The organism is Kutzneria chonburiensis, assembly GCF_028622115.1.
Taxonomy (GTDB): domain Bacteria; phylum Actinomycetota; class Actinomycetes; order Mycobacteriales; family Pseudonocardiaceae; genus Kutzneria; species Kutzneria chonburiensis.
Map to the genome: position 1 here is coordinate 9192324 of NZ_CP097263.1, position 230686 is coordinate 9423009.

Here is a 230686-nt window from a genome sequence, read left to right on the forward strand (position 1 = left end):
AGGCTCTTGGGTACTCCAACTACGGCGAACCCAAGGCCTACACCCTCACCGGCGCCACCGGCGACGTCATGGTCACGGACGACTACGACCCCCAGACCCACGCGCTGACCGACGTCACCGCAACGGTGCCCTTCGCGCCAACGGTCGACCACCTCACCTACACCTACAGCGGCGCAGGAGTGTCAAAGGGTGCCGGACTCCTCACGTCCACACAGGACGTGCAGAACTCCGCTACCACCGACACCCAGTGCTTCGCCTACGACTACGCCACCCGGCTCGCCGGCGCCTGGACCGCCACCGACAACTGCTCGGTAAACCCCGTTCCGGGCAACTCCGCCACCGTGGGCGGCCCCAACCCGTACTGGCAGTCCTGGACCTACGACGCCGCCGGCAACCGTGCCACCCAAGTCGACCACAACACCACCGGCGACCAGACCAAAGACACCACAACCACCTACAACTACCCGACACAGAGCTCGGCTACCGACCAGCCCCACACCCTGTCCAACACCACCGCCACCGGCCCCAACGCCGCCGCCAACACCGCGACCTATCACTACGACACTGCCGGCAACACCACCCAGATCAGCGGCGGCCCGATCGGCGACCAATCCCTGACCTGGAACAACCAAGGCAAACTTGCCAACGACACCACCGCCACCGGCGGCAGCGCCTACGTCTACGACGCCGACGGCAACCTCATCGTCCGCCACGATCCCGGCAAGGTGACGTTCTTCTACGGCAACCAAGAACTCACCCTTGACACCACGACGCACACCGCGACTGGCTCTCGGTACTACGCGATCGGTGGCACCACCATCGCGATGCGCACCAGCAATGTCAGCAGCGGCAACCCGCAGTTCCTCGTTCCTGACCGGCAGGGCACCGACCAGCTCCTCATCAACTCCGGTACCTACCAGGTCACCCGACGGCAGTTCATGCCGTTCGGCTCCGTCCGCGGCGTTGCATCGGTCTCATGGCCCGGCAGCCTCGGCTACGTCGGCGGCACTCAAGACCCCGCCACCCAGCTGGAAAACCTTGGCGCCCGTGAATACAACCCCGCCGTCGGCCGTTTCCTGTCAGTCGACCCCGTCCTCGGAGCCAACGACCCGAATCAGCTAAACGGCTACGACTACGCCGGAAACAACCCCGTCACCGGCAGCGACCCGAGCGGCTTGTGGTGCGACGGATGCAACGACGGCAAGGGCTGGGACACGCCGAACGGATACTTCGTCGGCAAGATCGGAGATGACGGCCACCCACAGATTGACCTGACCAAGAACCCACCGGTCAGCCCGCGCCAGTGGAGCCTATTCAACGCCCTGGGCGACGAGGGCAAGCTCAAGATGCTGGACCCGATCCCGGGCTGGCATCCGGCTGAGTGCCACAGCACCGCCTGTGCCATCGTCGGCGGAATCCTGACAACCGGCATCTGCGAGTTCGCCACCGCCGGTGTCGCCACGCCGCTATGCCTCGCCGCGGGCGGCGCGGTGAGCAGCAACGTCACGGGCGACAACCCGATCATGGGCGCAGCCACAGCGGTAGCAGGTGGCGTCGTCGCCGACGCCGTCGCCCCGGTGCTCGCACCGCTTGTCAACAAACTCGCCTCCGCAGTGGCATCAAAGCTAGGTAGCGCGGCAAGGCCCGCCTTAAAGGCCCTTGGCAACCTGTTCAAGGCCGCTTGCGCGAACAGCTTTGCCGCCGACACGCAGGTGTTGATGGCCGACGGGTCATCGAAGCCGATCCAGAACGTTAAGGTCGGCGACAAAATCGCCAACGCCACTCCGAACAGCGCGGCGGTCCAGAATCATACGGTCACAGGAGTTCATGTCACCGATACCGACACAGATTTCACGAGCCTTTCCGTCGCAACCGCGGATGGACCGAAGACCATCACGGTTACCGCTCACCACCTTTTCTGGGACGGCACCAACCATAGCTGGACCAATGCCTCTGATCTCAAGCCTGGCGATGGTCTTGACGCCGCCGGCGGCGCCACCGTGCTGTCTGTATGGAGGTTCATCTCCAGTATCCGGACGTACGACCTAACGGTTGACGACCTGCATACGTACTATGTACTTGCTGGGACCACAGCAGTGCTGGTTCATAATGATGGCGAGTCCGATCCGGAGATATTCTCAAATTTGTACCCGGAAGACACTACTGGTTGGACCAGGCTTGCGGATCCTGGCCTGCTCGCGCGGCGCACTGGAAACTGGCAGTACGTGGTTCTAACCGATGGCACACTGCTAATCGGAAAGGGTGATGGTCACATTGCCCTCACTAAGGGTGCTGATGTTCGAGCCGCCGGTGAGGTTCGGGTGAAGAGTGGTAGAATAACGGAGGTAAATAACCTCTCTGGCCACTACAAACCCTACGGGTCTAATGCGGAATCCGCAGCCGTCGAGGCCTTTAACGAGGCCGGGCTTGATGCAACAGGAAAGTATGTCGAGCATGTATTCCCCCGCCCCCCGGCCTGCTGACAGTAGTGGGTGTGAAGTTATCCTGGACAAGATCGACTTCTTGCTCAAGGTTCAGGAGCTTGCTGATGGTGTAGATCAGGTTGAGCCGCTACTGGAGGACTTGGTTGATCAGATTAAAGCCGCGAGCGACTGTAGATTGAAAGTTTCCGAGCGATTTTTTGTACTAATTTCAGAAATTAACCCCTGGAGTTTGGAGATTCTGCAGTATTGCATGTACGGCCTACGATGGTCAGAAGTGTGTGATCGCGCTCGGCGTTACTTTGAAAAAGAGGAGAATGTAGGAAAGCGGCGACTGTATGAACGCCTTGTTGAGTCATTTGACGACGATTGGCCCGAGCGGGAGTTCTTTCGTCGCTACTCTGACTAGTTTCGTGAGCGCGATTAGCTAGGGGTGCTGATCCGAAAATCGACTTAAGTGGGCAGGTCAAGCGTCCGGCGCCGCGTACGGTGCCGGGCGCGTTCTGGGCATTGGGTCAGGCCGCGGGTTCGAGGGTGACCCGATAGCCCAGGGCGGTCAGCTGACTGACGTGGTTACGGATCTTGCGTTGGGTGTTGGTGTGCCGGACGAAGTAGTCCGCGCCGAGGTCCCGGTAACGGGCGTCGGGGTCGGACAACAGATGCCACATGATCACCAGGATGGAGGGGCCGACCGCGACGATGGCCTTCTTCGCGCCGCTGCGGCGGGCGATCCGACGGTAGCGCTCGCCCAGGAAGGTGTTGGTCCTGCCGGCGGCCACGGCGGCCTCGCCCAGGACCCGGGCCAGATACGGGTTGCCGTGCCCGGTGGCGCCAGAGCCTTTGTTCCGGCCGGCCGACTCCGACACCCCCGGCGCGAACTTGGCCCACGAACACAGGTGGCCCGGGGTCGGGGACCGAGTCATGTCCAGGCCGATCTCGGCGATAGCCACCTGCGCGGCGGTCCGGTCACGCCAAGGCATCACCTTTTGTCGCGAGGCTCAATCGCGGTTGAGTGGCGGCCGTATATGGTCGAGCCAGGAGAAGGAGTCGCGCGAGGCGGGGACTGCGTCGAGGGGGTATTGCCGCCAATAGGTATGCCGGGTCTCTGAATTGTCGGTGCCTTCGCCGGCCGCGGGGGCGACATTGGCGAGCGATGCCAGGAAGCATGTCGTCTAGAGTTTGGGGTCCAGCTCGATTTCGCTGGGAGCGTTCTCAGTTCGTCAGGCAGATGGCCGAGCAGGTCGCGGACGGTGGTTGCACCACCTTAGGCGACCGAGCCTCGCAACGAGAGCGCTGATCTGCGCGGCTTGTTCGTGCTCGCGGAGGGCCGGCAGTTCGTGGTTGGCGAGGATCGCAACTACTGCTACACCAAGGAAGTGGCTCGGTTTCAGCGGTTGAAGGCGGTGCAGCGCCGTGCCGCGAGGGGCGGCGAGGATTATCACGTGGAATTGATGCCTGATGTTGGAAGGAGCGTCTGTGGCGGTCTGCACTCGGGCCGCCTTGGTGACGGCGTTGTATGACGGGCTGAGCCCTTACGGGATCAGCAAAGTGACACCAGCTCCGGCGAGAAGGAACGGGTCGAAGGCCATGTCGGTCTTCTCGTCGGCTGCATGAAGGACACGAAGGGGCAGCAGCACGATCGCGGCGAGAAACCAGCTCGCCACCATCCCGGTCGAGAACGGGCCCCAACCCGATTGTCCAAGGACGGCACCAACTACTCCCGCAAGCTTGATATCGCCGCCGCCAACGCCCTGCCGATTGCCGAAGATCCAGTACAACACGCCCACGAAGATCGCGAAGATGGCCATGCCGGCGATACTGCGGACGAGGGACCAGGGCTCGCAACTCACTGCCGCGTCGACGGCGACAAAGCCGATGACTACTGGATAGGCCGGCAGCACAAGCCAGTTCGGCAGCCGCCGCTGGCGGAGATCCAGCACCGTCAACGGAAGCCCGGCCGCTGCAAGCCAGCTCGGCGCTAGGACCGCGAGGTCGGTGGAGAACTTCCACGCCAGCAGCGCGAACATGCCGGCCGTCGCAGTCCGTCCAGGTGATCAGGTGCCACCGATGATGACAGAGTTCAGGCTCACGACGCCGCACGACGACGTGCGGGATCAGACCAGCGCATGCTCCCATCGCGGCTCATCCGAGCGCGAACACCAGTTGCGGCATTCCTTGACCGCCCTACCACAAGTTGACCATGCGGATGCGCACCAATCCAGGTGAAGTACATCCCCGGCGACCGTACTTGGCCCCTTCGGTCCGGGATCGGCTGACTTGCCGATATGAAACCGTCTTTCTGCTTGCTCGAGCACCGCACCACTACTTCAACGGGATGCCTTGGACCCCGTTCATCGCGGTGACGTGTGGTGCATTTCTGCTCGCCCTTATCGGGGTGGGCATGTGGCCGTCGGGCCGATGGAGATCCCGCTCCGGGCGATCCGGGCCGGTTGTCGGCCGGGCGGGATGGTGCTGGACCCGTTCAGCGGCACCGCCACCACCGGGTTGGCCGCGCGGCAGCTCGGCCGGTCCTACATCGGCATCGACCTCAACCCGCGCTTCCACGATCTGGCCGTCGCAGAACTGGCCAAGCCGAGGCGGTCGTGAACGCGGTGGTGGAGTTCGCGCCGCTGACCATCCGTGAGGCTCTCGCGTTGCCGACGGTCGTGGATCTCGTGACCGCCGCTCGTGCGTTGGGGCTGGGGCGGACGACCGCCTACGCGCTAGCCCGAGACGGTGCGTTCCCCTGTCGAGTGATGCGGGTTGGCGCCGTCTACCGAGTGCCAACCGCGGACCTACTGGCCGTGTTGGGACTGCACCCCGCCTGCACATAGGCGAGTAATTCTCGTGTCAGCCGGATCGGTGAAACCGTTGCGCTCGGGCCGAATCCGGCCTGTCTCGTGCTGGCCCGAGCAGTGCCATCGGCGCGAGCATGGCACCTATGACGACACGATCGAAGGCGGTGCGAGGGCAATGACCAAGCGCGTCCTCCGAATCGGTGGGTTTCCACCGGCGCGAGGCTGGTGCCCATGACCTCCCGCGCGAAGGCGACAATCGGGGCCGGCAGCACCGCCGTGGGAGCAGGTTCGACCTACAGGCGCTGCTCCTGCCGAGACCCCGAAACCAAGAAGAGCCTCGGCGCGTCCTGCCCGCAGTTGAAGCACCGCAGCCATGGCGGATGGTTCTTCCGCATCGAACTGCCACCCGACGCCGACGGCAACCGGCGGCCGCGGCGTCGTGGCGGTTTCGCTACCGAGACCGATGCCCGAGCGGCGCTTGACCACGCCCGCACGCTGATCGCGCTCGGCGGCGAGAACGAGAAGAAGCGCGTCGAGATCGGTGACCTGATCGAGAGGCGATCAGCCGAAAAGAAGCCCTGCCCGACGTCGACGTCGTTCGCCGGAGGCTGGCGTGCGGCCGACCGGCTACGGAACGGCTCACCTGCGCCCGCTATCTCATCGAGTGGCTGCCTACCAGGAAGAGCCTGGCGAAGAACACCTACCGCAGCTACGAGTCGCACATCAGGCTCTACCTGGAACCGCACCTCGGACCGATCCTCGTCGAGGAACTCACGATCGCGGACATCTCCGACATGTTCGACCTGATCGAGGAGTTCAACTCGCGCATCGCAGAGCTGCGGGCGAGTAAGGACCCGGAGATGCGCCTCAAGGCGCGGTATCGGCGGCCGGTTGGCGTGACGTCGATGTACCGCATCCTGACGACGCTGCGGAAGGCCCTCAATGACCTGATCAAGACGGGGTTGATCACGTTCAACCCGGCGAAGTACGTCGAGTTGCCGCCGGCCAATCCGCCCAAGCCGTTGGTCTGGACCGACGCCCGCGTGGAGCGATGGCGCGAGACGGGCAAGGTCCCGGGGCGGGTGATGGTTTGGACGCCGGTCCAGACCGGCATCTTCCTCGACTGTGTGCTGGGGCACCGGTTGTACGCGTTGTTCCACCTCATCGCGTTCGCGGGTTTGCGTCGTGGTGAGGCGTGCGCGATGCACTGGGAGGACTTCGACGAGAAGGCGCAGGAGTTGGCCATCCGGTGGCAGCTGCTCCAGCTCGGCTGGGAGACAGAGTTGTCGACGCCGAAGACGGAGGACAGCGTCGCGGTCATCGCGCTGGATACAGGCACCGTGGTGGTGTTGGTCGAGCATCATGTGCTGCAGCGGGCCGAGCGTCGGGCGGCCGGCGAAGGCTGGCAGAACATAGGGCTGGCGTTCACCGAACTCGACGGGCGGCCGCTGCACCCGGCTCAGGTCACCGACCTGTTCAAGGAGCTGTGCGTGGAGGCCGGGTTGCCGCCGATCCGATTGCACGACCTTCGGCATGGCGCGGCGACCTTGGCCCTCGCCGCCGGGGTGGACATCAAGGTGGTGCAGGCCATGCTGCGGCATTCGTCGATCACTGTGACGGCGGACATGTACACATCGGTGCTGCCGGATGTGGCGCGGGCGGCGGCGGAGGCGACAGCGCGGATGGTGCCGCGCAAGCCGATGGAGTACCGCGTCGTGCCAGACCATGACGGTTTGACGCTCGGGCTCCCCTCGGGCCAGCAGGAGTCCATAATGGACAATGGAGGAGACGTGGTCGAATACAAAAACACCCAGGTCGATGTGGATATCGACCTGGGTGAAGGAAGTGCGGCGCCAGGGACTCGAACCCCGAACCCGCTGATTAAGAGTCAGCTGCTCTGCCAGTTGAGCTAGCGCCGCTCGACGAAGGTTTCCCGTGAGGGTTTCCCTCGCTGACGGGAGAAAGATTAGCACAGCCGTCGCGGCGTTTTCCAATCGGCTGGTCGGGGGCGGTCTGTGCAGGTCAGGGCCGGGATGGAGGCTGGTCGGGCGGAGGTGATCCGCGTCACTGGACTAAGGTTGACGCCTCGGTCCGGGGGAGGAGTGGCGGTGGGTCACGGAAGGTCGCCGAGAGGCCGCCCGAATCGGCGGTCGGGGGCGGAACCCACGCGCACGGCGGTCCGTTTCGGCGAGGCGGAACTGGCGAAGGACCCGGATCGGGACAGCGGCTGGCTGCTGTCGGTGAACGGCGTCGCGCAGTCCTATGTGGATCTGGCCGACCCTACGCACCTGGAGTTCGACTACGTGCGCCGCATCGGTGACGTGGTGGATCTGGCGCACCCGGCGGGAATGCCGCTTGACGTGCTGCACATCGGCGGCGGGGCGTGCACGATCCCGCGATATGTGGCGGCGACCAGGAAGGGCTCCCGCCAGCTGGTGATCGAGGCGGACGGCCCGCTGGTCGACCTGGTCCGCGAGCGCCTGGACCTGAGATCGGTGCCGCAGCTGAAGGTCCGTGTCGGCGACGGCCGCCGGGAGACCGCGACGAGACGGGACGACACGGCCGACCTGGTGATCGTCGACGCGTTCGAAAGCGCGCTGATGCCGGGCCCGCTGGCCACGCGGGAATACACCCGCGAAGTGCGCCGAGTGCTGCGCCCGCAGGGCACGTACGTGGCGAACCTGGCCGACGGGGGCGCCCTGCCCTTCGCCCGGCGGTTCGTGGCCACGCTGGGCGAGGTGTTCGAGCACGTGCTGGTGATGGCCGAGCCGGGAGTGTTCCGCGGCCGCCGGTTCGGCAACATCGTGGCCGCCGCCTCGGGCGCGGAGCTGCCGACCGCCGAGCTGACCCGGCGCACCGCCGGATCGGCCTTCCCGGCCCGCTGCGTCGCAGGTCAGGAGTTCGCGCGCAACGCGAAAGCCCTGTCCGACGATGAACCGGTCATCCCACCGCAGCCGCCACCGGACGCGCTGGGCCGGAGCTGACCGACACTTTCACACGTTCGGGGGAGCGTTTCCACCACCCAGACCGAGTAGACACTGCCAGGGTACGTCCGCTCGGACGCTTGTGAGCCGATCCCCGACCAAAGGAGCGAGCCGACCGGCGTGAACGATCACCCGCAGCGAGGTCCCGTCGACGACAGCTGGCGGACCGACCTGGCGCGCACGTGGGCGGCGGAGATCGCGAAGACGGTCTTCATCCCGATGTCGCACGCCAAGATCGTGCGCCTGCTGGCTCGGATGACCGGCACGCTGGTGGACGCCGTGTGCGCGGACTCGCCGGACACCGCGCAGATCACGGAGATCGGCACCGCCCTGGTCAACCGGGCCATCTCGGGCAAGGCCACGCTGGCCACCAGCCTGGCCGTGCTCGGCCGCGGCCTGCTGGCGCTGCCGGACCCGCCGCCCGACCTGCCGGAACGCGTGTTGACGGTGCTGAGCGTGCTGGCCGCGGGCTACGCCGACGCGCTGCGGGAACGGACCTACATCAGCCAGGAGGCGCTGAAGCGCTCCCTGATCAAGGCCAAGCGGGACACCGAGCGCAGCCTGGCCGACAGCGACGCCCGGCTGCGCGCGATCTTCTCCTCGTCCGCGGTCGGCATCGCGATCAGCGAGCCCAGCGGCAAGTTCGCCCAGACCAACGCCGCGCTGACCGAGATTCTCGGTTACGGGCCACCGGATCTGGCCGGCATGAGCGTGCAGGAGCTGGCCCACCCCGACGCCGCCGGCTGGCTCGCGGAGAGCATCGCCGACCTGCTGGCCGGCCGCCGCCCCAATTTTCGCGAACGCTGCCAGCTGGTGCACGCCGACGGCGAGTCCGTGTGGGCCTATCTCGCGGTGTCGCTGCTGCGGGACGACCACGACCAGCCGGCCTATCTGGTCACGATGGTCGAGGACGTCACCGAGCTGCACCTGCTCGGCGACCGGCTCGGCCACCAGTCGCTGCACGACATGGTGACCGGCCTGCCGAACCGGCAGTACTTCGTGTCCACTCTGGAGAGCACGCTGGGCCGTTCCCCGGCCGGTAGCCGGATCACGTTGTTCCACTTCGGACTCGACCGGTTCACCGTGGTCAACGACGGCCTCGGGCAGCACGTCGGCGACCAGCTGCTGCGGGCCGTCGGGCAGCGGCTGGAGAGCGTGTTCGCCGGCGAGACGGCGATGGTCGCCCGGCTCGGCGGCGACGAGTTCGCGGTTCTGTTGGAGGGCAAGGAAAGCACGCCCGGAGTGGGTGAATACGCGGCGCTGGTGCTGGACGCGCTGGCCAACCCGATGTTCATCGGCGGCGACGGCATCGCCGTCTCGACCTGCATGGGCATCGTCGACCGGGTCGACCCCGGCACCGACCCGGCCGAGCTGCTGCGGGCCGCCGACATGACGTTGCACCGGGCCAAACGCCGCGGCGCCGGCCAGTGGGATCTGTTCGACGCCAGGCAGGACGCCGCCGACCGATCCCGATTCCGTTTGGCCGCAACCATTCCCGGCGCGTTGCAGGCCGAGCAGCTGGACGTGGTCTACCAGCCGCTGCTGCGGTTCTCCGACGAGACGATGATCGGCATCACCGCCCGGCTGGCCTGGCGGCCGCCGGCGCAGCAGCCGCAGGTGCACCGGGACGTGCTGGCGCTGGCCGAGGAGACCGGCGTCGTGCTGCCGGTCGGCCGGTGGTGCATCCGCAAGGCCTGTCAGCAGGCCGCGCTGTGGTGGCGGGAGCACGGCGCCGGCGCGCCGTCCGTGGTCGTCGACCTGTCGGCCGGCCAGGCCCGCGACCCCGACCTGGTCGGGGTGGTCCGCCGCGAGCTGGACGCCGTCGAGCTGCCGGCCGAGCAGCTGCGCCTCGGAGTGGCCCTCGGCACGCCCGCGCAGAACGACGAGATCATCGACAACATCCTGGTACTGGCCGAGATGGGCATCGCATCGTCCCTTTTGGACTATGGCACCGAGCAGGCCGAACTGTTGCTGCGCGGGGAGTTCACGCTGCGCGCCGTCGTGCTCGATGCCCGGCTCGGCGACTCGCTGGCCGACGAGCGCACCGCCGACATCACCGAGCCGGTGGTGCGCAGCCTCGTCGACTTCGCCCACAGTCTCGGCCTGCCGGTGGCCGTCGGCGGTATCCGGCACGAGAACCACCTGCGCCGGCTGCGCGCCGTCGGCGTGGACGCCGGGCAGGGCGAGCCGCTGTCGCCGTCGGTGAGCGCGGACCGGATCAGAATTCCCCGGTAGGAGCAAGGAAGCGAGGAGCCATGTCAGGAGCGGTGGACTGGGTGCCGGCCGAGGTCGACATCGACGTTCCCAGCTCGGCCCGGATCTACGACTACGTCCTGGGCGGGGCGCACAACTTCGAGCGCGACCGCGTGATCGGCGACCAGCTGGCCCAGGTCGTGCCGGTGCGGGAGATGGCGCGGCTGAACCGCTCGTTCCTGCGGCGGGCCGTGCTGTTCCTCATCGACAACGGCATCCGCCAGTTCCTTGACATCGGGTCCGGCATCCCGACCGTGGGCAACGTGCACGAGATCGCCCACGAGGCCGACCCGTCCTGCCGTGTGGTGTACGTGGACTACGAGCCGGTGGCCGTGGCGCACAGCCAGCTCATCCTGCGCGGCGACCCGCAGGCCGTGATGGTCCAGTCCGACCTGCGTGAGCCGGAACGGGTGCTCAACGACCCGGAGACCCGGCGGATGCTCGACTTCGACCAGCCCATCGGGCTGCTCATGGTCGGCGTGCTCCAGTTCATCGCCGACGCCGACGATCCGGCCGGCGTGATCGCCCGCTACCGCGACGCCCTCCCGTCCGGCAGCTATCTGGCGCTGTCCCACTTCACGCCGGACAACATGGAGGAGGGCATGGCCAAGGCGGTCGGCGTGTTCTCACACAGCGCCGAGCCCATCCACCCCCGCACGCACGCTCAGGTCACCGCCATGTTCGACGGCCTCGACCTGGTCGAGCCGGGCGTGGTGTTCACCGCCAACTGGCGTCCCGAGTCCGCCGCCGACCAGGGCGACGACCCGGAGCACTCCGGCATCTACGCCGGCGTGGCCCGCAAGCCTTAGAGAAGCCGCGAAGCCGCCAGCATCCGCTCATACCGGACCTCCGGGTCCTGGTGTGGGCAGCTGGCGCACGCGGCGAACCCGGCGCGGTCGATGAGGCAGCAGGAAACCCGTCGCACCAACGGTTTTCCCTCGATCTCCACGAAACGAGCGGGCGGCAGCGGCGATCCCATCTCCGCCACCAGCCATGACGCCTGCGCCACGCCACGATCCGGGGCGCCCTGCTCCCGCCACACCCGGAGCAGCGTGTTGGCCACGGCGTCGGTGGTGATGGCCCACAACGGCGGCAGCCGCACGCCCGAGACCTCGGACAGCGTGACCAGCACGGGACTCACCGCGGCCCGCAGCGCCGCCGGCAGCTCGGCGACGTCGGCCAGCAGGCCGCCGGGATAGGCGTTCACGACCCGGCCGTCCTCGCCGACGTGCACCCGCAGCCGGTCGAGCGACGGGTCCGCAGCGAGATCGATCTCGGCCAGCCGGGTCAGCAACTCGGTCAGCAGCACGCTGCTCGTGCTGTACCACCACAGAGTCCCGGCGACACGATCATCGGTTGTCGACCATCGCCGCCGGCAGTCGGCCACGAACCGGGACATCACCGCCGGATCGGTCAGCGCCGTCCCGGACAGGATCTGTTCGGTCATGTGAAACGCCTGTCCGTCGTCGGCCGCCCGTCCACCGGCAATCGTAGTGCACGGTCACCGATGTGCTTGTCCGCCAACCGACAGGACGAGCCCGTCCGGCATCACCCGGGCGGGTGGTCCCGGCGGCGAAATGCGCGGCCAGCGCGGCCTACGGCGCTGCTCAGGTTGACAGCGGTCCGGTCGCTCGGGAGCATTCGCGCAGGCGAGTCGGGGAGTGAGTGGTGACCCAGCTGCGTCAAGCCGAGGTGGTGCTGCCGGTGGCCGAGTGCGGCCCCGATGGCCCGGTGTCGGCTCTTGGTGCGATCGGAGCGGTGCCGTGGCCGCGGCGGACGGCCCGGCCACGGGACCCGCGTCCGGTGCCGGCCGTGGTGCTGGAGAACGACCGGTTGATCGCGACCGTCCTCATCGGACGCGGCGGTCGGCTGCACTCGTTGTGGCACAGGCTGGAACACCGGCCGGTGCCGTTCTCCGTGTCGGCCTTCCGGCCGGCCAGCGGTGGCCCGGTGTTCGCCGCGCCGGTCGGCGAGGACACGCTGCGGGTGTGGGAGTGGGACACCGCGCGCGATCTGCCGTACCAGATCGACTTCGTGCTGTCCGACGGCGAGGCGCTGCGGGTCGACACCAAGATCCGGGATCCGCGCGGGCACACCGAGTGGGACGAGCAGACGCCCGGCGACCTGATCTCCGTCGGCTCCGGGTGGGGCGCGCTCGAGCTGACCCGGCTCGGTGTCCGGCTGCCCGGCAGCCCCTTCACCGCACTCGGTCCGGAACAGCGGCCGTGGCTGGAGTTGTTGCGCGGCAACATGGCCGCCACCGATCCCGAGCTGCCGCCCGGCCGCAGTCTGGTGTCCGGCCCGTGGCGGGCGATGCTGGAGACCGCGCCGGAGAACTGGCTCACCGCCTACCATCTCGGTGTCGCCCGGTGGCAGGCCAGGGAGAACGAGGCGGCCATCGCCGCGTGGCAGCGGTCCATCGAGCTGGCCGTGTCGCCGTGGGCGCTGCGCAACCTGGCCGTCGCGGAGTTCGGCTGCGGCCACGTCCGCGAGGCCGCCGAGCTGCTGACCGCCGCCGCCTGGTCCACGCCTACGGTGCCGGATCTGTCGGTGGAGGCCGTCGACCTGCTGCTGGCCGCCGGCCAGGCCGACGAGGCCGCCACCCTACTGCGCCGGGTGCCCGGCTAGACCGCGAAGGGGGCCAGGGTCAGGCCGGCCTCGAGTAGGCCGGCACGGACGCGGCGGGCGATCTCCACCGCGCCGGGGGTGTCGCCGTGCACGCACAATGACTGCGGCGTAACGGAAACCGTCGTGCCGTCGACCGCGGTGACGGTGCCCTCCACGGCCATACGCACGCAGCGAGCGACGATTTCCTCGACGTCATGCAGAACTGCGCCGGGCAGCCGTCGTGAGACCAGCTCGCCAGTGGGGGTGTACGCCCGGTCGGCGAACGCCTCGCGTACCGGCGTCAGCCCGGCGGATTCGGCCTGGCGCAAGGATTCCGAGCCCGGCAGGCCGAGTACCGGCAGCGTCGGGTCGTACCGGCGCACGGCGTCCACCACGGCCGCCGCCTGCGCCGCATTCGTCACGATCGCGTTGTACAGCGCGCCATGCGGCTTCACGTACCGCACGCGCGTGCCGGCGATGCGGGCGAAGCCGTCCAGCGCGGCGATCTGGTAGATCACGTCGTTGACCAGCTCCGCCGGGTCGACGTCGATGAACCGGCGGCCGAAGCCGGGCAGGTCCCGGTACCCGACCTGGGCCCCGATCGAGACGCCGCGCTCGGCTGCCCGCTCGGTCACCCGGCGCAGCACCGTCGGGTCGCCGGCGTGGAAGCCGCAGGCGACGTTCGCGCTGGTCACGACGTCGAGCAGGGCGTCGTCGTCGCCGAGCTGCCAGGCCCCGAAGCCCTCGCCGAGATCGCTGTTCAAGTCGATGACCGTCATGGCCACCAACCTAGGGCAGCAGCCCGTGCCGCCGGGCGGCCACCACCGCGGCCAGTCGCGAATGCACGTCCAGCTTGCGCATCGCGCTGCGCAGATAGCCCTTGACGGTCTCCGGCCGCACCCCCAGCCGCAGCGCCACCTCGGCGTTGGTCTGTCCCAGCGCAATCCCGGCCAACACGTCCAGCTCCCGGGCCGACACCGACGGCGTCGGGCCGTCCGGCGGCGCCCACGACGCGGCCAGGCGGGCACAGACGTCGTGCACCCGCTGCCGTAACGCCTCATCCGTTACTTCGGCGGCCAGCTGTCGGAGCTCCGCGTGCGCGGCCCGGACTTCCTCCCAGCCGCGCGGGGCCTTCACGTCCTCGATCCGGCTGCGTTGCGCATCCCGTACCGCCAGGCCCTGTTCCAGGTCCCGCGCGACCTCACGGGCGGCAGTGAGGACCCGGTCGCCCAGGGGCAGCGCCTGCCGCAGCGCCCCGTACAACACGGCCCGCACCACGCGGTTGACCACGACCGGCACGGCCACGATGGACCGCAGCCCCTCGGCCGTGACCGGCTGGTCGTACTGGTGGCTGATGCCGGCGGCGTGCGAGTAGTCGGTCACAGCCAGCGGCTTGGCCAGGGCGAGCGCCTTGCCGCCGAGGCCGTTGCCGCGGATCACGACCAGGTTGGCCAGCGAGTTGGTACTTGTACCGAGGAGTTCAGAAAGCTTCACGCCGCTCGGCCCGGCCAGGCCGCCGAAGGCGACCGGGAGCCCGGTGGTGGTGCGCATCGTGGCCAGCGCGTGGCGGACTTCCGCCCCGTCGTCCCGCATCGGTCCCCCTTTCCGGGGTGGCGCACCTCGTCGTCGCCCACCACCATCGCCTGCGTGACCGATACCGCATTCCGGGCGGCCCGCGACCTGCTGCTCGCCCACCGCGAAGACTACGCCGTCGTCAGGGACCGTTTCCGCTGGCCAGAGCTGGGCGAGTTCAACTGGGCGCTGGACTGGTTCGACGTCATCGCCGCCGGCAACGAGCGTCCGGCGCTGTGGATCGTCGAGCAGGACGGCAGCGAGCAGCGGGTCTCGTTCGCCGAGATGTCGCGGCGGTCGAACCAGGTGGCGAGTTGGTTGCGCGGACACGGCGTGCGACGCGGCGACCGGATCATCCTCATGCTCGGCAACCAGGTCGAGCTGTGGGAGACGATCCTCGCGGCGATGAAGCTGGGCGCTGTGCTGATCCCGGCCAGCACCCTGCTCGGCGCGGCTGACCTGCGGGATCGGGTCGAACGCGGGCAGGCCAAGCACGTGATCACCGGGCTGCCCGGCAGCTACGCGGACGTGCCCGGCGACTACACCAGGATCTCGGTCGGGTCGCCGGCCGACGGCTGGCTGGACTACGCGGATTCACTGAACGGCTCGGTACAGTTCGAGCCCGACGGCGTGACCAGGGCGGACGACACCCTGCTGCTGTACTTCACGTCCGGCACCACGGCCAAGCCGAAGCTGGTCGAGCACACCCACGCCTCGTACCCGGTCGGGCATCTGTCCACCATGTACTGGATCGGACTCGAACCGGGCGACGTGCACCTGAACATCTCCTCGCCGGGCTGGGCGAAACACGCGTGGAGCAACGTGTTCGCGCCGTGGAACGCCGAGGCGACGGTGTTCATCTACAACTACAGCCGATTCGACCCGGCCCGGCTGATGGCCGAGATGCAGCGCTGCGGCGTGACGAGCTTCTGCGCCCCGCCGACGGTGTGGCGGATGCTGATCCAGGCCGACCTCACGGCGCTGACCGCGCCGCCGCGCAAGGTCGTCGGCGCGGGCGAGCCACTCAACCCCGAGGTCATCGAGCAGGTGCGCAAAGCCTGGGGCGTCACGGTTCGCGACGGCTTCGGGCAGACCGAGACGACCGTGATGGTGGCCAACACGCCAGGACAGCCGATCAAGCCGGGCGCGATGGGCCGCCCGGTGCCCGGGTACCCGGTCGTGCTGGTCGACCCGGCGACCGGCGAGCTCGGCGACGAGGGCGAGATCTGCATCGACCTGACGCGGCGGCCGTTGGGATTGATGGTGGGCTACCACGGCGACGACGAGCGCAACGCCGAGGCGATGCGGGACGGGTACTACCACACCGGGGACGTCGGTTCCCGCGATGTGGACGGCTACCTGACCTACGTCGGCCGCGCCGACGACGTGTTCAAGGCCTCGGACTACCGGATCTCACCGTTCGAGCTGGAGAGTGTGCTGCTGGAGCACGACGCCGTCGCGGAGGCCGCGGTGGTGCCGTCGCCGGACCCGCTGCGGCTGGCCGTTCCCAAGGCGTACATCGTGCTTGCCGCAGGTTGGGCCGCCGATGCGGCCACCGCCGAGGCGATCTTCGCGCACTCCCGTGAGCATCTCGCGCCGTACAAGCGGATCCGCCGGCTTGAGTTCGCCGAGCTGCCCAAGACGATCTCCGGCAAGATCCGCCGGGTCGAGCTGCGCGTGGCCGAGCAGGACAAGCACAGCGGCCCCGAGCGTCCACATAGTGAACACCGTGAGGAGGACTTCCCCGCACTTCGTCAGGGCTGAGTTCTCACTCTCTAGGACTCGTTGACGCATCAATGGGTGCGCTGTTCGGATGGGCCGCGTGACCCTGTCCGTTCCGCGCCCCACCGCGTCGGCGTCCGACGACACCGCCGACCTTCGCGTGGTGCCCGCCCGCTACCCGTTGCGGTGGGCGGGCATCGCCGTCGTGCTCGTGCTGCTCGCGCAGTTCGTGCACGGCCTGGCCACCAACCCCGGTTGGGACTGGCCGACCTTCGCCGCCTTCTTCGCCAGCGGCGCCGTTGTCACCGCACTGGGCGTGACCCTCCAGCTCACCCTGTACGCCACCGTGCTCGGCTTCGCCGTCGGCGCGGTGCTGGCCCTGATGCGCTTGTCGCACAGCCGGTTCCTGCGCACGGTGGCGTGGGGCTACGTGTGGGCGTTCCGCTCGATCCCGCTGATCGTGCAGATCATCTTCTGGTTCAACGTCTCCTACCTGTATCCCAAGCTGGGTTTCGGGATTCCGTTCGGGCCGGTGTTGTTCACCGTGCCGACCCAGGACCTGTTCTCCCCGCTGGGCGCGGCCGTGATCGGGTTGACGCTGCACCAGGCCGCCTACTCGGCCGAGATCATCCGCTCCGGCGTGCTGGCCGTCGATTCGGGTCAACTGCAAGCCGCTGCCGCGCTGGGCATTCCCCGTGCTCGGCAGTTCCGGCGAATCGTGTTGCCGCAAGCGATGCGCTCGATCCTGCCCAACGCCGCCAACGAGGTGATCGGGCTGCTCAAGGGCACGTCGATCGTGTCGGTGGTGGCGATCAACGAGCTGTTCTACCAGGTCCAGGTGATCTACGGGCGCAACGCGCGGGTGGTGGCGCTGCTGATGGTCGCCACCGTCTGGTACGTGGTGCTGACGTCCGTGCTCTCACTCGTCCAGCACTACGTGGAACGCCGCTACGCCAGGGGATCGCGATGATCGAGATTCGGGACGTGCACAAGAGTTTCGGCCAGCACGAGGTGCTCAAGGGCGTCAGCCTGCACGTCGGCGCGGGCGAGGTCGCCGTGGTGCTCGGGCCGTCCGGCTCCGGCAAGTCCACGCTGCTGCGCAGCGTGAACCACCTGGAGAAGGTCGACCGCGGGCAGATCCGGGTGGACGGCGAGCTGATCGGCTACCGCCGGCGCGGCGACAAGCTGCACGAGCTCAAGGAACGCGATGTGCTCAAGCAGCGCAGCGCCATCGGCTTCGTGTTCCAGAACTTCAACCTGTTCCCGCATCTCACGGTGGTCGACAACATCGCCGAGGCGCCCGTCGCGACCGGCCGGTTGAGCCGGGAGTCGGCCCGGGCCAAGGCGTTGGCGCTGCTCGACCGGGTGGGACTTGCGGAGAAGGCTTCCTCGTACCCGCGCCAGCTCTCCGGCGGGCAGCAGCAGCGGGTGGCCATCGCCCGCGCGCTTGCCCTGGACCCCAAGGTGGTCCTGTTCGACGAGCCGACGTCGGCATTGGACCCAGAGCTCGTCGGCGAGGTGCTGGACGTGATGAAGGACTTGGCCCGCAGCGGCACCACGATGATCGTCGTCACGCACGAGATCGGCTTCGCCCGCGAGGTCGCCGACACCGTCGTGTTCATGGACGACGGCGTTGTGCTGGAACAGGGTCCGCCGGCCGAGGTGCTGGACCACCCGTCCCATGAGCGCACCAGATCGTTCCTTTCCAAGGTATTGTAGGAGGAAAGCGTTGTACACCAAGGTAGTTGCGCTGCTCGTGGCGGCGGCGACGTTGACCGCCTGCGGCGCCGCGGCGGGGTCGAGCGACGTCAGCCAGCAGCAGCCCCGCATCACCAGTGCCAAGGTCGATCGCATCGCCGCCGAAGTGCCGCAGGCGATCCGCGACCGCGGCACCCTCCAGGTGATCACCAGCGTCGGTACCGTGCCGCCATTGTCGTTCTACGACAACGACAACAAGACGCCGATCGGCGTCGAGGTGGACATCGCCGCACTGGTCGCCGACGTGTTGGGGCTCAAGACCCAGACCAACGTCGCCTCGTGGGAGAACGTGTTCGTCGGCCTCGATTCCGGCAAGTACGACGCCGGTTTCACCAACATCACCGTCACCGAGGCGCGCAAGGAGAAGTACGACTTCGCCACCTACCGCCTGGACAACGTCTCCTTCGAGGCGCGCAAGGGCAGCAACTGGAAGGTCTCCGGCGCGCCCGACGTCGCCGGCAGGACCATCGCCGTCTCCTCCGGCACCAACCAGGAGAAGCTGCTGCTCGACTGGAACGCCCAGAACGTCGCCAAGGGTCTCAAACCCGTTGACGTCAAGTACTTCCAGAACTCCACCGACTACTACCTGGCGCTGCAGTCCGGTCGTATCGACGCCTACCTCGGGCCCAACCCCACCGCCGCCTACCACGTGAAGTCGTCCGGGCAGACCGAGATCGTCGGCACCATCTCCGGCGCCGGCCCCACCCTGCAGGGCGAGATCGCCGCCACCACCAAGAAGGGCAACGGCTTGGTCCAGGCCCTCAACGACGCCTTGAACCAGATCATCGCCGACGGCAGCTACCGCAAGGTCCTCGACCGCTGGGGCCTCGGCAACGAGGCCGTGCCCAAGTCGGTGATCAACCCGCCCGGCCTGCCCAGGACCTGACCGGCCACCCGGCTTTCAGCCCGCTGAAGGCCACCCCTTCGCCTCTCCCGCCACCGCCGCTTCGCCCGCTTTAATGCCTGCATGGTGGAGTTGGTGATCCTGGGGCTGCTCGCCGCCGGTCCGGCGCACGGATACGAGCTCCGCCTGCGGATTCCGGAGATCACCGGCCACGGCCGGCCGGTCGCCGACGGCACGCTCTACCCGGCGATCAAACGGCTCACCGCGGCCGGGCTGCTCAGCCGGCAGGCCCGTCCGGGCCGGGTGGCCGCGCCCAGACAGGTGCTGACCCTTACATCGGCCGGCCAGGTCGAGCTGACTCGCCGGCTGGCCCTCGTCGACGTGGCCGACGACCCGACCTGGCTGACGGCGCTGGCCTTCCTCACCGTGCTGCCCGACCCGGCCGAACTCCTGCGGCGTCGGCTGGAGGTGCTGGAGGCCAGGGCGCTGCCGGCGGCGACCGACCCGTACCAACAGTGCCGGCTTGAGGTGCTGGCGGCCGGCCGCGCGGCGGAACTGGCCTGGCTGCGGGCCCGCGTGGCCTAGCCCGAGCGGGTGATCCCGGCCGTTGGGTTCGCGGTGTGGTGATGATCGCGTACCGTTTACCTCCGTGTCGGACGAGTCGGTCAGCAACGAGCTCTCGGGCGACAACGCCGGAATCGTCATCCAGGCGCGCGACATCACCGGGCCGGTCACGATCTACCAGCACGCGCCGGTCGTCCCGCGCCAGCTGCCGGCCCGGCTGCCGCACTTCGTGAACCGCGTCGACCTGCTGGCCCGCGCGGAAAGCCTGCTGTCGGCCGATCCGCAGGTGCCGACGCGGGTCGCGGTGCTCACCGGGTTGGCGGGCAGCGGAAAGACCCGGGCCGCGGGCGAACTCGCCGGCAGCCGGCCGACTCCGTTCCCGGGTGGGGAGCTGTACGTCGACCTGCGCGGCCGGACGGTCCGGGACGCGCTGAGCGCCTGTGTCCGCAGCTACGGCGTCCAGGACGAGCTGATCCCGGAAAGCCTGCCGGAGCTGACCACTCTCTACCGCAGCTGCGCGGCCGGCCGGGCGTCGCTGGTGGTGCTGGACGACGTCACCGAGCCGGCGCAGGTGTATCCGTTCCTGCCCAACGGCTCCGGCAGCGTCGTGCTCGTCACCAGCAACGACCGATTGGCGGAACTGATCGGCCAGCTCGGCGCCGAAGTGCTGATGGTGGAACCGCTCAACGCCGAGCACGGTCGGGCCCTGCTGGCCGGCATCGCCGGCCCGGCGCGCCTGGACGCCGAGTCGGCGGCGACCGACGAGCTCGTCACGCTGTGCGAGGGCCTGCCGATCGCGCTGCGCACCGCCGGCACGCGACTGGTGGAGCGGCGATCGATGCGGGTGGGCAAGCTCGTCGCCGACATCAGGGCCCGGGGCATCGACTCGGTGTCGGCCCTGTTCTCCGTGGTGTACCAGGATCTTTCCGACGACAACGCGCGGCTGTACCGGCGGCTGAGCATGCTGCCGGTGGTCGATTTCGCCGAGCGGCTGGCCGACGAGGCCACCGGCACGCCGGGCTCACTGGACCGGCTGGTCGCGGTGAATCTCTTGACCGAGCAGGACAACGGCCGCTTTCGCTTCCACAGCCTGGTGTTGCGGCACGCCGAGGAGCAGGCGCTGGCCGGTGAGTCGGCGACCGAGCGCGAAGGCGTTGTGCTGCGGTCGATCCAGTACTACCTGCGCCGGACGGCGTTGGCCGATCAACACCTTCTCGGTCCTGGACGGCTGCGTTTCACGCCGGCGCCGGAGCCGTTGGACGATCCGTGGGACGGGCTCGAACCCTATGCCTGGCTGGACGCCGAGCGTCAGAACCTGCTCGCCACCGTGCGCGCGGCCCACACTTTCGGTTGGCACGACGAGGCTTGGCAGCTGGCCGAGAGCCTGACCGCGTTGTACCTGGGTAAGCGCTATCTGGCCGACTGGATCGAGTCCAGCGAGATCGGTGCGCGGGCGGCCGGCGAGGTCGGCAACCGGCGGGTGGAGGCGCGGCTGCGCAGCTTCATGTCGCGGGCGTTGCTGGACCTTCACGATGTCGACCGCGCGCGGCGGCAACTGGATCTGGCGTTGCCGCTGGCCGAGGAGTCGGGCGATGTGCGGCTGCTGGCCTCGGTGTGGGAGCTGATCGGACGGTTCCGTGACAACATCGGCGATCCGGCGGGCGCGATCGAGGCGTACGAGCGGGCCATTGCCGAGTTCGCCAAGGAGGACGACCGGCGCGGCATCGCGTTCGTGACGATGTTCCTGGGCATGGCGCAGCTGGCCCAGGAACGCTACGGCGAGGCCGAATCCACGCTGCGGCAGGCGATCGAGCTGTGCCGGGCGGTGGGGGACGAGCGGATGGCGGCGCGGGCGGGGATCGGGCTCGGGACCGTCCACATGCGACTCGGTCGGATCGACGCGGCCCGGACTGTACTGGTTGGTTCACTTGAGGCGCTGGAGGACGGCGGCCATCTGAACTACGTGGTACAGGCCCGGGAGGCGCTGGCCGATCTGGCCGCGCTGACCGGCGACGAGACGGAGCGGCGGGCCCAGCTGGCCAAGGCGCTGGAGATCCAGGAGCAGTTCGGCGGCCCCGAGGTGGAGCGGCTACGGGCCAAGCTCGGCGAGTGAAACCCGTTGCCCGGCAACGGTTAGCTGCTGGGTGAGCGGACACTGGGCAGTGACGCAGGCGTAGACGGCCGAGGCCAGCAGCATGGGGTCGGGCGAGCCGGCGACGGCGACACGGCGGCCGTCCCGTACGGCGGCGAAGCAGCCGGTGGGGGTGGCCGCCGCGACGACCACGGCCCCGTGCAAGGGCAGGTTGCGCGCGACCCAGCCGGCGGGATCGGGCCTGATATCGGCCCTGACCAGCACCGATGCCAGCTCGGCCAGGCGCAGGTCGGACTCGTCCTCCCGGACGGCGAGGTGCTGGTCGGGCTGCCGGGCGCTCGCGGCGCGAGGGAAACGGTCGATGGCCAGCGTGTCAGGCCCGGTGAAGACCGCCCGCACGTTGAACGCGGTGACAGGCTCGGCCGACACCGGGGCGTCGGGGACGCGGGGGAGCGGCGGGTCTTCACCAGGCGCAAGCTCGAGCTCGCGGTACAGCGCATCCCGCAGCCGACCAGTGGACGTGCCGACATGGGCGAAGACCCGGCCGGTCAGCGGGCCGAACACCGCGGGATCGTGCTCGGCGATCGCCTGATCGACCTGTTTACGCAGGTCAGCGTCGAGATCGAGGTGCGAGGCCAGACGGCCGAGGGCATCAACGGGGGTGTCGGGCACGACCTCGTCGCCGTAGCCGGTGAGCAGCAGCGGCTTGCCGAGCGCGGCGGCGTACAGGGAAATCGAGCCGTGGTCACCGATCACGAGATGGGCGGCGACGAGCGCGGCGTGCCATCCCCGCTCGGGCGGCAACAGCACCAAACCCGCATTGGTGGCGTGGTGCAGCCACCGGCGCACGTCCACGTCGTGCTCGACCCATACGTTCGGATGCACGGCCATGGCCACCTGGTACCGGTCGGCCGGCAGCGTGCCCAGCAGCCGCGTCGCGAGGTCCCGCACCCGCCCGAGCTGCGAGGTCGCGCCCCAGGTCGAGGACAGGAAGACCAGCCGCCGGTCGCCGGTGCCGAGGCGGTGCCGGTAGTGCTCGGCCAGCCGCAGGCTGCCGCGCAGCTGGTCGTACACCGGATCGCCGGTGACCACGGTGTGCCCGTCGATCTCCGGGCAGGCGGCCAGCAGCTGTTCACGCTGGTCAGGATGGGCAAGCACGACGGTCACCCGGCCGGTCCGCAACGCCTCGGCCGGCGGCAGGCCGGCCAGCCGCGGCCCGTCGGCCGAGGGCACGATCTTGTTGAAGCCGATGCCGTGCGGCAGCACCAGCACCCGCTGCTCGACGTGCAGGTCCTGGAAGTCGAGGTTCTCGCTGGCCGACACCAGCAGCCCGTACCGGGTCTGCCGGACGTCCGGCCACGGGATCAGCCGCCGCACCCCGGCCGCGCCCAGCACCTCACGCGCACCTGTACTGAACCGGCTGGTTTCGTTCACGGTGAAGCGCAGCTGCACCCGGTCGTCCGCGCCGAAGAACCACATCGTGTCCAGCAGCCGGATGGTCGACGTGGTGGTGCGGCCGGCGAACACCACCGTGCGCGCGGGCGAGCGCGTCTGCCACCGCGAGTCACCACCGGGCAATTCCATTGCCCCGCAACACTAGCGGGTCAGCGCCGGTCGAACACCTTGCCGTCGACGACCTCGATGTGCCGGGTGGTCTGCACCGCCGCCAGCATCCGCCGGTCGTGCGTGACCAGCAGCAACGTGCCCGGGTAGTTGGCCAGCGCCGACTCCAGCTGCTCGATCGCCGCCAGGTCCAGGTGGTTCGTCGGCTCGTCCAGCACCAGCAGGTTCACCCCGCGGGCCTGCAACAACGCCAGCGCGGCCCGGGTGCGCTCGCCCGGGGACAGCGTCACCGCCGGCCGAAGCACGTGGTTGGCCCCGAGCCCGAACTTGGCCAGCAGCGTCCGGACCTCGGCCGGCACCAGCTCGGGCACGGCCGCGCCGAACGAGTCCAGCAGCGTCGCGTCGCCGAAGAACAGCTGCCGGGCCTGGTCGACCTCGCCGACGACGACCCCGTGGCCGAGCGCCGCGTTGCCCTCGTCGAGATCGACCCGGCCGAGCAGGGCCGCGAGCAGCGTGGACTTGCCGGCGCCGTTGGCCCCGGTGATGGCGACCTTGTCGGCCCAGTCGATCTGGAGGTCCACCGGGCCGAGGGTGAAGTCGCCGCGCCGGACGACGGCCCCGCGCAGCGTCGCCACCACCGACCCGGAACGGGGCGCGGCGGCGATCTCCATCCGCAGCTCCCACTCCTTGCGCGGCTCCTCGACGACGTCCAGCCGCTCCAGCAGCTTGTCCGTCTGCCGGGCCTTGGCCGCCTGCTTCTCGCTGGACTCGATGCGCTTGCGCTTGCCGTTCTTGTCGTTGTCCTTCGGGAAGCGGATCGCGTTGCGCACGCCCTTGTCGGCCCAGGCCCGCTGCATCCGGGCCCGCTCCTCCAGCGAGGACTTGGTGTCGGCGTACTCCTCGTACTCCTCGCGGGCGTGCCGGCGGGCGGTGGCCCGCTCCTCCAGGTACGACTCGTAGCCGCCGCCGTAGGTGTTGACCTGCTGCTGGGCCAGGTCCAGCTCGACAACGCGGGTCACCGTGCGGGCCAGGAACTCGCGGTCGTGGCTGATCAGCACCGTGCCGGCCCGCAGCTCCGAGACGAACCGCTCCAGCCGGCCGAGGCCGTCCAGGTCCAGGTCGTTGGTCGGCTCGTCGAGCAGGAAGATGTCGTACCGGCTGAGCAGCAGCGAGGCCATGCCGGTGCGGGCCGCCTGGCCGCCGGACAGCGAGGTCATCGCCTGGTCGAGGCCGACGGCCAGGCCGAGGTCGGCGATCACCTCGTCGATCCGCTCGTCCAGGTCGGCGCCGCCGAGCGCCAGCCAGCGGTCCAGGCTCACCGCGTACGCGTCGTCGGCGCCGGGCCGGCCCTCGGTCAGCGCCTCAGTGGCCGTGTCCAGGTCGAGCTGGGCCTGCGTGACGCCGGTGCGGCGGCCGAGGAACGCCCGGACGGTCTCGCCCGGGCGGCGCTCCGGCTCCTGCGGCAGGTGCCCGACGGTGGCGGTCGGCGGGTTCAGCCGGATCGACCCCTGCTCGGGCCGGAGCAGCCCGGCCAGCGTCTGCAGCAGGGTCGACTTGCCAGCGCCGTTCACGCCGACCAGCCCGATCACGTCGCCGGGGGCGACGACCAGGTCCAGGCCGGTGAACAGCACGCGGTCCCCATGCCCGGCGGCAAGGTCCTTGGCTACGAGTGTGGCGCTCATCAGAGCCGGAATCCTACTGGAGGGCGGATTCGAGGCCGGCCCGGTTTCCCTCGGGGCCCGCGGTCAGCGGTTGGACGACGGGAACCGGCCGTCGCTGCGGCCGAGCGCGATCAGCTGGGTGTACTGGTCCTGCCAAGAGCGCTCGGTGGTCAGCAGGTCGGACAGCCGCTGCACCCAGGGCTCGTCGACCGGCGGCGCCGCGGTGGCCAGGTGCCGCTTGGTCTCGTCGCGTGCCTTGATCCACTCGTCCAGGGTCGGGCCGAGTACGGGGCCACCTGCTTGTTCGGGCATACGGCGACCGTACTGCGCCGTTTCTTCGCTGTCCGCCCCCGCTGGGGTACAGTCGGCTGGTCAGGGCCTCAGTGGTCGGCAGTCCGCCGGCACGATGTCCGGACCCAACCCGGCTCGGTGGTCACCGGCCGGAGACGGGAGCACCGGCTTGCAGCCGGAATGCCTGCTCGACCTTCGCGTTTTACCTTCTTCTTCGATGCCGTGGTGCCGGTCATGAGGCGCATCACGCGGACGGACCGGTCCCGCACCGTGGCCGGCGGAATCGGCCAGGAGCGCGCCGACGCGGCCGAGGCGGTACTCGCCGACCAGCAGGCCCGGGCCACCATCACCGTCGCGGGCAACGCCCTCGACGTCGGTGACTGCCGGGAGCTGCTGTGCATGCTCGGGCTGGACGAACAGCCGTCCCGGGCTGTGCGCGTCTCCGTCTGACCGGGCTCGCTCGCCCGACCGGGTCCGAATCGGGCCACGGCGTCGGGCGTAGGCGCACGCCCCCACAACGAAGAAGAGGACTCCCATGACTCAGGGAACAGTCAAATGGTTCAGCGGCGCCAAGGGATTCGGGTTCATCGCGCCCGCGGCCGGCGGGCCTGACCTGTTCGTGCACCACACCGAGATCGAGGGTTACGACTTCGGCGGCATCGCCGACGACCAGGCGGTGGAGTTCGAGGTCGGCGAGGGGCGAAAAGGACCGCAGGCGGTCAGCGTCCGCATGCTCTGAGCCGGGCCCGCTCGGCTCGTGGCCGTCACGGGCCGAGCGCAAGCCAGTCGTCGATGGACGCAAGCAACGGCGCTTTGCTCGCGTCCGGTGCGAACGAGGCTTCGACGCCGGCCCGGGCCAGCGCGGCCAGCGCCGCGTCGTCGTAGCCGAAGTGCGCGCGGATCCGCTCATACTCGGTGACCAGGTCGGTGCCGACCGAGGCCGGCACGTCGGTGTTCACGGTGACCAGCAGCCCGGCGTCGACCAGCCGTGGCAGCGGGTGGGTCGGCCAGGACGGCACCAGGCCGAGGCCGACGTTGGAGGACGGGCACACCTCCAGCGGCACCCGCAAGTCCCGCAGCCGGGCCACCAGGTCGGGTGATTCCAGGCAGCGGATGCCGTGACCGATACGGGCGGCGTGGCCGAGGTCCAGGGCCTCGACGATGCTGGCCGGCCCGGCGTCCTCACCGGCGTGATGGACCAGCCGGACACCGGCATCCCTTGCCGCGTCGAGAAGTTCGGCGAACGGCGCGAGCGGGTGCCGCTCCTCGCCGGCCATCCCGATCGCCACCACCCGATCGTGTTTGCGGGCCAGGTCGAGCGTGGCGGCGAAGCGCTCGGGGGACCGTCGCCGGGAGTGGTCCAGGATCACCGTGAACTCCGGGCCCAGGCCGTCCAGCACGGCGTCGAGCGGCATCTCCAGGTCGCCGAGCCGCTCGCCGTGCGCGGCGGCCGTGAAGGTCACCTCGCCGTAGCGAACTCCCTGCGCCCGCTGGTCTTCGCTGAACTCGGCGGCGATCCGGGTGAAGTGCTCCGGCTTCCGGAGACACTGCCGTACCAGCGAGTTGTGGTCGGCGAACGAGCGGAAACTGTCGAATTCCGTGGTGTCCGAGGCGAAACCGAGCTCGGCCAGCGTCGACGGCCGGATCGTGCTCTCCAGGTGGACGTGCAGGTGCGCCTTGGGCAGCGCGGCCAGGTCACGCATGCGAGTACTGGTCGGCGTAGCGGCGGGCCAGCCAGGCGCAGACCATCAGCTGCATCTGGTGGAACAGCATCAGCGGCAGCACGATCAGGCCGACCGAGGCCGCCGGGAACAGCACGCTGGCCATGGGCAGGCCGCTGGCCAGTGACTTCTTCGACCCGCAGAACACGATGGCGATCTCGTCGGCGCGGCCGAACCGGAGCCGGCGGGCCAGCACCGTGGTGGCCACGAGGACGAACGCAAGCAACGCGGCGTTGCATGCGAGCAGCAGGGCGAGCGAGACGACGGACAGTCGGCCCCAGATGCCGGCGACCACGCCCTCGCTGAATGCGGCGTACACGACCAACAGGATGGATCCCCGGTCCACGTAGCCCAACATCTTTTTGTGCCGGGTCAGGAACGGGGTGATCCACCGCCGCAGCACCTGGCCGGCCAGGAACGGGGCCAGCAGTTGGAGCAGGATGTCCCGGATCGAGTCGAAGGAGACGCCGCCGCTGCCGTTCACGATGAACACCGTGACCAGCAGCGGGGTCAGCACGATCCCGATCAGGTTGGAGAACGAGGCGCTACAGATGGCCGCGGCCACGTTGCCGCGGGCGATCGAGGTGAAGGCGATCGAGGACTGCACGGTCGACGGAAGGCAGCACAGGAACAGAACTCCGGAGTACAGGTCCGGGGTGAGCACCGTCGGCACCAGCAGCCCGCACAGCAGGCCGAGCACCGGGAACAGCACGTACGTGCAGGCCAGCACCAGCGTGTGCAGCCGCCAGTGCTTGAGGCCGTCCAGCGCCTCCCGAGTGGACAGCCGTGCCCCGTACAGGAAGAACAGCAGGCCGATGGCGACGGTCGTGACGTGCCCGAGTCCGGTTGCGGCCGTCCCGCGCGCGGGCAGGATGGCGGCCAGGCCGACCGTGGCCAGCAGCAGGAGGATGTACGGATCTATCCGCAGCCGGGACATCAGCGCAGCATAAGCACGGCATTGACCTGGAGTGCGCTCCAGCGCCTAGCGTTGTGGCGACACTCACGACCGAATGGGAGACGACGTGCGAGTCGGCGTCCACATCACCAAGTTCGACAACCCGGCGGGCTCCTCGGCCGTCGCCGCTGAGCTCGCCACCACCGCGCGCGCCGCCGAGGCCGCCGGCGTCGGCTGGATCTCCGTGATGGACCACTACTTCCAGATGGAGCACAACGGCGGCGCGACCGACGACATGCTCGAGGGCTACACCACGCTCGGCTTCCTGGCCGCGCACACCTCGACCGCCGAGCTCAGCCTGCTGGTCACCGGCGTGACCTACCGCAACCCCGGGCTGCTGGCCAAGATCGTCACGACCCTGGACGTGCTGTCCAACGGCCGGGGCACGCTCGGCATCGGCGCCGCCTGGTACGACCGGGAGCACGCCGGTCTCGGCGTCAACTTCCCGCCGCTCAAGGAGCGCTTCGAGCGGCTGGAGGAGACGCTGCAGATCTGCCGGCAGATGTTCGACCAGGGCAACGACGGGCCGTACGAGGGCAAGTACTACCAGCTGGCCGAGACCATCAACCACCCGCCGGCCGTGCGTTCGCCGCGCCCGCGCATCCTCATCGGCGGTGGCGGCGAGAAGAAGACCCTGCGCCTGGTCGCCCAGTACGCCGACGCGTGCAACCTGTTCCCGAGCTCGGTCGAGGAGGTTGCCCACAAGCTCGACGTGATCAAGGGCCACTGCGACACCGTCGGCCGCGACTTCGCCGAGATCGAGGCCACCCTGACCACGCGGTCCGACGACCTGGACACCTTCGTCGCGCAGATGGAGGACTACGCCAAGCTCGGCATCAAGACCGTGATGATCGCCCCGCCGACCGGCACGCCGTCCCGGTGGATCGAGGAGTTCGTCGCACCGGCCGTGCAGCGCGTGGCCGATCTGTGATTCCCGCGGTGGCCCCTCGGTTTCCGAGGGGCCACTGTGGTCTCGGGGCGTCTTTCTGACGCCCCTTTTCCTTTCTCGGCCCGGCGCCGCGACTTGACGAGGTCGCCGCGCGGGGCCGACCCACTTCGTACAGTCCACTATGGACTTTCCATCGGCGCGGCCGATGTCGTTTGCCCCTACTGCGTGCAATGCGCCTTGAGCCATGGCGCGGTGACACCGATGCTGAACCGGCCAAGCACGGATGGCCTGTGCGGCGAAGGCCGGTGTCCCAGGCCGCTAGTGGAGGAGTGGACGGAAACCATGCCTGCAGAACAGAACCCGCGGGACGTCGCGACGTTCGTCCAGCAGTGGTACGACCTGCTCAGCGACCACGAGCCCGTCGAGCGGCTGCTGCCGATGGTCGCGGACGACGGCCTGGAGATGGCCTTTCCCGAGCGCACCCTGCGCGGCCACGCGGACTTCCGCGACTGGTACGTCGCCGTCGGCGAGGCGTTCTCGGACCAGACGCACACCGTGGAACTGCTGAGCAGCACCGACAACGGCGACACGATCGACATCGCGGTCACGGTGGTGTGGGAGGCGACCAACAACGCCGACGACTCGCGCTCCAAGTTCCGCGTGAACCAGACGTGGCAGCTGGTGAAGACCGCCACCGGCCCCGTGATCAGCACGTACGCCGTCGGCGACCTCGTCGCCATCTGATCGCGGCGACCGGCAAGGTAGGAGGGAACACCGTGGCGGACAAGTACGATTTCATCGTGGTGGGCGCCGGTTCGTCCGGCTCCGTGCTGGCCGACCGGCTCAGTGAGATCCCTGGCGCCACAGTGTTGGTGCTGGAGGCGGGCGCGGCGTCGGTGCCCGACAGCGTCGACGTGCCGCACCGCTGGGCGGAGCACCACTTCACCGATCTCGACTGGGCCTACTTCAGCGTGCCGCAGCCGGCGTTGGACGGCCGCAAGGTGTACGCCGCTGGCGGCAAGGGCGTCGGCGGCTCGACCAACCTGTACCACATGATCCACCTGCGTGGTGAGCCGCTGGACTACGACAACTGGGCCTACCACGGCGCGACCGGCTGGGGCTGGAACGACGTGCTTCCGTTCTTCCAGAAGCTGGAGAACCAGGAGGACGACACCAATCCGACCGCCGGCCACGGCGGCCCGCTGAACATGATCAACGCCGGCACGCACGCGCCGAACCCGTTGTCCCAGACGTTCATCGACGCCTCGGTCGAGCTCGGCCACGCCTACACCGACGACTTCAACAAGTCGCTGACCGGCGCCGGCTGGCATCACCTGGACATGAAGGACGGCAAGCGGTTCGGCGCCCGCGCGGCGTATCTCGAGCCCGCGCTGGCCCGGCCCAACGTCACGTTGAGCGCGAAGTCCTTCGTCAGCCGGCTGCTCTTCGACGGCAACAGGGTCACCGGAGTCGAGTACATTGTGGACGGTCAGGTGCGGACGGCGAACGCCGGCACCGAGGTGATCCTCGCCGCCAGCGGCCTGCAGACGCCGAAGATCCTCATGCTGTCCGGCATCGGACAGCCCGAGCACCTCGGCCAGTTCGGCATCGAGACCAGGGTGGCCCTGCCCGGCGTCGGCGAGAACTACCACGACCACGTGCTGATGGTGGCCCCGGTCAACATCACCGACCGGCTGGCGCCGGAGCCGAACCTCCAGATGTCCGAGGTCTGCCTGTTCGCCAACACCGGTGGCTGGCCGGTGCCGGACCTCCAGATCGGCTTCGTGCACCGGGCCCAGTTCCAGGCCGAGCCGGACGTGCGCAAGACCACCATGATCCCGGGCCTCGTCCGGCCGCTCTCCCGCGGCACGGTCCGGCTGGCCAGCGCCGACCCGACCGAGAACGTGCTGTTCGACCCCGGCTACCTGTCGCACCCGTCGGACCTGGAGCGCATGGTGCAGGCCTTCGAGCTGGGCCGGGACCTGTTCAGCACCAAGGCCTTCGCGGCATGGGGCGTCAAGGAGGTCACCCCTGGCTCCGATGTGGCCACCAAGGCCGAGGTCACGCAGTACGTCAAGGACAACGTCGGCTCGTACTACCACTACGTCGGCGCCTGCAAGATGGGCACCGACAACCTGGCCGTCGTCGACCCGCGGCTGAAGGTCTACGGCGTCGAGGGCCTGCGCATCGCCGACGCGTCGGTGATCCCCGAGGTGCCGACCGGCAACTGCCAGACCGCGGTGATGATGATCGCCGAGCGCGCGGCCGAGTTCATCAAGGACGACCTGAGCCGGAGCGTGTGAGCATGCCCGCCGGTGAGGTGTACGACTTCGTGGTGGTGGGCGCGGGATCCGCGGGGTGCGCGGTGGCGCACCGGCTGGCCACCCGTACCGACGCCACGGTGCTGCTGATCGAGGCCGGCGGGCCGGACACCCGCCCGGAGATCCACGACGAGCGGCTGGCCGCCACGATGTCGCTGTGGGGGCCGAGCGAGATCGACTGGGGTTACGTCACCGAGCCGCAGGACGGCCTGCACGGGCGGACCGTGCCGGTCGCGCGCGGCAAGGTGTGGGGCGGCTCCAGCTCCATCAACGCGATGGTCTACGTGCGGGGCAACCGCAGGGACTTCGATCACTGGCACGAGTTGGGCAACACCGGGTGGGGCTACCAGGATGTGTTGCCCCACTTCAGGGAGATGGAGAACTTCGAGGGCGGCGCGTCGGGCTACCGTGGCGCGGACGGTCCGCTCAGCGTGATCTACCACTCCGACCCGACCCCGGTCGCCGACCGGCTGTTCGAGGCGGGCGCCGAGATCGGGCTGCGCGCCGAGGACCGCCGGTTCGACTACAACGCCGAACACCAGGAAGACACGGTCTTCTATTACCAGGCGACGAAGACCCGGGAGCACCGGCGGGCCAGCACCGCCGTCGCCTACCTGCGGCCGATCATGGACCGGCCCAACTTCACCTTGCGCAGCAACGCCCAGGTGAGCCGGGTCGTGATCGAGCACGGTCGGGCCGTCGGTGTCGAGTACATTGTGGACGGACGGGTCGAGCGGGTGCGGGCCGACCGCGAGGTCGTGCTCAGCTGCGGCGCGTACGAATCGCCGAAGCTGTTGATGCTCTCGGGCATCGGGCCGGCGGCAACCCTTGCCGGGCATGGCATCGACGTCGTCGCGGATCTGCCCGGGGTCGGGCAGAACCTACAGGACCACATGATTCTCGGCGTGGTCTACCTCAGCAAGCAGGAGCAGCCGTCCGAGCCGACGCTGATCGCCGAGACGGGACTGTTCACCCGCAGCAGCCAGGTCGGCCCGGACGCGTCGCCGAACGTGCAGTTCAAGGTGGGCGGCCTGAAGTTCGTCAGCCCCGAGCTGGACCGGCCGGGACCCGGCTTCACGTTCGCCCCGGTGATCGTGCAGCCGCGCAGCGTCGGCACGATCGGCCTGCGCTCCAACGATCCCGCCGCCACCGCGGTGCTCCAGCCGAACTACCTCGCCGACCCCCACGATGTGGACACCTTCGTCGAAAGCATCGAGCTGGCGCGAACGCTGGCCCACACCAGCGCGTACGCCGAGTTCACCGACGTCGAGATCGCGCCGGGTCCCGAGGTGCGCAGCCGGGCCGAGCTGGCCGAGTTCGCGCGCCGCAACGCGGGCACGCTCTGGCATCCGGTCGGCACCTGCTCGATGGGTGAGGTCGTGGACAGTGAACTCCGCGTGCGCGGCGTCGACGGACTGCGCGTTGCGGACGCCTCGGTGATGCCGAAGATCGTCGCCGGCAACACCAACGCGGCCTGCATCATGATCGGGGAGAAGGCCGCCGCGCTGATCAGCGCGGCCAACCTCACTGTCCATAGTGGAGCTTCGGAGGGTTAGATGCCCAGCGAGAACGAGAAGCTGTACCTGAAGTTCGCCGACATCTTCAACCGGCGCGACTACGACCAGCTCGACGAGGTGATGGTCGCCGACTTCGTCGACCACCACCCCGGTCTCGTCGACGTCACCAGCCTCGAGGTGTACCGCAAGAACCTGGCCGGCGTGATCGATGCGCTCGAGATGGTCGCGACGCCCGAGGACGTGGTCGGCGCGGGCGACCAGGTGTTCACCCGGATCCTGTTGACCGGCAAGCACGTCGGCGACTTCCTCGGCCAGGCGCCGACCGGCAACGAGCTGCGCTGGTACACCCACGAACTCTGGCGCGTCGAGGACGGCCGGTTCGTCGAGCGCTGGGCCGTCGACGACCTGCTGACGCTGGTCGGGCAGCTGGGCGTGCCGCTGCCGTCCTGGGGCGACTGACACATCCACGGATTTTCGGAGGGGACCATGGAAACGACGAAGGACATCGTGACCCGGTACTACGCGCTGGCCAACGCCGGCGACTGGGACACCTGGTGCGACCTGTTCGCGCCGGACCAGGTGATGGACGAGCAGCTGGCCGGCCACGTCGAGGGCCGCGCGACGCTGCGCGAGATGATGAAGGGTTTTCCGCAGACCTACACCAAGTTCGCCAACGTGCCCGCGCACGTGGTGGTGGACGGGGAGCAGGCCGCGGTGGTCTCCCACATCTCCGCCGTCACCACGAACGGCGAGGAGATCGAGGCCGACGTCTGCAACTACTTCGTGGTGCGGGACGGCCAGATCACCTACATGGCCAACTTCCACGACAGCGCGCCGTTCGCGCCCGTGCTGGGCAAGTGAGGACGCGATGACCACAGCGGTTGCCGTGCGCTGGGCGCACGTCGGGCTGAACTGCCGGGACCAGCGCGTGACCGAGGAGTTCTACGTCCGCTGGTTCGGTTTCCAGCGGGCCAGGGTGGTGGAGGCCGATGGCGTCCGGGTGGTGTTCCTCCGGCACGACAACGTCTATCTCGAACTGTTCGGCACCGACGCGAAGCCGGCACAGGACACCGAGAACGACGGGCCGCAGAACCCCGGCACCGTCCGGCACCTCGCGTTCCAGGTGGACGATGTCGACGCGTTCCTGGCGCGGGCCGACGGCCGGCTGCCGGTCTCGTTGGGCCCGTTGCGGTTCGACGAGTTCATCCCGAACTGGAAGACGGTGTGGGTGACCGATCCCGACGGCGTGGTGATCGAGGTCAGCCAGGGCTACGTCGACCAGGATCCGGCGGAGCTTGCCCGGATCGGATGACGCACTTGACGCAGTAGCGGTCGGTGACCGCCCGCAATCGGCCGACCACCCTACCGTCGAACGACATTACAATCTCGACCGAGGAGATCCAGCATGCGTGCTCGATCCATTGCGGCCGCGCTGCCCAGCGGCTCGGCCCGCAAACCCGTTCTCCTACTCGCCCTCGGCACCTTCGCGCTGGGCACGGACGCGTTCGTCATCAGCGGCGTGCTGCCCCGCGTCGGCGCCGACCTCGGTGTCTCGCTCAGCGTCGCGGGCCTGCTGATCACCGTGTTCTCCGGTGTCTACGCCGTCGGCGCGCCGGTGATCGCCGTGCTCACCGGCAACATGTGCCGCCGTAGGGCGCTGTTGATCGCCATGAGCGTGTTCGTGCTGGCCAACGTGGTGGCCGCGATCGCGCCGAACTACGCGATCATGGTCGTGGCGCGGGTGGTCGCGGCGCTCGGCGCGGCGATGTACACGCCGGCGGCCTCGGCCGTGGCGGCCCAGCTGGCCGCACCGCAGGAACGTGGCCGCGCGCTGGCCGTCGTGCTCGGCGGGCTGACGCTGGCGACCGCGCTCGGCGTGCCGCTGGGCACGCTCGTCGGCCAGGCCGCCGACTGGCGCACCACCTTCGTGTTCGTCGCGGTGCTCGGCCTGATCGCGCTGGTCGGCCTGGCCCGGTCGCTGGAGGCGATGCCGTCCACCGGTGTGGCCTCGCTGCGTCAGCGCATCGTCGTCGCGGGAACCCGCGGTGTGCCGAGCTCCTTGCTGGCGACCGCGTTGTCCATCTGCGGCGTGTTCGTCATCTACACCTACCTGGCCTGGTTCGCCGGCCTCACCGCGGGCATCACCGGCAGCCTGCTCACCGTGGTGTACCTCATCTTCGGCATCTGCGCGGTGATCTCCAACCTGGTCGCCGGCGTGCTCATCGACCGGATGGCGCCGGCCAAGGTCGCGGTGATCTCCATGGCCGGCCTGATGGTCGCCTTCCTCGCGCTGTCGGCGCTCGCCCGGCTCGGCACGCCCGGCGTGGTCGCCGCGGTGGTGCTGTGCGTGATCGTCGCCGTGTGGTCGCTGCTCGGCTGGATGTTCAACCCGGCGCAGCAGCAGCGTCTGCTCGGTGTCGCCGGGCCGCACGGGCCGGTCGTGCTGTCGCTGAACGCGTCGGCGCTCTACCTCGGACAGGCGATCGCCGGCGTGATCGGCGGCGTGCTGCTGACCAGCGGCCCGTCGGTGCTGCCCATCGCCGCCGTCGGCTGCGAGGTGCTCGCCGTGGGCGCGATGTTGATCTCGGCGCGCCGGACCGCACGGCCCGTGGTGCCCGCGGCGGAGCCTGCGGCCACACCCGCTTGATCTGAGAATCCCTTACCAAGGGGGAGACGAGACATGACTACGACCATCGATACCGGTGTCCGTATGACGGCGCCGCCGAAGCTCTTCGTCGACGGCGAGTGGCGCGACGCCGAGGGCGGCCGTACCCAGCCCACGCTCAACCCGGCCGACGGCTCGGAGATCGCCGACATCGCGCACGCAAGCGTCGCGGACCTGAACCGAGCAGTGCTCGCGGCCCGCCGCGCGTTCGACGAGGGTCCGTGGCCGCGGATGGCGGCCCGTGAGCGGGCTCGGGTGCTGCTGAAGGTCGCCGACCTGATCGAACGGGACGCCGAGGAGATCGCCGTCCTCGAGACGGTCGACATGGGCAAGCCGATCATGTTCTCGGCCCCCGAGGCATCCTGGGTCGCCGGCATCTACCGCTACTTCGCCGGGCTCGTGGCTGATCTGGGCGGTGTGACCAGGCCGAACCTGCCGCAGATGCTGGTGTACACCCGGCGTGAGCCGATCGGTGTCGTCGGCGCGATCACGCCGTTCAACCACCCGCTCGTGCTGTCCGCGGCCAAGCTCGCGCCCGCGCTGGCCACCGGCAACGTGGTGGTGCACAAGCCGTCCGAGGTGACACCGCTGTCGGCGCTCAAGATCGCCGCACTGTTCGCCGAGGCCGGTCTGCCGGCCGGCGTGTTGAACGTGGTGACCGGGCCCGGCGCGGAGCTGGGCGAGGCGCTGGTCGCCCACCCGGCGGTCGACAAGATCTCGTTCACCGGGTCGACCGCGATCGGCCAGGGCATCATCCGCGCGTCGGCGGACGGGCTGAAGAAGGTGACGATGGAGCTGGGCGGCAAGTCCGCCAACATCATCTTCGCCGACGCCTACCTGGACCAGGCGGTGCAGAACGCGTTCTTCGGCATCTTCTACAACAAGGGCGAGATCTGCACCAGCGGCTCGCGGCTGCTGGTCCAGCGGCCGGTGTACGACCAGGTGGTGTCCGCGCTGGTCGAGCAGGCCGGGGCGACCCGGCCCGGCGACCCGCTCGACCCGTCGGTGATGATCGGCCCGCTCGCGCACGCCGGCCAGTTCAACAAGGTCAGCGAGTACGCCGCGATCGGCCGCGACGAGGACCGGGCCGAGCTGCTCGTCGGCGGCGGGCCGGCTCAGGTGGCCGGCGGCGAACGCGGCTTCTACTTCGAGCCGACGATCTTCGGCAACGTGCGCAACGACATGCGCATCGCGCAGGAGGAGATCTTCGGCCCGGTGCTCGCGGTGATCCCGTTCGACACCGAGGAAGAGGCCATCGCGATCGCCAACGGCACGCAGTACGGCCTGGCCTCGGGCGTGCACACCAGCGACATCCGGCGCGGGCACCGGGTGGCCGCCGCGATGCGGGCCGGCACGTGCTGGATCAACACCTACAACCAGTTCGACCCGGCGGTGTCGTTCGGCGGTTACAAGGCCTCCGGCTACGGGCGGGAGTTCGGGCCGGAGAGCCTGAACAGCTACACGCAGACCAAGTCCGTGTGGGTGGATCAGTCGGTCTAGTTTTCCCCGGTGAAAGGGCCGCCCGCGAACCTCGCGGGCGGCCCTTTGCCGTCCTCTGTGGAAGCCCACCCGGGAGTCGAACCCGGTGCCAACGGTTTTGCAGACCGTCACACGACCGTCGTGACGTGGGCCAGAGCAGGTCTCCTCGCGAGTACCCGTGGGCACAACAAAAAAGCCGCCACGAGATCGCGGCGGCTGCATCGACGAACGTCGAGAGCCGACCCCTACAGCGGCAGCTGACAAAGCATGGCGGGACTCCTTCGTTCGGTGACTGCGGATAGAGTGCCTCGGCGGCAGCGTTGCCGTCAACGGTATTTCCTCAGTCCACAGTGGAGTATTTGTCATGCCTCGACTGCTGCTGGTTCGACACGGCGAATCCGAGCACACGCTGCGCGGCCCGGAAGGACTGACCGCGGTGGGCCGACGACAGGCCGTGGATGTGGTCGAGCGGCTGGGAGTGGAGGGGCCGGCTGTCGTCTACTCGTCCACGGAGGTGCGGGCGATCGAGACGGCGGCGGTGATCGCGGAGCGGCTCGGGGTCGGCGTGACGCAGGACTGCGGCCTGTGCACCTGGCACACGCCGCCGGAGGCGACGGGCATGACCGCCGGGGAATTCCAGCGGCGCTTCGGGGTCGACGGCGGTGGCGTATTCCGACCGTTCGAGACGGGCAACGAGGCGTGGGCGGAGCTGGTCCTCCGGGTCAGCCGCACGCTGCTCGAACTGGCGGCGCGGCACCGAGACGAAACGGTGATCGCGGTCGGCCACAAGGAAACGGTCGAGGCATCACTGGTGACGTTCGGCAACCAGCCGTTGCTGCGCGGCTTCGACATGGCCATCGGGCCGGCGACCATTACCGAGTGGACCACCGACGGTGACCCGACGGCCTGGCCGCCACCGCGGTGGACGCTGTGCCGGCTGGGGGCTTGATCGGCCGGCCGGGTGTTGTCACGGCCGCGTTGCCTGGGTAGCGTCGAAACGGCCTGGCGCACAAGGGAGTGTGGACGATGATCGCTGCATCGCACCCGGACGTCGCGGCCGCCACCGCGGCCGGCAGCATGGCGCTGGCCAATCAGCTGGCCCGGACTGCCCGAATCTACCCGGACCGGGTGGCGTTGCAGCTGGACGAGACCCGGCGCACCTACACCGAGCTCGACCGCCGGGTCAATCGGCTGGCCAGGGCATTGCGCGAGCGCGGTGTGCACGCGGGCGACCGGGTGGCGGTGCTGGCCACCAACCACATCGAGACCGCCGAGGCGTTCTACGCCGTCCTGCGGCTGGGCGCGATCGTGGTGCCGGTCAACTTCCGCTTGGTGGCGGGCGAAGTCGCCTACATCGTGCACGACTGCGCGGCCACCCTGATGATCGTGGATCCGGTCACGGCCCCGCTGGCTGAGGCGGCACTGTCCGAAGTGGACTGTGTACGGTCCACCCTGTGCATCGGTGACGACTTCGAGGCGGCGCTGGCCGCCGAGCCGGACGACGACCTGGACATCGTGGTGCCGGAACACGATCCGGCCTTCATCATGTACACCTCGGGCACCACCGGTCGGCCCAAGGGCGCCGTGCTGACCCACCGGAACCTGGTCATGGCCGGGATGCTGCAACGCATCGCGGCCGGCGGCAAGTGTCCGAACGGCGAAGTCGTGCTGCTCGGCGTGCCGATGTTCCACATCGCCGGCATGGGCACCGCGCTGGGTCGGCTGCTCGGCGGCGACCGTGTGGTGATCTACTCCGGCACCGGCTTCGACCCGGCCGGCGTGGTCGATCTGCTGGCGCGGGAACAGATCACGACGACCTTCTTCGTGCCGAGCCAGTGGCAGGCGATCTGCGCGGTGCCCGGCGTCAAAGAGCGGAACTTGGCGCTGAGCAACATAACCTGGGGCGCATCGCCGGCCACGCCGTCGACCTTGCAGGCACTGGCTGACACCTTCCCGAACGCGGCGGCGTTCACCGCCTTCGGGCAGACCGAGACCTGTGCGACGGTGTGTCTGCTGCGCGCGGAGGACGCCGTGCGCAAGCGTGGGTCGATCGGCACGCCGATCCCGGGCCTCGAGGTGCGGATCGTCGACGAAGAGCTGCGGGACGTGAAGCCGGGCGAGGTCGGCGAGATCGTCTATCGCGGCCCGGTGATCACCCCCGGCTACTGGGGCAAGCCCGAGGCCACCGCCGAGGCGTTCGCCGGCGGCTGGTTCCACTCCGGCGACCTGTGCAAGGCCGACGAGGACGGCTTCATCTGGGTGGTGGACCGGAAGAAGGACATGATCATCTCCGGTGGCGAGAACATCTACTGCGCCGAGGTGGAGGCGGTCATCGACAGCCATCCCAAGGTGGGCGAGGTGGCCGTGATCGGGGTCAAGCACGAGAAGTGGGTGCAGACGCCCGTCGCCGTCGTCACCGCCGCCGACCCGGCCGACCCGCCCACGTTGGACGAGGTCGTCGAGCACTGCCGGGACAAACTCGCCTCGTACAAGAAGCCGACCGCGCTGATCGTCGTCGACAGCCTGCCCCGCACCGCCACCGGCAAGGTGCAGAAGTTCGAGCTGCGCCGACTCTACGCCGACTAGCCGACGAAGGTCAGAAACGGCACCCGCATCTCGGCAGGTGTCAGCGAACCGTGCACGCCGACGAGCGCGGACTCCATCTTTTCCTTGTCCGAGCGGATGATGCCGATGTCGTCCAGTGCGACCGCGAGCACGTCGCCGATCCGCGGCCGCACGCGGTCGGCGACCGGGCCGAACCAGTACTCGTCGATCGCCTGCTCCTGGCTGACGACGATTGCCTTGTCGCCCAGCATGTCCTGCCACCTCGCCCGTACGTCCGGCGCGGCACCCGGCTCGGTGTAGACGTGTCGGGCCCGGGGCTCGCCGCCGAGCAGGCGAACTCCTTCCCGTAGCGGGGTTCGGTGTCGAAGTCCACTGTGGACTTCATCTCGACCATGCCGTGGTCGGCCGTCACGGCCAGCAGCGCACCCGGCGGCAGCGCGTCGACCACGGTGGCGATCAGCCGGTCGATGTGGTTGAGCTGCCAGCGCCAGGCGTCCGAGCCCGGGCCGTAGAGGTGACCCATCGTGTCCAGATCCCCGTGGTACGCATAGCAGAACCCGCTGCGGTTGGCCGCGATCTTGGAGCTCAGGTCGCCCAGCGCGAACACCGGCTCGAACACGCCGCCGCGCAGCACGCTCCGCGTCAGGCCCGAGCCGCGTTGCAGCATCGGCGCCGCGATCGTCACGTCAACGCCCGCACGCTCGAACGCCGTCGGCAGCGGCTGAATCTCCTCCGGCACCAGCGTTTCCCGCGCATCCACGCCGTCGACCCGCCACGGCAACGCGTACAGCAGCTCCGGCGCAGCGAAGCTGTAGCCCACGATCCCGTGCTGGCCCGAGGGCAGCCCGGTGCCGAACGTGGACACGCTGGTCGCCGTCGTGCTCGGGAATCCCGCCGTCACCGGCTCCGTGCCGATCGCGTGCCGGGCCAGGAACGGGGCCTCGTCGGCATGGGCGTGCAGCAGATCCCAGCCCAGGCCGTCGATCACCAGCAGGCAGGCCGCCGACACCCGCTCGACGCCCAGCACGTTGTCAAAGCCCGCCGCACCGAGCGCCGCGAGCAGCGACGGCGTCACCTCGCACAGCGAGCGTTCACCGTAACGCGGCAGGATCATGTCGACCACGCAGGCAGACTAACGCAGCCGCGGCGATCAGCTGGGTACTTCCCGCCAGGGCAAAGGCGATCGTGGACCCATTGTGGTACACGGGAAGCCACGCTGCCGGGGCCAGGGCGCTGCCGGCGAAGCGGAAGCCGGAGACGACCGACACCGCGCCGGCGCGGTTGCCGGGGACGGCGCTCATGGTCAGGTTCTGGAGCGACACCGTGAGCATCGCGGACGCGGCGCCGGCGACGGTCCAACACACGGCCAGCGACCACAGGGCACCGGTGAGGCCGATTGCGGCGATCAGACCGGCGCCGGTGATCGCGCCGATCACGCCGACGGTCCTGGCGCCGACGCGGTCGCAGACCATGCCCCAGACGGGGCCCAAGACCAGGCCGGCGAGGCCGAAGCCGACCAGTGAGACGCCGGCCATTTCCGGCGATGCGCCGAGGAAGTCGTGGGCGTACAACGCGACCAGGAAGGGCAGCCCGGCGCCGCCCAGGAATGAGGCGACGGCGCTCGTGGACAGCAAACCCATGCGCACGCTCAGCAGCGGCCGCCACGGTGGTGCCGATGTGCCGGGTCGTGGCTCGCCCAGCGGAGGGACGAAGGCCAGGGCCACTGATACCACCGCGACCACGGCGAAACCCAGTCGCCAGTCGATGCCGGCGGCGAGGCCACCGATGAGCGGCGAGAACGACTGGCCGCCGGACATACAGCTGGCGTACAGGCCGACGGCGCGTCCGAGTCGCTCCCGCGGCACGAGGTCACCGAGGCTGGCGAGCAACAACGGCGAGGTGAATGCGTTGGCCGCGCCCAGGACCGCCCGCCCGGCGAGGAAGATCTCCAGGTTCGGCGCGACCATGCAGCCCAGCGACGCCACCACGAACACCAGGTACGCCGCCCGGACGGTCCGGCGAACGCCCCAGCGCTCGCCCAACGTCCCCGACACGAGTTGCAGCAGCGCGAACGGGATGAAGTACACCGTCACGGACCCGGCGGCGTCGGTCACGGAGGTGTGCAGCGACTGGCTCAACTCGGGCAGCATCGGCGCGACCAGCCCGCCGGCCAGCGGTCCGATGGTCGCGCCGGCATAGACCGCCACGAGCCGAATCCTGCTCACGTCCGCCATGCCCTGATCTTGCCGCGTCCAGGGATGGGATCAACGGGCCGATCGGAGGCCAAATGGGATTGATCAGATGTGCACGACGGCCGGTGCGGTGCTCTGACGCACGGTCAACCGCGGCGGCAGCAGGTGCACCTCGGGCTCCGGCGGGCCGGCAAGTTGACGGATCGTCATGCGCACGGCGAGATCGCCTACTTCCGGCGCGGGTATGGCCACATTGGTCACGGCGACGGCGCCGCTGTCGGCCATGGTGTCCGGGCAGACGGCGACAACCGAGATGTCCTCCGGCACACGGAGACCACGGCTGGCCAAGCCGCTGAGGACGTCCGACAACACGGCCTCGTTGTGCACGACCAGGCCGGTGACGGGACGCTGTGCGGCGAAAACCTGGTCGAGGCAGGCCATCGCGGCGTCGTAGGAAGGGCCGCACGGATGGACGGTGGCCTGCACGCCACGATCGGCGGCGGCGTTGTCGAAGCCGCGGCGGAAACGGCCGGCGAAGCTGGTGCCGCGGCGGTAGACCTCGGGCGACGGGCCGATCAGCGCGATGTCCCGGTGGCCGAGGTCGGCCAGATGCCGCACGCAGGTCGCGCCGGCGGCGGTGAAGTCGAGATCGACGCAGCTCAGGCCCTTGTGCTGGTCCGGAAGCCCGATCAACACGGCCGGCCGGTCCAGCGCGGACAGCATCGGGATGCGGCCGTCCACGGACTCGATGTCCATCACGATCAGGGCGTCGGCGATGGACGAGGACGCCACACGACGTAACTCGGCCGGACCGTCGTCCTTGGTGAGTAACAAGAGGTCGAGCCCGTGCTCACGGGCCGAGGTGACGACCGACGACACGAACTGCATGATCACCGAGAGGTTGAGGTCCTGCCTCAGCGGCACGGCCAGCGCGAGCACGTTCGTGCGGCTGCTGGCCAGCGCCCTGGCACCGGCGTTGGGGTGGTAGCCCAGGTCGCGGATGCACTGCTCGACCCGCTGCCGGGTGCCCGGCGAGATGCGTCTCTTGCCGCTGATCACGTACGACACCGTGCTCGGTGCGACGCCGGCCGCCCGCGCGACGTCCACGATGCTCACCACGGCGGCCCTCCACGACTACAGGATGCGGTCTCGTCCCTCAACCGCCATTCTCCTCATCCTGGCGCGAAATGTGTCATAAATCTGATCAGACGACGCGTTGGTGTCGTGTTCGCTGTACAGCAGCCAGCAGTGGTTGATGCCGATCAGCAGCCGCTCCAGCAGCTTCCGGGCCGACATGCCCTCCTTCACCAGCGAGATCACGATGTCCCGCGGCAGCTCGCCGCCGGCCAGCCGGCTGAAGACCAGCACCGCGAGGTCGCCGGTCAGGTCGCCCTGGGGCACCGGCCGGAAGGCGTCGGACAGCTCGCCGTTCGAATCACGCCGCATGGTCATGATCGCCGCGTCCAGCCAGTGCACCGCCGCCACCGCGGCCGAGGTCGCGTCGATCTTGGTGTACAGCTCGGGCGGCCCGATCGGGTCCTTCTCGAAGTACGCGTGGGCCGCGGCGACCTGGTTCGGCTGCGGATCCGACCGGGTCAGCACCACCGCCTGGTTGGCCCGGCCGGTCAGGTCGCCCAGCGCCGCCTTGCGCAGCGCGTCGATCTCCGCCTCGACATCGGCCACGGCCTGCTGGGTGACGTCGAAATCGGCGATCCGGTGCAACGTCCGGCCGACCATGTGGCCGGCTTCCAGCACGTCGCTGTCACAGACCCGCATGTGGTTGCCGACCGGCAGGTGCGGCTCGCGCATGGCCCCGGTGACCAGGTCGACGGCCAGCTGGTTGCGGGCCCGGCTGAGCGCCTCGTCCGGCTGGTCGACGGCCTCGGTCAGCGGATGGGTGTAGGTGCGCCACAGATGCTCGGACAGCAGGGTCAGCTCGTAGGCCAGCTGTAGGCCGTGCTCGGGACCGGGCAGATCGTCGCCGAACGCCACGACGGTCTCCGCGACGTTGCCGATGCCGACGCTCCACACCGCCAGCAGGACGTTTCGGGTCCGGTCGTAGGCGTACTCGGTCACCGGCACAGGATCGCAGATCAACTTGTGAACCGCCGCCACCTCGGTCCACCTGTTCGTGAGATCTGCACTGCCCACTCAGGCGGCCTGCGGCTGCACCTTCCGGCGAACCATCGGCTCGGCCCGCACCGTGACCGGCTCCGGGACCCGTTCCAGCGGGGCCGGGGCGATCGGCCGATGCACGCGCCGCAGCACGAGCACGGCGGCGCCGGGCAGCGCGGAGATCAACGTCAGCACGCCGTAGACCACGGCGGTGGTGACACCCTGCGTGGCGCCGAGCCCGGCAGCGGCGAACGCCAGCGCGGCGACGCCCTCGCGCGGACCCCAGCCGCCCACGTTCAGCGGCAGGCCCATGGCGATCAGGGCCAGCACCAGCAGCGGCAGCAGCTGGCCGACCGACGCGGTCGAGCCGGCCGACCGCGCGGCGACGATGAACAGCGACAGGTGCCCGGCCAGCGTGGCCGCCGACAGCAGCACGACGGCCGGCCACGAGCGGCTGCTCAGCAGGCTGCGGCGGATGTCGACCAGCGTGCGGGCCAGCGCCTCGCGCCAGCGGGGCAGACGGGAGGACGTGGCCAGCACGACGACCGCCGCGATGACGGCCAGCACGCCGAGCGCGATCGCCGCCTGCGGCGGCACGAGGTCCCCGATGACCTGGCCGATCAGCGTCGGATCGGTCAGCAGCACGCCGACACCGACGGCAAGGATGGCCAGCTGCCCGCCGGTCCGCTCCAGCACGACGGCCCGCACGCCCCGGCCGACGTCACCGGTGTCGTGACCGTTCTGCACGGCCCGGTGCACGTCACCCAGCACGCCGCCGGGCAGCACCGCGTTGATGAACAGCGCCCGGTAGTAGTCGGCCACAGCGGTGCGCAGCGACAGCTTCAGCCCGAGGCGGTCGGCGACGATGCACCAGCGCCACGCGCTGAACAGCGTGGTCAGGAAGCCGATGCCGAGCGCGGCGGCGATACCCAGGAGGTTGATCTCACGCAGGCCGTCCACGAAGGCGCCGGTGCCCAGCCGCCAGAACAGGATGCCGATGATGGCCGCCCCGGCGACGATCTTCAGCCACGGCCAGATCGCCCGCATCATGCCGGCACCGCCAAGACGTCCACGTGCCCGACCGTGCCGCTCAGCCGACCCGCGTCGACGGCGTCCAGCCGCTGGCGCAGGTAGCTCGCGGCCTCGGCGGCCAGCTCCGGGCGCTGCTCGACGGCCGCGCCGACCCAGCCACGCAGCCACTCGACGGTCAGCTCGGGGTTCGCGGCCCCCAGCTGCCACGGGCTCTGGGCCACCCGCACGTCGACGCCGAACTTGCGGAACGACTCGACGACCGCGGCCGGGGCGTCCGGGCCGAGCAGCCGTCGACCGTCCTGGACGCGGCGCTGGTGCTCGTTGAACGCCGCGGTGATCTCGGCGTCGAGCGGGTCGGCGGGGGACAGCTCGACCTCGCCGAGCACCGAAAGCGTGAACAGCGCGGGCACACCGGCGCCGGCACAGGCGGCGGCGAGCCGGTCGACTTCCTCGGTGGTGAGGATGTCGAGCAGCGCGGATGCGGTCACCAGCGAGGTGCCGGCGAGGTCCTCGGCGGTGACGCCGCCGAGGTCGCCCAGCCGGGTCTCGACCGTGACAGGAGCGGTAGAGGGCACATCCATATACACGTGCCCCAGCAGATCTGGTTCACGGTCCTGCATGATCCAGTGCTGCGGATTCGGCAGCAGCGGGCTCAGCCAGCGGCCCAGCGAGCCGGTTCCGCAGCCCAGATCGCGGATGACGAGCCGGTCCCGGCCGGCGAACAGCCGCACCAGCCGGTCGACCAGCTCACCGGAGCGGGCGGCGGCGTCCACCGGCTCCCGCAGCGTCAGCCACTCGGGGGTGAACTCCGCGTCGCCTGCGTCAACACTGCGGCCAGTCGGTTCGTCGTGTGCTCCCACCCGTGCAGCATGTCACGCCGGTCCCGAGCCGCCTTCCGGAGTCGTTCCCGCAGGTCAGCATCCGTGAGCCAGTTCCGGAGCGCGGTCGCGAGCCCGGTCGCGGGGACGAGCAGCCCGGGCACGCCGCCGTCCGGCGCCCGGCCGACGGTCTGCGGCAGCGGGTCGACATCGGTGGTCAGCACGGGGATACCGCGGGCGAGTGCCTCGGTCACGACCATGCCGTAGGTCTCGGCGCGGGACGCGAGCACGAACAGGTCGGCGGCGTCGTAGCGCTGTTCCAGAGCCGGGCCGTGCAGCGGGCCCACGAACTCGATTCTGGAGTCGTTTTGAAATTGGCTCAAGTGAGCCGGCGCCTGTTCCAGTGCGCCGACACACACCAGGCGCCAGTCCAGGTCGTTGATCGTGGACAGCGCATCGATCAGCAGGTCGTGGCCCTTGCGCGGGGTCACCGACGCGACGCAGAGCAGCTGCGAGGCGCCGTCCGTGCCCCGGGCCAGCGGTGAACTGTCGACACCGGGATCGGCGCTGTGAACTAGGTTCACCGACAGGTTATGGTGTGAAGCCAGTTCACTGGCGGCCCAGGGGCTGGTGGCGACGACCGCGTGTGCGGAATGCAGGACTTTTCGTTCGCGGCGGTCGAGTTCATCGCGGACGTCGTTTGCAAGACCGGTCTCGGCCGCCAATCTGAGGTGGACCAGCACGACGACCCGCAACCGACGAGCAGCCGGCACGACTATCTCTGGAATGCCACACGCGACCAAACCGTCAAAAAGCACCAGTTCGCCGGAGTCGAGGTGGTCGAGCGCCGTCCGCAACTCTGCCAGCGCCGCCGCGTCAGGACGCGGCCAGTCGCCGCCGGCCAGGATCTCGTGCACATCCCAGCCCAGCGACGACAGGCCGGCGCTGACCCGCCGGTCGTAGACATTGCCGCCGCTGGGCGCGGCGAGGTCGGCGATCCCGGCCGGCCAGACCAGGTGAACCCTCACAGGGACCGTTCGTAGCTGGCCCAGGCGTTGTGCGACTCGTGCAGCGTGACCGCGATGCCGGACAGCCCGCCGGCCGAAGGCCCGAGCGCGCCGGCCTTGGTCCGCTCGGCCAGCCGGTCGGCGATGACCTTGGCCAGGAACTCGGTCGAGGTGTTGATGCCGGCGAAGTCCGGCTCCTCGTCCAGATTGCGGTAGTTCAGCTCGCCGAGTAGCTCGCCCAGCTGCTGGCTCGCCAGGCCGATGTCCACCACGATGTTGTCGTCGTCCAGCTCGGCCCGCTTGAAGGTCGCGTCGACCACGAACGTCGCCCCGTGCAGGCGCTGGGCCGGCCCGAACACCTCGCCCTTGAAACTGTGCGCGACCATGATGTGGTCGCGGACGGTGATGCTGAACAAGGTCATCCTCCTGACGGGTAAACGATGCGGTGACACAGCGCCGGCAGCCGGCCGTCGGCCAGCCGCGGCATGACCGACGGCAGGTCGGCGAACTCGCTCGAGCCGGTGATGAGGGCGTCGAAGACCGGATCGGCCAGCAGGTCCAGCGACAGCGCGAGACGGCTGGCGAAGGTGTGCCGGCCGCGGCGGGCCGCCGGGATGGTGCCGACCTGGCTGCTGCGCACGACCAGCCGCCGGGAGTGGAAGAACTCGCCGAGCGGCACGCTGACCTGCTTGTCGCCGTACCAGGACAGCTCGACGACGGTGCCCTCCGGCGTGAGCAGCTCCAGCGCCCGGGTCAGGCCGGCCGGGGTGGCGCTGGCGTGCACGACGAGGTCGCAGCCGTCGGCCGCCTCCTCCGGCGTCACGAACTCCACGCCCAGCGCCGAGGCCACCGCCGCCCGCGATTTGTCGACATCGACCAGCTGCACCCGTACGCCGGGGAACTTGGCCAGCACCGCGGCGACCGAGCTGCCGACCATGCCGGCGCCGATGACCGCGATCCGGTCGCCGAGCAGGGGAGCGGCGTCCCACACCGCGTTGACCGCCGTCTCCACTGTGCCGGCCAGCACCGCGCGCTCGGCCGGCACCGAATCCGGCACGACGGTCACCGCCGTGGCCGGCACGACGTACCGTGTCTGGTGGGGATAGAGGCTGAACACGGTCCGCCCGACCAGGCCCGGTTCGCCCGCCTCGACCACACCGACGTTGAGGTAGCCGTATTTCACCGGGGCGGGGAACTCGCCCTCCTGGAACGGGGCCCGCATCAGGTCGTGCTGGTTTGCCGGCACGGCGCCGTGGAACACCAGGGTCTCGGTGCCCCGGCTCACCCCGGAGAAGAGCGTTCTGACCAGCACCTCGCCGGGGCCGGGTGGGGTCAGCCGCACCGGGCGGAGCTCGCCTTCGCCCGGACGTAGCAGCCAGAACGCGTGTGCGGTCAGGTCCATTTGAACCCTTCTATCACAGCGGACGTGTTCTGACCGAGGCGTGAGGACGTGGAGGCGCGCGGTGACCACTCATATTCGGCACGTATCGACAGCGACACCCGGCGTGGTCGCTGGGCTCGGCGCGCAGGTGCTGCTGCTGACCCTGCTCTGGGCGGCGTTGCGGATCGGACCGAGCGCGCTGGCCGCCGGGTCCGCCTGCGCGGTGGTGACGTGCGCAACCCTCGGTTATGCCCTGCACCGATCGCGGGCCAGGACGTTCGGTCAGGCCAACTGGGTCACGCTGTTCCGGGCCACTTTGGTCGGTGGGGTCACCGCGCTGGTGGCCGACGGCCTCATGCACGGTCCGGCGACGGCCGCCATCGTGGCGCTGTCCGTGGTGGCGTTGATCCTCGACGGCGTCGACGGGCAGGTGGCCCGGCGGACCGGGACCGCCACCGCGGTCGGGGCGCGGTTCGACATGGAGGTCGACGCCTTCCTGATCCTGGTGCTCAGTGTGTTCGTCGCCGCGTCGCTCGGGCCGTGGGTGCTGATCATCGGCGGGATGCGGTACGCCTTCGTCGCCGCCAGTTGGGTCGCGCCGTGGCTGAAGGGCGCGCTGCCGCCCAGCTTCGCCCGCAAGACCGTCGCCGCCGCGCAGGGCGTGCTGCTCGTGGTCGCCGCTTCCGGTCTGCTGCCGGTCGTCGCTTCCCTTGCCGTGGTGGGGATCGCGCTGGCGTCGCTGGTGTGGTCGTTCGGCCGGGACGTCATCTGGTTGTGGCGCAACCGGTAGGCCGTTACCCGGCGGGTAATCGCCTTGCCGCGCCGACACGCCTAGCGTCGTCGGTGACGGGAAGAGGAGGCGAGCACCATGACCACCCGGAGACACCGCCTGCTGCACGTGGTGATGAAGATGGACCAGGCCGGCTCGGCCGGCTACGTCGTCGCCGCGCTGGTGACGACGCCCATCCTGCTGCTGATCAGTCCGCTGCGGCACCTCATGTGGCTGGTCGGCCTTGTCCTCGGCATCTCGGGCCTCGCGTTGGGGCTGCTGGGTTTCCTGATGGCCTGGGGGCTGACGGTGTCGATGACCCGCAACGAGGAGATCCCCGAGCACATCCTGCGCTCGGTGCGCATGGTGTCGACCCGGCTACCGAAGGCGTAGCCGGACTGCCTTGGGCAGGCCGGCGACCACGCACTCGTAGGAGTGCTCGATCATCTCCTCGAGCTGGTCGGGCGGCACGTCGCCGTCGAGGCGCACGGTGTTCCAGTGCTTCTTGTTCAGGTGGTAGCCGGGCGTGACGGCCTCGAACTGCTGGCGCAGGTGCATGGCCAGGCCGGGCTCGCACTTGAGCGAGACGGAAGGGTTGGCGGGGGCGAGGATGGCGAACACCTTGCCCTCGACCTTGTAGACGTCCAGGCCCGGCCCGAAGGGATTCTCCTCGGTGACCTGGGGGAACTGGAGGGCGAAGGCGGCAACCTCGGCGGGCGTCACGGGGCGTCCCACCGCACGTGCACGGCGTCGGGCTTGCGGAACACGAGGCCGGCGGGGGTGGCGGCGTCGGTGAGCGCGAGCCCGGGCAGGCGGTCCAGGACGGTCTCGACGGCGACCCGGGTCTCCAACCGGGCGAGGTCGATGCCGAGGCAGAAGTGCGGCCCACGGGCGAAAGCCAGCTGGTGGCGGAGATTCGGCCGCAGCAGGTCGAAATCGTCCGGGCGGTCGAACAGGGCCGGATCCCGGTTGGCGGCGGTCAGCGACACGGTGACGAGATCGCCGCGGGCGATAGTTGCCCCGGCCAGCTCGACGTCGCGAGTCGCGTAGCGGTCGACGACCGCGGCGGCTGGCTCCAGGCGCAGTGATTCCTCGACGGCGTCAGGGATCCGGGACGGATCGGCGCGGACAACGTCCATTTGGGACGGATTGGTCAGCAGGTGCAGCAACAGGTTGGCGATCATGCCCTCGGTGGTCTCGATGCCGCCGAACATCAGCACGGCCGCGTTGGACACCACCTCGGGCAGGGCCAGCGCCTGGGCGGCCTCGGCCAGCAGCGAGGGTTTGGCGGCCGAGCCCTCGATGTGCGCGCGCAGCTCGCCAAAGGCTTGCGCACCCAAGGGATCTGGCTGGTCCGGTGCGTGGCCGGCGGAGATCTCGGCCACCGCGGACACGATGGCGTCGTACCAGGCCAGCACGCGTTTCGCGTCGGTGCTGTCCAGGCCCAGCGCGTCGGCCATCACGGCGACGGCCAGCGGGCCGGCCAACGCCCGCCGCAGCTCGGCCCGACCGGTCGCGACGAAGCCGTCGACCAGCCGACCGCACTCCGCCCGTACGAAATCGCCGAACCGGTCCTCGATCTCCCGCGGCCGGAACTGACGGGAGAACGGCGCCCGGTGCCGGGCATGCTCGTCGGCGTCCAGGGAGAGCATCGACGGGCCGACCACCTGCGCGGTCGAGAAGCGAGGGTCGTCGACGGTGAACGTCGCCGCGTCCTTCATCACCTGGAGCGCCAGGTCGTGCCGCGTCACCAGCCAGCCGTTCAACGCCGGCAGCCACGACACCGGCTCGGCCGCGCGCAGGCGGGCCAGCAGCGCGTGCGGGTCCGCGGTGAGCTGCTCGACCGACGCCGCCGCGCCGATCGGGTATCCGGCCGCGAGTGGGGACATGGCCCGAAGCTACCAGCCGTAAGCTGGCCGGGTGGAAATCTGGATCAACCCCGCCTGCTCCAAGTGCCGGTCCGCGCTGTCGATCCTGGACGAGGCCGGCGCCGACTACACCGTGCGCCGCTATCTGGAGGACCCGCCCACCGAGGCCGAGCTCGCGGCCGTGCTCGACCGGCTCGGGCTGGAGCCGTGGGACATCGCGCGTACCGGCGAGGCCGTGGCCAAGGAGCTCGCTCTCAAGACGTGGGAACGGACCGACGCCACCCGCGCTCAGTGGATCACCGCGCTGGCCGGGAACCCGATCCTGATCCAGCGCCCCATCATCACCGCCGACGACGGTCCGGCCGTGGTCGGCCGCACCGAGGAAGCCGTCCGCTCGGTGCTGGACTGACGATGGGCTGGAGCCTGGGGGAGCTCATCGCCCGGCACGACGTGCCCGGGGCGCAGGTGGCGGTGCTGGCCGACGGCCGGATCGAGGACGACGCGGCGGGTGTGCTGAGCCGGCACACCCGGGTCGAGGCCACCACCGACTCGATCTTCAAGATCGGGTCGATCACCAAGCTCTGGACGGCCACACTGGTTCAGCAGTTGATGGACGAGGGTCTGCTGGAGCTGGACCGGCCGGTGAGCGACTACCGGCCCGGCCTCGGAAAGTTCACGGTTCGGCAGCTGCTCACCCACACGAGTGGCATGGACGCCAACCACTTCGTCGACACCGGCCGTGGCGACGACGCGATCGAGAAGTTCGTCGACACGCTGGCCGATGTCGACCATCCGTTCCCGCCGGGCACGGTCTTCTCGTACTCCAACAGCGGCTTCGCGACGCTCGGGCGGCTGGTGGAAGTATTACGCGGTCAGCGTTTTCACGACGTGCTGCGCGAGCGTATCGCGACGCCGCTCGGCCTGAGGACGGTCGCCGTCGACCCGTACGAGGCGATCTTGCACCGCGCGGCCGTCGGCCACTTCGACGGCGGAGAGCCCACGACGAGCTGGGCCGTTCGCTATCACTGCACGCCCAGCGGCTCGCACCTGGCGATCAGCGCCCGCGAACTGCTGGAGTTCGTTCGCATGCACCTGACCGACCCGAACCTGGCCGCACTGCGCGAAACCCAGCTCGACGAGGTCCCGGACTTCGGTGGCGGTCAAGTGGGCTGGGGGCTGGGCTGGATGCGCTACCGGGACGGAATCGTCGGCCACACCGGCGTTTCCAAGGGACAGAAGGCGTTCCTCCGGGTCGCCCCCTCGGCCGGTGTGGCCGTGGCGGTGTTGACGAACAGCGCCGGCGGCGCACCCCTGGCCTACGAGATCTTCGCGCAGGTGCTGCACGATCTCACCGGCGTCGAGACGGATCCGTTGCCCGTGCCGCCGGCCAACCCCACGCCGATCGACGTGGAGCGCATGGGCGGGACCTATCGCACCACCCTGCACGACATCACGCTCGCCGTCGAGAACGGCCGCACTTTCCTCACTTACCGGCCACGCAACGGAAAGCCGGAGAACCGCGTCGAAGTCGTCCGCCTGACCGACAAAGCTGTCATCACCGTCGAGCCGACATTCGACGGCCACCAGGTGCTCTCACTCATCGGCGACGACGGCAACGGCCGGGCCCAGTTCCTGCACAACGGATCCGCCGCCTACCGGATCGCCTGATCGGCTTCAGGCCACACCATGCGCAGCATCAAAGGACTGCCGTTGAGCCGAGTCGGATCCCCGCCGGGCGGTGACACCGGCGCCGTCTCAACCGAAATGCCGCCGTACGCCCGGTAGAATCCTTGCGCGGCAACGTTCTGCTCCAACACCCACAGGTACAAAGGCCTAGATCCCACGGCCTCGGCCGCGAGGCACAGCAGTCGGCGGCCCAGGCCAGAGCCGCGTTGATCGTGCCTGACGTGCAGGTTGTCGACCAGACTGCCCCACTTCGGATCGGCGTCGAAGATGACGTGCACGAAGCCCACCAGTAGATCATCCTGTTCCGCGACAACGGTTGCGCTGCCGGCCGGAGACGCGAGCCGGGCCGACCACACCTCGCGACGATTGGCCACCACATCGCCGTCCAGAAAGGAATCCGCGTACGCGCCGCGGTAGAACCGCTGCCAGCTATCGGCATGCAGCTCGGCGATCCGGTCGGCGTCCTCGACTTCGGCCGGTCGGAACACGGTCATGGGTCCACAGCTCCTTGGCTCGCGGCTTGCCCGACGCCGGTGCGCCGAGCCCGGTCATCACCCGGAGCACCCCGCCCGCCAACGCCAGGGTTGCCGGCCAGCGAGCCGGGGCTTGACGCTGGCACTCATGACCTTGCTTCGCAGCCTAGCAGCCGCCTAGCCGTCGTACAGCCCCATTTCCTCCTCGGTCGGCCGCTCGAAGTCGCGGCTCCAGACCTCGAGGTCGGCCCGCGTGATCGGCGGATCCTCCCGGCCCCGCTCCTGAATCCGCCGCCACAGCTCGTCGACCGGCACGTCCAGGTACACCAACTCCACCGACGCGCCGAGTTCCCGCGCCTCGATCCGCACCGTGTCCCGCTCGGCCCGGCTCCACGTGCCCCATTCGATCACGACGGTCACGCCGGCCCGGAGCATGTCCTTGGCCAGCACCCATTGCAGCGCCTCCACCCGTGCCCGCATCGCCGTGTCCCACAGGTTCACGCGCAATGCGTCCATCCAGTCGTCGGGCGAGAGCCGAACCCCGCCACGCTCCGCCGCCAGCCGACGGGCGTGCGTGGTCTTGCCGCTCCCCGGCAGCCCGCAGACGATGATCAGCGATACCCTCACACCCGGATCCTGCCAGCCCGCGCCAGCGGATGCAGGGAAGGACGATCTTGGTGGCCGGCCGGCGGCACTGCTGACGTCAGGCCTGGCGGATGGTGCCGCGGCCGGGGATCAGGGGGAGATCCAGAGCTGACACCAAACGGGCCGGCAGGGCGTCGAGATACGGGATGGCGTTGACGGCGCGCATCCCGGTGGCCAGGCAGCCGCCGCTGACGGGATCGCCGTCGACCTCGTGGCGGAAAGCGGTCTCCTGGGTGATCTCGGGGCTGCCCTTGACGATGATGCGGTAGGCGTCGTTCTCCACCGACGCGGCCCGGGCCCACTCGGGGGCAGCGGCGTTGGTGATGCGGTTGACGTGCTCGATGACGATACGAGGCTCGTCGCCGACCCAACCGCGGATCTCGAAGCGCACGGCGGCGCAGTGGCCCTCCTCGATGACGCCGTGCTGGTACTCGATACGGGAAGGCGCGGGCCACTTCTCGTAGACGGTGTCGATGCGGTCGAGCTTGACACCGACGGCATCGGCGATCATGGGAATGGTGTGGCCCCAGGCGAAGATGAGGACCTGCGGGATCTCCAGCACGGCCTGTGCGGACAGCGGCAGGCTGAAGCCCATGACCTTGCTGTAGTCGCCGGCGTAGCTGGCGTAGTCCACCAGCTCCTGGATCCGCACGCTGTCGACCCGGCCGCAGACTCCCAGCAGTGTCAACGGAAACAGGTCGTTGGCGAAGCCGGGATCGATGCCGGTGGTGAAGCACGCCCTGCCGGACTCGGCGCACGCCTGCTCCAGCGCGGCCCGGAGCTCGGGCGGGCAGACATCCGGATACACCAGGGGAGTCATGGACGTGGACACGACGTGCTTGCCGGATCGCAGCGCCAGCACCATGTTCTGGATGTTCTCCAGCGCGAACTCCGCGGTGGGGCCGAAATACGCGACGGCGTCGGCCTCGGTGTCCAAAGCGGACCGCACATCGGTGGTGGCGACAACCCCGACCGGAGCACCGCCGATCAGCACCCCGGCGTCCACGCCGTCCTTGGCCGGGTCGTGCACGATCACGGCGGCCAGCGAGAACTCGGGATGGTCGAGCAGTTCCCGGATCACGAGCTTGCCGACCACGCCGGTGCCCCAGACGATCACCTTGTGCGCCATAGCTTTTCCCCTCAGCGGAAGTACTCGCCACCGTTGACGAACAGCGTCTGCCCGGTCAGCATGCGGGCCCGGTCGGACGCGAAGAACACGGCCGCCTCGGCCACATCGGTGTCCTCGGCGATCGCGTTGAGCGCGGCCTTGGCCGCCAGCTCGGCCTTGACCTCGTCCTCGGGCACGTTCCGGCTGGCCGCGATCCACTGGATGTACATCTCGACGTTGGGCCCCAGCATCCAGCCCGGCACCACCGAGTTGACCCGGATCTTGCGCGGCCCCAGCTCCTGGGCCAGCGAGAACATGGCGGCGTGCAGCGCGCCCTTGGACGTGGCGTAGGCGGCCTGCGGCAGCGTCGGGCTGAACGCGGCCTGGGTGCCGATGATCACGATCGCGCCGCCGCGCACGGACAGCGCCGGCAGCGCGGCCTGGGTGAGCCGCATGGTGCCGATGACGTTGACGTCCAACACCTTGCGCCACAGGTCGAGGTCGGCGCCTTCGAGCCCGCCGAACACGCGGTCGCGGGCGGCCACGTGGATTACCGCGTCGACCGCGCCGAACCGCTCCATGGCCACCGCCACCAGGCCGTCGCAGTCGTCGGCCGAGGTGATGTTGGTGACGGCGTACGCCGCCCGCGGCCCGATCTCCTCGGCCACGGCCTTCAGGTTGTCTTCCGTCCGCGCGCCGAGGACGACGTTGGCGCCGTCGCGGGCCGCCGCGAGCGCGGTCTGCCGGCCGAGACCGGCGCCGACCCCGGACACGATCACTGTCTTGCCGTCGAGGACCACCCAATTAACGTAACAGCGTGTTACGTTATTCACAATGACGGGAATGGAGCAGTCCGAGCGGCCCAGGGGCCGCCCCCGGGACCGGGCGATCGACGACGCGGCCCTGCTGGCCGCGCGTGAGCTGCTGGTCGAGGTCGGCTGGGACCGGCTGTCCATGGTGGCCATCGCCGAGCGGGCCGGCGTCGGCCGGCCGGCGCTCTACCGGCGCTGGCCGTCCAAGACCCACCTGGTGTTCGAGGCGGTGTTCGCCTGGTCGGAGGAGCCGACGCCGGTGCTGGCCTCGACCGACTCCGGCGAGTGGGTGCGCGGGTCCTTCGCCTACACCGCGGAGTTGTTCAACCGGCCCGAGGTGCGGGCCGCGCTGCCCGGCCTGCTGGCCTCGCTGCGGGACCACCCGGAGCTGCAATCGGCCCTGTGGCGGGAGTTCGGCGTGCCCGGCCGGGTCTCGCTGGAGGAGCTGCTGCACGCCGAGGGCAGCGACGACGCCGTGGCCGACGCGCAGGCGCTGATGGTGCTGGTGATCGGCTCGTGCATGGTCACGTCGCTGCTCGGCGGCTCGGCGACGGTGGTCGACCGGCTGCCCGAGATGGTGCGCCCGCGACCCCTGTGACCGCACGAACCGTGCCGCGCCTCAGCTCTCGGCCCGGTAGCGGTGCACGAGGGCGACGGCCATCGCGCCCTCGCCCGCGCTGGAGGCGATCCGCTTCATCGAGTTCGCCCGCGCGTCGCCGGCCGCGAACACGCCCGGCACGCTCGTCTCCAGCAGCAGCGGCAGCCGCGGCAGATCCCAGCTCGGCCCGACCGGCACGTCCGGGCCGGTGAGGATGAATCCGTTGCCGTCCAAGGCGATGCACGTCGACAGCCAGTCGGTGTTGGGCCGCGCCCCGATGAACGTGAAGACGTACTCGGTGTCATGCGTCGACTTCACGCCGGTCGAGCTGTCCAGCAGCGTCACGCCGGCCAGCTGTTCGTCCCCGTCGGCCGCGACGATCTCGGTGTTCAGCCGCACCTCGATGTTGGCCGCCGCGGTGATCTCGTCCACCAGGTACTGGGACATGCCCTTGTCCAGCCGGTCGCCGCGGATCACCAGGCTGACCTGCTGCGCGTGCCGGGCGAAGTGCACCGCCGCCTGCCCGGCCGAGTTCGCGCCGCCGACGACGAAAACATGTTGCCCCACACAGGATGCGGTCTCGGACGTGGTGGCGCCGTAGTAGACGCCGGCGCCCTCGAAGCGGTCCGCCCCCTCGGCGGTGAGCCGGTTGTAGCGCAGGCCGGGGGAGAGCAACACCGTGCTGGCACTGATCTCCCGGCCGTCGGACAGCGTCAGCACGCGGGCCCGTCCGGACGTGCGCAGGCCGCAAACGCTGGCGGGGGCCAGTAGTTCGGTGCCGAACCGCCGTGCCTGCGTGACCGCGCGACGGATCAGCTCCGCCCCGCTGACGCCCGACGGGAAACCGAGGTAGTTCTCGATCCGACTGGACGTCCCCGCCTGCCCGCCCGGCACGTACGACTCGACCAGCAGCGTGGACAGACCCTCGGAGGAGCCGTACACGGACGCGGCCAGACCGGCCGGCCCACCGCCCACGATGGCCAGGTCGTAGTGCTCCCGGAACTCACGACCGCTGAGCTCCAAGGCTTCCACCAGATCACGGTCGGACGGCCGGGGCAGCACCTTGCCGTCCGGCAGCAGCACAGCCGGCAACGGGCCGTCCACCGCGACGGCCGGATCCCGTTCCACGTCAACGAAACGGAACGGCTGGTGCAGCCGGGTCAGCAGGTCCCGCACCCGGTGCGTTGCCGGCGCCGACCGGTGCCCGACCACACGGATCCCGTCGTACGGCGGCAGATACGTGCGCTGCCAGTCCTCGAGCAGCTCGTCCAGCACCGGATACAGCCGCTCCTGCGGCGGTTCCCACGGCTTGACCAGGTAGTGGTCCAGCCGCACCTGGTTGATCGCGTCGATGGCCGCCTTGGTGTCGGCGTACGCGGTCAGCAGCACCCGCCGCGCGCGGGGGAACAGCTCCAGCGTGCGGGCCAGGTAGTCGACGCCGTTCATCTCCGGCATGCGCTGATCGGCCAGCAGCAGCGCGGGTTCCTCGCCCCGCTTGCGCACGGCTTCCAGCACCCGCAGCGCCTCGGCCGGCGAGTCGACCGCCATGACCCGGTAGCGGTCCTGGTACTGCCGGCTCAGGTCGCGTCGGATCGCGCGCAGCACATGCGGATCGTCGTCGACCGCGAGCACCACCGGGCGGTGTCGTTCAGGCATGGCAGTCTCCAATGCCGCGCGGACTTGGCCGGCCAATCGTCCCCGCCGAGGCCTGCTCGACGCGCGCTGACCTGACGCAGTCGCACGACTGTTGTGCCCGTGGCTGCGTCAAGTCGCGGAAGTAGCGGTGGTTGTGTTGTTCGGCAATCACTCGAGAGGTTGACTGCGATGCGAGAAGAACGATCGAGTGGGGAGCACACCCATGTCCAAGAAGATCCTCTTCATCCTGTCCGAATACGGATACTGGGGCGAGGAACTGGTCGGTCCGCTGGCGGCCTGCGACGAACAGGGATACCAGGTCGTGTTCGCCACGCCGAACGGCAAGCGGCCGGTGCCGCTGCCGCCCAGCGTCGACCCCGGCTACATCGACCCGCCACTGGGTCGTTCGGTGACCACGCCGGAAGTGGCGGCCTCGGTCGTCGCGCTGGACGGGTCCGGCCGGCTCGACGAGCCGGTCAGCCTGGCCGAGTGGGTGCCGGAACGGCCGTACAACAGCGAGAACAACTTCCTGCGCAAGATCGAGGCCTACTACCGCGAGCTGGACGACGTGGCCGAGGACCTGCGCTCGTTCGACGCGATGGTGATCGTCGGCGGCTCCGGCCCGATCGTGGACCTGGCCAACAACGGCCGGGTGCACGAGCTGATCCTGGCCTTCGTCCGCGCCGGCAAGCCGGTGGTGGCCGAGTGCTACGGCGTTGCCTGCCTTGCCTTCGCCCGCAGCTGGGAGGACCGGGACAGCATCATCGACGGCAAGCACGTCACCGGTCACTGCAAGGAGTACGACTACAAGGACGGCACCGGCTTCATCGGCGTCGAGTTCAACATGGGCCCGCCGCCGTACCCGCTGGAGTACATCCTGCGCGACGCCACCGGCCCGAACGGGCGCTACCACGGCAACGTCGGCCACGAGACCTCGGTGATCGTGGACTACCCGTTCATCACCGCACGGTCCACTCCGGACTCCTTCCTGGCCGGCGAGAAGCTGGTCGAGGTGCTGGAGTCGGGGCTGACCCGGTACGGCTGGTGAGCCGGCGATGACTCCACGGCCCGGCAAGGTCGCCGTCTTCGAGCAGTTCACCGCCGACGGCATCACCACGATGTTCGGCAATCCCGGCACGGTCGAGCAGGGCTTCCTCGACGTGCTGGAATCGGTGCCGGATTTCGACTACGTGCTGGCGTTGCAGGAGACCGTCGCGATCGGCATCGCGGACGGCTTCGCCCGTGCCGGCGCCCGCCCCGCCCTGGTGCAGCTGCACTCGGGCGTGGGACTGGGCAACGGGATCGGCATGCTCTACCAGGCCAAGCGGGGGCATTCGCCGCTCGTGGTCGTCGCCGGCGAGGCTGGTGTCCGCTACGACGCGATGGACGCCCAGATGGCCGCCGACCTGGTCGCCATGGCCAAGCCGGTGACCAAGTACGCGACCAGGGTGATCGACCCGTCCTCGGTGCTGCGGGTGCTGCGCCGGGCCGTGAAGATCGCGATGACGCCGCCCCGCGGGCCGGTGTTCGTCGCGCTGCCGATGGACGTGCTCGACGAGCTCACGGCCGAGGCGGCACTGCCGACCGTCATTCCCAACAGGACGGTCACGCCGGCGGCGGCCGACATCGCCGAGGCGGTCGAGCTGCTGGCCGCCGCGCGCAACCCGATTGTCCTGATGGGCGACGGGGTTTCGGTGTCCGGCGCGCAGGAGCAGCTGACCGCGGTGGCCGAGATGCTGGACGCGCCGGTGTACGGCGTAGACAACTCCGAGCTCAACATGGATCCCCGGCACCCGCTGTACAAGGGCAACACGGGGCACATGTTCGGCGAGGACAGCGCCCGCCGACTGTCCGATGTGGACGCGGTGCTGATCGTCGGCACGTACGTGTTCTCGGAGGTCTTCCCGGCGCTGGGCAACCCGTTCCCGCCGGGCGCCAAGGTCGTGCACATCGACCTGGACGACTACGAGATCGCCAAGAACCACCCGGTGGACATCGCGCTGGCCGCCGACCCGAGGCCGACGCTGGCGGCCATCGCCGACGGCCTGGCCGAGGCCGGTCGGGCCCGCGGCATCTTCGACCAGGTGCCGCGGCCCGAAGTGACCGCGGACAGCCCGATGATGGCGGTCTTCGCGGCCGAGCTGCACAACCAGACCGGCGACGACCTGATCGTGATCGACGAAGCGCTGACGGCGTCGCCGCACCTCACCGCGCACCTGCCGCGGCGGCTGCCCGGCACGTACTTCGCCACCCGCGGCGGCTCACTCGGCATCGGGATTCCCGGCGCCATCGGGGCGAAGCTGGCCCGGCCGGACGCGCCGGTCGTCGGCTTCACCGGCGACGGCGGCAGCATGTACACCATCCAGGCGCTGTGGACGGCCGCGCGGCACAACGTCGCGGCCAAGTTCGTGATCTGCAACAACCACCGGTACCAGCTGCTGGACGACAACATCGACCGCTACTTCGCGGAACGCGACATCGCCCAGCACGTGCACCCCAGCGGCTTCGACCTGGCCGAGCCGGAGATCGGCTTCGTCGGGTTGGCGGAAAGCCTCGGGGTGCCGGCGATGCGGGTGGACAAGCCGGAGCAGGTGGCGGCCGCGGTGCAGCGGATGCTCGACCACGACGGCCCGTTCCTCATCGACCTCGTGACGGCCTGAGAGGAGGCGGACGAATGACGATCTCGGTACCCGTCGCCGACACCGGGCGGCTGGTCGGACGCAACATCGCGATCCTGATGGAAAGCGACTACGTCGAGCCGGAAATCGCCTACTACGAAAGGCGGTTCGCGGAGGAGGGCGCACACGTCGACCTGCTCACCCGGCTGTGGGGGCAGGAGTCGATGACCTTCTTCGGCCACGAGTACCAGGCGCCGATGTCGGTCAGCGGCGACCTGGAGGCCGTGACCGACGAGCAGCTGCACGGCTACGACGCGCTGATCGTGCCGGGTGGCATGGTGTCCGACCGGTTGCGCTACACCGAGGACGTGCGGGAGCTGGCGCCCGCGGTGCAGCTGCTGCGGCGCGCGTTCGCCGTGCCGACCATCCTCAAGGGCATCATCTGCCACGGCATGTGGCTGGTGTCGCCCATCCCCGAGGTGGTCAAGGACCGCAGGCTCACCTGCCACAACAACCTCATCGGGGACGTCCGCAACATGGGCGCCCGCTACACCGACCAGGACGTCGTCGTGGACAACGACCTGATCACCGGCCGCAGCGCCGGGCACTGCCATCTGTTCGCCCGCACGCTGATCGACCTCGTCGTCGCGCGCACCGACCACCGCCGCTCGTGGGACCGCGGGCCGAGGCCGGCACTGCAGGGAGTGCGTCATGTCCGCTGAGCTGGACTTCACCTTCTCCGACACGGTCGCCGGCTACGTCACCGGCTACGACCACGAACGCGCGCTGCTCGACCTGCGCACCAGCGACGGCAAGGCGGTGCGGGCCGACATGGGCGCGCTGACCAACGCCGAGTTCCTGCGCAACCTCGGTGCGCCGTCGATCGACGCCACCTCGCACGTGCGGGAGATGCTGGTGCCGGGCCGGCACGTGCACGTGCGCGGCATCGGCTATCCGGGCGGGCGGTTCGAGGCCAAGCACCTGACCTTCCTCGGCCGCCGCCCCGGCGAGTACAACTTCGAGGAGCAGGGCTGGTGGGCGGCGCAGCTCGACGAGCTGGCCAAGTTCTACCGCCGCGCCCAGTTCGGCAAGAAGAACCCGGTCGACTACGCCGACTACCGCACGACCCTGCGGCTGGGCGGCGACAAGAGCGACCACCACGTGCAGGAGACCGACACCATCTCGCGGCTGGTCTACGGCATGGCCTCGGCCTACATGCTGACCGGCAACGAGGACTTCCTCGGCGTGGCCGAGAAGGGCACCGAGTACCTGCGCGCGCACATGCGGTTCGTTGACCGCGACGACGACGTCGTCTACTGGTACCACGGCGTCGATGTGCGTGACGGCGTCGAGACGAAGCTGTTCACCTCGGAGTTCGGCGACGACTACGACGCGCTGCCGGCGTACGAGCAGATCTACGCGCTGGTCGGCCCGACGCAGACCTTCCGCGTCACCGGCGACCCGCGCATCGCCGAGGACATCGACGGCACGCTTCGCCTGTTCCACAAGTTCTTCCACGACCCGGAGCGGGGCGGCTACTTCTCGCACATCGACCCGATCCTGCTCAGCCCGCACCACGAGTCGCTTGGCCCCAACCGGTCCCGCAAGAACTGGAACTCGGTCGGCGACCACGCCCCGGCGTACCTGATCAACCTGTTCCTGGCCACCGGGGACAAGCGGCACGCCGACATGCTCGAGGAGACCTTCGACCTGATCACCGAGCACTTCCCGGCCAAGGACAGTCCCTTCGTGCAGGAGCGGTTCCACGCCGACTGGTCGGCCGACCAGGAGTACGGCTGGCAGCAGAACCGGGCGGTGGTCGGGCACAACCTGAAGATCGCCTGGAACCTGATGCGGATGAACGCCATCCGGCCCAAGCAGTCCTACCGCGACCTGGCCGAGCAGCTGGGCCGGAGCATGCCGGCCATCGGCAGCGACACCCGCCGCGGCGGCTGGTACGACGTGGTGGAGCGGGTCATCCGGGACGGCGAGAGCGTCCCGCGCTTCACCTGGCACGACCGCAAGGCCTGGTGGCAGCAGGAGCAGGCGATCCTCGCCTACCTCATCCTGGCCGGCAACACCGGCGACGAGGAGTTCCTGCGCCACGCTCGGGAGGCGTCGTCGTTCTACAACGCCTACTTCCTCGACCACGACGAGGGCGGCGTGTACTTCAACGTGCTGGCCGACGGAATGCCGTACCTGTTGGGCACCGAGCGGCTCAAGGGCAGCCACTCGATGAGCATGTACCACGCGTCGGAGCTGGCTTTCCTGGCCACCGTGTACGGCCGGCTGCTGCTGCACAACCAGCCGCTGACGCTGTGGTTCCGGCCCCGGCCGGACGGCTTCAAGGACCGGGTGCTGCGGGTGGCGCCGGACGCGCTGCCGCCCGGTCGGGTGCGGCTGGAATGGGTCGAGGTGGATGGCCGTCCGTACGGCGACTTCGACCCGGTGGCGATGACGGTGTCATTGCCCGACTCCACCCAGGACGTGGTGGTGCGGGCGCACCTGTCTCCTTTAGAGAACCGATAAGCGAGAGCGCTGCGGCTGGAGTGGTGGACATGGAACTGGAGAAGCAGATGCGCGGCCCGGTCACCGTGATCGCGCTGAACGGGGAGCTGGACAGCACGACCGCGCCGAGGGTCCAGCAGGGTCTCGACGAGCTGGTCCCGGTGCACGGCATGGTGCTGCTCGACCTGAGTCGCACCACGTACATGTCCAGCGCCGGCTTGCGGGTGCTGCTGCTGGTGTACCGGCTGTGCCAGCAGATGGGCACGCGGGTGATGGTGTCGGGCATCTCGAACGAGGTGAAGGCGGTGATGGCCGCGACCGGGTTCCTGGCCTTCTTCACCGTCGCCGGTTCCGTGGACGAGGGTGTGGAGGTCCTGGCGGCGTGAGCGAGCTTGCGAGCGAACCATTCAACGCAGTGTCTCCGCGAACGCGGGCACCGAGCGCTAGCGAGGTGCCGCAGTGAGTCGGACGCCGGAGCGCCTGGACGCGTTCCCCACCCATCACATCGCCGGCTTCGGGGTGCGGGCCGGACGGCCGCTGCCGTTCGGCGCGTCCCGGGTGCCCGGCGGCGTCAACTTCTCCGTGTACTCCGCCGGCGCGACCGGGATGACACTGGTCCTGTACCAGCGCGACGCGGCCGAACCCTTGGCGGAGCTGGACTTTCCGCCGGAGTTCGTCATCGGCGCGGTGTACTCGATGACGGTGTTCGGCATCGACGCGGAGGCCGTCGAGTACGGCTACCGCGCCGACGGCCCGTTCGAGCCCGAGGCCGGGCACCGCTTCGACCGGCGGCAGGTGCTGCTCGACCCGTACGCGACCCTGTTGCACGGCAGGGATTCGTGGGGCGGGCAGCGCCGGCCGCTGCGCTCCGGCATCGCGCTGGACGACTTCGACTGGGAGGACGACCGGCAGCTCCAGCTGCCCAGCCAGGACCTGGTGATCTACGAGGCGCACGTGCGCGGCTTCACCCGGCATCCGTCGGCCAGGGTGGCCGAGCCGGGCACGTTCGCCGGCCTGGTCGAGAAGATCCCGTACCTGAAGGAACTCGGGGTCAACGCGGTCGAGCTGATGCCGGTCTTCGAGTTCGACGAGTTGGACAACGACCGGCTCGACCCGGACCGCGGCGAGCAGCTGCGCAACTACTGGGGCTACAGCACGCTCGGGTTCTTCGCGCCGAAGGCCGGCCTGGCCGCGACCGGGCGGCTGGGCATGCAGGCCGACGAGTTCAAGAACATGGTCAAGCAGCTGCACCGGGCCGGCATCGAGGTCATCCTGGACGTGGTGTTCAACCACACCGCGGAGGGCAACGAGCTGGGGCCGACGCTGTCCTTCCGCGGCCTGGACAACAGCGTCTACTACATGCTCACCCCGGACGGCTACTACTACAACTTCAGCGGCACCGGCAACACGCTGAACTGCAACCATCCCGTGGTGCGCGGCTTCGTGCTGGACTGCCTGCGGCACTGGGCCTCACAGTTCCATGTGGACGGTTTCCGCTTCGACCTGGCCGCCATTCTGGGGCGGGCGCCCAACGGCGCTCCGCTGGCCAACCCGCCGCTGCTGGAAAGCCTGGCCGCGGACCCGATTCTGCGTGACTGCAAGCTGATCGCCGAGGCGTGGGACGCCGGCGGCCTGTACCAGGTCGGCAGTTTCCCCAACTACCACCGGTTCTCGGAGTGGAACGGCAAGTTCCGGGACACCGTGCGGCGTTTCGTGACCGGTGACGAAGGCGTGGCCGGTGAGCTGGCCACCCGGCTGCTCGGCTCGCCCGACCTGTACGCCGGCCGGGCGCCGACCGCATCGGTCAACTTCGTCACCGCCCACGACGGCTTCACCCTGCACGACCTGGTGTCGTACAACGAGAAGCACAACGAGGCCAACGGCGAGGGCAACCGCGACGGCGACAACGACAACAACTCGTGGAACTGCGGCGCCGAGGGTGACACCGAAGACGAGCAGGTGCTGGCGCTGCGGGGCCGGCAGCTGCGCAACCTGCTGCTGCTCCTGCTGACCAGCCACGGCATCCCGATGCTGGTGGCCGGCGACGAGTTCGGCCGCACCCAGCGGGGCAACAACAACGCCTACTGCCAGGACAACGACCTGTCCTGGGTGGACTGGCGATTGACCGAGACCAACGCCGACCTGCTGCGCTTCACCAAGGCCGCGATCGCGTTCCGCAAGGCCCACCCGGCGCTGCGCCGGGCCTCGCATCCGCGCGGTCACCAGGGCAGCGGGTGGTTCCCCGAGGTCAGCTGGCACGGGGAGCGGGCATGGACGCCGGACTGGTCGCCGGGGCACCGGCTGGTGGCCGCGATGCTCTACGAGCACGGTCCGCACGGGCACGACTGCGTGTACGTGGCGGCCAACGCGCATTGGGACGGGCGGGAGCTGGAGCTGCCCGGCCTGCCGGACGGTGTGGGGTGGCACCTGTTCGCCGACACCGCCCTGCCCGACGGCAACGACGTCCACCAGCCCGGCGACGAGCCGCCGCTGACCGGCGACCGGATCTGGGTCGAGCCCCGCTCGACCGTGGTGCTGGTGGCCAAGCAAACCGATGGCGAGGAGTGAGCGGGAATGAGTTTCACCACGAAGGTGCACAGTGACGACGGTGTCGTCACCATCCGGCTGACCGGCGAGCTGGACTCGCGGGCGGCGCCTGCCCTCAACGAGGTGATCGTGGAGGCGACCGCGGGCACGGTGCGGCGGCTGGTGCTGCTGGCCGAGGAGCTGACCTACATGTCGTCGGCCGGCCTGCGCTGCCTGGTGTTCGCACACCAGAAGCTGGGCCGTGGCGTGGACATCGTCCTGGTCGGGGCCACGCCGGAGGTGGCGGAGACGATCAGCCTGACCGGCTTCGACCGCAGCCTGGTCATGCAGGATCCAGTGGAGCGGTGATGGCGGGCCACCGGCTGACGCTGCGCGGTGGCGAGGCGGGCGCGGCGCGGCGACTGGCTGACTTCGTCGCGGCGCTCGCCGTCAGCGGTGGACTGGACAGCCGCCAGTCCTACTGGCTGCGGCTGGCCGTCGACGAGATCACCACCAACATCGGCCAGCACGGCTATCGGGGCCTCGGGGGGCTGGTCGAGATCGAGGGCGCGGTCGACGACGATCGCGTCTGGGTGCGCATCACCGATGAGGCGCCCGCGTTCGATCCCCACTCCCACGACCCGGCGCCGCGCCTGGCCAATGGCGCGGCGCACGACGGCGAGGGCGGCCTCGGGCTGTACCTCGCCCTGAACGGACTGGACCGCCTCGACCACGCCTATGTGGACGGTCGCAACGTCAACACGCTGATGATGCTGCGACACGCGGAGGGGGTCCGGGAGACGGACGGAGGAACGCATGGGGGCGACGATCGCGTTGGTGGTCGCTGAGGAGCACGCCACGACAAGGGAGCTGGACCGGGCGCTGCGCACGGCGGGATTCGCCGTGCGCCACGCCGTGCCCGGGCAGGAACATGCCGTGGCCGCCTCGGCGGAGCCGCCGGACATCGTGCTGGTGTCGGCCTCGGTCGGGTTGCACCGGCTGGCCACGCTCGGACAGCGGTTCGCCGCCGACGACGTGAACCCGGCGATCGTGGTGTTCCCTCAGGACGACTTCGAGGCGCTGGAAGCCTGTGTGACCGCCGGGTTCGACTGGGTGATGCCACCGTTCCTGCCGGCGCTGCTGCGCAGCCGGCTGTCCACGTGCTGGGAGCGGTCCCAGCTGGCGACCGCCGTCGAGGACATGGCCGCGGTGGCCAACCTGCGCGAGTACGAGCGGGACATGAGCATTGCCCGGGAGATCCAGGCCGGCTTCCTGCCCGAGCAGCTGCCAGCCGCGCACGGCTGGGACTTCGCGGTGCGGTTCCGGCCGGCCAAGGAGGTGGCCGGCGACTTCTACGACGGTTTCGAGCTGGTCAACGGCCGGCGGCTGGGCTTCCTGGTCGCCGACGTGTGCGACAAGGGCGTCGGGGCCGCGCTGTTCATGGCGTTGATCCGGACCCTGTTGCGACACACCGCCGAGCACACCGGCAGCTGGTGGCAGGACGACGTCGTCCAGGAAGTGTTGGTGGACAGCGAGGTCGAGGCCGGCGGCGCGCTGCCGCCGCTGCTGTCGGTCGGCGCCGGACCGCTGGTGCAGTCCGTCGTCGGCACCAACCGCTACATGGCCCGCAACCATTTGCGGCAGGGCTACTTCGCCACGCTGTTCTTCGGCGTGCTCGACCCGACATCCGGCGCCCTGCTGTACATCAACGGCGGCCACAACCCGCCGGTGCTGGTCCGCGCCGACGGCGAGATCACCACGCTGCGGCCGACCGGGCCGGCCGTCGGCATCCTCGCCGACAGCTCGTACACCTTGGGGCACACCACACTCGGCCCCGGCGACGCCCTGTTCGTGTACACCGACGGCGTCGTCGACGCCCGCGACCCCGACGGCGGCCTGTTCGGCTACGAGCGCATGCTCGACGCCGTCCGCACGCCCTGCGACACCCCGGAGCAGCTGCTCGACATCATGGACACGCAGCTGGGCCTGCACGTCGGCCAGGCCAACCAGTTCGACGACATCACCATGCTCGCCGTCCGCCGATCCGTCTGATCCGCGGACCGCACAAGCGAAAGGGGCCGCTCCCACCGGGAGCGGCCCCTTCGCGTCGGGCTCAGCCGGCGGCGACCGCCTGGCTCAGCTCGGCCGCCAGCTCACCGATCGGCGTGCCGGACAGCAGCACCCCCAGTGACACCGGAATGCCGAGATCGTTGCTCAACCGGGTGCGCAGCCGGGCCGCCATCAGCGAGTCCAGCCCGAGGGCCGACAGCCGCATGGTCGGGTCGGCCTCTTCCTTCGGCAGCGCCAGCAGCGTGGTCACGTGCTCGACCAGCAGGGTCTCGATGTCCTGCTGCTGCGGTCGGGTCCGAGCCACCCGCAGCACCGGCACAGTGCGGGCGGACGCCGCCTTGGCCAGCCGTCCGGTGGAATGCACGCACCAGCGCCGCGTGCGTTCGGAGGACGGTTGCAGGCCCAACAACTCGTACTGCCAGCCGCCGCGGGTCGCCCGCAGCGTCACCCGCACGGTCCGGGCCGACGGGTCGCTGGGCAGCGGCCGCACCGTACGGGTCTGCTCGATCACGTAACGCGTGTGTTCGAACAGTTCCCCGACCGCCGTGCGCAGCGTCTCCTCGACCGACGAGCCGAGCTCGCCGTCCCAGGTGAGCACCGTGTCGGCGTTGGCCGCGTCGGTGTCGGGCACCCAGAACCGCTTGCGCTGCCACGGATAGCTCGGCAGGTCGACGTACCGGCCGGGCCCGTTGATCTCGTGCCAGTCCAGTTCGTACCCCACGGCGTACACCGCGGCGGCGGACCGCAGCAGCGACAGCGTCGCCGGTTCGTTCCGCCGGGTCGACGCGACCGCGATGCCGACCTGGCCGGCGTCGAACAGCACCCCCTCGACCTCGTCCAGCAGCAGCGGATGCGCGCTGATCTCGATGTACACGGTCGGCCGGTCGGTGGCCGCGGCCGCGCGGAGCGCCGCGGCCAGCTGCACCGGCCGGCACAGGTTGTCGGCCCAGTACTCGCCGTCCATCCCGGACCCGTCGACCAGTTGGCCGGTGACCGTCGACCAGATCGGGATCCGCCCGGCCGTCGGCCGCAGATCGACCAGGTCGTCCACCAGCGCCGGCCGCAGCGGCTCGACGTGCTCGGAGTGCGACGCGAAGTCGATGTCGATCATCCAGCAGGGCACGTCGTCGGCCCGCAGCCGCTCGACGATCGTGGCCAGCGCGGTGCGGTCGCCGGACAGTGCGGTGCTGGCGACACCGTTGATCGCACCGATGCTGACCCGACCGGCGAACTCGCCGATCGCCGCGGCGGCCGGCGCGGGGGCCAGCCGGACCAGGGCCATGCCGCCGTCGTGGTCGAGTCCGTCGAGCAGCCGAGCCCGGCGGCAGGCCACCGCCGCGCCCTCGGCCACGGTGAGCGCTCCCGACACCGTGGCGGCGGCGATCTCGCCGATGCTCTGGCCGACCAGCTCGTCCGGTCGGACGCCCCACTGCCGCCACACCGCCGCGAGCGCCACCTGCACCGCCCACAGCGTCGGATGCACCTGGCACGGCCCGACGGGCTGCTGGCCCTCCGCGATCAGCCGCAGCGGTGAGAAGCCGAGCTCCCACCGGACCGCCGCGTCGCACTCGGCCAGGCGGTCCCGGAACACCGGCTCGTTCTCGAGCAGGTCCCGCGCCATGCCGGTCCAGTGCGAGCCCTGGCCGGAGAACACGAAGACGACCTTGGGCTGGACGTCCTTGTGAGGAATGCTCGGTTCCCAGGTCGCCCGCAGCAGCGCCGCCGCCTCGGCCGGGCCGTCGGCGGCGACGGCCCGGCGAAAGCGGTGGTGCGATCGCCGTGCGCCGGCGCTGTAGGCGATGTCCCGCAGGCAGTTCTCGCCGTCGATCCGGTCCGCGGTGAGTTCGGCCAGCTGGGTCAGCGCCTTCGGCGCCCGCGCGGAGATCGGCAGCAGGTACGGCCGCTGCCCGACGCTCGGCGGGTGCGGCGCCTCGTCCGGCGCCTGGAGCAGCACGATGTGCGAGTTCGACCCGGAGATGCCGAAAGCGCTCACGCCCGCGACCCGCCGATGGCCCGTCGTCGGCCACGGCCGGCTGGTCAACGGCAGCTCCAGCGGCAGATTCTCGTCCTCGAGCAGGGACAGCGGATTCTCCACGTGCAGCGTCGCCGGCACGATCCCGTGCCGCAGCGCCAACGCCGTCTTGATCAGGCCGGCCAGGCCGGACGCCGGCTCCAGGTGGCCGACGTTCGACTTCGCCGAGCCGACCAGGCACCGGCTGCCGGTGGGGCGGCCGTCGCCGAGCACCGTGCCCAGCGTGCGGAGTTCGACCCGGTCACCGGTGACCGTGCCGGTGCCGTGCGCCTCCACGTAGTCCACATCGGCCGGCGCGATGCCGGCGTCCCGGTAGGCGCCGCGCAGGGCCAGCTCCTGGCCGACGCTGCTCGGCGTCATCAGCGAACCGCCGCTGCGGCCGTCGTTGCTGCTGGCCACACCGGCGATCACGGCGTGGATGCGGTCGCCGTCGGCGATCGCATCGGACAGTCGCTTGAGCACGACCGAGGCAACGCCCTCGCCACGCACGTACCCGTTGGCGTCGGCGTCGCCGAAGCGGCTGCGGCCGTCCGGCGAGATGACCGTGCCCTGGGACAGCGCGATGGCGTGGTGCGGCGTCAGCTGTAGCGACACCGAGGAGACCAGCGCCAGGTCGGTCTCCCCGGCCCGCAGCGCCTGGCAGGCGGTCTGGATCGCCATCATGGCGGTGGCGCAGGTCGCGTCCACCGACACGCTCGGGCCGTGCAGGTCGAGCGCGTGCGAGATGCGGCCGGCCGCGGTGCCGTACATGCCGGCGCCCATGATCGAGTGCAGGTCGACCATGCCGGCCTCGCGCAGCAGATCCCAGTACTCCGACATGAGGCACGCGCCGGTGTAGACGCCCGCCCCCGTGCCGGCGATGTCCTCCAGGCGCAGGCCGGCGTCCTCGACGGCCTCGTAGGTGGACTCCAGCAGCATCCGGTGCTGTGGGTCGATCCGGACCGCCTCCCGCGGCGCGATGCCGAAGAAGGCCGCGTCGAACTTCTCGACGTCGTCGACGAAGCCACCCCGCGTGCTGTTCACGGTGCCCTTGCTGCGGGGGTCGTCGCTGTACAGCGCGGCCGCGTCGTAGCGCGAGATCGGCACCTCGGTGATGGTGTCGCGGCCGCCGGACAGCACGTCCCAGTACTCGGCGACCGAGGTGGCGCCGGGGAACCGGCAGCTCATGCCGACGATGGCGATCTGACGGGACTGGTCGGGGGCGCTCATCCGGCCACCACCACAGTGCTCGTGGGCTCGGTACTCAGCGGTGGCAGCGGACCGGCGGCCAGCGAGGAGATGGCCACCGCCACGGTCCAGCCGCTGCTGCGGCGGGCCGCGTGGAAGCCCGAGGCCATCGCCGTCGCCTCGCCGATGCGCCCGCCGAGCAGGAGCGCGTCGATCAGCAGGGCCCGCAGGTACGGGGCCAGCCACGGCAGGTCGACGTGCCCGGCTTCGTCGGCCGCGACGGCCCGCCGGATGTGCGGGATCGCCTGCCACGGCCGCATCTCCGCCATCGCCAGCAGGCCACGCGCGGCCTGGTCGAACAGGATCTCCCCCCGATCGTGCAGCACCGGCTCGGCCGCCAGCAGGGCCGACGCCACGGCCGTGCGGCCGCCGACCGCGGCGATCCAGGCCCGCATCCCGGCCGGTACCCCGGCCTCGGCGAGCACGTGGTCCGCGTCGTCCGGCCGCCGCAGGCCGAAGGCCACCGCGATACCCCGCAGCAGCGCCGTCTCCCGGTCGGACGGTGCGGATTCCAGCAGCCGCAGGCATTCCGCCGGTCGGGCGCGCAGCAGCAGGGCGGTGGCCAGCGCCCGACGCGCCCAGTCGTCCAGTTCCGTCGCCAGGTCGCACAACAGCTCGACGCGGGCGAGGTCCAGGGATTCCCACGCGACCCGGATCGCGTCGGCCAACCGGGCGGTCGCCGCGTCGCTCAGGGGCGGGCCTGCGGTGACGGGGCCGGCCACCCGCCACTTCCCGTCCCGCGGCTCGAGCCGCCCTCGGTCGACCAGTTCCCTCAGCAGCAAGGGATTTCCGCCGCTGGCGGCGTGCAGCGCATCCGACGTCGCGGTGTCGACCCGGCCGTCGACAAGGCCGCCGACCACGAGGTTCACCTCGCCGGGCGTGAGCGACGCCAGCTTCACGGTGGTGATGTCGTGCTCGTAGGCCAGGCAGTCCAGCGGATCCGGGGTGACCCGGCCCGTCAGGTGGGTCACCACCAGCTGTGCCCGGCCGGTGCGGTGCAGCTCGCGCAGCACCAGCATGCTGGCGTGGTCGGCGAGATGCGCATCGTCCACGAAGATCGGCCGCCGGCCGTCCTCGGTGAGTTCGTACAGGTCGCGTGCCCCGGCACGGACCGCTTCCGTCAGCGGCGATCCGGCGCCGAGCCCGGGTAGCAGCCGGCGCAGCATGCCGAAGGCGGTGTCGCCGCCGCGGCCCGACAACCACAACGCGGTCGCCGGGCCGCCGGGTAACCGGCCGGCTGCCTCGCGGAGCAGGCTGCTGCGGCCCATACCGGGTTCGCGGGCGACGACGACCACCGCGCTGCCGCGCCGGTCGTGCGTCGGGCGAACCTGGTCAAGCTCATAGTTTCTACCGACAAAGCTCCAAGCCATCGGTGTCCCCCACCCTTGTGCCTCGCTTGAAGAATGCGTAGTCGGGTGCGCACGGGAACGATGAGTGTTCCCGCGCTGCTACCCGTGGTATGGCCGCCATTCGCGGCAAAGGCGCTCCCCGAGCGCCGGCCCTCAGGGCCTATCCGCATGACAGCCACCGGCCGACGACGTTGACGGCCACTGTGCACCTTTAATTGTCAGAATGCACTCCCGCCTGTCAACGTGCATTTAACGGACTGCGCGCGGCGGCAATCTGCGCTAGGGTAGGTGGAAGATCACCATGACATCGTCGTAATCGCTCGGGTACAGCGCGGTGAAACGCCACGGGTACTCACCGTGCACGGGGTGTCGCAGCCTGCGTTCGCGGGTTCGCTGCACATGGACATCGTGCTCGGCCCACCATTGCTCGAACATGGGATGCGCTTCGGTGGCCATCGCGACCACCTGTTCCAGCCGCGGATGTCCCCGATAGGGCGCGGTGATCCAGCGCACTCGGGCGATGAGATCCTTGACGTCGTACTCCCAGTTGACAAAGCAGTACTGGGCCTGCGGATCGGACAGCATCCACAACAGCATGTTCCTGCGTTCGGCAGGAATCTTTCCGAAGTCGGTGTACCACTCCTTGGCCGCCTGGTTCCAGGCCAGCACATCGCAGAACCGATCGCCCGCGTATACCGGGGCGGTCCCGGTGTCTGTGATATCAACCACACCGCGCAGCAGTTCTTCCCGCTCCTGCCGGCTCTGTTCGGCCGCGGACACGCTGGTGTGCCCGTAGGCCAGCGTGTGCATGTAGCGCCGCTCGTCCTCGCCGAGCAGCAACACCCGGGCCAGGCTGTCCAACACCTCGGCCGACGGCCGGATGTTTCGCCCCTGTTCCAGGTATGTGTACCAAGTAGGGCTCAGCCCGGCCAGAACTGCGACTTCCTCACGACGAAGTCCGACCGTTCGGCGGCGTGCCCCACTGGGCAGCCCTACTGATTCCGGAGTCACGCGTTCCCGACGGCTGCGAAGGAACGCGGCCAGTTCGTGGCGATTGCCCCCTCAACCGGCACGTATGTCACCCCCAAGGTCACCCAGTACCAGACATTATTCCAGAATCCCCGCCGCGATCGAGCACCCTTGCCCTCTCGTGTAGTCCTTTTTGTGGCGGACCGCGTAACTCTCCTGCTGCGGATACCGGACGTTCACCTGATCGGTGGCGTGACTGCTCAGAAGCCCTCCCCGCCAGTGCTGGTACCGCCAGTACCACCACAACTTGACTCTGCCCGCGCGGGCCGAACTCGAATCAAGCTTGAGTCACCGTCGAGGCAGGGAGGCGTTCCGTGGTGGTCGAGCTGATGGCCATGCTCGCCGGGATCGTGCTGGCGGTGCTCACGGGCTTGAGCGTGGTCCGAACCGTGGTCAACCCGCGGGACCGGTCCTCGTTGGCGGCCCGGCTCACCGCCCGGTTCACCTACCGGACCTTGCTGCTCGGTGCGTCGAAGTTGCCGCACCGGCGCCGGGAACGCGTACTCGACCTGTGCGTTCCGCTGAGCCTGGCAGCGCTGCTGGGCGGCTGGCTGGTGGCCACCGGCGTCGCGTGCTGGCTGATCGCCTACGGACTGCCGGCCGGCGCCGAGGACGCCGTCCGTGCGGCCGGGTGGTCGCTGGCCGCGCTCGAGGCCCTGCTGTTCGCGGTGTACCTGAGCAAGCTGATCGAGAAGTACCAGCGCCGCGAGGCGATCACCACCCGGTTGCAGGCGCGGGCGACCAGCCTGTTGGACGCCGAGGTGGTGCTGGCCGACCGGCTGCGCGGCGGCACGCGGTCCGACCTGGGCACGGCGTTCGAGCACTGGGCGGACTGGCTGGCCGACATCCGGTCCAGCCATGCCAGCTGTCCGGCGCTGCTGTACCTGCGCCCGGCCGGCGAGATGTGCTGGGTGGAGGCGGCGGTGATCGTGCTGGACGCGGCCGCGCTGACCGAGGCGGTGGCGCCGATGTGGGCGCCGCCGAGCGTGCGGGTGGTGCTCGCCGCCGGCAGCGACTGCATCCAGCGGTTGGCCTGGCAGCTGGACATTCGGCTGGCGGTGCCGACGGTGAGCCTGCACGGACGTGAGGAACGGGCGTTTTCCGATTCCGTGCGCTGCGCGGTGTCCGCCGGGCTGCCGGCGGAACGGGACACCGACAAGTCCTGGCGGGCATTCCAGGACAGCCGCACCCGGTACGCGGCGCACGCGGACGCGATCTGCTCGTACCTGCGCTATTCGAACGAGGCACCACGATCGGAAAGGCAGGGCGGCGACATGGGGGAGCCGTTCGTGCCACGGCCGGTCTTCTGAGAACACTTATTTGTCACGCTGGGGGAGAAATGCAGACGATGGTGAAGACGATGAGCCCGCAGACCACTTCTACCGACAGCGGCCTGTCCTGGTTCTGCCAGGGCCTGTTCGCCTCCCTGCCCCGCTCCGATCAGCGGCGCTGGGCCGAGGTGTATGTCCGTGGCCTGATCGAGGTGCCGGGCCGCAAGTCCATCCGCCGCATTTCCGACCACGTGCTCGGCTGGCGGGCGGACCAATGCCTCCAGCAGTTCGTGAACCAGAGTCCCTGGGCGTGGGAGCCGGTGCGGCGCGGACTGGCCACCCAATTCGCGGCGACCTCGCCACCGCAGGCCTGGGTGCTGGAGGAGGCCGTTTTCCCGAAGAACGGCGACAACTCGGTCGGCGTGGCCAAGCAGTACGTGCAGTCGGCCCGGCGCACCATCAACTGCCAGCTGGGCATGGCCGTGTTCATGGCCAACGAGACGACGAGCTGCCCGGTGAACTGGCGGCTGGTGCTGCCGCGCTGCTGGTCCGACGACGACGCCCGGCGGGCCCGCACGCACGTGCCCGAGGAGGAGCAGCACCGCTCGCAGTGGTCGTGCGCGCTGGACGCGGTGGACGAGATGGTCACCGAGTGGGCGCTGCCGCCGGCGCCGGTCGTGGTCGACGCGAGCAGCCACTCCGACCTGGCCGAGCTGATCGACGGTCTCGAACAGCGCGGACTCCGTTACCTGGTGCGGATTCCGGCCGAGACGAGCGTGCCGCCGGTCAACGGCCGCCGGTTCACCGCCGGCGAGCTGGCCATGCTGGCCGCCCGCCGCGGGCAGCTGACGATGAGCTGGCGGGACCCGGCGAGCTGGCGGGTCGGCACCTCCCGCTGGATCGTCGCGATGATCCCGAACGCGGAGAACGTGGTGCAGATGGCGCCGCACGCGGCGTACCGGCGGATGCGGCGCATCGCCGCCGAGTGGCTGCCGGGCCGGGCCGCGCCGAGTTCGGTGTGGCTGACCAACATGCACAACGCCCGGCTGCCCGAGCTGGTCCGGCTGACCCGGCTGCGCCGGCGCACCGGCGAGGACATGGCCAAACTGCACGACGGTTTCGGCCTGCGCCACTTCGAGGGCCGCAGCTTCCGCGGCTGGCACCACCACATGACGCTGGCGTCCGCCGCGCACGCCTTCGCCGCGCTGTCCGCGGCGGACCAGGAGTACGCCGACGAGTTGGCCACCCTGCGGCCGTACGCCTGATCCTGGAGGTGATCGTGTACTGGGAGCCTGAGTCGCCGGGCCGGATGAGCCCGCTGGAACACGCGCTGGTCTCCTGGCTGCCCCACCGACGCTGGTTCGCCGGTGGGGGCCGGGACGCCCACCGGGTCGAGATCGTCTCGGCCACCGAGCTGGTCACGGCCGGCGCGGCCCGCGGCGCGCTCGTGCTGGTCGAAGTGTCCTATCCGGACGGTGGCCGCGAGCTCTACCAGGTGCCGCTGGGACATCGGACCATCCAGAGCTCGGACATCGGCCCGGCGGTGATCGCCAACGTGCCGGACGGAGTGGTGTACGACGCCACCGTGGACGCGGCGCTGATGGGTTCGCTGTTGGCGATGATCCGCGGTGGCGCCAGGTCCGGCGACACCGCCTTCACCCCGGAGCCCGGCGCCTGGCCCGCCGGCGCCGGGCCGATGCCAGGGCGGCCGCTGGGCGTCGAGCAGTCCAACACCTCGATCGTGTTCGGGGACAAGGCGATCCTCAAGCTGTTCCGGCGGCTCGCCCCCGGCGTCAACCCGGAACTGGAGCTGCACCGGGCGATCACCGGCGCCCGGGTGCCGCGGCTGCTCGGCGCGGTCGAGGGCTCGCTGCGGGGCGAACCCGTCACGCTCGGCGTGCTGCACGAGTTCGCCGCCGGCTCGAGCGACGGTTGGCTGATGGCCACCGAGGCCGTGCGGAACCTGGTGTCCGGCGTTGACGACGGCACGGACTTCGTCGCCGACATCGAACTGCTCGGCGCCGCGGTGGCCGATGTGCACGTCACACTGGCCGACCGGCTCGGTACGTCCACAATGGACGCCGAGGTGCTCGCGGACGTGTTGTCGGCCCGGCTGGACCGGGCGGTCGCGGTCGCCCCGGCGCTGGCTCGCGACGCCGACCGCATCCGGGCCGTCTACCGGGCCCCGGCCGCGGCCGGCGAGAAGATCGTCACGCAGCGCGTGCACGGCGATCTCCATCTGGGACAGGTGCTGCGGGCTTCCGACGGCTGGCTGCTGACCGACTTCGAGGGCGAGCCGGCCGGCGAGGACCGCATGGCCGCGCACTCGCCGCTGCGGGACGTCGCCGGCATGCTGCGGTCGTTCGACTACGCCGCCGGCCAGGTCGGCGACGCGTGGTCCCGCTACCAGCTGGAACGCTGGCTCGCCCAGGTGCGGCTGGCGTTTTCCGCCGGCTACGGCCGGGAGTCCGGAGTGGACCTGGCCCGGTCGCGGTGCGTGCTGACCGCGTACGAGCTGGACAAGGCGGTGTACGAGGTCGCGTACGAGACGAGGAATCGCCCGTCCTGGGCGCACATCCCGCTCCGCGCCGTCGCCGCCATCCTGGGCGGCTGACCGCCCATTGCGCTGACGCCCCGATCCCTGCCGGGGCGTCAGCGCAGTTCTCGTCGACACTGCGTTCGTTCCGCTGGGCCGGCCGGCCGGACGCGGTCACCATGGGGACATGGAAGTCGAGACCTTGCGGGGGATCACCCTGTTCGCCGCGCTGGACGGCGACCAGTTGGCCTGGCTCGCGCAAGCCGGCACCCGGTTGTCGCTGGCCGACGGCGAGGTGCTGTTCCGTGACGGTGAGCGGGCCGAGGCGTTCTACGTTCTGGTCGAGGGCGGACTGGCCTTCAGCACGACCGACCACAATGGACAGGAACGGCTGCTGACCCGGCACTCGAGGCGGGCGCGGGCGGGCGACGATGTCGGCCGGGCCGAGGCCGATCACGACGGCAAGCCGCCGGCCGCCCACGAGTTCACCGGCGAGCTGCCGCTGCTGGCCGACGCCGACTACATCGCGACCGCGGTCGCGGTCGGCCCCACCCAGGTGCTGCGTTACGCCAAGCCTCAGTTCTTCGAGATGCTCGTGCGCTGCCCGCAGGTCTGCACGGTGTTGCTGCCCGTGTTGGCGTGGCGCATCCATGCCGCCGAGGTCGCCGTCCGGCGTCGCGACACCCTGGAGGCCCTCGGCACCCTCGCCGCCGGTCTCGCGCACGAGTTGAACAACCCGGCCGCGGCCGTGGCCCGCTCCGCCGCGGAACTGGCGGACCTGTTCCCGCAGCTGCTCCGGGACTGCTCCTGTCTTGGCCGGCAGGCTGAGCCCGACGAGCTCGCCGCCGTCAACGACAGCATCGATGCCGTCCGCTACCGGGCGCCGCTGCGCGCCGTGGATCCGTTGGATGCCATGGACGCCATGGACGGCGTCACCGACTGGCTCGAGGATCGCGGCATCGACGCCGGCGGCATCGCCGATGATCTCGTCGAATGCGGCCTGCGGGTCGACGACCTTGACGCCCTCGCCGGGCAACTGCGCCCCCAGGTCCTGCGCCCCGCCGTGGAGGTCGTCGCCGGCTCGCTGCGGGGTCACGCCACCGTCGCCGAGGTGGTCGGCGCGATCGGCCGGATCTCCGGGCTCATCGCCTCCACCAAGGCGTACAGCGATCTCGACCGGGCCGCCGAACGCGACGAGGTCGACGTCGTGGAGGGCGTCGAGGCGACGCTGACCCTGTTGGTGTCCAAGCTGTCCGGCATCCACGTGGTGCGGGACTACCGCCCGTCGCTGCCGCGCATCTCCGGCCGGCCGAGCGAGCTGAACCAGGTGTGGACCAACCTGATCGACAATGCCGTGGACGCCATGCCCGACGGCGGCACACTCACCATCACCGCCGACGGCGTCGGCGACGACCTGCTGGTGGAGTTCCGGGACACCGGCGCCGGTGTGCCGCCGGAGGCCGTTCCCCGGCTGTTCCAGCCGTTCTTCACCACCAAGGACGTCGGCCGCGGCACCGGGCTCGGGCTCTACCTGTCACACGAGATCGTCAGCCGCCGGCACGGCGGCGCCATCTCGGTGTCCTCGCAGCCGGGCGACACCCGCTTCTGCGTCCGCCTACCCGTCCGCCCCGGCGCTCGAGCGTGAGCCGAGTCCGTTGTGGACACCCAACTCCGGGAGTTCGCGCCGGACACGTAACCGGCATCACACCTGACTCAGTGCAGAAAAATGGCCCGGCGAGACATCGCCGGGCCATTTCAAGCGGGTGAGTGACGGGATTCGAACCCGCGACACCTGGGACCACAACCCAGTGCTCTACCGACTGAGCTACACCCACCATCGAAGATCCCCACCGTTGCCGGTGGCGACCTCCGTAAGGCTAGCGCATCGGGTCTTCAGCTCAAAAACGGGTTACCCCTGGCCGGCCTGCCGAAGGATCTCCGCCGCCGCGGCCTGTGCTTGTTCGCTGGTCGGGCCGGGCTGCGGCACGAACGCCGTGGCCCGGTAGTAGGCCAGCTCGCGGATGGACTCGTGGATGTCGGCCAGCGCGCGGTGGGCCAGGCCCTTGGCCGGCTGCGCGTAGTAGATGCGCGGGTACCAGCGCCGGCACAGCTCCTTGATGCTGGACACGTCCACCATGCGGTAGTGCAGGTGGCCGTCCAGCTCGGGCATGTCGCGGGCGATGAAGCCGCGGTCGGTGGCGATGCTGTTGCCGGCCAGCGGTGTGGAGCGGGAGTCGGGCACCCACTGCCGGATGTAGTCCAGCACCAGCTGCTCGGCTTCCTCGAGCGTGGTCGTGGACCGGCGCACCTCTTCGGTCAGCCCGCTGTGGGCATGCATGTCCCGGACCACGTCCGGCATTGCCGCCAGCGCCTCGTCGTCGGCGTGGATCACCACGTCGACGCCGTCCCCGAGCACGTTCAGTTCTGCGTCGGTGACCAGGGCCGCGATCTCTATCAGGGCGTCTTTGCCCAGGTCGAGCCCGGTCATCTCGCAGTCGATCCACACCAGACGATCAGTCACCCGCAGGAGCCTATCCCGCCACGGTGCGTGTTCGTCTGAACGCGCGGTTTCGGGCCTTTCGGCCTAGTGTCGGCAGTGCCGTTCGGGCTATCGGTTCGGGAGGTCGGGGTGGACGCGTTCGAGGAGATCGCCGCCGGGTACGCCACCGAGGGCGGTGCGCTGGAGCTCGGGGCCGCCGTCGTGGACGGCACCGTCAAGGCCGAGGCTCGCGTCCGCCTGCCGTTGGCGACCTTGAACCGTCACGGCCTCATCGCCGGCGCCACCGGCACCGGTAAGACGAAGACCCTCCAGCTGATGGCCGAGCAGCTCTCCGCCGCTGGCGTGCCCGTGGTCATGGCCGACGTCAAGGGTGACCTGTCCGGCCTGTCCCAGCCCGGCGCCGGCGGCGACAAGGTGGCCAAGCGGGCCGCCGAGACCGGCGACGACTGGGCCGCCTCGGGCTTTCCGGTGCAGTTCCTGTCGTTGGGTTCCGGCGGCAGTTCCGTGCCCGTGCGGGCCACCATCACCAGCTTCGGCCCGATCCTGTTGTCCAAGGTGCTCGGCCTCAACGACACCCAGGAGTCCACCCTCGGCCTCATCTTCCACTGGGCCGACTCCCGCGGCTTGCCTTTGTTGGACACCAAGGACCTCCGCTCCGTCATCCAGCACCTCACGGGCGACGAGGGCAAGGAGGACCTCAAGGGCCTCGGCGGCGTTTCCTCGGCGACCGCCGGCGTCATCCTCCGGGCGCTGCTCAACCTCGAGGCCAACGGCGGCGACACCTTCTTCGGCGAGCCCGAGCTCGACCCCGCCGACCTCATGCGTGTCGACGACGGACGCGGCGTGGTCACCCTCCTGGAGCTCGCCGAGCTCCAGGGCAACCCCGCCCTCTTCTCGACTTTCCTGATGTGGCTCTTGGCGGCGCTGTTCCACCAGCTCCCCGAGGAAGGCGATCTCGAGAAGCCCAAGCTGGTCTTCTTCTTCGACGAGGCCCACCTGCTCTTCGCCGACGCCTCCAAGGCTTTCCTCGAGCAGATCGTCCAGACCGTCAAGCTCATCCGCTCCAAGGGCGTCGGGGTGTTCTTCTGCACGCAGCTCCCCACCGACGTTCCCAACGCCGTGCTCTCCCAGCTGGGCGCTCGCGTCCAGCACGCCCTGCGGGCCTTCACCCCCGACGACCAGAAGGCTTTGGCCCAGACCGTCAAGACCTACCCCACCACTCCCCATTACGACCTCGGCAAGGCCCTGACCACCCTCGGCATCGGCGAGGCCGTGGTCACCGTGCTCTCCGAGCAGGGCGCCCCCACCCCCGTCGCTTGGACCCGCCTTCGTCCGCCGCGTTCCCTCATGGCTTCCATCGGTCCCGACGCCGTCCGCCAGGCCGCCACCGCTTCGCCCCTCTTCACCAAGTACGGCCAGTCGGTCGACCGCGAGTCGGCGTACGAGATGCTCCTCGCCAGGGTCGCACCTCCCGCCGCGGATGCCCCCGCTCCCGACGCCCCCGATCCCTCGCCGCACAAGGACTCCGCCGACCCCGGTCTCATCGGCCAGGTCCTGGGCAACCCCGCTGTGAAGTCCTTCCTCCGGTCCGCCGGCTCCGCCCTTGGCCGCGAGATCACCCGAGGAATCTTCGGAACCAGCCGCCGCCGCTAGCGCCTCCTTCACCCCGCACTTTCCGCCGCCCCTGCCCTCCAGGCCTCCGCACGCCCTGTTGCCCCGCGCTCCCAGCGCGCTGTCCGCACGCCTCCATGCACTTACCCACCGGCAGTCTCTGCTTGCTGCCCGCTTCCTGGCGGCTCCGTTCCCTCTGCTGCCGCCACCGCCTCCTGGCGGCTTCGGTCCCTCTGCTGCCACCACCACTTTCTGGCCGCTCCAGCCCCACTTCTGCCGCCAGCTATCGGCCGGGAGCGTGAAATCGTGGGCCTGTTCGGGTATTGAGTCGACACCATCCCGAAACACGGCCGTCCTTTTGCCGATTTAGCGTCCATGGTGGACGTCGACCCGGGAGGTGGGTGGGATGACCGGTCCCTGTGTCGTCTGCGGTGCGGAGCGGCCTAGTTCTCCGTCGGACTTCTTCTGTTCCGACCAGTGCCAGCGCGACTGGCACTCCGGCCAGGTGGAGCCGTTGGTCAGCGATGCCAGCACGTGGCTGCCGCCGACGGTGAACCGCAACGGCGAAACGTGGCGCGCGGCCTGAGTCAGACCGAACGCGTGCGGTACGCGAGGTTGAGCACCCGCTCGACCAACCGCGGCGCGATCGCGTAGCTGGCCGCGGCGAGCCGGCCGAACGGCAGGTCCACGGACTTGGGCCGGCGGACGAGCGCGCGCACCACCAGCCGGGCAGCCCGTTCCGGGGTGGCGGCCGGCATCCGGTCGTAGACCCGGCTCGGGCCGATCATCGGTGTGCGCACGAGCGGCATGTGCACAGTGGTGAACGTGATCCGGTCGCGCAGCGTCTCGGCCGCCGCGACCTGGCTGAACTCGTCCAAAGCGGCCTTGGACGCCAGGTACGCGGCGAACCGCGGCGTGCGGGTCTGCACGCCCATCGACGAGATGTTGACGACGTGCCCGCCGCCGTTGTGCCGGAAGTGCGGCAGCAGCCCCAGCACCAGCCGCACCGGCGCGAAGTAGTTGATCGCCATCGTGCGTTCGAAGTCGTGATGACGGTCGCGCGAGCTGTTCAGCGACCGTCGGATCGACCGGCCGGCGTTGTTGACCAGCATGTCCACCCGGGGCTGCTCGGCCAGCACGCGCTTGAGCAGCGTGTCGACGGATTCGGCGTCGGTCAGGTCGCACGCGTAGCTGTGCGCCTCGCCGCCACGGGCCACGATGCCGTCGCGGACCTGGTCCAGCTCGTCGGCACGGCGGGCCACCAGCAGCGGCACCGCGCCGAGTCCGGCGATCGCGAACGCCGTGGCGCGGCCGATGCCGGAGGACGCGCCGGTGATCAGGATGCGCTTGCCGGCCAGCGACGACGATCCACTCATGACCCGATGATGCCACTACCTACTCGTGAGTAGGAAGCGGTCGTGGCAGCATGGCTGACCATGGCGAGGTGGGGAGAGTTCCGGGCCAGGCCGTTCCACCTGGGTTTCGGGGTGCTGGCGATCGGGTGCGCGGTCGTGAGCGCCGCGCTCATGGAGGACGCCGCGCTGCGCGCGGGCTGGATCGCGCTCGGCTGCGCCGGCCTTGTCTGGCTCGGCTTCGTGTCGTGGGCGCTGGTCCGTCAGCGCAGGCGCAGCTCCAACACCTGACCCGGCCACGTGCCGACCATGAAGGTGTCGGTCGGCGTGAATCCGGCTGAGACGTAGAACGCGACCAAGGCTCGGTCGTCTCCGGCGTAGCAGTCCACGCGAACCCGTTCCACGCCCTCCTCGACGGCGCGGGCCTCCGCGTGCTTGAGCAGTAACCGCCCCGCGCCCCGCGCGGCCGGGAACCTCGCGCCGGCGAGCCCCGTGACGTATAGCTCCGGCACGTCGGTCGGCGGGATGTGGGCCTGCGGCTGGCCGAGGGCCATGAAGCCCGCCGCCCGGCCGTCCGCCTCGGCGATCCACGCCTCACCGGCCAACCACTGCCGCATGGCCTCCACGCGCTTCGGGTTCGTTGAGAACGGCTCCGTGCCCCACTGCCCCGTGCGGCCCTGTTCCGTCAGCCACCGCACGGCGTCGTCGAACAACGCGCCCACGGCGTCCAGGTCGGCGGCCGTTGCCGGGCGGAGCTTCATGCCGGCTCGGACGCCGTCACCACCGCGTCGCGCAGCGCCGCCCTCAGCCGTCCGACCTCCAGCGGCGCCAGCACTGCTGTCTCTCCCGGCGGCGCGACCAACACCACGTGGCCCTGGCTGACGAACACCGTGAGGTCACGGCGACGGCCCGCCACATCCCGGCAGGTCACCAACCATTCCTTGCGGTCAACCACGTCTTCCGCCTCCCAGCCAATCGGTGCCTGACAACATCGCGGCGCTCGCAGCGGTGTGACGCACCCCGGCCGACGACGTGACGCGGGTTTCGCGGCCAGATCGTGCCCGTCCCCGTGGATGATCACGCCGTGCTGCTGCTTAGCCTCGCACGACCGAGCGGTCGATTGTCACCTGGGAGGGTGATCAGGCACCCCGGCCCGGACCCCCGACCACCGCTTTTAGTCAGAAGGGCGGAAGCGGTGGCCGCCCGTTCGGGCGATCACGCCTACTCTCCGCCGGCTCGGCGTTCACACCGGCCCGATCGTCCTCGGACGCCGCGACCTGCCGTTTTTCTCCGCTTCGCCGGTTTGCGGCAGTGTCGACGGACTGCACTGGTTTTGCAAACTGCTCCAGTTCGTCGGACTGCTCCGAGCCGCACACCGTCCCCACGGCGTTGCGCACGGTCGCCGCGACGACCTCCACCACGTCGTGCGAACTGCACTACTTTGCAAAACTTCTCGAGTTCGTCAAACTGCTCGACTTCGCACGACCGTCTCGCCGTCGACAGTCTCGACCGCGATGCCAGTCTCGACGGAGATGCCAGTCTGGACCTCGATGCCAGTCTCGGTCGCGATGCCGGTCTGGACCGCTACGCCAGGCTCGGTCGCGATGCCGGTCTGGACCGCTACGCCGGTCTCGGTCGCGATGCCAATGTCGGTCGCCGTGACGACCTCGGCCGTATCACCGGCCGTCGCCGTCGCCGGCCGGCTCATGGTCGCCGCCGCGTCGCCGTCCTTGATCAGCAGTGCCACCGCACCGGACGCGATCATCAGCCCCGCGGCCACGGCGAACGCCACGTGGTAGCCGACCAGGCTGCCCGTGCCGCCCGAAGTTCCACTGCTGAACGCGGCGAGCACGCTGCCCAGCACCGCCACGCCGATCGCCGACCCGGCCTGCCGGCCCGAGTTGTACAGCGTGGACGCCCGGCCGGTCTTGGCCGGCGGCACCTGGGCGAACGCGGCCGTCTGGGCCGGGTTGAAGTTGTTGGACATGCCCAGCCCCAGGTAGAACATGATCAACATGACCACCCACTGCGGGGTGGCCGCCCCGACCAGCGTCATGAGCATCATCGCCACGGCGGCATTCACCACGCCGAGCACGATGTGCAGCCGCGGCCCGAGCGTCGAGTAGACCCGACTGGCAATCTGCGTGCCGACCAGCACACCGACCGCCTCGGGGAAAGTCGTCAGCCCGGTCTGCCACGCCGAGACACCGAGCCCGGCCTGGTAGAGCAGCGGGAACACGAACAGCGTGCCGAGGAACCCGGCCGTCGACATCAGCTGCACGACGTTGATGCTGCGGAACAGCCGGTCCCGGAACAGCCGCAGGTCCAGCATCGGTTCCGGCACGCGCAGCTCAACCAGCACGGTCGCGGCCAACAGCAGCGCGCCCAGCACGCCGGTGATCACGATCTGCGTCGCGCCCCAGCCCAGCGTGGCGCCCTCGGTGAGCGCGTACATCAGGAGCGCGAACCCGACGCCGGAGAGCAGGAAGCCGGCCACGTCGAACCGCCCGGCGCCCGGCTCACGGTGCTCACGCAGCAGAAACAGTCCGAATAGGAAGGTCAGGACGCCGACCGGCAGGTTGACGTAGAACACCCAGCGCCACGACAGCGTGTCCACGAGCAGCCCACCCAGCACCGGTCCCATCGCCGGCGCGACGGCCGTGGGCAGGATCAGCACACGGTTCACCCGCATGCGCTCGGCCAGCGGGAACTCCCGGTACAGCATGGCGAGGCCGATCGGCGCGAGCATGCCGCCGCCCAGACCTTGGAGCAGCCGGAACCCGACGAGCTGGGGGAGTGTCTGGGCCACGCCACACAGCGCCGATGCCAGCGTGAAGACGGCCAGCGCAACAAGGAACACCCGCTTGGTGCCGAACCGGTCGCCCAGCCAGCCCGACGCCGGGATCACCAGGGCCAGGCTGAGCAAGTAGCCGACGACGACCGCACCGGCGTCGGCTGCGGTCACGCGGAACTGGCCGGCGATCGTCGGCAGCGCGACGTTGACGATCGTGGTGTCGAGGATGTTGAGGAAGAGCGCGGCGACGAAGACGACGCTGACGACGACCTTCGGGCTCAGCTGACGTAACCCCACCGCTCGGCTCCCTCAAGGAATGTTTGCATGCGACAACGAAACATTCCAACAGGGACGGCTCGGGGGTTGTTCCTCGGACGAGGTGATCCGTGCTGCGGGGTGGGCCGGGTCTCAGCCCAGGTCGTAGGGCATCAGGGTGGTGAGCGCGTCGTCGACGCTGACCCAGCTGCCCTCGGTGCCCGGCAGGACCAGGTCGTAGGTGCGGTCGAGGAAGTCGGCCAGCTCCTGCGCGGACGCCTCGAACATGGCCAGGCCGGCCGGCGAGCTGACCACCAGCACGACGAGCTCGATGTCGTCGACCGCGGGGCGGATCCGGACGTCGCCCGAGCCGGCTTCGGCGATCAGACCGTCGGCCAGCAGGTCGCGGGCGAAGCACCACTCCACCCAGCCCGACGGGCCGGAGCGGAAGGCGGCTGTCACGGCGTACGGGTCACGGGTGTCGTAGCGAAGTTCGACCTCGACCGGGACCGACGGTGCGTCGGGCACCAGCAGGTCCAGCACCGCCATCGAGCGGAGCGTCATGTGGTCGTTACGCATCGTGTTCACCCCTCGGCTTCCCGACACTCGTCCTGAGTCAACAGTGGCGGAGTCCTCTGGAGAACTTGTCCACGTTCACTCAATGTCGCCCCCAGGCGGAGTTGCCCGCTCAATCTGTCACTCATCCGGGTGGCGGTCCAGCGGTTTCGTCATTCACCGTACGAAAGTGTGGGGATATGACCTGAAAAGGGGAACGGTCTTGCCCCTGTTGTGACCACTTTCCAACGTGATGATCGCTACACCCGCGCGCCCTCCGGGTCCGCGACATCCCGGCCTGGGTGTCGCCGACCGTGCAGCACGCGCCGCTGCACCGCCACTTCCTCCGTGCTCAGCCAGCCGAGCACGGCCCGTCCGATCAGTTCCAGTTCGAGCAGGAAGACCACCTGGCCTGGCGACTCTTCTCTGTCAGCTCGGGATACGCACGCGACGGTCGCTCGGATCAGGTGGCCGTGCGATCGGTTCGAGTTGCTCCATCCGGTCCAGGGCGGAAGTCAAGGTCGTCTCGGCCGACCGTCTTGCCCTGGATCAGCGGTGTTAGCGCCAACGGCCTCAGGGCACCTCGACCGTAGGGCTGTCTGAATCTCGCCGCGCCAGTCCGCCGGCCGCATCCGCGATGGCGCGAGCGTGGCGTCACACCTTCTCTTAGGGGCTTACGCCGTCTAATTGGGCCGTCCAGCGGTGTCGGTCTTCACGACACGCCGGTATAGGACGGTCCCCTCGTTCCCGGTCGTCCGCTGCCAGACTTGCCCGAGTTGCCTGGTCCGGCTGGTGGGAGGACGCAAGCGATGGGCGAACCGCTCGGAGACGTACTCGATCGAGCAGCCAGGTTGAGTGCCTCCGGCCGGCGTCGCAAAGCGGTTGCCCTGCTGCGCAGCACCGCCGACTCCCATCCCGACAGCTCAGAGGTCTGGTGCCGGCTGGCCGCCGCGCTGCTGGATCGTGGCGACGCGGCCGCTGCCCTGATCGCCGTGCGTCGGGCGATGCCGCTCGGTGGGGACAGGGCGTGGGCACACCGTCTCGCCAGCAAGGCCTTGAGCCGCCTCGGCCGTCACGAGGAGGCCGTCGCCGCCGCTCGGCAGGCTGTCCGCGCCGCGCCCTCCGACTGGCGTTGCCGCATCGCCCTCGCCGAGGTGTTCGGTGCAGCCGGCAGTTGGCCCGACGCCGTCGATGCCGCTGCGCAGGCCGTCCGCTACCAGCCCGACCACGTCCGGCCGTACCTCATCTTGGGCGATGCCGCCCGCCGGACCGGCGACCTCGCCACCGCCGAGCGCGCTTACCGCACCGCCTTGCGTCGCAAACCGGGCGACCCTCGCGTTCGCGCCGAACTCACCCGTCTCCGCCAGGCCAGCTCCCGTGACGCCGACCTCCCTGGCCCGCGTCGACCCCGCTCCGGTCTCGACAACTTCGCCGAAAACGAGAAGTTTGCAAAAATCCAGGAGTTCGCAACTCTCGAGGATGTCGACCAACCCTCGGGTTTCGACCAGCTTCCCGCAGGAGGCCGTCCCTCCCGACCGTGGACGGCCTCCTCCGGCTGGTCAGATGACTGGCAGCCCCGCAGCTCCGCCCACGACCCCAACCACCGCGCCGCCGCCCATCCCGACAACCGTGCCAGCGGCAACCGTTCCCTGCTCAACCGTCTCATGGGCAACCATTCCGCCGGGGACCTTCCCACGCTCAACTATCCCGACAGCACCCCGTTCCCCGACGACCACCCGGCCGTCGCCCACCCCGCGCCCGGTCGACCTTCTGTAGTTCGCCAAAACCGAGCATTTCGCAAATCTTCTGCACTCGGTCGAACTCCTGCCGACGACCGCGCGCCAGATGATGGCTGGCCATCCCCCGGCCGTTGGACACTCGGCCGCCCGGCAACCGACCCGCCCGCCCCTAACCGCGCGAAGCCCAGCCACTCGTCGCGCCCCGACCGTTCGTCGGCGGTCGGCCGAGCTTCAGAGGGTGGCCGCTCGTCGGGAATCGGTTGGTCTGCCGCTGACGGTGTGGCGGTCGGAAACTCGTCGCGACTCGACAGCTCCTCTGCGGTTGGTCGTTCGCCGGTGGGTGGTCGGTCGTCGGGAACTGGTTGGTCTGCCGCTGACGGCGTGGAGTCCGGCCAACTGTCGCGAGCTGGCCGTCCTTCGGCGGTCGGTCGAACGCCAGAGGTCGCTCGGTTGCCACGGACCAAGTGGTCTGCCGCTGACAATGTGCAGGCCGGCCACTCGTCGCGAGCCGGCCGATCTCCGGCAGGCGGCCGACCTTCAGAGGTCGGTCGGTCGCCGGTGGCGGAGAAGCTGGCGTGGCGCGTGGTCCGTCAGCTGTCCGTGGCCGTGGCGATCGCCGGCATGTTCCTGATGGTCGCCGGCCTGCCGAAGCCCACTCCGGTGTTGGCGTGGCTCGGTTTCGCCATCCCGTGTGTGGTCCTGGTGCTGGCCGTCGTCGAGGTGTTCCGGGTGCCGTCCGGGCTTCGGTTCGCCGTGCTGACCATGCCGCTGCGCCGCCCGGTGATCGCCCTGGCGTGGGTGCTGCTGGCATTGGCCAACGCCCTCGTGCTGCTCTGGGCCATGCTCGACCGCGTCAACGCCGGCACGATGGAGCCGCTGATCTTCGCCCTGGTCTGCGCGGTCTGCGCCGGCGCGGTGTCCCTGGTCAACGAGGCGTAGCCGCGCCCGGACAAGCGCGGGACAAGCGGCACGTCAGCCGCCGCGGGCAGCATTCCGGTGTGACTGATCGATGGTCATCCGCGCCGGAGGTGCGCTCGTGAGCGGCTTGGGTCTCGACCCCGTCGCCGAGACCGTCTACCTGACGGCACTGACGCGCGTCCGATGGCGGCTCGCCGACCTCGCTCGCCACGTCGACGTCGCCAGCCGGCCCGACGATCGCCCCCACACCAACAGCGCTCCCGGCGACGGCGTCGACCGGCTCTGCCCCGACGGTCCCACTGTTGCCGGGCAGCCTCGCCCAGACGCCCGCTCCGCCGAGGCCGCCGACCAAGTCCGCTTAGACGACGGTGCTGGTGCTCCCGGCGATTCCCGGTCGGACCGTTGTCTGCCGGCTTCCGCTGATCAGGTCTGCCCCAGTGATCGTGCTGGTGTGCTCGGCCGCTCCCGGCCGGACGGCTGTCTGCTGCCTTCCAGTGGCCAGGCGCGGTCCGGTGGCCGCGTGGTTGCGGGTGCCGAGCAGCTCGGCTCTGGTGGTGCGGGCGAGCAGTCTCGCCCAGACGGCTGGTCTGGAGAGGCCGCCGAGCTGGTCCGCGCCGACGAAGCTGCTGCTCGGCGGCGATCTCGACCGGACGGCCGTCTGCTCGCGTCCGCTGATCGGGCTCGCTTCGACGACCGGTTCGTCGCGGCCGTCGACCGGCTCCGCACCGACGGTCTGCTTGTGGCATCCGCCGAGGAAAGTGGCGCGGTCCGTGCCGTCGATCCGGCCCTCGGGCTGCCGGCGCTGGCCGCGAGTCGGGTGTGGGGTCTGAGCGCCGGCGACTCGCGGCCGCAGGCCCTGGCGATCGCCCAGGTCATCGCCCGCCACGAGCCGTCAGCGGCCGATCGCCTTCACGGGCTGGACGAGATGAACTCGTTCGCCGAACATCTCGTCGCCAATGCCCGTCGCGAGGTCGTGATCCTCAGCGGACAGCACCGGACCGGCTCGTTCGAGTTCGCGGTGCCGGTCGCCGAGGCCGTGCTGCGTCGCGGTGCCGAATTTCGACTTCTATGGCGCAGCGAACTGATTCGCACGCCCACCGTTGCCGCGCACGCCACCTGGCTGCGCTCCCGTGGTGCCGCGCCCCGCATCGTCCAAACGTTGCCGACGAGCATGCTGCTGGTGGATCGGTCCGTCGCCGTGGTCATCACCGGCGATGATGCCGTGGTCAACCGCGCCGCCTCAGCGGTCGCACCGCTCTGCATGCTCGCCGACCAGCTCTGGGCCAACAGCAGTCCGGGTCCCCGCCGTCAGCACACGGCCGACCAGACGCCGCGCCACCACAAGGTCCTCCGCCTGCTGGCCGACGGACTGACCGACGACGCCATCGCCCGCCAAGTCGGCGTCAGCGTCCGCACGGTTCGCAACGACATGGCCGCGGCCATGCTCAGCCTCGACGCCCGCAGTCGCTTTCAAGCCGGCGTCCGCGCCGCCCAACTCGGTCTGCTCTGAAAAACAGCGGTCAGCAGCGCTCTGCGCCGAACGGGAAGGTCGCGCGGCGCAGCCACCGTTCACCGTCGGAGTGGACGAGCCACGCCTCGGTCAGCCGTTCATACACGGGGAGTTTTGCAAAAGCTCGTTTTTGACGAACTCCTCGACTTCGTCGGAGACGTCTGTTGTGACGGTCAGGTGCGGCTGGACATCGTCGCCGAACTCGCCGCCGTAGGGCTGATGGGCCGGCCAGCGCGCGGCGATCCGACGGGTGAGCACGCGGAACGGCTCCTCCGGTTCGGGCCGCAGATACAGCACCGTTGGAAAGCGACGGAACTCGGCCAACCGGACGTCGATCGGCGCGGTTTCGGCGAAGATCGCGGCCAGGGCCAGCCCGTCCTCGTCGGTCAACAGATCCATCGGCACCCACGGGTACAGCACCGTCACGTGAGCCTCGACCGCCCGCGGCGGAACGCCCGGTCGATCTAGGAGCGGCTCCACGGCCAGTACGGGGATGATCACGCCGGTGACGCCGACAGGCAAGGTCATGGCCGTATTGTCGGAGGAATGCGCCAGGATCAGCACGGAATTTCGGTGCACGCGGCCACCGCCGCCGCGGTCGAGGAACTGGACGGAGCCGTCGACTCGCTGCTGCACTTCCGCCTGGACGTGGGCGAACGGTCCGAGCGCGCGGTCACCGAGGACCCGCTGCAGCCGACGGCCAACGCGATGCGTGTGTACCTGGCTGTGCTGAGCACCGATCCCCAGTACGTGCCGCCGATCGCGGCGAAGTTCGCCGAGTTCCGGCAACGCGTGAGCGACCTCACCGACGGCGAACGCCGTCACGTCGAGGCCGCGGCCAAGCTGCTCGACGGCGATCTCCACGCCGCGGGCGCACTGCTCGCCGATCTCGTGGCCGAGCAGCCCCGCGACGCCCTGGCCCTGGCCGTCGGCCACCAGATCGACTTCCTCACCGGGAACGCGACCTCGTTGCGCGACCGCATCGGCGGGGCCCTGCCCGCCTGGAACACGGCCGACCCGCATTACGCCAACCTGCTCGGCATGTACGCCTTCGGCCTGGAGGAATGCGGCCACTGGGAGCTGGCCGAGCAGACGGGCCTGCGCTCGATGGAGCTCGACGCGGCCGATGTCTGGAGCATCCACGCCGTCGGCCACACCCACGAGATGCGTGCCACCTACGACGACGGCATCGCCATGCTGGACCGCCGCCGCGCCAACTGGGACCAGGGCAATCTGCTCCGCGTGCACATCTGGTGGCACTACTGCCTGTTCCTGCTGGAAGCCGGCCGCTACCGCGAGGCGCTCGACCTCTACGACGAGCGGCTCGCCCCGACCGACGAGTCGACGATCACCGAGGCCGTCAACGCCGCCAGCCTGATGTGGCGACTGCACCTGCTCGGCGAGAACGTCGGCGATCGCTGGGCCAAGCTGGCCGCGACCTGGCCGCCGCGCATGACGATCCCGTTCAACGCCTTCAACGACATGCATGCCGTCATGTCGTACGTCGGTGCCGGCGAGGACAATCTTGCCGCGGATCTCGTTGCCGACCGTCGCCGCTACGTCGCCGAAGCCGGGCCCGCGACCAACATCGCCACGACCGCCCGCGTCGGACTGCCCATTTGTGAAGGATTGCTCGCGTTCGGCCGCGGCCGCTACGAGGAGGCCGTCGACCTGCTGTGGCCCATCCGCCGCCACGTGCACGAGTTCGGCGGCAGCCATGCCCAGCGGGACGTCATGCAGCGCACGCTCGTCGAGGCCGCCATTCGCGCGGGCCGCACCGCGCAGGCCCGGACGCTGGTCGGGGAGCGGATCAGCGTGCGACCCGACTCCCCGTACAACCAGCTCAAGATGCGTCAGCTGACCGGTTCCTGATCTCCAACATCGTGCAGCCGTCCACCGTCCGATACGGACCGTGCGGCATCCCCGGCGGCCGCGAGGCGAAGTGCCCCGCCCGGAAAGTCCGGTCCAGCGTGATGTCGTGCAGCGACCCTTCGAGCAACAGCACCTCCTCGAAGTAGTCGTGCCGGATCACGCCCGATGTCTCCGTGCCGGGCGCCCACCTCGCGAGCCTGGTGCCCACGTCGCCGTCGTCCTCCCGGCTGAGAACCCGCTCGCTGACTCCCGGCGCTAGTGGATCCGGCCGCCACGGCACGGTCTCCACGTCGAAGAACTCCAGCTCGTCCTTCATCCCGACCTCCAAAATCGGTTGCCGGCGGTGGCGTCACGAGATCAGGCTGCCACCCGTGCCGATCCGAATCCTGCACGCCGACGACGCCGCCCGCTGTGACGAGATCATCGCCGCACTGCCGTACTTCTTCGGCATCCAGGCCGGCGTCGATGCCTGTGCCGAGGCCGTCCGCACCCATCGAGGCTGGGTCGCCGAGGTTGACGGTGTCGTCGCCGGCTTCCTCACGGTCGAACAGCTCATCAACCCGGAAATTTCCTGGCTGGCGGTGCACCCGGAACATCGTCACCACGGCATTGGCAAGGCCCTCGTCGCCGCTGCTGTCGATGTTCTGGCCAGTGAAGGTCACACGCTGCTCACCGTGCTCACGCTCGGGCCCTCGGTCGTCGAACAGCCGACCGACAACTACTCCGGCACGCGCCGCTTCTACCGCTCGGTCGGCTTCGAGGCCGTCCGGGAGCTCGATCTCGTCGGCTGGGAGCAGGCCGCCCTGCTGTTGGTCCGTCGACTGGACCGACACTCGTCCACTGTGGTCAATAGTTGATTGTGTTGATCCATGTTGACAAGTCTCGTCAACATGGATCAACACAATCAATGTCGGTCGCTAGACCGTCACACCCGAGGAAACTTGCGAAACAGTCGAGATTGACCGACTCGCCCGCCGCTGACCGACAGCCTCGGCGAGAGAACGCAGCACGGATTCCGTCACATCCCAGCCCATACAGGCATCGGTGACGCTCTGGCCGTACGTCAACTCCTCGGCATGGCCCAGCCCCAGCTCCTGCCGTCCCGGCTCGAGGAAGCTTTCCAGCATGAGACCGACGACCTCGGTCTCGCCGCCGGCGATCCGGGCGGCGATGTCCGCCGCGACCAGGGGCTGGCGCAGGTGGTCCTTGCCGCTGTTGCCGTGGCTGCCGTCGATGATCACCCGAGTCGGCAGCCCGGACTTGGCCAGCCGGTCCACGGTGTGCTCGACATTGGCCCGGTCGTAGTTCGGACCGGCGCTGCTGCCGCGCAGGATGACGTGGCAGTCGGGGTTGCCGGCGGTGGAGAAGATCGCCGCAAGACCGTCGTCGGTGATGCCGGGGAACACGTGGCTGGACGCGGCGGCCTTGACCGCGTCGACGGCCGCTTGCACGTCGCCCTCGGTGGAGTTCTTGATTCCGATCGGCATGGACAGGCCGCTGCACAGCTGCCGGTGCACCTGGCTCTGCGCGGTGCGCGCGCCGATGGATCCCCAGGTCACGGTGTCGGCGATGTACTGCGGCGTGATCGGGTCCAGGAACTCGCAGCCGACCGGGAGTCCCAGGTCGAGAATGTCCAGCAGTAGCCGCCGGGCGATGCGCAGCCCGTGGTTCACGTCGTACGAGCCGTCCAGCCGCGGGTCGTTGATCAGGCCCTTCCAGCCGAGCGTGGTGCGCGGCTTCTCGAAGTACACCCGCATCACGACGCACAGCTCGTCGGAGAGCTCGGCGGTCAGTGCGGCCAGCCTCCGCGCGTAGTCGAGGCCGGCCACGGGATCGTGCACCGAGCACGGCCCGACTACGACGAGTAGCCGGTCGTCGGCACCGTTGAGCACGTTGGTCACCGCGGTCCGGCTCTGCACGACCACGGCCTCGGCGGCGTCGGTGAGCGGGGCCTCGTCACGCAGCAGCGCGGGCGAGACCATCGGCCGCGAGCTGACGATGCGCTGGTTGTGGGTGGACATCGGGGTTCCTCTCCAGCAGGCCGCCCGAGATCCGCCGGCCTGCCCTGTCTGGGGCAAAACAAAAGGCAGAGGCGAATCGCCTCTGCCTTGCCGGCTCTGGGTGCTTCGTGGTCAGCGCACGGGGTCGCCGCCGGGCCCACCCAGGGCCGGCTCGCTAAACCACCGATAGCTACGAAGCACGGAAGAAGCGTAGCGCATGTTGACCGCACCGGTGCAATGGGTCAGGATCAGTCCATTGGAGCCGGGCGAGGAAGGGCGGTCCCCGTGATCACCGTCGACGCACTGCGCGAACTGGTAGCGACCGGGGAGGTCGACACCGTCCTGGTGGCCATCGTGGACATGCAGGGCCGCCTCCAGGGCAAACGCTGCTCGGCCAACTACTTCCTGGACGTGGTGCTGGACCACGCCACCGAGGGCTGCAACTACCTGCTCGCGGTCGACGTCGAGATGAACACCGTCAGCGGCTACCGGATGTCCTCCTGGGAGCGCGGTTACGGCGACTTCGTGATGCGGCCGGACCTGAGCACGTTACGGCTCACGCCGTGGCTGCCCGGCACCGCGATGGTGATGTGTGACGTCGAGTGGGAGGACCGCAGCCCGGTCACCGTCTCGCCCCGCCAGGTGCTGCGCCGGCAGCTCGACCGGCTAGCCGAGCGCGGCCTCGCCGCCTTCGTCGGCACGGAGCTGGAATTCATCGTTTTCGACGACAGCTACGAGCAGGCGCACGATCTCGGCTACCGCGACCTGCGGCCGGCCAATCAGTACAATGTGGACTACTCGTTGCTCGGAACCTCCCGTATCGAGCCACTTCTGCGGCGCATCCGCAACGAGATGAGCGGCGCCGGCCTGATGGTCGAGTCGGCCAAGGGCGAGTGCAACTTCGGCCAGCACGAGATCGTCTTCCGGTACGACGAGGCGCTGCCGACGTGCGACAACCACGCGATCTACAAGACCGGTGCGAAGGAGATCGCCGCGCAGGAGGGGCACAGCCTCACCTTCATGGCGAAGTACAACGAGCGCGAGGGCAACTCCTGCCACATTCACATCAGCCTGCGCGGCACGGACGGCGATCTCACGTTCGTCGGGGACGGGCCGCACGGCATGTCCGAGACGGCGCAGCAGTTCATCGCCGGTCAGCTGGCCTGCCTGCGTGACCTGACGCTGCTGTTCGCGCCGAACATCAACTCCTACAAGCGTTTCCAGCCCGGGAGCTTTGCGCCGACGGCCGTCGCCTGGGGTAGCGACAACCGGACCTGCGCGCTGCGGCTGGTCGGTCACGGCGCGGGGCTGCGCATCGAGAACCGGGTGCCGGGTGGCGACGTGAACCCGTACCTCGCGGTCGCCGCGCTGATCGCGGCCGGCCTGCACGGCATCGACAACGGGCTGGCCCTGGAGCCGGAGCTGTCCGGCAATGCCTACGCCTCGGACAAGCCGACGGTGCCGAGTTCCTTGCGCGAGGCCAAGGATCTGTTCGCGGCCAGCGCGGTCGCCCGCGAGGCGTTCGGCGAGGACGTCGTCGATCACTACTGCAACGCGGCCCGAGTGGAGCTGGCCGCGTTCGACTCCGCCGTCACCGACTGGGAGCGTTTCCGTGGCTTCGAACGGCTTTGACCGCCGGCCGGTCATCGGCATCACGACGTACATCGAACGGGCTCGTTACGGCCCTTGGGACATCGACGTCGCACTGCTGCCCCGAACCTACGTCGACACAGTCGCGGCAGCCGGCGGCAACCCGGTTCTGTTGCCGCCGCTCGGCTTCGCCGATGTGTCCTTTCTGGACGGACTGGTGATCGCCGGCGGCGCGGACGTCGACCCGGCCCGCTACGGCGAGGCGGTGCACCCGGAAACCCTCGGCCTGCGACCGGATCGGGACGAGACCGAGTTCGCACTGGTCCAGAGCGCCCTGGCCGTCGGCCTACCGTTGATCGGCGTGTGTCGTGGCATGCAGGTGCTCAACGTCGTGCTCGGCGGCACGTTGACGCAACACGTTCCGGATGTGACGGGTTCGTCGGCGCACCGTCCGGTGATCGGCCAGTTCGGGCGCACCGAGGTGAAGATGGAGCCCGGCAGTGCGGTGTCCGACATCCTCGGCGGCACGGCGAGTGTCTCGTGCTCGCACCATCAAGCCATCGATCGGCTTGGTGATGGGCTGACAGTCACCGCTCGATCAGTCGACGGCGTCATCGAGGCGGTCGAGCTGGCCGGCGCCGACTTCGCGATCGGCGTGCAGTGGCATCCCGAGCAGGACGCGGAAGTGCGGCTGTTCAAGGCTTTGGTGGCGAGAACGGGGAATGGGCAGTGACCACCTTCGATGTGATCAATCCGGCGACCGAAGAGCTGGTGGGTGCCGTCGAGCTGACCACGCTGGAGCAGACCGACGCGGCGATCGCCCGGGCCCAGGCCGCGTTGCCGGCGTGGAAGGCCGTCGCACCGGGCGACCGGGCCCGGCTACTACGACGGTTCGCCGCGGCGATCGACGCCGACCGGGAGAACCTGGCGCAGCTCGAGGTTGCGAATTCCGGGCACACCATCGGCAACGCGCGGTGGGAGGCCGGCAACGCCCGCGATGTCGTCGAGTACTACGCGGCAGCGCCGGAACGCCTGTTCGGTCGCCAGATTCCGGTCGCCGGCGGCATCGACGTCACCTTCGCCGAACCGCTCGGTGTCATCGGCGTGATCGTGCCGTGGAACTTCCCGATGCCCATCGCCGCCTGGGGTTTCGCCCCGGCGCTGGCCGCCGGCAACACAGTTGTCGTCAAGCCGGCCGAACTGACGCCGCTCACGGCGATCCGGTTGGCCGAGCTCGCCCGTGACGCGGGCATCCCCGACTACGTCTTCCAGGTCCTGCCCGGCAAGGGATCCGTTGTCGGGCAACGATTCGTCACGCATCCGGCGGTGCGTAAAGTCGTGTTCACCGGTTCGACGGTGGTCGGCAAGCAGATCATGGCCGGCTGCGCCGAGCAGGTGAAGCGGGTGACCCTGGAACTTGGCGGCAAGAGTGCGAACATCGTGTTCGCCGACGCCGACATCGAGCGCGCCGCCGCGACCGCGCCCTACGGCGTCTTCGACAACGCCGGCCAGGACTGCTGCGCCCGTTCGCGAATCCTGGTGCAGCGCAGCGTTTACGACCGGTTCATGGCGCTGCTGGAGCCGGCGGTGCAGGGTGTCAAGGTCGGTGACCCGAGTAGTACGGAGTCCGAGATGGGTCCGCTCATCTCGTCCGCGCATCGCGAGAAGGTCGCCTCGTACGTGCCCGAGGACGCCCCGGTCGCGTGCCGCGGCAGCGCTCCGGAAGGTGCTGGATTCTGGTTTCCGCCAACCGTTCTCACGCCATCGTCCGAAAAGGACCGATCGGTCGTCGAGGAGATCTTCGGCCCGGTGGTCGTCGTCCTGCCGTTCGACGACGAAGCCGACGCGCTGCGGATCGCCAACGACAGCGAGTACGGCCTGTCCGGCTCCATCTGGACCCGTGACGTCGGTCGTGCCCTGCGGGTGGCCCGTGGTGTCGAGGCCGGCAACCTGTCGGTCAACTCGCATTCGTCGGTCCGCTACTGGACGCCTTTCGGCGGGTACAAGCAGTCCGGCCTCGGCCGGGAGCTCGGTCCGGACGCGGTCGCCGCGTTCACCGAGACCAAGAACGTGTTCATCGCGACTGAGGAGTGAGAAGTGGCAGAACGTCTTGCCGGCCGCGTTGCGGTGATCACCGGTGGTGGCAGCGGAATCGGACTCGCCTCGGCGCGACGGCTGGCGTCCGAGGGCGCCAGGGTCGTCATCGGCGACGTGGACGAGAACGCCGGGGGCGCGGCAGCCGATGAGGTCGGCGGCTTGTTCGTCAAGGTCGACGTCACCGACGCCGGTCAGGTCGAGGCGATGTTCCAGCAGGCCGTGGACACCTACGGGTCGCTCGACATCGCGTTCAACAACGCCGGCATCTCACCGCCCGACGACGACTCCATCCTGACCACGGAATTCGAGGCGTGGCAGCGAGTCCAGCACGTCAACCTGACTTCGGTCTACCTGTGCTGCAAGTACGCCCTGCCGCACATGTTGGCCCAGGGCAAGGGATCCATCATCAACACCGCGTCTTTCGTCGCGGTGATGGGCGCCGCCACTTCGCAGATCTCGTACACCGCCTCCAAGGGCGGCGTGCTGGCGATGACCCGTGAACTCGGCGTCCAGTTCGCGCGGCAGGGTGTTCGGGTGAACGCGCTGTGCCCGGGGCCGGTGAACACGCCGCTGCTCAAGGAGTTGTTCGCCAAGGACCCGGTGCGCGCCGCCCGGCGGCTCGTGCACATCCCGATGGGCCGTTTCGCCGAACCCGAGGAGATCGCCGCCGCCGTCGCCTTCCTGGCCAGCGACGACTCGTCGTTCATGACCGGATCCCAGTTCTTGGTGGACGGCGGCATCTCCGGCGCCTACGTGACCCCGAATAGTCCGACGGGCCTGCTGATGGACTCCGCCGGCGACGCGTTGTTCCGTCCGGTCCGGACGGGCAACGCGTTCGAGGAGACGGTGGAACGGCTGCTCCAGGCGATCAAGCTGGGCGTCGTGCCGCCGGGCGAGCGGCTGCCCGCCGAGCGTGACCTGGCCACCCGGCTCAACGTGAGCCGGGTGACCTTGCGCGAGGCCTTGCATGCCTTGCAGGAGTCCGGTTTCGTGGAGTCCCGCCGCGGTCGTTACGGCGGGACCTTCGTCTGCACGGCTTCGCCCCGTGCCGTGCCGACCACTCCGTCCCGTGTGGACGACATCGAGGACGTCCTGATCCTCCGTTCCGCCTTGGAGATCGGCGCCGCCGAGTGCGCCGCCATGCGGCCGCTGTCCGACGAGGATCGGGCCCAGCTGCGCGCCCGACTGTCCGAATGCGACACCTCAGGGCTGGACGAGTACCGCCGCAAGGATTCCCGGTTGCACCTGGCCGTCGCCGAGCTCACCGGCTCGCCCTCCCTGACCGCCGCCGTCGCCGACGTTCGGATGCGCCTCAACGAGCTGCTCGACGGCATCCCGTTGCTGCCCAAGAACATCGAGCATTCCAACCGTCAGCACGCCGCCCTCGTCGAGGCCATCCTCGCCGGCGACGCCGTCACCGCGCGCCGCGCCATGACCGAGCACCTCGAAGGATCCGCCTCCCTCCTCAGGGGTTTCCTGGTGTGAGAGCGCTCTCACCGCTTGGTTCCCCGAAGTGCGACGCGGCCAGCCGAGTCATCGCGCCGGCCACCTGGCCCGGCGGCTGCGCGGAACGTCCCGGTGCCGGCTTCGGCCAGCCGACGGCCCATGCCCCGATATCGCCTTCGGATCGCGCCGCCAACCGAGATCATGGTGTCGGTGGAGCCGGTTTCACCACGCCTGCGGCCTGGGTCGTGGTGTCGGGTGTCGGTTTGTGGAGCTGGCAGTCCACGTCGTGGTGCCGGCTTTGGGTCGCGTTGGTGGCTAGGTCGTGGTACCGCCCGGCTTCGGGTCGGCCGGCGGGAGGCTGGCCGTCCGTTCCGGCTGACGTCGCCACGAAAATGGCGGGGGTCTGGCAGCGCGTGGTCCGTGGCGGTCATGGCCATGACCACGGGCCACCGCTGAGTCGGCGGTTCGAATCGGGGCCGCTGGCGGCGTAACTTCGCACGGGTGAGCGCTGTGCCGTCGAACGGGGCCGACCCTGGCTTGGTCGGTCCGAACTCGGTAACCTGGCAGCTGCACGCCGACCCCGCGATGTGGCTCGCCGGCATCGCCAGCCTGTTCCTGCAGTCGCTGCATCCGCTGGCGGCGGCGGGCGTGGTGCAGAACTCGAACTTCCGCGAGGACCCGCTCGGCCGGCTGATGCGGACGGCGAGATTTGTCGCGATGAGCACCTACGCGCCGCTTGACGAGGTGCACGCCGGGGCGGCGAAGGTCAGGGCGGTGCATCGCAGCCTGCGTGGCAAGGACCCGGACACCGGCCGGACGTTTCGCATCGACCGGCCCGACCTCCTGCTCTGGGTGCACTGCGCCGAGGTGGCGATGTTCTTGTCGATCGTCCGGCGGGCCGGCTTCCGGCTGACGAAGGCGCAAGCCGACCGCTATTTCGATGAACAGCGTCACTCCGCCGCCCTCGTCGGCCTCGACCCGGACGAAGTGCCGGGTTCGACTGCCGAGATGTCCACCTACTTGCGTGACATGCGCGCTGAGCTCCGGCGGGGCGAGGACTCCGAGGTGGTCTACGAGTTCCTGCACAAGCCGCCGCTACCGGGAGTGCTCGGCCTGGGGCTGCCGGTCTACGAGCCGACGGTCGCCCACCTCGCCTACTCCCTGCTACCGCGCTGGGCGATCCGGCTGCACGGCCACTCCGCCTACTCACCGGCCACGAGCACCGCGATGCTCCGTGCCGTCCGCTCCGCCGCACTGCTCGTGCCGGCGCCGGTCCGGTGGCGGGCTCCGCACGGGTTCGTGCCACGGGCGATGCGCCGCCTCGGACCATCCGTCCGGCCGTCGACGAAGTTGCTCCCGGTCGACTGAAAATTCCCGTTTTCACCCCGTGAGATGAACTTGTCGGTGCCTGGGGCCTGACCTAGCGTCGAACCCGTGGCCCAGTCCGAGGAGTTCCGCACGAGGGCGCACGTCGACAACTGTCACGTGTGCAGCGCCCTGTGTCCCCGCTGACCCGAAACCCCGCCGACCTGCGCTTGCGCTGTGGACCAGTCCGACGAACTCGAGCTTTTTTGCATTTTCGAGAAGTTCGCCATCCGAGGGGAAGTTCGCCGACGAGGTCGAAGTCGGCGGTCGAGGGGAAGTTCGTCGGTCGAGAGCAGTTCGTCAGTGGAGAGCAGTTCGTCGGCGGAGCGGTCGGCCGCCGGCCCAGTCGTTCGCACTCCCCAACAGCCCAGGAGTGGTCATGCCCGCTGTTGTTGTCATCTCCGGAAGTCCGTCGCGCAACTCCAAGACGGCCAAGGTCGCCGAGTACGTCACGGATCGACTGGCCGGCGCGGGTCTGGTCACCGAACACGTGAGGCTGCGTGACCTGCCGCCGGGTCCGCTGCTCGCGGCCGACACGTCGGATGCCGCGATTGCCCGTGCCGCGGCGACGCTGGCGGATGCCGACGGGGTCGTGCTCGCTACGCCTACTTATAAGGCTGCCTACTCCGGCCTGCTGAAAGTCTTCCTCGACCTGCTGCCTCAGTTCGGACTGTCCGGCAAGACGGTGTTGCCGCTCGCGACTGGCGGCAGCCTCGCTCACGTACTGGCCCTCGACTACGGCCTGCGGCCGGTCATCCAATCGCTTGCCCCGCGCCACGTGATCCAGAGCTACTTCCTGCTCGAACGGGATCTCCAGGTAGACACCGAGGGCGGGCTGGCCATCAACCCGGACGTCGAGCACGTGTTCACCGACATCGTCGAGGAGTTCCGGCACGCGCTGACCACGGCGCTGCCGTACCAACGCACCGCCTAGATGTACTGCCTTGGGAGGTTGCGAACGGGCAGACACGTGAACCGATGATCTTGAAATGAGGGAAGGCCTCCAGGTTCGGTGTGGATTGCGACGTCTACACCGAGCGCCCGGAGGCCCTCATGCCCCACCGTAACGCACCCTTGACCGAGCTGGGCAGGCTGCGGCTGGCCCGCTGCGTCGTGGACGACGGTTGGCCACTGCGACCAGCGGCCGACCGGTTCCAGGTCTCGGTCAGCACCGCTCAACGCTGGGCGCGGCGCTACCGCCAACTCGGTGCCGCTGGCATGGTCGACCGGTCCTCCCGTCCTCACACCAGCCCTGGCCGTACCCCTACCCGCACCGAACGCCGCATCATCAAGGTCCGCGTACTACGCCGCTGGGGACCGGCCCGCATCGCCTACCTGCTCGGCCTGAACCCGGCTACGGTGCACCGGGTGCTGCGTCGCTACGGCCTGGCTCGCCTGACGCATCTGGACCGCGCCACCGCGCACCCCATCCGCCGCTACGAACGCGACGCTCCCGGCGACCTGATCCACGTCGACATCAAAAAGCTGGGCAACATCCCCGACGGCGGCGGTCACCGGGTGCACGGCCGTCAGATCGGCGGCCGCAACAGCCAACGCACCGCCACCGCGACCCGCAGCGCCTACCGCAACCCCTTGCTGGGCTACGGATTCCTGCACAACGTGATCGATGATCACTCCCGTCTGGCCTACACCGAGATCCTGCCCGACGAGACCAAGGAAGCCGCCGCCGCGTTCTGGCAGAGGGCGCAGACCTTCTTCCACACCAACGGAATCACCGTCAAACGGGTACTCACTGACAACGGGTCCTGCTACCGCTCACGACTCTGGCGCGACACCCTGGCCGCCGCAGACATCACCCACAAACGCACCCGCCCCTACCGGCCCCAGACCAACGGCAAAGTGGAACGGTTCAACCGCACCCTGCTCGACGAATGGGCCTACGCCCGCCCCTACCGGTCCGAGACCGAACGCCGCCAGGCCCTGCCGCAGTGGCTACACGCCTACAATCACCACCGCGGCCACACCGCGCTCAAGGGCCTACCCCCAGCCAGCCGCGTTCCCAACCTCACGGGTCAGAACACCTAGACCAGCTTGCGCAACGCCGTGACCAGGGCCTTTGCGGCGGCTGGATAGGTATGGCCCGGGGAGTGGCGTAACCGATGACGAGCCCGGTGGGCGCCGAGTCGTGGCGACGCGCGTATTCGGACAGCAGATGGGCATCGACGCCGTGTTCGGTGAGCACGGCTCGGATGTCGTCGTCGGGGATTCCGTCCGGAAGCAGCAATGTGACGTGCAAGCCGGCGGCGATGCCGATCGGTCGGACCTGCGGCACGGCTGTGGCCAGCGCATCGAGCAGGTGGTCGCGCCGCTTCCGGTAATGCGTGCGCATTCGACGAAGATGACGGTCGAGTCCGCCGCTGTCGACAAGGTGGGCCAGCGCCAACTGCTCGAAGACCGGGCACTGCCGCTCGGACAGCAGCCGGATCCGGACGATGGGCTCGATCAGTCGTTCCGGCACGGCCAGCCAAGCCATCCGCATGGCCGGGGCCAGCGACTTGCTGGCCGTCCCGGCATAGATGACGTGCTCCGGGGCCAAACCCTGGATCGCGCCGATCGGCTGACGGTCGTAGCGGAACTCGCCGTCGTAGTCGTCTTCGACGATCACCGCGTTGTTGTCACGCGCCCAGTCGACCAGCGCGCCACGGCGAGCGGGGTGCAGCCGCGTGCCCCACGGCAGCTGGTGCGATGCGGTGACCAGCGCGGCGTCGGCGTTGGGAAGTTCGTCGACAACGAGGCCGTCGTCGTCGAGCCGGGCAGTCTGTGTTTGCAGTCCGGCGTGCTCGATCGCCTCGACGTGGAACGGCAGGCCGTAATTTTCGACGGCCATCGTCTGGCCACCGCGCTCGCGCAGTGCGGCGGCGATGAGCCGCAGACCGTTTGTGAACCCAGTACACACGATAATTGCCTGTGAACTGGTGCGCACACCACGGACGCGTCCCAGGTAGTCGGCCAGCGCCCGACGCAGCTCGGGGTGTCCACGGGGATCGCCGTAGCGGAGGTCCTCGTCGGCGGCGACCGTGACGGCATGCCGCAACGCCGATGCCCACGTCGACCGCGGGAACTGGCTGACGTCCGGGTTGCCCGGGGCCAGGTCGTACGGAACGGAGACGTTTTTCAAACTTCTCAATTTCGTACGAGTTCCTGCTCCCGGCACGGCCGCCACCTCGGTGTGCGTCCGGGACCGGCTTGTCAGATAACCCTCGGCGAGCAACTGCTCGTAGGCCTGCACAACAGTCCCGCGTGAAAGTCCGAGGTCGTTTGCCAACGCGCGGGAGGACGGCAACTGAGTGCCCGCCGCCAGCCGGCCGGAACGGATGGCCTCCCGCAGCGAACGCTCCAGCGCCGCCCGGCGGCCGACTCCCGGCTCCAGATCGAGGTGCAGCTCCAGCCCACCGCTGGTCCATGATTCTGGCATCAAACTGGATCATACGAGTGGACCAGGCCGCGACTAGCGTCATTACCGTGAGTTCTGACGAGTACGTGACCCATCTGCCCCGGATCAACGTCGCCCAGGAGGCCTCGGCCGCCTACCGCGCGATGCTGCTGGTGAGCAAGGCCTCCCACGACGGCATCGACCCCATCCTGGCCGAGCTGATCAAGATCCGCGCCTCGCAGATCAACGGCTGCGGCTTCTGCATCGACATGCACGCCACCGACGCCCGCAAGCACGGCGAGCACGAGCGCCGCATCTACGCGCTGCCGGCGTGGCGCGAGCTCTCCTTCTACACGGCCCGCGAGCGGGCGGCGCTCGCGCTGACCGAGGAAGGCACGCTGCTGGCCGACGGCGGCGTCAGCGACGAGACCTGGGCCGAGGCCGAGAAGCAATTCAGCCAGGCCGAGCTGGCTCAGATCATCACCCTGATCGCCACCATCAACGCGTGGAACCGGATCAGCGTGATCAGCCGGAACCAGCCGCCGGCCCTCGGCAACGCCGAGTGAGCAGCCTCGCCGCACACGCCGAGACGCTGCGTGAACTGCACCAGCGGGGCAACCCGCTGGTGCTGCCCAATGTCTGGGACGCGGCGACCGCGGGCTTGGTCGCCGAGGCCGGCTTCCCGGTCGTCGCCACGTCGAGCAGCGCCGTGGCCAACAGCCTCGGCTTCCCCGACGGCGAGCAGGCGCCGGCCGACGAGGTGTTCGCGGCGGTCCGCCGCGTCGCCAAGGCCGTCGACCTGCCGGTGACCGCCGACGTCGAGGCCGGCTACGGCCTTGACGCCGAACAGCTGGTCGCCGCCCTGCTCGCCGCCGGCGCGGTCGGCATCAACCTGGAGGACACCGACCACACCGCGGGCGGCCTCCGCGAGCCGGGCTGGCAGGCCGAGCGCCTCGCACGGATCCGCAAGGCGGCCGACGCCGCCGGCGTGCCGGTGGTCATCAACGCCCGGGTCGACGTGTTCATTCGCAGCGGGGACCCGGACCGGCACGCCGACGTTCTCGCCGAGGGCGTCGAGCGGGCCAAGCGCTATCTCGACGCCGGCGCCGACTGCGTCTACCCGATCACGCTGGCCGAGCCGCGGCTGGTCGGCGAGTTCGTCCGCCAGGTCGACGCCCCCGTCAACATCATGTTCAAGTCGACGGGGCCGTCGGTGAGCGAGCTGGGCGCCCTGGGGGTCGCCCGGATCAGCCTGGCCACCGGCGTATGGCGGGCCAGTCTCCAGGCTGTCCGGGATCTCCTCGCCGGCCTGCGCTAACTCCCGATCAGCTGCCAGCCGCCGAACGGGCCGTCCCCGACGGCGGCTGTCTGCTTGTTCACGGCCAGCTGCCCGCCGGCCCCCATCGACAGCAGCACCACAGCGCCGCTGCTGTCGACAGCAGCCGTCGGCGACCCGACGAAGAACCCGCCGAGATCGATCCAGCTGCCGAACGCGCCGTTGGCCGCGGTCTGCCGCGTCGAACTCACGCCGCCGGCCCCGTTCCGGGTGAACGCCAACACGCGTCCATCGGTACCGGCCGGTGCCGTGACCAGTGCCGGCGGACCGACGCCGGCCTGCCCGCCGAGCACCACCGGCGTCTGCTGCCACCACGCATCGACCACGGCCTGTACGGACACCGCGACCGACGCGCTGTCGGCCTGCCGGTAGAAGACCTGCAGCCGGCCGTCCTGGTTGACCGAGACCGTCGGCCCACTCGCCGGCACGGCCGAGGGGAAGGACGAGTCGACGTTGAACCCGTTGTTCGGCGACGGCTGGTACCAGTGCAGCATCTTGGTCTTCGTGCTGGCGAACAGCTCGATCCGGCCGCTGTTCGTCGTCACGGCGGCCGGGTCCTCCTGGATGTCGCTGCCGTGCATGTCGTACCAGCCGCTGAACGCCCAGCTGCCGCTCTGCTGGAACGAGGTGCTCACGCCGCCACCACCGTTGCGGATGAAGATCTCGAGCCGGCCGTCCCCGTTCTTCGCGACGATCGGCGTGCCGACCTGCTGCTCACCCGCCGCATCGCCGGCGTTCGGATTGCCCAGCGACGTCCAACTCGTCGCCCAGGCCCCGTTGGGCGCCGTCTGAGAGAGCTCGACGATCGCCGCGGTGTCGGCGCGACGGCCGAACACGCTCAACCGGCCGTCGTGCTCGCTGGCCACCGCGAGTCCCGGCTCCAGCGGGCCGCCTGGGGTGCCGCGGTCGACCGGCCCGGTCCAAGTGCCCGTCGACGTCTGCGACCAGTTGAGCAACCGGCCGCCGCGCACGGCGAACGCCTCCAGCCGGCCGTCCTGGTCGTGTCCGACCCAGTTGGTCCCGGTCGGCCACCGGTAGTACATGCGGTTGGGCAGGTCCGTGTACAGCTCGCCGTTCACCTCCCAGCTCGCCGGGTCGAGCGGCTTGTACGCCTGGAAGGTCGCGTTCTTGTCGGCCCGGGCCGCGGGCGTGAGGTTCACCGGCGCCCAGGCGATGTTGTAGTCGCGGAACTCCTCGAGCGAGATCCGGTTGTAGCCGGTCTGCTGCGTGTAGTTGCGCAACGCCTCCGTCGCCAGCCGGGCCGCCACCACGTGGTCGGTGTGGTCGTGGAAGATCCACTCACCGATCTGCACCCGCGCGTCGGGGTTGGTGTCCTGCACGCGAACCGCGGTCGGCGCGAACATCCCGTAGAGCGCCACCAGCGCGTTGATCATGTGGGCGCGGTCGTAGCTGTAGCTCTGCGTCGTCAGGCCGTTGGTCGGCACGAGCGTGTGCGCGACGAAGTTCGCCTGGTCGCCGAAGTACAGGTGGTACAGCGAGCAGCAGTTGGCCGAGTCGCCGTCCTCGGGCAGGTCGAGGAACACCAGCTTGATCGACGGCTTGCCCCGCAGCGTGTACTGCTCGGCGAAGCCGCCGCCGGTCACGTCGATCAGGGCGCCGTCCCAGACGTTGTCCACGCCGGCCATCTGCGCGTACGCCGCCTGGCTTGCGCGCTGGCGGCACTGCGCGTACCGCTCACGGCTGAGGTCGCCGAAATGGTTGGTGCCGTCGTCGGGCAGCTTCGGACAGTACGGCGAGGCCGGATCGCCGCTGGTACTGCCGTTGAAGGCGTTCTCGCCGGCCGTCAGGAAGATCGACGTGGTCGGCACGCCGGCCCTGATGCCGGCGACCACATCGGGATTCATGAACAGGATGTCGTCGTCCTCATGGGCGACGACGTTGACGAACGCGGTCGCCCGAGGCGGCGCGTCCGCGCCGACCGCGGGCGGCATGACCGCCACGAGTGACGTGACCAGCGTCATCGCCACTCCCACTGCTCCCCACCAGACAGTGTTTCTACGCACGAATGGGTGACGTTCTGGACAGCGTGTTCGTTACAGGTCAGTTTTTCGGCGAACAACCCGGGCCGGGGTGGCCCACCGTCACCGCCTAGGATCGACGGTCTCTGGTGCGTGTTCGGCCAGCTCAAGTTGCCCGCGACCGATGGCAAGAGGGTTCACCCGTGTTGACGATGCAGGACGCGTTGCTCGCGTTGCAGAAGTACTGGACCGACCGGGGCTGCATGGTCGTGCAGCCGTTCAACACCGAGGTCGGGGCCGGTACCGCGAACCCTGCCACGGCGCTGCGCGTGCTCGGTCCCGAGCCGTGGCACGTCGGCTACGTCGAGCCCAGCGTGCGGCCCGACGACGCCCGCTACGGCGAGAACCCGAACCGCCTGCAGATGCACACCCAGTTCCAGGTGATCCTCAAGCCGGACCCGGGCAACCCCCAGGAGCTCTACCTTGGCAGCCTCGAGGTGCTGGGCATCGACATCAAGGCCCACGACATCCGGTTCGTCGAGGACAACTGGGCCTCGCCCGCGCTCGGCGCCTGGGGCCTGGGCTGGGAGGTCTGGCTGGACGGCCTGGAGATCACCCAGTTCACCTACTTCCAGCAGGCCGGCGGCCTGACCCTGGACCCGGTGTCGGTGGAGATCACCTACGGCATCGAGCGCATCCTGATGGCGCTTCAGGGCGTCGGCCACTTCAAGGACATCGCGTACGCGCCCGACATCTCCTACGGCGAGGTGTTCGGCCAGTCCGAGTACGAGATGAGCCGCTACTACCTCGACGACGCCGACATCCAGGTCAACCAGCGGCTGTTCGACGAGTACGCCACCGAGGCGCGCCGCATGATCGACGAGCGGCTGCCGGTGCCGGCGTATGTCTACGTGCTCAAGTGCAGCCACGCGTTCAACGTCCTGGACGCCCGCGGCGCGATCAGCACCACCGAGCGGGCCAAGGCCTTCGGCCAGATGCGCACCCTGACCCGGCAGGCCGCCCAGCTGTGGGCCGAGCGCCGCGAGGAGATGGGCTACCCGCTCGGCGTCGTCGAGCCGCCGGTCGCCGCGCAGCTGCCGGCCGAGCTGCCGACCGTGGACGCCGCGGCGACGCTGCTGTTCGAGATCGGCCTCGAGGAGCTGCCGCACGTCGAGGTCGTGCGCAGCGCCGAGGCTGTGCGCGACGCGCTGACCACGAAGCTTGAGGGCACCCGGCTCGGCCACGGCGCCATCACCGTGCATGCCACGCCGCGACGCATCGTGCTGCTGGTCGACGACGTGCAGCCGCGTGAGCCTGACGCCGAGCGCACGGTGCGCGGTCCCCGCGCGACGGCGGCGTTCGACGCCGACGGCAACCCGACCAAGGCAGCGCAGGGCTTCGCCCGCGGCCAGGGCATCGCGCCCGAGGAGCTGCTCCGCATCGACGTCGACGGCGTTGAGCACGTCGGCGTCGTGAAGACCGACGTCGGCCGCGGCGCCGTCGAGGTGCTCAGCGAGCTGCTCGGCCAGATCGTCGCCGAGCTGCGGGCCGAGAAGAACATGCGCTGGCGCGACGCCGGCCTGTCGTTCACGCGGCCGGTGCGCTGGCTGGTCGCGCTGCTCGGCGAGACCGTCGTCCCGGTCGCCGTGTCCTCGCTGTCCAGCAGCAACTTCACCCGTGTGCACCGGACCGCGGAGGAGCCCGAGGTCGAGGTCGCCTCGGCCGACGGCTACGTCGACTTCCTCGGTGGCCACGACATCGTGCTGGACGGCGCGGTGCGCCGCGAGCAGATCGTCGCCGGCGCCACGACGCTGGCCGCCAAGGCCGGCGGCGCGGTGGACTTCGAGGCCGAGGGCGCCCTGCTCGACGAGGTCACCAACCTCGTGGAGCAGCCGAACCCGATCCTCGGCTCGTTCGCGGCCGAGTACCTGGAGCTGCCGAGCCAGATCCTGACCACCGTGATGCGCAAGCACCAGCGCTACCTGCCGGTCCGGAGCAAGGACGGCGCGCTGCTGCCGAACTTCGTGGCCGTGGCCAACGGATCGTGCGACGTCGACCTGGTGCGCGCCGGCTACGAGTCGGTGCTGCGGGCCCGGTACGAGGACGCCGCGTTCTTTTGGCGGGCCGACCAGAAGAAGACGCCCGAGCAGCACAAGACCGGGCTGGCCAAGCTGACCTTCGAGGAGCGGCTGGGCTCGGTCGCCGACCGGGCTCAGCGCATCGCCGGCGTGGCCGCCGACCTGGCCGACATCGTCGGCCTCGACGCCGCCGAGCGCGCCACGCTGGACCGTGCCGGGCAGTTGGCCAAGTTCGATCTGGCGACGCAGATGGTGATCGAGTTGTCCAGCCTGGCCGGCACCATGGCTCGCGAGTACGCGCTGCGGGCCGGCGAGCCGGCCGAGGTGGCGCAAGCGCTTGCCGAGATGGAACAGCCGCGGACCGCCGGCGGCGCGCTGCCGGTCAGCGTGCCCGGCGCTCTGTTGGCTCTGGCCGATCGGCTCGACCTGCTCGCCGGTCTGTTCGCCATCGGCGCCAACCCGACCGGCAGCTCCGACCCGTTCGCCCTGCGCCGCGCGACGCTTGGCGTCGTCAGCATCCTGCGGGCGTTCCCGCAGCTCAAGGCCGTCACGCTGACGCAGGGGCTGGCCGCGGCGGCTCGTCGAGTCGCCGCGCAGGGCGTCGAGGTGCCGGAGAAGGCGTTGGCCGACGCGCACGAGTTCAGCGTGCGCCGCTACGAGCAGCAGCTGCTCGATGCCGGGCACGAGCACCGTCTCGTGCAGGCCGTGCTGCCGCTCGCCGACACCCCGGCCGACGCCGACGCCGCGCTGGCCGAGCTGGAGCGGCTGGGCGACGACGCCGACTTTGCTGCCCTTGCCGCTGCCCTCCAGCGCGTCCGCCGCATCGTGCCCGCCGGCACCGCCGCCGGCTACGACCCGTCGCGTCTCGTCGAGCCCGCCGAGATCGCGCTGCACGAGACGGTCGACAAGGTGGCGGCCCAGTTCGGTGCCGACACCACCGGCCTGGCCGAGTTCGTCGGCATCGCGTCGCCGCTGACCGAGCCCGTCAACGCTTTCTTCGACGACGTGCTCGTGATGGCCGAGGACCCGGAGCTTCGCAAGGCCCGCCTTGGCCTGCTGGCCACCATCAATTCCTTCGCCGACGGCGTCCTCGACTGGCGTGCCCTCTGAGTTGTGCTCGACCCGGCGGCCCCGTCTCACTTTGTGAGGCGGGGCCGCTTCGCTACTCGGGCTTGTTGTCCGGCACCTGGCGGGCGGCGTTGATGACGCTGCGGATGACGGCCTGGATGCGGTCGGACACCGTCGCCGGATCGGGCTGGCCGGCGTCCAGCCACGCCATGATCGTTTCGACCAGTACCAGCGGAATGCTGGCCGCGGCCCACGTCGTCCAGGCCGGGTCGGCGATGCGGCCGGCGATCTGGTCGTAGGTGGCGTCGGCCATGCCCTGCCGGACCTGTTCGACGATCGAGCTGAACTCGGGCTCACGGGCGGCATGCCGGTACAGCAGACGGAAACCGTCGGGCTCGGCCGCCGCGGCGGCGATGAACGCCTCGAGCGTTTTCGCCGAGATCTCGTCGCCTTCGGTCGCCACCCGGATGCGGTCGCCCACCCGGACCAGCGCCTGCTCGTAGAGATCCCGCTTCGACTCGAAGTGCCGGTACACGATCATCCGGCTGATGCCGGCCTCCCGGGCCACGTCGTCGAGGCTCGTCGCGGCGAAGCCGGCCCGCGCGAACGCCGTCGTCGCCGCCGCCAGGATCTGCTCCCGCCGCTGCGCCCGGGGTAGTCGCTCGCTGCGCTGTTCCGTCACGGGCACTGTCCTACCAGGTCGTTGATGTTGACACCCGTGTGTATATTTCAAAGTATACCTTTTTGGGGAGGGGTACACGATGACCGATTTGCCGCAGTTGCCGTTCGCGCGGACCGGCCTGCTCGACGCGCCGCCGCAACTGCTGAAGCTCCAGGCCGAAGGCCCGATTGGCCGGATCCGTACCCAGGTCGGCGACGAGGCGTGGCTCGTCACTCGCTACGACGAGGTGCGCGAGCTGTTCGCCGACCCGAGGCTGGGCCGCTCGCACCCGAATCCGGAGCAGGCCGCGCGTCTGACCAACTCCGCGATCATGAGCGGCGCGGTGGACGACAAGGATGAAGACACCAACCACGCGATGATGCGAGCCCTGCTCATGCCCGCGTTCTCGCCGCGCCGGATGCGAGCCATGCGGCCGCACGTCCAGGAAATCGTCGACAGCATCATCGACGGCATGCTGGCCGACGGTGGTCCCGTCGACCTGCACGAACGGCTGTCGATGCCGCTGCCCGTGCTGGTCATCTGCGCCCTGCTCGGCGTGCCGTACGAGGACCGGGACGACTTTCGAGCCTGGTCCGACGGCGTCGGCGACATGATCGACGGCGCCCGCTCGGCCGCCGCGTGGGGCAACCTCACCACGTACATGAAGGACCTCATCAACCAGAAGCGGACCCAGCCCGGCGACGACCTCATCAGTGACCTGCTCGCCGACTACGGCGACAAGATCGGCGACGACGAGCTCGCCGCCCTGTCCGCCGGCCTGCTGTTCGCCGGCCACGAGACCACCATGGTCCGCATCGATGTCGGCACGGTGCTGTTCCTGACCAACCCCGACCAGCGCGAGGCGTACGTCCAGGACGACAAACTCGCCGCCTCCGCCATCGAGGAGGTCTTGCGCTGCGGCATCAACGGCGGCGGTGGGCTGCTCCGCTACGCCCGTGAGGACATGGAGATCGCCGGCACCAAGATCAAGGCTGGCGACGCCGTACTGCTCGGCGCGGCCGCCGCCAACCGGGACGAGCGGGCTTTCCCCGATGCCGCCCGGTTCGACATCTCTCGGACCGCCAACCAGCACCTCAGCTTCGGCCACGGGGCCCGCTACTGCATCGGCGCCAACCTGGCCCGCCTCGAACTCCAGATCGTGTTCGACGCCCTGCTCCGCCGAATCCCCACCTTGCGCCTCGCCGTCCCCGTCGAGGAACTAGAACTGCGCGTCAACCAGCTCGGCGGCGGCCTCGTCGCTGTTCCCGTCACCTGGTGACGACCGGCGGCTGCGCCGAGTTTTGCCAACTTCTGGAAACTCGCGCAGTCGCCCACGTTTGCAACCCACATCAGGTCGACCGAAGTTGAGGAGTTTGGCGAAGTCGAGGACTTTGGCGGTCAGCTGGAGTGGGTGGGGTTCAGGGCAGCTCGGACGATGTGGAGCAGGTCCTCGGGGGAGAGACCCAGGTCGGCGGTGGCGGCGGCGAACTGGCGGGCGGCCTGCTGGGCGCGCTGGAGGCTGTGCTCACCGGCGGCGCTGACGAAAGTGCCGGCGCGGCCGCGGGTCTGGACGAGACCGGCCTCTTCGAGTTCACGGTAAGCGCGAGCCACGGTGTTGACGGCGAGCCCGAGGTCGGCGGCGAGCTGGCGGACGGTGGGCAGCCGGGTGCCGACGGCCAGTGTCCGCTCCGCGATCTGACGGGCGAACTGGGCCTTGACCTGCTCGAACGGCGGAACGTGGGACGCGGGGTCGAGCTCGATCACCGGGCCACCGGGACCTTCGGTGTCAACGGCTCGTGGGCCATCGCGAAAACTGAGATCACAACCGAAACGGCTGTGTACACAGTTAACAACCACAAGGACGACGTGGTCGACATCGTCACGACGGCCAGCAGCACGGGGTAGGCCAGGGCGGCGTGGCGGGCGTCGTTGACGCGGAGCAGGTCGTCGGCCTGGCGGGAGCCGTGGTCGACGGCGATGGGAGCCCGGACGAGAGCGGTGTGCAGCGAGGCGTAGGTGACGGCGGCCAGCAGCGCGACACCGACGAGGAAAATGACAGATTGCTCGATTTCGTCACCGTGGAGCAGTGCGACAAATCCGAGCAGCGCGGCGCCGAGGTAGGAGACCGCTAGCAGGATGCGGGTTCGGCGGCCGACGACGGTGGTGAAGTCGGCCGGCTCGACGGGCACGAAGGGGTCGAACGGCTCCGGCTGCGCGGCGGCGGCGACCCGGGCGTCGCCGAGGCGTTGGACGAGCAGAGCGACGCCGGCGGCCATGGCGACCAACGCGCTGAGCGCGACGGACCACAGCAGGCTGGTCGAACCGAGCAGGAACTGCGCAACCCGAAGGACGAGCACCACGGCGACCAGGCCGGCACCGAGGTGCATGGCTCGCCTGCGAACAAGGAGGCGGCCGAGCAGCAGGGTGTGTGGCCCCAGGTCCACGCCGCGATAGCGCTGCGTCCACGAGTCGACGTATCCCACGGAGCTCCTCGGCATTGAGTGCGACCGGAATGACATGTGACTGTGATCACCGTATCCGACCGGCGGCGTCGCGTCGCCCGTTCGAGCGCGACCAATACACCCAGCGTCAAGTCCCGGATACACCCGAATGCCTCAGGTGATCTCCAGCACACCGGCCGGGTCGAGCGGGATCTGCCGCAGCACGAGCCGACTGCGCAGCTCACGGACGCCGTGCTCACGCTTGAGCCGCTCGATCAACTCCTCGAATTCGCCGGTGTCGGTGCAGGCCATCCGGAGCTGGTAGTCGTACTCCCCGGTCACGTGCGCGGCCGAGAAGATCTGCGGAAACCGGCGCAGGCCGCGTTCGAACTCGGCACCGGACACCCCGTCCCGGAGGCGCACCTCGGTGACCAGTACCAGCGGCCGGCCGAGGGCGGCGAAATCCAGGTCGGCCCGATAGCCGCGCAGGATCCCGGATCGCCGCAGCCGTCGCACCCGGTCGGCGACGGCGTTGGCGCTGAGTCGGACGGTCCGGGCCAGCTCCTGATACGTGATTCGGCCGTCGTGCAGGAGCACGGTGAGGATCTCCCGGTCGACGGCGTCTACTGCGACTTCCGAAGTCATCTGGCCAATCTACCGAGAACATCGCAGTCGTAGAGCCTCACTGGCCGCGATTTCCGCGACAAACGCGGCGGAAATGCTGAGAGGGTCGAAGTCATGGGGCCCGACCTGCTCAAACTCCTCCTGACACCCACTTTGATCATCGCCGCCACCCTCCTCCAACGCCGCTGGGCGACGCTGTTCGGTGGCCGCCTCGTCGGCCTGCCGCTGACCGCCGCCTCCTCGCTCACGCTGCTGACCATCCGCGAAGGTGAGAAGTTCGCCGTCCAGACGGCGATCGCCACGCTGGGCGGCCAGCTCGCGATCGCGGCCTTCTGCCTCGGTTACGCCCGCACGGCCCTCAACCACCGCTGGCCGATCGCGCTGCCGATCGCCGTCTGCTGCTACGCGATCGCCGCGCTCACCCTCAGCAGGCACAACTTTTCCTTGCCAGCGCTGGAATTCCTGGTGCCGACGGGCCTGGCGGCGACGCTGGCGGCCTGGCCGGCGCTGACGCCGCGCGAGGTTGTGTCGATACCGTGGGAGCTGCCGGCGCGCATCACGGTCGCCACGGTGATGACGACCCTGGTGCTTACCGCGGCCACGATGCTGGGCTCGCGGACGATCGGCCTCGTCGCCTCTTTTCCTTTGTTCGCAAGCCTCTCGGCCGCGTACGGGCACAACGCCGCTGGCGGCCCGGTTGCAGTCATCTCGCTGCGCTCGGTGGTGGTCGGGGCCTTCACGTCCTCGGTGTTCTTCCTCACGATCGCCAGCACTCTGCCGCTGCTGGGCGCCCTCGGCGCATTCCCGCTTGCGGTGACGGCGACGGTGTTCGCGCACATTGCCGTCAACCTATTCACCTATGGATTGAAACCCCGCGATTCCTGTATTGGACGCATGAACGAGTGGCAACTAGCTTCCAGTGCATGACGGAAGAACGAGCACATCGCCGTGGCAGCAAGGGATTCCGTCGCATCAACCTCGGGCTGTTCGCCGCCGGCCTGGCCACGTTCATGGTCCTCTACTGCGTGCAGCCACTGCTTCCCGTGTTCGCCAAGGACTTCCGGCTCACGCCGACCGAATCGAGCCTGGCCATCTCGGTCGCCACCGGCATGCTGGCGCTGGCCATCGTGCCGCTGAGCATGCTTTCCGAGCGGTGGGGCCGAATGCCGCTCATGACGGCGTCGCTGTTCGCCACGGCCACGCTCCAGATCGCCGTGGCGTTCAGCCCGAACTTCACGGTCATGTTGGCCATCAGGGCGTTGCAGGGCCTCGCGGTCGCCGGCCTGCCCGCGGTGGCGATGGCCTATCTGGCCGAAGAGGTGCACCGAGGATCACTCGGCTTTGCGGTCGGTCTCTACATCGGCGGCAACAGCATCGGCGGCATGGCCGGCCGGGTGATCACCGGCCTGGTCACGGACATCGGCGGCTGGCGGTGGGCGCTCGGCGCGGTCGGGGTGACCTCGATGGCCTGCGCGCTGCTGTTCAAGGCGGTGATGCCGTCCTCGGCCAACTTCGACCAGAAGCCGCTGAAACTGCGCTCGCTGGCCAACTGCTTCCGGGACAGCGGCCTGGTCCGCCTCTACCTGATCGGCATGCTGCTGATGGGCAGCTTCGTGACGATCTACAACTACCTCGGCTTCCGGCTCACCGCCGCCCCGTTCGGCCTGTCGCAGGCGGTGGTCGGCCTGATCTCGGTGGCCTATCTCGCCGGCACGGTCAGCTCCCCGGTCGCCGGCCGGCTGGTCGACCGGTACAGCCGACGCCAGGTGCTGTGGGGAACGGCGCTGGTCAGCATCGCCGGCCTCGGCCTGATGCTGGCCGACAACCTGGTGCTGGTGATCATCGGACTGCTGCTCACCGCCGGCTTCTTCGCCGGCCACACGGTCGCCAGCGGCTGGGTCAGCGCCCGCGCGACGCACCCGGCGCAGGCCGCGGCGGCCTACCAGCTGTGCTACTACCTCGGCAGCAGTGTCGGCGGATCCGTTGGCGGGCTTGCCTTTTCCGGCGGCGGCTGGCCGGCCGTGACGGTCTTCACGGCCGCGTTGACGCTGGGCATGCTGGCCCTGGGACTGAGCCTGCGCAAGCTGGCGCCGGCCGCGCGGAACGTCGTCCGCACACCCGTCACGGTCTGAATCACTGGGTGATCAACGGCCCGATGTCCTCGGGCCCGCCAGGCTCACCCAGCGCGACCCCCTGACCGGCGTCCACGCCGATCTCCCGCAGCCACGCCACATCCTCCAGCGTGTCCACCTTCTCGGCGATCACCCGCATGCCCATCTGGTGGGCCAGCGACACGGTGTTCCACGAGACCGTGGCCGGAATCGTCTCCCGCTCGCCGTCGACCTGGTCGACCACCAGATCCCGGCTCTTCAGCACGGTCAGCGGCCGCGCCACCAGGCATTCCGGCCGGTGCCCCGACAGCGCCGAGATGCTGAAGGAGATGCCGCGCTCGGCGAGCAGGGTCATGTCCTCCTCCTGCTCGTCGCCGTCGCAGTCGATCGCCGAAGGCTCCAGCTCCAGCCGCACCAGACCGCCGTCGACGCCGCTGTCGGCCAGCGCCCGCAACACGTTGGGCAGGAAATCGGGGTCGCGGGCCTGCCGCGGCGGCATCTTCACGCTCACCACCGGGGCCCGCTCGCCGAACTCGAGCTGCCACGAACGCGCCTGCCGGCACACCTCCAGCAGCAGCCACTCGGACAGTCGCACCACCAGCCCGGTGCGCTCGGCCAGCGACAGGAACTCGGCCGGCGACAACACGCCGTGCTCGGGGTGGTCCCAGGCCAGCTGCGCCTCCACGGCGACCAGCCGGTCGTCGCCGAGCGCGCGGATCGGTTGGTAGACAACGGTGAACTCACCGTTGTCCAGCGCGATCGGCATGGTCAGGGCGAGCTGCATCTGCGCCCGGTCGCGGTCGCAGCGCTGCTGGTCGAACAGGGCCCACTGGGCCTTGCCGCCCTCCTTGGCCCAGTGCAGCGCCATGGTGGCGTCGCGCAGCAGCTCGGCCGGCTGCTCCCGGCCGACGGCCCGCTCCACGATGCCGGCGCTGGCGTGCACGGACAGCCGGTGCCCGAGCACCGTCACGGGCTCGGTGATCAGCCGCATCGCCTCCTCGACGAGCGGCGTCACGGTCCGGGTGCCCTCCGACTCCTCGATCAGCAGCGCGAACTCGTCGCCGCCGAGCCGGGCGGCCAGCATCTTGTTGTCCTCGGCGTGGTAGCGCAGCTTGGTGCCCAGCTTGAGCAGCACCTCGTCGCCGACCTCGGGGCCGAGCCCGTCGTTGATGGTGGCGAAGCCGTCGATGCCGAACACGCACAGCGCGACCCGCCGCGGCCGGTCCACCCGACCGAGCACGCTGTCCAGCCGGGCCATGAACGCCGTCCTGGTCGGCAGACCGGTCAGCGGGTCCTGCATACCGAGCGTGGCCATCGCCTGGTTCGCGTAGTGCAGCTCGGTGGCGTCCTCGACCATCGCCACCTGGTACGTCGCCACGCCCGACGAGTCGCGCACCGCGGACACGGTGACGTTGGCCCACAGCACGTCGCCGTCCTTCTTCAGCAGCCGCTGCCGGCTGCGGAACGACGGGTACTCGCCACGGAACAGCCGGTCGTAGCGCTGGAGCGTGTCCGGGATGTCGTCCGGGTGCAGGATGTCCGCGCCGGTCAGCGCGTTCAGCTCCTCGCGGGTGTAGCCGAGCAGCTCCTGCAGCGCCTGGTTGGACTCGAGGATGTTGGAGTCGAAGTCGCCGATGGCCAGGCCGATCGGCGCCGAGTCGAACACGGCCAGGAAGCGCGACTCGCTGTCCTGGAGCCGCCGCTGCGCCACGTCGGTGGCCAGCCACATGGCCTGCTTGATGACCTCCTGCTCCTCGAAGGTGCGCTCACGCAGCGCCTCCGAGTAGCCGGTGCTGAGCCGCCCGAGCAGCTGGACGACCCGGTCCAGCAGCTTGAGGTTCTCGCTGGAGATGCCGGCCGGCAGCACCAGACCGGTGCCGAGCAGCTGGAGCGTGCGGCCGAGCGCCTCCGGCGCGGTGAAGTGGGCGCCGACCAGCCGGGCCCCGACCTCGATCGCCGGCTCCGGGTCGAACGGCTCACTGACCAGGGCGGTCAGCAGCGCGCCGGACAGCTCCTCGAGGAAGTCCTCGATCTCCCGCCGGGACATCGGCACGTAGGACGTGTCGATGATGGCCGCCGCCCAGCCCTCGGCGAACTCGCGCAGTTGGGCGCTGCGACCGTCCTCGGTCATCGCCACCTCGCTCGTACCGGGATCCCGGGCCGACAGTGTATTCGGCATCGGCTACGGCTTCGCCGCCACCACTCCGTAGACGAGTGAACTCTCCGGGTGACGGCCGACGTCGGCGTCCGAGTCGGGCCGCCACAGCGGCAGGTGCACGACGCCGGGCGGCACCGGCTCGAAGCCGTCGATGATGCGCAGCAGCTCATCGGCGGTGCGCAGGTGCAGCGGCTCCAGGGTGTCCTGCACGATCTCGCCGACCGACTGCGCGTCGGCCAGCTCGTCGCCCTGCGCGCCGGTGAAGCTCGGATGGGACAGCGCCACGTAGCTGCCCGGCACGAGCGCGTCCCGGTAGCGGCGCATCAGCCGCGCCGGATCGGCGCTGTCCGCGACGAAATGCATCATCAGCAGCGTCAGCACGGCCACCGGCTGGTCGAAGTCGATCAACGCCCGCACGTCGGGGGCGTTCAGGACCTCGTCCGGCGAGCGGAAGTCGGCCAGCACCGCGGTGGCGAACGCGTTGTCCCGCAGCAGCGGCTCGGCGTAGGCGATGGCGATCGGGTCGTTGTCCACGTACGCCACGCGGCACTTCGGGTTCAGGCCCTGGGCGATCTGGTGCACGTTGCCCACCGACGGGATGCCGGAGCCGATGTCCAGGAACTGCGTGACGCCCTGGCCGACCAGCCACGTCACCGCCCGGCGCAGGAAGCTCCGGTTCAGCCGCACGGTGACCCGCACCTGCGGCGTCACCTCGAGCAGGCGCTTGGCCAGCTCCCGGTCGGCCGCGGTGTTGCAGCCGCCGCCGAGCAGGTAGTCGTACACCCGGGCCGCGCTGGGCCGGGTGAGGTCGATGCGTTTGGGCGTCCAACGCGGTCTGTCCAGCATCGGCAACGTCAGCGCTTCCTCGCCACCACGCCGTACATGGCGGCCTCCTCGTGGTGGTCGGCGTCCTCGGGGAACTCCGGCCGCCAGCGTGGCACGTGCACGATGCCCGGATCCAGTGGCTCGAAGCCCTCGATCAGCCGGGCGACGTCGGCTCGGCCGCGCAGCGTTATCGGTGTCCGATTGGCCGCGTACAGGTCGTACACGGTGAGGATGTGGTCCGTGACGGCCTCGTGGGTGGAGTGCGACACGGCCACGTAGCTGCCGTCGGGCAGCGCCTCGCGGTACACCGACATCAGCTCCGCGGGATCGTCCTCGTCGGGGATGTGGTGCAGCAGTGCGAACAGCAGCAGCCCGACCGGCTGGTCGAAATCGATCAGGTGCTGCACCTCCGGCGACGACAGCACCGCGCCGGGGCGGCGGAAGTCCTCGTGCACGACAGCGGCGAACTCGTTGTCCTGCAACAGAAGTTCACTGTGGACCACGGCCGTGGGCTCGCGATCGACGTACACGACGCGGCAGCGCGGGTCCTTGGCCTGTGCGACCTCGTGCACGTTCCCGACGGTCGGGATGCCCGAGCCGATGTCGATGAACTGGTGCACGCCCAGGTCGACCAGGTGGCGAACAGCGCGGCGCAGGAACGCGCGATTGGCCCTGGTCAGGTACTCCACCTCGGGCATCGCCTTGATGACCTGCCGCGCCATCTCCCGGTCGGCCTCGGAGTTGGTGGCCCCGCCGAGCAGATAGTCGTAGATGCGGGCCGCGTTGGGCGTGTCGAGGTCGATGTAGGTGTGAGCCCAGCTCGTGTGGTCAAGCACGGCGCACCTCGTGGGTCCGGTGCTGCGGCGGCGCGCACCCTGGCGTTTCGGTGGTAGCCCCGGGAAGTGTAGTGACCGGGGCCGGGACGTCTACCTACCTTGAGGTAAAACCCCGTCCGCCTGGGCAGGGCGGTCTCCCTGTGTTGCCGTTACAGCGTCCGATCGGGTGATGTTCGGAGTCCGAAGCACCGTGACCAGCAGGCCGACCGCGACACCGGCTGTGATCGACACCAGCGCGCGGTCCAGTTCCACCGGCAGCGCCACGATGCTGGTCGAACTCCACCACACCGGCAGGTCCTGGAGAAAGGCGAGGGCGCCCAGGCCAACCGCGGCCAGCGCGGCGAACCAGCGTCCGGTGCTCCGGTTGGCCGCCAGCAGCGCCACCGCGGCCGCGCCGACGAGCCAGGCGAGGATCACCGGCAGGTACTCATGCGCCACGATGGTCCACTGATTCTCGGCCTGACGGCCAAGAATTGTCGCAATTCCGTGGGTGGCGCCGGCCAGCACCAGCACGGCCGTCGCGGCGGCCAGCGGGCGCTGGCTGCGGCGGACCAGGCCCAGCAGCGAGGTTGCGATCGCGAGAGACACCGTGACCAGGATCCACGGCGCGGGCGACGGCCCCGGCAGCCAGCGGAGCTCGCCCCGCACCTGGTAGGTCCTGCCGTCGGAGACAAGATCGACCTGCCACGCCCGGATCAGGTGCTCGCTGTCCGGATCGGCGAGCACTTGCGACGGAAGTGTTGCGTCACCCCAGTGCGCGTAGTGATCGTGCCACTGCACCACCGGGTCGGCGGAAAGACGTTGCCAGCGCGGCGCCACGGCCGCGTCGCCGGTCGGCTTCTCCGGGTCCTCACTGATGTCGCCGGACGGCGTCGCCTCGGTCGGGATGGCGGCGTTGACCGCCGCGCCGTCCGAACCGATCTGGTAGCGCTGCGCCCCGTCCGGGTCGAGCACGACGACATCCGTTCGAGTGGAATTGCGCAGCCACAGGGCCTCGCCGTTCTGCAACACCCGGAACTCGACGCCCGGCGGCAGAGTGGTCGACGGAATCAGCGCGCTGCTCAGGTCGCCGACGCGGTCCGGCGGCGTGTGCGCGTCGGCCTCGTGCGCCGAGGCGGGGCCGGCCAGCGCCAGCAGCAGCACGGCGACCAGGGCGGCAAGGCGGGCCACTTCGTCAGCCTCCCAAGGGATTGAAGCCGGCCGGCAGCTCCAGCCGATGGGCGCTCATGAAGCCCGAGTCGGCCAGGATCTCCCGGATCGGGCCGTCCGCGACGACCTGGCCGTGGTCAAGCACAACGGCCCGGTGGCACAGTTCCAGCGCGTACGGCAGGTCATGGGTGACCAGCAACGTGGTCATGCCCAGCCGTTTCACCAGATCCGCGAACTCGCGGCGGGCAGCTGGGTCCAAATTGGACGATGGCTCGTCGAGGACGAGGACCTCGGGATGCATGGCCAGCACGGTCGCGACCGCGGCGCGGCGGCGCTGGCCGAGCGAAAGCCGGTGCGGCGGGCGGTCGGCGAGGTCGGCCAGGCCCACATAGGACAGTGCCTCGGTCACGCGGTCCTTGAGCTCGTCGCCCTTGAGGCCGAGGTGGGCCGGCCCGAACGCGACGTCCCGGCCGACGGTCGGCGTGAACAGCTGGTCGTCGGGATCCTGGAAGACGACGCCGACCTTGCGCCGGACCTCCTTGAGCGTCTTCGGTCCGACGGTGGTGCCGCTGATCAGGACCTCGCCCGCGGACGGCGTGAGCACGCCGTTGAGCTGGAGCACCAGGCTGGTCTTGCCGGCGCCGTTGGGGCCGAGCAGCGCGACACGTTCACCGCGGTGGATGCTCAGGTCCACAGTGGACAACGCGGACGTGCCGTCGGGGTAGTCGAAGCTGACGCCGCGCAGCTCGATCGCCGGCTGCTCGTCCGAGGCGGTGGTGGACGGCATGAACCGGCCGCGGCGCACCTCGACCGTTGGCGCAGGTGCCGGCGTGCGGATCGCGCGGCGGGCTCTGCGTTTGCCGCGGGCCGGCTCGTCACCGTGCGGCGTAAGGGAAATCGGCAGGCCGACCTTGTCCTCGTAGCCCGGCAGCTGGACCCGGTACGTGCACAGGTCGCAGTTCATTCGCACGTCCCCGTGCAGCGCCTCGCGGTAGCGCTCCAAGATGATGCGGGTCAGCCGCGGATCGGGGCCGAGGTGGCCGCCGCCCTTGACGGTGATCTCCGGGTGCTTGGCCGCCCACTCGCCGGCCTGCTGGTGGATTCGCGGCACCAGCATGCCCGTGAACAGGAAGAACGGGCTGACCACGATCGTCGTCGCGCCGAGCAGTCGGCAGCGCTCCATGGCCTCGGCCACGTTCGGGCGGGCGACGGAGACGAAGCCCGGCTCGATCGTGCCGAGACCGCGCTTGTCGGCCAGCAGCCGGCCGACCTTCCACAGGTCGGAGCAGGCATCGGGATCCGAGGAGCCGCGGCCGATCAGGGCGACGCCGAGCTTCTCCGGATCGGCGTCGCCGGCGGCGTCCCGGATCCGTTCCTCGGCGATGGACAGGATCGTCGGCTCGATGCCCAGATCCCGGGCCAGTCTGAAGTGGACGGACGGATGCCGTTGGCGGGCGCGGGCCATCGCCGCCGGGCCGTCGTTCTTGAGGTGGCCGGCGGCGAGCAGGACCAGTGGCACCACCACGACCTCGTGCGCGCCGTCCGCGACCAGCCGGTCGATCGCCTCGTCAACGCCGGGTTCGGCCAGTTCCACGAAACCGCAACCGATGGGCAGATCCGGCGCGCTGTTCTTGACCGCCTCGGCCAGCTGCCAGTACTCGTCGACGCCGTCCGCGTCGCGGCTGCCGTGGCCCAGCAGCACCATCGCCGGCGGGGTCATGCCGTCGCCCACGCTGTCGCCGTCAACACCGCGAAGATCGCCGGGATCGTCAGCGCCGCCGCCCAGGTCTTCGGCTTGGCCGGCTCGCCGGTCAACGTCGCCGGGAGCGATCCCTCGTAGCCGCGGGACGCCATCGCCAGGTAGACGCGTTCGCCCCGTTCAAAGGCGCGGACGAACAACGCCCCCACGCACAGCGCCATGTCCTTGGCCTGCCACAGCCAGCGCGGATCCGCCCCGCGGCAGGCCCGGGCCGTGCGCAGGCGATTGAGCTCCGAGTTCAGCACCTCGACGTACCGGATCATGAAGGAGGCCACCGCCGTGAAGATCTTCGGCACTTTCAGGCGCTCAAGGCCGGTGATCACCTCCGGCAGCGGCGTTGTCGCCGCCAGCACACCCGTGGCCAGGAGACCGAAGCTGGCCTTCAGCACGATCGCCGCCGCGGAGTGCAGGCCCGCGACCGCCAGTGGGACGCCGAGGACGTGGATTTTCTCGCCGGTCGCGAGGAACGGCAGCAGAATCACGAAGAACACGAACGGGATCTCCACCACCAGCCGGCGCAGCAGCGTCGCCGCCGGAATCTGCGCGACGTACGCCGCGGTCGCCAGGACCAGCGCGTAGCCGAGGTACGGCCAGTACGTGTCCCTCGGCGTGCAGGCCACCAGCAGAATGCACAGCGCCGTCGCCGCCACCTTGCACTGCGGCGCCGCGCGGTGCAGCGGCGTGTCCGCCGGGATCAGCAGGTCCGCCCCCGGATTGTGAGCGGCTCCGCTCACTGCGGCACCTCGCTAGCGCTCGGTGTCCGCGTTCCCGGACGCACTGCGTCGAATGCGTTCGCAAGCTCGTTCATGCGCTCGCCCGGCTCAGATGCCGGCCCACTCGCACCAGATCCGGCCTCAGTCGCAGCAGCGCCGCCACGATCAGGCCCGTCACCAGGCCCTCGAACACCGCGATCACCGTGTACGTGCCGATCGTCGTCACCGCCACCGTCGTGGCCGGCACACTCGTCGCGCCGCCGACCGCGTACTCCAGGCTGTACAGGACCGATCCCGCGGTCACCGACACGAATCCCGCCAGCCCACAGGCGATCGCCGCCCAGAGCTTCGTTTTCGGCAGCACCTTTCGCAGGCCCAGGATCAGCGGATACCCCACCAGCGCCGGGATCAGCGCCATGTTCACCGCGTTGACCCCCAGCGCCGTCACCCCGCCGTCGCCCGCGAACAGGGCTTGCACCACGAGGACCACCGAGATCACCACCGGTCCCAGCCAGGGTCCCAGCAGCGCCACCGCCAGCGTCCCGCCCAGCAGATGGCCGCCCGTGCCCACCCCGATCGGGAAGATCGGCGCCTCCAGCACCAGGAAGAACGCCGCCGCCAGCCCGGCCAGCGGGATGTCCCGGTCCCGCAGCGACGGCCCCAGGTTCCGGCTGCACAGCGCCAGCCCGGCCACCGCCACCACGCCGCCGGCGATGGAGACCGGCGCATTCACGAACCCGTCAGGAATGTGCATCGGATCCCTCCTCCGGTCGGCTGTCGGTGGCCGCGTTTTCCCCGGCCAGTCCTGCTGTGGCGAGGTCTGCCCCGACGAGATCTGCCCCGGCCAGTTCTGCCCTGGCGAGTTCCGCCTCGGCCGGTTCTGTCCCGGCGAGGTCCGCTCCGGCCGGTTCTGCTCCGGCCGGTTCTGCTTCGGCGGGGTCTGCCCTGGCGACTTCTGCCTCGGCCCGTTCTGTTCCGGCGGGGTCTGCCCCGGCGAGTTCCGCGCCGACCGGTTCTGCCTCGGCCGGTGTTTGTCCGTCCGGTTTCGGTTCGGCGGGTTTCGGTCCGGCTGGCCTTTCCACGGCCAGCAGGTCGAGCGCAGCGACCTCGCCGACCACGAAGGTCACCGGCGGGCGCAGCCTCGCGTTCGGCAACTCGGCCAGCGTGCCCAGCTCGGTGCGCTGGTGCGGACGGCTGGCCGCGCTGATCGCCGCGACCGGGGTGTCGGCGGCCAGGCCGCCGGCCATCAGTCGAGCGGCGATGTCCCGCAGCGCGGACCGGCCGGTGAGCACGACGATCGTGCCGCCGACACGGGCGACGGCGTCCCAGTCGATGCGCTGGCGGTACTCGGGGTCGTCATTGCCGGCGATGACGGTCAGCGTGGTGGCGACCTGCCGGACCATCACCGGGATCCCGGCCAGCGCCGGCGCGGCGATCGCGGCTGAGATGCCCGGCACGATGTCGAACGGCACACCGGCGGCAGCAAGCGCGATGGCTTCCTCGCCGCCGCGCGAAACGACGAACGCGTCCCCGGCCTTCAACCGGACCACCTCGCGGCCGTCCCGACCAAGTTGGACAAGAAGCTCGTTCACGTCTTTCTGCGGCCAGGCGGCACGGCTGCCTGCTTTTCCAACGCAGTGCAGAATTTCAGCCGAGTCGGCAATGGCAACGATGTCGGCCATCGACGGACGGTCGTAGACGACAACGTCGGCCGACTTGAGCAGTTCGACCGCGCGGCATGTGAGCAGACCGGGATCACCGGGGCCGGCGCCCACGAGGTGCACGGTCACCCGGTGCTCCGCGCGGCCGCCGAGCGCGGCGTGACCAGCCAGTCGCCGAACCGCCGGGTGGTCGACGAGCCGACCAGCACGGTGGTGGTCATGCCGACTTTTTCGCAATCGAGCTCGCCGAGCGTGGTGAGCTCGACGCGCTGCCCGTCCCGGGCGATGTCGGCGACCAACGCCACCGGAGTAGAAGGTGCTCGACGTTCCAGCAACACTTCGCGGGCGCGGTCGAGCTGCCACGGCCGTCCCTTGGAGCGCGGGTTGTACAGCGCAATCGCCAGGTCGGCTTCCGCCACCGCCCGGAGTCGACGTTCCACTTCCTCCCAGGGAGTCAGCAGATCGGACAGCGTGAGACAGGCGAAGTCGTGCGCAAGCGGGGCGCCGACGAGCGCCGAGGCAGCGAGCGCCGCGGTGACCCCAGGAAGCACGCGCACCTCTGGTCTTGCATTTTCCTCGATTTCGTACGCATTGCTCAGCGCCAACGTCGCCATGCCGTACACACCGGCGTCGCCCGACGACACGAGCACCACCCGTCGTCCACCGGCCGCGGCCTCGACGGCCTGCTCGGCGCGCAAAGTCTCCTCGGTCATTCGTCCGCGGACGACGAGTTGGTCGGCGTGGAGGATGTCGTCGCACGCATCTATATAGGCGGAGTAACCGTAGACCGCCTCGGCATCGGCGATCGCCTCGGTCGCGGCCGGCGTGCGGTGTCGTGCGTCGCCGGGACCGAGACCGACGATGGTGAGCACACCGGTCATGGGAGCCTCCGCTTCTCCACCGGAATCGGCCGGCCCTCCGTGCTGCCCTCGGCCGACCGCCGCCGGCACCCGTGCGAATAGGCCGGGTCGTACAACCTGGTCCGCTGGACCTCGCGGTCGTCGCGGAGCGCTTCGCCGACGAGCACCAGAGCGGCAGTCCGGATGCCGGATGCACGAAGCTCGGCCGCGAGCTCGCCGACAGTAGTTTTGATAATTCGCTCGTCCGGCCACGTCGCCTTCGCGACGACGACCGCGGGCGTTTCGGCGGCGTACCCGTTTCCGTCGGCGAGCAGCTCGGCTTGCAACTGCTCGGGACGTTGGGCGGAGAGGTAGACGGCCATCGTCGTGCGATGCGATGCGAACGAGGCGACCGTCTCGCCATCCGGCATCGAGGCAGCCGTTCGGCCGCCAGCCAGGCGTGTTAACACGATCGACTGCGAAACCGTCGGTGAAGTCAGTTCACAACCAACAGCGGCTGCGGCAGCGCCGAGCGAACCGACACCCGGCACGATTTCGTACGGCCGACCGCTCCGTCGACACCACTCGATCTGCTCACCGATCGCCCCATAGACGGTCGGGTCGCCGGAGTGCAGCCGGACAATCGCCGCGTCGGGGTGGGCGGCGTAGACCTCGAGCACGTCCTCCAGCGTCATGCCGGCGGAGTCGTGTCGCACCGCCGCCGGGTTGGCGTGGTCGAGAACCTCGGCCGGCACCAGCGACGACGCCCACACCACGACGTCGGCCCTGGCCAGCCGGTCGGCGCCGCGGAAGGTCATCAGGTCGGCCGCGCCGGGCCCGGCGCCGACGAACGAGATCAGTCCGGGTGGGATCACCGCGGACCCTGCCCGAGGCGCAGCCCGATGCCAGCCATCACATCCTCCGTGCGACGCGTGTCAGTCGCGTGGCCGGTCTCCTGGCTCCCGGATCACCGCCGTCGCCGCGCCTTCCCAGGCTCGCGCCCAGTGGCTGTTCCTCTGCGGGACGACTTCCCGGTCACAGTGGCGGGACCGCGCCGGATTCGCACCGGCTTCCCGTAACCACGCTCGCGGAGCAGGTTAACCGACGAGTCGGCGGGCCGACACCGCCGACTACGGTGTGAAACAGTCCAGCCGAGGGGAAACCGAGACGTGCCGCGAGTGCCGCATCCGATCGAGTCGGAGTCGTACGAAATCCTCCGCCGGCGCGTCGACACCGCCGGCCTCGGGCCGCTGTCGCGGGCCGTCGTCGAACGCCTCGTGCACACCACCGCCGACGCCACCTGGGCCGGCGACCTGCTGGTCGACGAGCAGGCGCTGGCGGCGGGCCGACAGGCGCTGGCCGACGGCGCGCCGGTGATCGCCGACGTCCGGATGGTCGCCGTCGGCATCACCAGCCGACCGGCCACGGTCATCGCCGAGCGGACTTGCGGATTGGAGGAGTTCGTACGAAATGCTCCGGTCGGTGCGGTGTGGGCCATCGGGCAAGACGTGGCGATAGTCACCGAACTCGTCGCCCGCTGCCGGGCCGGCGAGATTCAACCGGCGCTCGTCATCGCGCTGCCGGCCGGTTTCGTCGGAGCCGTCGAGGCCAAGCGGGCGGTACGCGAGTTGGGTATCCCGGCACTGACCAACCGGGGTGAGCGTGGTGGTGCGGCGCTGGCGACTGCGGCCGTCAACGCACTGCTCTATCTCTGACGCCGCCAACGGAGGGTGTCCCGCACGTTCGGTATGCCGTTAACGTGACGTGCGCTGGATTGGCAAGTTGCTAACGAGGGGAGCGTGGCGCATGTCCATCGGCCAGGACGAGTTCGTATCGGCCGCAAAAGACCTGATCGACCAGTTGGTCACCACCCAGCGCGAAGCCATCGCCGCCGCCGCGGCGCTGGTCGCCGACTGCGTGCTGGCCGACGGCGTGGTCCAGGCGTTCGGCACCGGCCACTCGCAGGGACTGGTGATGGAGATCGCCGGCCGGGCCGGCGGCCTGATCCCGACCAACAAGCTGGCGCTGCGCGACGTCGTCACCTACGGCGGCGCGCCGGTCGACTCGCTCGACTCGCACACGGAACGCGATCCGGCGATCGCGCACCGCGTGTACGAACTGGCCTCGCCGCGTAAAACCGACCTTTTTGTCATCGCGTCCAATTCCGGCGGAAACGGTTCGATCGTCGAAATGGCCTCGCTCGTCAAGGAGCGGGGACACGGCCTGATCGCGTTCACGTCGCTGGCCCACGCCACCGCCGTCGAGTCGCGGCATCCCTCCGGCAAACACCTGCACGAGCTCGCCGACGTCGTCATCGACAACTGCGGTCCGATGGGCGACACGCTGCTGCCCATGCCCGGCGGCGGCCAGGTCTGCGCGATCTCGTCGATCACCTCGGCCTTCGCCGCCCAGATGATGCTGGCCGACGCCTGCGCGCGCCTGGTCGCGGCCGGCCACACCCCGCCGGTGTATCTGTCGGCCAACGTCCCCGGCGGCGACGAGCACAACAAGGGACTCGAGTCGCACTACGCCGGCCGAATCCGCCGCGACCCGTAGTCGTCGTTACCGCGGCGGGCCGTAGAAGCCGGCCAGTCTGGACACCGTCGAGGTAATCATGTCGCGGAGCTCGGCGGGGTCGAGGACCTCGAGCTCGGCGCCGAAGCGAAGGAACTCGGCGTGGGCGTGGCGGAGGCTCTCGGTCGGGACGACGGCCTCGACCCAGCCGCCGGGGTCGGGCGGCGAAAAGGTGGCGGTGACCAGCTCGGCGACCTGACGGCCGAGAAAAGCCGGGAGAGCCCGGACGGCGTTGGGGGAGAGGCGGACCCGGGTGTCCACGGTCCGCATCCGGGTCTCGAAGTGTCCGGCCCAGTCCCGCCAGTAGGCGGCGAGGTCGAAGTCGGCCGGGCGGGAGAAGCGCTCGTCGAGGGCCTGCACGCCGAGGACGTTGGACACGCGGAAGGTACGGAGGTCCGCGCCGGCCAGGGCGACGAGGTACCAGGTGCCGGCCTTGAGCACGACGCCGAGCGGGGCCAGGCGCCGCGTCACCTCGCGCGGCGTCTTCCACCGGCGGTAGCGAATCTCGACCATTTTTTCATTCCAGACCGAATCGGCAATCTCGGCGAGGAAGGGAACCTCGTCGGCTTCGCGCAGCCAGCCGGGGGCGTCGAGGTGGAAGCGCTCGCGGATGCGGCTGGCCCGTGCGCGCAGGTCGGGTGGCAGGGCGGCGAGCATCTTGAGCTCGGCGGTGGCGACGACGGTGCCGAGCCCGAGCTCGGCGGCGGGTCCGGGCATGCCGGCCAAAAACAGCGAATCGGCCTCGTCGGTGGTGAGCCCGGTCAACCTCGTTCGATAGCCGTCGAGCAGCTGGTAACCGCCGGCCGGCCCACGGTCCGCGTAGACGGGCACGCCCGCGACGGACAGGGACTCGATGTCCCGATAGACCGTTCTTACCGACACCTCTAGTTCGTCGGCGAGCTCCTGCGCGGTCATCCGGCCCCTGGTCTGCAGCAACAGCAGAGTGGACAACAACCGGCTCGCGCGCATACCCGGCATTGTGGGTCAGGCGAACCGGACGACCGCGGTCGGCACTCCGCGAACCTCGGCGATCCGGTCGGCCTCGGCCTGCACGTCGTCCCGCAGCGCGGGGTCCACGTCGGCGTCGAACGAGGTGACGGTGACCTCCAGCTTCTTGCGGCCGACCAGCCGCGATCGCCACATGCCACCGATCTGACCGTCGACGAGCAGCGCGCCGGGATTGCCGAGGATCTGCCACAGCGCCTTCTGCTCGGCCCGGTCGGGCACGAGCAGGTCGCGGTCGCGGGCCTGGAGGAACGGGTCCATCGCCGGCAGCAGTCGAACGAGCTCCACTCGTTCAGATTCGAGGAGTTCGTCGACATTGCTCGAAGGCAACCACGCGCGTCGACCGTCGACGGCGACCTCCGCGAGGTCGTCGGGCCAGATCTCGCGGACGTTGGCCGTCGACGTGTCGAGCCACTTCGCAACTTCGGACGGTGTCGCCGGCCCGAGGAAGCGGAGGTACCGGTGCACCAGCCCGTGCGGATTAGTGGATTTCGTAGGAATTGGTCCGCGTTTGCTCAGCGGTTCGAGCAGCAGACCGGTCTCGCCGGCGCGCAGCCGCACGCCGCCGGGCAGCGCGCCGAGCCGGAAGGGCTGCTCATATATATGTGTCGACTTGCAGGCCGGGCAGGCCTTGAGCTGGCCCGCCGGCATCAGCTTGGTGACCGCGGCGCTGGCCGCGCCCTTGGTCATCGGCTTGGTGACGACCTCCCGCATCGACTCCGCGATCAGCCGGTACGTCTCCAGCGCGTTCAGCCCGTCGGTGACCGTGCGGGACTTCGGCCACATCAGGCGGGCCCGCGCGTCGGTGTCGCTCCACGGCCAGAGCTCGCCGGCCCATCGCCGCAGCTCGCCGGGCCGGTGGTAGTACGGGGCGCCACGCAGCGTCCACGCCAGCTCGTACCCCTCAAGACTGACCGGTCCCGTGGTGCGGGCGGCCAGCGCCAGCTGGGCCGAGCCGGTCTGGGTGTCCTGCAGCCCGATGTCCAGCACGGCCGGCTCCTCGCTGTCGCGGAGCAGCCCGTGCTGGCGGACGCGGTACCACATCACCTGGTCACGGCTGACGTTCTTGGTCACGGCGTCATCATCACCCGAAAGACTGCCACCCGCTGTCAGGATCAGCCCTTGGCTACCATCGCCGCGTGACCGAGCAGCACCAGCACTACTTCACCGCCGACCCGAACGCGGTCAGCGACCCGCGGGTGCTCACCGTCGAGCTGCCCGACCTGACGCTGAAGCTGACCACCGACGCCGGGGTGTTCTCGCCGAAGCAGCTCGACCCGGGCACGAGGGTGCTGCTCGAAAACGCCCCCGCGCCGACGGCCGACGGCGACCTCCTGGACGTCGGCTGCGGCTACGGCCCGATCGCGCTGACGCTGGCCAAGCGCTACCCGGGCCGGCGGATCACCGGTGTCGACGTCAACACGAGGTCGCTGGAACTGGCCCGGGCCAACGCGAAGGCGGCCGGCGTCGACACGATCACCTGCCTGCTGCCCGACGAGGTGCCGGCCGACGCCCGGTTCGCGGCGATCTACTCGAATCCGCCGATCCGCATCGGCAAGCAGGCACTGCACGAGCTGCTGCTGCACTGGCTGGGCCGGCTGCAGCCGGACGGCGTCGCCTATCTGGTGGTGCAGAAGAACCTCGGCTCGGACTCGTTGGCCAAGTGGCTTACCGAGCAGGGCCATGCCACCGAGCGCATCGCCACCGACAAGGGCTACCGCGTGCTCGCCACGAGGCCCAAGCCGTAGTCACTCCTCGTTGTCGGCCTCGCCGGTGTCGACCGCCAGCACGCCGCGCTGATCCGACAGACCGGTCACGAGCGAGGTCAGCTGCCGTGGTCCGGTCAGCCGCAGCCGCAGGTCGATGACGTTGGTCGACTCGTTGCGGTTGGTCGAGGCGTGCTCGACGACGTACCCGGACGTGGTGACGAGCTCCAGGATGTCGCGCAGCGCGCCCTCGCCGTCCCGATAGCTCGTCCGCACAATCGTGGTCGCCGGCCGGGACCGGGTGAGCAGCCGGACCAGCGGCGGATATCCGTAGACCACAAGGAAATGCGCCGCGGTGACGAACACCGCCAGCAGCGGCAGGCCGGCGGCGCAGGCGCAGCCGACCGCGACGCTCACCCACACCACGGCGGCCGTGGTCAGGCCACGCACGATGTTCTGCCGGACGAAGATCAGGCCACCGCCGATGAAACCGACCCCGGACACGATCTGCGCCGCGACCCGCGACGGGTCCAGCACGATGCGCCCCTCGGCCAGCACGTCGGTGAAACCGTATTTGCTGACCAGCAGGAACAGCGCGGCACCCAGTCCGACCAGCGTCAACGTGCGCAGGCCTGCGCTTTTCTGCTTGAGTTCCCGCTCAAGTCCGATCAGCGAGCACAGCACGAGCGCGGTGGCCAGTTCGATGATCTGCGTCCAGCCCTGGCCGGACGGTTCACCGAAGGACACCAGCTCGGTCATCACTCACTCGTTTCGTCGCAGGCTCTCCCGGACACGGCGGAGAAAGCCGCTCAGCTGCGCCTGCTCCGCCGCGCTGAGACCGGTCACATCCTCTCCCGAGTACCCCGACTCCCGCAGATCGGAAACGGTCGCGACGAGCTCGCCGACCGTCGGGCCGAGCTTGGCCAACGCCATCAGGCCGCGCAGCTCGTAGAGGCTGATGCCGGTGGCCACACCGACGTTGAGCGACTCGACCTCGCCCGACATCGGGATCCGCACGACGTGGTCGGCCAGCGCCAGCACCTCGTCGCCGACGCCGTCGGTCTCGTTGCCGACGACCAGGGCGACCGGCCGACCGCTCAGCCGCACCGACCCCTGCGTCGTGTCGGCCCGGCCTGAAGTTGCAACCACCTCGAAACCGCGGGCCTGGAGGTCACGCACCGCTTCGACCGGTGTGTCGTAGCGACGGAGTCGGGCCCGCAACACGGCCGCGCGCGAGGCGTCCAACACGCGGCGACTGGTCAGATCGGTCTCGGGGTCGGTGCAGACGATGTCGGCGACGCCGAGTCCGACGGCCGTCCGCACGATCGTGCCCAGATTGCCCGGGTCGAGCACGTTGTCGAGCACCACGGCGAAATCCCCGTACGGCTGGTCGGCGTCGGTGGCTCGCAGTTCCGCGACCGCGAGCCAGGACACGGTCCGGTTCAGCCGCACCGCCTGCCGCAGCACCGACTCCTTCGCCACCAGCATCGGCACGTGGGCCTCGGCCAGCAGCGCCGTCACCGGGTCCGAGGCGCCCTCGGCCGCGAGCACGAACCGCAGCGTGGCGCCGGCCTCCACCGCCTGGGTGATGAGCGCGGCGCCTTCCAGCAGACAACCGCCGGCCTCGGCCCGGCCCGTGCGGCTGGCGAGGGCGCGGATCTGCTGTAGGTGGTCGTCCTTGAGCGAGGTGATGACTGCTGGCACGGCGACGACCGTAGCGGCCGGTTCCGTCGCCGCAGCGCATAGGCTGTGTCGAGACCGTCAGGAGGGGTCCGCCGTGATTGAACGCCGTCTGCCGCGTCCACGCGAGCTTGCGCAGCTGCTCCGGCCGAAGCCGTTCGTCCTGGACCCGACGGAGCGGCGTCTCGCCGGCGCGCACACCATCGCGGACCTGCGCACCATCGCCCGTCAGCGCACGCCGCGCGCGGTGTTCGACTACACCGACGGCGCCGCCGAGTTGGAGGACAGCCTGCGCCGTGCGCGCACGGCGTTCCGCCGTGTCGAGTTCCGGCCCAACGTGCTGCGCGGTGTCGCCGACCCGGACACCAGCGTCGAGGTGCTGGGCCGGCGCAGCGCACTGCCGTTCGCGTTCGCGCCCACGGGCTTCACGCGCATGATGAACCACGAGGGCGAGCGGGCTGTCGCCAAGGTCGCGCAGCGCGTGGGCATCCCGTTCTCACTGTCCACGATGGGCACCACGTCCATCGAGGACGTCGCCGCCGCCGCGCCCGACGCTCGCAAGTGGTTCCAGCTGTACGTCTGGCGGGACAAGGGCGCGGGCCGTGAGCTGTTGCAGCGCGCGCAGGACGCTGGCTACGACACCGTGATGCTCACGGTCGACACGCCCGTCGGCGGCGCGCGCATGCGGGACGTGCGCAACGGCCTGACCATTCCGCCGGCGCTGACGTTGCGCACCTTCCTGGACGGCGCCACGCATCCGGCTTGGTGGTTCAACCTCCTAACGACCGAGCCGCTCACGTTCGCCTCGCTGACCGAATGGGGCGGCACGGTCGAGGAGCTCATCAACTCCATGTTCGACCCGACGCTCAACTTCGACGACCTGGACTGGGTGCGCGAGCTGTGGCCGGGCAAGCTCGTGGTGAAGGGCATCCAGAACGTCGACGACGCCCGCGACGTCGTCAAGCACGGGGCCGACGCCGTGCTGCTGTCCAACCACGGCGGCCGGCAGCTCGACCGCGCGCCGACTCCACTGGAGCTGCTGCCGCAGGTCGTGGACCAGGTGAAGGGGGACGCCGAGGTCTGGCTGGACACCGGCATCCTGTCCGGCGCGGACATCGTCGCCGCCCGTGCCATGGGTGCCGACCTGTGCCTGGTCGGCCGCGCCTACTTGTACGGGCTGATGGCCGGCGGCGAGCGCGGCGTGCAGCGCACGGTCGACATCCTGCGCAAGGAGATCGTGCGGACGATGCAGCTGCTCGGCGTGCGCGCCGTCACCGATCTGCGCCCCAGCCACGCGCGGCTCCGGTAGCGCCGTGCTCGAGTTCAGACTGCTCGGCCCGGTCCGGGGCTGGCGCGACGGCGAGGAGCTCCAGCTCGGTCCACCGCAGCAGCGCACGGTGCTGGCGATGCTGCTGCTCAGCGACGGCAAGCCGCAGACGCCGGAGCAGATCGCCGATGCGCTGTGGGGCGTCGACGCGCCGTCGTCGGCGGTCGCCACTGTGCGTACGTACATCCACCGTCTACGCCGTGTGTTCGGCGACGACCAGCACCTGCTCGTGCACGACAACAGCGGCTACCGCCTCGACCTGCCGTCGACGGCCACCGACGTGGGCAAGTTTCAGGAGCTCGTGGACCACGCCGCCGTCGCGCTCGACGCGGGGCGGTCCGACGACGCGGTGCGTGATCTCCGTGCGGCGATCTCGCTGTGCAGCGGCGCGCCGCTGGCGGCGTTGCCCGGCGAGTACGTGGAGGCCGAGCGTGCCCGCCTGCGGCAGCGCCGGCTGACCGTGCTGGAGGACCTGTTCCGCGCCGAGCTCGCCCTGGGGCGGCACGCCGAGATCGCTGACCAGTTGCAGGTTCTCGCCGCCGGCGAGCCGCTGCGCGAGTCCATGCACGAGCTACTGGTGATGGCGCTGTGCCGTTCGGGTCGGCAGGCCGAGGCGATGCTGGCGTACGACCAGATTCGACGGCAGCTGCGCGAGGAGCTCGGCGTCGACCCGGGCGCGCGGCTGCGGGCGCTGTACGACCGGATGCTGCACGGCGAGGCGGAACCGCAGGTGCGGCCGGCGTTGCCCGTGGTGTCGCCGGCCCAACTGCCGGCAGACCTGCCGGTGTTCGCAGGACGTTCTTCGGCGCTGGCCGATGCGCACCACCGCCTGCCGAACGGCGACGGCGCGCTGGACCGCACGACCGTCACCGTCATTCAAGGGATGGCCGGTGTCGGCAAGACGGCGTTCGCGCTGCACTGGGCCCACGAGGTTGCCTCACGATTTCCCGACGGCCAGCTGTACGTGAACCTGCGCGGCTACGACCCGGTCACCGTCGATCCGAACGACGCCGTGCGCGACTTCCTGCAAGCGCTCGGCGTGGCCGCCGCCCAGGTGCCCACGGAGCCAGCGGCGCGGCTCGGACTGTTCCGCAGCCTGCTGGCCGAACGGCGCTGCCTGCTGCTGCTCGACAACGCGCGCGAGTCGGCGCAGGTGCTGCCGCTGCTGCCGGGACGGTCGCGGTCGCTGGTCATCGTGACGAGTCGAGGACGCCTCGACGGCGTCGTCGCCGCGACCGGCGCGCGGCCGATCACGCTGGATCTGCTCAGCCGTGACGACGCCGTCGACCTGTTGTCGCAACGCCTTGGTGCAGAACGCATTGCCGCCGAACCTGTGGCCACGGACGCGATCGTGGACCGCTGCGCGCGGCTGCCGCTGGCACTGTCCATTGTGTGCACGCGGATCCTCGCGCAGTCGAGCGAGTTCCCGCTCGCCGACATCGTGGCCTCGCTGTTCGGCCCACGGTTCTCGCTGGACGCCTTCGCCGCCTCCGATCCGAGCGTCGACATCCGCGCCGTGCTGCGGTCCTCGTATACCTCGCTGTCGGACGGCGCAGCGCAGATTTTCCGGCTGCTGGCACTACATCCCGGGCCCACCGTTGGCGTGCACGCGGCGGCGAGCTTGGCGGCGGTACCGGTACGTACGGCCGCGGCGCTGCTGCGTGAGGTCGCGGACGTGCACCTGGTCACGGAGACCGCGCCTGGTCGCTACGGCTGGCACGACCTGCTGCGCGCGTACGCCACGGAGCAGTTGGAGACCACCACCGAGGGCGAGGCCGCGTTCCAGCGTCTCGCCGACCACTACCTGCTGACCGCGGACTGCGCGGCCCGCAAGGTGTCGGCGCAGAACGACGGCCCGGCGCCGTGTCAGCCGGCGGAGGGCGCCGTGTCGGTGGAGCTCGCCGACCAGGAGCAGGCCGTGCTCTGGTACATCACGGAGCGGCCGGCGACGATGCGCGTGCTGGAACTCATGGCCGCGCACGGACTGCACGAGCACGCGTGGCGCTTCGCCTGGGCGCTACGGCAGTTCCAGGATCGCCAGCAGCACTGGTACGACCTCACCGACGCCCACGCCATCGCCCTGCGGTCGGCGACGGAGGCCGGCAATCCGATCGGCATGGCCTACGCCCATCGCGGGCTGTCGCGGGCCGAATGCCGGCTGTCGCGCCTGAAGTCCGCGCGTAAGCACATGGACGAGGCGCTCGCGTTGTTCGAGCAGGCCGGCGCCACGGCGGCGCTGGCTTACGCGCTGCGGCAGTACACCTGGGTCGAGGAGTTGGACCACGCCCCCGAGCGAGCGCTCGAGCACGCTACCCGCGCGCGTGACCTGTTCCGCGACCTGGCGTGGGGGCCCGGCGTGGGCGTCGCGACGATGACGATGGCCCGGTACTACAGCATGCTCGGCCGTGACGAGGAAGCCGTGCCGCTGGTGTACGAGGCGCTCATGCTGCTGCCGCCCGGCGACAATGCCGAGCTGGTCGGCGCGTGGGAAGTGCTCGGCGAGGCCTATTACCGGCTCGGCCGGTACGAGGACGCTATCGGCGCCCACGAGAACGCGGTGAAGGTTTTCGCTGCACTCCGCGCGGACGCCGACCAGGTCTCGGTGCTGCTGCGCATCAGTACCTGTCTGTTGGCGATGGAGCGGCGGGACGAAGCACGTGAGGTGCTTCGCCGCGCCGCCGCCATTCAACGCACGCTGTGCCCGGCCGCGATGGGCCCCACGATCCGGGTCGAGGATTGGGCCCAGTTGCTGACCGTCGAGCAGTGAACCGTCACTCGACGAAGATGTCGACCGACGGCCGCATGCCCGCGCACACGCGCAGCACCTCGTGCACGACATGCTCCTCGAATTTTGCAAACTCCTCAAGATTGACGGACTGCTCGTCGTCGATGACCGGGTAGGCGCGCTGCGTCAGCGCGTAGTCGAAGCGCGGCGCCCACTTGCGCGCGCCGAGCCGGGCGGTGATCGAGCAGTTGTCGACCAGGTAGGCGATGCCGCGGGCGTGCATGTACGGGTTGAGCGAGTCGACCGCCTCGATCACCGACTCGTTGGCGATCTCCGAGTAGGGGTGGCCGAACTCCAGCAGCGCGTCGATCTGGGCCATCATCACGCCGATGAACACGCCCGCCGTGAACGGGTCCAGCGGGATCTCGTCGGGCACCCGGTCGGCCCGCACCTTCTGGCCGACCCGCCACATGTCGGCCTGGTCGATCTTGCCCATCGGGAACCGGGGCAGCCGCCTGCCGGCCAGCACGACGCTGCGCACCTCGTCGCCGGAGCGGACCTCGTCGTAGATCTCGTGGATGAGTTCCAGCCCGACCGGGTAGCTCACCGAGTACGCCTCGGCGAACACCTGCTTTTCGTCAGAGTCGAGCTTTTTGAAAACGCCGAGCATTCCGTCACGCGAGATGATCCGTGAAATCGGGCCCGTGACCGACTCGGCGGAGTGCCGGAACGCCTCCTCGTCGCTCATGCCGTGGTCGCGGAACCGCCGGTACAGGCTCTCCACGATGCCGTGCAGGCCGCCGGCCAGGATGCCGCGCTCGCCCGACAGATCCGAGAGGTACTCGGATCGCAGCGTGGTCCGGAACGTGTACGGCGCGCCCAGACCGATCGACCAGCCCAGCGCGCGGTCGACCGCCCGGCCGGTGACGTCCTGGTGCACGGCGAAGCTGGCGTTGATGCCGGCGCCGTTGACCTCGCGACCCTGGAGGTACAGCGCGCGGACCGAGGCGCCCATGCCCTTCGGGCAGACTGCGATCACGTCGACGTCGGTGGGGAACGCGCCGCCGACCAGGTCGAGGTGGCCGAGCAGGAAGCCGTGGGACAAGCCGAGCGTGGTGCCCGGCTTGAGTGCCGCGAACACGTCTTCATAGGTCTCGGCCATCGCGCCGTCCGAGATCAGCAGGATCACCATGTCGGACTCGCGGATGACGTCGTACATCTCGCCCAGCGTGCCGTCCTCCGGCGAGAAGCCGGCCTGCACGGCGGCGTCCCACGACGCCGAGCCCCGCCGCAGCCCGACGGCCACGCGCACGGCGCCGCCCAACGAGTCGCGCAGGTTCTGCGCCTGCGCCGAGCCTTGCGGGCCCCAGCCGATCACGCCCAGCCGGCGCACGCCCTCGAAGGCCGCTGGCAGCCGGTCGAACAGGTGCCGGCCGCCGCGCACGATCGGCTCCTGCCGGTCGGCGACGGCGATGTACTCCTTGTCGAACACCTTCGTGTCGAAATCCAGATCCATGACAGCTCTCCTCACGCGCCGACGGGGGCGGGAAGTTCAGTGGAGACGTGCCGGGTCTCCGGCAGCCCGAGCAGGCACAGCAGGCTCACCACGGCCGAGCCCGCCACGTACCAGCCGACGGCGGTCGTGCCGTTGGCGGCGGCCAGCGCTGCGGCGATGGTCGGGGCGAGCGCGCCGCCGAGCACACCGCCCAGGTTGTACGCGAACGACGACGCCGAGTACCGGTAACGCGCGTCGAACAGCTCCGGCAAGAACGCGCCGAGCGGCCCGTACACCCAGCCCATGGCACCCAGCCCCAAGGCGAACGCGACGCCGATCGACAGCGCGGTGCCCACGCTGAGCAGCGGGAACATTACGAGGCCGATGACGCCGGTGAACACGCAGCCGACGATCAGCACCGGTTTGCGGCCGTAACGGTCGCCGGCCAGGCAGGACAGCACCGTGGTCAGCGCCATCGCCCAGATCGCCGCGACCAGCAGGCCCAGTGCCTCCGACTTGGGCAGCTTCAGCGTGGTGGTGACGTACGACAGGCAGAACGTCGTCGTGACGTAGAAGACGACGTAGCAGGTGATGATCGTGCCGCCGCCCAGCAGCAGCCGCAGCGGCGCCTTGCGCAGCATGTCCACCAGCGGCAGCCGGCTCTGCTCACGCCGTCGTACCACCTCGGCGAACACCGGCGTCTCGGACAGCCGTAGCCGTACCACCAGCCCGACGACGACCAGCGCCGCCGACGCCAGGAACGGGATTCGCCAGCCCCACGAGCGGAAGGCGTCGTCCGACAGCGCCGCGGACAGTGCGAGGAACAGTCCGTTCGCGGCGAAGAAGCCGATCGACGGGCCGAGCTGAGGGAACGTCGCGTACCAGGATCGGCGGCCGGCGGGTGCGTTCTCCACGGCGAGCAGCGCGGCACCGCCCCACTCACCGCCGAGGCCGATGCCCTGTAGGAACCGCAGCAGCACCAGGATCACCGGCGCGGCGACGCCGAGCGTCGCGTAGCCGGGCAGCAGGCCGATGGCCACAGTGGACAGGCCCATGGTCAACAGGGACGCGACCAGTGTCGCCTTGCGGCCGACCCGGTCGCCGAAGTGGCCGAACAGCAGGGAGCCGAGCGGCCGGCCGATGAAGGCCACCGCGAACGTCGCGAACGACGCCAGTGTGGCGTTCACCGGAGCCAGAGTCGGGAAGAATGTCGTGTTGAGCACCAGCGCCGTTGCCGTGCCGTAGATGTAGAAGTCGTAGAACTCGATCGCGGTGCCGATGAAGCTGCCGACGGCGATCCGGCCGATGGCGTAGGTGCTGCTCACCGGGGCCATGCTGGGACAACGCCGATGATGGGGCAACCCAACTGCCCGATCGGGTAGCCGAACCGTGCCGCGGCGCTGGCGGCTACGCGACGTCTACGGGCCGTATATGCGCCGCTGTTAGTTTCCCCGCTGAAAGATTTGTCCGGTGTCGACGGTCGAGGGGAGTGCGCCGATGGCCCACGACGGCACGCTGGTCGGTCGGAGCCGCGACCTGGCCCGGATCGACGAACTTCTCCTCGGCGACGGCACCGCACTGCTGCTGTCCGGCGAGCCCGGGGTGGGCAAATCAGTGGTGCTCGACGCCGTGGCCCGCGCCGCGGCCGCCAACGGCGTGCGGGTGCTGCGCGCCGACGGCGTCGAATTCGAGGCCGACATGGCCTTCGCCGGCCTCAACCAGCTGCTGCTGCCGGTCATGACCGCCGCCGACGGGCTCGACGGTCCCTACCGCGACGCGCTGCACGTCGCCGTCGGACTCGGAGACGGCGTGTCCCCGGGCCGGATGGCCGTGTCCAACGCCGTGCTCACGCTGCTGCGGGCCGTGGCCGTCGACCGCCCGTTGCTGCTCGTCGTCGACGACTTGCAGTGGATGGACCGGTCCAGCGTCGGCGTGCTGGGCTTCGTCGCCCGCCGACTGAGCGGCACTCGGGTCGGCGTCATCGCGGCGTCGCGCCTCGCCGAGGGCGTCTTCCCCTGCGGCACCATGCCCGAGTACCAGCTGCCGCCGCTCGACGACCAGTCCGCGCGACTGCTCGTGGGCGCGCGGTTCCCGGGACTGGCCGAGCGGGTGCGGCAGCGGGTGCTGGACGAAGCCCGCGGCAACGCGCTGGCGCTCCTCGAACTCCCCGCGGCGCTCACCGGTCCACAACAGACCGCACAGGCCAGCTTGCCCTCCGTGCTGCCGCTCACCGACCGCCTGCGCGCGCTGTACGCCTCACGCATCGGCGGGCTGTCCGGTTCGTGTCGACGCCTCGTGCTGCTGGCGGCGCTCGACGGCACCGGCGATCTCCAGGTCGTGCTCCAGGCGGCCGACTCACGTGACGACCTGGCTCGCCTCGCCGAGGTAGAGCGCGACCAGCTGATCAACGTAGACGAAGGTCGAGGACGCCTCGCCTTCCGACACCCCCTGATCCGCGCCGCCGTCGTCGAGGAGTCCACCAGCGCCGAACGCCGTGAGGCGCACCGGGCGCTGGCCGGCGTACTGGAGTCGCAGCCCGACCGGCTCGCGTGGCACCTGGCCGAGGCTGTGCTGCGACCGGATGAGCACGTCGCCGAGCTGCTCCAGCAGACAGCGCACCGCATGCTGCAACGTGGCGACTCCGTCGGTGCCGTGGTGGCCTTGACCCGGGCGGCGCACATCAGCCCGCCCGGCGAGGGCCGCAGTCGGCGCTTCGCCGAGGCCGCCTACATAGGCGCCGAGGGGGCTGGCGTGCTGGCCCACGCATCCGAACTCCTCGCAGACGCCCGCCGCGCCGGCCCCGAGACGCTGCACGCCGCCATCGCGGCCGTCTACCTGCTCATCAACGACGACGGCTCGATGGACACCGCCTACCGGCTGCTCGTCGGCGCCATCGAGGCCGACCACGACGACGCCGCCCTGGCCGACGCTCTGCACGCGCTGCTTTTGGTGTGCTGGTGGAGCGGGCGTGAGGAGTTGTGGCGGAGCTTCCACGCGGCGGTCGAGCAGCGGAAGTCCGAACTGCCGTTCGTGCTGCGGCTCACCGCGTTGACGTACCCCGACCCGGCGCGCACCGCCAAGCTCGCGCTGCCCGACGCCGACGACCTTGTTGCCGCCGCCCACGACGAGACCGATCCCGCGGTCATCGTCCGCATCGGCGTCGCACTGTTCTATCTGGACCGGCTCGTGGACGTGCGTGACGCCATGTGGCGCGTCGTGCGCAACGGCCGCGACGGCGGACCGCCACGACGTCACCTCACGGCGCTGATGATCATCTGCCTCGACCACTACCTGACCGGCGAGTGGGACGAGGTCGCGCGGGCGGCCGAGGAGGGCATTGCCGTGTGCGACTCCTCCGGCTACCGCTTCTTCCGGTGGTACTTCGACTACATCACCATGCTGCTCGCCGGCGCCCGCGGTGACAGCGCCACGGCGTTCCGGCTCGGCGAACGGGTCGTGCGTTGGGCAACGCCGCGTGGCGCCGGCACCGCCGTCGTCTACGCCAACCAGGCTCGCACGCTCGCCTGCCTGGGCAGCGGTGACTACGAGCGCGCGTACCAGTACGCCACGGCGGTGACGCCCGTAGGCTCGCTCGCCTCGCACGTGCCGCACGCCATGTGGGGCGCCATGGACCTCGTCGAGGCGGCCGTGCGCACCGGTCGTCGCGCGGAGGCCGCCGCGCACGTCCGTGCGTTGCAGGAGGCCGACATTGCCGCACTGTCGCCTCGCTTCGCACTCATGGTGGCCGGAGCGGAGGCGCTGTGCGCCACCTCCGACGACGAGGCGCTGCGGTTGTACGAGAAGGCCCTTTCCACGCCGGGCGTCGAACGCTGGCCGTTCGAGGCGGCGCGAGTGCGCCTCGCGTACGGCGAGCGACTGCGCCGCGCCCGCGCCATCGTCGAGGCACGTGGCCCGTTGGCCGACGCCCTCGCCACGTTCGAATGGCTCGGGGCGCAGCCGTGGGTGCAGCGCACCCAGAAGGAACTCCGCGCCGCCGGGCAGTCCACCCCATCCACTTCTGATGGTGCGCTTCCTTTGACGCCCCAGGAGCTCGAGGTCGCCCAGCTCGCCGCCTCCGGTCTGACCAACAAGCAGATCGCCGAGCGACTGTTCTTGTCGCACCGGACGGTCGGCGCCCACCTCTACCAGATCTTCCCCAAGCTCGGGATCACCTCGCGAGCCGCACTGCGCGACGCCCTGGCCGCCGTCGGCTGACCACAACTTTGCAAAACTCCTCCAGTCCGCAAAACTCCTCGGCTTTGCCAAACTCCTCCGGCGCGTGCAACCTCCTCTGGTTCGCCGAACATCTCGACGTCGTGCAACCTCCTCCGGTTCGTCGAACTGCTCGACCTCGTGCGAGCTGGTCCACTTCATCGACGTACTACTTGGCGGCGAAGTCGACCAGAGCCTGGGTGACCTCCTCGGCGTGCGTCCACAGCAGACCGTGCGGCGCGCCGTCGATCTCGAGGTATTCGGCGCCCGGCAGCATCGCTCGCAACGGCCGGCCGGTGGCGTCGATCGGCAGCATGCGGTCGGCCGTCCCGTGCACAATCAGCGCCGGCACGTCGATCTGGTGGACGTCCTCGCGGAAGTCGGTGATCCACGTCGGCACGGCCGCCGCCGACGCGTATGCCGACGCGTCGACCGCCACCTGCCAGCTCGCGCGCACGACCTCCTCGCTGACGCGAGAACCGAGGAGCTCGTCAAAGTTGTAGAAGTTTTCAAAATAAGTCGAGAAGTACGCGTACCGGTCTCGTTCGACCGCGGCCAGCACGCCGTCGAAGACCGACAGCTCGACGCCGTGCGGCGTGGCCGACGTCTTCAGCAAGAAGGGCTGCATCGGGGCGAGGAACGCCGCCTTGGCCACCCGGCATGAGCCGTACGTGCTCAGGTAGCGGCTCACCTCGCCGGTCCCCATGCCGAACCCGACCAGCACCGCGTCGGACAGGTCCAGCGCCATCATCAGGCAGTCGAGGTCTGCGGCGAAGGTGTCGTAGTCGTACCCCGTGGTCGGCCGCGACGACCGGCCGAAGCCACGCCGGTCGTAGGTGACGACCCGATGGCCGGCGGAGAGCAGGCACGGTAGCTGCTTCTCCCAGGAGCGGCCGTCGAGCGCGTAGCCGTGGATCAGCACGACCGGCCGGCCGACGCCGTGATCCTCGTAGTACAGGTCGATGTCGGTCGTGTTCTCCTCACCGACCCTGACGAACGGCATGGTGGCTTCCTTCTCGCGCCGGCTGTTTGTCCCCCTCCCAGCATCGGCCCCGACCACCCGGCTTCACATCAGTCAAACAACTGCACCCTTCCCGGACTGTCAGGGAGTTACCGGTCACGGAGCTGCCGACCCGGCCGGTTCTCTGGCTGGGGGTGGTCGTTCTCAGCTGAATCCAGCCACACTCGACCGACGCTGTCGCGTCCGTGCCGCCGAGGAGCATCACATTTCGGCCGCGGACCCGGCGACCGGTCCCGTTGAGCTACGAGACGCGCAGGCTGCCCTTGCGTCAAATTTCACAAACCGAGGAACGCGCGCATTCTGTGGGCCAGCGGCCTGCTTGGGCGCGTCGTGCTGGCGTCGCGTGGCGCGCATATCCCGCTGGGTGTATCGCTTGGGCCGCTCAGGGAGCCGGTAGCTACGTTGCCCTCGTCCCGGCATCGAATCTGGCGAATGGCCGACGTAGCTGATGGCGAACAGCCGTACTGTCGGCAACCGTTCGTTGTAATAGCGAGTTGGTGGCCATCGGCCCCTATTTCTCGCTGTGCAACGGTATCGACACCGTCGGTATTGCTGGTGAAGTCGTCCAGCCGTCTCGGTTGCGCCGTGTTTGGTCGCTGTTTTTCCGAAATGCCGCCGAATGTGGTTGCAGGCTGACTGCTCGTAACGTCGAGGGGCGGCGGCCTCCCGTGCCCACTCCTCGTGACGGGGTGCGCCAACCGGTGCTCACACCGGCGAGCTAAGAGATGGGCGTCACAAACGCAGCGTGGCACCGTGGTCAACCGACCACGGTGCGTTGTGTATGCCCAGGAAAAGAAGTGCCCCCGGCAGGACTCGAACCTGCGACCAAGTGATTAGAAGTCACTCGCTCTGTCCGCTGAGCTACGGAGGCTTGAGGCGTGCAGGCACACGCCCCGTGAGGTACATCGCTTCAGACGCCCCAGTCGTTTCCGGTTGACCCTCATTCGGATGATCACGATATGGACAACCACCGTGGGTGCCGCTTTCTGTACGCGGTGTTGTCAATCCGTCTTCGGGTTCACCGGATCGGGGCGGCGCTTGATGCGCGCACCACCAGTTCCACATCCAGTCTCACGGGTCTGCTCGGTCTGCCGCCGTCCAGCAGCGTCAGTGCCAGCTCACCGGCGAGCCGACCCTTCTCGACCAGCGGCTGACGGACCGTGGTCAGCGGCGGATCCGCGACACCTGCCGGCGGTGTGTCGTCGAATCCGACCACCGAGACGTCCTGTGGCACCGACAACCCGGCGTCGCGTGCGCCCTGGAGGGCGCCCAACGCCAGCTCGTCGGACATGCAGAGCAATGCCGTCGGCCGTGGGCTCTGTTGTAACAACCAGCGGGCGGCGGTCCGGCCGTGCTCGCGGTCGCTGGCCCCGGCCTCCCAGACCGGCACCTTCTCCGGTGCGATCCCGGCGTCCGTCAGTGCGTCCATGTAGCCGCTCAGCCGTTCGCGTGTCACGCGGAACGGTGATCCCGTACGGCGCTCCGGATCCGCCGGGCCCGTCCGACCGTCCGGTTGAAGGGTGAGCGAGATCACGCCGAAGTCGCGGTGGCCCAGGTCGGTCAGATAACGGCCGGCGGACTGCGTTCCGCCGAAGTCGTCGAGTTCGACACGCGCCGTGCCGCCCGTCGCCGGCTGGTCCACAACCACCATCGGCAGCCGTCGCTGGCGTACCGCGGTCAGCGCCGGCGCGGTGTCCGGGAGCGAGTACGCCACGACCACGTCGGCCTGCGCGCGGGCGACGCTGTCCGGGCGCGGTCCGCCCGACTCGTCGCCAGGCAGCAGCACCAGGGCGTGGTCACGGCCGTCGACCGTGGCGGCCAGGGCGTCGAGCATGATCGTCAGCGCTGGGTCGGAGAAGGCGCTGGACAGGCCCGATCGCAGCATGAAGGCGACCGCCGCGGATTTGCGCGTGGCCAGGCTGCGGGCGACCGGGTCCGGTCCGAGGTAGCCGAGCCGGTCGGCGACCTCCAGGATGCGCGTGCGTAGACCGGCCGAGAGCTGGTTGGGCCGGTTGTAGGCGTTGGACACCGTGGCCCGCGAGACGCCGACGGCACGGGCGACCGTGTCCAGCGTCGGGCGGCGGGTTTGCTCGGTGTCCACAGGAAGAGCGTAGTTGGCGTGCAGGGGTGGGCTGACCCACTGGACTGTTCTGAAGCGCTTCAGTACAGTCGCGTTCCAGTCGAAGGGGGTACGAATGCTGGCCAAGAGCACCGCTGTGTTCCTCGTGTTCGTGCTCAACGGAGTCGTGTTCGGCTCATGGGCCGCCCGCGTGCCGGCGCTCGCCGCCCAGGTCGGCGCCACGCCGGCCGGGCTCGGGCTGTCGCTCTTCGGTGTCAGCGTCGGGCTCATCGTCGCCGCGCCCATCGCCGGGCGACTTTGCGCCGCCTTCGGCTCCCGTGCCGTCATGGTGCTCGGCTGCGTCACCGGCTTCGTCGTGCTGCCCGTGCTCGGCCTGACGACCTCGCCGCTACAACTCGGCCTCGTGCTGTTCGTCCTTGGGCTGACTGTCGGCACCCTCGATGTCTCCATGAACATCGCCGCCGTCACCGTCACCCGGCTGCTCGACCGCCCGCTCATGCCGGTGTTTCACGCCGGGTTCAGCGTCGGGGGTCTCGTCGGTTCTCTCGTCGCCGTGTTTTCCGCCGCTGTGCACTGGAGCCCGTTGCGCCAGTTCTCCATCCTGGCCGTGATTGGCGTTGCCGCCGTCGCGCTCATCCTCACTTCGCTGCCGGCCGAGGCCGGGAGCGGTCCCGTAGCCGGTCAGGTGACGTCGTTGTCGCCGGTCCATCGCCCGTCCGGCGGCCTTTGCTCTGGCTGCTGGCCTTGATCGCGCTGTGCTCCGCCGTCGCCGAGGGCGCCTCGGCCGACTGGACCGCGTTGTTCCTCGTCCGCGAACGCGGTGTGCCCGAGTCCCTTGCAGCCGCTGGTTACTCCGTCTTCTCCATCGCGATGGCAGTGACCCGGTTGTGCGGTGAACGGGTGGAACGCCGCTGGGGCGCGTACCGAATGCTCGCTTTCGGCGCATCTCTCGCGGCCGTCGGACTTCTCGCCGCCGTCACAGTCCCCGTTCCCGTCGTCGCGTACGTCGGCTTCGCGTTCGCCGGAGTAGGGCTCGCCTTCTCGTTCCCCGTCACGATGGACCTCGCCGGCGCCGCCGGACGGCGTGCCGACGGGACCGGCGGTGAACGCGAGATCGGTTTCGTCACCAGCATCGCTTACGCCGGATTCCTCGGCGGTCCGCCGCTGCTCGGGCAACTCGCCCAGTGGAGCGGCCTCGGCTTCGCGCTCGGCGCCGCCGCCGTCATCGCCGCGCTGATCGTGCCGGGCGTGATTCTGGTGATTCGCGCCCGTCGTCGGGAATGCGCACCGCCCGCTGTCGGTGCGCCGACGATGTGAGCTGCGTCGCGGCCTACCCTCAAGTACGTGGCCGAAGACGTCGTGACCGCCGAGCCCACACCCGGCGCACAGGTTCGCCGACCCGCCGGCATGCTCCCGCTGCTGTTGATCAGCACCGTCATCGCCGCGCTGGTCGCGGCCGTGTTGACGCTGTTCTCCGGCAGCGAGCTGCTGTACACCAACCTGGGGCTGCCCGATCCCGGCGCGATCACCCGCTACGGCATCACCGTCGTCCGCGTCCTCACGGAGGCCGCCTCGACCGTCTGCGTCGGCGCCCTGCTCTTCGCCGCGTTCTTCGTCGCGCCCCAGCGCACCGGGCGGCTCGCCGCCGACGGCTATGCCGCCCTGCGCACCGCCGGCTGGTCCGCCGTTGCCTGGTGTGTCGGCGCCCTGCTCGAGGTGCCTTTCACTCTCGCCGACGCCGAGGGCAAGCCGATCAGCTTCATGCTGAACCCCACTGTCCTGTTCAGCAGCATCAACATCGTCGAGCAGGCCGAGGCCTGGGTCGTCACCGCCGTCATCGTCTTCGTGCTGGCGCTCGGCTGCTTCTTCGCCCTGTCATGGGGGTGGACCGCCAGCCTCTTCTTCGTCGCCCTGATCGGCCTCGTCCCCGTCGGCGCCAGTGGCCACTCCTCGGCCGGCGGCTCCCACGACCTCGCCACCAACAGCCTGCTGTACCACCTCATCGCCGCCGCCATCTGGGTCGGCGGCCTCGTCGCCCTGCTCGCCCATGCCCGCCGCCGCGGCGCCGACCTCGGGCTCGCCACCAGCCGTTTCTCCAAGGTCGCCTTGGTCTGCTGGATCATCATGGCCGCCTCCGGCGTCATCAACGCCCTGGTGCGGCTGCCCGTCACCGACCTCTTCACCACGTCGTACGGCCTGCTCGTCCTCGCCAAGATCGCCCTGCTCGCCGTGCTCGGCGTCATCGGCTACTTCCAGCGGGAACGCGGCGTGAAGGCCGTGCTCGCCACCGGCTCCGGCCGGTCCCTCATCCGGCTCGCCGGCGTCGAGGTGTTGATCATGTTCATCACCCTCGGCGTCGCTTCCGCGCTGGCCCGGACCCCACCGCCGCAGGACGTCTACAGCGCCGTCGGCGATGTCGAGCGCCTCATCGGGTATCCGCTAGACGGTCCGCCCACCGTGTTCCGGCTGCTCTTCGACTGGCGTTTCGACCTCGTCTACGGCACAGCCGCCATCCTCGGCGCCGCCGTCTACCTGCTCGGTGTCCGCCGGCTTCGCCAGCGCGGCGATCAGTGGCCCATTGGTCGCACCATCGCTTGGGTCGGCGGTTGCGCTGCCGTGCTCTTGGCGACCTCCTCCGGCATCGGCCGCTACGCCACCGCCATGTTCAGCGTGCACATGGGCGGGCACATGATGCTCAACATGCTCGCCCCGCCGCTGCTCGCCCTCGGCGGTCCCGTCACCCTCGCCCTTCGCGCCCTTCCCACCGCCGGCAAGGACCGCGCCCCGGGCCTCGCGAATGGCTGCTCGCCGCCGTCCACTCGCCCGTCGCGCGCGTCCTCACCCATCCCGTCGTCGCGCTCGTTCTCTTCGTCGGCTCCTTCTACGGCCTGTACTTCTCCGGCCTCTTCGACGCTGCCCTGAACTACCACTGGGCACATCTCGTGATGAACGCCCACTTCCTGCTCGTCGGCTACCTCTTCTACTGGCCCGTCATCGGCATCGACCCCGCCCCCCGGCGTCTGCCGCCCCTCGGCCGTCTCGGCATGGTCTTCGCCTCCATGCCCTTCCATGCCTTCTTCGGCGTCATCCTGATGAGCATGCAGACCGTGATCGGCCAGAACTTCTACCGATCGCTCTCCCTGCCTTGGGTCACCAACCTGCTCTCCGACCAGCATCTTGGCGGCGGCATCGCTTGGGCCGCCGGCGAGATCCCCCTCCTGGTCGTCATGCTGGCCCTACTCGCCCAGTGGGCCCGTACCGACGAACGGGCCGCCCGCCGGTCCGACCGCCGCGCCGACACCGACGGCGACGCCGACCTCAACGCCTACAACGCGATGCTCCAACAACTCAGCGAGCCAGGCAGCACCCCCAAATCCAAGTAACCCCGCCCAGCTTCCCCGAGCACCCCTCACCCCCAGGCGTTTCTCTCGGCCTCCTGGACCATCCGCGCACCACCCCGGGTCCGCCGCACGCCAACCATCTCTTCGTGCTGGGCCATGATCGCGCCTTAGCCACCCAACCCCATGCTCGACCTCAGCCTCGGCCCACGGGTTTCGTGCCTCGCTAACTGCCGCTGCCCGCTCGCTGCTTTGCCACATCGCGCGCGCTAATCCAGTCGCCCCAACAACTCGGTGCGCCCGATGCCCCAGCGTCCTGACGCCTCTGCGCACCCGCAGCTCACGGCACTTCGACCACTCGGCGGTCTTGATGTCTTCGTCGTCTAAGCCGACCCGCGCGCCTCAAACCCTTGCGTCTCGGCTGTCCGCTCGTGGCAATCCCTAACACCCGCCCGTCCAATAGCCGGTTCCCCGGCCACCGCCGAGGATTCGAGCTCTGCTCGAAACGCAACGACCCCGTCGGCACACCATCGCCGACGGGGTCGTTCCCATACAGGTCAGTTAGTCCGGCGGAAGTTCCGTGTCGCGATGGCCCCGCCGATCAACGCAATCACACCGGAGATCGCCAGCGACGCGATCAGCGTGTACGCCGGGTTCGCCTCCCAGATCGTCGTCGCCAGCCCACGCGATGCAAAGATCGCGTAGCTCAGCGGGTTGACGTTGGCGATCACCTGCACCCACCCCGGCATCGTCGACACCGGCATGTAGGCGCTCGAGCCGAACATCAACGGGAACATCGTCAGGAACGCGACCGCCTGCATCGTCTCGGCCTTCTTCACCCACGTCGCGATCGCCAGGAAGAGCCAGCCCAGGCCCCAGCCGACGACCAGCGCCACCAGCAGCGCCGCCGCCACTCCCAGCATGCCGCCGGCTGGCGTGAAGCCGAACAGCAGCGCCGCGGCGATCAGCATGACGACCAGCTGAATCGCCATCCGCACCGTGTCCGACAGGCTCCGGGCCAGCAGTACCGAGAACAGGCTGACCGGCATCGACCGGAACCTTGCGATCACACCGTTCGACATCTCCGTCAGCAACCCGACCCCGGAGCTCATCGCCGAGGTCATTGCCGTCGTCACCAACGTCGACGGCAGCAGGTAGTTGATGTATGAGCCCCACTGGTGCAGGCTGCCCAGCTGGCTGATGCCGCCGAACACCTGGCTGAACAGCAACAACATCACCAGCGGCTGCAGCAGACTGAAGAACATCATTCGTGGGTCGCGCAGGAACGTGTTGAGCGATCTCTGGGTGAGTACCCACACCTGGGTGGCGAAGCTGCTGCCGTGCCAACCCAGGTCGTCCCGCCGCGGCACCTCGCCTGTCGGCGTAGTGGCTTGAACTGTCGTGGTCATCGGAATTCCCCTCGCCGACTCAGGCAGCCGGTGCTTCGGTATTGACGGCCAGATACACGTCGTCGAGCGTCGGTTCGGTAAGCGCCAGCTCGCCCACCTCGACCCCCACCTCGTCGAGCGCCCGCACCACGGTCGCCAGATCGGTCGACTTCTCCACCGGCGTCGTGACCGAGTGTCGCGCCTTGTCGTGAACCGGGTGCAACCCCGCCTTGGACAGCGCGTTCAACGCCGTCGCCGCGTCCTCCGGCTCGGCCAGCACCACACTCACCGTGCGCTTGCCGACGCCGGCCTTCAGCTCCGTCGCCGTGCCCGCCGCGACCACCTTTCCCTTGGACAGCACCGTGATCGTGTCGGCCAGCCGGTCCGCCTCTTCCAGGTACTGCGTTGTCAGCAGCACCGTTGTTCCGTCACCCACCAATCCTTCGACGATCTCCCACAACCCGATCCGACTCATCGGATCCAGCCCCGTCGTGGGCTCGTCCAGGAAGATGACGTCCGGCCGACCCACCAGGCTCGCAGCCAAGTCCAATCGCCGCCGCATGCCGCCCGAGTACGTCTTCGCCGGCCGGTCCTTAGCCTCCGTCAGGTCGAACGTTCCCAGCAGCTCACCGGCCCTGGCCGTCGCCTGCTTCTTGGTCGCCCCCAACAGCCTCGCGATCAGCACCAGGTTGTCGATCCCCGACATGTTCTCGTCGACCGACGCGAACTGCCCGGTCAAGCCGATCCGGCCACGTACGCGGTCGCCCTGGCTCACCACGTCCAGTCCGGCCACCGAGGCCGATCCCGAGGTCGGCTTGAGCAACGTCGTCAGCACGTTCACCAATGTCGTCTTGCCGGCACCGTTGTGGCCGAGCAGCCCGAGCACCGTCCCTCTCGGCACCGCGATGCTCACGTCGTCCAGCGCTTTGACGGTGCCGAACGCCTTGCTCACGTTTCTCGCCTCGATCATCACTTCGGTCATTGCGGGTCCTTCCCCCTCGCTCCACTCCGGTGGCAACGGCTCCGTTCATGAAGAGATCGACGATCTCCGACACGAACGACTCCGGTTCCTGCTGCTCATCCCGGCCCGTCCGCGCTGCCTGCATCCTCGTCATGAAGGTCAGGCCCATCAGATAGCCCGCTGCCCGGTCCGCCGGCAACCGCAGTTGCTGCTGGCCCGACGACAACAGCGCCGAGATTGCCGTGGTCGTCCGTTCGAACTCACCCAGCATCGGCGGCTTTCCCTGCCCGCCCGCCCTATCGTCCTTCTTGTGGTTGTCCTCGTTCGGCCGGTAGCCGGTGGCTCCCAGCGTGTGCATCAGCGCTCCCAGCCGGGCCGCCATGTCGTCGATCATCGTCATCGCTTCGATCAACCGACTCGTCAGCGGCTGGTCAGCCGAGATCGCGTTGATCCGCGCAACCAGCTCTCGTGTCCGGAACGCTCGCAGGACGCAGAAGTCCAGCAGCTCCTGCTTGTCCTTGAAGACACGGAAGATCGTGCCCTCGGCGATCCCCGCCGCCTTCGCGATCTGCCCGGTGGTGACGTGCGTGCCGTGCTCGGCCAGCAGGGGAATCGCCGCAAGGGCGATGGCCTCCTGCCGGTCCTCCGTGCTCATCGCAGGAGCACGCCGACGGCGCGGGGGTGACTCGGTGGACATGGAGACAGCTTATGAGTGTGGACTCACTCATGCAATGAGTAATCACTCATAGCGTTGCTGAAACCGGTCCCACCTGCGGAAGCCGGATCCACGCCTCGGTGCCCCCGCCCTCTCGCCTGCTCATCCATGCCCGACCACCGTGCCCCTGCACGACCTGCCTGACGATCGCCAGTCCAAGGCCTGACCCCGGCATCTGCCGGGCTTCCTTCGTTCGATGGAACCGTTCGAAGACCCGCTCCAGGTCGTCCTCGGCGATACCAGGACCACGATCCGCGACTTTGATCTCGGCACTGGCACCCCATTGCCGCACCAGCACCTCCACAGGAAGCCCCGGAGGCCCCCACTTCGCGGCGTTGTCCAGCAGGTTCAGCACCGCACGCTCCAACGCGTTCGCCTGCCCCCGCACCATCGCTGGCGCTTCTGTGAGCGTGAAGTTCACCTGAGGCGTCCTTGCCCGTGCCCGAGTCATGGCGGACCGTACGACTTCGGCAAGGTCGATCTCCTCGACTTCCTCCCCGGAGCGAGGATCGCGCGCCAGCTCGACGACTTCCTCGATGAGATGGTCGAGTTCGTGCATCTGGGCCTGAACGTCCTGCAGTAGCCGTTTCTTGTCCGCCGATTCCAACCGTCGCTCCGGATGATTCTCGGCCCGCAGAAGGAGATCTATGTTCGTGCGCAAGCTCGTCAATGGCGTCGCCAGCTCATGACTGGCGTCCTCCACTAGCTGACGTTGTGCGTCACGAGAGGCGCCGAGCGCGTTGAGCATCGAGTTCATGCTCTCGGCAACACGAGTGACCTCGTCGGGGTCTCGTTGGTCAACGGACACGGCAGCGCTGAGATCTTGTGTGCTGGCAACGTGTTCTGCGGCCGCGACAACCCGATCCACCGGCCGAAGACCTGCGCGCGTCAGCCAGTAACTCAGCACGCCGGCTGCCGCGATGCCCACGCCTCCGGTCAGCGCGAGCACCAAACCGAAGCTGGCGAGCGTTCCGTTCATCTCGCTCAGGTCGATCGCAATCTGAATGGCGTGCCCGTTCGGTCCGGTCTGCTTCGTGCGGATCCAGCGGGTGAGCACTCGGTACGACGTCCCGTTGATCTTGACGTCCTCGGTCGTGTCATACAGCTCGCGCCGGGCGACCTGTCGATCGGCCGCCGATACCGGGATCGACGCCTGCCCGACCGGCGTCAATGACGATCCGTCCGGGAAAACCGTCTGATACAGCGGCGTGTCGGGGCCACCACTCTGCACATTGGAACGCATCCCGGCCGAGTCGATCTTCACGGCGAAGACCACCTGACGGTCGAGGCGCTCGTTCACCACGTTGCTGAGCTGGTCACGAAGAAGGAGCCAGGCAGCGACGGATACGCCGATCACGGCGACTGCGACCGCAGCCGCCGACACGACGCCGAGGCGCCGGCGCAGCGACGGTCGTCGTCCTTTCACGCGTTCTCCGACTCCTTGAGCACGTAGCCGACTCCGCGAACAGTGTGCACGAGGCGGGGCTCGCCCTGTGCTTCCAGCTTTCGGCGCAAGTAGCCGATATAGACATCCAAGCTGTTGGAGCCCGTACCGAAGTCGTACCCCCAGACCTCCGTGAACAGCACAGACCGTGACAGCACGCGGCGCGGATGTCGTAGCAGCAGTTCGAGGAGATCGAATTCAGTGCGGGTGAGGTCGATCATCCGGTCGGCCCTGAGCACCGTGCGCGCGGTGACGTTCAGTTCAAGATCTCCGAAGGAGAGCCTCTCGCTCCCGCCGGTGTCGGTGCGCCGGAGCAGAGCCCTCAACCTGGCGAGAAGTTCCTCGAGCGCGAATGGTTTGACGAGATAGTCGTCTGCTCCTGCATCGAGGCCGGTCACACGATCGCCGATCGCGCGGCGGGCGGTCAGCATCAAGACCGGCACCCGGTCTCCGGTCGCCCGTAGACGACGACATGTCTCGAGGCCGTCGATCACCGGCATCATCACGTCGAGCACGACCGCATCCGCCGGCCTGGCCGCCTGGGATTTGAGCGCCGACTCACCATCTGCGGCGAGTTCGACCTCGTAGCCCTCGAACCGGAGGCTGCGACTGATGGACTCGCGGACCGCGGGTTCGTCGTCTACGACCAGGACACGCATGACGCCATCCTCACCGACATCGAGCGCAGTCGCGATTGTTCACAGCAACCTCTCAGTTGCTCAGGCGGCGGCCGGCGCCTGGCTCGGTTTGATCGTCCAGATCGTGCTGCTATGCCCGACCCGGATCTGGTCGACCGGGCAGTTCGTGAGGGCAGTGGCGTGTTCATCGCAGATGAGGACACGGCCGAGAACCGTTGATTGGCCGCCGTCGAGCCAGTGCACTGTGAACGAGATCTCCCGGAGAGCCGCCCCGGCCGCGCAGTCTGGGTGCACGCATCCGGTGTTTGGCATCGTGGAGTCCTGATATGGACTTGCGCCAGTGTCACCCGAAAGTGTTGTTGCTGACGCGACTGGCCAGACCGGCTCTGTAGCTGCTTCCGACCCGGGAGCTTCTCCATGCGCCGGCTGCGCAACCTTGCGGCGGTCGCTGAGTTCGCTCGGCGGCTCAGGAACGGTGCCGTCCGGGCGGTCATGCTGTGTCGGGATGTCTGAACGGGGGTGTCTGTAGCCTCCGACGCATTATTGAAGGTCGTGGCTTCCGATACGGTGGTCGAGGTGTCGGTTGGTGTGAGGGGATCCGCGCCGGGTTGGGGCCTGGGGGCGGTACGCGGCGAATAGCCGTCGTGCTCGAGACGGCGGGCGTTCACTACGCGTTGCAGAGCCTCGGGACTGGTACGTGTGGCGATGAGTTCGATCCAGTCGTGTTCGGCGCCTTGGACTGTGCCGAAACCGAGCCGGTCCACGGCGCGTACGAGGGTTGTCGCATGTGACCACGTGATCAGGCCGGACCGCAGCGCGACGTACGTACACGGGAGTTGGTCGCGTAGCCGGATGGCGGACACTGCGAGCTCACTGGCCTCGCGGCCCGAGAGGTGAAACTCGCTCTTGAGCAGTTCGGCGGCTGACGAGTGTCCGGTGCTTTCGGGCACGCCCTGGGAGGTCGCCACTGCCACGACGTGGCTCATGGCTGCGCGTACCTCTGATTCCAGGCAGACGAGTTTTCTCATCATCTCGATGAGTTCGCTGACGGTTCGGCCTCCTTCGGTGAGGTTTAGCGCTTCGAGTAGAAGCGCGGACTCGTTCGACGGTTCTTCCATGGGCTGCTCCCTTGAGTTCGGGTGTCATTCAAGCTAAGCGCTTGATGAGGGATTTGCAACTGCGTCGATTTGACCCTGTGTCGATCTGGTGCGTATAGCACGGACGCCGGTCTTGTGGGTTGAATCAAGATCGACATGTGGATGGTCGTTCGTCGATCTTGAGTTGTCCACAGGCGATGGTGGCATCGCTTCCGTCCTGCCGCGTTGACGTGCACTGTGGAGCCGCTGGTGGTCGACGGCGTCCAACGAGCCCGTAGACCGGATGTCTATCGCGAAGGGTGAGGTCGGTGTACGAAACAGCAGTGACTGTCGTAGGTAACGTCGCCACGGACGTCGTTTTGCGTCAGCTTCAGGATGGAATTCCTGTCGCCAGCTTCGGTGTGGTTTCTAACCCGAGTCGATTCGATACGAAGACGCAGAGCTGGGTTGATGGCAACAAACTCTTCGTGTGGGTCAGTGGGTGGAGGCGTCTTGCGAATGGCGCTGCAGCGTCCTTGAAGAAGGGGGATCCGGTCATCGTGACAGGCAAGCTTCGTGTGGATCAATACGAGAAGGACGGCGAGAAACGCACACTGGTCAAAGTTGATGCGAGTGCGATCGGTCCGAACCTGGCATTTTGCACGGCCGAGGCCCGGCGCGATGGTACCGGCGACATCGCTCCGTTCCTGCGAGCGGTCGACCTCGAGAAGATCAGCGACGACCAGTTGCCGCCGGCCCTGTCCGCGATCGCTGGGTGAAGTGCGTGGGCGCGTCGGCCGATCGTGGCCTTCGCGCCCACGTCTGTCTCTGCTCCTTGCTGCTCGACGGTGGCCAGCAGGGTCGGCAAGAGTGAGGTGCGCCACCTCGCAGGGGGTGGACACGATCCGTCGCGGCCGCCCGACGGGTCGTCACCGCAGGTGAGATGGGCCGAACGGCGGTACGGGACATCCCGGGAGTTCCTCGTTCGCGTCAACTTCAGTGACCCGTCCCGCCCGTTCGTGGCTACCGAGGTTCTGGTCCACTCCTCGTCGCTCTACGATCGCGCCCATGGCCGAGTACATCTACACCATGAAAAAGGCGCGGAAGACGCATGGGGACAAGGTCATCCTCGATGACGTCACCACCGCGTTCTACCCGGGCGCCAAGATCGGTGTCGTCGGCCCGAACGGCGCGGGCAAGTCGAGCGTCCTCAAGATCATGGCCGGTCTCGACCAGCCGAGCAACGGTGAGGCCTTCCTCAGCCCCGGCTACACCGTGGGCATCCTCCTCCAGGAGCCGCCGCTCAATGAGGAGAAGACCGTTCTCGGCAATGTCGAGGAGGGCGTCGGCGACATCATGGTGAAGCTTCACCGCTTCAACGAGATCGCCGAGCTCATGGCCACGGACTACTCCGAAGAGCTCATGGACGAGATGGGCAAGCTCCAGGAGGAGTTGGACCACGCCAACGCGTGGGACCTCGATTCCCAGCTCGAGCAGGCCATGGACGCCCTTCGCTGCCCGCCGCCCGATGCCGATGTGACGCTGCTGTCCGGTGGTGAGCGCCGCCGAGTCGCGCTGTGCAAGCTGCTGCTGAGCAAGCCCGACCTGCTGCTCCTCGACGAGCCCACCAACCACCTGGACGCGGAGAGCGTGCTCTGGCTCGAGCAGCACCTCGCCCAGTACGCCGGCGCTGTCCTCGCTGTCACCCACGACCGCTACTTCCTCGACAACGTCGCCGAGTGGATTATGGAGGTCGACCGTGGCCGCGTGATCGGCTACGAGGGCAACTACTCGACCTACCTCGAGAAGAAGGCTGAGCGCCTCGCCGTCCAGGGCAAGAAGGACGTCAAGCTGCAGAAGCGTCTCAAGGACGAGCTCGAATGGGTTCGGTCCGGCGCCAAGGCCCGGCAGGCCAAGTCGAAGGCCCGCCTCCAACGCTACGAGGAGATGGCGGCGGAGGCTGAGCAGAACCGCAAGCTCGACTTCGAAGAGATCCAGATCCCGCCCGGCCCCCGTCTGGGCAGTGTCGTCGTCGAGGTGAACGACCTGCGTAAGGGCTTCGGTGACCGCGTCCTCATCGATGGTCTGTCGTTCGACCTGCCGCGCAACGGCATCGTCGGCGTGATCGGTCCGAACGGCGTCGGCAAGACCACCCTGTTCAAGACCATCGTCGGTCTGGAGCAGCCGGACTCGGGCACCGTCAAGATCGGCGAGACGGTCAAGCTCTCCTACGTCGACCAGAACCGCGGCGGCATCGACCCCAAGAAGAACGTGTGGGAGGTCGTGTCCGACGGCTTGGACCACATCCAGGTCGGTCAGACCGAAATGCCCTCGCGTGCCTACGTCAGTGCCTTCGGCTTCAAGGGCGCCGACCAGCAGAAGCCGGCGGGCGTGCTGTCGGGTGGTGAGCGCAACCGCCTCAACCTCGCGCTGACCCTCAAGCAGGGCGGCAACCTGATTCTGCTCGACGAGCCGACCAACGACCTCGACGTCGAGACCCTGGGCTCGCTGGAGAACGCACTTGAGCAGTTCCCCGGCTGCGCTGTGGTCATCTCCCACGATCGGTGGTTCCTTGACCGCGTCGCAACCCACATCCTGGCGTGGGAGGGCACCGACGAGCAGCCGGCGAAGTGGTTCTGGTTCGAGGGCAACTTCGAGGGCTACGAGAAGAACAAGGTCGACCGGCTGGGCATTGACGCGGCCCGCCCGCATCGGGTGACCCACCGGAAGCTGACACGGGACTGAGGGCGGCAATCGATCGTGGCCGGCAGTGGCGAGACGCAGGCGGATGCGGAGGTTGGCACGCTCAGCGTGCCTGCCTGGCAGCTGCGTTGGCGGGCTCCGGAACTGAGCCTGGTGCTCAGCGACCGGGCGTCAGCCCTCGCCACGGGTCGCCGGGACGATGTGGAGCGGTTGAGGGCGGAGACGCTCGCGGTATTCGCCCTCAACCAGCTCGACAAGGGTGTTCAAGCGGTCGAACGCGCAGTTGCAGCGCTCAAGGCTGCTGAGGCAGGCAATCATGACGAGATCGGCTGGCGGCTTCGCATCGAATTGGCGGCCTGCGCGCGCGCCGCAGGGGTACCGCTGACCGGATTTGGTGTGCTCAAGCCGGTTTTGCGGACTGACGGCGTGCCGCCGGAGGTACGGGCATCTGCGCTCGTCGGGCTGACGGACTGCCTGGTGCTGATCGGTCGGAGCAAGGAGCTGACCGACGGGCTGGATCAGGCCGATCAGCTTTACGGCGAGGACACTGCTCTCGACGATGACGAGAAGTTGCTGTCGAGGGCATTGCTGCGTGCTTCTGCGGCGCGACAGCATCGTCGATGGGGCGACTTGAAGGCTGCCGTTGGGGCGGCGCAGGACGGTCTCGCCCTGCTCGGCGAGTTGAGCGACGCGAAGGCTGACTCCGGGTACGTCGCCAGCCGGTTGGTGCTGGAACTCGTCTGTGCCTTGATGGATTCCGAGCAGCTGGCGGACGCGGTGAAGGCCGCTGAGGAACTGCTCGAACGACCCGTGCGGGCACCGTCGGCGGCAGCGGTCGGCTGGCTCAAGCTGGCGTTGGCGACGCGTGTCCACCTGCCGGCCGGCCGGACGGCCATTGCCAACGACCTGCTGCTCGATGTCGCCGATAGTGCTGTGCGGCATCAGCTTGATCCGCTGCTGTCGGAGAGCATGCTGGCGCTGTCGCATGTTCACGAGATGGCCGGTCAACTCGCTGAAGCGTTGATCTGTCTGCGCAGCGCCCACACCGCGGAGCGGCGCCGGACTGCCGCCCTGTACACCGTGCGAACGAAGCTCGCTGAGGAATTCGCGGCCGTACATCGCGAAAGTTCAGGGCTCAAGGAGCAGCTGCCGGGGTTGATCAGGCCGCGGAGGACCAACCCGGAGCCGCGTTCGGACACCGACGCTGTGACAGGGTTGCTGAACCGCAACGGATTCCGTCGGCAGATCGACGCCGTGGTCAACGGCGGTTACATCGACCACGCGTTGTCTCTGGTGCTGCTTGACGTCGACGTCGCCGGGACGAGCGGTAATGGTGTTGCTCCGGTGGACGAGCAGGTCATGCGCAAGATCGCCGATCGAGTGCGCGACACGGCTCCGGGCAAGGCCGCGGTTGGCCGAACCGCTGGTGACGAGTTGGCTGTGCTGCTGCCGGACACGACGCGGGACCAGGCTCAGCGTTGGGTGGAAGAACTCAGGTCTGAAGTGTCGCCGGGGTTGGCCGTCACGGTGACCACCGGTGTCGCTGAATATCGCCCGGGTAGCGGCGGCGAAGCGCTGCTCACCGACGCGGATCAAGCCCTGTCGCAGGCCCGAGGCGGGGGCGGCCGGCGACGCCGTCGACCTGGTTGGTCGCGGCGCTGCACAGAAGGCCGAGACTACGGCGGAGCGAGTCGATCCAGCGCTTCGTCCGACTCCAGCACCTTCGGACGACTTGCCTCGCCGAAGGGTGCGGCGGGCTGACGAACAACCGGCGGGGTTGTCATCCGCGTGGGCTCAGGCGGCCGACCGATGGCGGATGGGCAATGCGGGCATGCCGTCCAACCCGGTGGAGATGGCGGATTCCGCGAACCTGTTCTCGGACGGGACCCAGGCCTCGGACCGTGACCGGACGCAGGCACCAGGTGCGTTGGCGGCGTTCTTCCGTGCCGCGGCTGATTCGGCTTCGACGACGGTCGAGCCGCCGAAGGTCGAGTCCGCTGGTGGACGGCGGCGAGCCGAAGACCGTGAAACCGACGAGGAGAAGCCCTCCAACTCGCGGCGGCATGCCAATGACGAGACGGGCCGTCCGGGATTGGCCTCGTTGGTCGAGTTGCTGGCTGCCGCTGGGACTGGCGGCCGGCGTCGTGCGCCGGAACCACCCGACGCCGAGGCACTAGTTGCAACAGAGCCGACTGTCGAGCCGCAGACCGAGCAGCCGACGTCGACCGGGCGGCGTCGCCGAGCCGAATCGTTCGAACGCAGCGAGATTGCGGACGAGCTTCGTGCTGACTCAGGAAGGTGGCGGCTCGAGCCGCCGTCGACTCGGACCGCGAAGCAGGTACCTACGGTTGAACCTGCGGAGGTCCAGCCGTCCCAGCCGCTGGCTGCCTCTGTTGAAGATCCTTTTGTCCTGGCTGAAACACCAGCAGTAGTGAACACGCGCTCGACTGGAGACAACGAGCAGGCTGACGCCGGCACGGTTCCTTTCAGCACTCGTGCGGGCGTGCCGCATGAAGTCTTGGGGCAGGAGCGGGGCTCCGAGCGCGATCCGGAAAGCGCCTCCAAGCCGGATGCCGCCGTTGCGACTGCCAGCTCGAGTGCCGATACGGCAGTGGCCGAGCGGTCCGCCGACGAGACGCCGGTGGTGCGCGAAGGTCGGCGCCCACGTTCGGAGTTGGCGGATCTGCTGGCCGAGGCACTGGTTGCCTTCGAGTCGACCGAACATGCCGGGCACACGAACTTCGACGACGAACCGCCGGCCGCCCGGCCGTACAAGGAGCCGTCGACGGTCGATCAGTACGACTGGCAGCCGGAGCGGTCGGGGTCGAGGCACCGGCAGCCCGAACCGGAGGACCGGATCGAGGTGCCCAGCACTTCGTCCGAACCGCCGATGTTGTCCGATTGGGTGCTTTCTGGCCGAGAAAGCCAGCCGCCGCGATCCGACACGTCTGGGTTGGGTGACTGGGCCCCGACGCCGTACCGCGAGGACCGGCCGGCGGTCGATCATGATCCGCGACCGGTCGAGCCGGAACGGGACTGGTCGGACTGGACGTGGACCCCTCCGGAACGCTGACCAGGCGAAAACCAACTCGTCAGTAACCTGAAGATGCGTGTCGGTGGCACCCGTCACAGGGTTCGATTCAGCTGCAACCCCTAGGCGTTTGCGGTGCGGCGACCCATCTAGGGTGGACTACGGTCCCGGCGCACCGAGGCGCCGGATAGCGTGGAGCCGCCTGAAAATGACCTCGACTGGAGCCCCGTCCCGCCCTGCGACCGCCAGCACTGGCGTGAGCCGCGAAGACCGGCTGGACAGTCCCGAACAGGTACGCGATGAGCTGATCGGCGGCGCCGTTGCCGCCGCTCCGGAACTCGCAGAACTGATCCGCCTCTACTACCGCTACGTGCCCGCCGAGGAAGTCATCGACGACGACCCGAGCGACCTGGTCGGCGCGGTGCGATCCACCTACCAACTGGCGGACAACCGTGTCCCCGGCCGGCCGGTGGTTCGCATCCTCAACCCGACGCGGTCCCAGGACGGGTGGACGTGCCCGGTGACGGTCGTGCAGATCGTCACCGACGACATGCCCTACCTGGTCGACTCGATCTCGTCGGCGCTGATCCGCAGCGGAATCCAGGTGCACCGCGTCGTGCACCCGATCGTGGTGGTGCGCCGGGACGTGACGGGCGAGCTTCGCGAGGTGCTGCCGGAAGCGGACCCGGGCGACCCGCCGGCGGACACTCTCGCCGAGTCGTGGATGCACATCGAGGTCGACCTCATCACGGACGCTGAGCGCGGCCGGGAGCTCGAGAATCGCCTCATCACGGTGGTCAACGACGTCCGTGAGGTCGTCGAGGACACCGACAAGATGGCGGGCACGGCCCTGCAGCTGGCGGACCAACTTGAGCAGGCGCCGCCGCAGCTGGATGCGGAGGAGGTCGGTGACGGCACGAGCCTGCTGCGGTGGTTGGCCCGGGGGCACTTCACCTTCATCGGCTATCGCCAGTACGAGCTGGTCGAGGACCCTGCTGGTGGTGAAGAGCCGGCGTTGCGTGCGGTGTTGGCTTCCGGTTTGGGTGTGCTGCGTCAGGACAGCCTGGCGGCGCGGAGCCTGACCGCCGGCCCGGACACTGCGGCACAGGCGCTGGCCCCGGAGCTGCTGGTGCTGACGCAGGCGAGTGCGCCGTCTGCGGTGCACCGTTCGATGTACCCGTACTACGTGGGCGTGAAGACGTTCGACGCCGACGGCAACGTCAGCGGCGAGCACCGATTCCTCGGTGTCTTCACCACGTCGGCGTTGCACGAGGATGTGCTGGACATCCCGGTGATCAGCCGCCGGGTCCGCAACGTCATCCACCGAGCTGGCTTCCCGCTGGAGTCGTACTCCGGCCAGCGGATGCTCGAGGTCATTCAGAACTACCCGCGCAGCGAGCTGTTCTCCACCGACGCGGAAACTCTGTACGACATCGCCACGGGCGTGCTGGCCCTGGCCGAGCGTCGCCGGCTGCGGCTGTTTCTGCGCCGCGACCCGTACGGGCGGTTCTACTCGTGCCTGGTGTATCTGCCGCGCGACCGCTACACGACGACGTCGCGGTTGGCGATGCAGGAAGTCCTGCTGGCTGAGCTGCAGGGCAAGAACCTCGAGTACAGCGCGCTGATCGGCGAGAGCCCACTGGCCCGCGTGCACTTCATGGTGCACACGGAGCCGAGCGAGGCGCCGGAGCTGAATGCTGCTCACATTCAGTCCCTGCTGGGTGAGGCCACCCGCAACTGGGACGACCGCATGGCGGACGCGATCCTGTCCGAGCACAACGAGCCCGAGCAGTCCTCGGAGCAGGTGAACCAGCTCGGCGCGGAGTCCGCCACCGAGCAGGGCCAGCGCTTCGCGATGGCGTTCCCGGAGAGCTACAAGGAAGACTTCACCGCCACCGAAGGTCTGGCCGACCTGCGCCGGATCCAGCGACTGTCCGAGGGCGACCTGGACATGTCGTTCTACCTGCCGGCGGACGCGGAGCCGGGGGAGCGGCGGTTCAAGCTGTATCTCGCCGGCGCGCGGGTGACGCTGTCGCAGGTGTTGCCGGTGTTGCAGCGGATGGGCGTCGAGGTCGTCGACGAGCGGCCGTACGAGATCCAGCGCGAGGACGGCACCCAGTGCTGGATCTTCGACTTCGGTCTGCGCATGGAGCAGGGCGTACTTGACCGGCTCGCCACGCAGGACCTGGACACCGTCCGCGTTCTGTTCCAGGACGCGTTCGCGGCGGCCTGGCGCGACGAGGCGGAGGTCGACAGCTTCAACGCCCTCGTGCTGCGCGCCGGGCTCGGCTGGCGGCAGGCGTCGGTGCTCCGCGCGTACGCGAAGTACCTGCGCCAGGTGGGTATCCCGTACAGCCAGGACTACATCGAGGATGCGGTCCTGCGCTACACGAACGTCGCCGAGGCGCTGGTGCGGCTGTTCGAGTCGCGCTTCGACCCGGCGCTGTCGGACGACACCCGCGCCGGAGTGGTCTCGGCGTTGACGGCCGACATCTCGGAGCTGATCGACGAGGTCACCAGCCTCGACGCGGACCGGATCCTGCGGCAGCTGCTGTCGCTGATCAACGCGACGCTGCGGACGAACTACTTCGTGCGTGACGTGGACGGCAACGTGCGGCCGTACCTGGCGGTCAAGCTGGATTCCAGGTCACTGCCGGAGCTGCCGGATCCGAAGCCGCGCTTCGAGATCTTCGTGTACTCGCCGCGCTTCGAGGGCGTCCACCTGCGGTTCGGGCCGGTGGCCCGAGGCGGCCTGCGCTGGTCCGACCGGCGGGAGGACTTCCGCACCGAGATCCTGGGCCTGGTCAAGGCCCAGGCGGTGAAGAACGCTGTCATCGTGCCGGTCGGCGCGAAGGGCGGCTTCGTGCTCAAGCGGCCGCCGGCCCCCAAGGGCGACCCGGGCCTGGACCGCGAGGCGTTCCTGGCCGAGGGCATCACCTGCTACCGCATGTTCATCTCAGGCCTGCTCGACCTGACCGACAACCTCGACTCGGGCGCGGTCGTGCCGGCCCCGCAGGTCGTCCGGTACGACGGCGACGACACGTACCTCGTCGTCGCGGCGGACAAGGGCACCGCGACGTTCTCGGACATCGCCAACGAGGTCGCGGGCAAATACGGCTTCTGGCTTGGTGACGCGTTCGCCTCCGGAGGCTCGGTCGGGTACGACCACAAGCAGATGGGCATCACCGCCAAGGGCGCGTGGGAGAGCGTCAAGCGGGCGTTCCGGGAACTGGGCGTCGACACGCAGACGCAGGAGTTCACGGTTGTCGGCGTCGGCGACATGTCCGGCGACGTGTTCGGCAACGGCATGCTGCTGTCCGAGCACATCCGACTGGTGGCGGCGTTCGACCACCGGCACGTCTTCCTCGACCCGAATCCGGTGGCGGCGCCGACCTTCGCCGAGCGGAAGCGCCTGTTCGAGCTGCCGCGCTCGTCGTGGGACGACTACGACCGCAGCCTGATCAGCGACGGCGGCGGGGTGTGGCCGCGGACGGCGAAGTCGATTCCGCTGAGCCCGCAGATCAAGGCGGCGCTGGGGATCGACGGCGACGTCGAGCACATGGCGCCGACCGATCTGATCAAGAGGATCTTGCTGGCGCCGGTCGACCTGCTCTGGAACGGTGGCATCGGCACCTACGTGAAGTCGGCGGCCGAGTCGCACGCGGAGGTCGGCGACAAGGCGAACGACGCGGTCCGGGTGGACGGCGCCGACCTGCGGGTGAAGGTTATCGGCGAAGGCGGCAACCTGGGGTTGACGCAGCGTGGCCGGATCGAGTTCGCCCGTGCGGGCGGCCGGGTCAACACCGACGCGTTGGACAACTCGGCCGGTGTCGACTGCTCCGACCACGAGGTCAACATCAAGATCCTGCTGGACCACCTCGTCGCCGAGGGCCAGCTGGACCGTGAGCACCGCAACGAGCTGCTGGCGGAGATGACCGACGAGGTCGGCATGCTGGTGCTCCGCGACAACTACTGGCAGAACAGTGTGCTGGGGGTCAGCCGGGCCCACGCGGCGCCGATGCTGTCGGTGCACGCGCGACTGGTCGACGACCTCGAAGCCAACCACGGCCTGGACCGCAACCTCGAGGCCCTGCCGTCGAGCATGCAGTTCAAGGCGCTGGAGAAGGCGGGCGACGGGCTGACCTCGCCGGAGCTGGCGACGCTGCTCGCGCACGTCAAGCTGGCGATCAAGGACGAGGTGCTGGCCAGCACCCTGCCCGACTCGGACGTGTTCGTGCGCCGGCTGCCGGAGTACTTCCCGAGCAAGCTGCGGGAGCAGTTCGGCAACGCGATCGGCTCGCACCCGCTGCGCAAGCAGATCACCACGACGCTGCTGGTCAACGAGGTCGTCGACGGCGGCGGCATCTCCTACGCGTTCCGGCTGGCCGAGGAGGTCGGCGCGAGCTCGACCGACGCGGTCCGGGCCTATGCGGTGGTGACGAACGTCTACGGCCTGCCGGAGATCTGGCGCGAGATCGACGCGCTGGACAACAAGGTCTCCACGGATCTGCAAAATTCGCTGATGTTGGAGACGCGCCGACTGCTCGACCGTGCGTCCCGGTGGCTGCTGTCGAACCGCCCGCAACCGCTGGCCGTGGGCGCCGAGATCAATCGCTTCTCGGCGATGGTGAGCGAGTTGGCACCGCAGGCGCTGAACCTGTTGCACGGCCGGGAGCGCGAGATCGTCGCCGGTCACGCGCAGCAGCTGCTCGACCAGGGTGCCCCCAAGCACTTGGCGGAGCGCGTTGCCGCACTGCTCTACACGTACGGCCTGCTGGACATCAGCGAGGTCGCGGAGCTGGCGGAGCGCGAAGGCCTGGGTGTGGAGCGCACGCACCAGGAGACCGCGGAGCTGTACTACGCGTTGTCGGAGCATCTGAACATCGACCAGATGCTCAGCTCGGTCAGCGCGCTGGAACGCGGCAACCGCTGGCACGCGCTCGCCCGCCTGGCGCTGCGCGACGACCTGTACTACTCGCTGCGGGCGATCACCCTCGACGTGCTCCGGCACAGCGACCCGGGTGAGAGCCCCGAGGTGAAGATCGCCAACTGGGAGCAGTCCAACGCCTCGCGGCTGGGCCGGGCCCGGGCAGCGCTGCAGGAGATCAGCCGGGTCGGCCGGCTCGATCTGGCGACGCTGTCGGTGGCGGCGCGGCAGGTGCGCAGCATGATCCGCTGAGATCGACGGACGACGGGCCCCGCCGGCGAGCGTCGCCGGTGGGGCCCTGTTCGTACCGGCTGCCGTCCGTGAAATGGGCTCCGAGCTGGCTGAGTAGGATCCGATACCGAATCAGGGCATCAGCCAGGGAGGCGTTGTAGTTGGGTGTCTTCGTCGCGCAGGTGCGACCGCGGTGGTCCGACATGGATGCCTACGGGCACGTCAACCACGCGAACACGGTCACCCTTCTCGAAGAGGCGCGAGTCGCGCTCGTGTTCACCGAGGCGGCGAGGCAGGGCCTCGTCGACATGTCCCGCGGCATGGTCGTGGTGAAACTGGCGGTGGACTACCGCGTGCCCCTGGTGTTCGACGGGGGAGCGGTCGACATCGAGATGTCCGTGCGCGATCTGAAGGCGTCGTCGTTCATGCTGGACTACGCCGTGCGCACTGGTGGAAACGGTTCGTCGACGGTCGCGGTGACAGCGGAGACGCTGATCTGCGCCTACGACGTGGACGAGACGAGGCCGCGGCGGTTGACCGACGCCGAGCGGGACTTCCTCGCGAGCTGGCATTCCGGGGGCGCACGTGGCTGAGTTGGTATTCGCCGATCCGTCGGAGCGCGACGACCTCGGCGCGTTCGTGGCCCGGGCCGTGCGCCTGGACCAACAAGGCGTCGTGCGCCTGCGCAACCGCGGCGAGGACCGGGTCGAGGCGTGGGTGGCGACGCCGTTCGACGTGTTGGCAACGCGGACCGTCGCCGGTTCGGCGACGCCGTCCGATGTGGCGGTCTCGGGCAGCGAACTGCTCGCCGGCCTGGCCATCCTGCGCGGCGACCGGGTGGATCCGGGTGCGTCGAAGGACCTGATGTGGCGTAGTGCCCTGCCCCCGGCTGACGGGTGGAAGCAGGTCGACGACCTGCCGGTGACCGTGATGACGGAGCTGGCCGACCAGGGCGTGGCGGTCGCGCGTGAGAACTCCGGCCCGCACGGCACGCCGCCGGCGTCGCTGCTGGACCAGACGGTGCTGACCGTCAGCGGCAGCGGACTGGACGTCAAGATTCCGCTGCGCTGCCTGTTCGCGCTGTCCGGGATGGGATTCCTGGGCTCCGGCGACACGGGCGACAACGTGCGCGTGACGGCGACCGACGCCTGGTTGCGCATCGACGCCCGGTTTGGCGCGGTGGTCCGTCGCCGCCACGCGTTGCTGCCGTTGCTGGTCTGACGAAGTCCAGCAGTTCGACGAAGTCGAGCTCTTTTGCAAACTCGGGCTTTTTGTCGAAGTCGACTTCGCCGGCCGGGATGGGGCAGACCGGCGAAGTCGACCAGATGGTCAGCGGAGCATGAACTCGCGGACCGACAGTGCGCGGTTGACGACGCGGACGTCGCCGACCCAGCCGTAGAAGCCCTGGTCGACGGTGCGGTCGTAGTCATAGGCCCCGAGCAGCCAGTTGCCGGTGCCGGCGATGCCGACGGCTGGGGTCTTGGGGTTCCGCAGAACTCGACATCCGTTGACGAACATTGACGTGTGTTGCCCGTCGTTGACCAGAGCGACATGCCACCACTGGTCGAGGGGGAGCTCGTGGCCCCAGGACGTGGAGATGCCGGTCTGGTTGAGCGCGAAGACGGCCCACTGGAACTGGGCGCCGTCGGACAGGGCGAGGGTGGCGGCGGGCTCGAGAGGGTCGTCTCCGGTCTTGCCGGCGTCGCGGCCGCGGCACAGGCGGGAGAAGATGCCGCACCACGCGTGCAGACCGTTTTTGAAATCTGCGGGAACTTTGACGAACGCCTCGATCGTGTAGCCGTGCTCGAAGTTGGCGGAGTTCAGCGGTGCGCCGTCGACGGTCTGCAGGTAGGCGCCGTGGCCAGGGTTCTTGCCGCCGTCGAAACGGAGGCTGCCGTGCGCGGGTGCACCTGGGGCGAAATCGGCAGACCAGGTCAAAGCTGACGCGGAGCTGCCGGGCATGGTGACCCGGACGAGATCGTTGCCCCGGCCGGAGAGGTCGCGCTGGACGAGACTGTCGGCGAAGGGCGTGCCGGCGGCGGGGCCGTTGTCGAACCGCCAGTAGGCGAGGGTGCCGGGGATCAGGAGGTCGCGTGCCGGGCGGGAGACCGGCGGCGGCACGGGGGCGAAGCCGCTGAACCGGTCGGTGAAGTTGATGTCGACCGTGAAGCGGTTGACGGGACCGGTGAGCTCGATTTCGCGGCGGTCGAGCTCGTTGAGACGAGACGAGTTCTGGGCGAGTAGCCAGGGCGAGATGGTCGAGACGTCGATGACGTTGCGGGCCAGGTCGAAGCGGTAGAGCCGGATCATGGCGCTGCCGCCGTAGTAGTGGTCCTGGTAGTTGGTGATGTGCACGTGGACGTCGTGACCGGCTTTGTTGTGCAGCGTGGCCCGGCCGGGCGGCCAGAAGTGGCCGTTGAGGGTGAGGAAGATCTGGTCGTTGTCGTCGATGAGCTGGTCCCACAGCTGCTGCCCGTAGTCGGACAGCGAAGCCTGGCCGGAGTCGTCGGCGTAGGCGAGTTCGTGTGTGGTGACGATGACCGGCGTCTTCGGGTGCTGGCGGATGACCGACCGGGCCCAGTCGAAGCCGGCGGGCGACAGCCGCCAGTCGAGGGCGAGGACGAGCCAGTCACGGCCGCCGCCGCGGAACACGTGGTAGCTGTTGTAGCCGTCCTTCGACGACCCGCGGAACGTCGGCGAGCTGCGGAACCGCTGCGGACCGAACGTCGACAGCCACGGGGTGCTGCCGCGCTGGTCGGTGGTGGAGGAGTTCACGTCATGGTTGCCGGCGAGCACGCTGTAGCCGACGCGATTGCGGTCGAGCGCCTGGAACGAGTGGCCGATCTGGGCGATCTCGCCGGCTTCGCCGTGTTCGGTGAGGTCGCCGAGGTGCGAGAGAAAGACAACGTTGTCGTCGCCGCCGTCGAGGACGTAGCGCAGCGAGGCGTCTAAGGGGGCGGCGTCGCCGCGGTCCTCGTCGAACAGGTACTGCGTGTCCGGCATGACGACGAGCGTGAAGCGCGGGTCGTTCGGATCGGGGCACCAGCCGGCGGTCGACGACGGGTCGGCGGCCGCGGACACGGCGCCGAGCGCGCCGGTCGCCGCGACCCCCGCACCGAGAAGCCCAGCACCGCGCAGGAAGCTGCGACGACTTGAGTCACTCATGCGCGGCAAGCTAGCCGCCCATCGCCAACGCGGACGGAACTGCGGGTGAACGACGCCGGATGTGTGGTCGGTCGGAAGGCGCGATCACACCAGCCAGACGGCGGTGTCGGGCGGGAGCAGGTCGGCGGCCATGGGCCCGCTGGCCAGCAGCACCTGCCCCGGCGGCAGGGGCACCGGAGCACTGCCGGTGTTCAACGCGCAGATCAACCCTCCGCCCTTGCGACGGAAGGCGAAGCAGCCGGGCGGGGCTCCGTACCACTCGAGGCTCTCGCCGCCGAACGCCGGATGGGTTTTCCGCAGCTCGAGGGCCTGCCGGTAGAGGGACAGCATGGAGCCGGGATCCTCCAACTGGGCCTCGACGGTGAGCCCGGCCCACTCGTGCGGCATGGGCAGCCAGGTGACGACGCCGGAGGAGAAGCCGAACGGAGGCTGCGAGCCCTCCCACGGAATGGGCACACGGCAGCCGTCACGGCCCCGGTCGGTGTGCCCGGACCGAAGCCAGATGGGGTCCTGCAACGCCCACTCGGGTAGCTCGACGTTGGGCAGCCCGAGTTCCTCGCCGTTGTAGACGTACACGACGCCGGGCAGGGCGAGCTCGACCAAAGCCATGGCCCGGGCCCGCTGCCGGCCCAGCAGACCATCGCCGTAGCGGGTGACGTGCCGGATGACGTCGTGGTTGGACAGGGTCCAGGTGGCGGGGGAGTCGACGTAGGTGACGGCGGCCAGCGAGGACTCGATGGCGGTACGCACGGAGTCGGCGTCGAAGTCGGCTTCCACGAGACGGAAGTTGAAGCCGAGATGGAGCTCGTCGGCCCGCAGGTAGCGGGTGAACCGCTCGTTCTCCTTGACCCAGATCTCGCCGACGGCCATGGCGTTGGGGTACTCGTCGAGCACCTTGCGGATCATGCGGTGGATCTCGTGCACGCCGTCGTCGTCGAACCGCGGGTCGAGGGCGTTGTCGTGCAACACGCCGGCGCCGACGGAGGCCCGGGGGTCCATGTCGGGCAGCCCGTACGGCTTGGCCATGCCGTGGGCGACGTCGATACGGAACCCGTCGGCGCCCCGGTCGAGCCAGAACCGCAAGGTCCGCTCGAGGTCGGCCCGAACCTCGGGATGCGCCCAGTTCAGGTCGGGCTGCTGCGGCGCGAACAGGTGCAGATACCACTGCCCGTCGGCGACGCGCGTCCAGGCGGGCCCGCCGAAGACGCTGGTCCAGTTGTTGGGCGGCAACGAACCGTCGCCGCCGCGACCCTCACGGAAGTGGTACCGCTCCCGCTCGACACTGCCGGGCCCGGCCCGCAGCGCGGCCTGGAACCACTCGTGCTGGTCGCTGGTGTGGTTGGGCACCAGGTCGACGGTGACCTTGATGCCGCAGTTGTGCGCGTCGGCGACAAGCCGGTCGAACGCGGCCAGGTCGCCGAACAGCGGGTCGACGTCCCGAGGGTCGGCGACGTCGTAGCCGTGGTCGGCCATCGGCGACCGGTAGAACGGCGTCAGCCACAGCGCGTCGATGCCGAGCAGCTCCAGGTACCCCAGCCGGGACCGGATGCCCTCGAGATCGCCGACGCCGTCCCCGTCGGAGTCCGCGAAGGACCTGACGTACACCTGGTAGAAGACCGCCTCCCGCCACCAAGCAGACTTCTCGGCGATCTCGGCATGAACGTCAGCGGATCGTCGCACGGGGTGTCATATTGCCACCCGTCCGGGATCGGTTGTCCCCTAACGGGTTACGCCAGGCGGAAAACCGTGGTCAGCCGCGCAGTGATCGTTCTCACCGGGACCTCACACCCAGGTGTTGATCAGGCTGTTGGCCGCCATCTCCAGATAGGCCCACAGCTGCTGGCGTTCGGGCTCGGCCAGCCGCTCCTCGTCGACGGCGATCCGCATGCAGCGCAGCCACGCGTCCCGCTCGATCGGCCCGATGCTGAACGGCACGTGCCGCATCCGCAGCCGCGGGTGTCCACGCTGGTCGGAGTAGGTGTGCGGGCCACCCCAGTACTGGATCAGGAACAGCCGCAGACGCTCCTCGGCCGGCCCGAGGTCCTCCTCCGGGTACAGCGGACGGAGCACCTCGTCCTTGGCGACCTCGGCGTAGAAGCGGCCGACGATGCGGCGGAACGTCTCCTCGCCGCCGACGGCCTCGTAGAAGTTCTGCGGCGTTCCCACGTCGTCAATCCTCGCACTCGCGGGCGGCGGTCAGCCGCCCAGGTCGGACGACTTGCTGTCGTCGAAGCCGGTGGGGCGCGGCCGGGCCGGCGCGGGCTTGCGCTCCTCCTCCGCCTTGGGCGGCGTGCGCACGAACGGCGGCTCGATGCCGGCGGCCACGAAGGCGCCCATGATCCGGGCCCGCAGCGCCCGCTGCGTGGCCCACTGCCGGCCAGGCCGGACCTTGACGGTCAGCCGCAGGGTGATGCCCTCGGAGGTGACCTTCTCCACGCCCAGCACCTGCGGCGCGTCCAGCACGTCCTCGGCCAGCGGGGCCTCGGCCACCGCGGCCTCGACGGTCTCACCCATCAGCTCCAGCGCGTCGTCCACGCTGGCGTGCCCGAACGGCACGTCGACGACGGCGACGGCGAAGCCCTGGCTGGAGTTGCCGATACGCACGATCTCGCCGTTGCGCACATACCACACCGTGCCGTTGACGTCACGCAACGTGGTCACGCGCAGTCCGACGGCCTCGACGGTGCCGGTGGCCTGCCCAGCGTCGATCACATCGCCGACGCCGTACTGGTCCTCCAGCATCATGAACACGCCGGACAGGAAGTCCCGGACCAGCGACTGGGCGCCGAAACCGATGGCGACGCCGAGCACACCGGCCGAGGCGATGATCGGCGTGATGTCGATCTTGAACTGCTGCAGCACCATCAGGAACGCGATGCCGGCGGTCAGCAGCGTGGTCAGCGACTTGAGCACCGAGCCGATGGTCTTGGCCCGCTGCCGGCGTCGCTCGGACCGCTGCGGAGCGGGCAGCTGCTGCGCCCGCTCCTTCAGCGGCTTGAGCAGCGGCGGCATGTCGCCGTTGCCCTGGGTGAACTTGTCGATCATCCGGTGGACCATGTACCGGATCACCACGGCGATGGCCACGATGATCGCGATGTTGATGGCCCCGGCGACTAACACTGGCCAGTTGTCGGCGAACCAGCTCGCCGCCGCGACCACGTTGGTGCCTTGCCCGGTCATGTATCCAGTTCCTCCAGCTCCAAGCCGACCTGATGGGCGAGGAAGCCGAGTTCGTCGACGGCGAGCGCCACGCTGCGCGACACCGACCGGGCCGCGTGACCGACCTCGGTCTCGCGGCGGATCAGCACCGGGTGCTTGGTGGGGTCCGCACTGGTGGCGTGCTGCAACGCTGCGCACATCTTGCGGGCGTGGTTCGGGTCCACCCGGCTGTCCGACTCGAACACGGCGAACAGCACGGCCGGGTACTCGACCTCCTCGATCACCCGATGGTACGGGGAGTAGGCCAGCAGCCAAGCCAGCTCCTCGGCCACGGCGGCGCTGCCGTACTCCTCCGCCCACAGCCTGCCCAGCAGAAACCGCTCGTACCGCACCATGTCCAGCAGTGGTGCGGAACACACCACCGCGCGGTACAGCTCCGGCCTTTGGGTCAACGCCGCTCCGACAAGCAGACCACCGTTGGATCCGCCGGAGATCGCCAGCTGCTCCGGCGTCGTCCAGCCCTGCCGGATCAGGTACTCGGCGGCCGAGTGGAAGTCGTCGAACACGTTCTGCTTGCGGTCACGCATGCCGGCCTGGTGCCACTGCTCGCCTTCCTCGGCGCCGCCACGCAGCGACACGAGGACCCACACGCCGCCGGACTGCACCCACGCCAGCGCGTTGCTGTTGTAGCCGGGGCGGCGCGTGACGGCGAAGCCGCCGTAGCCGGTGATGAGCGTGGGCAGCGGCTGCGTGGGCCGGCCGTTGGGCGACACCACGAACATGCGCACCACGGTGCCGTCGCGCGACACGTACTCGAGCTGTTCGGTACGCACGTCCGGCACCTCGACGGCACCCGGCGCCGCGGCCCACAGCTCGGTGTCGGTCGCGCCGATTCGGTACGTGCGCACGCACGTGGGCGTGGTGAAGTCGGTCCAGCCGAACCAGACGACGCCCTCGTGGCCGTTCGTCCGAGCGTCGGCCATGGTGATGCCGTGCAGGCTGCCCTTGCTGGGCAACGGCACCTGGCTCACGTGAGTGCCGGTCGACGGCTCGTGCAGGTGCAGCTCCGACACGGCGTGCCGCGTGCGCTGAAGCAGGATGTGGGCGCCCTGACCCGATTCGCCGCGCACCCACTCGGCGTTCTCCAGCACGGAGTCGCGCTCTTCGGCGACGAGCTCGGTCCAGTGCTCACGGCCAGGCTGCCGCGGGTCGGCGACGCACAGCCGCCCGCGCGGGGCGTCCAGCGTCGTCAGCAGGTACAGGCGGCCGTCGCCGGCGACCCATGCGTTGCACCGCGCGCCGCCCTCGTCCGACACGACGTCGTTGAGCACGAACTCGTCCGCCGTGAGGTCGGCGATCCACACGGCCTCGCGCTGCGTGGTGCCGCGCCGGCCGTCGACGATCAGCCAGTGGCCGTCCTCGGAGGTGTGCAGCGTGAAGTAGTACGTGGGGTCCATGCCGTCGCCGTGCACGTTGACGTCGTTCGCGATGTCCGTGCCGACACGGTGGCGCCACACGCGGTGGTGGAACAGCTCCTCGCCCTCCGGCACGTCCGCCAGCGGCAGGCGGCGGATGTAGAAGAACTCCTCGCCGCCGGGCAGCCAGCCCACCGAGCTGTACCGGCAGCGGTCGATCGGGCCGTCCAGCAGCTCGCCGCTGTCCACGTCGAGTACGTGCAGCAGCGACTCCTCGTTGCCGCCGACCGAGATCTGGTACGCCAGCAGCGCGCCCTCGCGGCTCGGCGACCACGTGTCCAGGGTCGTGCGGCCGGACGGGTCGAGCACCGTGACGTCGAGCAGGACGCGCTCGCTGCCGTCGCGGTCGCGCAGCCACAGCGCGGCGTGGTCCTGATCCGGGTTGCGGCGGGTGAAGAACGCGCGGCCGTTACGCCAGACGGGTGCTCCCACGCTGCCGGCGGCCGTCAGCCGCTCCAGCCGCCCGCGCAGCGCGTCCCGGCCCGGCAGCGCCGTCAGCCACGACTCCGTGAACGTGTCCTGTGCGGCCGACCAGGCGACGGTGCGCTCGTCGGCCGGGTCCTCCAACCAGCGGTAAGGGTCCGACACAGCGTGTCCGTGCAGGTCCTCCACGAGCGCCAGCCGCTCGGCCGGGGGATAGGACGCCGTCGAATGGGGTGCAGCCTCGGTCATCTGCCGAAGAGTAGCGACCTAGGTGAAAACGATCGCCGTTAGGCCACGGTTCACCATGGATTTCACGACGGGTTCATGACATGTCATGCATGTCAGGGCGGAGGGCCTGGGGCTGCGGGCGATTCGGGACACACCCCTTCTGACCTGCTGCTTTGGTCGGAGGACGTCCGGTTGGGTCCGACCCGGTCCGGACGTCTGCCGGCCTGGAGGCGGCCTGGGGCCGGCGGCGGTGCTGGTGCCGAACCACCCCTCAGCCTCACCCGCCCGTTGCCCTCGTCCATGCCGCCGTTAGCGCCGGGCCGGCCGGGTCAAGGCATCTTTCCCGCCTTGATGCGGCTGGTCCGGTGTTAAAGGATCAAGCAGGAGGGCTGGGTCTCGTCCGCGTGTGAAGCGGCCGGCCTCGGGTACTCCCGACCTGCGGTCCCTGATGTCCCTCCCCTGGCGTCAGGGGCCGCCTCGTGTCCGGGGTCAATGCCGCTGAGATCGAACTGAGCCGGCTCGGAGCCATGGCCACTGGTGCTGATGCCTATGGACCCTGCGCGCCGTCGTCGGCGGCGTTCTGGCGTGCCCTGCGGGCCGTGCCCGGAAGGGTCGCCCGGCCCGGCGGAGCATGAGGGCCGTTGGCGTGCCCTTCCGGGCCGAACGGCCCGGTGACCGGCGCTGCCAGGGCGACCGCCGCGCCGCCGCCGGCGGCGCGCCTTGATCCCATAGAGCCAAATTCGGCAGTGCAACAAGGACGTGCATACGCGATTGGATCTATACTGCCTAGATGGCGGGCCCGGACAGTGCGGACAGTGACGGCACAAACACTCGGGAGTCTGCGTCGGAGCCCGCGTCTTCGGAACACGGAAGCGATGTTGCCGAGTACGTTATTCGGGTCAAGGCAGCGGATCGTAGTGCTGTTACCTTGGGTGATGTGGTTGGTCCGGCGGCTGCGCATATGGCTGATGTTCAGCGTTCGTTGGGGTTGTCGGCGCTGGGAGATTCCGCTCGGCTTATGGACGGCGTTGGCGGTTTGCGTGGCGTAGCCGATTACCTTGCCTCGGTTAAGGGTATGGCTGCTAGGACTGCGGTTTTTGATGATGTGGTTGGTCCGGCGGCTGCGCATATGGCTGATGTTCAGCGTTCGTTGGGGTTGTCAGTGCTGGGAGATTCCGCTCGGCTTATGGACGGCGTTGGCGGTTTGCGTGGCGTAGCCGATTACCTTGCCTCGGTTAAGGGTATGGCTGCTAGGACTGCGGTTTTTGATGATGTGGTTGGTCCGGCGGCTGCGCATATGGCTGATGTTCAGCGTTCGTTGGGGTTGTCAGTGCTAGGAGATCCCGCTCGGCTTATGGACGGCGTTAGTGGCATTACGGGCGTCGCCGACCATCTAGCTTCGGTTAATATCGAAGCATTGGGGGCTGTGAAATTTTACGACGCGCTTATGCCTACCATGACGACGTCGTTTGGCGTTCAAAATGCTGTCGACTACATGACAAGAAGTCAACAGACTGGCCTTGGGGTGGTCACAGCGCTTGAAGAATTTAGGGCTGTAGTTCCGTCGGTGATCTCTAATCTGGCTGGGGCTAGTGGACCAATGTCTGGTGTTAACTTCTCTCGAACGGCATTGGCAGGCCTGGTTGACGGTTCTCGGCGCATGCAAGAATTCGACGTTGTAGCAAGCTTTGATAACTCGGCGCTGTGGCGGGGTGAGCGACGGTTGGCCGAGGAAGCGGTCAACCGTTCGGTTGCCGAGCTACTTGAAGTGTTGGCGACAAGTACGGCGCGAGAGTCAATGAAGGATCCGGGTTCTTCGGTCAATGCTTTTGCTGCATTGGCGGATGATGACCTGCGGCTCGGTCTTACAAACTATCCTTATGCGCCCACTTCGGCTGCTCTGGATGATGAAACTTCTTCTTTGCTTGACCAACTTCGCAGTAATATCAATGATCGACTTGAACGTATGGGCATCTCTGGGGCGACCAGGGTTGTGATTGGAACCCTGCTATTTGAGTGTTCTGTCATTCTATACTTTAGTGACCATGCTGCATTTGCTGCAATTAATGACGTCTTCTCGTTTCCCGCAAATATCCTAGGTTGGGGATTGTTTGTGTTTGCAATGAGCAAGAAGAAGTAAATCTTCTGAGTGGGGCCGGGTCTGGCATTGCGGTTGATTTCATCTGCTGGGGCTGAAAGTCAAGCTTGTTTGTATGAGCGGAAGTAGGTCTGAGGCTAGCCTGGGGCTTGTGGCAATAGTCTCGGCCGATTTATGCGTGTGAGGACTGCCCGTGCTATCGATTACCAAGGCGCCCGCTTCGCGGGCGATAAGGACGCCCGCTGCCGTGTCCCAGGGCTTATTTGCAAGGATCACCGTGGCGTCAATACGGCCTTCCGCGACCCAAACTAGATCCAGTGCGGCGGTGCCGAACATTCGGACTCGTTCGACGTTGTCGGCCAACAAGGTTGTCAGCTTGAGTCGTTTGGCGTTCTTGGCGGCGGCGTCTTTGCCTACTGCGTAGTCGCCGATAGAGACGATGGCCTTGCTTAGGTCGTCGGTGGTGCTGGCGCGCAGGCGCTTGCCGTTGACGAAGGATCCGAGTCCTTCGGCGGCGGCGTATTGGAGGTCGAGGAACGGGGCGGAGATGGCGGCGACGATGGGGGTGCCGTCGCGGACCAGGGCGAGGGAAGTGGCGCAGAGGGGGAGACCGTGGACGAAGTTGGACGTGCCGTCGATGGGGTCGAGGGTCCACGTTAGGCGGTCGGGGCCGGCGAAGGGGCGTTCGCCTTCTTCTTCGCCAAGGAAGCCGATCTCGGGGGTGGCCTCTTCGAGGTAGGCGGAGATCTCGCGTTCGATCTTCAGGTCGACTTCGGTGACGAAGTCGCGGTCGCCCTTCTGGTGGATCTCGTGGGGCGCTGCCTTCTTGATCAGGTTGTACCCGATCTTGACGGCGTTCTGGGCTATCTCGATGAGCTGGGTCGTCTGCCTCATTCGGTTACCTCCTGGGCGCGATCCCACATGGATTCGAAGACCTGGGTGAACGTGTCGTACAGGCCCATGGTGCCGTCCTTGCGCTCCATGACCAGCGTCGGCGACTCGACGCCTCGTGCATCCGGTAGGTAGGGCTGCACGATGCAAGAGCGGTTGTCGATGATGGTGATGTTGAAGCGGAGCGATTCGTCGTAGGTACGGATCTGTAGGCGGGCCTGGGCGTCGGGGGATAGTCGTGTGCCGATTCGGCGAAGAGCCTCGATGTTGAGCCGGGTTAGGGTGGCGAGGTGTCCGGGTGGTTGGGACTCCTCGCGTTCGCGTGCCTTGATGTGATCGCCTTCGGGCGCTAGAAAGAGACACTCGACGCTGGTGCCGGATTCAAGGAGGTCAAGAAGAGCCTTGTCCGGGTAGTGCTGGCACAAGAGGTTCAAGGACAAGCCGGACATGCGGATACGCTGTGCGCCGTCGAACAGTTCGTGTGGCGGAAGCTTGTGCATGAACTCGGATCGACTGGGGAAGACGGCGACGACATCGGCCACGCCTGGCGGCAGCGGCATTGTCACCGCTGACGGTAGGGTGCTCGGCCTCGCTGTCACCGCGTCCGCCTTTCGGGGTGGCTCGGGGACGAAGTCGACGCCCCCGTCGTGCGGTTCGAAGAGCTCGGTGGCTGTCCACCCCGGAAACATCGCCTCCAGAATGCGGCAGTGGTCGGCGTATGGCAGCGTCGCCAACTCACCGGAAAGCCATCGGTAGAACTGTGCCTTGCTCGGACCACCTCCGATCAAGTCTGGTTCGATCTTCTTGGCAACTCGGTCGTACTCACGCCGAAATGCCGTGTGTCCCTGTAGGTGTCGTTGCTTGAGTAGCACCTTAAGCAGCGTCGGCTTGTCCGTCACTAGCTCACCCCTCAGTTTCGGCGAGACGAGACGAGACTAGCACATAGATGAGACACAGACGAGACTAGGCGAGGCAGAGAAGTTCGAGACGGGACTCGTACGGGCCAAGAGGGGACCCTGCTTCGGGGCAGTCTGAGGGTGTCCGCCGGAGAAGGCGGCCAGGGGCCGGGTGACCGGCACTGACCTAGGAGGCGAATAGATGCCAGCACCGCAGGATGTGCGATTCACCGTTTCGTTCGACGAGTGGTTCCCGCAGGGTCTCTACCTTATGGGCGAGCTGACCCAGGCATTCGAATACCAATCGCAGGAGGAGAAGGCCAAGGGGCGGCCGGCTCGGCCGATCGTGGACCAGGCGACCGGGCTCTACGTGTACCGCGGGCAGTGCTCGGACCCGGCGGCGGAGAAGGCCCGGGAGCAGGCGTTCACGGTGGAGTTCGTGGCGAGTGTCCAGCCAGTGCCGCCGGCCGCGATCGCGCCGAATGTGCCGGTGCGCGCGATCGTGCTGGAGGGGATGACTGTCCGTCCGAGGGCGGAGGCGTCCGGACAGGCGAAGTGGCTCACGTACCAGATCAGGGCTACCGGTATGCGCGCTGTGGCCACTGGTCCGCAGGGCGGCTCCGGTCGATCGGCGAAGGCTGCCGGCGATGGGGGCCAGAGCGAGGCTCCGAAGTCCAACGCCGCATAAGGGGCCGGCGGTGCTGAGGGTGCCTGAGCAGATGGTCAAGCGGTGGGAGAGCGCCTACCGCTTCTATCAGGAGGCGAACCTGATAGCCGGCTCGGGCCGGGTGAGCGATGTCGCGGTCGCGGACATGGTGCGCGCCTCGCGAGAAGTGGCGACGGCCTGGCGGGCGTTCAGCTACGTCGACGAGCTGCCGTGGTGGGCGGTCGCAGCGGTTGCGACGGCGGCACAGGCGTTCGAGGGCCAGGCGCGGGAATGGGAGCGGCGGGCGCGTCCCGGAGGTGATCAGCAATGAGCGGTCAGGAGGCCGACCGTGCCGGGCTGGCTGACGCGGAGTTGGAGGCGCTCGCGACGTCGTGGCCAGTGGCGGAGACCGATGAGGAGATCGACGCAATTCTGACCGGCTTGGCGTCGGGAGGTGCTCTGTGATGGACCTTGATCATTTGGCGCCAACCCTGACGACTGTGCCGGTGGAGAACCTGGCCGACGTGGTCTTCGAGTACTCGGCGGATCGGCGGCGGTTGCGGGTTCGGCTTCCGGCTGGGGCCAACGGGGTCGTTGTGGACCTGTCACGGTCGGCAGCGATGGACCTGGCGGAGAAGGTCAACGCTCGTGTCGTGGGCATGGCCGATCCGGTGGTGCCGCCGCAGCCGCGTTGTCAGGGGCCGGCGATGGTGTCAGACGGGGAGCGGCGACGGTGACTGACCAGGACTGGACGTCCGCGTGGATCGACGACGCCGAACGGCCTGTCGACCCAATGGAGGAGTTGGCGATCACGCTCGGGACGGAGATCCGTGAGCTGCGGGAGGGCTTGGGCTGGTCGCGCTCGATGCTGGTTCGTCGCTCTGGAACGGCGCGCTCGTGGTTGACGCGCCTGGAGGACGGCAACGGCCTTCCGTCGGTGGTGGTGCTGCAACGGCTCGCCTCGGTGATGGGCAAGCGGCTGTGGATCACGTTGATCGACGAGCGGGACCGGTTGCCGCCGCGCTACTCGACAGGGAAGGAGGTGTGAGGCGAATGAGCAGGGAGCGCATGGAAGAGCTCAGGGAGGTTGCGGAGCGGTCGGCGCGGCGACGTGAGGACGCGCTGGACGTGTTCATGGTGTTGGTGGACGGTGACTTCTCTCCCGCTGGTGGGCCGGCGGCACAGGTGCAGTGGTGGAACTACTTGTCCTTCGTGGCGGCGGGTCTCGGCACGACTACGCGGGCTGTGCGGTCACTGTTCATCGGCCAACTGGAGGAGCTGGGCGGCCGGTTGGACGCCGACTATCCAGAGCTGAAGGGTGAGCTGCCGCAGAACGCGGATCAGCTGGCCGAGATGTCGGCGGCGGACCTGCTGGTCTATGTGCTCGCGATGGGACCAGAACCCAAGGATGGGCAAGGGTTTGTGTCCTGGGCAGTGACACGGCGGTACGCGTTGACGGCGGTCGCGGATCGGCTGGCGCGGTGCTCTGAGGCGTGGAACGGGTTGGTGACCGGCGCTGATCGGCGCGGTCGGACGGTGCTGCGGGTGAACGCGCGGAGCACGTCAACTGCCAACACCACAACAGGTTTCGACTAGTGGTGGGGCGGGGGTGGGCATCTTCGTTGACACGATGCGTCCACCCCCACTGGCCACCTGACACGAAGGTGGGTGGTTGCTCGGTGAACCTGGGGACGTTGTGCTTGAGCTGGAAGGAGAACCGGCGAAAGAGCTGGGCGTTGCGGCGGATGCGGCGGCGTCGGAAACGGTGGAAGTGGCGTCGGTGCGGGGACTGTCCCGAGTGGGGATGGTCGTGCAGCCGGCGCTATCTGTGCCGGGAGTGCCGGTGGAACCGCGACGCGCGGAAACATCTGCAACACAAGGAAAAAGCTCGATGAACTCAACTCGATAGCGGTGCGGGAGGGGACGGCTTTGTCTTGGCGGACCGTCCGTCCCCTTCCACTTCAACGTCCACAACCCATGTAGGGAGCGGAACAGTGACAAGCGTAGCGGACCGCGCGCACGGGTCGTCAAGCCCCCTGTCGTGTAAGGGTTTCCGAGGTCGTAGCACTCGAAAGTGTGTGCGATGCGGGAAGTTCGCTCGCTTCGAGCCGGGTCGTCAGGTGTGCAGCCTGTGCCTGGGTCACCTTCCGCTGATCTATCCCAAGGCGGGGTAGGCGCTTCCTGTTCATGGGTCGTGGATCGGCCGACTCGACGACGCCCGTCGTCTGTGCTCGGTCGCAAGCCAAAAGCGGCGTACTCGAACAGAAAGGCTCTACCTGTCATGGGGAACCTCAAGCGTGACGCGGAAGCGGCCGGCTGTCTGGTCCTGTTGGGCTTGGCGGTGGGCTGGTTGGTCGCGAAGCTGGTGAAGACTGTCTTGTGGTTGCTATGGAAGGGAATCCGGCACGGCCTACCGGCGCTGTGGCGAGGGGTGAAGTGGCTGAACCGCCACCCTCGGACCACAGCGACTCTGCTTGTGCTTGCCGGCCTGGTGACCCTCGGGGCGGTGCTGCGGGCCTGGGCGGTGCTGGCGTTCGTGGGCCTGGTGCTCGTCGGCCTGGCCGTCGTTGTCGGACCGGTGTTGGCGTGGCGGGCCCCGGTGTGGTGGGAGCGATGGGTGTGGCGCTTCGTGCGGTCCTGGTGGCTGAGGTGGGTGTTCTACGTGCCGCGTTGGGAGTCCTGGGCGCGAGGCTGTGGCCTGGCGATCGTGGATGAGGCCACGCTGGCGGTGTCCCTGCCGGTGATCATCAAGGTCACGACGGGGCCGGCGTGGGATGAGGTCCGGGTGTCGATGGCGGTCGGGCAGAAGACGGAGGACTTCGAGGAGCGGGTGCGGGAGTTGGGGCACGCTCGGCGGTCGGCTCGGTGTGTGGTGCGGGAGTTGTCGCCGGGTGTGGTGTCGGTGGACTTCCAACGTCGTGACCTGATCGCCGGCGTGGTGCCTGGCGCGTCGATCCCGGTGGAGATGCTGGGGGACGCGGTGGACCTGTTCTCGGTGCCGGTAGGGGTGTCGGAGTACGGGCGGGTCCTGCGAATGCCGCTGTTCGGTTCGCACACGTTCTGTGCGGCGACAACCGGCGCGGGTAAGAACTCGTTCACGTGGGCTCCGTATCCGCTGCTTGCTCCGGCGGTGCGGGACGGCCTGGTGACCGTCTCCGGGATCGACCCGAAGGGGATGGAGCTGGCTTACGGGCGAGGCTTGTTCCGCCGGTACGCGGACACTCCGAAGGCGGCGGTGGAGCTGCTGGAGGAGCTGGTGGAGTCGATGCAGGCGCGCAAGGTGAGGCTGGCGGGTCGGCGGCGCAAGGTGGTGATCTCGCGGGACAACCCGTTGGAGATTCTGGAGTTCGACGAGATCGCGGCGTTGACCAAGTACCTGGGGGACAAGAACCAGCGGGCGCGGATCGAGTCGTTGGTGGGTCTGCTGTTGACGCAGGGGCGTTCGTTGGGGTTCGTGGTGCGGGGCTACGTGCAGGAGCCGACGAAGGAAACCGTTGTGTGGCGGGAGCTTTTCCCGTACCGGATGGCGATGGCGCTACCCACTGCTTCCTATGTGGACATGGTGTTGGGTGACGGCGCGTACGAGCGGGGCGCGCGGGCGGACCGGATCCCGGCGGACACCCCGGGTGTGGGGTACGTGCTGGAGGAGTGGCGTCGGGTGCCGGTGAGGGGTCGGGTCGCGTGGACCGGTGACGCCGGGATCGAGGAGTTGGTGGACTACGTCAACGCGCCGGCTCGGGGCGACGACATGTCCGGTGGTCGGGTCGTGGAGTTCTTGCGGCGCAACGGGAATGCGGGCGGTGAGGCGGCGTGAGCATGGTTGATGAGGCAAGCCGCGGGACTGCCCTCGATGGCGGCGCGGTGCCGTCGTTTCCCACCGATGTCGCGGGCCAGTCGCGGGCGGAGCGGGCGCGGATGCCGATCACGATGGACGTGGCGGTGGCTGCGGCGGAGAAGTTCGGCGTATGCGTCCGACCGCTCGTGAAGGAGGTGGAGGACCCGGACGCGTTCGAGCTGCGCTACGTGGCGGTCCCCTGCGGGTCGACGCTGGAATCGGTGTGCGGGCCGTGCGCGAAGAAGGCCAAGGCGCTGCGGATGACCCAGTGCCGCGAGGGCTGGCACATGGCCGACGAGCCGGACTTCACGCCGGACGCCCTACTGAGGACCAGGTGGGCCTGCTGACCTACCGGGCGGACCTGCTGGCGGCCACCGGCGGGCGGAGGTCGAGGGCAACGGCGCGGACATGGACGAGTTGCGTGACGCGATTCGTGACGCGGACGCGGAGCTGAAGGCGGCGGGTGTGCGGGGCCGGCTCCCGTCGCCGGATGTTTCGGCAACCCGTCCGGTGAAGCGGTCGACCCGGCGGCGGCAGGATGCGCCGAACCTGCCTCGTCGACGGGTGTCCAAGCGGACCGTGGGGCGGGAGTACGCGGGCAAGTACCGGCCGTCGATGTTCACCACGCTCACTCTCGACTCCTACGGGCGGGTGCGCGACGACGGGACACCGGCGGACTTCCACACCTACGACTACCGGCGGGCGGCCCGGGACGCGGTGCACTTCGCGTCACTGGTCGACCGCTGGTGGCAGAACCTGCGGCGGGTCGTCGGCTTCGACGTCCAGTACTTCGCGACGGTGGAGCCCCAGCGGCGGGCGACTCCGCACCTGCACGCGGCCATGCGCGGGTCGTTCCCGCACGAGGTGATCAGGAAGGTCACGGAGGCCACCTATCACCAGGTGTGGTGGCCCAACCATGACCAGCTGGTCTATCAGCCGGGCGGGGAGCTGCCGGTGTGGGACTCGGCGGCGGAGGGCTTCGTGGATCCGCAGAGCCGTCGGCCGCTGACCGGCTGGGAGGAGGCGGTGGCGGACCTGGTGGAGCCGGCGCACACGGTCACCTTCGGCCGGCAGGTCCACTCCAAGGGCATCCTCGGCGGCTCGGAGGAGGCCGGCCGGCACATCGGCTACCTGACCAAGTACCTCACCAAGAGCGTCGGTGAGGTGATCGAGGCTGCGAGCGACCGGCAGAAGGAGCACCACGAGCGGTTGCACGCGGAGCTGTCGGTGACGCCGTGCTCGGAGCGGTGCGCGGTGTGGCTGCTGTACGGGGTCCAGCCGCGCGGGGTGCGGTCGTCGATGACTCCGGGGCACTGCAAGAACCGGGCACATCGGCGTACGACTCTCGGCCTGCCGGGCCGGCGGGTGCTGGTCTCGCGGAAGTGGTCGGGCAAGACGCTGGCCGACCACAAGGCGGACCGGAAGCGCTTCGTGGCGGAGGCGCTGGCGGCGGTCGGGATCGTCAAGCCGGTCACGGACACGAGCCGGCTCGTCTGGCACAACGTGCGGCCTGGTGATCCGAACGTCCCGCCTCGGGCTCATCTGCTGCTGCACGGCATCGCGGAACGGACGCGGTGGCGCGCCGAGTACGACCGGGCGATGGCGGAGGCGTGGGGCCCTCCACCCGGGGCGGATTTTTCGGCAACGACGGAAGCGGCCTAGCGAACTGGGGGAGCGGCATGGCTGGCAAAGGTGGTCGGGAGCTGTGGACTCCGGAGGACTTGGGGACGTTTCTCCAGGTGCCGGAGAAGACGCTGAGGGATTGGCGCTACAAGGGGTACGGACCGCCGTGGCTGAGGATGGGAAAGCGGGTCCGGTACGACGCCAAGGCGGTATTGGACTGGCTTGACGGGTTGGCGACCAACAACCCGGATGCCGCTTAACCAAGTTGATCTCTGGCGCCCGTGACGCCGTCTCGTCCATTGGGCGGCGTCACGGGTTGCCGTTCTGTTCGGCAACAAGCACATGGAGTTGACGATGGCTGGCCATATTGAGGATCGGTGGTATCGCCCCAAGCGGGATCCTGTCACCAAGAAGGTGGTGGTGGACGAGAAGGGCAAGGTGGTAAAAGAGCGATCGCCGTTGTACGGAAAGGGGCTGCGGTACAAGGTCCACTACTACGACGCCGACAGCCAGGAGCACGCCAAGTCTTTCCCGGACAAGCAGCTGACGAAGGCCCAGAACTTCCTCACCAAGCAGCAGCACGACGTGTTGGCCGGCGTGTTCGTGGATCCGGCCGGCGGCAAGCTGACCTTCAAGGAGTATGCGGCAACCGTGCTGATGGGGCGGTCTCAGGACCCGTCGACGGTTCGGACTGTCACGAGCAACCTGGCGAACCAGGTCTACCCGTTCCTCGGCGGCCGGCAGCTGGCGGCGATTGACGCAGATACGATCCGGAAGTGGCTGGGGTGGATGGACGGGCAGGAGCGTCCGCCGTCGAACACCTATCGCAAGCAGTTGTACGACATGGTGTCGTCGATTCTTGAGGCGGCGGTGTCCGACAAGAAGATCCGGTCCAACCCGTGCCGGGACAAGTCGATCTCTCGGCCGTCCGCAGGTGGGTACAAGGTGCGGCCATGGTCCGAGGCCAAGATGCGCAAGATCAAAATGGCGATGCCGCCTCGTCGACAGATCTCGGTGACGATCGGCGGCGGGATCGGACTTCGGCAAGGCGAGATTCTGGCGTTCTCGATGGACAACGTTGATCGCGAGAAAATGGTCTACCACTGCACCCGTCAGTTGGTGCGGATCAAAGGCCAGTTCATGTGGAAGCTGCCCAAGGGGCACAAGACGCGGGAGATTCCGCTCGGTCGCGGCGTGCTGGAAGAGCTCGACGACTACGCAGAGAACTTCGAACCGGTGGCGATCACGTTGCCGTGGGGTGAGCGGGACGGCAAGAAGTTCGAGACGGTCTCCGTGCTGATGACGAACGACAAGGGCGAGTTGGACTCCGGTGTCACCTTCAATGACACCGTCTGGCGGCCGGCCTTCGATGTGGCTGGAGTCACATACGAGCCCGATCGGTCAGACGGGATGCACGCTCTCCGGCACCTGTTCGCCAGTTCGATGCTGGCCCGTGGCGTCTCCATCAAGGAGCTGGCCGCGTTCCTCGGTCACGCCTCTGAGGCGTTCACGCTGAAGACCTACGTCCACCTGATGCCCAACTCCTACGACAGGGCTCGGTTGGCCGTCGACGAGATGTTCAGGCCCCGAAAGAGCACGCCCGAACAGAGCGGCGAGGGCAACACGGCCTGAGCCGGCCTGTTCCAGCCAGACGGCCTAGAGACGGCCTGGGGCTTCTGAGACACGCTTAAAGAGCTTGTTTGCCCAGGTGACGGCCCATCGCAACGAAGATGTCATGCATCACACGTGCGTTGAACGGGTCAAGTGTGGTCGACTAAGGCAGCACCGGTGGAGGTGGTCGCGTGCCCGACCGACAACCCACTCCGATCGGCGCCCCCAGATCGGGGCTGGCGCCGCGGGTCCCTCTGTCTCAAATTCCTGCCCAGGCCCAGGTCAGCGGCCACGTATCCAGCGTGGATCCGGACCGGGTCGGCCAGGACAGGGCACGCGGTGCGCCGAACGGGCCCAGTTGGGGTCGGCGGCGGGTGCTGCTGCTCAACGCCACGTTCGAGCCGCTGACGGCGTTACCGCTGCGGCGGGCCGTGGTGCTGGTGGTGTGCGGAAAGGCCGAGGTCGTGCACGGTGACTCGGCCGGTCTGATCCTGCATTCCTCCACTGCCAGCGTCGTGGTGCCCTCGGTGATCCGGCTGTCCAACTACGTCCGGGTCCCCTATCGCGGCCGGGTGCCGCTGACCAGGGCCGGGCTGATGCACCGGGACCGCTACCGCTGCGCGTACTGCGGCGGGCGGGCCGAGACTATCGATCATGTCGTGCCGCGTTCGCGCGGGGTGCGCACAGCTGGACCAACTGCGTGGCCTGCTGTGCCAAGTGCAACCACCGCAAGGCCGACAAGATGCTCTCCGAACTGGGCTGGAGGCTGCTGGTCGTGCCGACCGCGCCCCGGGGCCGCACTGGCGGCTGCTGGCGGGCGTGGCCGACGCCGACCCCCAATGGCTGCCATACCTGGGCGAGCCGGCGGCGTGAGCCGGAGGTTCGCCCAGGGTTAGGCGGCAGTTCGCGCGACGAGCGACGGTCCGGGCGTTTCCGCCCGGACCGTCGCTCGTTGTGTGTCTGTGGGTCAGGCGGCGCGGTTGACGCGGATGCCGTCCCGGTTGACCCGGATCCCGTCGCGGTTGACGCGGATGCCGGCCCGGTCGGCGGCGGCGCGGTTCACGCGGATCCCGTCCCGGTTGACCCGAATGCCGTCCCGGTTGACGCGGATCCCGGCCCGGTCGGCGACCGCGCGGTTCACGCGGATGCCATCCCGGTTCACACGGATACCCTCGCGGTTGACGCGGATCCCGGCCTGGGCGTTCACCCGAATGCCACCCTGGACAAGGGTGGATTTGTTCACCCGGATGCCCGACACGACCGTGAGCACCGTGCGCATCTCTTCACTCGATCGGGTGACATCGGCGACCGAGGTGGGGAGGTTCGGCGTGTACATGGCGTGCCCTCCAGGGAGGTTTGGGGTCGATTTCAGGCGAGGCCCTTGCTCCGCAAGACCCGTACAGGTGAAAGCTAATCTTGATTGGCCGGTCAGGACAAGCCGCCAAACCGGCGGCATTCGCGGTGGTGACCCGGGGTCCGTTCGGCGCAGCACGTTCGGCCACAAGAGTGCGTGGTGATGATCACGTTCACGGGCCGTGGCCGGCAACGGAGTGGTGACTTCACCGCGCGATGTGCCCGTTCGGGCGTGGTCATCGCCCCGGACGGGGGCGGCCGGTGACGCGCGGTGGGACGGCCTCGGCTACCGTAAGTCCCCGTGAACGTCGTGGACACCCTCCTCGTCTTCGCGCTGATCCCGCTCTGTGTGTACGGCGTGATCGCGTTGCTGACGCTGTGGCCGAAGTTCGCGCGTACCCCCCGGTACCAGGCAGGCCAGGAGTGGGGCTACGCGCCAGTTTGGTGGACCGCCAACCCTGCGGGTGTCGGAACCCACGCCCCCTCCGCGCACCTCGCGCTGGAGCAGGGCGAGGCCGGCGAGCCCGCGCCGACCGCACGGGGAGGTGCCCGTGGCAACTGGTGAGATCGCGCAGCGGCACGCCGAGGACGTCGAGCTCGGCTACGGCGAGGCCCTGATGGCCGACGGCCGGCTCTCGGTCGCCGTCGAGCAGAAGCCCAAGCCGCCGAACCTGCCCTTCCGCTCCTCCGAGCTGGCCCAGCTGGACGAGGCGCTGACCCTGTCCAGCCGGGAGACCGGCCTCGACTTCAGCGTCTACCTGGGCGAGCTGGACGGCGACGACACCCGCAAGGCCGCCGAGGAGCTGCACGCGCAGACCCAGCGGCCGACGCACGCGGTGCTGGTCGCGGTGTCCCCGGGCCAGCGCGCCGTGGAGATCGTGACCGGCGACGAGTCGCACCGCCGACTGCCCGACCGCGGCTGCAAGCTGGCCGTGATGAGCATGGTGGCCTCCTTCAAGGAGGGCAACCTGGCCGGTGGCCTGGTCAGCGGCCTGCGCATGCTGACCGACCAGGCGGGCCCGGCGCCGCGCCGCTGACTGCCAAGTAACCAACGCGAAGGCCCCCGGACGTTCGTCCGGGGGCCTTCGCGCGTGTCAGGTCAGGAGCGGTCGAACTCACGGGCCGCCAACGCACGCACGATGCCGGCCCGGCCCTCGGACACCAGCCGGCGCAGCGCCGGCGGGTGCTCCTCGTCGGCCAGCCAGGCGTCGGACGCCTCGACGGTCGACTCGGTCACCGCCCACGACGGGAACAGGCCGGTCACCGTCGGCTGCGCCCGCTCGCTGGACCGCCGCCGCCACACGTCCGCGACGTCGGCGAAGTACTTCTCCGCGTACGGCGCGAGCAGCTCCTTCTGGCTCGGGTGCGCGAAGCCGTAGATGATCGCCTCGTTCACCGCGTTCGGCAGGTCGTCGTCGTGCACCGCCCGGCGCCACGCCTCGGCCTTGTTCGCCGCGGTCGGCACCAGCGCGCGAGCCCGCTCGGCATGCCGCTGACCGGCGGCCGTCGGGTCCTGCTCCAGCTCGGCCCGCACCTCGGCGTCGCCGGCCGCGCCGTGCGCGGTCAGGGCCTGCAGCAGCCGCCAGCGCAGGTCGGTGTCCACGACCAGGCCCGGCAGCGGCTCGGTGCCGTCCAGCCAGCCCTTCAGCACGGCGACGACATCGTCGGTCAGCGCCGAGCCGGACAGCGAGTTGACGAACGCCAACTGGTGGTCCGAGCCCGGCTCCGCGGAGCGGGCCAGCTCCAGCACGGTGTCGGTGAAGCGCCGCCAGCCCTCCGGGGCCCACGACGGGTCCGCGTACGAGGAGATCGCGGTCTGCGCCTGGAGCAGCAGCCGCTGCACCACGCCGACCTCGGTCTCGGTGCGGATGCCGCCCAGCACCAGCGTGACGAAGTCGCGGGCCTTCAGCTCGGCCTCGCGGGTCATCTCCCACGCCGCCGACCAGCACAGCGTGCGCGGCAGCGGCTCGGTGATGTCGGCGATCCGGTCCACCAGCGTGGCCAGCGAGTCGTTGTCCAGCCGCATCGTGCAGTAGGTCAGGTCGTCGTCGTTGACCAGCACCAGCTTGCCGCGCGGCACACCGACCAGGTCCGGCACCTCGGTGCGCTCGCCCGTCACGTCCAGCTCGACGCGGTGGGTGCGGACCAGCTTGCCGGTCGCCGGGTCGTCGTCGTACACGCCGATGGCCAGCCGGTGCGTGCGCAGCTCGCCGGCACCCGGCCGGGCGCCGCCCTGGAGCACGGCGAAGTCGGCGAAATTGCCGTTCGCGTCCACGGTGAACTTCGGCCGCAGCAGATTCAGGCCGGTGGTCTCCAGCCACTGCGCCGACCACCACGACAGGTCGCGGCCGGACGCCTCCTCCAGCGCCGCCAGCAGGTCGGACAGGGTGGCGTTGCCCCACGCGTGCTTGGCGAAGTACACCCGCAGGCCGCCGAGGAAGTTGTCCAGGCCGACGTAGGCCACCAGCTGCTTGAGCACGCTGGCGCCCTTGGCGTACGTGATGCCGTCGAAGTTGACCTCGACCGCCTGCAGGTCCGGGATGTCCGCCGCCACCGGGTGGGTGGAGGGCAGCTGGTCCTGCCGGTACGCCCAGGACTTCTCGATGTTGGCGAAGGTCGTCCAGGCGTGCGTGTACTCGGTGGCCTCGGCCTGCGACAGCACGCTGGCCCAGGTGGCGAACGACTCGTTCAGCCACAGGTCGTCCCACCAGCGCATGGTCACCAGGTCGCCGAACCACATGTGCGCCATCTCGTGCAGCACCGTCTCGCAGCGCCGCTCGTACATGTAGCGGGTGACCCGGCTGCGGAAGACGAAGTCCTCGAGGAAGGTCACCAGGCCGGCGTTCTCCATCGCGCCGGCGTTGAACTCGGGCACGAAGGCCTGGTCGTACTTGCCGAACGGGTAGCGCACGCCGAACGCGCGGTGGAAGAAGTCGAAGCCCTGCTTGGTCTGCGTGAACAGGCGCTCGTGGTCCATGTGCTCGGCCAGCGACGCGCGGCAGTACAGGCCCAGCGGGATGCTGCCCTCGTCGTCGGTGTACTCGTCGCGCCACTCCGCGTACGGGCCCGCGACCAGCGCGATCAGGTAGGTCGAGAGGGTCTTGGTGGTCTCGAAGACGTGCCGTGACGTCTCCGGGTTGATCTCCTCGACGCTGGCCGACGGCGCGTTGGACATCACCTTCCAGTCCTTCGGCGCGGTCACCGTGAGGTCGTAGACCGCCTTCAGGTCCGGCTGGTCGAAGCAGGTGAACATGCGCTTCGCGTCGGCCGTCTCGAACTGGGTGTAGAGGTAGACGCCCTTGTCGACGGGGTCGACGAAGCGGTGCAGGCCCTCGCCGGTGTTCGTGTACAGGCACTGCGCCCGCACCACCAGCTCGTTCTGCTCGGCCAGGTCGGGCAGGGTGATGCCGTTCTCGTCCCGGTAGCCGGAGACGTCGAGCTCGACGCCGTTGAGCACGGCGGACTGCACCTCGCCCGCGATGAGGTCGATCCAGGTCGACGCGCCGGCCGTGCGGCTGCGGAAGCGCACGGTAGTCGTCGACCCGAACGCGGGACCGTCGCCGGTCAGGTCCAGTGCGATGTCGTAGGACTGGACCTCGAGAAGCGCCGCGCGCTGCTGGGCCTGGTCGCGGGTGAGGTTCGGCGCGGCCACTGGTCACCTCGTCTGTGGATGTCGGGGGTCCGGGTTGGCTGTCGTTCGCCACCGGGGGATGGGCAGGGGTCCCCGCATCCAATCACGTGACGTGGTCGCCGCGCTGCCAGGATCCGGCGTAATCGCCGGACGGGAAGACCGGACGCCCTTCGTTGGTTGCCTCTATGCGTGGAGCCCGGGCAGGCCGGGCCCGGCGTCAGCCATGGAGATGTGCCGAATGAGCGCAGTGCCGTCGTTCTCCGACGAGAAGGTGAAGGTCGACTTCTGGTTCGACCCCGCGTGCCCGTGGGCGTGGATCACGTCCCGGTGGATCCTGGAGGTCGCCGAGCATCGCGAGATCGAGCTGGACTTCCATGTGATGAGCCTCTCGGTGCTCAACGACGGGCGCGACCTGCCCGAGGAGTACCGCAGCTTCCTCGACCGGGCCTGGGGCCCGGTGCGGGTGGCCATCGCCGCCGCCAAGCAGCACGGCGACAAGGTGCTGCTGCCGCTCTACACCGCGATGGGCACCCGGATCCACAACGAGGGTGTGAAGGACTTCGACGAGGTCATCAAGCTGGCGCTGGCCGATGTCGGCCTGCCGGCCGAGCTGGCCGCCGCGGCCACCAGCACCGAGTACGACGAGGAGCTCAAGACCAGCCACCACGCCGGCATGGACCCGGTGGGCATGGACGTCGGCACGCCGGTCATCCACGTCAACGGGGTCGCGTTCTTCGGCCCGGTGCTGTCCAAGATTCCGCGCGGCGAGGAGGCCGTCCGCGTGTTCGAGGGCGCCCGGCTGCTCGCCGGCTATCCGCACTTCTACGAGCTCAAGCGCACCCGGACCGAGTCGCCCGACTTCTCCTGACTCGTCCGAACGACTCGGGCGTTGCTGCCGCACTCCTCGCGGCGGCAACGCTCGACTTTTTCACGACCTCCGGTCCGCGTGCGAACTGGAGGAGTTCGCACAACTCCTCGACGTCGTGCGAACTGGAGGAGTTTGCAAAATTGCTCCAGTTCGCACGAACTGGTCAGCGGTCGCCGTGCCAGTCGACGTCGGCGAGGGCGATCGGCTTGCCGGGCAGCGGGGATGCCGACGCCGGTCGCAGACCGTCGAGCATCAGCTGGGTGAGGCGGGCGTCCAGCTCCTCGGGCATGGTGCCGGGCACGTCGAACGGCCGCTTGAGGTGGAGCGATACCAGCATGGCCACGTCGACGACGCCGACGTCGGTGCGCATGGATCCGTCAGCCTGGGCAGTGATGATCATCTGCTCCACGATGCGCAGCAGCTCCTTGCGGGCCGAGCGGACCTCGTCGCTCTGGTGCAGGGCGGTGTGCAGCTGCGGGTCGACGATGGAGCGCAGGGCGCCGAGCCGCAGGGCCACGCACTCGCGGACGAAATGGCTCAGGGCGCTCCAGGCGTCGGGCTCGGTGCGAAGGGCGGAGCGGGCGAGCTCGGTCATGTGCTCGACGGTGTGCACGGACAGGGCTCTGAGCAGCGCGACCCGGTCCGGGAACCGCCGGTAGAGCGTGCCGACGCCGACCCCGGCATGCCGGGCGATCTCCTCCATCGGCACCCCGACGCCCTGGTTGACCAGCAGCTCGCGGGCGGCGGCCAGGATCTGGTCGCGATTACGCTTCGCGTCCGCCCGCAACTGTCCCGTCATCGCCCGCACGCCTTCCACCGGCACAAATGTGCTCCGAGGCTACCGTCCGCCGGCATGGTTGTGGCCCGTCCCGCGCTGGGACGGGCCACAAACCGTGACCGGTCGGCCGTCAGCGGCCGTTGCGGGCCGGGGCCTTGAGCCGGGCCGACAGCTCGCTCACGTCGATCTTGCTGTCGCTCGGCGTGCGCTCGCTGAGCGTCTCCGCGTTGGCCACGCTCGGGTTCTCCACCGGCGTGCGGCGGGGCGTGGCGTTGCGGACGCGCTCGCTCGGCACCATCGGGCGCAGCTTCTGGTCCAGCTGCCTGGTCAGGTGGATCATCGTGCGCGGCTGGTTGAGGCCGACGATGCCGACCGGCTTGCCGGCGCGGATGTAGCCGGTGATGGACCGCTCGGCGCCGTTGGGCCGGGTGCTCAGGTACATCGTCTGCTGGCCGATGGCCGGGATGCCGGCGGCCTGGATGCGCACGTGGTGCTGCTCGGACCAGAACCGGGGCAGCGGCGTGAACGGCTTGGCCCTGGACTTGCCGGCCAGCAGGTTCTCGGCGGCGGCCCGGCCCATCTCGATCGCGTTGAGCCAGTGCTCGACCCGGCGCGGCACGCCGTCGAACCGCAGGTTGGGCCAGCGGGCGACGTCACCGGCGGCGACGACGTCGGAGGCGCCGACGACGTGGCAGGTCGGCTCGCACAGCACGCCGTCCTCCAGCACCAGGCCGGAGCCGGCCAGCCAGTCGGTGGACGGCATGCTGCCGACCGCCAGGATCACGCAGGCGGCGGTGATCAGCCGCTCGTTGGACAGCACGATGGCGACGCCCTCGGGACCGGTCGCCCAGTGCCGGATGTCCACGCCGAGCGCGAGGTCGACGCCGTGCCGGCGGTGCAGGTCGCCGATGGCCGCGCCGAGCTCGGGGCCGAGCGCCTTGCCGAACAGCGTCTTGGACCGGCCGATGATGGTGACGTCCCGGTTCATCTCCCGACAGCTGGAGGCGAACTCGCAGCCGGTGAAGCCGGTGCCGATGACCACGACGCGGCCCTTGGAGCGGGTCAGCGTCTCCTTGATCGCGATGGCGTCGTCGAGCGTGCGCAGGGCGTGCACGCGCGGGTCGTGCCGGGGCGCGCCGGCCAGGTGCCTCGCCTCGACGCCGGTGGCGATCATCAGGCCGTCGTACTTGAGCTCCTCGCCGCCGGGCAGGTGCACGACGTGCCGCCCGTGGTCCAGCTTGTGCGCCCGGGTCCTGGTCCGCCAGATCGCGTCGATGTCGTGGTACGCGGGGAAGAACAGGTCCTTGGTGGCCAGCTTGCCCGTCACCAGCTGCTTGGACAGCGCCGGCCGGTGGTACGGCTTGTACGGCTCGTCGCCGACGATCACCACCTCGCCGTCGAACTTCATCTCGCGCAGCCGCTCGGCGGCGCGCAGCGCGGTCAGCCCGGCGCCGACGATGACGATCCGTTCCATCCTGCCGCTCACAGTTGCTCCCCGGACAGCTGGATCGCACGCATCGGGCAGGCCATCGCGGCGGCGCGGGCCTGGTCGGCGTACTCGGGGATGACCTCGGTGACGTAGCGCAGGCGCTCGTCCTCCGTCAGTTCGAACAGGCTCGGGGCCTCGTACTGACAGGTGCCGTAGAGGTGGCAACGACCGTTGTTCACGCTGATGGTCAGGGAGCTGCCGTGCAGAGCGCGACGAGGACTCATCGGGCCAGCAGTCCTTTCTCAAGAGGCGGGTTCGGGGTAACCGCGTGGCGGGGTGGTGGCAGGACGTTCGGGGGATGTCCTGCTAGCCGCCGCTGAGCACTCCTGCTCCGACGAGGTTCTTGCTGGGCACGAAGCGGAGCACGGCCAGCACGACGGTCGGGATGCCGAGGGTCAGCCCGCCGAGCCAGACGATGGACAGGTGGCCGTTGGCGACGGCGCCCAGCCAGGAGTGCACGATGGTGATGCCCACCGCTATGTAGGCCATCTGGTGGAAGCGGAGCCACCTCCGGTAGACGAAGAACTTGACCAATCCGGTGGAGATCAGGATCGCGGTCATCACCTCGAGCCCGAGGATGCCGAACGCCCAGCGCAGCTGGCCGCCGTCGATGATCGGGATCGTCAGGTTGACCCAACTGAAGATCTCATCGGAATCGGTGAGGAAAAGGAAGCATGCCGCGTGCAGGCCACCGAAGGCGAGCGTGAACGTCGCCATAATCATGTGGCTGCTACGAACGGCCTGCCGTCCTGTCAGCTTGGTGACCCATCCGGTCGCGGTGAAAATCCCCCAGACCAGGGTCAGGCACATCAACGCATAGGCCAGCCGGGCCGAAAGCGCGGCTACCTGACGCACGCCGGAATCGTGCGCGGAGTGCACTGTCGGCGACACAATCAACTGCGTCAACGTTATCAACTGCGTCGACACCTCAGACGCCTCCCGGACGGCCGTGATGCTCGGGGTGATCCGTTCGGAGCAACGGGGTGGGCCGTGTGGTCAAGGCCATGCTCCGGGTCGGATGTCCGATTGTCACTTATTGTTGGTCATGGTTAAACAGTTTGTCTGTGGTGACAGCCGCCTCCAGACGTCCTGAGGAGTAATCCGTACGGCCGGATGGAGCAGCTGTCAGGGTGGTGCGTCGTTCCTGGTTAGCGGAACTAACGAATTCGGTTGTCTATGTCCTTGTAGAAGTTGGTGTGAGCGTCACACCGGCGGGCAGGTAGTTCGACACCAAGGCGGTCGACTTCGGTGGCGGACGCATGGTTTCTCCTGCCCGAGGCATCGGTTCCCGACCGGCCGGAACCGGTTCCTGGAATCGTTTTCTCCGTGCTGCGATGCCGGGCCGGCGGGCATTGAGCCCGGCGGTCAGGCGGTGGAACTCACGCGGCCGGTCGACGGTCGTCAGGCCGACCAGTCCGTCCGCCCGCGCCGTGGCCAGGCTGCCCGGGCCGAGTCGCCCGTGCTCGCCGCCCAGCTGTGGCTGGCCCGCGACCTGTACCCGCATGCGGTGCTGCTCGGTCCAGAACCGCGGCAGCGGCGTGAACGCCGGCGCCCGTGACGGTCCCAGCAGCAGGCTCTCCGCCGCCGCCCGGCCCATCTCGACCGCGTTCAGCCAGTGCTCGACGCGCCTGGGCACGTCGTCGAACCGCAGGTTCGGCCAGCACGCCACATCGCCGGCCGCCACCACGTCGGCCAAGCCGGCGACATGGCAGGTCGGCTCGCAGTACACACCGTCACGCTCGTGGTGCGGCACCTTCGAGCCACGCAGCCACGACACCGCCGGCAGGCCGCCGATCGCGATGACGACATGCCCGGCGACCAGCACCTGCCCGTCGGACAGGTGGATCGCGATGCCGTTGTCCTGCGGCAGCCAGTGCAGCACCTCGACGCCGAGGGCTACGCCGACACCCTTGCTCTGGTGCAGACGGGTGATGCTGTCGCACAGCTCCGGCGGCAGCGCACCGGCCATCAGCGTCGGCTTTTCGGTCACGATCGTGACCCGCCGCTTGAGCGCGCGGACACTGGCCGCGACCTCGCAGCCGGTGAAACCGCCGCCGATCACGACGACGGGCTCCTTGTCCGCGGACAGCGCCTCGTGCAGTCGCGTCGCGTCGTCCAAAGTGCGCAGGTGGTGCACGCGTGGGTCGCTCACCGGGGCGCCCGGCAGATGCCGGGACTCCATGCCGGTGGCGATCACCAGTCCGTCGTAGGCGAGCTGTTCGCCGCCCGGCAGCATGAGCGCCCGCTTGCCGGTGTCGATGCCGCGAGCCGCGGTGTTCAGCCGCCAGCGCGCGTCGACCTCGGTGTACGCGGCCAGCGTCAACTGGTCCGCGCGCACTCTGCCGGTCAGCAACTGCTTGGACAGCTCAGGTCGGTGATAAGGACGGTGTGGCTCGTTGCCGACCATCACCACCTCACCCTCGAACCTGAGTTCACGCAGCCGTTCAGCGGCTCGCCAGCCCGCCGCTCCAGCCCCTACTACGACGATGCGATCTCGTCGGTTCACCGACTACGTCCTCGCTCACCGCGTGGTGTCCGCCACGCCGGCCCCGACCGCACGTGTGATCCTGCAACCGGCAGATCGGATCGCGGTCCGATCGCCGTTAGGTAACAGTTTGTCGGTCATGCCGGCGGTGGCTATCGACTGTTCGGGGCAATGCCTTCGGTGAAGGGACCTGTTACCGGCCGGAACGGTTACGCCCCGTCAATCTTCCGATGGCCCTACGGGTCGCGTCGGCCGGAAACGGTGAGTCACGGAGCACCTCCGCCAGCGTGACCGAACCGGCCGTGAGCTCGCGCGCGAGGTCGACGACAGCCGCGATGTCGGCCCGCTGCGCGGCCACGAACGCCGAGTCGACCGGATCGCCGTGCCCCGGCACGACGACCGTGTCCGGGCCGGTGAGTTCGAGCACTCCGGCCAGCGCCGTCGGCCACGACGCCGGAAACGAGCCCTCGAACGCCGGCGGCGCGCCGTTCTCCACCAGATCGCCGACGAACACCACGTCGGCGTCCGGCACCCGCAGCACCAGGTCGTGGTCGGTGTGCCCGCGGCCGAACTGTGCAATCTCGACGATTCTTGCGCCGAGGTCCACGGTCGTCGGCTCCGACACCAAGGTGTCGGGCAGGACGATTCGGGTGTCGCGGATGGCCTTGGCGATGTCCGGCCGGTTCTCCGTCTTGTAGTGCGCGGACCACTTCTCCTTGTCCTCCGCGCCGTCGATGACGAGCTCGTCGACGCAGTTCGGGTGGGCCAGCACCGGGCAGGGCAGGAACGCCTGCGTGCCGAAGGCGTGGTCGAAATGCGCATGCGTGAGCACGACGGTCCACGGCAGTGGCGTCACGGCGCGCACGGCCGCCGCCCACTCGGCGCCCTGCACCTCGTCACCGCCGGTGTCCACCACGAGGCAGGCGTCGTTGCCGACGACCAGCCCGAGTGACAGATCCAGCTCCTCGTGTCGACGGACGTGCACTCCGTCGGCGACCTCGATCCAGCGCGCGCTCATGTGGACAGTCTGTTGGTCAGCACTCCGTCATGGAGCACCGGTGCACACGAACTGCTGCCGACCGCCGCGGCCAACTCGACGTCGGCGGCATGCCCGGCCGCCGTCAACTCGCGGCCTGATGTGCAATCGCGGAGAAGTTTTGCAATCTTCTCGAGTTCGTACGAGAAGCAGCTCGCCGCCAACCTGGTCTCCGGTGACGCGCTGCTGGAGTCCGTCGCCAGCAGCGCAGCGGCCACGGCGCCCGCGCCGAGGAAGTCTTCGATCCCGGGCCGGAGCGGACCAGCGGTGACGCCCCAGCGCTCGCCGGCCGGCACGATGCCGATCGGCTCTCGTTTTGAAATCTTCTCCACTTCGCACGCGACGGCCGCGGCGTTGCGCAGGCAGGCGGCGAACACGGTCGCGCCGGCGGCCGCGGCCTGCGCGCACAACGTCGCCCCATTGGGTGACGGCAGCGCGAGCAGTGTGCCGGCCGGCAGGTCGAGCAACGACGACGGCCGCAACGTCCACTTCTGGTCGCCGGCAACCACCGCCCCGGCCGCACGTGCGGAGGAAATCGTACGAACATCTCCACTTTTCACCGGCAGTACTCGACCGCCACGCCCCAGCGCGATGTCGACTGCGGTGGTGAACGACAGCACGTCGACGATGACCAGCACCGCGCAACTCGACGCCAGCGCCGCGACGCCCTGCTCGCCCCACTCCAGCCGCAGCCGATACCCGTCCTGTCGGAACACGTCTGCACTCACTCGACGGAGTGTGCGGCGCACCTCACGTACCGGCAGCTGAATTACTCCCCGCCGCCTCCCGAATGGCAAACTCTGACCCGTGCGCGTCTACCTTGGTTCCGACCATGCCGGCTACGAGCTGAAGTCCCACCTGGTCAAGCACCTCGCGGCCAGCGGTCACGACGTGGTCGACATCGGCCCCGCCGTCTACGACTCCGAGGACGACTACCCGGCCTTCTGCATCGCCACCGCCAGCCGCGTGGCCGCCGACGAGGGCAGCCTCGGCGTCGTGATCGGCGGCTCCGGCAACGGCGAGCAGATCGCCGCCAACAAGGTGCCGGGCATCCGGGCCGCGCTGGCGTGGAACACCGAGACGGCGAAGCTGTCCCGTGAGCACAACAACGCCCAGGTCGTGGGCATCGGCGCCCGCATGCACAGCCTCGAGGAGGCCACCGCGATCGTCGAGGCGTTCGTGGCCACGCCGTTCTCCGGCGCCGACCGCCACCAGCGCCGTATCGACATCGTGGCCGAGTACGAGCGGACCGGCGTCGCGCCGGAGCTGCCGACCGCCTGATGCCAGAAGGCCACACGCTGCACCGGCTCGCCCGGCTCCATCAGCGCCGGTACGCCGGGGAGAAGGTGCAGGTCAGCAGTCCGCAGGGCAAGTTCGGCGGCGCGGAGTCGGTTGACGGGCGGGTCCTCGAGCGGGCCGAGGCCGTCGGCAAGCATCTGCTGCACCGGTACGGGCCGGACGCGACCGTGCACGTCCATCTCGGCTTGTACGGGACGTTCACCGAGTTCGACCGGCCCGAGCCGGCCGTGACCGGCATGGTTCGGATGCGCATGCTCGGCGAGACCCACGGCACCGACCTGCGTGGGCCGACCGCGTGCGAACTGCTGACCGATGACGAGGTCGACGCGTTGTTCGCCCGCCTCGGGCCCGATCCTCTGCGCCGGGACGCCGATCCGGAGCGGGCGTGGCGGCGGATCTCGAAGTCGCGGGTCTCGATCGCCGCGCTGCTGCTCGACCAGGCCGTGTTGGCCGGCGTCGGCAACGTCTACCGCGCCGAGGTGCTCTTCCGGCACGGCATCGCCCCGATGCTCGCCGGCAAGCAGCTCGACCGCGAGCAGTGGGACTCGATCTGGGCCGACCTCGTCGACTTGATGCGCTACGGCGTGAAGGTCGGCCGGATCGACACCGTCCGGCCGGAGCATGACCCGTCGGTGACCGGCCGAGCTCCGCGTCAGGACCGGCACGGCGGCGAGGTGTACGTCTACCGCCGCACCGGCCAGCCGTGTCTCGTCTGCGGAACCCCGGTGGCAACGAAGGACCTGGCCGGCCGCAACCTTTATTGGTGTCCTACCTGTCAGCCTGCCTGAGCGGTCGGCAGCAGAATACAAAAATGCCCCGGGACGAACGTCCCGGGGCATTGTCAGCTCTGCTCAGCGGTTACCAGTTGTCGCCGCCGCCCCAGTCGCCGCCGCCGCCGAAGTCGCCGCCACCCCAGTCGCCACCGCCGCCGTCCCAGCCGCCCTGGTCGCCGCCGCCCCAATCGCCGCCACCCTGGTCGCCGCCGTTCCAGTCGGCCTGCTGGCCCTGGTCGCCGCCGAAGTCGCCGAAGCCCTGGCCGCCGTCGAAGGCGCCGTCCATCCCGCCGCCGTAACCGCTGTCCCAACCGCCGACGGCGTAAGGAATCGAGTGCATGCCGGAGAACATGGCGTTGAACAGCAGCCCGGCGCCGATGCCCCACGCGCCGGCGACGAGGGCGGGCTTCCACCACGGCTCGCTGTACCAGCCCTGAGGCACGGGACGGCCGGCGACGTAACCGCCGGGGTAGTAGTGCGGGGTGCCGGCGCCGGGGATGGCGGATGCCTCGTACTCGTGGCCCTCGACCTCGACCCGGCGGTCGCCGGTGACCTTGCCGGCCTTGCTCTGGCCGTTGAGGTCGGGCAGCTCGGGACCGGGGTCGAGGCCCATGGCCTCCCGCGCGGCCCGCACGTAGTACAGGCCCTCCTGCGCGGTCTGGGTGACCAGCCGGCACTGCTCGGCGGTACGGGCCTGCTCCATCTGCGAACCGGCGGCGTTGTAGCGCTCGCCGGCGTCGGCCAACGCCTGCTTGGCGGCGTCGTTGGTGCCGGTCAGGTTGAGCACCTGGCCGCCGAGCCGCTCCACCCAGCGGCGGGCGTCGGCCTTGGCGTCGTCGAGGCGCTGGCCGTTCTGCGCGCGCTGGCGCATCACGACAACGACCACGCCGATGATCACCACCAGCAGGATCACGACGAGGAACGTGGTCACAGCGCCTCCCGGCTTCCAACGAGGGTGAATCCGTCGCAAACGGACAACGGGAAAGCTACCGCCTCGGTTCCTGACGGGCCGCGCGAAGGGTGTGACCGAGCTTGCGAGGGAACCATCCAGCACAGGGACCTGGGCCTGTGACCCGGCGGACACCTACTTCCGGGTCGCGCCGGGGGACCGCCCGGCCCAGTAGGCCCCGAGCAGGCCGACCACGACCACCGCGACAAGGTAGGTGCCCATCACGTCCTCCTTCTTGTGGCTACGTGACGATCAACGGGCCTGCGCGCGGCGTGAGTTCCGGTAACCGGCTGTCGATTACCTGAAGGTCAGAACAGCTCGGGGCAGTGGGGCTGGTGGTCGCCGGCGAACGCCCGCGACGCGGCACGGGCCGTGCCCGGCGTCAGCTCGCGAATGCGCTGCGCGGCAACGAGTTCCTGCACGGTCGTGCCGCCGAGGAACACCGCGCCGAGCTCGCGGACGTCCAACGCCAGGTCGGGTTGGGCGTCGGTGCGGGTGACGGCGGCCGGCCCGTCGGCCTCGGCGACGAGCCGCCAGGTGCCGGCGTTCCATGGACAGAGGGCGTCCTCGACCGCCAGCACGACGTCGACCGCCGCTGAGTACGTGCGCAGCGGCAGCGCGCGGTCGATGTCGATGATTCGGACCCACAGGCCGTCGCCGACGGTCCGGTTGTTGTCGGTGGCGTCCTTGAGCATGTGGATGATCGGGTCGTCGGTGGCTCCCTCGGCCCGAACCGTTGTGGTCAGGTCGATATCGAGCAGGTACCGCCACAGCGCCGCGTACGCCTGCGGGGTGGTGCCGAGAATCTCCCGGGTGTGCACCTCGTGCTCGGGCTTGCGGGACTCCCACTTCCGCTTCACCTGGTAGATGGCGTAGCCCTCCGGATGGAGGGCGTAGCGCCACCTGGTCAGGCCCTCGCTCAGCAGCTCCGAATCGTTCTCCGACAGGAACACCTGCCACGACGCCTTGGTCCGGCCGACCCAGCCGACGCGCGTCGGCGCGACCTTGCTGTGCAGATGGTGCATCAGCGGCAGCGCGGTTTCCTTGTCCACCTCGCGAACCCGGCCGTCACTGATATCCACAGTGGACTGGAAATCGGCGCCGCGCGGCACGGCGAAGAAGGCGCGGTGGCCGGCGAGCCCGTAGCCGAAACGACCGTAGATGTCGCCCTCGGAGGCGTACAGCGCGGCGAACGCGTCACCGGTTCCGTGCTGGGAATGCAGCTGGGCCCGCATCACCGCGGCCATGGCGCCACGACGTCGGTGATCGGGCGCGACACCGACGCAGGAGATGGCGGCGACCGGCTGCGGGCCGGTGCCGGGCAACGTCATCTGTTTGGACAGCATCGTGCCGCCGCCGATGAGCTCGTCGCCGTCGAAGGCGCCGTGCGTGCGGTGCGGCTCCAGCAGGTCGATCTCGGCCGCGACGTGTTCCGGGAGCGGGTCCTCCAGGAAAGCGCGGAAGACCAGACCGATGAACGCCGGGATCTCCTCGGCGGTGAGGGTGCGGGTCACCAGCGGCGATGCGGACATAGCCGACTTGGTACGCCGGTTCGCCGCCCCGCGCGAGTCGTTTTTTCATGACGCCGGAGGTAATCGACCGGCCGACCATCCGCTGCCAGGCTTGAGGAACCGAAGCGGGACAAGGAAAGGAACGAGGACGATGACTGACGCGAACACCGTCGTGCGGCGCTACGTGGAGATCTGGAACCAGCCCGATGGTGCACTGCGCGCCAAGGCCGCCGCCGAGCTGCTGACCGAGGACTGCCGGTTCGTCGACCCGATCGCCGACGTGACCGGGCCGGACGGCTTCGCCGCCGTCATCGGCGGCGTGCACGAGCGGTTCCCGGGCCATCGCATCCGGCCGATCGGGGACGTGGACACCCACCACGACGTGCTGCGCTTCAGCTGGGAACTGGTGGCCGACGGCGGCGGCGACTCGGTGGTGATCGGCACCGACGTGCTGACGCTGACCGGCGACGGTCAGGTCGGCGCGGTCAACGGCTTCTTCGACAAGGTGCCGGCGGCATGAAAACGACTGTGGGCCACGGAAATCCCCGTGGCCCACAGTCCTGGTCGATGTGACTACTTCGCGTCGACCAGCTCCGGCTTCTCCACCTCGGCGGGCCGGCGGTGCTTGCCCTCACGGCGCTTGCGGAACCGCTCCTTGGTGTTCTCCACCATGGTGTAGAGCGTCGGCACCAGCAGCAGCGTGAGCAGCGTGGAGCTGACCAGACCGCCGATCACGACCACCGCCAGCGGACGCGAGATGAACGCGCCGCTCTGCGTCAGGCCCAGCGCCATCGGCAGCAGGGCGAAGATCGTCGCGGCCGCGGTCATCAGGATCGGCCGCAGCCGTCGGCGACCGCCCTCCACGACCGCGTCGGCGATGCTCATGCCGTCCTCGCGGTACTTGTTGATCAGGTCCATCAACACGATCGCGTTCGTCACCACGATGCCGACCAGCATCAGCACGCCGATCAGCGAGGGAAGGCCGAGCGGGATGCCGCTGATCAGCAGTGCCGCGATGGCGCCCGTGGCCGCGAACGGGATCGAGACCAGCAGCACCAGCGGCTGCATCAGGCTGCGGAACACCGCCACCATGATCAGGAACACCAGGGCAACGGCGACCGCGAGGGCGATGCCGAGGTTGCCGAACGCGTCACTCTGCTGCTGGGAGACGCCGCCGACGCTGTAGGTGGCGCCGGCCGGCAGCTTGGTGTCCTTCAACTTCTGCGTCAGCTGGACGCTGATCGCGCCCGTGTTGGCCGAGTCGGCCGTGCCGCTGACGGTCGCGCTGCGCGAACCGTTGATGCGCTTGATCTGCGTCGGGCCGTTGGTCTGCTGGACCGTGGCCACCGAGTCGAGCCGGACCACGCCGGCCAGGCCGGGCAGCGGCAGTGCCTTGAGCGCGTCCAGGTCGGCCGGCGCGTTTCCGGTGCGCAGCACCACGTTCTCCGAGGTGCCGTTCAGCGACAGCTGACCGATCTGGCTGCCGGCCAGCTGGGCCTGCACCGCCTGGCCGATCGTCGAGTCGCTCAGGCCCTGCCGGGCCGCGAGCTGGCGGTCGACCGAGACCTGCACCTCCGGCGCGCTGTTGACCAGGTCGCTCGTCACGTCGGTGACGCCCGAGATGCCGGACATGGTCTTCTGCACGGCGTCCGAGGCGGTGCGCAGCACGTTCTCGTCCGTCGCGTTCACCACGACCTGCAGCCCGCTGCCGTTGAAGCCGCCGCCGCCCTGGGCGCCGACCGTGATCTTGCCGGCGTCCGGCAGCGCGTCGAGCTTGTCCCGCAACGAGTTCTGCACCGTGGTGAGATCGGCGCCGTCCTTGATGGTGATGGCGTAGCTGGCCTTGGACGTGCCGCTGTTGCCGCCGAAGCCGAGGAAGCCGCCGCCCGCGCCCACCGTGACCTGGTAGGTGTTGATGCCGTCGACGCCCTGGATGGCCGTCTCGACCCGCTTGGCCGCCGCGTCCGTGGTGGCCAGGCTGCTGCCGACCGGCAGCGTCTGCGAGACGTTGATGGTGTTCTCGCCCGAGCCGTCCAGGAAGTTGGTCTTCAGGCCGGCGCCCATCGCCAGCGTGCCGAACAGCACCAGGATCGCGATCACCACGGTCGTCCAGCGGCGACGGGTGGCGAACCGGATGACCGGCACGTAGATCCGCTGGAGCGGGCTGCGCAGCTCCTTGCGGTTGGCCTCCTCCGGGTCGGTGCCTTCCTTGGCCGGCTTGAGGAACCAGTACGCGAGCACCGGCACGATGGTCAGCGCGACCAGCAGCGACGCCAGCAGCGCCACCGTCACCGTCAGGCCGAACGGCGCGAACAGCTCGCCGACCAGGCCGCCGACCACGGCGATCGGCGCGAACACGGCGACCGTGGTCAGCGTCGACGCGGTGACCGCGCCCGCGACCTCACGGGTGCCGTCCAGCACCGCGCGCTTCTTGTCCTCGCCGTAGCTGAGATGGCGCTTGATGTTCTCCAGCACCACGATCGAGTCGTCGACGACCCGGCCGATGGCGATGGTCAGACCGCCGAGGGTGAGCAGGTTCAGCGAGGTCTTGGTGGTCCACAGCACGATCAGCGCGATGACCACCGACAGCGGGATGGACACCGCCGTGACCAGCGTGGACCGCACCGACAGCAGGAAGATCAGGATGACCAGCACGGCGAAGGCCAGGCCCAGCAGGCCTTCCTCGGTCAGGCCCTCGACGGCCTGGTTGACCGCAGGCGCCTGGTCCTGGATCACGGTCAGCTTGGCGTTGTTGCCGAGGTCGGTCTCCAGCTGCGAGATCTTGTCCCGTACCTGCTGGGAGATGTCGACGGCGTTGCCGTCGGGGGTCTTGGTGACCGAGACGCCCAGGCTTTCCTTGCCGTTGGTGCGGGTGATCGAGGTCGCCGTGGCCAGGCCCTCGGTCACCTGGGCGACGTCACCCAGCTTGACCGGCTGCGGCGCGGGGCGACCCGGCGTTGGCGGTGCCGTCGGCGTCAGGTAGAGGTTGCGCACGTCGTCCACAGAGGACAGTCGCTGTCCGATCTGGACGGTCAGCGTCTGACTGCCCTGGCTCAGCGTGCCGGCCGGCGTCGGCGTTCCGTTGGCCCGCAAGGCAGTGGTGATCGCGGTGGAGCTCAAACCGGCCGCCGCCAGCTTGGCGTTGTCCAGGTTGATCGTGACGACCTTGTCCCGCGCGCCGGTCACGTTGGCGTCCCGGACGCCCGTGATGCCCTGTAGCTCCGGCAGCACCGTGCTGGTCAGCTTGGCGGCGAGCTGCTGCTGGTCGGCGTCGGAGGAGGCGGCCAGCACGATCACCGGCAGATCGTCGGTGTTGCCGACGATCACGTTCGGCTTGACGTTGGTCGGCAGCTGCGCGGCGATCTGGTTGACCGCCTGCGACATCTTGTTGACCGCGTTGTCCAGGTTCGTGCCGAAGTCGAACTGGACGGTGACCGAGGACGAGCCCTGGCTGGAGGTCGAGGTCAGCTGGGTCTGGCCGGGGACGCTGCGCAGCGCGTCCTCGATCGGCTTGGTGACCTGGTCCTGCACGATCTCCGGCGATGCGCCCGGGTACTGGGAGACCACGACCGCGGCCGGGAAGGCCAGCGAGGGCAGCAGCTGTCTTTGCAGCGACGGGATCGCCCACGCGCCGAAGCCCAGGGCGATGAGCGCCACCAGGGCCACCAGGCCGCGGTTGGCGAGGCTGAGTCTGGTCAGGAAGGTCATGGCAGCTCTCTGCGGAATTGGTTAGCCTTGTCCTAATATTTGGCCCAAGGCTAACAGTGCGATCGGCCCGGTCGCTGAGCTTTCTCTCAGGTTCGAGGGGATGGCTGGAATTGCTCCGGGCCGTCACAACGGCGTGACGAAGGGTGATCGGTAACCGTCCATGGAGGACAAAGAGCAGCTCATCGCCAGCATCGCCGCGACGCAGCGGTCGCTGGGCCGCGTCTTCGGCGCGGCGCGGGCCAACCCGCTGATGTCGCTCAACCTGACCATGCGGCAGCTCAAGGTGCTGCTCACGCTGGCCCGACGCGGTCCGCTGGCCGGGCACGCGCTCACCGCCGAGATGGGCGTGAGCTTGGCCACCGTCACCGGCATCGTCGACCGGCTCGCCGCGCAGGGTCTGGTCTCCCGCCGTGAGGACCCCACCGACCGTCGGGTGCGCCTGCTCGAGCTGACCGCCGAGGGTCGCAAGCTCGTCGGCAGTGTCATGGACGCCGGCAATGCCCAGTACCGCCGGCTGCTCTCCCGCCTGGAGGTCGAGGAGCTCCGCCTGCTCGACGGCCTCATCCGCCGCATGGCCGAGATCGCCGCCGAGGAGTTCCCGGAGGCGTGATCCGGCACTGCCGATGCTGATGAGTGGTGTTCACATCAGCGGGGGACTTCGTGCGGTCCGGAGAAGTTTTGCATTCCGGAGCAGTTTTGCGGCGCGGAGGAGTGTGTCAACGCGGAGGAGTTGGTGCGGACTGGAGGAGTTTCGCGGTCCGGACGAGGTTGGCGGTCTGGAGGAGTTTCGCAGTCTGGACGAGCCCGCTCGAGTTGAGGAGTTCGTGCGATCTGGAGAAGTCTTGCGGGCCGGACGAGTGTGCCAACGCGGAGGAGTTCGTGCGGACTGGAGAAGTCTTGCAGTCCGGATGAGTTCGCCAGAGTCGAGGAACGCGTGCGTTCTGGAGGAGTTTTGCAGGCTGGACCAGTTCGTCAGAGCTGAGGACTTCGTCGGCCTGGGCCAGTTCGGCGGCGGACGTGTGAACTGCTCGACTTTGGCAAAGTGGTTGTGAACTGAGTTCACAGGCATCTTGCTGCGGCTGGTCGAGCGCGGGCGGCCGTTCGGATCTGACACGGCTGTCATCACTGGTCTGTCCGAGTGGAAGCGACCGTCCCTCAGGCAACGGGATGTGGTTGAGCGTGTACGAACCGTCGTGATGCCCGTTCGCGGGCGTCGACCCGTGTCCATGGCGACGGAGGGGAAACCTATGCGGCATACGGACGGTGGTCGTCGATCTCCCTGGTTGCGCAGAACACCGGCGGTGCTGGGTGTCGCGGCGGTGGTGGTGACTGGTCTGGCCCCGGCGGCGGGGGCGGAGACGGTCACGACCGCGGACACCATCCACACGGTGACGCTGGTGACGGGCGACCGAGTGGTGGTGCAGGACGTCGGCGGTCGGCAGACGGCGACGGTGGTGCCGAGGCCGGGGTCGAGCGGCGACTTCGTGAACCAGCGCATCGACGGCGACCTCTACGTCATGCCGGCGACGGCGCTGCCGTATCTGGGCAGTTCGCTGGACCGGTCGCTGTTCGACGTGTCGGCGCTGATCCGGGACGGCATCACGGACCAGGTGCCGGTGCAGGTCACGGCCAACGCGGCAACGGCCAACGTCCCTGGAGTGCAGGACGGGAAGGTGACGGCGGAGTCCGGCGCGGCGTTCGGGGCGGCGCTGGCGGCGCAGGCCGGACGTGACGCCAAGAACCACTTCGCCGACCGGGGACCGCTGTTCGGCACGGTCAGCCAGGTGCGGTTGGCCGCGCCGGGGGCACCGCAGCAGGTGCACCCGAACTTCCCGATGCACACGGTTCGAATCCTGACCATGAACGGCGCGAACACGCCGGTGGACGCGGCGCTTGGCGTCATCAATACGAACGATGGTCGCAATTTCAACGCCTTCCCGTACAGCACGGCGGGCGAGGCGAGGGTGAGCGTGCCGGCGGGTGACTACGGCATGGTGGCGTGGTTCCCGACGTTCGACTCGGCGGGCCGGGTGACGTCGGTGCGGGTCGTGGTGCAGGACATCGTGGTGACGAGCGACCAGACGGTCACGATCGACGGCAGCAAGGCGACGTCGCAGATCACCGTGAGCACGCCGAAGCCGTCGAACCTCACGTCGGAGTCGCTGGAGTACTTCCGCAGCGCGCAGACGATGGGGTCGCAGGGCTACGGGTTCGGGGTGGGCAACGGCACGGCCTTCGTGGCGCCGTCGGCCCCGGCGAAGGTCGGCGGATTCCACTTCAACGTGCTGACGCACAGCGAGTCCCCGGCCGGCACGACCACCCCCTACAGCTACGACCTGAAGATCGACAATGACGGGGCGCTGGCGGCGAACCAGCACTACAAGGTGTCCGCGGACCAGGTGGCCACGCTGAAGGAGAGCTACTACAGCGACAAGCCCCGGCAGGAAGGCATCGCGCGGATCATCTTCCTGCCCTACGAGGTGTTCGGCTTCGGCCAGTTCGCCCCGTTCGGGGCCCCGTTGCAGCGCACCGAATACGTGCTGGGCAGCCCCGATCTGGTCTACAGCGACGCACTGCTGGCCAGCATGACCACCGGAGGCGGTTTCACCCCGGGAGGTTTTCGCAATTTCGCCGCGAATACGACAACGCCCATCGAGTGGCTTCGCGGCCCGCTGGCCCCGGGCCTGAGCACGCCGCCGGCGGGCACGACCTCATGGCTGTGCTCGGCCTGCCGGCGTGACGACACGATCCGCGTCACCCTGGTGCCGGTGCTCGACAGCAACGGCCACGGCCTTTACCTCGATCCCCCGGCCACGGGCACGGTGTCGACCTCGCACTTCCAGCTGCTGTCCGGCGGCAAGGCGCTGATCGACGGCAAGGACGTGGTCGGCGGCGAAGCGACCGCCCCGGCGGCGCAGGCCGACTACAAGATCGTCTACGACCAGACGCGGACCGCGCCGTGGTTCCACCAGTCCACGGTCAGCCACAGCGAATGGACGTTCGGCTCGGCCCACTCCGGCGCGCAGACGGTGCCGAACGGCTGGCTGTGCGACCCGATCACCGGCAAGGCGACCGACTGCTCAGCGCTGCCCATGGTCACGGCGTCCTACCAGCTCAAGGCCGGTCTGGACGGCAACGCGCCGGCCGGCCCGGACCAGGTCGTGGTCACGTTCGGGCACGCCCCGGGCGGCCAGAACCTGCCGTTCCAGAAGGCCGACATCCAGGTGTCCTTCGACGGCGGCGCGACGTGGACACCAACCTTCCTGGCCGACCTCGGCGGCGGCCGCTACCGGGCGCAGTGGACCAACCCGGCGTCGACAACGGGCGGCGACGTCTCGTTGCGGGTCAGCGCGACCGATGTCGCCGGCAACTCGCTGACCCAGTCCGTCACCAGCGCGTTCTCCGTGCCGGGTGCCCAGAGCTGACCAGGGGGAGTCACGATGAACCGATTTCGAACGGCGCTCCTCGCCGGCGCATTACTGACGCTCGGACTGCCGGCCATCGCCGGGGCCGCGCCCGACACGACGATGCACGCCGCGTGCCCGGCGACGGTGTCGACCACGCCGACCATGCACTGCTTCGCGCTCTACCGCACGGGACACAGCTTCGGCGTCAACGCGACGCCGGACGGCTACGGGCCGGCGGATCTCAGGGACGCGTACAAACTGCCGCAGACCGGCGGCGCGGGGCAGACGATCGCGATCGTCGATGCCTTCGACAATCCCAACGCCGAGGCCGACCTGGCCAAGTACCGGCAGCAGTTCGGGTTGTCGGCGTGCACGACGGCGAACGGCTGCTTCAAGAAGGTGAACCAGCGCGGCGCCGCGACTCCGCTGCCGGAGGGAAATCCGAACTGGGGCGTGGAAATCTCCCTCGATCTGGACATGGTGTCGGCGGCCTGCCCGGACTGCCACATCCTGCTGGTCGAGGCGGACACGCCGTCGTCGGCGAACCTGGGCGCGGCCGAGGACACGGCGGCGGCGTCCGGCGCGAGCGCGATCTCCAACAGTTACGGCTCGGACGAGTACAACGGCATGGACGTCGACGCCAAGCACTTCCAGCACGCGGGCGTCGCGATTCTGGCCTCCAGCGGTGACTTCGGCTTCCAACCGGCGTCGTTTCCGGCGTCGCTGGCCAACGTCATCGCGGTCGGCGGCACCACGTTGACCAAGGCTGACAACGCCCGTGGCTGGACGGAGACGGCCTGGTCGCGGGCGGGCAGCGGCTGTTCGGCGTGGATCCCGAAGCCGGCGTGGCAGCACGACGCCAACTGCGGGATGCGAACCGTCGCCGACATCTCGGCGGTCGCCGACTCGGATCCGGGCCTGGCCGTGTACGACACGTACGGGCTGGGCTCGTCGGCCGGTTGGATCACGGTCGGCGGCACCAGCGCGTCCTCGCCGTTCATCGCCGGGGTGATCGGGCTGGCCGGCAACGGCAGCCAGCTGACCGACGCGTCCTCGCTCTACGCCCACGCCGACAAGCTGTTCGACGTGGTCGGCGGCGAGAACGGGTGGTGTGGCGGCGACTACCTGTGCACCGGCCAGCAGGGTTACGACGCCCCGACCGGCGTCGGCTCACCGAACGGGTTCGGCGCCTTCTAGCCTGGCCGGGTGGCTGAATCTCCCATGCTCGGTGTGGTGGCGTCCGGCGCGGGCGGCGTCGAGGGCCTGTTCGACGAGCTCGTCCGTCCCGCGCTGGACGCCGGCTGGCGGGTCGGCGTCACGCTGACGCCGACCGCCGGCCGGTGGTTCCGCGACGCCGGCCTGGTCGCCGAGATCGAGGCGGCCACCGGACTTCCGCTGCGCGTCGAGTCGCGGCTGCCGGGCGAGCGCAAGCCGCATCCGCCGGTCGACACGTACGTCGTTGCACCGGCCACCGCCAACACCGTCGCCAAGCTCGCGCTCGGTTTCGGCGACAACCAGGCGCTCACGCAGGTTTCCGAGGCGATCGGCACCGACGGTGTCGAGGTCGTCGTCTTCCCCTGCGTCAACGCCGCCCATGTCCGGCATCCGGCCTGGTCCGGGCACGTCGCCGCGTTGAAATCGGCCGGCGTGCGGCTCGTCGACGGCCCGGACGTCTGGCCGCTGACGGAGCCACGATCGGGGGAATGGCACCCGATTCCGTGGCAAGCGGTGCTCGACGCGGTCAACGCGACCCGCGGCGTCCACCGCCCGGGTGACCCGGTATGGTCCCCGTAAGATGATCAGGTGACCTGCTGGGGGCGGCCCTCGTGACTGCCATCGTGGACGGCTCCCGCCACACCCGTCCGACCTGGGCCGATGTGCCCGGTCGGGTGCGCGAGGTCATCGAGGCCAAGATCGGCGCGCCGGTGGTGCGCGCGCTCAGCCAGGCCGGCGGCTTCACCCTCGGCCTCGCCTCCCGACTGCTGCTGGCCGACGGCCGCCGCGTGTTCGTCAAAGCGCTGCCGGCCGATCATCCGCTGGCCGGCGCGTACCGCTCCGAGGCGTCGGTGGTCTCCCGGCTGCCGGAGAATGTGCCATCGCCGCGACTGCTGCACGTCGTTGAAGGCCAGTGGATCGCGCTAGTACTCACCGATATAGATGGTGGCGAGCCCAACCTCCGCCCCGGTTCGGGCGATCTCGCCGCGGTGCTGTCGGCGCTGGGCAGTGCCTCGCGGACACTGACGCCGTGCCCGCTGAGTGACGTGCCGAGCGTGCTGGACGATCTGGCCCCGATGCTGTGCGGCTGGACGTCTCTGCGGTCGGCCGCGGCGCGCGATCTCGACCCGTGGGCCCAGTCGAACCTGGATTCGCTGGCCGCGATGGAGACTGCGTGGCAGCCGTGGGCCGAGGGCGACACGCTGCTGCACAACGAGTTACGGGTGGACAACATGATCCGGCGGGTCGAGGACGGCCGGGTGCTGCTGGTCGACTGGTCCTATCCGTCACGGGGCGCGGCGTGGCTGGACACGGTGACGATGGTGCCGCAGCTGATCATGGCCGGGCACGCGCCGGCCGACGCCGAGCGCCTTGTGCTTGGCCGTCCGGTGCTGGCCAAGGTGCCGGCCTGGGCGATCACCGGTTTCGCCGCGGCGCTGGCCGGACGCTGGGAGCTGTCCAGCCGGCTGCCGGAGCCGACCGGCTGTGTCGGGCTGCGGCCGTACCAGTCCCGCGCGGCGGCCGCGGCGCTCGCCTGGATCGTGCACCGGACCCGGTGGTAGCTCAGCCGTTGCGGGAGCCGACGCAGAACTCGTTGCCCTCGGGGTCCTGCAAGACGCTCCAGGCCATGCCCGGGTACTTGAACTCCTCGACCAGGGTGGCGCCCAGCTCGACCAACCTGGCCACCTCGGCCGGCCGGTCGGGTGTGCCCAGGTCGAGGTGAAGTCTGTTCTTGCCGGCACGGGGCTCGTCGACGCGTTGCAGCCCGATGTCGACGTTGTCGGTGGAGGACAGGACCAGCATGGCGCCCTCGTCGACCTCGTGGATGATCTCGGCGCCGAGCGCCGCCACCCAGAACTGCGCCAGCTTGCGGGTGTCGACGCAATCAATGGTGATCATGCGGATCCTCAGTGCCATGCGCAGACGGTAATCGGCGACAAGGCCGGATCCGGCCGTTCCCGGTAACCGGTTGGAAAGCCTGCCCTCCCGTTCTCTACGCTCTGTACTTTCATCGACCCCGCACTAGGAGTTCGAGCCGTGATCACGAGGATGTCGTCGTTGTTCCTGCGCACGCTGCGCGAGGACCCGGCGGACGCCGAGGTGCCCAGCCACAAGCTGCTGGTCCGCGCCGGTTACGTCCGCCGCGTCGCACCGGGCGGCTACTCGTGGCTGCCGCTCGGCCTGCGCACGCTGCGCCGGATCGAGCAGGTCGTGCGGGAGGAGATGGACGCGATCGGCGCGCAGGAGATCCATTTCCCCGCGCTGCTGCCCCGCGAGCCCTACGAGGCGACCAACCGGTGGACCGAGTACGGCCCCAACCTGTTCCGCCTCAAGGACCGCAAGGGCGCCGACTACCTGCTCGGCCCGACCCACGAGGAGCTGTTCACGCTCACCGTGAAGGGCGAGTACAGCTCCTACAAGGACTACCCGGTCACGCTGTACCAGATCCAGACCAAGTACCGGGACGAGGCGCGGCCCCGCGCCGGCATCCTGCGCGGCCGCGAGTTCGTGATGAAGGACTCGTACTCCTTCGACCTGGACGACGAGGGCCTTGCCCGGTCCTACCAGGCGCACCGCGACGCGTACGTGCGCATCTTCGACCGCCTCGGCCTCGAGTACGTGGTGGTGAAGGCGACGTCCGGCGCCATGGGCGGCTCGGCCTCCGAGGAGTTCCTGGCCGTCGCGCCGACCGGCGAGGACACCTTCGTCCGCAGCACCGAGTCGGACTACGCGGCCAACGTCGAGGCGGTCGTCACGCCCGCGCCCGCGGCCCAGCCGATCGACGGCAAGGCCGAGGCGAAGGTACTCGCCACGCCCAACACGCCGACCATCGCCACGCTGGTCGAGTTCTTCAACAACGCCGGTCTCGGCCGTGAGTTCACCGCTGCCGACACGTTGAAGAACGTGCTGCTCAAGACCCGCCGTCCCGGCGAGGACAAGTGGGAGCTGCTGGCCATCGGCGTGCCCGGCGACCGCGAGGTGGACCAGAAGCGGCTGGAGGCGGCCCTGGAGCCGGCCGAGGTCGCGATGCTGGACGAGACCGACTTCGCCGCGAACCCCTTCCTGGTCAAGGGCTACATCGGCCCGAAGGCGCTGCTGGACAACGGTGTGCGCTACCTGGTCGACCCCCGCGTGGTCACCGGCACCGCCTGGATCACCGGCGCCGACCAGGACGGCCACCACGTGATGGACCTGGTGGTGGGCCGCGACTTCGTGCCCAGCGGCACGGTCGACGTGGCCGAGGTGCGCGAGGGCGACGCCTCGCCGGACGGCAAGGGCACCCTGGTGGCGGCCCGCGGCATCGAGATCGGCCACGTGTTCCAGCTGGGCCGCAAGTACGCCGACGCCTTCGGGCTGGACGCGCTGGGTCCGGACAGCAAGCCCATCCGGATCACCATGGGTTCCTACGGCGTCGGCGTCTCGCGGCTGGTCGCCGTGATCGCCGAGCAGTACTTCGACGACCGTGGCCTGGTGTGGCCCCGGATCGTCGCGCCGGCCGACGTGCACGTGGTCATCGCCGGCAAGGACGACGCGGTCCGCGAGGGCGCCGAGAAGCTGGCCGCCGAGCTGTCGGCCGCCGGCATCGAGGTGCTGCTGGACGACCGCAAGGCCTCGCCCGGCGTGAAGTTCGCCGACGCCGAGCTGATCGGCGTGCCGACCATCCTGGTCGTCGGCCGCGGCCTGGCCAGCGGCGTCGTCGAGATCAAGGACCGGGCCACCGGCGAGCGCGGCGACGTCCCGGTGGACGAGGCCGTGGCGCAGCTGGTCAAGCTGGTCCGGGGCTGAGCCCGAGCGGCCCGGCGGCTGGGTTCAGCCGCTGGGCCGCATCGACGTCATGATCTTCATGGCGTCGTCGTCGGTGAGCGCGTTGGGCACGCCCTGGTCGGCGAACAGCACCAGGATCACCGAGCCGGTGTCGGAGGTCTTCACCGCCGCGGCGTAGACCTTGGCCTTCGGCGGCGTGCACGGATTGGTCGACTTCGGCGTGGTGATGTCGACGACCGACAGCGTGGCGCTGACCTTGCCGTCGGAGATCTTGATCTGCTTGGCCGGCTCGGCCTGCACGTCCGGGGCCTGGCCCGAGTCCGACTTGTAGGCCACGGTCGCCCAGTGCTTGGCCGTGTCCGGCGCGGACTGGTCGGGGCCCTCGGTGTCGTTCGCGGTGACGGCGGTGCCGGCCCGCACCGAGCCGGCCTGCCCGGCGCAGTAGCCCTTCAGGTAGTACGCGGCGCCGGTGCCGGTGACGAAGTCACCGTCGGACGGGCCCATGCCGGCGATCGCGTCCGGGTCGTCCTTGGTCCACTGCGTCTTCGGCACGTCGTAGGCCACGTTGCGGCGGTTGGACACCGCGACCTGCCAGCCCGGAACCCGTGGATCGAGCGGCTTCTTGCCGGTCGTCGTGGTCGGCGCCGGCTGCTGCGTGCGCTCGCCGGCCTGTAGTTGCCCGCTGCGGCCCAGCAGGATCACCGTCGTCACGACGCCGGCCAGCACCAGCACGCCGACCAGCGTCAACACGATCGTCAGCGTGCGGCGGTTGCGCGGCGGCGGGCCCTGCGGCGGCTGCTGGTACATGCCGAAGCCGCCGTAGTTGGACTGGTACGGCTGCTGTTGGTACTGCTGCGGCGGCGGTTGCTGCTGGTAGCCGGGGTACTGCGGCTGGCCGTAGTTGTAGCCGGGATATTGCGGCTGTTGCTGGGCCTGCTGCTGGCCGTACGGCTGCTGCTGATACCCGGGAACTCCCTGCGGCCCCGAGGAGTCCGGCCCGCCGGCCTGGCTGTCCCCGTAGCCCGATCCACCGCTCGGCCACGTCACGGCCGCAAACGCTACCGGTTGGGCAGTCTTCTGTCAGACGACCTGCGGCAATACCTGGTGGGACTGGTGCGGGGGCAGTGGTCCGGGTACTACTCGTGCATGGCGACCAACGAGACCATTCCGGCGGATGTCCCCGAGGTCGACCCACTGGTCGAACGGCTGCGGGCCCAGGACGTCGAGGTGGTCGCGCTGTCCTTCGTGGACAACGCCGGCATCGCGCGGGTGAAGACGGTGCCGCTGCCCAAGTTGGCGGCCGCCGTACGGTCCGGCGTCGGGGCGTCGCCGTGCTTCGAGACCTTCTGCTTCGACGACATCATGGTGCAGGGCCGGTTCCTCGGCGGTCCCGACGGCGACCTCCGGCTCGTGCCGGACCTGGCCCGGATCGTGCCGCTGGCCGCGCAGACCGGGTGGGCGTGGGTGCCCGCGGACAAGTTCCACCAGGAAGGCGGCCGGTTCGAAGCGTGCCAGCGTGCCTTCGCGGCGGCGCAGGTCGAGGCGGCCGCGGCGCGTGGGCTGGAGCTGCGGATGGCGTTCGAGACGGAGTGGGCGCTGCTGACCCCGTCCGGCGAGCCCGTCTTCGACGGCCCGGCCTATGGCTCGATCCGACTGGAGCAGATCGCCGACTACAGCCGTGAGCTCCTGGCTGTGCTGCGCGCGCAGGACGTCAACGTCGAGCAGTTCCACCCCGAGTACGCCGCCGGGCAGCTGGAGGTGTCGGTCGAGCACAACGACCCGGTCGGCGCGGCCGACGACGTGCTGCTGGTCCGGCACACCATCCGGCGGGTCAGTCACCTGCACGGGTGGCGGTCCAGTTTCGCCCCGGTGCTCACCCCCGACGCCGTCGGCAGCGGCGCACATCTCCATCTGTCCGTTGTGGACCAGTTCAGCGGCGGCGGCGGTCCGTTCGGGTTGCCGCCGGTCGGCGAGGCGTTCCTGGCCGGGGTGTTGCGTGAGCTGCCGGCGCTCGTCGCGGTCGGCGCCGGCAATCCGGCCAGCTTCCTGCGCGCGGCGCCGTCGCGGTGGGCCGGCGTCTGGCAGGCGTGGGGCCGGGAGACCCGGGAGGCGGCGGTCCGGTTCATCACCGGCGTGGCCGGCCTCGGCGCGACGGCCGCCAATGCCGAGGTGAAGTGCTTCGACGCGACGGCCAACCCGTACCTCGTGGTCGGCTCCGTCATCGCCGCCGGTCTGGCCGGCGTCGACGAGGGACTGCGGCTGCCGCCGCCCATCACGGGGGATCCCGCAAATCTGGAGGAAAGCGTACGAATTGCTGCCGGTGTGCAACGGCTGCCGGAATCGCCGGCGGCGGCCGCAAACGCTTTCGCCTCGTCGAAGGTGCTGGCCGAGGCGATGGGGGAGGTGCTGCACGACAGCGTGCTCACCGTCCGCCGAGGGGAAGCCGAACGGTTCGCCGACGCGTCGCCGGCCGAGTTGGCCGCGCTCACCCGGTGGCGGTGGTAGCCGTGGTGACCGACGACCTCGTGCTCGTCGACCAGCACTGCCACGGCGTCGTCGCCGGCGACCTGGACCGCGGGCAGTTTGCTGGACTTTTGACAGAATCCTCCAGTTTTCACAACTCCTTCGAGTCGATGCTCGGGCTGGCGGTGCGTCGGTGGTGTGCGCCGCGGCTCGAGTTGCCGGCGCACTGTTCCATCGACGAGTACCTGGACCGCCGAGCCCAGTTGGGCTGGCGGGAGGTAAGTGCAAAATTGCTCGGTTCTGTCGGCGTGGGGTCGTGGCTGCTGGACACCGGCCTGTCGCCGGCCGACACGCCGCTGACCAAACCGGAGGAGTTTGCACATCTCGCCGGCGGTGACACGTTCGAGGTGCTTCGCCTGGAGGCCGTCGCCGAGCAGGTCGCGGCAAAAGAAGTCGAAGTTGCAAATTTCCTCGAGTTCGTCGAAGCCGAGGTGCGTGCCGGGGTCCAGGCCGGTGCCGTCGGACTGAAGAGCGTCGTCGCCTACCGGACCGGTCTCGAACTGCCGGCCGAGCCGCCGACCGACGTCGAGGTCGCGGCAGCCGCGAGCGCGTGGCTGCGGTGGGGCGGCCGGCGGCTGGACGACCCGATCCTGCTCGCGTGGCTGGTGCACCTCGGCGTGCGAATCAGTGCGGAATTGAAAATTCCTCTGCAGTTGCACACCGGGTTCGGCGACGACGACGTCCGGTTGCACCGCGCCGACCCGGCGTTGCTCGGTGACTTCCTGAACGCCACCAAGTCCACCGGTGCAACCGTTGCGTTGCTCCACACCTGGCCCTTCCATCGCAACGCCGGCTATCTCGCACATGTCTTCCCACATGTGCTCGTCGACGTCGGGTTGGCCGTCCCCTATGTGGGTGATCGTGCCGGCGCGGTGCTGGCCGAACTGCTGGAGCTCGCCCCGTTCCGGTCGGTCTGCTTCTCGTCCGACGGCTACGGCCTGCCCGAGCTGCACCATCTCGGCGCCTCGCTGTGGCGGCGGGCGCTCGGCCGGCTGATCGACGACTGGCTGGCCGACGACGTCCTGACCGTCGCCGACGCCGACGCTTTCGCGGGCAACTTTGCCGCGGGCAACTGTTGCCGCGCGTACGGCCTGACCCCGCCCGCGTGATCCACGTATCCTGCGACCATGTCCGCAGGCACCCAGGCGTCGGAGTCGACGAGCGCCTACCCGAGGTGGCTGGTCGTCAGCACGCTGGTGCTGTCGCTGGCCGGCCTCGCCGTGGCGATCTACATGACGATCAGCCACTTCACCGACAACGCCGCCCTGGTCTGCCAGGTCAACGCCGTGATCGACTGCGCGCAGGTCACCTCCAGCCCGCAGTCGTACGTGTTCGGCATTCCGGTCGCGGTGCTCGGGCTCGTCTACTTCGTGCCGATGACCGTGCTGACCAGCCCCTGGGCCTGGCGCTCCGAGTTGCCCGCCGTCCGATTGCTGCGGCTGGCCGGCGTCGGCGTCGGGCTGCTGTTCGTGGTCTACCTGGTCACCGTCGAGCTGGCCGTCATCGGCAAGATCTGCGAGTGGTGCACCGGCGTGCACGTCATCACCATCGCGCTGTTCGCACTCGTCGTGGTGGGTGAATACCGCTCAAGGCCCGCGTAGCCCCTGTTGATCATCGGTAGTGTCCGGTGACGTGGTGTCGAACCAGGCTTCGGGCAATATCTCCGGCACGGTCGTGCAGGCCGGTTACATCGAGCGGCTGACCATTCAGGTCGACAGCGGCCGGTACCGCGTCGGCAACGAGACCCCGGCCGCGCCGAGCTGCTTCGTCAACCGCGACGCGGTGCGGCGGAAGATCGACGAGCGCATTGAGCTGGCGCGTGCCGCGGACAAGCCGGCCCTGATGTTTCTGTACGGTCCCGGCGGCGTGGGCAAGACCGGCGCGGCGGCCTACTGGGTCGAGCAGCACACGGCGGAGTTCCCGGACGGCGTCGTCTATGTGAAGCTGGCCGACCCCGAGCGCCAGGTGCTCGAGTCAGCCGGCGAGGCGCTGGGCGCGGCACTGCGCAAGCTCGGCGTGTCCGAGGCCGACCTCCTGGCGACGACCGAGGACCGGGCGGCCCAGCTGCGCGCGCTCTGCCGTGACAAGAAGGTGCTGTTGCTGCTGGACGATGCGGCCAATGCCGCCCAGCTGGCGTACTTTCGGCCGACCGGTCGGGGCTGTGTGCTGCTGGGCGCTGGCCGATGGCGGCCGAGCGGGCTGTCGCCGGACTTCTTCGGCATCGAGGTTCCCCGACTCGACATCGAATTCGCGCATCGGCTGGTCGGGGAACTGCTGGCCGAGCACGGCCGGTCCGTCACGGCCGAGGAGTCGGCAGTGATCGTCCAGGCGGCCAAGGGCTTTCCGATCGCCATCGAGCTGATCGTCAGCCGGCTGATCGGCGCCTCGGACCGGCAACGCGCCCGTCTCCTGCGCGGCATTGCCGACCGTGGCTGGGACGCGCTGGCCAAGAACGACAAGCTGCTGCTGACCGCCCACCTCGACATGGCCTACGACCAGTTGGACGCCGACGCGGCCGCGGCCTACCGCGTGCTGGCCGCCCATCCGGGTCGGTCGTTCGAGACCGAGCTCGCGGAGCACATGGTGGGCGGCGATCCCGAGGACGTGGCCGACGCGCTGGAACTGTTGTGCGACGCCCATTTGCTCACGGTCGACGACAACGGGCGGTTTCACTTCCACGATCTGGCCCATGCTCACGCGCGGTCCAAGGCCGGGCCGATCCCGTCGGAGCTGGCCTGGCGGATCGTCGACTGGTACCTCAGGTACACGGTCACTTTCGACCGCGTGCTGTCGGACCGGCCGCGGAGTGGGCCGCTGTACCAGGTGGAGTCGAACGTCGAGGTGACGCGGACGGCGGCGCTGGCATGGCTGGAACGGGAGCGGGTGAACCTGGCCGGCGCGGTGAAACTGGCCGAGGCGGCGGGGCAGGCCGACCTGGCGTGGCAGCTGTGCGAGGCGCTGTGGGGGCTCTATCACCTCCACGGTCATTACGAGGACTGGATCGACACTCATCAGGTGGGGCTGGTGGCCGCGCGGCGGTGTGGGAACGTCGAGGCGGAGATGCGGATGGAGTCGCAGCTCGGGTCGGCGCACCTGGGGCTGGGCGAGCTGGACAAGGCGTTGGAGTGCTTCAGGAACTCGCACGGGCTGGCGGTGGCCATCGGGCACCGGCAGGGGCAGGAAAGTTCGCTGGAGTGGCAGGGCAAGATCGAACTCCGGCGGGTCCTCGCGCAGGAGGACGTCGAGCTTCGGCGGGGCCACGCTCGGGAAGCGTTGCGCTGCTTCGACCTTGCCTGGGCGGTCGCGGACGACCCGCGGGAGTTCGCGTTGCTGAGGTTGCAGCGTTGCCGGGCGCTGCTGGTGCTGGTGGAGTTCGCGGCGGCGCGGGACGAGATCGTGCCGGCGGGGGAGTACTTCGAGCCGACCGCGGAGACGGACAACAAGGCCAAGTGCGGGCTGGAGTCGGGCCGGGCGCTGGCCGGGCTGGGCGAGATCGACGCGGCCCGTACGGCGTTCGCCACGGCGGAGCGGTTGTTCGCCGAGGACGGGTCCGAGTCGCAGCGGAGGATCGCCGAAGGACTGCGGCTTCAGCTGGACAACGTGCAGGAGTAGGGGCGGCCGTCGGCGATGATCCGGAGTTCGGCCGGGTGGTCGTCGAGCACGGTGAACAACGCGGAGGCGGCGATCAGCGGATCGCAACCGTGGAGGCGAATTGGCCGTTCGCGGCCGCGAAACGTTGCGGTGCCGGTGGTTGTGTCGACGAGAAGTCGGCAACCGGGGGCCTGGGCGAACAAAGCTGGACCGGCGTGGTCGGTGAACAGGATGTCGGCGTTGGTGCGGTATTCGCGGATCGGGTGATCGGCGTGCACGACCAGATGCGACGGGCCGGCGGGGATCGGGCGGACGTCGGTGCGACGCCGGGTCAAGTGGACTATTGAGTCCAGAATTTCTGCTGTGACGGTGAAGGCTTGCACGCCGGTGCCGGGATGTAGGCCGGTGGCCGACAGCGGTGGCTCGACAATGCCACTGTCCGGTTCGGACAGTTCTAGACGTTGGTAGAAAAGGGATCGGAGCAGGCTTGCGGCCTCGCCGGGTCGTGAGCTGACGAGGCCGCGGACACCGGGCCAGTGCGTGTTCGCGCGGGCGAGTTGCGGCAGCAACGGGGCGTCCCGATCGAGTCGGCCGGCAAGTGTGCCCATTGTGGACACTGCGGTGCCGGCGACGATCTCGTGTTCGTCGAATGCTGCCAGGACAACGGGTTTGTCGAGTGCGGCGGCGTAACATGTGACCGCGCCGTGGTCGCCGACGACTATGTCGGCGGCGATCAGTGCGGCCCGCCAGCCCTCCAGGGGCGGGATGAGGATCAAGCCGGCGCGGACGCAGTCGGCCAACCAGGAGTTGACCTGATGTGGACTGTGGCCGTGCCAGACGTGCGGGTGCAGCACGGCGGCCACGCGGTGGTACGGCGGCAGTTCGGTCAGGAGCTGACGTAGAAACGTCGGCCAGGAGCCGAAAGCGGAACCCTTGCGCCAGGTCGAGCTGGCGACGATCAGGGTGGTGTCGTCGTCACAACCCAGTGCCGCGCGGTAGATCGGACGTCGGCCGGTGCTGGCGAGGATGCGGTCGAAACACGGATCGCCGGCCACAGCGGCGGCTGGTAGCGCCTCGGGGACGGCGGCGGCCAGGCGGGCGACCTGCTCCTCGTGGGAGAAGACGAGCGTGTCGGCGACGAGTTTGCCGTTGTGCAGCAACCAGTCCGGCGAAAGCCCATATTCTGGGCTCTGGGCTCTGGGCTCTGGGCTCTGGGCTCTGGGCTCTGGGCTCTGGGCTCTGGGCTCTGGGCTCTGGGCCGCCTTCTTGCTGTAACCCACCCCGTGCGAGACGATCACCACCGGCGCGCGCAACTCGTGCAGATCGCCGCGGTGGTTGGCCGTGATCGCCAGGTCGAAGTCCCGGGACACCGCCTCGTCCCACGAGATCGCCACCACGTCCAGTGCCGCGAACACCTCGGCCACCCCGTCGGTGACGGTCGAGTTCGGCGGCGTGGTGAACACCAACTGGACGCGAAAGTCCATTTCGAACAACGGCACGATGTCCAGCAGCCGGTTGGCCGAGGCAACCGTGTTCACGACGAACAGCACGCTGCGTGAGTACCCGACGGTCGACAACCGGCCGATCGACAACCTGCTGGGGGGCTGGTGGTGCACCACCAGCCCACCCTAAACCGGCCTGCCCGCCTACAGTCCGAACGCGAGCAGCACGTGGCCGCGATCACTCGGGTACGGCGCCATCCAGTACCCGGTCTGCACGTACACCATGCCGTCGGCGACGACCGCGCCGCCGCCACCGGAGATCGCGCCGCCCCGACCGGGCAGACCATTCACGCCGTCGAAATCCCGGATCGTGTCGTACGTCCACACCACCTTGCCGGTCGCGCTGTCGAACACCCGCATCTTGCCGTCGGCGCTGCCCTCGTACACCAGCCCGGGCGACGTCGTCACGGCCGGAATGAGCGACGGCGTGCACAGATCCGGGTACTGCGCCGCTCCGCCGGTGGTGCAGCCGTCCGCCGGGTTCGGGGTGTGCCAGAGCTCCGCCCCGGTGGTGGGATCGAGGGCGTAGAGCGTGCCGGGCTCGTTCATCATCGTGGCTATGTAGAGGCGTTGGCCGTCGAAGCTGGTGCCCCACTGGATGCCGGACAGCCCGCCGTTGGGCATCGGCGTGGACAGCAGCCGCCGCCACACGACCTGGCCGGTGTGCGCGTCGAACACGTGGTAGATCCCGGCCTTCTGGCCGATGCCGACCAGGTCCCGACCGTTGACGGTGAACAGATTCGGTGTGGCGCCCAGATCCCAGTCCAGCTGGGTGTTCTTCGGCACCGGGCAGTAGCCGTCGGTCGACTTCGGGTCGTTGCACAGCGACCGCCAGGTGTCGTCCGGCGTCACCTGCTGCTTCCAGCGCACCTTGCCGCTGGCCGTGTTCAACGCCAGCAACGTGTCGAAATCGCCGCCGTGCCCGGTGTAGTTCTGGCCGGTGCCCACGTACAGCGTGTGCGTGCGCTGATCAATCACCGGCGAGCTCCACACGCCCGCGCCGGATGGCTCGAAACGCGCCGCGCCGCTGGGCCACGTGCCGACCTGCTGTGGCGGCGGAACCGTGTAGTAGCGCCAGGAGAGCTTGCCGGTGGCGGCGTCGATCGAGTCGACGTGGCCGCGGAACGTGCAACACGCCGTGTTCTGGTCGGCCGTGTTCTGCCCACTGGACGTGCCGACGAAAATGTGGCCCTCGAAGAAGATCGGCGAACTCGTCACCACCGACAGCGGTGTTGTGTCCGTCCGGAACTGCCACAGCAGACGCCCGGTGCGCTGGTCCAGCGCGCGAACCGTGCCCTGCGTGTCGCCGAAGTACACGCGCCCCGCCGCCACCGCCGCGCCGTCCTGCACCATGTCGTTCGGCGGCAACGCGAACGTCCATCGCTTCGCGCCGGACTTCGCGTCCACCGAATAGAAGTAGCTGTCCGAACCGCCGAAGAACACTGCGCCGTCGGCCACCGCCGGCTGGCTGTGTGGGCCGGGCGCGCCCGGCGTCGGATAGCTGAACGCCCACTTCAGTTTCAGGTTCCCGACCGTCTCGGTCGTGATGCGGTGCTCGCTGCCGTTGAAGCGCGAACCGCGCAGGTCCTTCGTCCAGGTCGGCCAATCCCCGGACGCACTGGCCGAACCGGTGCCCGCGGTCAGCGTCGCCGCGCACAGCACGGCCAAGCCGGCCGCCACAAACCGTCGTGACATGCAACTCCCTCCCCAGGTCAGCTGTCGGTGTCCATCCCAGCGCGCTGCGTCACCGGCCACCAGCCGACAAAGTCCGCGACCGCGGCTACCTAAGTAGTCGTCCGGCCTGACTTTCGTAGGTCGCCGAATTCGCCGGCCGTCAGGAGGGTAGAATTCACGCGTAAATGTGCCGTTGAATAGAGGGACTTCAGATGACGGACGCCGCAGCGCAGGCGAAGCCAAGGGTGCTGTCCGGTATTACCGCGACCGGCAACCTGACGATCGGCAACTACATCGGTGCGCTCAGCGTCTGGGCCGAGGAGCAGGACTCCTACGACAACTTCTTCTTCATCGCCGACCTGCACGCCCTCACCATTCCCGAGGCGATCAAGGCCGACGACCTGCGCCGCCGCATCCGCGAGATCGTCGCCCTCTACCTGGCCTGCGGCCTCGACCCGGCCAAGTCCGTGCTGTTCCTGCAGTCCAGGGTGCCGGCGCACGCCACACTCGGCTGGATCTTCGACTGCGTCACCCCGGTCAGCTGGCTCGAGCGCATGACCCAGTACAAGTCCAAGTCGCAGGGCGCGAACCCCAGCGCCGGCCTGTTCACCTATCCGGCGCTCATGGCCGCGGACATTCTTCTCTATCAGGCGCAATTCGTTCCCGTCGGTGACGACCAGCGCCAGCACGTCGAACTCACCCGGGACATCGCCAACCGGTTCAATTCGATGTTCGGCCAGTGCTTCCGCGTGCCGGACGCGCTCATCCGCAAGAGCGGCGCCCGCATCATGGGCCTCGACGACCCCACCGCCAAGATGAGCAAGAGCAAGGCCGAGACCACCGAGGGCCACGCCATCGGCCTGCTCGACGACCCCAAGAAGATCCGCAAGGCCATCATGCGGGCCGTCACCGACGCCGGCAGCGCCGTCGACCGCGAGAACCTCTCGCCCGGCGTCGACAACTTGCTGGTGCTGCACGAAGCCCTGTCCGGGGCCACCCGCGAAGCCACCCTCGACCGCTTCGACGGCAACGGCTACGGCACCCTCAAGAAGGACCTCGCCGAACTCGTCCTCGACAAGATCACGCCCATCCAGTCGCGGTTCGCCGAGATCCACAGCGAAACCGGCTACCTCGACCAGGTACTCGCCGACGGCGCCGAGAAAGCCGCCGCCGTCGCCGACGCCACCCTCAACCGGGCCATGGCACTCGTCGGCCTGCGCTGACCACCGGCCGGCGGCGCGATCCCTTGCGCCGCCGGCATTTCCTCAGACGGAAACGAGGCCCCCGGCTTGAGCACAGCGCACGACCTCACCCACGGCCGGCGCGCGGCCAGCGCCACCCGCCGCGGCGTCCGTGACCACAACATGGACGCCGCCGCCCTCTTCCAGGCATCCACCGGCGTCGCCGTCGCCGCCATCGTCGACGGCATCGGCAACGACCCCGACGGCGCCGAAACCATGCGGCTGTTAGCCGAAAGCGCCGTACGCATCGGCGCCACCAAAGGCGCACTCGCCGGCGTGCTCGCCGCCGCCGCACTCCTCGAAGACCCCGGCACCCGACGCCACATCCCCGACGGCGTCATCGTGCTCGCCCTCGCCGTGCCCGGACACCCCACCCACCTCGCCTGGGTCGGCGACTCCCACGCCTACAGCTGGGACGGCAGCCACCTCCACCGGCGCACCGACCCCCACACCATGGGCGCCTACCTCCGCGGCAACGGCGTCGCCGACCTCGCACCCCTGCACGACAGCTGGGTCCGCGTCACCCTCTCCAGCGCCACCGTCACCAACGTCGCCGTCTCCTCCGCGCCCACCGACGAACTCCTCATCCTCGTCAGCGACGGACTCGACAACGTCCCCCACGACGAACTCGAAGCACTCGTCCGGGAACACCACGACAACCCCGAGACACTCGCCGACGCCATCATCGCCGCCGCCCGCGAAACCGAAGACGGCTACCGCGACGACGCCACCGCCATCGTCCTCACCACCCGATAACTGTGGCGCTCGACACATCCACGGCGGCGATGCGGGGCAAAAGAAGAGCGGGTGACGGGAATCGAACCCGCATGGCCAGCTTGGAAGGCTGGAGCTCTGCCATTGAGCTACACCCGCACGCACCCACAACCCACCGGGTGCATGCGGGAGCTTAGCGGGTCGCGCTACTCTCATGCACGCGCCATCGCCAAGACGGCGCGAACGGGGTGTGGCGCAGTTTGGTAGCGCACTCGCTTTGGGAGCGAGGGGCCGTGGGTTCAAATCCCGCCACCCCGACGATTGGGTGAACTGTGCTCAGGGGCGCGCCTTCGGCGCGTCCCTTCGCCGTTATCGTCGGGGGTGTTTTCTGGGGCTCCCGCCCCAGACCCCGAGCCAAGGGGCTCCGCCCCCTGGACCCCCGGGTGTGGCCTGCGGCCTACACCCTGCTGTCCGGTGGTGTTTCTGGGGTGCCGGCCCGCCATCTCTCTTGGCCCTGTGTGGCGGTGTCGCCCTCTTCCCCTGCGCTGCCTTCCCCTCCTCCCCATCTGCCTGCTCTCCTGGCTTCCTTCTCTGTCGCGTCGCCTGGCTTCGTGGCTCTCGTCTCTCCTGCGGTCGCCTCGGCCTCGGCTTCCCTTCTCCGCGGGCGGTGGCTTTGGGCGGTGGGGTGTGCTGGGGGGCGGCAGGGGTGGCTGTTGCTGGTCGACCTAGACTTGGGGCATCCAATCCCGGGGCGCTGTGCGGTCGGGAGCACTGTGCACGCATTTGTTCGTACGAGGAGACCACGTTGAAGAGCACCGTCGAGCAGCTGAGCCCGACCAGGGTCCGGATCAACGTCGAGGTGCCGTTCGACGAGCTGAAGCCGAACTTCGACCGGGCCTACCGCAAGCTCGCCGGCCAGGTCCGCATTCCGGGCTTCCGCCAGGGCAAGGTGCCGCCGCGCGTGCTGGAGTCGCGCATCGGGCGCGCGCCGGTGCTGGACGAGGTGGTCAACGAGGCGATCCCGGCCAAGTACATGGAGGCCGTGAACGCGGGCGAGGTGCGGGCGCTGGGCCGCCCGGACATCGAGGTGACCAAGATCGAGGACGGCGACCACCTGGCGTTCACCGCCGAGGTGGACATCCGCCCCGACATCACCGTGCCGGCGTTCGGCGAGCTGGCCGTGAGCGTCGACGACATCGAGATCAGCGACGAGGACGTGGACAAGCAGCTCGACGAGCTGCGCGCCCGCTTCGGCACGCTGACCGGCGTCGACCGCCCGGCCGAGAACGGCGACTTCGTCACCATCGACCTGTCGGCCACCGTCGACGGCACCGAGGTCGAAGAGGCCCGCACCACCGGCCTGTCCTACGAGATCGGCTCCGGCCAGCTCGTCGAGGGCATCGACGACGCCCTCATCGGCGCGGCCGCCGGCGAGAGCAAGACCTTCACCACCCAGCTGGTCGCCGGCGAGTTCGAAGGCCGCGACGCCGAGGTCGAGGTCAAGGTCGACAACATCAAGAAGCGCGAGCTGCCCGAGGCCGACGACGAGTTCGCCCAGCTGGCCAGCGAGTTCGACACGCTCGACGAGCTGAAGGCCGACCTGCGCGAGCGCCTCGGCCGCGTCAACAAGATGCAGCAGGGCGTGCAGGCCCGCGACAAGGTGCTCGAGGCCCTCCTCGAGGTCACCGAGGTGCCGCTGCCGGAGGCCGTGGTGGCCGCCGAGGTGGAGACCCGCAAGCACGACGCGGTGCACGCCTTCGACCACGACGACGACCGCTTCAACGAGTGGCTCACCGAGCAGGGGCAGACCGCGGAGGAGTTCGACGCGGAGCTGCGCACCGCCGCCGAGCAGGCCGTGAAGACCCAGCTCGTGCTGGACGCGGTGGCCGACGCCGAGCAGGTCCAGGTCAACGACGCCGAGCTGTCCGAGCGCATCGTCTACCAGGCCCAGCGCTTCGGCATCAGCCCCGACGAGTACGTCCAGCGGGCCCAGCAGGCCGGCCAGCTCGGCGCCATCTTCGCCGACGTCCGCCGGGGCAAGGCGCTGGCCTCGGTGGTCCGCCAGGCCACCGTGACCGACGCCTCCGGCAACACCGTCGACCTGGAAGAACTGTTCGGCGCCCCGGCGGCCCCCGCCGTCGAGGAGACCGCCGACGAGGCAGCCGAGCAGGAGTGACGCCCTGAGCGAACGCGGGCGGCGTCGGGACGTCGGCGCCGCCCGCGTTCGTTAAAGTCGAAAGCAAGCCAGCCGCGGGCCGCCCGCCGGGACACCGGGTCCGACCCGCCAGCTCGACCAAGCGACAAGCGACGCCAGGAGTCATCAGTGAGCCAGTACCAGCCACTCCAGTCCCGCTACGTGCTGCCGTCCTTCGTCGAGCGCACCAGCTACGGGGTCAAGGAGTCCAACCCCTACAACAAGCTGTTCGAGGAGCGCATCATCTTCCTCGGCGTGCAGATCGACGACGCGTCGGCCAACGACGTGATGGCGCAGCTGCTGTACCTGGAGTCGGTCGACCCCGACCGCGACATCGTCATGTACATCAACTCGCCCGGCGGCTCGTTCACCTCGCTGATGGCGATCTACGACACGATGCAGTACGTGCGCCCGGACATCGTCACGGTGTGCCTCGGCCAGGCCGCCTCCGCGGCCGCCGTGCTGCTCGCCGCCGGCACCCCCGGCAAGCGCCGCGCGCTGCCGAACTCCCGCATCATGATCCACCAGCCGGCCACCGAGGGCGTCTACGGCCAGGTGTCCGACCTGGAGATCCAGGCCAACGAGATCCAGCGGGTGCGCCGCGCCCTGGAGACCACCCTGGCCCGGCACACCAACAAGACGGCGGACGAGGTCGCGTCGGACATCGACCGCGACAAGATCCTCACCGCCGAGGAGGCCCGGGTCTACGGCATCATCGACGAGGTGCTGCCGTACCGGAAGCTGTCCGCGCAGAGCTGAACGGGGCCCGCGGCCCCGGCCGACACGCCGAATCCGGCGAGTAATCGCCTGGTTCGACACGGTCGGGGCACGCTGGTCCTCCCGCTCGCCATCGCGGGCGGGTACCGTCGTGGGGAACGTGCGCGACCCATCGGTGTGGGTCGGGCCATCGTGACAGCCAGGTGAGCCGGCACCGCCGGTCCACCGGAGGGGACAGAGGTCAGCGGTCATGGCGCGTATCGGTGACGGCGGAGACCTGCTGAAGTGCTCCTTCTGCGGGAAGAGCCAGAAGCAGGTGAAGAAGCTCATCGCCGGTCCAGGCGTGTATATCTGCGATGAATGCATCGACCTCTGCAACGAGATCATCGAGGAGGAGCTGGCCGAGGCGGGCGACGTCAAACTGGACGAGCTGCCCAAGCCGGCCGAGATCCACGACTTCCTCGACCAGTACGTGATCGGTCAGGACGATGCCAAGCGCACGCTGTCGGTGGCGGTCTACAACCACTACAAGCGCATCCAGGCGGGCGACCGGAACCGGGACGGCCGGGACGACGGCGTCGAGTTGGCCAAGTCCAACATTCTGATGCTCGGCCCGACCGGCTGCGGCAAGACCTACCTCGCCCAGACCCTGGCCAAGCTGCTCAACGTGCCGTTCGCCATCGCGGACGCCACCGCGCTGACCGAGGCCGGCTACGTCGGCGAGGACGTCGAGAACATCCTGCTCAAGCTGATCCAGGCCGCCGACTACGACGTCAAGCGGGCCGAGACCGGCATCATCTACATCGACGAGGTCGACAAAATCGCTCGGAAGAGTGAAAACCCGTCGATCACGCGCGACGTCTCCGGCGAGGGCGTGCAGCAGGCCCTGCTGAAGATCCTGGAGGGCACCACCGCCAGCGTGCCGCCGCAGGGCGGCCGCAAGCACCCGCACCAGGAGTTCATCCAGATCGACACGACGAACGTGCTGTTCATCGTGGCCGGCGCGTTCGCCGGGCTCGAGCGCATCATCCAGGACCGGGTCGGCAAGCGCAGCCTCGGCTTCGGCGCCGAGATCCGCTCCAAGGCCGAGATGGAGTCGTCCGACATCTTCGGCGACACCATGCCGGAGGACCTGATCAAGTTCGGCCTGATCCCCGAGTTCATCGGCCGCCTGCCCGTCGTGGCCAGCGTGACCAACCTGGACAAGCCGTCCCTGGTCAAGATCCTCACCGAGCCCCGCAACGCGATGGTGAAGCAGTACCAGAAGCTGTTCGAGATGGACGGCGTCGAGCTGGAGTTCACCAAGACCGCCCTGGAGGCCGTGGCCGACCAGGCGATCCTGCGTGGCACCGGCGCCCGCGGCCTGCGCGCCATCATGGAGGAGGTGCTGCTGCCGGTGATGTACGACATCCCCAGCCGCACCGACGTCGCCAAGGTGGTCATCACCGAGCAGACCGTGCGGGAGAACGTCAACCCGACCATCGTGGCCCGGCAGCCCAGCCGCCGCGAGCGCCGCGAGAAGTCGGCCTGACGGACGATCCGATCTGCGACAAGGCCCGCCCACCCGGCTCATCGGGTGGGCGGGCCCTTTGTCGGCGCTCGATCAGAAGTTGATCATGTGGCCGGCCAGGCCGTGCACGGCCTCCTTGACCGCCTCGCTCAGCGTCGGGTGCGCGTGCACATTGCGGGCCACCTCGGTGACCGTCAGGTCCCACTGCTGGGCCAGCGTCAACTCGGGCAGCAGCTCGGTCACGTCCGGGCCGATCATGTGCGCGCCCAGCAGCTCGCCGTACTTGGCATCCGAGATCAGCTTCACGAAGCCGCCCGGGTCGCCGATGCCGTGCGCCTTGCCGTTCGCGGTGAACGGGAACTTCGCCACCTTGACGTCGAAGCCCTTGGCCTCGGCCTGCTTCTGGGTGTAGCCGAAGCTGGCGATCTGCGGCTGGCAGAACGTGGCGCGAGGAATCATCACGTAGTCCAGCTCCATGGTCTCCGCGCCGGCGATCGTCTCCGCCGCCACGATGCCCATCGACTCGGCGGCGTGCGCCAGCATCAATTTCGCGGTCACGTCGCCGATGGCGAAGATGTGCGGCACGCTCGTGCGGCCCCGGCCGTCGATGTCGACCGCGCCGC

The 230686-nt window shown here is 69.2% G+C and carries 203 protein-coding genes, 6 tRNA genes, 9 pseudogenes and 2 riboswitches (2 of these 220 only partly in view); of the genes and pseudogenes, 119 read left to right on the plus strand and 99 right to left on the minus strand.

What is annotated here, in order from left to right; genetic code table 11:
* Both M3Q35_RS42675 and M3Q35_RS42680 read left to right on the plus strand, forming a co-directional pair.
* Nucleotides 1-2483, plus strand: the end of a protein-coding gene (locus M3Q35_RS42675; protein WP_273938282.1) for an RHS repeat-associated core domain-containing protein. The gene continues 4369 nt to the left of window position 1, outside the view; only the last 2483 of its 6852 coding nucleotides appear in the window; the start codon falls outside the window, past its left edge; its stop codon occupies nt 2481-2483.
* A gap of 40 nt (nt 2484-2523) precedes the next feature.
* Nucleotides 2524-2850: a hypothetical protein gene (locus tag M3Q35_RS42680; protein ID WP_273938283.1), complete on the plus strand. Its 327-nt coding sequence runs from the start codon at nt 2524-2526 to the stop codon at nt 2848-2850.
* A gap of 106 nt (nt 2851-2956) precedes the next feature.
* Here M3Q35_RS42680 and M3Q35_RS42685 read toward each other — a convergent pair whose 3' ends face one another.
* On the minus strand, nt 2957-3421 hold the full coding sequence (locus M3Q35_RS42685) for a transposase (RefSeq protein WP_273938284.1): 465 nt from the start codon (nt 3419-3421) through the stop codon (nt 2957-2959).
* A gap of 327 nt (nt 3422-3748) precedes the next feature.
* Between M3Q35_RS42685 and M3Q35_RS42690 the strand changes: the two genes are divergently transcribed.
* Nucleotides 3749-3961: a hypothetical protein gene (locus M3Q35_RS42690; RefSeq protein WP_273938285.1), complete on the plus strand. Its 213-nt coding sequence runs from the start codon at nt 3749-3751 to the stop codon at nt 3959-3961.
* A gap of 12 nt (nt 3962-3973) precedes the next feature.
* Here the strand turns inward: M3Q35_RS42690 and M3Q35_RS42695 are convergent, their stop codons facing one another.
* Entirely contained in the window at nt 3974-4468 is a 495-nt protein-coding gene (locus M3Q35_RS42695; protein WP_273938286.1) for a prepilin peptidase, read from the minus strand.
* A 313-nt stretch (nt 4469-4781) separates the two neighbouring features.
* Here M3Q35_RS42695 and M3Q35_RS42700 point away from each other — a divergent pair, with 313 nt between their 5' ends.
* The 3 genes and pseudogenes from M3Q35_RS42700 to M3Q35_RS42710 all read left to right on the plus strand — a co-directional run.
* Entirely contained in the window at nt 4782-5048 is a 267-nt protein-coding gene (locus M3Q35_RS42700; protein WP_337960527.1) for a site-specific DNA-methyltransferase, read from the plus strand.
* 68 nt (nt 5049-5116) lie between these two features.
* A complete protein-coding gene (locus M3Q35_RS42705) occupies nt 5117-5275 on the plus strand; it encodes a helix-turn-helix domain-containing protein (protein ID WP_273944690.1) in 159 nt (52 codons plus the stop codon).
* Between the two features lie 1049 nt (nt 5276-6324).
* Nucleotides 6325-6819, plus strand: a pseudogene (locus M3Q35_RS42710) (tyrosine-type recombinase/integrase); the annotation flags it as partial.
* Nucleotides 6820-7085: 266 nt separating this feature from the next.
* Here the strand turns inward: M3Q35_RS42710 and M3Q35_RS42715 are convergent.
* Nucleotides 7086-7158 (minus strand) — tRNA-Lys (locus M3Q35_RS42715).
* 189 nt (nt 7159-7347) lie between these two features.
* On the opposite strand from M3Q35_RS42715, the gene M3Q35_RS42720 reads away from it, so the two are divergent.
* From M3Q35_RS42720 to M3Q35_RS42730, 3 genes are all read left to right on the plus strand, one after another.
* On the plus strand, nt 7348-8223 hold the full coding sequence (locus M3Q35_RS42720; protein WP_379794567.1) for a spermidine synthase: 876 nt from the start codon (nt 7348-7350) through the stop codon (nt 8221-8223).
* Between the two features lie 120 nt (nt 8224-8343).
* Nucleotides 8344-10458 (plus strand): putative bifunctional diguanylate cyclase/phosphodiesterase, encoded by a 2115-nt coding sequence (locus M3Q35_RS42725; protein WP_273938287.1) that lies wholly within the window; start codon nt 8344-8346, stop codon nt 10456-10458.
* A 20-nt stretch (nt 10459-10478) separates the two neighbouring features.
* The gene (locus tag M3Q35_RS42730) at nt 10479-11285 is read left to right on the plus strand and encodes an SAM-dependent methyltransferase (protein WP_273938288.1); all 807 of its coding nucleotides are present in this window, start codon (nt 10479-10481) and stop codon (nt 11283-11285) included.
* Here the strand turns inward: M3Q35_RS42730 and M3Q35_RS42735 are convergent.
* A complete protein-coding gene (locus M3Q35_RS42735; RefSeq protein ID WP_273938289.1) occupies nt 11282-11923 on the minus strand; it encodes a (2Fe-2S)-binding protein in 642 nt (213 codons plus the stop codon). The genes M3Q35_RS42730 and M3Q35_RS42735 overlap by 4 nt on opposite strands.
* A 221-nt stretch (nt 11924-12144) precedes the next feature.
* Here M3Q35_RS42735 and M3Q35_RS42740 point away from each other — a divergent pair, with 221 nt between their 5' ends.
* Complete coding sequence (locus M3Q35_RS42740; protein WP_273938290.1) at nt 12145-13104, plus strand: hypothetical protein; 960 nt, start codon at nt 12145-12147, stop codon at nt 13102-13104.
* Here the strand turns inward: M3Q35_RS42740 and M3Q35_RS42745 are convergent.
* Nucleotides 13101-13862, minus strand: coding sequence for a LamB/YcsF family protein (locus tag M3Q35_RS42745; protein WP_273938291.1), 762 nt, complete (start codon nt 13860-13862; stop codon nt 13101-13103). The two genes, M3Q35_RS42740 and M3Q35_RS42745, sit on opposite strands and share 4 nt — an antisense overlap.
* Nucleotides 13863-13872: 10 nt before the next feature.
* A complete protein-coding gene (locus tag M3Q35_RS42750; protein WP_273938292.1) occupies nt 13873-14676 on the minus strand; it encodes a helix-turn-helix transcriptional regulator in 804 nt (267 codons plus the stop codon).
* A 54-nt stretch (nt 14677-14730) separates the two neighbouring features.
* On the opposite strand from M3Q35_RS42750, the gene M3Q35_RS42755 reads away from it, so the two are divergent.
* The 6 genes from M3Q35_RS42755 to M3Q35_RS42780 all read left to right on the plus strand — a co-directional run bounded on the left by M3Q35_RS42755 (nt 14731) and on the right by M3Q35_RS42780 (nt 21656).
* Entirely contained in the window at nt 14731-16419 is a 1689-nt protein-coding gene (locus M3Q35_RS42755; RefSeq protein ID WP_273938293.1) for an AMP-binding protein, read from the plus strand.
* Nucleotides 16420-16468: 49 nt separating this feature from the next.
* Nucleotides 16469-17347 (plus strand): amino acid ABC transporter permease, encoded by an 879-nt coding sequence (locus tag M3Q35_RS42760; protein ID WP_273938294.1) that lies wholly within the window; start codon nt 16469-16471, stop codon nt 17345-17347.
* Complete coding sequence (locus M3Q35_RS42765) at nt 17344-18096, plus strand: amino acid ABC transporter ATP-binding protein (protein WP_273938295.1); 753 nt, start codon at nt 17344-17346, stop codon at nt 18094-18096. The genes M3Q35_RS42760 and M3Q35_RS42765 overlap by 4 nt, the downstream gene beginning before the upstream one ends.
* A gap of 10 nt (nt 18097-18106) precedes the next feature.
* Nucleotides 18107-19021, plus strand: a complete 915-nt coding sequence (locus tag M3Q35_RS42770) for an ABC transporter substrate-binding protein (protein ID WP_273938296.1) — start codon at nt 18107-18109, stop codon at nt 19019-19021.
* Nucleotides 19022-19102: 81 nt separating this feature from the next.
* Nucleotides 19103-19564 (plus strand): PadR family transcriptional regulator, encoded by a 462-nt coding sequence (locus M3Q35_RS42775; protein WP_273938297.1) that lies wholly within the window; start codon nt 19103-19105, stop codon nt 19562-19564.
* 64 nt (nt 19565-19628) lie between these two features.
* Nucleotides 19629-21656, plus strand: coding sequence for a tetratricopeptide repeat protein (locus M3Q35_RS42780; protein WP_273938298.1), 2028 nt, complete (start codon nt 19629-19631; stop codon nt 21654-21656).
* On the opposite strand, the gene M3Q35_RS42785 is transcribed toward M3Q35_RS42780, so the two are convergent.
* From M3Q35_RS42785 to M3Q35_RS42795, 3 genes are all read right to left on the minus strand, one after another.
* A complete protein-coding gene (locus M3Q35_RS42785; RefSeq protein ID WP_273938299.1) occupies nt 21633-23219 on the minus strand; it encodes a hypothetical protein in 1587 nt (528 codons plus the stop codon). The two genes, M3Q35_RS42780 and M3Q35_RS42785, sit on opposite strands and share 24 nt — an antisense overlap.
* A gap of 20 nt (nt 23220-23239) precedes the next feature.
* Nucleotides 23240-24880 carry an ABC-F family ATP-binding cassette domain-containing protein gene (locus M3Q35_RS42790; RefSeq protein WP_273938300.1) on the minus strand — a complete coding sequence of 547 codons (1641 nt, stop codon included), beginning with the start codon at nt 24878-24880 and terminating at the stop codon, nt 23240-23242.
* A gap of 63 nt (nt 24881-24943) precedes the next feature.
* Nucleotides 24944-25171 carry a hypothetical protein gene (locus M3Q35_RS42795; RefSeq protein ID WP_273938301.1) on the minus strand — a complete coding sequence of 76 codons (228 nt, stop codon included), beginning with the start codon at nt 25169-25171 and terminating at the stop codon, nt 24944-24946.
* Nucleotides 25172-25384: 213 nt separating this feature from the next.
* On the opposite strand from M3Q35_RS42795, the gene M3Q35_RS42800 reads away from it, so the two are divergent.
* Both M3Q35_RS42800 and M3Q35_RS42805 read left to right on the plus strand, forming a co-directional pair.
* A complete protein-coding gene (locus M3Q35_RS42800; protein WP_273938302.1) occupies nt 25385-25600 on the plus strand; it encodes a hypothetical protein in 216 nt (71 codons plus the stop codon).
* 85 nt (nt 25601-25685) lie between these two features.
* Nucleotides 25686-25889, plus strand: a complete 204-nt coding sequence (locus M3Q35_RS42805; protein WP_273938303.1) for a cold-shock protein — start codon at nt 25686-25688, stop codon at nt 25887-25889.
* Between the two features lie 25 nt (nt 25890-25914).
* Here M3Q35_RS42805 and add read toward each other — a convergent pair whose 3' ends face one another.
* Both add and M3Q35_RS42815 read right to left on the minus strand, forming a co-directional pair.
* Nucleotides 25915-26853, minus strand: coding sequence for an adenosine deaminase (add, locus tag M3Q35_RS42810; protein ID WP_273938304.1), 939 nt, complete (start codon nt 26851-26853; stop codon nt 25915-25917).
* Nucleotides 26846-27808, minus strand: a complete 963-nt coding sequence (locus tag M3Q35_RS42815; RefSeq protein ID WP_273938305.1) for a bile acid:sodium symporter family protein — start codon at nt 27806-27808, stop codon at nt 26846-26848. Before M3Q35_RS42815 ends, add begins: the two co-directional genes overlap by 8 nt.
* Nucleotides 27809-27893: 85 nt before the next feature.
* Between M3Q35_RS42815 and M3Q35_RS42820 the strand changes: the two genes are divergently transcribed.
* The 9 genes from M3Q35_RS42820 to M3Q35_RS42860 all read left to right on the plus strand — a co-directional run bounded on the left by M3Q35_RS42820 (nt 27894) and on the right by M3Q35_RS42860 (nt 36718).
* The gene (locus tag M3Q35_RS42820) at nt 27894-28757 is read left to right on the plus strand and encodes an LLM class F420-dependent oxidoreductase (RefSeq protein ID WP_273938306.1); all 864 of its coding nucleotides are present in this window, start codon (nt 27894-27896) and stop codon (nt 28755-28757) included.
* 300 nt (nt 28758-29057) lie between these two features.
* Entirely contained in the window at nt 29058-29459 is a 402-nt protein-coding gene (locus M3Q35_RS42825; protein WP_273938307.1) for a nuclear transport factor 2 family protein, read from the plus strand.
* 32 nt (nt 29460-29491) lie between these two features.
* The gene (locus M3Q35_RS42830) at nt 29492-31018 is read left to right on the plus strand and encodes a GMC family oxidoreductase (protein ID WP_273938308.1); all 1527 of its coding nucleotides are present in this window, start codon (nt 29492-29494) and stop codon (nt 31016-31018) included.
* A gap of 2 nt (nt 31019-31020) precedes the next feature.
* Nucleotides 31021-32592, plus strand: coding sequence for a GMC family oxidoreductase (locus M3Q35_RS42835; protein ID WP_273938309.1), 1572 nt, complete (start codon nt 31021-31023; stop codon nt 32590-32592).
* Nucleotides 32593-33012, plus strand: coding sequence for an ester cyclase (locus tag M3Q35_RS42840; RefSeq protein WP_273938310.1), 420 nt, complete (start codon nt 32593-32595; stop codon nt 33010-33012).
* Between the two features lie 27 nt (nt 33013-33039).
* Complete coding sequence (locus M3Q35_RS42845) at nt 33040-33414, plus strand: nuclear transport factor 2 family protein (RefSeq protein WP_273938311.1); 375 nt, start codon at nt 33040-33042, stop codon at nt 33412-33414.
* Between the two features lie 7 nt (nt 33415-33421).
* Nucleotides 33422-33865 carry a VOC family protein gene (locus tag M3Q35_RS42850; RefSeq protein WP_273938312.1) on the plus strand — a complete coding sequence of 148 codons (444 nt, stop codon included), beginning with the start codon at nt 33422-33424 and terminating at the stop codon, nt 33863-33865.
* Nucleotides 33866-33958: 93 nt separating this feature from the next.
* Nucleotides 33959-35200 carry an MFS transporter gene (locus tag M3Q35_RS42855; RefSeq protein ID WP_273938313.1) on the plus strand — a complete coding sequence of 414 codons (1242 nt, stop codon included), beginning with the start codon at nt 33959-33961 and terminating at the stop codon, nt 35198-35200.
* 33 nt (nt 35201-35233) lie between these two features.
* Nucleotides 35234-36718 (plus strand): aldehyde dehydrogenase family protein, encoded by a 1485-nt coding sequence (locus tag M3Q35_RS42860; protein WP_273938314.1) that lies wholly within the window; start codon nt 35234-35236, stop codon nt 36716-36718.
* A 58-nt stretch (nt 36719-36776) separates the two neighbouring features.
* On the opposite strand, the gene M3Q35_RS42865 is transcribed toward M3Q35_RS42860, so the two are convergent.
* Nucleotides 36777-36850: transfer RNA gene (locus M3Q35_RS42865), tRNA-Cys, on the minus strand.
* Between the two features lie 211 nt (nt 36851-37061).
* On the opposite strand from M3Q35_RS42865, the gene M3Q35_RS42870 reads away from it, so the two are divergent.
* Entirely contained in the window at nt 37062-37646 is a 585-nt protein-coding gene (locus M3Q35_RS42870; protein WP_273938315.1) for a histidine phosphatase family protein, read from the plus strand.
* Nucleotides 37647-37723: 77 nt separating this feature from the next.
* Complete coding sequence (locus tag M3Q35_RS42875) at nt 37724-39283, plus strand: long-chain-fatty-acid--CoA ligase (protein ID WP_273938316.1); 1560 nt, start codon at nt 37724-37726, stop codon at nt 39281-39283.
* On the opposite strand, the pseudogene M3Q35_RS42880 reads toward M3Q35_RS42875, so the two are convergent.
* The 9 genes and pseudogenes from M3Q35_RS42880 to M3Q35_RS42920 form a co-directional block, all read right to left on the minus strand.
* Nucleotides 39280-40376, minus strand: a pseudogene (locus M3Q35_RS42880) (alkaline phosphatase family protein). The gene M3Q35_RS42875 and the pseudogene M3Q35_RS42880 sit on opposite strands and share 4 nt — an antisense overlap.
* Nucleotides 40354-41496 carry an MFS transporter gene (locus M3Q35_RS42885; protein ID WP_273938317.1) on the minus strand — a complete coding sequence of 381 codons (1143 nt, stop codon included), beginning with the start codon at nt 41494-41496 and terminating at the stop codon, nt 40354-40356. Before M3Q35_RS42885 ends, M3Q35_RS42880 begins: the two are co-directional and overlap by 23 nt.
* Before the next feature lie 63 nt (nt 41497-41559).
* The gene (locus M3Q35_RS42890; protein WP_273938318.1) at nt 41560-42573 is read right to left on the minus strand and encodes a LacI family DNA-binding transcriptional regulator; all 1014 of its coding nucleotides are present in this window, start codon (nt 42571-42573) and stop codon (nt 41560-41562) included.
* Nucleotides 42574-42588: 15 nt separating this feature from the next.
* The gene (locus M3Q35_RS42895) at nt 42589-43530 is read right to left on the minus strand and encodes a hypothetical protein (RefSeq protein WP_273938319.1); all 942 of its coding nucleotides are present in this window, start codon (nt 43528-43530) and stop codon (nt 42589-42591) included.
* Between the two features lie 75 nt (nt 43531-43605).
* Nucleotides 43606-44619, minus strand: a complete 1014-nt coding sequence (locus M3Q35_RS42900) for a lysylphosphatidylglycerol synthase transmembrane domain-containing protein (RefSeq protein ID WP_273938320.1) — start codon at nt 44617-44619, stop codon at nt 43606-43608.
* Nucleotides 44616-45461, minus strand: a complete 846-nt coding sequence (locus M3Q35_RS42905; protein WP_273938321.1) for an SAM-dependent methyltransferase — start codon at nt 45459-45461, stop codon at nt 44616-44618. Before M3Q35_RS42905 ends, M3Q35_RS42900 begins: the two co-directional genes overlap by 4 nt.
* Nucleotides 45389-46447: a glycosyltransferase family 4 protein gene (locus M3Q35_RS42910; RefSeq protein WP_273938322.1), complete on the minus strand. Its 1059-nt coding sequence runs from the start codon at nt 46445-46447 to the stop codon at nt 45389-45391. The genes M3Q35_RS42905 and M3Q35_RS42910 overlap by 73 nt, the downstream gene beginning before the upstream one ends.
* Nucleotides 46444-46842, minus strand: coding sequence for a 6-pyruvoyl trahydropterin synthase family protein (locus M3Q35_RS42915; protein ID WP_273944693.1), 399 nt, complete (start codon nt 46840-46842; stop codon nt 46444-46446). Before M3Q35_RS42915 ends, M3Q35_RS42910 begins: the two co-directional genes overlap by 4 nt.
* 2 nt (nt 46843-46844) lie before the next feature.
* Nucleotides 46845-47828 (minus strand): zinc-dependent alcohol dehydrogenase, encoded by a 984-nt coding sequence (locus M3Q35_RS42920; protein ID WP_273938323.1) that lies wholly within the window; start codon nt 47826-47828, stop codon nt 46845-46847.
* A gap of 103 nt (nt 47829-47931) precedes the next feature.
* Between M3Q35_RS42920 and M3Q35_RS42925 the strand changes: the two genes are divergently transcribed.
* Both M3Q35_RS42925 and M3Q35_RS42930 read left to right on the plus strand, forming a co-directional pair.
* A complete protein-coding gene (locus M3Q35_RS42925; RefSeq protein ID WP_273938324.1) occupies nt 47932-48597 on the plus strand; it encodes a CDP-alcohol phosphatidyltransferase family protein in 666 nt (221 codons plus the stop codon).
* 78 nt (nt 48598-48675) lie between these two features.
* The gene (locus M3Q35_RS42930) at nt 48676-48969 is read left to right on the plus strand and encodes a hypothetical protein (protein WP_273938325.1); all 294 of its coding nucleotides are present in this window, start codon (nt 48676-48678) and stop codon (nt 48967-48969) included.
* On the opposite strand, the gene M3Q35_RS42935 is transcribed toward M3Q35_RS42930, so the two are convergent.
* Both M3Q35_RS42935 and M3Q35_RS42940 read right to left on the minus strand, forming a co-directional pair.
* Nucleotides 48955-49299 (minus strand): MmcQ/YjbR family DNA-binding protein, encoded by a 345-nt coding sequence (locus tag M3Q35_RS42935; protein WP_273938326.1) that lies wholly within the window; start codon nt 49297-49299, stop codon nt 48955-48957. The two genes, M3Q35_RS42930 and M3Q35_RS42935, sit on opposite strands and share 15 nt — an antisense overlap.
* Nucleotides 49296-50465, minus strand: a complete 1170-nt coding sequence (locus M3Q35_RS42940; RefSeq protein WP_273938327.1) for a cytochrome P450 — start codon at nt 50463-50465, stop codon at nt 49296-49298. Before M3Q35_RS42940 ends, M3Q35_RS42935 begins: the two co-directional genes overlap by 4 nt.
* Nucleotides 50466-50496: 31 nt before the next feature.
* On the opposite strand from M3Q35_RS42940, the gene M3Q35_RS42945 reads away from it, so the two are divergent.
* Both M3Q35_RS42945 and M3Q35_RS42950 read left to right on the plus strand, forming a co-directional pair.
* Entirely contained in the window at nt 50497-50853 is a 357-nt protein-coding gene (locus M3Q35_RS42945; RefSeq protein ID WP_273938328.1) for an arsenate reductase family protein, read from the plus strand.
* 2 nt (nt 50854-50855) lie between these two features.
* The gene (locus M3Q35_RS42950) at nt 50856-52112 is read left to right on the plus strand and encodes a serine hydrolase domain-containing protein (protein ID WP_273938329.1); all 1257 of its coding nucleotides are present in this window, start codon (nt 50856-50858) and stop codon (nt 52110-52112) included.
* On the opposite strand, the gene M3Q35_RS42955 is transcribed toward M3Q35_RS42950, so the two are convergent.
* From M3Q35_RS42955 to M3Q35_RS42970, 4 genes are all read right to left on the minus strand, one after another.
* Entirely contained in the window at nt 52097-52624 is a 528-nt protein-coding gene (locus M3Q35_RS42955; protein WP_273938330.1) for a GNAT family N-acetyltransferase, read from the minus strand. The genes M3Q35_RS42950 and M3Q35_RS42955 overlap by 16 nt on opposite strands.
* A gap of 17 nt (nt 52625-52641) precedes the next feature.
* Nucleotides 52642-52757: riboswitch (SAM riboswitch) on the minus strand.
* A gap of 23 nt (nt 52758-52780) precedes the next feature.
* Entirely contained in the window at nt 52781-53230 is a 450-nt protein-coding gene (locus M3Q35_RS42960) for a P-loop nucleotide/nucleoside kinase family protein (protein WP_273938331.1), read from the minus strand.
* Between the two features lie 76 nt (nt 53231-53306).
* The gene (locus tag M3Q35_RS42965) at nt 53307-54377 is read right to left on the minus strand and encodes an NAD(P)H-dependent amine dehydrogenase family protein (protein WP_273938332.1); all 1071 of its coding nucleotides are present in this window, start codon (nt 54375-54377) and stop codon (nt 53307-53309) included.
* Between the two features lie 11 nt (nt 54378-54388).
* On the minus strand, nt 54389-55156 hold the full coding sequence (locus M3Q35_RS42970) for an SDR family oxidoreductase (RefSeq protein ID WP_273938333.1): 768 nt from the start codon (nt 55154-55156) through the stop codon (nt 54389-54391).
* Nucleotides 55157-55199: 43 nt separating this feature from the next.
* On the opposite strand from M3Q35_RS42970, the gene M3Q35_RS42975 reads away from it, so the two are divergent.
* Nucleotides 55200-55766 (plus strand): TetR/AcrR family transcriptional regulator, encoded by a 567-nt coding sequence (locus M3Q35_RS42975; RefSeq protein WP_273938334.1) that lies wholly within the window; start codon nt 55200-55202, stop codon nt 55764-55766.
* Between the two features lie 21 nt (nt 55767-55787).
* Here the strand turns inward: M3Q35_RS42975 and M3Q35_RS42980 are convergent, their stop codons facing one another.
* Nucleotides 55788-57422 (minus strand): FAD-dependent oxidoreductase, encoded by a 1635-nt coding sequence (locus M3Q35_RS42980; protein WP_273938335.1) that lies wholly within the window; start codon nt 57420-57422, stop codon nt 55788-55790.
* 202 nt (nt 57423-57624) lie between these two features.
* Here M3Q35_RS42980 and M3Q35_RS42985 point away from each other — a divergent pair, with 202 nt between their 5' ends.
* The 9 genes from M3Q35_RS42985 (at nt 57625) to M3Q35_RS43025 (ending at nt 67105) form a co-directional block, all read left to right on the plus strand.
* Nucleotides 57625-58449 carry a type 1 glutamine amidotransferase domain-containing protein gene (locus tag M3Q35_RS42985; protein ID WP_273938336.1) on the plus strand — a complete coding sequence of 275 codons (825 nt, stop codon included), beginning with the start codon at nt 57625-57627 and terminating at the stop codon, nt 58447-58449.
* Between the two features lie 7 nt (nt 58450-58456).
* Nucleotides 58457-60061, plus strand: coding sequence for a thiamine pyrophosphate-binding protein (locus M3Q35_RS42990; RefSeq protein WP_273938337.1), 1605 nt, complete (start codon nt 58457-58459; stop codon nt 60059-60061).
* A 14-nt stretch (nt 60062-60075) separates the two neighbouring features.
* Nucleotides 60076-60741 carry a DJ-1/PfpI family protein gene (locus M3Q35_RS42995; protein ID WP_273938338.1) on the plus strand — a complete coding sequence of 222 codons (666 nt, stop codon included), beginning with the start codon at nt 60076-60078 and terminating at the stop codon, nt 60739-60741.
* Nucleotides 60731-62548: an AGE family epimerase/isomerase gene (locus tag M3Q35_RS43000; RefSeq protein ID WP_273938339.1), complete on the plus strand. Its 1818-nt coding sequence runs from the start codon at nt 60731-60733 to the stop codon at nt 62546-62548. The genes M3Q35_RS42995 and M3Q35_RS43000 overlap by 11 nt, the downstream gene beginning before the upstream one ends.
* Nucleotides 62549-62577: 29 nt before the next feature.
* The gene (locus M3Q35_RS43005) at nt 62578-62913 is read left to right on the plus strand and encodes an STAS domain-containing protein (protein ID WP_273938340.1); all 336 of its coding nucleotides are present in this window, start codon (nt 62578-62580) and stop codon (nt 62911-62913) included.
* 73 nt (nt 62914-62986) lie between these two features.
* Nucleotides 62987-65095, plus strand: a complete 2109-nt coding sequence (gene glgX / locus M3Q35_RS43010; RefSeq protein ID WP_273938341.1) for a glycogen debranching protein GlgX — start codon at nt 62987-62989, stop codon at nt 65093-65095.
* A 6-nt stretch (nt 65096-65101) separates the two neighbouring features.
* Nucleotides 65102-65422 carry an STAS domain-containing protein gene (locus M3Q35_RS43015; protein ID WP_273938342.1) on the plus strand — a complete coding sequence of 107 codons (321 nt, stop codon included), beginning with the start codon at nt 65102-65104 and terminating at the stop codon, nt 65420-65422.
* The gene (locus M3Q35_RS43020) at nt 65422-65901 is read left to right on the plus strand and encodes an ATP-binding protein (protein ID WP_273938343.1); all 480 of its coding nucleotides are present in this window, start codon (nt 65422-65424) and stop codon (nt 65899-65901) included. The genes M3Q35_RS43015 and M3Q35_RS43020 overlap by 1 nt, the downstream gene beginning before the upstream one ends.
* On the plus strand, nt 65870-67105 hold the full coding sequence (locus M3Q35_RS43025; RefSeq protein ID WP_273938344.1) for a PP2C family protein-serine/threonine phosphatase: 1236 nt from the start codon (nt 65870-65872) through the stop codon (nt 67103-67105). Before M3Q35_RS43020 ends, M3Q35_RS43025 begins: the two co-directional genes overlap by 32 nt.
* 61 nt (nt 67106-67166) lie before the next feature.
* Here the strand turns inward: M3Q35_RS43025 and M3Q35_RS43030 are convergent, their stop codons facing one another.
* From M3Q35_RS43030 to M3Q35_RS49045, 4 genes and pseudogenes are all read right to left on the minus strand, one after another.
* Complete coding sequence (locus M3Q35_RS43030; RefSeq protein ID WP_273938345.1) at nt 67167-70364, minus strand: type I polyketide synthase; 3198 nt, start codon at nt 70362-70364, stop codon at nt 67167-67169.
* On the minus strand, nt 70361-71752 hold the full coding sequence (locus tag M3Q35_RS43035) for a P-loop NTPase family protein (RefSeq protein WP_273938346.1): 1392 nt from the start codon (nt 71750-71752) through the stop codon (nt 70361-70363). Before M3Q35_RS43035 ends, M3Q35_RS43030 begins: the two co-directional genes overlap by 4 nt.
* A 258-nt stretch (nt 71753-72010) precedes the next feature.
* The gene (locus M3Q35_RS43040) at nt 72011-72574 is read right to left on the minus strand and encodes an MmyB family transcriptional regulator (RefSeq protein WP_420704785.1); all 564 of its coding nucleotides are present in this window, start codon (nt 72572-72574) and stop codon (nt 72011-72013) included.
* Nucleotides 72575-72604: 30 nt separating this feature from the next.
* Nucleotides 72605-72742: pseudogene (locus tag M3Q35_RS49045) on the minus strand (helix-turn-helix domain-containing protein); the annotation flags it as partial.
* A 332-nt stretch (nt 72743-73074) separates the two neighbouring features.
* On the opposite strand from M3Q35_RS49045, the gene M3Q35_RS43045 reads away from it, so the two are divergent.
* The 4 genes from M3Q35_RS43045 (at nt 73075) to M3Q35_RS43060 (ending at nt 78212) form a co-directional block, all read left to right on the plus strand.
* Nucleotides 73075-74070 (plus strand): hypothetical protein, encoded by a 996-nt coding sequence (locus tag M3Q35_RS43045; RefSeq protein WP_273938347.1) that lies wholly within the window; start codon nt 73075-73077, stop codon nt 74068-74070.
* Between the two features lie 29 nt (nt 74071-74099).
* Nucleotides 74100-75296 (plus strand): IS701 family transposase, encoded by a 1197-nt coding sequence (locus M3Q35_RS43050; RefSeq protein WP_273938348.1) that lies wholly within the window; start codon nt 74100-74102, stop codon nt 75294-75296.
* A 14-nt stretch (nt 75297-75310) separates the two neighbouring features.
* Nucleotides 75311-76645 (plus strand): maltokinase N-terminal cap-like domain-containing protein, encoded by a 1335-nt coding sequence (locus tag M3Q35_RS43055; RefSeq protein ID WP_273938349.1) that lies wholly within the window; start codon nt 75311-75313, stop codon nt 76643-76645.
* A gap of 109 nt (nt 76646-76754) precedes the next feature.
* Nucleotides 76755-78212: an ATP-binding protein gene (locus tag M3Q35_RS43060; RefSeq protein WP_273938350.1), complete on the plus strand. Its 1458-nt coding sequence runs from the start codon at nt 76755-76757 to the stop codon at nt 78210-78212.
* A 117-nt stretch (nt 78213-78329) separates the two neighbouring features.
* Here M3Q35_RS43060 and M3Q35_RS43065 read toward each other — a convergent pair.
* Nucleotides 78330-78402: transfer RNA gene (locus M3Q35_RS43065), tRNA-His, on the minus strand.
* Between the two features lie 74 nt (nt 78403-78476).
* Nucleotides 78477-79088, minus strand: coding sequence for an oligoribonuclease (gene orn / locus M3Q35_RS43070; RefSeq protein ID WP_273938351.1), 612 nt, complete (start codon nt 79086-79088; stop codon nt 78477-78479).
* 108 nt (nt 79089-79196) lie between these two features.
* Here orn and M3Q35_RS43075 point away from each other — a divergent pair, with 108 nt between their 5' ends.
* Nucleotides 79197-80720 (plus strand): helicase HerA-like domain-containing protein, encoded by a 1524-nt coding sequence (locus tag M3Q35_RS43075; protein ID WP_273938352.1) that lies wholly within the window; start codon nt 79197-79199, stop codon nt 80718-80720.
* 364 nt (nt 80721-81084) lie between these two features.
* The gene (locus M3Q35_RS43080) at nt 81085-81264 is read left to right on the plus strand and encodes a hypothetical protein (RefSeq protein WP_273938353.1); all 180 of its coding nucleotides are present in this window, start codon (nt 81085-81087) and stop codon (nt 81262-81264) included.
* A gap of 1 nt (nt 81265) precedes the next feature.
* Here the strand turns inward: M3Q35_RS43080 and M3Q35_RS43085 are convergent, their stop codons facing one another.
* Nucleotides 81266-82054, minus strand: coding sequence for an SDR family NAD(P)-dependent oxidoreductase (locus M3Q35_RS43085; RefSeq protein ID WP_379794565.1), 789 nt, complete (start codon nt 82052-82054; stop codon nt 81266-81268).
* A gap of 60 nt (nt 82055-82114) precedes the next feature.
* Here M3Q35_RS43085 and M3Q35_RS43090 point away from each other — a divergent pair, with 60 nt between their 5' ends.
* The gene (locus M3Q35_RS43090; protein WP_273938354.1) at nt 82115-82321 is read left to right on the plus strand and encodes a hypothetical protein; all 207 of its coding nucleotides are present in this window, start codon (nt 82115-82117) and stop codon (nt 82319-82321) included.
* Here the strand turns inward: M3Q35_RS43090 and M3Q35_RS43095 are convergent.
* From M3Q35_RS43095 to M3Q35_RS43115, 5 genes are all read right to left on the minus strand, one after another.
* A complete protein-coding gene (locus M3Q35_RS43095; protein WP_273938355.1) occupies nt 82294-82791 on the minus strand; it encodes a GNAT family N-acetyltransferase in 498 nt (165 codons plus the stop codon). The two genes, M3Q35_RS43090 and M3Q35_RS43095, sit on opposite strands and share 28 nt — an antisense overlap.
* Complete coding sequence (locus M3Q35_RS43100; protein WP_043718205.1) at nt 82788-82985, minus strand: hypothetical protein; 198 nt, start codon at nt 82983-82985, stop codon at nt 82788-82790. The genes M3Q35_RS43095 and M3Q35_RS43100 overlap by 4 nt, the downstream gene beginning before the upstream one ends.
* A 507-nt stretch (nt 82986-83492) precedes the next feature.
* Nucleotides 83493-85121, minus strand: a complete 1629-nt coding sequence (locus M3Q35_RS43105; RefSeq protein WP_273938356.1) for a DHA2 family efflux MFS transporter permease subunit — start codon at nt 85119-85121, stop codon at nt 83493-83495.
* Nucleotides 85122-85232: 111 nt separating this feature from the next.
* On the minus strand, nt 85233-85658 hold the full coding sequence (locus M3Q35_RS43110; protein ID WP_273938357.1) for an SsgA family sporulation/cell division regulator: 426 nt from the start codon (nt 85656-85658) through the stop codon (nt 85233-85235).
* Nucleotides 85659-85894: 236 nt separating this feature from the next.
* Entirely contained in the window at nt 85895-86041 is a 147-nt protein-coding gene (locus M3Q35_RS43115; protein WP_273938358.1) for a hypothetical protein, read from the minus strand.
* 402 nt (nt 86042-86443) lie between these two features.
* Between M3Q35_RS43115 and M3Q35_RS49055 the strand changes: the two are divergent.
* The 3 genes and pseudogenes from M3Q35_RS49055 to M3Q35_RS43130 form a co-directional block, all read left to right on the plus strand.
* Nucleotides 86444-86908, plus strand: a pseudogene (locus tag M3Q35_RS49055) (tetratricopeptide repeat protein); the annotation flags it as partial.
* Nucleotides 86909-87931: 1023 nt separating this feature from the next.
* On the plus strand, nt 87932-88312 hold the full coding sequence (locus M3Q35_RS43125) for a hypothetical protein (protein ID WP_273938360.1): 381 nt from the start codon (nt 87932-87934) through the stop codon (nt 88310-88312).
* A gap of 97 nt (nt 88313-88409) precedes the next feature.
* Complete coding sequence (locus M3Q35_RS43130; RefSeq protein ID WP_273938361.1) at nt 88410-89801, plus strand: helix-turn-helix transcriptional regulator; 1392 nt, start codon at nt 88410-88412, stop codon at nt 89799-89801.
* Nucleotides 89802-89891: 90 nt separating this feature from the next.
* Here M3Q35_RS43130 and M3Q35_RS43135 read toward each other — a convergent pair whose 3' ends face one another.
* Nucleotides 89892-90365, minus strand: a complete 474-nt coding sequence (locus tag M3Q35_RS43135) for a 2'-5' RNA ligase family protein (RefSeq protein WP_273938362.1) — start codon at nt 90363-90365, stop codon at nt 89892-89894.
* Here M3Q35_RS43135 and M3Q35_RS43140 point away from each other — a divergent pair.
* The gene (locus M3Q35_RS43140; RefSeq protein ID WP_273938363.1) at nt 90348-91673 is read left to right on the plus strand and encodes a tetratricopeptide repeat protein; all 1326 of its coding nucleotides are present in this window, start codon (nt 90348-90350) and stop codon (nt 91671-91673) included. The genes M3Q35_RS43135 and M3Q35_RS43140 overlap by 18 nt on opposite strands.
* Here the strand turns inward: M3Q35_RS43140 and M3Q35_RS43145 are convergent.
* Nucleotides 91645-91989 carry a cupin domain-containing protein gene (locus M3Q35_RS43145; RefSeq protein ID WP_273938364.1) on the minus strand — a complete coding sequence of 115 codons (345 nt, stop codon included), beginning with the start codon at nt 91987-91989 and terminating at the stop codon, nt 91645-91647. The genes M3Q35_RS43140 and M3Q35_RS43145 overlap by 29 nt on opposite strands.
* Before the next feature lie 55 nt (nt 91990-92044).
* On the opposite strand from M3Q35_RS43145, the gene M3Q35_RS43150 reads away from it, so the two are divergent.
* Nucleotides 92045-92530 carry a GNAT family N-acetyltransferase gene (locus M3Q35_RS43150; protein WP_273938365.1) on the plus strand — a complete coding sequence of 162 codons (486 nt, stop codon included), beginning with the start codon at nt 92045-92047 and terminating at the stop codon, nt 92528-92530.
* A gap of 60 nt (nt 92531-92590) precedes the next feature.
* Here the strand turns inward: M3Q35_RS43150 and M3Q35_RS43155 are convergent, their stop codons facing one another.
* Complete coding sequence (locus tag M3Q35_RS43155; protein ID WP_273938366.1) at nt 92591-93694, minus strand: 3-deoxy-7-phosphoheptulonate synthase; 1104 nt, start codon at nt 93692-93694, stop codon at nt 92591-92593.
* Nucleotides 93695-93958: 264 nt separating this feature from the next.
* Between M3Q35_RS43155 and M3Q35_RS43160 the strand changes: the two genes are divergently transcribed.
* The 8 genes and pseudogenes from M3Q35_RS43160 (at nt 93959) to M3Q35_RS43195 (ending at nt 102217) form a co-directional block, all read left to right on the plus strand.
* Nucleotides 93959-95305: a glutamine synthetase family protein gene (locus M3Q35_RS43160; RefSeq protein WP_273938367.1), complete on the plus strand. Its 1347-nt coding sequence runs from the start codon at nt 93959-93961 to the stop codon at nt 95303-95305.
* Nucleotides 95286-95996: a gamma-glutamyl-gamma-aminobutyrate hydrolase family protein gene (locus tag M3Q35_RS43165; RefSeq protein WP_273938368.1), complete on the plus strand. Its 711-nt coding sequence runs from the start codon at nt 95286-95288 to the stop codon at nt 95994-95996. Before M3Q35_RS43160 ends, M3Q35_RS43165 begins: the two co-directional genes overlap by 20 nt.
* Entirely contained in the window at nt 95993-97357 is a 1365-nt protein-coding gene (locus tag M3Q35_RS43170) for an aldehyde dehydrogenase family protein (RefSeq protein ID WP_273938369.1), read from the plus strand. The genes M3Q35_RS43165 and M3Q35_RS43170 overlap by 4 nt, the downstream gene beginning before the upstream one ends.
* 3 nt (nt 97358-97360) lie before the next feature.
* Nucleotides 97361-98122, plus strand: a pseudogene (locus tag M3Q35_RS43175) (3-oxoacyl-ACP reductase); the annotation flags it as partial.
* 21 nt (nt 98123-98143) lie between these two features.
* The gene (locus M3Q35_RS43180) at nt 98144-98845 is read left to right on the plus strand and encodes a FadR/GntR family transcriptional regulator (protein ID WP_273944695.1); all 702 of its coding nucleotides are present in this window, start codon (nt 98144-98146) and stop codon (nt 98843-98845) included.
* Nucleotides 98846-99307: 462 nt separating this feature from the next.
* Nucleotides 99308-100174, plus strand: coding sequence for an oxygenase MpaB family protein (locus tag M3Q35_RS43185; RefSeq protein WP_273938370.1), 867 nt, complete (start codon nt 99308-99310; stop codon nt 100172-100174).
* Between the two features lie 376 nt (nt 100175-100550).
* Nucleotides 100551-101105 (plus strand): NADPH-dependent FMN reductase, encoded by a 555-nt coding sequence (ssuE, locus tag M3Q35_RS43190; RefSeq protein ID WP_273938371.1) that lies wholly within the window; start codon nt 100551-100553, stop codon nt 101103-101105.
* Between the two features lie 119 nt (nt 101106-101224).
* On the plus strand, nt 101225-102217 hold the full coding sequence (locus M3Q35_RS43195; protein WP_273938372.1) for an IS481 family transposase: 993 nt from the start codon (nt 101225-101227) through the stop codon (nt 102215-102217).
* On the opposite strand, the gene pdxR is transcribed toward M3Q35_RS43195, so the two are convergent.
* Nucleotides 102198-103607, minus strand: coding sequence for a MocR-like pyridoxine biosynthesis transcription factor PdxR (gene pdxR, locus M3Q35_RS43200; protein ID WP_273938373.1), 1410 nt, complete (start codon nt 103605-103607; stop codon nt 102198-102200). The genes M3Q35_RS43195 and pdxR overlap by 20 nt on opposite strands.
* A 47-nt stretch (nt 103608-103654) precedes the next feature.
* On the opposite strand from pdxR, the gene M3Q35_RS43205 reads away from it, so the two are divergent.
* The gene (locus M3Q35_RS43205) at nt 103655-104131 is read left to right on the plus strand and encodes a carboxymuconolactone decarboxylase family protein (RefSeq protein ID WP_273938374.1); all 477 of its coding nucleotides are present in this window, start codon (nt 103655-103657) and stop codon (nt 104129-104131) included.
* Nucleotides 104128-104883, plus strand: coding sequence for an isocitrate lyase/PEP mutase family protein (locus M3Q35_RS43210; RefSeq protein WP_273938375.1), 756 nt, complete (start codon nt 104128-104130; stop codon nt 104881-104883). Before M3Q35_RS43205 ends, M3Q35_RS43210 begins: the two co-directional genes overlap by 4 nt.
* On the opposite strand, the gene M3Q35_RS43215 is transcribed toward M3Q35_RS43210, so the two are convergent.
* Nucleotides 104880-106883: a DUF8189 domain-containing protein gene (locus M3Q35_RS43215; protein ID WP_273938376.1), complete on the minus strand. Its 2004-nt coding sequence runs from the start codon at nt 106881-106883 to the stop codon at nt 104880-104882. The two genes, M3Q35_RS43210 and M3Q35_RS43215, sit on opposite strands and share 4 nt — an antisense overlap.
* Nucleotides 106884-107092: 209 nt before the next feature.
* On the opposite strand from M3Q35_RS43215, the gene M3Q35_RS43220 reads away from it, so the two are divergent.
* The gene (locus tag M3Q35_RS43220; protein ID WP_273944696.1) at nt 107093-110068 is read left to right on the plus strand and encodes a glycine--tRNA ligase; all 2976 of its coding nucleotides are present in this window, start codon (nt 107093-107095) and stop codon (nt 110066-110068) included.
* 52 nt (nt 110069-110120) lie between these two features.
* Here the strand turns inward: M3Q35_RS43220 and M3Q35_RS43225 are convergent, their stop codons facing one another.
* Complete coding sequence (locus tag M3Q35_RS43225; protein ID WP_273938377.1) at nt 110121-110708, minus strand: TetR/AcrR family transcriptional regulator; 588 nt, start codon at nt 110706-110708, stop codon at nt 110121-110123.
* 79 nt (nt 110709-110787) lie between these two features.
* On the opposite strand from M3Q35_RS43225, the gene M3Q35_RS43230 reads away from it, so the two are divergent.
* Entirely contained in the window at nt 110788-111966 is a 1179-nt protein-coding gene (locus M3Q35_RS43230; protein ID WP_273938378.1) for a cytochrome P450, read from the plus strand.
* 119 nt (nt 111967-112085) lie between these two features.
* Here the strand turns inward: M3Q35_RS43230 and M3Q35_RS43235 are convergent, their stop codons facing one another.
* From M3Q35_RS43235 to M3Q35_RS43245, 3 genes are all read right to left on the minus strand, one after another.
* Nucleotides 112086-112451, minus strand: a complete 366-nt coding sequence (locus tag M3Q35_RS43235; RefSeq protein WP_273938379.1) for a GntR family transcriptional regulator — start codon at nt 112449-112451, stop codon at nt 112086-112088.
* Nucleotides 112448-113170: a hypothetical protein gene (locus M3Q35_RS43240; protein WP_273938380.1), complete on the minus strand. Its 723-nt coding sequence runs from the start codon at nt 113168-113170 to the stop codon at nt 112448-112450. The genes M3Q35_RS43235 and M3Q35_RS43240 overlap by 4 nt, the downstream gene beginning before the upstream one ends.
* Before the next feature lie 132 nt (nt 113171-113302).
* Complete coding sequence (locus tag M3Q35_RS43245; RefSeq protein ID WP_273938381.1) at nt 113303-113773, minus strand: Lrp/AsnC family transcriptional regulator; 471 nt, start codon at nt 113771-113773, stop codon at nt 113303-113305.
* Nucleotides 113774-113866: 93 nt separating this feature from the next.
* Here M3Q35_RS43245 and M3Q35_RS43250 point away from each other — a divergent pair, with 93 nt between their 5' ends.
* Together M3Q35_RS43250 and M3Q35_RS43255 are read left to right on the plus strand one after the other, a co-directional pair.
* Nucleotides 113867-114679: a hypothetical protein gene (locus M3Q35_RS43250; protein ID WP_273938382.1), complete on the plus strand. Its 813-nt coding sequence runs from the start codon at nt 113867-113869 to the stop codon at nt 114677-114679.
* A complete protein-coding gene (locus tag M3Q35_RS43255) occupies nt 114676-115884 on the plus strand; it encodes an MFS transporter (RefSeq protein ID WP_273938383.1) in 1209 nt (402 codons plus the stop codon). Before M3Q35_RS43250 ends, M3Q35_RS43255 begins: the two co-directional genes overlap by 4 nt.
* 1 nt (nt 115885) lies before the next feature.
* On the opposite strand, the gene M3Q35_RS43260 is transcribed toward M3Q35_RS43255, so the two are convergent.
* From M3Q35_RS43260 to cobM, 10 genes are all read right to left on the minus strand, one after another.
* Entirely contained in the window at nt 115886-117994 is a 2109-nt protein-coding gene (locus M3Q35_RS43260; protein WP_273938384.1) for a putative bifunctional diguanylate cyclase/phosphodiesterase, read from the minus strand.
* Between the two features lie 51 nt (nt 117995-118045).
* Nucleotides 118046-118867 carry an SAM-dependent methyltransferase gene (locus tag M3Q35_RS43265; protein ID WP_273938385.1) on the minus strand — a complete coding sequence of 274 codons (822 nt, stop codon included), beginning with the start codon at nt 118865-118867 and terminating at the stop codon, nt 118046-118048.
* A gap of 8 nt (nt 118868-118875) precedes the next feature.
* On the minus strand, nt 118876-119682 hold the full coding sequence (locus tag M3Q35_RS43270) for an SAM-dependent methyltransferase (RefSeq protein ID WP_273938386.1): 807 nt from the start codon (nt 119680-119682) through the stop codon (nt 118876-118878).
* Nucleotides 119683-119772: 90 nt separating this feature from the next.
* Nucleotides 119773-120852, minus strand: a complete 1080-nt coding sequence (locus M3Q35_RS43275) for a hypothetical protein (RefSeq protein WP_273938387.1) — start codon at nt 120850-120852, stop codon at nt 119773-119775.
* A gap of 4 nt (nt 120853-120856) precedes the next feature.
* Nucleotides 120857-122563, minus strand: a complete 1707-nt coding sequence (locus M3Q35_RS48685; RefSeq protein ID WP_337960528.1) for a CbiX/SirB N-terminal domain-containing protein — start codon at nt 122561-122563, stop codon at nt 120857-120859.
* Nucleotides 122548-123324 carry a cobalt ECF transporter T component CbiQ gene (gene cbiQ / locus M3Q35_RS43290; protein ID WP_273938388.1) on the minus strand — a complete coding sequence of 259 codons (777 nt, stop codon included), beginning with the start codon at nt 123322-123324 and terminating at the stop codon, nt 122548-122550. Before cbiQ ends, M3Q35_RS48685 begins: the two co-directional genes overlap by 16 nt.
* A gap of 70 nt (nt 123325-123394) precedes the next feature.
* Nucleotides 123395-124057 (minus strand): energy-coupling factor ABC transporter permease, encoded by a 663-nt coding sequence (locus M3Q35_RS43295; protein ID WP_273938389.1) that lies wholly within the window; start codon nt 124055-124057, stop codon nt 123395-123397.
* Entirely contained in the window at nt 124044-125093 is a 1050-nt protein-coding gene (cobA, locus tag M3Q35_RS43300; RefSeq protein WP_273938390.1) for a uroporphyrinogen-III C-methyltransferase, read from the minus strand. Before cobA ends, M3Q35_RS43295 begins: the two co-directional genes overlap by 14 nt.
* A complete protein-coding gene (gene cobJ, locus M3Q35_RS43305) occupies nt 125090-125836 on the minus strand; it encodes a precorrin-3B C(17)-methyltransferase (protein WP_273938391.1) in 747 nt (248 codons plus the stop codon). The genes cobA and cobJ overlap by 4 nt, the downstream gene beginning before the upstream one ends.
* Before the next feature lie 5 nt (nt 125837-125841).
* Nucleotides 125842-126678, minus strand: a complete 837-nt coding sequence (cobM, locus tag M3Q35_RS43310; protein WP_273938392.1) for a precorrin-4 C(11)-methyltransferase — start codon at nt 126676-126678, stop codon at nt 125842-125844.
* A 53-nt stretch (nt 126679-126731) separates the two neighbouring features.
* A riboswitch (cobalamin riboswitch) is annotated at nt 126732-126902 on the minus strand.
* A 79-nt stretch (nt 126903-126981) separates the two neighbouring features.
* Here cobM and M3Q35_RS43315 point away from each other — a divergent pair.
* Nucleotides 126982-127518, plus strand: coding sequence for a precorrin-8X methylmutase (locus M3Q35_RS43315; protein ID WP_273938393.1), 537 nt, complete (start codon nt 126982-126984; stop codon nt 127516-127518).
* Between the two features lie 91 nt (nt 127519-127609).
* A complete protein-coding gene (locus M3Q35_RS43320; protein WP_273938394.1) occupies nt 127610-128359 on the plus strand; it encodes an SIS domain-containing protein in 750 nt (249 codons plus the stop codon).
* Between the two features lie 6 nt (nt 128360-128365).
* Here the strand turns inward: M3Q35_RS43320 and M3Q35_RS43325 are convergent, their stop codons facing one another.
* Together M3Q35_RS43325 and M3Q35_RS43330 are read right to left on the minus strand one after the other, a co-directional pair.
* Nucleotides 128366-129346 (minus strand): helix-turn-helix transcriptional regulator, encoded by a 981-nt coding sequence (locus M3Q35_RS43325; protein ID WP_273938395.1) that lies wholly within the window; start codon nt 129344-129346, stop codon nt 128366-128368.
* Nucleotides 129347-129361: 15 nt separating this feature from the next.
* Nucleotides 129362-130456 carry a DNA glycosylase AlkZ-like family protein gene (locus tag M3Q35_RS43330; protein ID WP_273938396.1) on the minus strand — a complete coding sequence of 365 codons (1095 nt, stop codon included), beginning with the start codon at nt 130454-130456 and terminating at the stop codon, nt 129362-129364.
* A gap of 65 nt (nt 130457-130521) precedes the next feature.
* Here M3Q35_RS43330 and M3Q35_RS43335 point away from each other — a divergent pair, with 65 nt between their 5' ends.
* A complete protein-coding gene (locus tag M3Q35_RS43335; protein WP_273938397.1) occupies nt 130522-131130 on the plus strand; it encodes a class I SAM-dependent methyltransferase in 609 nt (202 codons plus the stop codon).
* Here the strand turns inward: M3Q35_RS43335 and M3Q35_RS43340 are convergent, their stop codons facing one another.
* Nucleotides 131131-131847 (minus strand): MgtC/SapB family protein, encoded by a 717-nt coding sequence (locus tag M3Q35_RS43340; protein WP_273938398.1) that lies wholly within the window; start codon nt 131845-131847, stop codon nt 131131-131133.
* Between the two features lie 3 nt (nt 131848-131850).
* Nucleotides 131851-132792 (minus strand): TrmH family RNA methyltransferase, encoded by a 942-nt coding sequence (locus M3Q35_RS43345; RefSeq protein ID WP_273938399.1) that lies wholly within the window; start codon nt 132790-132792, stop codon nt 131851-131853.
* A 73-nt stretch (nt 132793-132865) separates the two neighbouring features.
* Here M3Q35_RS43345 and M3Q35_RS43350 point away from each other — a divergent pair, with 73 nt between their 5' ends.
* The gene (locus M3Q35_RS43350) at nt 132866-134077 is read left to right on the plus strand and encodes an alpha-hydroxy acid oxidase (protein ID WP_273938400.1); all 1212 of its coding nucleotides are present in this window, start codon (nt 132866-132868) and stop codon (nt 134075-134077) included.
* 4 nt (nt 134078-134081) lie between these two features.
* Entirely contained in the window at nt 134082-136862 is a 2781-nt protein-coding gene (locus M3Q35_RS43355) for an AfsR/SARP family transcriptional regulator (RefSeq protein WP_273938401.1), read from the plus strand.
* A 4-nt stretch (nt 136863-136866) separates the two neighbouring features.
* Here the strand turns inward: M3Q35_RS43355 and M3Q35_RS43360 are convergent, their stop codons facing one another.
* Together M3Q35_RS43360 and M3Q35_RS43365 are read right to left on the minus strand one after the other, a co-directional pair.
* Nucleotides 136867-138336: a ketol-acid reductoisomerase gene (locus tag M3Q35_RS43360; RefSeq protein WP_273938403.1), complete on the minus strand. Its 1470-nt coding sequence runs from the start codon at nt 138334-138336 to the stop codon at nt 136867-136869.
* Between the two features lie 11 nt (nt 138337-138347).
* Complete coding sequence (locus M3Q35_RS43365; RefSeq protein ID WP_273938404.1) at nt 138348-139649, minus strand: MFS transporter; 1302 nt, start codon at nt 139647-139649, stop codon at nt 138348-138350.
* A gap of 136 nt (nt 139650-139785) precedes the next feature.
* Between M3Q35_RS43365 and M3Q35_RS43370 the strand changes: the two genes are divergently transcribed.
* A complete protein-coding gene (locus M3Q35_RS43370; RefSeq protein WP_273938405.1) occupies nt 139786-142530 on the plus strand; it encodes an ATP-binding protein in 2745 nt (914 codons plus the stop codon).
* Between the two features lie 166 nt (nt 142531-142696).
* Here M3Q35_RS43370 and M3Q35_RS43375 read toward each other — a convergent pair whose 3' ends face one another.
* The 3 genes from M3Q35_RS43375 to M3Q35_RS43385 all read right to left on the minus strand — a co-directional run bounded on the left by M3Q35_RS43375 (nt 142697) and on the right by M3Q35_RS43385 (nt 145649).
* Complete coding sequence (locus M3Q35_RS43375; protein ID WP_273938406.1) at nt 142697-143530, minus strand: alpha/beta fold hydrolase; 834 nt, start codon at nt 143528-143530, stop codon at nt 142697-142699.
* Nucleotides 143531-144346: 816 nt separating this feature from the next.
* Nucleotides 144347-144419 (minus strand) — tRNA-Arg (locus tag M3Q35_RS43380).
* A gap of 147 nt (nt 144420-144566) precedes the next feature.
* On the minus strand, nt 144567-145649 hold the full coding sequence (locus M3Q35_RS43385) for a LacI family DNA-binding transcriptional regulator (protein ID WP_273938407.1): 1083 nt from the start codon (nt 145647-145649) through the stop codon (nt 144567-144569).
* Nucleotides 145650-145743: 94 nt separating this feature from the next.
* Between M3Q35_RS43385 and M3Q35_RS43390 the strand changes: the two genes are divergently transcribed.
* The 3 genes and pseudogenes from M3Q35_RS43390 (at nt 145744) to M3Q35_RS43400 (ending at nt 149011) form a co-directional block, all read left to right on the plus strand.
* Nucleotides 145744-146376 (plus strand): MFS transporter, encoded by a 633-nt coding sequence (locus M3Q35_RS43390; protein WP_273938409.1) that lies wholly within the window; start codon nt 145744-145746, stop codon nt 146374-146376.
* Nucleotides 146373-146945 (plus strand): MFS transporter, encoded by a 573-nt coding sequence (locus tag M3Q35_RS43395; protein WP_273938410.1) that lies wholly within the window; start codon nt 146373-146375, stop codon nt 146943-146945. Before M3Q35_RS43390 ends, M3Q35_RS43395 begins: the two co-directional genes overlap by 4 nt.
* Nucleotides 146946-147035: 90 nt before the next feature.
* Nucleotides 147036-149011: pseudogene (locus M3Q35_RS43400) on the plus strand (bifunctional copper resistance protein CopD/cytochrome c oxidase assembly protein).
* A gap of 512 nt (nt 149012-149523) precedes the next feature.
* On the opposite strand, the gene M3Q35_RS43405 reads toward M3Q35_RS43400, so the two are convergent.
* The 6 genes and pseudogenes from M3Q35_RS43405 to M3Q35_RS49065 all read right to left on the minus strand — a co-directional run bounded on the left by M3Q35_RS43405 (nt 149524) and on the right by M3Q35_RS49065 (nt 155230).
* Nucleotides 149524-150375: an ABC transporter permease gene (locus M3Q35_RS43405; RefSeq protein ID WP_273938411.1), complete on the minus strand. Its 852-nt coding sequence runs from the start codon at nt 150373-150375 to the stop codon at nt 149524-149526.
* Nucleotides 150376-150394: 19 nt separating this feature from the next.
* Entirely contained in the window at nt 150395-151336 is a 942-nt protein-coding gene (locus M3Q35_RS43410) for an ATP-binding cassette domain-containing protein (protein WP_273938412.1), read from the minus strand.
* Nucleotides 151337-151871: 535 nt separating this feature from the next.
* Nucleotides 151872-152012 (minus strand): annotated as a pseudogene (locus tag M3Q35_RS49060) (TetR/AcrR family transcriptional regulator); the annotation flags it as partial.
* A gap of 46 nt (nt 152013-152058) precedes the next feature.
* Nucleotides 152059-153456 (minus strand): sensor histidine kinase, encoded by a 1398-nt coding sequence (locus M3Q35_RS43420; RefSeq protein ID WP_273938414.1) that lies wholly within the window; start codon nt 153454-153456, stop codon nt 152059-152061.
* Entirely contained in the window at nt 153453-154133 is a 681-nt protein-coding gene (locus M3Q35_RS43425) for a response regulator transcription factor (RefSeq protein ID WP_273938415.1), read from the minus strand. Before M3Q35_RS43425 ends, M3Q35_RS43420 begins: the two co-directional genes overlap by 4 nt.
* Complete coding sequence (locus M3Q35_RS49065; protein WP_420704733.1) at nt 154115-155230, minus strand: DUF222 domain-containing protein; 1116 nt, start codon at nt 155228-155230, stop codon at nt 154115-154117. Before M3Q35_RS49065 ends, M3Q35_RS43425 begins: the two co-directional genes overlap by 19 nt.
* Nucleotides 155231-155517: 287 nt before the next feature.
* On the opposite strand from M3Q35_RS49065, the gene ssb reads away from it, so the two are divergent.
* The 7 genes from ssb to M3Q35_RS43460 all read left to right on the plus strand — a co-directional run bounded on the left by ssb (nt 155518) and on the right by M3Q35_RS43460 (nt 167301).
* A complete protein-coding gene (gene ssb, locus M3Q35_RS43430) occupies nt 155518-155967 on the plus strand; it encodes a single-stranded DNA-binding protein (protein ID WP_273938416.1) in 450 nt (149 codons plus the stop codon).
* A gap of 289 nt (nt 155968-156256) precedes the next feature.
* On the plus strand, nt 156257-157933 hold the full coding sequence (gene ettA / locus M3Q35_RS43435; RefSeq protein WP_273938417.1) for an energy-dependent translational throttle protein EttA: 1677 nt from the start codon (nt 156257-156259) through the stop codon (nt 157931-157933).
* 15 nt (nt 157934-157948) lie between these two features.
* The gene (locus tag M3Q35_RS43440; protein WP_273938418.1) at nt 157949-159652 is read left to right on the plus strand and encodes a GGDEF domain-containing protein; all 1704 of its coding nucleotides are present in this window, start codon (nt 157949-157951) and stop codon (nt 159650-159652) included.
* 55 nt (nt 159653-159707) lie between these two features.
* Nucleotides 159708-160964, plus strand: coding sequence for a hypothetical protein (locus M3Q35_RS43445; protein ID WP_273938419.1), 1257 nt, complete (start codon nt 159708-159710; stop codon nt 160962-160964).
* Between the two features lie 166 nt (nt 160965-161130).
* Nucleotides 161131-166101: an NAD-glutamate dehydrogenase gene (locus M3Q35_RS43450; RefSeq protein WP_273938420.1), complete on the plus strand. Its 4971-nt coding sequence runs from the start codon at nt 161131-161133 to the stop codon at nt 166099-166101.
* Nucleotides 166102-166283: 182 nt separating this feature from the next.
* The gene (locus tag M3Q35_RS43455) at nt 166284-166673 is read left to right on the plus strand and encodes an acyl-CoA thioesterase (protein WP_273938421.1); all 390 of its coding nucleotides are present in this window, start codon (nt 166284-166286) and stop codon (nt 166671-166673) included.
* Complete coding sequence (locus M3Q35_RS43460) at nt 166666-167301, plus strand: DUF8010 domain-containing protein (protein WP_273938422.1); 636 nt, start codon at nt 166666-166668, stop codon at nt 167299-167301. Before M3Q35_RS43455 ends, M3Q35_RS43460 begins: the two co-directional genes overlap by 8 nt.
* Nucleotides 167302-167409: 108 nt before the next feature.
* On the opposite strand, the gene M3Q35_RS43465 is transcribed toward M3Q35_RS43460, so the two are convergent.
* The 5 genes from M3Q35_RS43465 to M3Q35_RS43485 form a co-directional block, all read right to left on the minus strand.
* Entirely contained in the window at nt 167410-169245 is a 1836-nt protein-coding gene (locus M3Q35_RS43465; protein ID WP_273938423.1) for a LamG-like jellyroll fold domain-containing protein, read from the minus strand.
* An 84-nt stretch (nt 169246-169329) separates the two neighbouring features.
* Nucleotides 169330-170925 (minus strand): glycoside hydrolase family 13 protein, encoded by a 1596-nt coding sequence (locus M3Q35_RS43470; protein ID WP_273938424.1) that lies wholly within the window; start codon nt 170923-170925, stop codon nt 169330-169332.
* 102 nt (nt 170926-171027) lie between these two features.
* Nucleotides 171028-171411 (minus strand): globin, encoded by a 384-nt coding sequence (locus M3Q35_RS43475; protein WP_273938425.1) that lies wholly within the window; start codon nt 171409-171411, stop codon nt 171028-171030.
* A 30-nt stretch (nt 171412-171441) separates the two neighbouring features.
* The gene (locus tag M3Q35_RS43480) at nt 171442-172425 is read right to left on the minus strand and encodes a mechanosensitive ion channel family protein (RefSeq protein ID WP_273938426.1); all 984 of its coding nucleotides are present in this window, start codon (nt 172423-172425) and stop codon (nt 171442-171444) included.
* A complete protein-coding gene (locus M3Q35_RS43485) occupies nt 172422-174551 on the minus strand; it encodes a prolyl oligopeptidase family serine peptidase (RefSeq protein ID WP_273938427.1) in 2130 nt (709 codons plus the stop codon). Before M3Q35_RS43485 ends, M3Q35_RS43480 begins: the two co-directional genes overlap by 4 nt.
* Before the next feature lie 769 nt (nt 174552-175320).
* On the opposite strand from M3Q35_RS43485, the gene M3Q35_RS43490 reads away from it, so the two are divergent.
* Nucleotides 175321-176670: a hypothetical protein gene (locus M3Q35_RS43490; RefSeq protein WP_273938428.1), complete on the plus strand. Its 1350-nt coding sequence runs from the start codon at nt 175321-175323 to the stop codon at nt 176668-176670.
* A 39-nt stretch (nt 176671-176709) separates the two neighbouring features.
* Here the strand turns inward: M3Q35_RS43490 and M3Q35_RS43495 are convergent, their stop codons facing one another.
* The gene (locus tag M3Q35_RS43495) at nt 176710-177522 is read right to left on the minus strand and encodes an inositol monophosphatase family protein (protein ID WP_273938429.1); all 813 of its coding nucleotides are present in this window, start codon (nt 177520-177522) and stop codon (nt 176710-176712) included.
* Nucleotides 177519-178418: a DUF5919 domain-containing protein gene (locus M3Q35_RS43500; RefSeq protein WP_273938430.1), complete on the minus strand. Its 900-nt coding sequence runs from the start codon at nt 178416-178418 to the stop codon at nt 177519-177521. The genes M3Q35_RS43495 and M3Q35_RS43500 overlap by 4 nt, the downstream gene beginning before the upstream one ends.
* A 199-nt stretch (nt 178419-178617) precedes the next feature.
* Between M3Q35_RS43500 and M3Q35_RS43505 the strand changes: the two genes are divergently transcribed.
* The 11 genes and pseudogenes from M3Q35_RS43505 (at nt 178618) to M3Q35_RS43555 (ending at nt 187003) form a co-directional block, all read left to right on the plus strand.
* Nucleotides 178618-179103, plus strand: a complete 486-nt coding sequence (locus tag M3Q35_RS43505; protein WP_273938431.1) for a hypothetical protein — start codon at nt 178618-178620, stop codon at nt 179101-179103.
* A 10-nt stretch (nt 179104-179113) separates the two neighbouring features.
* Nucleotides 179114-179392, plus strand: a complete 279-nt coding sequence (locus M3Q35_RS43510; RefSeq protein WP_273938432.1) for a hypothetical protein — start codon at nt 179114-179116, stop codon at nt 179390-179392.
* On the plus strand, nt 179389-179526 hold the full coding sequence (locus M3Q35_RS43515) for a hypothetical protein (protein ID WP_273938433.1): 138 nt from the start codon (nt 179389-179391) through the stop codon (nt 179524-179526). Before M3Q35_RS43510 ends, M3Q35_RS43515 begins: the two co-directional genes overlap by 4 nt.
* Nucleotides 179526-179798 carry a hypothetical protein gene (locus M3Q35_RS43520; RefSeq protein ID WP_273938434.1) on the plus strand — a complete coding sequence of 91 codons (273 nt, stop codon included), beginning with the start codon at nt 179526-179528 and terminating at the stop codon, nt 179796-179798. The genes M3Q35_RS43515 and M3Q35_RS43520 overlap by 1 nt, the downstream gene beginning before the upstream one ends.
* Nucleotides 179795-180109: a helix-turn-helix domain-containing protein gene (locus tag M3Q35_RS43525; RefSeq protein ID WP_273938435.1), complete on the plus strand. Its 315-nt coding sequence runs from the start codon at nt 179795-179797 to the stop codon at nt 180107-180109. The genes M3Q35_RS43520 and M3Q35_RS43525 overlap by 4 nt, the downstream gene beginning before the upstream one ends.
* A gap of 5 nt (nt 180110-180114) precedes the next feature.
* On the plus strand, nt 180115-180657 hold the full coding sequence (locus M3Q35_RS43530) for a hypothetical protein (RefSeq protein WP_273938436.1): 543 nt from the start codon (nt 180115-180117) through the stop codon (nt 180655-180657).
* 880 nt (nt 180658-181537) lie between these two features.
* Nucleotides 181538-182875 carry a cell division protein FtsK gene (locus M3Q35_RS43535; RefSeq protein WP_273938438.1) on the plus strand — a complete coding sequence of 446 codons (1338 nt, stop codon included), beginning with the start codon at nt 181538-181540 and terminating at the stop codon, nt 182873-182875.
* 101 nt (nt 182876-182976) lie between these two features.
* Nucleotides 182977-184558: pseudogene (locus tag M3Q35_RS43540) on the plus strand (replication initiator).
* Nucleotides 184559-184575: 17 nt separating this feature from the next.
* Nucleotides 184576-184779, plus strand: coding sequence for a helix-turn-helix domain-containing protein (locus M3Q35_RS43545; RefSeq protein WP_273938439.1), 204 nt, complete (start codon nt 184576-184578; stop codon nt 184777-184779).
* Nucleotides 184780-184861: 82 nt separating this feature from the next.
* Complete coding sequence (locus M3Q35_RS43550) at nt 184862-186151, plus strand: tyrosine-type recombinase/integrase (RefSeq protein WP_273938440.1); 1290 nt, start codon at nt 184862-184864, stop codon at nt 186149-186151.
* Nucleotides 186152-186504: 353 nt separating this feature from the next.
* A pseudogene (locus tag M3Q35_RS43555) lies at nt 186505-187003 on the plus strand (HNH endonuclease).
* A gap of 94 nt (nt 187004-187097) precedes the next feature.
* Here M3Q35_RS43555 and M3Q35_RS43560 read toward each other — a convergent pair.
* Complete coding sequence (locus M3Q35_RS43560; protein ID WP_273938442.1) at nt 187098-187466, minus strand: hypothetical protein; 369 nt, start codon at nt 187464-187466, stop codon at nt 187098-187100.
* Between the two features lie 318 nt (nt 187467-187784).
* Here M3Q35_RS43560 and ctaJ point away from each other — a divergent pair, with 318 nt between their 5' ends.
* Complete coding sequence (gene ctaJ, locus M3Q35_RS43565) at nt 187785-188048, plus strand: aa3-type cytochrome oxidase subunit CtaJ (RefSeq protein ID WP_273938443.1); 264 nt, start codon at nt 187785-187787, stop codon at nt 188046-188048.
* Nucleotides 188035-188520, plus strand: a complete 486-nt coding sequence (locus M3Q35_RS43570; protein WP_273938444.1) for a DUF5130 family protein — start codon at nt 188035-188037, stop codon at nt 188518-188520. Before ctaJ ends, M3Q35_RS43570 begins: the two co-directional genes overlap by 14 nt.
* A gap of 62 nt (nt 188521-188582) precedes the next feature.
* Here M3Q35_RS43570 and pepN read toward each other — a convergent pair whose 3' ends face one another.
* Nucleotides 188583-191135, minus strand: a complete 2553-nt coding sequence (pepN, locus tag M3Q35_RS43575; protein ID WP_273938445.1) for an aminopeptidase N — start codon at nt 191133-191135, stop codon at nt 188583-188585.
* A gap of 217 nt (nt 191136-191352) precedes the next feature.
* On the opposite strand from pepN, the gene M3Q35_RS43580 reads away from it, so the two are divergent.
* Complete coding sequence (locus tag M3Q35_RS43580; RefSeq protein ID WP_273938446.1) at nt 191353-191982, plus strand: mycothiol-dependent nitroreductase Rv2466c family protein; 630 nt, start codon at nt 191353-191355, stop codon at nt 191980-191982.
* 163 nt (nt 191983-192145) lie between these two features.
* Here M3Q35_RS43580 and M3Q35_RS43585 read toward each other — a convergent pair whose 3' ends face one another.
* The 7 genes from M3Q35_RS43585 to M3Q35_RS43615 form a co-directional block, all read right to left on the minus strand.
* Nucleotides 192146-192781: a TetR/AcrR family transcriptional regulator gene (locus M3Q35_RS43585; RefSeq protein WP_273938447.1), complete on the minus strand. Its 636-nt coding sequence runs from the start codon at nt 192779-192781 to the stop codon at nt 192146-192148.
* A 109-nt stretch (nt 192782-192890) separates the two neighbouring features.
* A complete protein-coding gene (locus M3Q35_RS43590; RefSeq protein ID WP_273938448.1) occupies nt 192891-194246 on the minus strand; it encodes an NAD(P)/FAD-dependent oxidoreductase in 1356 nt (451 codons plus the stop codon).
* On the minus strand, nt 194243-194473 hold the full coding sequence (locus M3Q35_RS43595) for a ferredoxin (protein WP_043718080.1): 231 nt from the start codon (nt 194471-194473) through the stop codon (nt 194243-194245). Before M3Q35_RS43595 ends, M3Q35_RS43590 begins: the two co-directional genes overlap by 4 nt.
* 82 nt (nt 194474-194555) lie before the next feature.
* Nucleotides 194556-195104 (minus strand): ferric reductase-like transmembrane domain-containing protein, encoded by a 549-nt coding sequence (locus M3Q35_RS43600; RefSeq protein WP_273938449.1) that lies wholly within the window; start codon nt 195102-195104, stop codon nt 194556-194558.
* Nucleotides 195105-195423: 319 nt separating this feature from the next.
* A complete protein-coding gene (locus M3Q35_RS43605; RefSeq protein ID WP_273938450.1) occupies nt 195424-196755 on the minus strand; it encodes an NAD(P)/FAD-dependent oxidoreductase in 1332 nt (443 codons plus the stop codon).
* A 172-nt stretch (nt 196756-196927) separates the two neighbouring features.
* Nucleotides 196928-197752 (minus strand): MBL fold metallo-hydrolase, encoded by an 825-nt coding sequence (locus M3Q35_RS43610; protein ID WP_273938451.1) that lies wholly within the window; start codon nt 197750-197752, stop codon nt 196928-196930.
* Nucleotides 197749-198498 carry a 2-phosphosulfolactate phosphatase gene (locus M3Q35_RS43615; protein ID WP_273938452.1) on the minus strand — a complete coding sequence of 250 codons (750 nt, stop codon included), beginning with the start codon at nt 198496-198498 and terminating at the stop codon, nt 197749-197751. The genes M3Q35_RS43610 and M3Q35_RS43615 overlap by 4 nt, the downstream gene beginning before the upstream one ends.
* A gap of 79 nt (nt 198499-198577) precedes the next feature.
* On the opposite strand from M3Q35_RS43615, the gene M3Q35_RS43620 reads away from it, so the two are divergent.
* Nucleotides 198578-199051, plus strand: coding sequence for a ribose-5-phosphate isomerase (locus M3Q35_RS43620; RefSeq protein WP_273938453.1), 474 nt, complete (start codon nt 198578-198580; stop codon nt 199049-199051).
* Complete coding sequence (locus M3Q35_RS43625; RefSeq protein ID WP_273938454.1) at nt 199051-199857, plus strand: Fpg/Nei family DNA glycosylase; 807 nt, start codon at nt 199051-199053, stop codon at nt 199855-199857. Before M3Q35_RS43620 ends, M3Q35_RS43625 begins: the two co-directional genes overlap by 1 nt.
* 70 nt (nt 199858-199927) lie before the next feature.
* On the opposite strand, the gene M3Q35_RS43630 is transcribed toward M3Q35_RS43625, so the two are convergent.
* Nucleotides 199928-200773, minus strand: coding sequence for a hypothetical protein (locus tag M3Q35_RS43630; RefSeq protein ID WP_379794548.1), 846 nt, complete (start codon nt 200771-200773; stop codon nt 199928-199930).
* A gap of 326 nt (nt 200774-201099) precedes the next feature.
* A complete protein-coding gene (locus M3Q35_RS43635) occupies nt 201100-202323 on the minus strand; it encodes a GNAT family N-acetyltransferase (RefSeq protein WP_273938455.1) in 1224 nt (407 codons plus the stop codon).
* Nucleotides 202324-202453: 130 nt separating this feature from the next.
* On the opposite strand from M3Q35_RS43635, the gene M3Q35_RS43640 reads away from it, so the two are divergent.
* Nucleotides 202454-202822, plus strand: a complete 369-nt coding sequence (locus M3Q35_RS43640) for a nuclear transport factor 2 family protein (protein ID WP_273938456.1) — start codon at nt 202454-202456, stop codon at nt 202820-202822.
* Nucleotides 202823-202875: 53 nt separating this feature from the next.
* Here the strand turns inward: M3Q35_RS43640 and M3Q35_RS43645 are convergent, their stop codons facing one another.
* The gene (locus M3Q35_RS43645) at nt 202876-206010 is read right to left on the minus strand and encodes an efflux RND transporter permease subunit (RefSeq protein WP_273938457.1); all 3135 of its coding nucleotides are present in this window, start codon (nt 206008-206010) and stop codon (nt 202876-202878) included.
* A gap of 160 nt (nt 206011-206170) precedes the next feature.
* On the opposite strand from M3Q35_RS43645, the gene M3Q35_RS43650 reads away from it, so the two are divergent.
* From M3Q35_RS43650 to M3Q35_RS43670, 5 genes are all read left to right on the plus strand, one after another.
* Entirely contained in the window at nt 206171-206620 is a 450-nt protein-coding gene (locus M3Q35_RS43650; protein ID WP_273938458.1) for a MarR family winged helix-turn-helix transcriptional regulator, read from the plus strand.
* 673 nt (nt 206621-207293) lie between these two features.
* Complete coding sequence (locus M3Q35_RS43655) at nt 207294-209435, plus strand: hypothetical protein (protein ID WP_273938459.1); 2142 nt, start codon at nt 207294-207296, stop codon at nt 209433-209435.
* Between the two features lie 15 nt (nt 209436-209450).
* Nucleotides 209451-210614 (plus strand): S53 family peptidase, encoded by a 1164-nt coding sequence (locus M3Q35_RS43660; protein ID WP_273938460.1) that lies wholly within the window; start codon nt 209451-209453, stop codon nt 210612-210614.
* A 24-nt stretch (nt 210615-210638) separates the two neighbouring features.
* Complete coding sequence (locus M3Q35_RS43665; RefSeq protein ID WP_273944699.1) at nt 210639-211211, plus strand: flavoprotein; 573 nt, start codon at nt 210639-210641, stop codon at nt 211209-211211.
* A gap of 32 nt (nt 211212-211243) precedes the next feature.
* The gene (locus tag M3Q35_RS43670; RefSeq protein ID WP_273938461.1) at nt 211244-212194 is read left to right on the plus strand and encodes a phosphotransferase; all 951 of its coding nucleotides are present in this window, start codon (nt 211244-211246) and stop codon (nt 212192-212194) included.
* 1 nt (nt 212195) lies between these two features.
* Here M3Q35_RS43670 and M3Q35_RS43675 read toward each other — a convergent pair whose 3' ends face one another.
* A complete protein-coding gene (locus tag M3Q35_RS43675; protein ID WP_273938462.1) occupies nt 212196-212549 on the minus strand; it encodes a VOC family protein in 354 nt (117 codons plus the stop codon).
* A 120-nt stretch (nt 212550-212669) separates the two neighbouring features.
* On the opposite strand from M3Q35_RS43675, the gene M3Q35_RS43680 reads away from it, so the two are divergent.
* Nucleotides 212670-214418, plus strand: coding sequence for a proline--tRNA ligase (locus M3Q35_RS43680; RefSeq protein WP_273938463.1), 1749 nt, complete (start codon nt 212670-212672; stop codon nt 214416-214418).
* Between the two features lie 24 nt (nt 214419-214442).
* Here the strand turns inward: M3Q35_RS43680 and M3Q35_RS43685 are convergent, their stop codons facing one another.
* On the minus strand, nt 214443-215444 hold the full coding sequence (locus M3Q35_RS43685) for a DUF8017 domain-containing protein (protein WP_273938464.1): 1002 nt from the start codon (nt 215442-215444) through the stop codon (nt 214443-214445).
* Nucleotides 215445-215543: 99 nt separating this feature from the next.
* On the opposite strand from M3Q35_RS43685, the gene M3Q35_RS43690 reads away from it, so the two are divergent.
* Genes M3Q35_RS43690 through M3Q35_RS43705 form a run of 4 tightly spaced genes read left to right on the plus strand, consistent with a single transcriptional unit; the run spans nt 215544 to nt 220532 of the window.
* Nucleotides 215544-216902: a type I glutamate--ammonia ligase gene (locus tag M3Q35_RS43690; RefSeq protein ID WP_273938465.1), complete on the plus strand. Its 1359-nt coding sequence runs from the start codon at nt 215544-215546 to the stop codon at nt 216900-216902.
* Between the two features lie 2 nt (nt 216903-216904).
* Complete coding sequence (locus M3Q35_RS43695) at nt 216905-218029, plus strand: amidohydrolase family protein (RefSeq protein ID WP_273938466.1); 1125 nt, start codon at nt 216905-216907, stop codon at nt 218027-218029.
* Nucleotides 218030-218047: 18 nt separating this feature from the next.
* Complete coding sequence (locus tag M3Q35_RS43700; RefSeq protein ID WP_273938467.1) at nt 218048-218521, plus strand: vitamin K epoxide reductase family protein; 474 nt, start codon at nt 218048-218050, stop codon at nt 218519-218521.
* A 31-nt stretch (nt 218522-218552) separates the two neighbouring features.
* Complete coding sequence (locus tag M3Q35_RS43705) at nt 218553-220532, plus strand: AAA family ATPase (RefSeq protein WP_273938468.1); 1980 nt, start codon at nt 218553-218555, stop codon at nt 220530-220532.
* On the opposite strand, the gene M3Q35_RS43710 is transcribed toward M3Q35_RS43705, so the two are convergent.
* Entirely contained in the window at nt 220508-222061 is a 1554-nt protein-coding gene (locus tag M3Q35_RS43710) for a hypothetical protein (protein ID WP_273938469.1), read from the minus strand. The two genes, M3Q35_RS43705 and M3Q35_RS43710, sit on opposite strands and share 25 nt — an antisense overlap.
* 96 nt (nt 222062-222157) lie before the next feature.
* Nucleotides 222158-223708: an outer membrane protein assembly factor BamB family protein gene (locus M3Q35_RS43715; protein ID WP_273938470.1), complete on the minus strand. Its 1551-nt coding sequence runs from the start codon at nt 223706-223708 to the stop codon at nt 222158-222160.
* Nucleotides 223709-223899: 191 nt separating this feature from the next.
* Here M3Q35_RS43715 and trpS point away from each other — a divergent pair, with 191 nt between their 5' ends.
* Together trpS and M3Q35_RS43725 are read left to right on the plus strand one after the other, a co-directional pair.
* Nucleotides 223900-224910, plus strand: coding sequence for a tryptophan--tRNA ligase (trpS, locus tag M3Q35_RS43720; protein WP_273938471.1), 1011 nt, complete (start codon nt 223900-223902; stop codon nt 224908-224910).
* A gap of 66 nt (nt 224911-224976) precedes the next feature.
* Nucleotides 224977-225684, plus strand: coding sequence for a PP2C family protein-serine/threonine phosphatase (locus M3Q35_RS43725; protein WP_273938472.1), 708 nt, complete (start codon nt 224977-224979; stop codon nt 225682-225684).
* Between the two features lie 46 nt (nt 225685-225730).
* Here the strand turns inward: M3Q35_RS43725 and M3Q35_RS43730 are convergent.
* Nucleotides 225731-225801, minus strand: a tRNA-Gly gene (locus tag M3Q35_RS43730).
* Between the two features lie 85 nt (nt 225802-225886).
* Between M3Q35_RS43730 and M3Q35_RS43735 the strand changes: the two genes are divergently transcribed.
* From M3Q35_RS43735 to clpX, 4 genes are all read left to right on the plus strand, one after another.
* Nucleotides 225887-225960: transfer RNA gene (locus M3Q35_RS43735), tRNA-Pro, on the plus strand.
* Nucleotides 225961-226447: 487 nt separating this feature from the next.
* The gene (gene tig, locus M3Q35_RS43740) at nt 226448-227818 is read left to right on the plus strand and encodes a trigger factor (protein WP_273938473.1); all 1371 of its coding nucleotides are present in this window, start codon (nt 226448-226450) and stop codon (nt 227816-227818) included.
* Between the two features lie 147 nt (nt 227819-227965).
* Nucleotides 227966-228595 (plus strand): ATP-dependent Clp protease proteolytic subunit, encoded by a 630-nt coding sequence (locus M3Q35_RS43745; protein WP_273938474.1) that lies wholly within the window; start codon nt 227966-227968, stop codon nt 228593-228595.
* A 208-nt stretch (nt 228596-228803) separates the two neighbouring features.
* Nucleotides 228804-230084, plus strand: a complete 1281-nt coding sequence (clpX, locus tag M3Q35_RS43750) for an ATP-dependent Clp protease ATP-binding subunit ClpX (RefSeq protein WP_043718043.1) — start codon at nt 228804-228806, stop codon at nt 230082-230084.
* A gap of 72 nt (nt 230085-230156) precedes the next feature.
* On the opposite strand, the gene lpdA is transcribed toward clpX, so the two are convergent.
* Nucleotides 230157-230686, minus strand: the 3' end of a protein-coding gene (lpdA, locus tag M3Q35_RS43755; protein ID WP_273938475.1) for a dihydrolipoyl dehydrogenase. 871 nt of this gene lie beyond the right edge of the window; 530 of the gene's 1401 nt are visible here — the last part of the coding sequence; its start codon lies beyond the right edge, outside the window; the stop codon is at nt 230157-230159.

Coding starts and splice junctions, on each gene's coding strand:
- M3Q35_RS43580 (WP_273938446.1), top strand. CDS start 191,353: ATGAGCGCAGTGCCGTCGTTCTCCGACGAGAAGGTGAAGGTCGACTTC.
- M3Q35_RS42950 (WP_273938329.1), top strand. CDS start 50,856: ATGGGCTGGAGCCTGGGGGAGCTCATCGCCCGGCACGACGTGCCCGGG.
- M3Q35_RS43155 (WP_273938366.1), bottom strand. CDS start 93,694: ATGTCCACCCACAACCAGCGCATCGTCAGCTCGCGGCCGATGGTCTCG.
- M3Q35_RS43320 (WP_273938394.1), top strand. CDS start 127,610: ATGTCCATCGGCCAGGACGAGTTCGTATCGGCCGCAAAAGACCTGATC.
- M3Q35_RS42995 (WP_273938338.1), top strand. CDS start 60,076: ATGACGATCTCGGTACCCGTCGCCGACACCGGGCGGCTGGTCGGACGC.
- M3Q35_RS43325 (WP_273938395.1), bottom strand. CDS start 129,346: ATGCGCGCGAGCCGGTTGTTGTCCACTCTGCTGTTGCTGCAGACCAGG.
- M3Q35_RS42760 (WP_273938294.1), top strand. CDS start 16,469: ATGGGCCGCGTGACCCTGTCCGTTCCGCGCCCCACCGCGTCGGCGTCC.
- M3Q35_RS43595 (WP_043718080.1), bottom strand. CDS start 194,473: ATGAGTCCTCGTCGCGCTCTGCACGGCAGCTCCCTGACCATCAGCGTG.
- M3Q35_RS43030 (WP_273938345.1), bottom strand. CDS start 70,364: ATGAGCGCCCCCGACCAGTCCCGTCAGATCGCCATCGTCGGCATGAGC.
- M3Q35_RS42940 (WP_273938327.1), bottom strand. CDS start 50,465: ATGTCCCCACTCGCGGCCGGATACCCGATCGGCGCGGCGGCGTCGGTC.
- M3Q35_RS43230 (WP_273938378.1), top strand. CDS start 110,788: ATGACCGATTTGCCGCAGTTGCCGTTCGCGCGGACCGGCCTGCTCGAC.
- M3Q35_RS43520 (WP_273938434.1), top strand. CDS start 179,526: ATGGACCTTGATCATTTGGCGCCAACCCTGACGACTGTGCCGGTGGAG.
- M3Q35_RS43690 (WP_273938465.1), top strand. CDS start 215,544: ATGGCGACCAACGAGACCATTCCGGCGGATGTCCCCGAGGTCGACCCA.
- M3Q35_RS43550 (WP_273938440.1), top strand. CDS start 184,862: ATGGAGTTGACGATGGCTGGCCATATTGAGGATCGGTGGTATCGCCCC.
- M3Q35_RS43660 (WP_273938460.1), top strand. CDS start 209,451: ATGAACCGATTTCGAACGGCGCTCCTCGCCGGCGCATTACTGACGCTC.
- M3Q35_RS43640 (WP_273938456.1), top strand. CDS start 202,454: ATGACTGACGCGAACACCGTCGTGCGGCGCTACGTGGAGATCTGGAAC.
- M3Q35_RS43715 (WP_273938470.1), bottom strand. CDS start 223,708: ATGTCACGACGGTTTGTGGCGGCCGGCTTGGCCGTGCTGTGCGCGGCG.
- M3Q35_RS43110 (WP_273938357.1), bottom strand. CDS start 85,658: ATGCGTAACGACCACATGACGCTCCGCTCGATGGCGGTGCTGGACCTG.
- M3Q35_RS43035 (WP_273938346.1), bottom strand. CDS start 71,752: ATGGCTTGGAGCTTTGTCGGTAGAAACTATGAGCTTGACCAGGTTCGC.
- M3Q35_RS43000 (WP_273938339.1), top strand. CDS start 60,731: ATGTCCGCTGAGCTGGACTTCACCTTCTCCGACACGGTCGCCGGCTAC.
- M3Q35_RS43340 (WP_273938398.1), bottom strand. CDS start 131,847: ATGACCGAGCTGGTGTCCTTCGGTGAACCGTCCGGCCAGGGCTGGACG.
- M3Q35_RS42750 (WP_273938292.1), bottom strand. CDS start 14,676: ATGCGGGACGACGGGGCGGAAGTCCGCCACGCGCTGGCCACGATGCGC.
- M3Q35_RS43410 (WP_273938412.1), bottom strand. CDS start 151,336: ATGACCGAAGTGATGATCGAGGCGAGAAACGTGAGCAAGGCGTTCGGC.
- M3Q35_RS43490 (WP_273938428.1), top strand. CDS start 175,321: ATGGCGGGCCCGGACAGTGCGGACAGTGACGGCACAAACACTCGGGAG.
- M3Q35_RS43145 (WP_273938364.1), bottom strand. CDS start 91,989: ATGAAGGACGAGCTGGAGTTCTTCGACGTGGAGACCGTGCCGTGGCGG.
- M3Q35_RS42900 (WP_273938320.1), bottom strand. CDS start 44,619: ATGATGCGGGCGATCTGGCCGTGGCTGAAGATCGTCGCCGGGGCGGCC.
- M3Q35_RS42985 (WP_273938336.1), top strand. CDS start 57,625: ATGTCCAAGAAGATCCTCTTCATCCTGTCCGAATACGGATACTGGGGC.
- M3Q35_RS43485 (WP_273938427.1), bottom strand. CDS start 174,551: ATGACCGAGGCTGCACCCCATTCGACGGCGTCCTATCCCCCGGCCGAG.
- M3Q35_RS43560 (WP_273938442.1), bottom strand. CDS start 187,466: ATGTACACGCCGAACCTCCCCACCTCGGTCGCCGATGTCACCCGATCG.
- M3Q35_RS43140 (WP_273938363.1), top strand. CDS start 90,348: ATGCGCCAGGATCAGCACGGAATTTCGGTGCACGCGGCCACCGCCGCC.
- M3Q35_RS42695 (WP_273938286.1), bottom strand. CDS start 4,468: ATGTTCGCGCTGCTGGCGTGGAAGTTCTCCACCGACCTCGCGGTCCTA.
- M3Q35_RS43675 (WP_273938462.1), bottom strand. CDS start 212,549: ATGGCACTGAGGATCCGCATGATCACCATTGATTGCGTCGACACCCGC.
- ettA (WP_273938417.1), top strand. CDS start 156,257: ATGGCCGAGTACATCTACACCATGAAAAAGGCGCGGAAGACGCATGGG.
- ssuE (WP_273938371.1), top strand. CDS start 100,551: ATGCCCGCTGTTGTTGTCATCTCCGGAAGTCCGTCGCGCAACTCCAAG.
- M3Q35_RS42745 (WP_273938291.1), bottom strand. CDS start 13,862: ATGACGGTCATCGACTTGAACAGCGATCTCGGCGAGGGCTTCGGGGCC.
- M3Q35_RS43295 (WP_273938389.1), bottom strand. CDS start 124,057: ATGCACATTCCTGACGGGTTCGTGAATGCGCCGGTCTCCATCGCCGGC.
- M3Q35_RS43635 (WP_273938455.1), bottom strand. CDS start 202,323: ATGTCCGCATCGCCGCTGGTGACCCGCACCCTCACCGCCGAGGAGATC.
- M3Q35_RS43025 (WP_273938344.1), top strand. CDS start 65,870: ATGGGGGCGACGATCGCGTTGGTGGTCGCTGAGGAGCACGCCACGACA.
- add (WP_273938304.1), bottom strand. CDS start 26,853: ATGCGTGACCTGGCCGCGCTGCCCAAGGCGCACCTGCACGTCCACCTG.
- M3Q35_RS42800 (WP_273938302.1), top strand. CDS start 25,385: ATGAGGCGCATCACGCGGACGGACCGGTCCCGCACCGTGGCCGGCGGA.
- M3Q35_RS42875 (WP_273938316.1), top strand. CDS start 37,724: ATGATCGCTGCATCGCACCCGGACGTCGCGGCCGCCACCGCGGCCGGC.
- M3Q35_RS43625 (WP_273938454.1), top strand. CDS start 199,051: ATGCCAGAAGGCCACACGCTGCACCGGCTCGCCCGGCTCCATCAGCGC.
- M3Q35_RS43425 (WP_273938415.1), bottom strand. CDS start 154,133: ATGCGTGTCCTGGTCGTAGACGACGAACCCGCGGTCCGCGAGTCCATC.
- M3Q35_RS43465 (WP_273938423.1), bottom strand. CDS start 169,245: ATGAGTGACTCAAGTCGTCGCAGCTTCCTGCGCGGTGCTGGGCTTCTC.
- M3Q35_RS43665 (WP_273944699.1), top strand. CDS start 210,639: ATGCTCGGTGTGGTGGCGTCCGGCGCGGGCGGCGTCGAGGGCCTGTTC.
- M3Q35_RS43700 (WP_273938467.1), top strand. CDS start 218,048: ATGTCCGCAGGCACCCAGGCGTCGGAGTCGACGAGCGCCTACCCGAGG.
- clpX (WP_043718043.1), top strand. CDS start 228,804: ATGGCGCGTATCGGTGACGGCGGAGACCTGCTGAAGTGCTCCTTCTGC.
- M3Q35_RS43245 (WP_273938381.1), bottom strand. CDS start 113,773: ATGACTTCGGAAGTCGCAGTAGACGCCGTCGACCGGGAGATCCTCACC.
- M3Q35_RS43610 (WP_273938451.1), bottom strand. CDS start 197,752: ATGAGCGCGCGCTGGATCGAGGTCGCCGACGGAGTGCACGTCCGTCGA.
- M3Q35_RS43405 (WP_273938411.1), bottom strand. CDS start 150,375: ATGACCACGACAGTTCAAGCCACTACGCCGACAGGCGAGGTGCCGCGG.
- M3Q35_RS42765 (WP_273938295.1), top strand. CDS start 17,344: ATGATCGAGATTCGGGACGTGCACAAGAGTTTCGGCCAGCACGAGGTG.
- M3Q35_RS43545 (WP_273938439.1), top strand. CDS start 184,576: ATGGCTGGCAAAGGTGGTCGGGAGCTGTGGACTCCGGAGGACTTGGGG.
- M3Q35_RS43255 (WP_273938383.1), top strand. CDS start 114,676: ATGACGGAAGAACGAGCACATCGCCGTGGCAGCAAGGGATTCCGTCGC.
- M3Q35_RS43090 (WP_273938354.1), top strand. CDS start 82,115: ATGGCGAGGTGGGGAGAGTTCCGGGCCAGGCCGTTCCACCTGGGTTTC.
- M3Q35_RS42955 (WP_273938330.1), bottom strand. CDS start 52,624: ATGACCGTGTTCCGACCGGCCGAAGTCGAGGACGCCGACCGGATCGCC.
- pdxR (WP_273938373.1), bottom strand. CDS start 103,607: ATGCCAGAATCATGGACCAGCGGTGGGCTGGAGCTGCACCTCGATCTG.
- M3Q35_RS43215 (WP_273938376.1), bottom strand. CDS start 106,883: ATGACGCTGGTCACGTCACTCGTGGCGGTCATGCCGCCCGCGGTCGGC.
- trpS (WP_273938471.1), top strand. CDS start 223,900: ATGACGGACGCCGCAGCGCAGGCGAAGCCAAGGGTGCTGTCCGGTATT.
- M3Q35_RS43495 (WP_273938429.1), bottom strand. CDS start 177,522: ATGAGGCAGACGACCCAGCTCATCGAGATAGCCCAGAACGCCGTCAAG.
- M3Q35_RS42685 (WP_273938284.1), bottom strand. CDS start 3,421: ATGCCTTGGCGTGACCGGACCGCCGCGCAGGTGGCTATCGCCGAGATC.
- M3Q35_RS42965 (WP_273938332.1), bottom strand. CDS start 54,377: ATGGCGCACAAGGTGATCGTCTGGGGCACCGGCGTGGTCGGCAAGCTC.
- M3Q35_RS42920 (WP_273938323.1), bottom strand. CDS start 47,828: ATGGACCTGACCGCACACGCGTTCTGGCTGCTACGTCCGGGCGAAGGC.
- M3Q35_RS43360 (WP_273938403.1), bottom strand. CDS start 138,336: ATGGATCTGGATTTCGACACGAAGGTGTTCGACAAGGAGTACATCGCC.
- M3Q35_RS42885 (WP_273938317.1), bottom strand. CDS start 41,496: ATGGCGGACGTGAGCAGGATTCGGCTCGTGGCGGTCTATGCCGGCGCG.
- M3Q35_RS42855 (WP_273938313.1), top strand. CDS start 33,959: ATGCGTGCTCGATCCATTGCGGCCGCGCTGCCCAGCGGCTCGGCCCGC.
- M3Q35_RS42730 (WP_273938288.1), top strand. CDS start 10,479: ATGTCAGGAGCGGTGGACTGGGTGCCGGCCGAGGTCGACATCGACGTT.
- M3Q35_RS43060 (WP_273938350.1), top strand. CDS start 76,755: ATGGAAGTCGAGACCTTGCGGGGGATCACCCTGTTCGCCGCGCTGGAC.
- M3Q35_RS43365 (WP_273938404.1), bottom strand. CDS start 139,649: ATGGCCCCGGTGAGCAGCACCTACGCCATCGGCCGGATCGCCGTCGGC.
- M3Q35_RS43195 (WP_273938372.1), top strand. CDS start 101,225: ATGCCCCACCGTAACGCACCCTTGACCGAGCTGGGCAGGCTGCGGCTG.
- M3Q35_RS43505 (WP_273938431.1), top strand. CDS start 178,618: ATGCCAGCACCGCAGGATGTGCGATTCACCGTTTCGTTCGACGAGTGG.
- M3Q35_RS43220 (WP_273944696.1), top strand. CDS start 107,093: ATGCAGGACGCGTTGCTCGCGTTGCAGAAGTACTGGACCGACCGGGGC.
- M3Q35_RS43515 (WP_273938433.1), top strand. CDS start 179,389: ATGAGCGGTCAGGAGGCCGACCGTGCCGGGCTGGCTGACGCGGAGTTG.
- M3Q35_RS42870 (WP_273938315.1), top strand. CDS start 37,062: ATGCCTCGACTGCTGCTGGTTCGACACGGCGAATCCGAGCACACGCTG.
- M3Q35_RS42815 (WP_273938305.1), bottom strand. CDS start 27,808: ATGTCCCGGCTGCGGATAGATCCGTACATCCTCCTGCTGCTGGCCACG.
- M3Q35_RS42930 (WP_273938325.1), top strand. CDS start 48,676: ATGACCACCCGGAGACACCGCCTGCTGCACGTGGTGATGAAGATGGAC.
- M3Q35_RS42850 (WP_273938312.1), top strand. CDS start 33,422: ATGACCACAGCGGTTGCCGTGCGCTGGGCGCACGTCGGGCTGAACTGC.
- M3Q35_RS43585 (WP_273938447.1), bottom strand. CDS start 192,781: ATGACGGGACAGTTGCGGGCGGACGCGAAGCGTAATCGCGACCAGATC.
- M3Q35_RS42845 (WP_273938311.1), top strand. CDS start 33,040: ATGGAAACGACGAAGGACATCGTGACCCGGTACTACGCGCTGGCCAAC.
- M3Q35_RS43650 (WP_273938458.1), top strand. CDS start 206,171: ATGGAGGACAAAGAGCAGCTCATCGCCAGCATCGCCGCGACGCAGCGG.
- M3Q35_RS43645 (WP_273938457.1), bottom strand. CDS start 206,010: ATGACCTTCCTGACCAGACTCAGCCTCGCCAACCGCGGCCTGGTGGCC.
- M3Q35_RS42785 (WP_273938299.1), bottom strand. CDS start 23,219: ATGGAATTGCCCGGTGGTGACTCGCGGTGGCAGACGCGCTCGCCCGCG.
- M3Q35_RS42980 (WP_273938335.1), bottom strand. CDS start 57,422: ATGCCTGAACGACACCGCCCGGTGGTGCTCGCGGTCGACGACGATCCG.
- M3Q35_RS42790 (WP_273938300.1), bottom strand. CDS start 24,880: ATGAGCGCCACACTCGTAGCCAAGGACCTTGCCGCCGGGCATGGGGAC.
- M3Q35_RS49065 (WP_420704733.1), bottom strand. CDS start 155,230: ATGGAAGAACCGTCGAACGAGTCCGCGCTTCTACTCGAAGCGCTAAAC.
- M3Q35_RS42860 (WP_273938314.1), top strand. CDS start 35,234: ATGACTACGACCATCGATACCGGTGTCCGTATGACGGCGCCGCCGAAG.
- M3Q35_RS42825 (WP_273938307.1), top strand. CDS start 29,058: ATGCCTGCAGAACAGAACCCGCGGGACGTCGCGACGTTCGTCCAGCAG.
- M3Q35_RS43085 (WP_379794565.1), bottom strand. CDS start 82,054: ATGAGTGGATCGTCGTCGCTGGCCGGCAAGCGCATCCTGATCACCGGC.
- M3Q35_RS43080 (WP_273938353.1), top strand. CDS start 81,085: ATGACCGGTCCCTGTGTCGTCTGCGGTGCGGAGCGGCCTAGTTCTCCG.
- M3Q35_RS43050 (WP_273938348.1), top strand. CDS start 74,100: ATGCAGACGATGGTGAAGACGATGAGCCCGCAGACCACTTCTACCGAC.
- M3Q35_RS43015 (WP_273938342.1), top strand. CDS start 65,102: ATGAGTTTCACCACGAAGGTGCACAGTGACGACGGTGTCGTCACCATC.
- M3Q35_RS43455 (WP_273938421.1), top strand. CDS start 166,284: ATGGATGCCTACGGGCACGTCAACCACGCGAACACGGTCACCCTTCTC.
- M3Q35_RS43530 (WP_273938436.1), top strand. CDS start 180,115: ATGAGCAGGGAGCGCATGGAAGAGCTCAGGGAGGTTGCGGAGCGGTCG.
- M3Q35_RS43180 (WP_273944695.1), top strand. CDS start 98,144: ATGGACTCCGCCGGCGACGCGTTGTTCCGTCCGGTCCGGACGGGCAAC.
- M3Q35_RS42990 (WP_273938337.1), top strand. CDS start 58,457: ATGACTCCACGGCCCGGCAAGGTCGCCGTCTTCGAGCAGTTCACCGCC.
- M3Q35_RS43020 (WP_273938343.1), top strand. CDS start 65,422: ATGGCGGGCCACCGGCTGACGCTGCGCGGTGGCGAGGCGGGCGCGGCG.
- M3Q35_RS43005 (WP_273938340.1), top strand. CDS start 62,578: ATGGAACTGGAGAAGCAGATGCGCGGCCCGGTCACCGTGATCGCGCTG.
- M3Q35_RS42835 (WP_273938309.1), top strand. CDS start 31,021: ATGCCCGCCGGTGAGGTGTACGACTTCGTGGTGGTGGGCGCGGGATCC.
- M3Q35_RS43450 (WP_273938420.1), top strand. CDS start 161,131: ATGACCTCGACTGGAGCCCCGTCCCGCCCTGCGACCGCCAGCACTGGC.
- M3Q35_RS43250 (WP_273938382.1), top strand. CDS start 113,867: ATGGGGCCCGACCTGCTCAAACTCCTCCTGACACCCACTTTGATCATC.
- M3Q35_RS42840 (WP_273938310.1), top strand. CDS start 32,593: ATGCCCAGCGAGAACGAGAAGCTGTACCTGAAGTTCGCCGACATCTTC.
- M3Q35_RS43390 (WP_273938409.1), top strand. CDS start 145,744: ATGCTGGCCAAGAGCACCGCTGTGTTCCTCGTGTTCGTGCTCAACGGA.
- M3Q35_RS42975 (WP_273938334.1), top strand. CDS start 55,200: ATGGAGCAGTCCGAGCGGCCCAGGGGCCGCCCCCGGGACCGGGCGATC.
- M3Q35_RS42775 (WP_273938297.1), top strand. CDS start 19,103: ATGGTGGAGTTGGTGATCCTGGGGCTGCTCGCCGCCGGTCCGGCGCAC.
- M3Q35_RS43480 (WP_273938426.1), bottom strand. CDS start 172,425: ATGACCGGGCAAGGCACCAACGTGGTCGCGGCGGCGAGCTGGTTCGCC.
- M3Q35_RS42805 (WP_273938303.1), top strand. CDS start 25,686: ATGACTCAGGGAACAGTCAAATGGTTCAGCGGCGCCAAGGGATTCGGG.
- M3Q35_RS43265 (WP_273938385.1), bottom strand. CDS start 118,867: ATGCTGGACAGACCGCGTTGGACGCCCAAACGCATCGACCTCACCCGG.
- M3Q35_RS43095 (WP_273938355.1), bottom strand. CDS start 82,791: ATGAAGCTCCGCCCGGCAACGGCCGCCGACCTGGACGCCGTGGGCGCG.
- M3Q35_RS42735 (WP_273938289.1), bottom strand. CDS start 11,923: ATGACCGAACAGATCCTGTCCGGGACGGCGCTGACCGATCCGGCGGTG.
- M3Q35_RS43260 (WP_273938384.1), bottom strand. CDS start 117,994: ATGACCGAGGACGGTCGCAGCGCCCAACTGCGCGAGTTCGCCGAGGGC.
- M3Q35_RS43445 (WP_273938419.1), top strand. CDS start 159,708: ATGGGCAATGCGGGCATGCCGTCCAACCCGGTGGAGATGGCGGATTCC.
- M3Q35_RS42795 (WP_273938301.1), bottom strand. CDS start 25,171: ATGCCCGAACAAGCAGGTGGCCCCGTACTCGGCCCGACCCTGGACGAG.
- M3Q35_RS43375 (WP_273938406.1), bottom strand. CDS start 143,530: ATGCCGTTCGTCAGGGTCGGTGAGGAGAACACGACCGACATCGACCTG.